Here is a 230,686-nt window from a genome sequence, read left to right as displayed (position 1 = left end):
GCCCCGAGCCCGAGGACGACGTGGGACCCCCACGCGTACACGGTGCCGCCCCAGGTGGTCAGCAGCACCAGACAGGTCGAGGACGTCAGGAGCAGCAGTGCCCCGAGGACGTCGAACCGCGCCCGGCGCGGCGGCCGGGGCAGCTTGAGGGCGAACGCGACGACGGCGAGCGTGAGCAGGCCGAAGGGGACGTTGCCGTAGAAGCACCAGCGCCAGGAGGCGTGGTCGGTGAGAAAGCCGCCGAGCAGCGGACCGGCGACGGCGGCGATTCCGTAGGCGGCGCTGATGACGCCCAGGAAGCGGCCGCGCGCACGGGGCGGGACGATGTCGGCGATGATCGCCTGGGCCCCGATCATCAGCCCGCCGCCGCCGATGCCCTGGAGCGCGCGGAAGGCGATGAGCTGCTCCATCGTGCGGGAGGCTCCCGCCAGCGCCGAGCCGATGACGAAGACGACGATGGCGAAGAGAAAGACGCTCTTGCGCCCGAGGAGATCGCCGAGCTTGCCGTAGAGGGGCAGCACGACCGTGAAGGCCAGCAGATAGGACGTCACCGCCCAGGACATGCTGCCGAGGCCGTGCAGTTCGCCGACGATCTTCGGCAGGGCGGTGGCCACGATCGTCTGGTCGAGCGCCGCGAGGAGCAGCGTGAGCAGCAGACCGGTGAAGACGAGACGGACCCGGGCCGGGCCGGGGCCCGGTGCGGGGGCGGCCGGCGCGGGTTCGGGGGCGGGCAGGGCGAGCGGTTCCTCGCTCTTCACCACGATGGTCTCGAAGGTGGTCACGCCCACGTACCTCTCCCCTCGTCGCGCCTGCGTCGCCGCCCATTTCTCGCATTACGCGACAACGGCGAGCAAGCGCGACGATTGACCGGAGAGGGCCCGAGAGGGGTGCCTGTGCGGCTTTCGTGCCGGTCGGAGGCGTACAGCACGTTGAGGTGCTGCTATGAAAACCACTCGAATCGGTGAGCGCGAACCGGGCGGGGTCCGGTCATTTCCGCAGACCGGCCGCCGCCGGGCACCCCCTGTCGGCTACTTCTTGACCTCGGCCTCGAGGTTGTCGAGGACGGCGTCGTAGATACGGCCGAGCCCCTTGGGCGCGAAGGCCCGCTCGAAGAAGCCGCCGATGCCGCCCGCGCCCTGCCAGACCGTGCTGACCACGACGTTGGCCTCGCCCTCGCCGGCCGGGGTGACGGTCCAGGTGGTGACCATGGAGGAGTTGAGGTCCTTCTCGACCAGCTGTCCGGTGGTCGGCTCGGTGACCTCCAGCAGGCAGTCGCGGACGCGCTTGCTGGTGGCCTGGAGCTTCCAGTGCACCTGCGTGCCCTCGCCGTCGCCGCCCTTGCGCACCTCGTACTCGCTGAAGTGCTCGGGCAGCAGCTTGGCGCGGGTGCCGCTGTAGTCGGCCAGCGCGTCGAACACCTCCTCCGGGTCCGCCGCGATGATCCGCTCCGTGGTGGCCTCGACCTGGCCCATGGCTTGTCCTCCCGGACGTCGTGCTTGGCATACCTGCCTGTGCGGCAAAGCCAACCATCATCGCCACACCCGCCCAAATCCGGGGCCAGTCGCCGGTGGCGAACGTGTGTGCCGCTCTCGCACGGGCTCGTATTGCCGCCTGCGGCGGCGGGCGGGCTTATTTGAGCCCGTCCGGCGATTGAGGACACCGCCGCGCATCGGAGGTGCACCCGCCACGGCCCGCGGCCGAACAACCGCCAGGCTCAGACCCCGTGTACGCGAGCCAGCGCCTCGTCGGCCACGGGGCGCAGCCGTTCGTGGGCCCGCGCGGCGAGGAGCACGTGCGTGGCGCGGTCGTCGCCGAGGACGCCCAGCCCTTCGACGCAGGCCCTGGCCACCGGCCAGCAGTGGTCCGGGGCGGCCAGCAGCCGCTCCAGGGTGGACAGCAGGGCGGGCACGGACTCGGGGGCGCGCAGCTCGGTGAGCAGCCGGACGGGGTGCAGGGCGTAGGCGGTGCGCAGCGGATTCGTGGCGAGGGCGGCGGCGGCGCGGGCGGTGCGGGGGTCGCGGAGCCGGCCGAGGGCGTGGGCGGCGGTCGCGCAGCGTACGGGTTCGCGGTAGTTGAGGAGGAGGACGAGGGTCTCGAAGGCGCGGCGGTCGCCCTGGACGCCGAGGGCGAAGGCGGCGATCTCGCGGGCCCACAGCGGCTGTTCGCCGGCCACCAGGACGCCGGCGAGCCGGTCGGCGCGCTCGGCGGCCGGGGGGCCGGGGGCGGAGCCGCCGTCGACGGCGAGTTCGAGCAGCCGCTCGTAGGCCGCGAATTCGGCCGGGGAGACCAGTTCGGCCCGTACCCGCCTCAGCAGTGCGCGGAATTCCTCTTCCATGTACCGCTCTCCTCCCCGAGTGGCCCAGACCACATGGTAAGTGGCGCGCACGCCCTCTGGCGCTCTTGGTTACCGGTGGGTTAATCTCCCGGACAAGAGCAGCACACCTGCTCGGCGGCCTGGTGACGCAGCCGCCGCAGCGGCTTCAGCGCTCCCGTTCAGCACTCTCGATGGCGGTTCGTCGGTTCGGCGCTTCGAGTACGGCACGGCCCCGGGACAGGGCCCGCCGGTCGCACAACTCCCTTTCCGTGGGCGTTCCTTACCGTGCCCGGAAAATCCTCAGTCGCCGCAGCCCGGCCAGGGGCCCCTCCTTCGACATTCCCCTGCGCACGGGAACACATCCTGGAGTCTCGCGATGGACCGTACGTCCAGCCCTGAGCCGTCCCCTTTGTCCCCCTCCTCCCCCCTGCCCGCGCCCCGGCTGGGGACCGTCGCCGTGATCGGCCTCGGCACCATGGGCACCGGCATCGCCGAGGTGCTGGTGCTGGCCGGCCGCGAGGTCGTCGGCATCGACATCCGTGAGGCCGCCGCCGCGCAGGCCACGGCCGCCCTCGACGCCGCCACCGCCCGCGCGGTGCGGCGCGAGCGGATCACCGAGGCGGAGCGGCGGGCCGCACTGGCCCGCTTCCGCACCTCCCGCGAGCTGGGCGCCGCCGCCGACGCCGATCTGGTGATCGAGGTCGTGCCGGAGGACTACGCCCTCAAGCACGACGTCCTCACCGCGCTCGACGCGATCGTGCGGCCCGACACCATCCTGGCGACCGGCACCAACGCCCTGTCGGTGACCCGCCTCGCCGCCGACTCCGCCCGCCCCGAGCGCGTGCTCGGGCTGCACTTCTTCAACCCGGCGCCGGCGATGAAGCTGGTCGAGATCGTCTCCTCGGTGCTCACCGCGCCGGCCGCCGTCACCGCCGTCACCGATCTCGCCCGTGAGCTGGGCAAGGAGCCGGTCGCGGTCGGCGACCGGCCCGGCTTCGTGGCCGACGGGCTGCTGTTCGGCTATCTCAACCAGGCGGCCGCGATGTACGAGGCGCGGTACGCCACCCGCGAGGACATCGACGCGGCGATGAAGCTGGGCTGCGGCCTGCCGATGGGCCCGCTCGCGCTGCTGGACCTGATCGGCATCGACACCGCCCGCACCGTCCTGGAGGCGATGTACACCGCCTCCCACGACCGGCTGCACGCTCCCGCGCCGATCCTCGGCCAGCTCGCCGAGGCGGGGCTGACCGGTCGTAAGGCGGGCCGCGGCTTCTATACGTACGAGGCGCCCGGCTCGGCCGCCGTCGTCGCGGACGCGCAGACCCCGGGCACCCGGCACGAGACGGCGGGCGCGCACGTGGTGACCTCGGTCGGGGTCGCCGGTTCCGGGACGATGGCCAGTGGCATCGCCGAGGTGTTCGCCAAGGCCGGCTTCGAGGTGGTGCTCGCGGCCCGCTCGCCGGAGAAGGCCGAGGCGGCGAAGGCCCGGGTCGCGAAGTCCCTCGCCCGCTCGGTGGACAAGGGCCGGCTGACGGCACAGGCGCGGGACGCGGCCCTCGCGGCGATCACCCCGGCGGGATCGCTCGACGCGTTCGCGGAGGTCGATCTGGCCGTCGAGGCGGTCGCCGAGGACCTGGCCGTCAAGCAGCAGCTCTTCGCGACGCTCGACAAGATCTGCAAGCCGGGCGCGGTGCTGGCCACGACCACCTCCTCGCTGCCCGTCATCGCCTGCGCCCGGGCCACCGCCCGCCCGCAGGACGTCGTGGGCATGCACTTCTTCAACCCGGCGCCGGCGATGAAGCTGGTCGAGGTGGTCCGTACGGTGCTGACCTCCGACGAGGCGCACGCCACCGTCCGCGCGGTGTGCGCCGCGGTCCGCAAGCACCCGGTGGACTGCGGCGACCGGGCCGGGTTCATCGTCAACGCGCTGTTGTTCCCCTACCTCAACAACGCGATCAAGATGGTGCAGGAGCACTACGCGACGCTGGACGACATCGACGCGGCGATGAAGCTCGGCGGCGGCTATCCGATGGGGCCCTTCGAACTGCTCGACGTCGTGGGCCTCGATGTCTCCCTGGCCATCGAGAAGGTGCTGCACCGCGAGTTCCGCGACCCGGGGCTGGCGCCCGCGCCGCTGTTGGAGCACCTGGTGGCGGCGGGCTGCCTGGGACGCAAGACGGGCCGCGGCTTCCGTGAGTACGCCCGGCGCTGATCCGGCCGTGCCCGATCAGGGGGTGGGGTGGGGCGGACTGCTCGAACCGGTCGGCGGTCCGCCCCGGCACAGCCATACGGACGCGTGTTACGTTCCCCACATGTCCCAGCCCGTAAAGCCCGCTCGACCGTCGCGCCCGGCCAAGAAGGAGTCACCGGAAGGCTCCGAGAGCACCGGCACCCGCCGTGCCGCGGCCCAGCGACTCACCATGCGCCGCAAACTCGCGGCGGCCGCCATGGAGTTGTTCGCGACGAAGGGCTACGAGGCGACGACCGTCGACGAGATCGCGGCCGCGGCCGGTGTCGCCCGCCGCACCTTCTTCCGCCACTTCCGTTCCAAGGAAGAGGCCATCTTCCCCGACCACGACGACACGCTCGTACGGGCCGCGGGGGTGCTGGACGCCGCGCCGCCGCAGGAGAACCCGCTGGACACCGTCTGCCGGGGCATCAAGGAGGTCATGCGGATGTACGCGGCCTCTCCCGCCGTGTCCGTCGAGCGCTACCGCCTCACCCGCGAGGTGCCCGCCCTGCGGGAGCGCGAGATCGCCTCGGTGGCCCGCTACGAGCGGCTGTTCACCCGGTACCTTCTCGGCCATTTCGACGAGGGCGCCCACCATGTGGGCGACGACGATCCGCTGCTCGCGGAGGTCGCCGCCTCGGCCGTGGTCACCGCGCACAACCATGTGCTGCGGCGCTGGCTGCGCGGCGGCGGTGAGGGCGATGTGGAGGCCCAGCTCGATCACGCCTTCGCCATCGTGCGGGACACCTTCGGCTCGGGCATCGGCGCCGGGCGCACCACCTCGGCGGGCACCCCGGCGAGCGGGCCGGCCGCGACGGCGCGGACCGCGGGTGCCGAGGGCGAGGTGCTGGTCACGGTGGCCCGTACGGACGCCCCGCTCGACGAGGTGATGCGCGCGATCGAGAAGGCGCTCAAGAAGAAGAGCTGACGCGCTTTCCCGCCCACCCGTCCCGCTCCCGGTCCCGCACGTCCGCCCGGATAGCCACAGCGGGCATTTCCCGCACAATCACCACAAAGGCCGCCCTTCGGGGCGGCCTTTGTCGGTTGTCGTGTGGCTCATCGTTGCTCATACGTGCCCTGTGGATGACATCTGAGAGAAATTGTTGGCACCCAGTGTCTTGTCCAGTGGCACGCGGTGCCATACCTTGTGGGTGTCCGGGCGGCCGGCGCGTCAGACACAACCGTCGCGCGTCGGCTGTCCCCACAAGCACCTTGTGCGCCCGGACGCCTGCGTCACAGGCTCCCCAGTCACCGCTGGGCGATACCGCAAGCGCTCACCCGCGCAGCCGAGCACCACCCGCCGAACCGACGGCACCGCCTCTGCACCACCCCCGACGTTCCCTCAAGCCGTTCCCACGACGTGCTTCGCCGGAGGCCACACCGTGAACCACATACTGGACGCGATTCTCGCGTCGACAGCGTCCGACAGCGGCTCCGCCGCGGTCACAGCCGAAGACTTCGCCGCCCTGCCCCTCCCCGAGTCCTACCGCGCGGTGACCGTGCACAAGGACGAGGCCGAGATGTTCGCCGGCCTCTCCACCCGGGAGAAGGATCCGCGCAAGTCCCTGCACGTCGAAGAGGTGCCGGTGCCCGAACTGGGCCCGGGCGAGGCCCTGGTGGCCGTCATGGCCAGCTCGGTGAACTACAACTCCGTCTGGACCTCGATCTTCGAGCCCGTCTCCACCTTCGCCTTCCTCGAGCGCTACGGGAAGCTGTCCCCGCTCGCCAAGCGGCACGACCTGCCGTACCACGTCATCGGCTCCGACCTGGCGGGCGTGGTGCTGCGCACCGGCCCCGGCGTCAACGCCTGGAAGCCCGGGGACGAGGTCGTCGCGCACTGTCTGTCCGTCGAGCTGGAGTCCGCCGACGGGCACAACGACACGATGCTCGACCCCGAGCAGCGCATCTGGGGCTTCGAGACCAACTTCGGCGGTCTGGCCGAGATCGCGCTCGTGAAGTCCAATCAGCTGATGCCCAAGCCCCGCCACCTCAGCTGGGAGGAGGCCGCGGCCCCCGGGCTGGTCAACTCGACCGCGTACCGGCAGCTCGTCTCCCGCAACGGCGCCGGGATGAAGCAGGGCGACAACGTCCTGATCTGGGGCGCCAGCGGCGGACTCGGCAGCTACGCCACGCAGTTCGCGCTGGCCGGCGGCGCCAATCCGATCTGTGTGGTCTCCAGCCCGGAGAAGGCCGAGATCTGCCGGGCCATGGGCGCCGAGGCGGTCATCGACCGCAACGCCGAGGGCTACCGGTTCTGGAAGGACGAGCACCACCAGGACCAGCGCGAATGGAAGCGCTTCGGCAAGCGGATCCGCGAACTGACCGGCGGCGAGGACGTCGACATCGTCTTCGAGCACCCGGGCCGCGAGACCTTCGGCGCGTCGGTGTACGTCACCCGCAAGGGCGGCACGATCGTCACCTGCGCCTCGACCTCGGGCTACAACCACGAGTACGACAACCGCTACTTGTGGATGTCGCTGAAGAAGATCGTGGGCTCGCACTTCGCCAACTACCGCGAGGCCTGGGAGGCCAACCGCCTCATCGCCAAGGGGAAGATCCACCCCACCCTCTCCAGGACCTACACCCTGGCGGAGACCGGGCAGGCCGCGTACGACGTGCACCGCAACCTCCACCAGGGCAAGGTCGGCGTGCTCGCGCTGGCCCCCGAGGAGGGCATGGGCGTGCGCGACCCGGAGATGCGTGAACAGCACATCGAAGCCATCAACCGCTTCAGGAACGTCTGAACCCCGCACAGCCGAATCCGCGCCGTCCGAATCATCGAAAGCCGAACACCACATGACTGAGCGTCAGAAGGATCGTCCGTGGCTGATGCGGACCTACGCCGGGCACTCCACGGCCGAGGCGTCCAATCAGCTCTACCGACGCAACCTCGCCAAGGGCCAGACCGGTCTGTCGGTCGCGTTCGACCTCCCGACGCAGACCGGTTACGACCCCGACCACATCCTCGCCCGCGGCGAGGTCGGGCGGGTCGGGGTGCCGGTCTCCCATCTCGGGGACATGCGGCGGCTGTTCCAGGACATCCCCCTGGAGCAGATGAACACCTCCATGACCATCAACGCCACGGCCATGTGGCTGCTGGCGATGTACCAGGTGGTCGCGGAGGAGCAGGGCGCCGACGTCACCAAGCTCTCCGGGACGACGCAGAACGACATCGTCAAGGAGTACCTCTCGCGCGGGACGCACGTCTTCCCGCCGGGGCCGAGTCTCCGGCTGACGACGGACATGATCACCTACACGGTGAACCACATCCCCAAGTGGAACCCGATCAACATCTGCAGCTATCACCTGCAGGAGGCCGGGGCCACACCGGTCCAGGAGATCTCGTACGCCATGTCCACGGCGATCGCCGTGCTCGACGCGGTGTTCGCCTCCGGTCAGGTCCCCGAGGAGCGCAAGGGCGATGTCGTCGCCCGGATCTCCTTCTTCGTCAACGCCGGGGTCCGGTTCGTCGAGGAGATGTGCAAGATGCGCGCCTTCGGCCGCATCTGGGACCAGGTCACCCGGGAGCGGTACGGCATCGAGAACCCCAAGCAGCGCCGCTTCCGCTACGGCGTCCAGGTCAACTCCCTGGGGCTGACCGAGGCGCAGCCGGAGAACAACGTCCAGCGCATCGTTTTGGAGATGCTGGCCGTCACCCTCTCCAAGGACGCCCGCGCCCGGGCCGTGCAGCTGCCCGCCTGGAACGAGGCGCTGGGCCTGCCGCGGCCCTGGGACCAGCAGTGGTCCCTGCGCATCCAGCAGGTCCTCGCGCACGAGAGCGATCTGCTGGAGTACGAGGACATCTTCGCCGGGTCGCACGTCATCGAGGCCAAGGTGGCCGCGCTGGTCACCGAGTGCCTGGCGGAGATGGCGCGGATCGAGGAGATGGGCGGCGCGATGGCGGCCGTCGAGTCCGGCTATCTGAAGTCCCGGCTGGTCTCCTCGCACGCCGAGCGGCGGGCCCGGATCGAGGCCGGCGAGGAGAAGATCGTCGGGGTCAACTGCTACGAGTCCACCGAGCCCAACCCGCTCACCGCCGATCTCGACGCCGCGATCATGACGGTCGACCCGGCGAACGAGGCGCGTGTGGTGACGGGTCTGCACTCCTGGCGTGACAACCGCGACGAGGGCCGGGCGCAGGAGTCGCTGTCGGCGCTGAAGAAGGCGGCGGCGGGCTCGGAGAACCTGATGACGGCCACGCTGGAGTGCGTACGCGCCGGTGTGACGACCGGGGAGTGGTCCTGGGCCCTGCGGGACGTCTTCGGCGAGTTCCGGGCTCCCACGGGCGTCAGCAGCGCCCCGGTGGCGGTCACCGCCGAGGCCGGCACCCCGCTCGCCGTGGTCCGCGAGAAGGTGGCCCGGACCGCCGACGAGCTGGGCAGCGGCAAGCTGCGCCTGCTGGTGGGCAAGCCGGGCCTGGACGGGCACTCCAACGGCGCCGAGCAGATCGCCGTACGGGCGCGCGACGCCGGCTTCGAGGTGGTCTACCAGGGCATCCGGCTCACCCCGGAGCAGATCGTCTCGGCGGCCGTCGCCGAGGACGTGCACTGCGTGGGCCTGTCGATCCTCTCCGGCTCGCACGCCGAGCTGGTGCCGGACGTACTGGCCCGGCTGCGGGCCACCGGTGCCGACGACATGCCCGTGATCGTCGGTGGCATCATCCCCTCGGCCGACGCCACCGCCCTGCGGGCGGCCGGTGTCGCGGCCGTCTTCACACCCAAGGACTTCGGAATCACGGAGATCATCGGCCGTATCGTCGACGAGATCCGGAAAGCGAACAAGCTCGACCCTCTGGAGGTCTCCGCATGACTGGTATTGCCGCCGGCCCCGTCAACCGCCTGCGTCCGCGCCGCTCCTGCCTCGCCGTCCCCGGCAGCAACCCGCGCTTCCTGGAGAAGGCCCAGGGGCTGCCCGCCGACCAGGTCTTCCTGGACCTGGAGGACGCCTGCGCCCCGCTGGCCAAGGAGGGCGCCCGGCACACGATCGTCGACGCGCTCAACAACGGCGACTGGACGGGCAAGACCAGGGTCGTCCGGGTCAACGACTGGACCACGCACTGGACGTACCGGGACGTCATCACCGTCGTCGAGGGGGCCGGGCCGAACCTCGACTGCATCATGCTGCCGAAGGTGCAGGACGCCCAGCAGATCGTCTCCCTCGACCTGCTGCTGACGCAGATCGAGAAGACCATGGGCTTCGAGGTCGGGCGCATCGGCATCGAGGCGCAGATCGAGAACGCCAAGGGCCTGGTGAACGTCGACGACATCGCCGCCGCCTCGCCGCGCCTGGAGACCATCGTCTTCGGCCCGGCCGACTTCATGGCCTCCATCAACATGAAGTCCCTGGTCGTCGGCGAGCAGCCGCCCGGCTACTCCGCGGACGCCTATCACTACATCCTCATGCGGATCCTGATGGCGGCCCGCGCCAACGACCTCCAGGCGATCGACGGCCCGTACCTGCAGATCCGCAACGAGGACGGCTACCGCGAGGTCGCCGGGCGCGCGGCGGCGCTGGGCTTCGACGGCAAGTGGGTGCTCCACCCGGGCCAGGTCGAGCTGGCCAACGAGGTCTTCTCCCCCTCGCAGGAGGACTACGACCACGCCGAGCTGATCCTCGACGCGTACGACTACTGCACGTCCGAGGCCGGCGGCAAGAAGGGCTCGGCGATGCTCGGCGACGAGATGATCGACGAGGCCAGCCGGAAGATGGCGCTCGTCGTCGCGGGCAAGGGCCGCGCGGCCGGTATGACCCGTCACTCCAAGTTCGAGATCCCGGAGGCGTGAGCATCATGCAGTTCGGCCGCACCTTCGAGGAGTTCACCGTCGGCGATGTGTACAAGCACTGGCCCGGCAAGACGGTCACCGAATACGACGACCACCTTTTCTGTCTGCTCACGATGAATCATCACCCGCTGCACATGGATGCCAACTACGCGGAGAAGACGACCGATTTCGGCCGGAACGTCGTGGTGGGCAATTACGTCTACTCGCTGCTGCTGGGCATGTCCGTCCCCGATGTCTCGGGCAAGGCGATCGCCAATCTGGAGGTCGAGTCGCTGAAGCACATCGCGCCGACCTTCCACGGCGACACGATCTACGGCGAGACGACCGTGCTGGACAAGACGCCGTCGAAGTCCAAGAGCGACCGCGGCATCGTCTACGTCGAGACCAGGGGCTACAAGCAGGACGGCACCGTCGTCTGCGTCTTCCGGCGCAAGGTGATGGTCCCCACCGCCACGTACATCAAGGAGCGCGGCGGGGAACAGCCCGGCCGCCCCGAGCCGATCGTCCGGGAGAAGTGAGATGGGCCGCCTCGCGCAGACCGACGGACTGACGGACATCCAGCGGGAAATCCTCGCCACCGTCCGTGAATTCGTCGACAAAGAGATCATCCCGGTCGCGACCGAGCTGGAGCACCGTGACGAATACCCGACGCGCATAGTCGAGGGCCTCAAGGAACTCGGGCTGTTCGGCCTGATGATCCCGGAGGAGTACGGCGGCCTCGGTGAGTCCCTTCTCACATACGCGTTGTGCGTGGAGGAGATCGCCCGCGGCTGGATGAGTGTGTCCGGGATCATCAACACCCACTTCATCGTCGCGTACATGCTCAAGCAGCACGGCACCCAGGAGCAGCGGGAGTACTTCCTGCCGCGGATGGCCACCGGCGATGTCCGGGGCGCCTTCTCGATGTCGGAACCGGGTCTCGGCTCGGATGTGTCGGCAATCACATCCAAGGGCGTGCGCGACGGGGACGACTACGTCCTGAACGGCCAGAAGATGTGGCTCACCAACGGCGGCTCCTCGACCCTGGTCGCGGTGCTGTGCCGGACGGACGAGGGCCACCCCGAGGGCACCGCCCCGCACAAGTCGATGACCACCTTCCTGATCGAGAAGGAGCCGGGATTCGGCCAGGTCAAGCCGGGGCTGACCATTCCCGGCAAGATCGACAAGATGGGCTACAAGGGCGTCGACACCACCGAGCTGATCATGGACGGACTGCGCATTCCGGCCGATCGGGTGCTCGGCGGGGCCACCGGCCGGGGCTTCTACCAGATGATGGACGGCGTCGAGGTGGGGCGGGTGAACGTCGCGGCGCGTGGTTGCGGCGTCGCTCAGCGCGCTTTCGAGCTGGGCGTCTCGTACGCGCAGCAACGTCACACTTTCGGAAAACCGATCGCCCAACATCAGGCCATTCAATTCAAACTGGCCGAAATGGGGACAAAGGTCGAAGCGGCGCATGCGATGATGGTGAATGCGGCCCGGAAGAAGGACTCGGGTCAGCGCAACGACCTCGAAGCAGGAATGGCCAAGTACCTGGCCTCCGAGTACTGCAAGGAGGTAGTCGAAGACGCCTTCCGTATCCACGGCGGCTACGGCTTCTCCAAGGAGTACGAGATCGAGCGCCTCTACCGTGAGGCGCCGATGCTGCTGATCGGTGAAGGTACCGCCGAGATCCAGAAAATGATCATCGGCCGCCGGCTACTCGAGGAGTACCGAATCCAGGGATAAATGTCCGGTTAGGGGTGTTTTGTTAGAGAAGAAGATCACACCCTGTCATCGGCGTTCGGCCACGGACTGGCCCTGGCGCTTGCCCAGTTGCCGCCCGCAACCGATACCATCCCCGGAAAGCCGCCGTCCCCCAATCGTTACGCGGCACCCTCCGCCACGAAGGTCATCCATGCCCCACAGCTCTTCCTCTGCACCACGCGGCCGCGTCCGCCTTGCGCGCGGAGCATCGCCGTGGCTCCTCCCGACCGTCGCCACCGCGGCGGTCAGCCTCACCCGCGCCCGGCGCTCCGGTCGCTGGGCGGCGCTGGCCGTGCCCACCACCGCGCTCGCGGCGGGCATGCTGTGGTTCTTCCGCGACCCCGAGCGCGAGATCACGCGCGGGCGAGTCATCTCCCCTGCCGACGGCGTGGTGCAGAGCATCATGCCGTGGAAGGACGGGCGCACCCGCGTCGCGATCTTCATGAGCCCGCTGAACGTCCACGTCAACCGTGCGCCGCTGGCCGGCACGGTGACGTCCGTGGAGCACATCCCCGGCGGGTTCATCCCGGCGTTCAACAAGGAGAGCGAGAACAACGAGCGCGTCGTCTGGCACTTCGACACCGAGCTCGGTGACATCGAGATGGTGCAGATCGCCGGCGCCGTCGCCCGTCGCATCGTTCCCTACGTGCCCCAGGACACGAAGGTGGAGCAGGGCGAACGGATCGGCCTGATCCGGTTCGGCTCGCGCGTCGACATCTACCTCCCGGAGGGTGTCGAGGTCGCGGTCGAGGTCGGCCAGGCCACCACGGCAGGGGTGACACGCCTTGACCGTGATTGATCCGGAGACACAGACCTCCTGGGTGCCCGAGGTGGAGGCCGACGACACGGACGACATGCCGCTGTCGACCCGGCTGTCAATAGCGGACACCCTCACGCTGGGTAACGCGATCTGTGGCTTCATGGCGGTGTACTTCACCACCACCGGCGTCCTCATCCCGCATCTGACGGGCAACGAGGACGGCGGCATGGCCCGCCACAGCGCGGCCACCGCGGTGATACTGATGCTCCTCGCATCGGTCTTCGACCTGTTCGACGGGCTCGTGGCGCGCAAGCTCCGCAGCTCGGCGATGGGCGCGGAGCTGGACAACCTCTCCGACCTGATCAGCTTCGGGCTGGCGCCCGCGTACTTCGTGGTCGTGTGGGGCATGGTCGCCGACGACGCGCACCAGCGGGTCTCGGCGGTGGCGGCGATCGTGGTGCTGCTCGCGGTCGTCCTGCGACTGGCGCGCTTCTCGTGCGTCCAGCTGCGGGACGGGATCTTCCAGGGGATGCCGAGTCCCTTCGGGGCGCTGACGGTGGTCTCGATCGTGCTCCTGGAGCTGCCCTTCATCCCGACGCTGCTCGCGATCGTGGGTGTGGCGTGGCTGATGGTGAGCCGGGTCGAGTACCCCAAGCCGCGGGGCCGTCTGGCGGTGGCGATGCTCAGCTGGATCATGCTCAGCATGGGCCTGCTGGCCGCGTGGGCCTTCGACGCCCCCGGCGGCGAGCTGCTCCTGCAGACCGGCTGCGCCCTCCAGGTCGTCCTCGGCGCGGTCATCCCGCTCTTCGCGACGGCCCGCCGGGTGAACACCTTCCGCGACAACCGCCGCGAGGCGCGAGCGGCTGCGCGGTAGCGCTTGCGGTAACCGAACAACGGCGTGGGCCCGGGCGATGTGATCGCCCGGGCCCACGCCGTTCGTCGTATTCCCGCCGCGACGGCGAACGGCCACACCCAGCGTGGTCGGCGGTGCCGAACCTGCCACGCCCCCGGCGGTACCCCACCGCGGCCGCGGACCACCGCGGTACCGGGACCGTAACCACGCAAGACAGCGGCGCCGGCCTCCGGCGGCATCGCCTGGCCGGGCAACCCCTTCCCGCCGCGACGGCGAACGGCCACACCCAGCGTGCCCGGCGGTGCCCCACCGCGGCGGCGGAACCCGTTACGACAGGAAGTCGCGAGCGATGCGCTCCGCCGTGCGTTCCAGGAGGGGGGCCGCCTCGGTCATGCAGCGGGTGGGGTCGGGGTCCAGGTCGGTCAGGGCGTAGGCGCGGCGGATGCCCGCGCGGCCGAGGGACTCCGGGGGAAGGGCCAGGCGGCCGCAGACCGCGATGACCTCCAGGCCGCGGGCGCGGGCCGCCGTCGCCACGCCCGCCGGGGCCTTGCCGTGCAGGGTCTGCTCGTCCAGCGAGCCCTCCCCCGTGATCACCAGGTCCGCCCGGTCCAGCGCCGCCGCGAAGCCCAGGACCTCCAGCATCACCTCGATGCCCGGCCGGAAGCGCGCGCCGAGTCCCACGAGCGCCCCGTACCCGAGGCCGCCCGCGGCCCCCGCGCCCGGGGCGCGCGCGTACTCGGCCGCCTGGGGGCCGAGGGCCTGTTCCAGGATCCACGCGTAGTGGGCGAGGGCCGTCTCCAGCTCCGCGACGTCACCCTCGTCGGCGCCCTTCTGCGGCGCGTACACCGCCGCGGCGCCCGTCGGCCCCGTCAGCGGGTTGTCGACGTCACTCGCGAGGGTGACGACGGTCTCCGCCAGGCGCGGGTCCAGCCCGGAGAAGTCCGCGGTCACCAGTCCGGCCAGCGGTCCGCCGCCCGGGGTGAGCGGCTGCCCGTCCGCGGCGAGGAAGCGGGCGCCGAGCGCCGAGAGCATGCCGGCTCCGCCATCCGTGGTGGCGCTGCCGCCGACGCCGAGGACGATACGGCGGGCGCCCGCGTCCAGCGCCGCCCGCAGCAGCTCGCCGGTGCCGTACGTGGTGGCCGTGAGCGGGGCCCAGACGCCCTCCGGGAGGTGCCGCAGGCCCGAGGCCTCCGCCATCTCCACCACGGCCGTCTCGCCGCGCAGCGCGTACGCCGCGTCGACCGGGGCCCCCAGCGGCCCGCTGACGTGCTTCTGACGGCGCTCGAAGCCCGCCGCGAGGGCCGCCTCGACCGTGCCGTCCCCGCCGTCGGCGACCGGGAGCGACTCGACGGTCAGTCCGGGCACCGCGCGCCGTAGTCCGGCCGTGATGTGCTCGGCGACCTGTACGGCCGTGAGCGAGCCCTTGAACTTGTCCGGGGCGATCAGCACCCGCGGAAGCGCCCCCTCGGCGCCGCTCGCGGCCCTCGCACCGGCGGGCACGGGGTCCGGCGCCGTTGCGGCGTCCGTGTCCGCCGGCCGTCCCACCGAGGCGGTCATCGTCGGTCCGGGCCGGTCGCCGGCGTCCGTTCCGGTCGTCCTCGCAGCGTCTGCCACCTTGCATCCCCTGTTCTCCGGGCCTGCTCGCGCACAGGCAGTCGCGCCGCAGCGACCCTACCCGGCGGCATATGGCGTTGCCCATGCCCTCGGGCGGCGTGCCAGGCCGCCCAATTGGGACTGTCCCGGCCATAGTGGGGCGTCATGAGCACCGACGCATCCGAGTCGCCCGGCTCGACCCCGCCGTCCGGCCCGTCCGAGCCCCCGCGGGACGGCCCACCGCAGGACGGGCCCCCCGATCTCGCCGTCGTCGCCATCGGGGGCGCCGCGGTCCTGGCGGTGGTGGGCTGGGCCGCGCTCGGCAAGCACTCGTTCGACAGTGTGTCGTCGTCCGCCCTGAGCTGGGTGCTGTCGAACTTCGCCTGGCTGTTCGTGATCGCGGCCGATGTCTTCCTCGTGCTGTGCGTGGTCATCGCCGCGAGCCGGTTCGGCCGGATCCGGCTGGGCAAGGACGACGACCGGCCGGAATTCGGCAGCCTCGCGTGGATCGCGATGATGTTCAGCGCCGGCATGGGCATCGGCCTGATGTTCTACGGGGTCGGCGAGCCGCTCCAGCACTTCGTCTCGCCGCCGCCCGGCAGCGGTGTCCCCGCCGGGACCCCCGCCGCGGCCCGGACGGCGCTGGAGTACTCGTTCTTCCACTGGACCCTGCACCCGTGGGCCATCTACGGGATGGCCGGCCTCGCGCTCGCCTACGCCGGCTTCCGCAAGGGCCGCGGCAACCGGCTCAGCTCGGCGTTCGTACCGCTGCTCGGGCAGCGGCGGGCGGACGGCTGGCCGGGCCGGGCCATCGATCTGCTGGCCGTCTTCGCGACGGTGTTCGGGACGGCGACCAGCCTCGGCCTGGGCGCGCTCCAGGTGTCGAAGGGCCTGAACATCACGACCGGCGTCGAGGACTCCACCGCCCTGGAGCTGATCATCATCGCGGGGCTGTCGGGCGCCTTCGTCCTGTCCGCCTTCTCCGGGCTGCACAAGGGCGTGAAGTGGCTGAGCACGATCAATATCCTGCTCGCCGCGTGTCTGATGCTCTTCGTCTTCCTCCTCGGGCCGACGGTCAACATCCTCAACACCATCCCCGCGGCCGCCGGCGGCTATCTGCACGACCTGCTCGTACTGGCGACGCGCACCGGGGCGTTCACGGACTCGAAGTGGCTCGGCGCGTGGACGATCTTCTACTGGGCGTGGTGGCTGTCGTGGGCCCCGTTCGTGGGCACGTTCATCGCCCGCATCTCGCGCGGCCGCACGATCCGCGAGTTCCTCGTCGGCGTCCTGCTGGTGCCCAGCGGCGCGACGGTGGTGTGGTTCTGCGTCATGGGCGGCAGCGCGCTGCGCCTGGACATGACCGGCGCGGCGGACATGGCGGGGACGGTCGCGGACGGCGCGGAGGCGTCGATGTTCGCGCTGCTGGACACCCTGCCGCTGGCCACGCTCGTGTCGTGGGTGGCGATGCTGCTGGTGATGACGTACTTCATCACCAGCGCGGACTCCGCGTCGCTGGTGATGGGCTCGCTCTCCAGCCGGGGCGCGCTGCACCCGCGCACCTGGCTCGTGGTGACCTGGGGGGTGCTCATGGCGGCGGTCGCCGCCGTGCTGCTGGTGGCCGGCGGGCTCGGCTCCCTGCAGTCGGCGACGATCCTGGTCGCGCTGCCGTTCGTGCTGGTGATGCTGGCGCTGTGCTGGTCGCTGCTGACGGAGCTGCGCGCGGACCCGGGCGCGGGTCCCGCCCGTCATCACGCGGCGCACGGGCTGCGGGACGCGATGCGCACGATGATCGGCGAGGCGATCACCGAGCAGGGCCCGACCCGGCACCCCCGGCTGCGCCGGGTCGCGGAGAGCGTCCGCGGCCGCGACGACACCGAGGGCGGCCCCCGGGCCTAGGGGCGGGCCTGGTGGATCTTGCCGGGCTCAGAACAGCTCGTCCTGCACGGACGGTTCGGCCGTGCCGCGCTCGAAGTCCAGCAGGCGGCGCTTGCGGTCCAGGCCGCCGCCGTAGCCGGTGAGGCTGCCGTTCGCACCGATGACGCGGTGGCAGGGGACGATGATGCTGATGGGGTTCTTGCCGTTCGCGAGCCCGACCGCGCGGGACGCGCCCGGTGCCCCGATGCGCTCCGCGAGTTCACCGTAGGAGAGCGTCTCACCGAAGGCGATCTGCTGGAGACCGTCCCAGACGCGGCGCTGGAAGGGCGTGCCGTCCTGGTGCAGCGGGAGGTCGAAGGTGGTGGACGCACCGGTGAAGTAGGCCTCCAGTTGGCGCACCACCTCGGGGAAGGGCGTGCCGTCCCGCTCGCCGAAGGTCTCCACGGGCGGCTGGTGCCGGTGGTCGGTCATATAGACACCCGACAGGAGGCCATCGGTCGCGACGAGGGTGAGCGGGCCGTAGGGGCTGTCGATGAGGGTGTGGACGCGGGTCATGGGGAGCGATTCCGTTCAGGGGGCGGGTGGGCAGGGGACGGCCTAGGCCGGTCAGGCCGCGGGCATGCGGGCCGCCGCGTGGTCGTCGGCCGACCACAGGTACTGGACGGCGTACGCGCGCCAGGGCCGCCATGCGGCGGCGTGCCGGGTGAGCGCCCCGGGCGTGGCGGGCAGGCCCGCGGTGGCCGCGGCGCGCCGTACGCCGAGGTCCGTGGGGATGAAGGCGTCGGGGTCGCCGAGGGCCCGCATCGCGATGATCTCCGCCGTCCAGGGGCCGATGCCGGGGAGCGCGGTGAGCTGGGCGCGGGCCCGTTCCCAGTCGCTGCCGACGCCGAGGGCGAGCTCACCACCCGCGAGGGCACTGGCGACGCGGACGACCGTGGCGCGCCGCCCGGTGGGCATGGCGAGGGCGGCCGGGTCCAGGCCGGCCAGTGCCTCGGCGGTGGGGAACAGGTGGGTGAGGCCGCCGTGCGGGGTGGCCAGCGGTTCGCCGTGCGCGAGGACGAGCCGGGCGGCGAGGGTGCGGGCGGCGGCGGTCGACACCTGCTGGCCGAGCACGGCCCGTACGGCGAACTCCTCGGCGTCCACCGTGCGGGGCACCCGCCGCCCCGGCGCCTTGTCGACCAGGGGGCCGAGCAGCGGATCGGTGCGCAGCAGCGAGTCGACGGCCTCCGGGTCGGCGTCGAGGTCGAGGAGCCGGCGGCAGCGGCTGATGGCGCCCGCCAGGTCGCGCTGGTCGGAGAGGGCGAGCCGGCACTCGATGTGGTCGGGGCGCGGGCGCAGGGCGACGGTGCCGTGCCCGTAGGGCAGCCGCAGGGTGCGGTGGTAGGCGCCGTCGCGCCACTCCTCGACGCCGGGTACGGCCGTGGCGGCGAGGTGGCCGAAGAGGTTGTCGGGGTTCAGGGGCGCGCGGAAGGGCAGCCGGAGCGTCAGGACGCCGGGGGTGGCGGGGCGGGTTCCCCGGGCGGCACGGGCGCGCAGCTCGGTCGGAGCGAGCGCGAAGACCTCCCGGACGGTCTCGTTGAAGGCCCTGATGGAGGCGAACCCGGCGGCGAAGGCGACGTCCGCCATGGGCAGTTCGCTGGTCTCGATGAGGATCCGCGCCGTCTGGGCGCGCTGGGCACGGGCGAGGGCGAGGGGGCCCGCGCCCAGCTCGGCGAGGAGCTGCCGCTCGATCTGGCGGGTGCTGTAGCCCAGGCGCGCGGCGAGCCCGGGGACGCCCTCGCGGTCGACCGTGCCGTCGCCGATGAGCCGCATGGCGCGGGCGACGACGTCGGCGCGTTCGTTCCAGCGCGGTGAGCCGGGGCTGGCGTCGGGCGCGCAGCGCTTGCAGGCCCGGAAGCCGGCCTGCTGGGCGGCGGCCGCACTCGGGTAGAAGGACATGTTCCGGTCCTTCGGCGGTACGGCGGGGCAGCTCGGCCGGCAGTAGATCCGGGTGGTGAGAACGGCGGTGTAGAACCATCCGTCGAAACGGGCGTCCTTGGACCGCACGGCCCGTACGCAACGGTCGAAGTCGGTGTGCATGCGTCAAGGATCGCCGGTCCGGGGGCGTCCTGGCTCGCGGAAATCCGACATGGACGCCAGGCCGACCTCGGGGACCGTCATTCACCCGCCCCTCCTGGTGTCAACAGTGGTTGACGCCTCGCGCTTGTCATCCTAGGTTGACAGCATGGCCGGAACGGATGCGAAGGACGCGGTCGGCACCACCGAGGCCGCCATGAACGGTGATCCCCACGTGGGGTTGCGCGCCGTCGCCGCGCTGCGGCGGCTGGTCGAGCGCCTGGAGGCGCTCCAGGTCGACAGCGCGCGGCGGCAGGGCTGGTCCTGGGAGGAGATCGGGGCCGCGCTGGGTGTGAGCAGGCAGGCAGTGCACAAGAAACACGCCAGGAGGTAGCCATGTTCGAACAGTTCACCAAAGAGGCCCGGTTCGCGGTGATCCAGGCGCAGGAGGAGGCGCGCGACCTGGCCCACACGTGGATCGGCAGCGAGCACCTGCTGGTCGCCGTGGCCGCCCAGGAGGGGGCGCCGGGGGCTGCCACGCTGGCGCGGCTCGGCATCACGCCCGCCGCTTGCCGTGCGGCCCTCACCCCGGCGGGACCGCTCGGCGACGGTGACGCGGAGGCACTGCGCGCGCTGGGGATCGACCTCGACGCGGTGCGGGCCCGTGCCGAGGAGCGGTTCGGGCCCGGCGCGCTCGGCCCCCAGGAGGAGGAGCCCGCACGGACCCGGCGGAGGGGATTGCCGTTCGGCCGCAACCGGGGCGGCGCGAAGGGATCCAGGAGCCATATCCCGTTCACCCCCCGGGCCAAGAAGGCGCTTGAGCGTTCCCTGCGCGAGGCGCTGGCCCGCAAGGACCACCGCATCGGTCTCGAACATGTGCTGCTGGGCGTCCTCCACCCGGAGGACGCCGTGACAGCCGGGGTCCTGCGCAGGCTCGGCACCGATTCGGCGACCGTACGCGCCGGGCTCGTGGCCGATCTGGACCGGGCGGCGTAGGCCGCAGATGCGCGGGCGACGCGTTCGGTGCGCGGGTGCGCCCGCCGTACGGACGGCGGGTGCCCAGCCGGCCCCTAGCCCGCGGAGCCGCCCGTGAGCCGCCGCCATACGGCCTTCGCCGCGTGGTGCCCCGACATCCCGTGCACACCCGGGCCCGGCGGGGTCGCGGAGGAGCAGAGGAAGACCGCCGGGTGGGCCGTGGCGTAGGGGACGCGGGCGAGCTTCGGGCGGATCAGCAGGCGCAGGCCCGCGACGGAACCGGTCGCGATGTCGCCGCCGATGTAATTGGCGTTGCGGGCGGCGAGCTGCGGCGGCCCGGCGGTGGCGCGGGCGAGGACCAGATCCCGGAAGCCGGGGGCGAACCGCTCGATCTGACGCTCGATCACCTCGGTGGCGTCGCCCTCCCAGCCGCTCGGTACGTGCCCGTACACCCAGAAGGTGTGCTTGCCCTCGGGGGCGCGGGACGGGTCGACGAGGCTGGGCTGGGCGGTGATCAGGAAGGGGACGGCGGGGTCGTGGCCGTCGAAGGCGGCGTGCACGGCGGCGGAGATCTCGCCGTACGTCGGGCCGACGTGGACCGTACCGGCCCGCCGGGCCTCCTCGGCCGTCCACGGCACCGGCCCGTCCAGGGCGTAGTCGATCTTGAAGACACTCGGTCCGTAGCGGAAGCGGCGGTAGGCGTCGCCCAGGCCGGCGATCCGGGCCACGGCGGTCGGGGAGGTGTCGAAGACGTACGCGCGGGCGGGCGGCAGGTCGTCGAGCCGCTTGACCTCGAAGTCGGTGTGGATGACACCGCCCAGCGCCCGGAGGTACGAGGCGAGCGCGTCGGCGATCGACTGGGAGCCGCCGCGCGGCACCGGCCAGCCGCCCGCGTGGGCGGCGAGCGCGAACATCAGCGCCATGCCGCCCGTCCCGAGGCCGGTGAGCGGCGCGATGCCGTGCGCGGCGAGCCCGGCGAAGAGGCCGCGCGCCTTCTCGTCGCGGAAGCGGCGGGTGAGCAGCGCGGCGGGCTGGGCGGCGACCAGGCCGAACCGGGCGTAACCGACCGGGTCGCGCGGCAGCCCGTCCCACTGGGTGCGCAGGAAGTCCGCCGCCACCGTGTCCCACTTGCCGTGGAACGGCGCGACGAGCCTGCGGTACGCGCCGGCGTCGCGCGGGCCGAAGGAGTGGGCGCTCTCGCCGATGCTGCGGGAGAGGATCGCGGCCGTGCCGTCGGGGAAGGGGTGCGCCAGGGGCAGCTCGTGGTGCAGCCACTCCAGTCCGTGCCGGGCCAGCGGCATGGCGTTGAAGGCGGGCGAGCCCGCGCCGAGCGGGTGCACGGCGGAGCACGGGTCGTGGCGGAAGCCGGGGAGGGTCAGCTCCTGGGTGCGGGCCCCGCCGCCGATCGCGTCGGCGGCTTCGAACACCTCGACCCTCAGGCCCCGCCGGGCCAGTTCGACCGCGGCCGTCAGCCCATTGGGCCCGGCCCCTACGACGACCGCGTCGAGCATCGTGGGCACCGCACGGACTCCCCTCGTCCCCTGCAGATCAACCGGCGGACGCCAGCAGATCAAGGATATGCCGAGCCGTCGCGGCGTCCCTCGCCGCGGTGAAGGGAAGGGTGTTGCCGCCCGCTATCCGGAAGGGCTCCCCGGCGAGGGTCGCGCTCGCGCCGCCCGCCTCGGCGACCAGCAGCAGCCCGGCCGCGTGGTCCCAGGCGTTCTCCCAGGAGAAGGCCACCGCGTCGAGGGAACCCTCCGCCACCCGCAGATACTCGAGACCGGCCGAGCCGCAGGGGCGCGGCACGACGCCGTCCGTGAGCAGCTTCCCGAGGATGTGCTTCTCCTCGTCGGTGGTGAAGTCGTAGTGCGAGACGGCCACCTGGAGATCCTGGCCGGGCCCGGGCGAACCCGAACGCAGCGGCGAGCCGTTGAGCAGCGCTCCCCCACCACGCCGCGCGACGGCCATCCGGTCCAGCGCCGGGGCGTACGTCCACGAGGCGAGCAGCTCCCCCTGGTGTGCGAGGCAGACCAGCGTGGCGAAGGCGGGGTCGCCGTGCACGAACTGCCGGGTGCCGTCGACGGGGTCGACGATCCAGACGGGGTCCTCGCCGCGGAGCGCTTCGAGCAGCGTCAGATCGGCGTGCACGGCTTCCTCGCCGACCACGACGGAACCGGGCAGCAGCGCGGTGAGAGAGGCCGTCAGATGCCGCTCGGCGAGCCGGTCCGCGACGGTCACCAGGTCGTGCGGGCCGTTCTTCTCGACGATCTCGTCCGCGGCGAGCTGCCGGAAGCGGGGCATGATCTCAACGGCGGCCGCCTTGCGGACGGCCTCCTCGACATCGGTCAGGTCACCTGCGAGAAATTCATCGATCATACGTCCATCGAACCACGCCGCACCGACAATCGGTGGTGGTCCGGCGACGTGACGGTGTCGCGGGGGTGAACGCTGCGGAGGGCTGCGCCCGCTGTGGTTTCCGGTGCCGGAGCTGCCGTTGGTTCCCGCGGTACCGGCCGGGTCGGCCGGTGTCACGAGCCCGGACAAGTAAGGGTTCGATCTCCGGGGCCTTTCATCTCCATCACTCCACCGGTCGCAAGCAAAGTGGTGCGGCCCGCATGATTCATGCGGGCCGCACCACTTTGCTTCCGGGCGATTCAGTCCAACTCACTTCGCGCAGGATTAAGATCCACCCACCCCTGCTGACCTGCCGACAGGTTTCAGCCAAAGATACATAAGGTCACCCTGTGGCGAATCTTCCCCCTGTGACAACTGAGACTGCCGGTAATAGATAGCTCACTGAGCCTACTGAGGAAATAGCCTAGAACCAGAACGACGCAATTCGACAAAATTCCACTTGCAGGCGACAGTGACGCTTTCCAACTTTGAGCATTAGGTATGGCGGACGTGGCCGAGCATCACCTACCGTTGAGCGCAGGGCAGGAACCATAGAAGGGCTGCAATGAGCGGTGGAACACCTGGGAATTCAGGCAGTCCGGATTCTGATCCCACACCGACACCAGGACCGACACCGGCACCCGATCCGCCGTGGTACCGCAAACCGGCGATCATGTGGCCGATCGCCCTGGGGGCGCTTGCAATCGTGGCCCCCATCGTGGGTTATGCAGTGCCTGAGTGGCTTAAGAGCGACTACACAAAGGAGGCGGACTCAGTTTGCAGCCAATTCTCCCCACACCTCCAAGCTCTGGGCCCGGAACCTTGGTCGGGGCACCCCGCCGTTCATCAAGAATGGATGAAGAGATATAGCATCGTCGTTCTCAATGCTCTGGAGGCGTGGCGGCAGGTGGACGTCCCCGCGTTTGTTGATGGCGAAATCAGGGAGACTTACCACACCGCTCACGCGGCGGGGCAGCATTTACGACTGGCAGTCGAGCTGGCAGGCGCGGGAAAAACCGAAGAGGCTAATGAGTCTCTGAAAGAATACAACAGAGGGAAAGGCGAGGCCGTGCGAAAAGCTCGCGCTCTCGGGCTCGACGTATGCCCCCTCGGGTTCTAGGAACATATGTAGGCCCAGAGGAGGGCGCGGAAGAAGTTTACTTCCCGGATGGGCGCCGGAGCCGCCGGCGCCGAACCCCGCTGGGGCCTCGGCGACAGCGCCGAGGAGCTGTTCCGGCTCCCATATCGCCGCCCGGGAAGCGGGGGTGACGGTGGCCTCTGCCGTCCAGGCGATCCGCTACTGAATGACCTCGTAGATCTCCTTGTAGCCGGATGCCGCGTTGCTGTTCATCGTATCGATCAACGACTGAGCGTTCTCATCTGGATTCACGAAGAACGCTCGCTCCATGGTGAAGTACTGGTCGAGGCTGTCGAATTCCCATTGACAGACGACCGTATCCATGGGACCGGCGTAATCGACGTAGATTCGCCGGTTCGTGTACCCGGCCTCCTCAAACACCTTGGTGAGGGTTTCGAACGCCGCCACGATCTCCGGCGCCTTCCCGCGTTCAGCTTGGTAGACCTCGCGCATCATGTACATGATCTGACTCTGCTTTCCTGCTTCGAGCAGTAATCGACTGGCCAAGCGCTACTTTTCATGCTAGATCACCAAAATGCCGCCCGCATGCCGAGCGAGGTCCGGCTGCCGACCCTCGCAGGCAATCACGAGGTAACCCCGCCACGTACGGTAGCTGTATCCGCCACTGAGACCGGCTCAGGGGCACGTCTCGGGAGGGTGCACAGTGCACGGGGAGTACAAGGTGCCGGGCGGCAAGCTCGTCGTCGTCGACCTGGAGGTCCAGGACGGGGCGCTTCGTGAGGTACGGGTGGCCGGGGACTTCTTCCTGGAGCCGGACGAGGCGCTTCTCGACATCAACCAGGCCCTCGAGGGTGCCAACGCCGACCTGCCGGCCCCCGAGCTCGCCGCTCGGATCGACGCCGCCTTGCCCGAGGGCACCGTCATGTTCGGCTTCAGCTCGGAGGCGGTAGGGATCGCCGTCCGTCGAGCCCTGGCGAACGCCACCGACTGGCACCACTACGACTGGCAGCTCATCCATGACGGCCCCCAGGCGCCCGAGCTGCACATGGCGCTGGACGAGGTGCTGACCGCCGAGGTCGCCGGCGGCCGGCGCCCGCCGACACTGCGGGTATGGGAATGGAAGTCCCCCGCGGTGATCATTGGCAGCTTCCAGTCACTTCGGAACGAGGTGGACATGGAGTCGGCCGAACGCCACGGAATGACCGTGGTGCGGCGCATCAGCGGTGGTGGAGCCATGTTCGTGGAACCTCGGAGCACCATCACCTACTCGCTCTACGTTCCGGATTCCCTGGTGCAGGGCCTGTCCTTCGCCGACAGCTACGCCTACCTCGACGACTGGGTGCTGGGTGCTCTCGGCGACATGGGCATCAAAGCCTGGTACCAGCCGCTCAACGACATCGCCACCGACGCCGGCAAGATCGCCGGCGCGGCGCAGAAGCGCATGGTCGGCGGGAACGGCGCCGTGTTGCACCACGTGACCATGGCCTACGACATCGACGCCGACAAGATGCTCGACGTGCTGCGCATCGGCAAGGAGAAGCTGTCCGACAAGGGCACCAAGAGCGCCAAGAAGCGCGTCGACCCGCTGCGCCGCCAGACGGGTCTCCCTCGCGCAGAGGTCATTGACCGCATGATCGGTTCCTTCCGCGGCCGGTACGGGCTGGCCAAGGGCACGGTCACCCCCGAGGAGATGGCGCGGGCCGAGGAGCTGGCGGCGACGAAGTTCTCCTCGGCCGAGTGGACCGCGCGCGTGCCGTAACGCCAAGACGTTCAGCTCAGTGCCGGGATGAGGTGCTCCCCGTACGCGTCGATCGTGGCCTCCTTCGCGTCGTGCATGGCGTAGACCGCGAACTGGTCGACGCCCAGGGCGCGTAGCTCCTCCAGCCGCTCTCGGTGGGACGCGACCGGGCCGAGCAGGCAGAAGCGGTCCACGATCTCGTCGGGCACGAAGTCGGTGGAGGGGTTCCCGGCCCGGCCGTGGTGGCTGTAGTCGTAGCCCTCGCGCTGCTTGATGTACGCGGTGAGGGCCTCCGGCACCATGTTGGAGCCCTCGCCGTAGCGGGCGACCAGGTCGGCGACGTGATTGCCGACCATGCCGCCGAACCAGCGGCACTGCTCCCGCGCGTGCGCCAGGTCGTCCCCGACGTACGCGGGCGCGGCCACGCAGATGGTGACGGACGCCGGGTCGCGGCCGGCGTCGGCGGCGGCGGTGCGGACGGCCTGGACCATCCACGCGGTCAGCGTCGGGTCGGCGAGCTGGAGGATGAAGCCGTCGGCCTGCTGCCCGGCGAGGGCGAGCGCCTTCGGCCCGTACGCGGCCATCCAGACGGGCAGCTTGCCGTCCCGTACCCAGGGCAGGCGCAGCGTCGTGCCGCCGACGTCGGCCTCGCGCCCCTCCGCGAGGTCGCGGATGATGCTCATCGCCTCGCGCAGGGTGGCCAGGGTGTTGGGCTTGCGGCCGGCGACCCGCATGGCCGAGTCGCCGCGGCCGATGCCGCACACGGTGCGGTTGCCGTACATGTCGTTGAGCGTGGCGAAGGTGGAGGCCGTGACCTCCGGGGCGCGGGTGGTGGGGTTGGTGACCATCGGACCGACGATCAGCCGCTCGGTGTGGTCCAGGATGCGGCTGTAGATGACGAAGGGCTCCTGCCACAGCACGGCGGAGTCGAAGGTCCAGCCGTAGCGGAAACCGGCGCTCTCGGCGCGGCGCATGAGGTCCACCACGGCGCCGGCGGGCGGGTCGGTCTGCAGGACGAGTCCGAAGTCCACGCGGTGTCTCCTAGTTCAGGTACTGGCAGGTGGAACGGGGGGTGAAGCGGCCGTGGCCGGCGCGTCCGACGAACTCGCGCCGGTCGATGACGAGTTCACCGCGGGAGAGGACCGTCTCGACCTGGCCGGTGACGGTCTTCCCCTCGTACGCCGAGTAGTCGACGTTCATGTGGTGGGTCTCGGCGGAGAGCGTCTGCCGTGCGTTCGGGTCGTAGAGGACGATGTCGGCGTCGGCGCCCGGGGCGATCGTGCCCTTCTGCGGGTAGAGGCCGAACATCCGGGCGGGGGCGGCGCAGGCGATCTCGATCCAACGGCGGCGGGAGAGATGCCCGTCGACGACGGCCTGGTGGAGGAGGTCCATGCGGTTCTCCACGCCGGGCAGCCCGTTGGGGATCTTGGAGAAGTCGCCGCGGCCCAGCTCCTTCTGGCCGGAGAAGCAGAAGGGGCAGTGGTCGGTGGAGACGACCTGGAGGTCGTCGGTGCGCAGTCCGCGCCAGAGCGCGGCCTGGTGCTCGCGGGGCCGCAGTGGGGTCGAGCAGACGTACTTGGCGCCCTCGAAGCCCGGCTCGGCGAGGTTGTCGGTGGACAGGAAGAGGTACTGCGGGCAGGTCTCGCCGAAGACGGGCAGGTCCATGGCCCGGGCCCGGGTCAGCTCGGTGACGGCTTCCTCGGCCGAGACGTGCACCACGTACAGGGGGCTGCCGGCGACGCGGGCGAGCTGGATGGCGCGGTGCGTGGCCTCGGCCTCCAGCAGCGCCTTGCGGACCTCGCCGTGGTAGCGGGGGTCGGACTCCCCGCGGGCGAGCGCCTGCTCGATGAGCACGTCGATCGCGATGCCGTTCTCCGCGTGCATCATGATCAGACCGCCGTTGCCGGCGGCCCGCTGCATGGCGCGCAGGATCTGGCCGTCGTCCGAGTAGAAGACCCCCGGATACGCCATGAACAGTTTGAACGAGCTGATGCCTTCTTCGACGAGCCCGTCCATTTCCTTGAGCGTGTGCTCGTTGACGTCCGACACGATCATGTGGAAGCCGTAGTCGATCGCGCAGGTGCCCTGGGACTTGGCGTGCCAGGTGTCGAGGCCCTCGCGCAGCGACCGGCCGCGGGACTGGACCGCGAAGTCGACGACGGTCGTGGTGCCGCCCCACGCCGCGGCGCGGGTCCCCGTCTCGAAGGTGTCACTGGAGGCGGTGCCGCCGAAGGGCAGGTCGAAGTGGGTGTGGGCGTCGACGCCGCCCGGGATGACGTACTTGCCCGTGGCGTCGATCGTCCGGTCGGCGGTCCAGCCCTCGGCGAAGGCGCTGTCGGGTGTGGCGAGGGCCGCGACCTTGCCGTCCTCGACGAGGACGTCGATGCGGCCCTCCTCCGCCGCGGTGATGACGAGCCCCCCGCGGATGACGGTCCTGGTCATGGCCGTTCCTTTCCGGAGATCGCGTGCTGGGCCCGGCGCAGGGCCTCTTCGAGGAGGGCGGCGCCCTCCTCGGCCTCGGTGATGGTGAGCGTCATCGGCGGGGCGATACGCAGGGTGTTGCCGTCGCGGCCGCCCTTGCCGACGAGCAGGCCGAGCTCCCGGGCGGCTTCGAGGGTGAGCGCGGCGGCCTCCGGGGAGGGCGAGCCGTCGTCCCCGACCAGCTCCATGCCGATCATCAGGCCGCGGCCGCGTACCTCGCGGACGACCGGCAGGCCGGCGGCGACGGCCCGCAGCCGCTCGATGAGGAGGCCGCCGACCCGGCGGGCGTTGCCCTGGAGGTCGTGCTCCAGGAGGTAGGTGAGGTTGGCGAGGCCGGCCGCCATGGTGACGGGGCTGCCGCCGAAGGTGGAGATGGAGTTGGCGCCCAGGCAGTTCATGACCTCGGCCCGGGCGACGACACCGCCGACGGACATGCCGTTGCCGATGCCCTTGGCGAAGGTGAGCACGTCGGGCGGGCCGCTTCGGGCGTGGGCCTGCCAGCCCCAGAAGTGGTCGCCGGTCCGGCCCCAGCCGGTCTGGACCTCGTCGGTGATCCACAGGATGCCGCGCGGGGCGAGGACCTCGCGGAAGGCCGCGTACAGCCCGTCGGGGGGTGCGGTGAACCCGCCGACGCCCTGCACGGGTTCGGCGATCAGCGCGGCGACGTTGCCGTGTGTCTGGGCGAGCACGTCCTCCAGGTCCGCGACACAGGCCTCGATGAAGTGCGCGTCGGACAGCTGGGCGAAGGGGCCGCGGGTGCGGATGCCGCCGTGCACGTAGAGCGTCTGCAGCGGGGAGAGGCTGGTGGGCGACCAGTCGGCGTTGCCGGTGATGGCGATGGAGGCGAAGGACCGGCCGTGGTAGCTGTTGCGCATCGCCAGGACCTGGTTGGAGCGGCGATGGGTGGTGGCGAGCAGCAGGGCCGCGTCATTGGCCTCGGTGCCGGAGGTGGTGAAGAAGACCCGTGCGTCGGGGATGCCGGAGAGGGCGGCGATCCGCTCGGCCAACTCGACCATGTGCCGGTCGAGATAGAGCGTGGAGGTGTGCAGGATGCGCCCGGCCTGATCGCTGACCGCCTTGGTGACCTCGGGCAGGGCGTGGGCGGTCATGGTGGTGAGGATGCCGCCGAAGAAGTCGAGATAGCGTCTGCCCTCGGCGTCCCACACATGGCGGCCCTCGCCGTGGGTGATCTCCAGCGGGTCGCGGTAGTAGAGGGCGAGCCACTCGGGCATGACGGCCCGGTGCCGGTCGCGCAGCCCGGAGGGGGCCGGGGAAGGAGCCGGGGCGGAGGCCGCGCCTCCGGGGGCCCCCGCGCTCACGGCTGGACCAGCCCGTCGTACGCGTCGGGCCTGCGATCCCGGTAGAACGCCCACTGCTGACGTACCTCGTCGATCACGGAGAAGTCGAGGTCGCGGACGATCAGCTCCTCCTTGGTGTCGCTCGCGACGTCACCGACGAACTGGCCGCGCGGGTCGACGAAGTACGACGTGCCGTAGAAGTCGTTGTCGCCGTACTCCTCCTGGCCCACCCGGTTGATCGCGGCGACGAAGTACTCGTTGGCGACGGCCGCGGCGGGCTGTTCCAGCTTCCACAGGTGGGCGGAGAGGCCGCGCGAGGTGGCGGAGGGGTTGTAGACGAGCTGGGCTCCGGCGAGGCCCAGCTGACGCCAGCCCTCGGGGAAGTGGCGGTCGTAGCAGATGTAGACGCCGACCTTGCCGACGGCCGTGTCGAAGACGGGCCAGCCGATATTGCCGGGCTTGAAGTAGTACTTTTCCCAGAAGCCCTTGACCTGGGGGATGTGGTGCTTGCGGTACTTCCCCAGATAGCTGCCGTCGGCGTCGATGACGGCGGCGGTGTTGTAGTAGAAGCCGGACTGCTCGACCTCGAAGACGGGCACGACGATCACCATGCCGGTCTCGCGGGCGAGGTCGCGCATCCGGGCCACGGTGGGGCCGTCCGGGACCGGTTCGGCCCAGCGGTAGTGCTCGCTCTCCTGCACCTGGCAGAAGTAGGGGGCGTTGAAGACTTCCTGGAAGCCGATCACCTTCGCGCCCTGCGCGGCGGCGGCACGGGCGTGTTCCTCGTGCTTGGCGATCATCGACTCGGTGTCACCGGTCCAGGTCGCCTGGACGAGTGCGGCGCGGACAACGTTGGCCATGAGCTGCTCCTTTGCCGGGGCGTCAGCCAGCCCGTCACGTAGATCACGTGTGGATGCGACCGTATGACCCGCCCCGACTCGTGGCAAGACCATCCGGCTTCCTGTGGACAACCCGCGTCGCGCGGGCCGGCGGCGCGCGCCCACGGCGCCGCGAACGGGCGGCGGGCCGAGGCGGCCCGCCGCCCGTGAGCACGGCGTATACGCGGCGTTCTGCCGTCCGTCGGGCCCGGTTACCGGCCCGACGGGTGGACGACCATGGCGGAGCCGCCACCGCGCCTGACCCGTTCGGCTGCCGCCAGCCAGCGGCCGTCCGGCAGTCGCTGGACACCGGTGGCCGCGCCGATCTCCGGGTTCTGCTTGAACACATGACCGAGGGCTTCGAGCCGTCCGCGGAGCCGGCTGTCCCACAGGCCCGGCTCCAGCTCGGTCGCCGCCGCGTTGCGCTGGCTGGCGCGCGGCGCGGCGATCGCGTCGACGAGCGGCATCCCGCGGTCCACGTGGTTGAGCAGCGTCTGCAGGGTGGTGGTGATGATGGTGGCGCCGCCGGGCGAGCCCAGCGCGAAGGCGGGCCGCCCGTCGTCGAGGACGATCGTCGGCGACAGGGACGAGCGCGGCCGCTTGCCGGGGCCGGGCAGGTTCGGGTCGTGGACGCCCGGGCTGACCGGCACGAAGGAGAAGTCGGTCAGTTCGTTGTTGAGCAGGAAGCCGCGCCCGGGCACGGTGATGCCGCTGCCGCCGGTCTGCTCGATGGTCAGGGTGTAGGCGACGACGTTGCCCCACTTGTCGGCGGTCGTCAGATGCGTGGTGTGCTCACCCTCGTAGGGGGTGGGCGCGGCCTTGCCGTGCGTGCCGCAGGCCACCGGCCGGCGCGGGTCGCCCGGGGCGAGCGGGCTGGTCAGCACGGCGTCGTCCTTGATCAGGCACGCGCGCGCGTCGGCGAAGCGCTGGGAGGTCAGCCCCTTGGTGGGCACCTTCTCGTGCGCCGGGTCGCCGACCCAGCGGTTGCGGTCGGCGAACGCGACCCGGCTCGCCTCGATGTAGCGGTGCAGATAGGTCTTCTTGTCGAGCTTCGAGAGGTCGCCGCGCTCCAGGATGTTGAGCGCCTCGGCGACGGTGGTGCCGCCGGAGGACGAGGGGGCGACGCCGTAGACGTCGAGACCCCGGTAGGACGTCCGGGTGGGCTCCTGCTTCTTCGCCGCGTAGGCGCGCAGGTCCCCTGCCGTCAGGTCGCCGGGGCGCACGACACGCTTGGCCTCGGGATCGACGGGGGGCTTGCGTACGGTCCGGACGATGTCGCGGCCGACCTCGCCCCGGTAGACCGCGTCGGTGCCCTTCGTCGCCAGCAGCTCATAGGTGCGCGCGAGGTCGGGGTTCTTCAGGGTCGTCCCGACGGCGGGTGGCTGCCCGCCCGGCAGGAACAGCTCGGCGCTGGCCGGGAAGTCCTTGAAACGCGCCTGGTTGTCGGCGGTCTGCTTGCGGAAGGTGGCGTCGACGGTGAAGCCCTCACGGGCGATGCGCTGGGCGGGGCGCAGCACCTGGGCGAGCGACCGGCTGCCCCAGGTGCGCAGGGCGGTGTCCCAGGTGGCGGGGGTGCCGGGGGTGCCGACGCTGCGGCCGCTGGTGACGGCATCCGCGAACGGGATGGGCTTGCCGTTCTCCAGGAAGAGGTCCTTGCCGGCGCTGAGCGGGGCCCGCTCACGGCCGTCGATCATGGAGATCCGGTGCCGCTTCGCGTCGTAGTGGAGGAAGTAGCCACCGCCGCCGATCCCGGCCGAGTAGGGCTCGGTGACGCCGAGCGCGGCGGCGGTGGCCACCGCCGCGTCGACGGCGTTGCCGCCCTTGCGCAGCACTTCGATGCCGGCGGCCGACGCGTCGGGGTCGACGCTGGCCACCGCGCCGCCGTGGCCGACGGCGACGGGGGTCTTCGCGGGTGTGTGGGCGTGCGGGGTGCCCGTGCGCTCCGTCGTGCCCGCCGCCGAGGCGGCGGGCACGAGGGCCGTGGTGGCGACCAGCGCGGCCGTCACGGCGAGTACGGGCAGGCGTCGTTGGGCGGTCGATCTCGCGCGGGCCATCCTTACCTCCAAGCGGGGCGAACGAGCCCCGGAGCCTACTCGGAGGGCGGGCCCGAGGACAGGGCGCCGCGCACGCTCACCTCACCGGTGCCTTCGGCCCGGTGCCGCTTCCTCAGCGCTTCTTGGCGACGCCGAACACCGCGTGCGCCATGGCTTCCTCGCCCTTGGCGTTGGGGTGGAAGGGGGCGGCCGGGTTCTCCGGGTTCGCGCCCTCGACCCAGCGGTCGGCGGCGGGCTTGCAGACGTCGTGGCCGACGGTCGGGCCGTAGGTGTCGGCGTAGCGGACGCCGGCCTTGGCGGCCTGCTGCTTCAGCATCGTGTTGAGGTGCTTCTCGGTGTCCCGCAGGTAGCTCACGTCACCGGCGGCGATCGGTACGGCCGGGAAGCAGCCGACGCCGTTGTCCGGCATGATCGTGGGGTAGCCGACGATCACGACGCGGGCGTGCGGGGCGCGCTTGCGCACGTCCTTCAGCACCCGGGCGACCTTGGGCGCGGCGGCGGCGATTCTGGCGGTGAGCTGGTCCTTGCCGCCCTCGGTGTACTTGGTGCGGCAGGGCGCGCCGGCCGGGTCGGTCACCGACAGCTGCGCGCAGGTGCCGATGATGTCGCCGAAGCCGATGTCGTTGCCGCCGATGCCGACGGTGACGAGCGTGGTGCCCTTGCCGAGGGCGTTCAGCTGGGGCGGGTTGGCGCCCTGCGTCCGCCACATGTCGTCGGTGGTCGCGCCGCTGCAGCTGACGTCCTTGAACGTCCGCGTGTGCAGCCACTTCGCGGTGACCGAGGGGTAGTTGACGCTGGACCGCGCGCAGTCCCCGCCCGTCTGCTCGGGGACGCCCGGCGCGGAGGTGTACGAGTCGCCGAGGGCGACGTAGCGCTCACCGCCGCCCGTGCCGGCCTCGGAGGCCCCCGCGGGAGCGGCCGCGCCGACCGCCAGCGCCCCCACCGCGCCGAGCGCCGCCAGCGCCTTCCCGTACCGCCCACCGCGTGCGTAAGCCTCTGCCACTACTGCCTCCGAAGGTGTGTCGGGTGACCGCCGATGATCACCGCGCGGGAGTCAGACTCGCTCCGCGGTGACTGTCTGTCAACGTGAGCTGTCGTCGGGGCACGGTCGGGACGGTTCGAGGTTCGACCACAGCGGCTCCTTGCCGAAGCCACTCAGGTACGGGTCGAGATCGGTGTACGCGGCCGTGCTCACCGCCTGGCCTTCGAGCCATACGGTGTCGCACTCCTCACAGACCTTGATGACGTCGGCCTGCCCGCGCACGCGACGTCCGACGACCCATCCCTGATCACACCGGGGGCACCAGTCCATCCGTGGATCCTCCCCCAGACCCATGGGCAAGGCGAAATGATTTCTTCCGGCCCGGCGTGCAGCGAATGCAGAGGTCACTGACAGTGAGATGGAAGACGCGTTGACGCCCTTCCCTTTACCGCTCATTGCCCTCGATCGACCCGGTCGGCACAGCCGCCTCGAACCGGCCTCCCGGAACGCCAAATTCGGAGCTTGGAATTCCGCTTCCCATGCATAAGTTCCAGCCATCCACGGTCCGTTGATAATGACATGCCCACAACCATTCCGTTACTGGCAGTACGCCCCTGAAATGGGGCTGAATAACACCTGACGAACCTTCAAGAGCCAGCAAAGTCACAGCAGGTGATAGGTTCCAGCCACCCGCCTTTATCCCACCATTACGTGCAACGGCATGTGCCGTGCTGCACGCATCCGGAAGGAATCCCTGGTGATATCTCGCGCGCGCAGAATGCTGCTTGCCGGCGTTATCGGTGGCGTCTCCGCCGTCACCGCCGCTTCCGCCATCGCATTCGCGGCCCCCGCCCCTGCCGCGGACGACGCCACTCCGCCTTCGGCGATCGAGGACTTCGCGTACCCGGGTGCGGAGAAGATTCTCAAGGAGACCGGCATCACCCTCCGCAAGGGCGACGGCCGTATCCTGCTGGGCGACTGCGCCAAGGACAGCGACATCATCGTGATGACGCGTCCCACCCCCCAGACCAAGGCGGACAAGTACTGCTTCCGCCTCACGGGCGACAAGAAGTCGGGCTACCTCACGCTGGAGATCCCCCGCGTGTTCGGCCTCCAGACCGAGGACCACCCGATCCGGGCCACCGTCACCGCCGGCGGCACCTCGCAGGTCGTCGACGTGCCCAAGAACGACCTCAAGGGCGTCGGCGAGGGCATCCCCGGCGGCGAGCCCACCGCGCTCGTCGAGCTCCGCGTCACCGGCTGACCCACGCCACCGCCCGGCCGGGTCCCCGGCGCGACGGGCACCGGCTGACCCACCCGGTCAGCTCACCCCAGGCCCGGGACGCACCTCCGCGTCCCCCGGCCGCGACGGCCCACCGGCCCTCTCGCACCTCTAGCCACACCTCAGAAGGAACGAACATGTCCGGCAGACGTTCACGCGCAGCGTGGGTCACCGCTCTTCTCTCCACCACCGTCGCCGCAGGCCTGCTGACCGCCGCCCCGGCGGGTGCCGTCGTGGGTGACAAACCGGCCGACGGGACCTACGGGTTCACCGCGAAGCTCGACATCGGCGGCAAGCGCAGCTGCTCCGGCGCGCTCGTCGAGCAGGGCTGGGTCATCACCGCGGCCAGCTGCTTCGCCGACAGCCCCGCCCAGGGCTTCAAGATCGCCGCGGGTGCGCCCAAGCTGAAGACGACCGTGACGGTCGGCCGCACGAACCTCTCCTCGACGGCCGGCGTCGTGACCGAGGGCGTCGAGCTCGTCCCGCGTGACGACCGCGACCTCGTCATGGTCAAGCTGGCCAAGCCCGTCACCGGCATCGCCCCCGTCGCCGTCTCCTCCGCCGCCCCGCAGCAGGGTGACGAGGTGCGGGTCGCCGGCTACGGCCGCACGAAGACCGAGTGGATCCCCGAGCGTCTGCACAGCAACACCTTCACCGTCGACGCGGTCAAGGACACCTCGGTCGGCCTCGCCGGCAAGGGTGCCGACGCCGTCGTCTGCAAGGGCGACACCGGTGGCCCGGCCTTCCGTGAGAACGCCGGCCGCGCCGAGCTGACCTCGGTCAACACCGCCTCCTGGCAGGGCGGCTGCTTCGGCACCGACGCGGCCGAGACCCGCAAGGGCGCCGTCAACACCCGCGTCGACGACGTCGCCGGCTGGGTGTCCTCGGTCTACTCCCGCGGTCTGCTGAACAAGGCGAACTGGAAGAACGCCGACCTGCTCGCCTCCGGCTACTTCACCGGCGGCTCGGCCGGCGGCAAGCGCCACATGGACATGATCGTCCGCTGGACCGACGGTTCCGTCACCCTGTACCAGGGCGCCGAGTTCAACGACCCGAAGTACCCCTTCTCCTCGGAGTACAAGCTCGCCGAGGCCGGCAGCACCTTCAAGTACGCGCGGGCCATCTCGGGCGGCAGCTTCACCGGCACCGGGTCGGACGGTCTCATCGTCCGCTGGTCCGACGGTGAGCTCACCGAGTACACGCACGTCGACCAGAACGGCTTCCACGGCGAGAAGAAGCTCGCCGACCCCAACGCCACCTGGAAGAACGCCAAGCTGGTGACCGCCGGCCGCTACACGGCCAACGCACTCCGCGACGACATGCTCGTCGTCTGGGTCGACGGCTCGATCTCGATGTACTCCGACATCGACGCCAACGGCATCCGCAAGGCCACCCAGATCCAGAAGGCCAACTCGACCTGGACGCACGCCGAGCAGATCGGCGCCGGCGAGTTCACCGGCAAGAAGACCAGCGACCTGATGGTCCGCTGGTCCGACGGTGAGGGCACCATCTACCCGGGCGTCGACACCGCGGGTCTGCACGGCGAGATCAAGATCCGTGACCCCAAGTCCGCCTGGACCAACGCCACGGTGATCACCGTCGGCGCGTTCGACGCGAACAAGGTCCCCAACGACGTCATCGTCCGCTGGGCCAACGGCAGCCTCACCATGTACCCCGGCGTCGACAGCGCCGGCACCCACGGCGAGGTCCGTCTCGTCGGCTGACCCCATTGACGGCGCCGGGCCGGCCGCCCCTTCCGACATGGCCGGCCCGGCGTGCGGATCGACGCGGCCCTTCCGCCCGAACCGGGCGGAAGGGCCGCGTCGGCGTCCCGGGCCCGTATGACCCCCACCCTCCTGATCGGAGTTCTGTTCTTGCGTACGTCACGCCTGCGTCGTCTCGCCGTCTCGGCGGCCTGCGGCACCCTCCTCACCGTCGCCGGTGGCACCACCGCGACGGCCGCCACCGCGCCTACCCCCGGCACGGGCCCGAAGGCGACCCCCGGTGCGAGCCCCTCGGCCACCCGCGCCGAACCCACCCCGAAGCCCCGGACCAGCACCGGCACCGGTACCGAAGCCGCTGACACCGGCGACTGGTCGGTCGAGGACGCCCTGCGGTTCTGGACCCCGCAGCGCATCACCTCCGCGACCGACCCCTCCGGCCGCGCCCCGAAGCCCGCGACGACCGCCACCCCCAAGTCCGCGCCGAAGGCCGCGCCCAAGGCCAGGGGCCTGGCGGGCGCCAAGCCGGACACCTCCGAGCACTTCCCCGGCATCAAGTCCGTCGGCATGCTCTTCGCCGTCGACAAGGACATGCGCGCGCACTACTGCTCGGCGAGCGCGGTGGCCAGCGGCACCCGCAGCCTCATGCTGACGGCGGGCCACTGCCAGAACTCCAAGGCGGTGTTCGTCCCGCAGTACGACCCGACGAAGTCGCTCCAGAACCAGCCGTACGGCATCTGGCCGGTCGAGGAGTGGTTCGCGGACAAGAGCTACGGCAAGAACGCCAAGGGCCCCGAGTCGGACCTGGACTTCGCGTTCGCGCGCGTCAAGGAGAACGACGGCAAGAAGCTCCAGGACGTCGTGGGCGGCAGCACCCTGGCCCGCACGCCGGGCTTCGAGAACACCACCACGGTGATCGGCTACCCCTCGGTCGGTCACAACCCGCAGGACCTGCCCGTCCAGTGCACCACGCCGACGGCCGCGCTGCCGGGCTTCAACCAGATGCGCATCGACTGCGCGGGCATGTGGGGCGGTGTCTCCGGCGGTCCCTGGTTCTCCAGGATCGACCGGGCCACGGGCACCGGCGAGATCATCGGAAACGTGGGCGGCTACAACGGCGGCGGCCCCGCCGTGCCGAGCAGCGACCCGATGTACAACCGCATCAGCTACAGCCCGATGTACGGCGACCGTTTCTTCCAGCTGTACGACGACGCCGAGCACGGCCGGCACTCCGACCCCGGCCCGTACCGCCAGCCGAAGCTGCCGTTCTCCCTCGGTGGCTCGGAGAAGTGGCAGCAGGCCAAGCTGACGGCCGCCGGTGACTTCACCGGCAGCGGCCGCGGCGATCTGATCGCGGTGTGGGCCGACGGCTCGGCCAGCCTCTTCGAGGGCGCCGAGACCAAGGACGCCAAGCACCCGTTCTCCGCCGAGGTCAAGCTCGCCGGTCCGGGCAGCGTCTGGCAGTACGCGCGCACCATCAGCGGCGGCACCTTCACCGGCAGCGGCACCGACGGCCTCCTCGTGCGCTGGTCCGACGGTGAGCTCACCGAGTACACCCACGTGGACCGTGGCGGCTTCCACAACGAGAAGAAGCTCGCCGACCCCAACGCCACCTGGAAGAACGCCAAGCTGATCACCTCCGGCCGCTACACGGCCAACGCGCTCCGCGACGACATGCTCGTCGTCTGGGCCAACGGCTCGGTCACGATGTACCCCGACGTCGACACCAACGGCATCCGCAAGGACACCCAGCTGGTCGGCGCGAACTCGACGTGGCCCAACGCCACACAGATCAGCGCCGGCGAGTTCACCGGCAAGGGCACCGGTGACCTGCTGGTCCGCTGGAGCGACGGCGAGGGCACCATCTACCCCGGCGTCGACGCCGCCGGTCTGCACGGCGAGATCAAGGTCAGGCCCGCCAAGTCCGCGTGGACCAAGGCCGACGTGATCACGGTGGGGTCCTTCTCCCCCGGCAGCCGCCTCAACGACATCCTCGTCCGGTGGAACAACGGCAACCTCAGCATGTACACCGGCGTCGACGCCGCCGGTACGCACGCCGAGGTCCAGCTCGTCGGCTGATCCGCGCCCCGAGCCCTTTCGGGCCGGCTTCCCCGTCCGGGGAGGCCGGCCCGTTGTCGTCGGAGCCCGCCCATTTAATTGGATTCCTGGAATCCAATTAGTTACGGTGAGGGCGTGCGATTGACCAAGAGCACCGACATCGCCCTGCGCATCGCCATGCGCCTGGCGGTGACGGGGGACGCCGCGGGCCCCGCGGACACGGCCGCACCGACCACCCGCGAGGTGGCGGGCGCGGTGGGCGTGCCGTACACCCACGCCGCCAAGGTCGTCAGCAGGCTCCAGCACCTCGGGGTCCTCGAGGCCCGTCGGGGCCGGGGCGGCGGGCTCGCCCTGACCACGGCCGGGCGCACGGGTTCGGTCGGCCGGCTGGTGCGCGAGCTGGAGGGGGCCGGCGATGTCGTCGGCTGCGAGGACGACCCGCCCTGCCCCCTGCGGTCCGCCTGCCGGCTGCGCGGCGCCCTGCGCGCGGCACAGGAGGCGTTCTTCGCCGCGCTCGATCCGATCACCATCGAGGACCTGGTCGCCGAACCGGCCGGCCCGGTCCTGCTGAGCCTCAGCACCCGTCCGGAGGACTGAGTAGCCCCATCAGGTCATGCCGCACGTCCGCACATCCTTAAATACGAGTCTGAGATACCAATTAGCGCTCAGGCCTGAACGACAGGAGTCGCCGATGCTGTCCCCGAAGTCGACCGAGATCGTCCGCGCCACCCTGCCCGCCGTCGGCGGCGCCATCGGCGAGATCACCCCGCTCTTCTACGACAAGCTGTTCGCCGCCCACCCCGAGCTGCTGCGCGATCTGTTCAACCGGGGCAACCAGGCCAACGGCAGCCAGCGCCAGGCCCTCGCGGGCGCCATCGCCGCCTTCGCCACCGCCCTCGTCGAGCACCCCGAGGTCCGCCCCGACGCGATGCTCTCCCGCATCGCCCACAAGCACGCCTCGCTCGGCATCACTCCCGGCCAGTACCCGCTCGTCCAGGAGCATCTCTTCGCCGCCATCGCCGAGGTGCTCGGCGACGCGGTCACCGCCGAGGTCGCCGCGGCCTGGGACGAGGTGTACTGGCTGATGGCGAACGCCCTCATCGCCCTCGAGGCACGGCTGTACGAGCGGGCGGGCACCCCCGACGGCGAGGTGTGGTCCGACTGCCGCGTCGTGGCCCGGCTGACGGAGACCGCCGAGGTCGCCACCTTCCTCGTCCGGCCGCTGGACGGCCGCCCGATACCCGCCGCCCGCCCGGGCCAGTACGTCTCCGTCCGGGTCGAACTCCCCGACGGCGCCCGGCAGATCCGTCAGTACAGCCTCTCCGGCCACCCGGACGACGCCCTGGCCTTCTCCGTCAAGCGCGTCACCGGCACCCCGGACGGCGAGGTGTCCAACCACCTCCACGACCACGTCGGCGTGGGCGCGCACCTGACCGTCAGCGTCCCCTTCGGCGATGTCACGCTCGCCGAAGGCGACTCCCCCGTGCTGCTCGCCTCCGCGGGCATCGGCTGCACACCCATGACGGGCATGCTCTCGCACCTCGCCGCCACCGGTTCGACCCGTCGGATCATCACCGTGCACGCCGACCGCAGCGAGTCCACCCATGCCTTCCGCGAGGATCTCGCCCTGTTCACCGGCAAGCTCCCGAACGCCGTCGCGCACGTCTGGTACGAGCACCCCGAGGGCCCCTGGCCCGCCGAGCGGACCGGCCGGGCGGACTTCTCCCGCCTCGACATCCCCGCCGGCACCGTCGCCTATCTCTGCGGCCCGATTCCCTTCCTCCGCTCGGCACGCGCCCAGTTGCTGGACGCGGGCGTCGCCGCCGCCGACATCCACTACGAGGTCTTCGGCCCCGACCTGTGGCTGGGCGAGGCCGGGTGAGCCACCGCGCCCGCACCAGCAGCCGCAAGAATCCAGCCAGTCCGGGACGATCAATCGTTACCCAGGCGTAACTCGCCGATCTATTACCCCGGGTAAACAAACGAGGTTACCGTCGGGTCACTTTGCATCGGCGTGCCGTACCGACCCCCCACGGCACCGACGTCAGGAGTGCCCGTGCGACACCCTCGACAGGCCCTGCGCACCACGGCCGTCGGCGCCGCCTGCGCCGCGCTGCTCGCCGTCACGTCACTCGGGCCCGCGCTCGCCGCCCCGCAGCGCGGGCCCTCCGCCATGGCAGCGCAAGCGGGGTCCGCGAACGTCCGGTTCACCGACATACCCGGTTCCGGCGGCGTCACTCTCAAGGGCAATGTCTTCACCCCGCGCGACGCCGACGGCTCGCGCCGCTACCCGGTGATCGTGCTGCCCACCAGCTGGGCCATGCCGCAGCTCGAATACATCGTCCAGGCCAAGCAGCTCGCCGACTCCGGCTATGTCGTGGTCAGTTACACCTCGCGCGGCTTCTGGCTCTCCGGCGGGAAGATCGAGACGGCCGGGCCACCGGACATCGCCGATGTCTCCAAGGTCATCGACTGGGCGCTCGCCCACACCCCGGCCGACCCGGCGCGGATCGGCATGGGCGGCATCTCGTACGGGGCGGGCATCAGCCTGCTGGCCTCCGGCTTCGACAAGCGGATCAAAGCCGTGGTCGCGATGAGCGGCTGGGCCGACCTCATCGAGGCCATCTACGGCGACCGCACCCAGCACCGCCAGGCCGCCGAACTGCTCGGCGGACTGGGCGCGCTGACCGGGCGGCCGGGCGAGGAGTTGCAGGGGATCCTGAAGGACTTCCTCGGCTCGAACCTGGCCAAGGAGAAGGAAATGCTCGCCTGGGGTGCCAAGCGCTCCCCCGCCACATATCTCAAGGAGATCAACGCGGGCGGCGCCGCCATCATGCTGGGCAACGCCTGGGGCGACACGGTCTTCCCGCCCGACCAGTACGCGAAGTTCTACGAGCGGCTCACCGGCCCCAAGCGGCTGGAGCTGCGCCCCGGCGATCACGCCACCGCCGAGGGCACCGGGCTGTTCGGCCTGCCCAACGACGTCTGGACCAATGCCCACCGCTGGTTCGACCACCACCTCAAGGGCGCGGCCAACGGCATCGACCGCGAGCAGCCCGTCCAGCTGAAGTCCCGCACCGGCGGCGGCTATGAGTCCTATCCCGACTGGGCGGCCGTGGAGCGGACGCGGCGCACCCTGCCGCTGGAGGGCGGCAGAAGCATCCGCGCGGGCGTCGACTCGGGTGCGAACGGCGGCACGGCCCTGCTGTCCAATGTCCTCGACCAGTTCCTGAAGCTGCCGCCGATGGTCTCGGTGCCGCTGCTGCCCCGGACGTTCGCCGCCGTGTGGCAGTCCGACCGCTACGCCGCGGTGCAGCGCGTGCGGGGCAGCGCACGGCTGCACACCACGCTCACGAGCGACAAGGAGAGCGGCACGGTGGTCGCCTATCTCTACGACGTGGGACCGCTGGGGGTGGGCAAGCTGGTCAGCCACGCCCCGTACACCTTCCACGGCCAGGCGCCGGGCCGGCCCTTCGCCGTCGATCTGAAGCTGCTCGCGACCTCCTACGACGTCCCGGCCGGGCACCGGCTGGCGCTCGTGGTCGACACGGTGGACCCGCTCTACATCGAGCACAACCCGGCCGGCGCGCGGCTGGGCTTCTCCTCCCCGAAGGAGGACCCGTCCGCGCTGTCGATCCCGGTGCGCGACTGAGCCCTGCTCAGCGCGGCGGCCCCCCGCCCGGCAGGAGCGTGCCGGGCTCGGCCTCGGTGACCTCGACCGCCTCCGTCTTGGGGTTGCGCTTCTGCCGCTTGGCGACCCAGTGGGCGAACCAGGACAGCAGCATGCACATCCCGATGTAGATCGGGGAGATGATCATGACGACGGGGATGAACGGCAGGTCGTAGTCGAGGTTGCCGGCGATGAGCTTGCCGGCGTGCAGGAACTCCTCGTAGGTGATGAGGAAGCCGAGCGAGGTGTCCTTCAGGGCGACGACGAGCTGGCTGATGATGGTCGGCAGCATCGCGCGCAGCGCCTGGGGCACCAGGACGAAGGACATCACCTGCGTCTTGTACATGCCCAGCGAGTACGCCGCCTCCCGCTGGCCGCGCTCGACGGAGTTCACCCCCGTGCGGAAGACCTCCGCGAGCACGGAGCCGTTGTAGAGGGTCAGTCCGGCGACGAGGGCGGGCAGCGGCTGGACCTTGAGCGCGACGAAGATGAAGAAGATCATCACCAGCACCGGCATGGCCCGGAAGAACTCCACGACGAGCGTGGCGGCCCAGCGCAGCGGGCGGTGGACCGAGAGCCGTCCGCAGGCGAGCAGCCCGCCGAGGGCGAGGGAGAGGACCGCCGCGTACGCGAAGGCCTTCAGGGTGTTGCCGAGGCCGCGCAGCAGCAGTTCCTGGATGCCCTCGTAGGCGAAGGGCCGCCATTTGGCGGTCGTGAACTGATGGGTGTCGAAGAGGAGATAAAGGATCCAGCCGAGCAATCCGATGATCACAGCGGTCGAGACCAGGCCGTAGACGAGGTGCCGACGCCGGGTCAGGGGGCCGGGGACGTCGTACAACGCGGTGCTGGTCATCGGGCGACTCCGTAGCGCTTCTCCAGCACGTTGAAGATCGCGCTGATGGTCAGGGTCACGATCAGATAGCCGACGGCGATCCAGATGAAGGACCAGATGATGCTGTAGCCCATCTCGTTGAGCGGTTTGTAGGTGCCGAGCAGTTCGGTGACGCTGAACGAGCCGGCGATCGCCGAGTTCTTGGCGAGCGCGATCAGCGTCGAGCCGATCGGCGGGATGACGGACCGGAAGGCCTGCGGCAGGACGACGTCGCCGAGCGTCTGCGCGAAGGTCATACCGAGGCTGCGGGCGGCCTCGCCCTGTCCGGTGGGCACGGTGTTGATGCCGGAGCGCACCGCCTCGCAGATGAACGCCGAGGTGTAGCAGCCGAGGGCGAGGACCGCGAAGAGCTGGAAGGGCAGCACGACACCGAAGCGCGGCAGGCCGAGCAGCACGGCGAAGAAGAGCAGCGTGAGCGGGGTGTTGCGCAGCACGTCCACCCATACCGTGCCGAAGACGCGCAGCGATCCGACGGGCGCGACCCGGAAGGAGGCCATCACGAAGCCGAGGACCAGCGCGAGCAGCGAGGCGTAGACGGTCAGCTCGACGGTGCCGAGCAGCCCTTTGCCGTAGAGGGAGAAGTTGTCAGTGAGTACGTTCATCGAGGGGACCTACCGGTGTCGTGCCGACCTCAGCCGGCCGGGTAGCGGTCGACGGGCGGCGGCGGTGGGGCGGGCACTCCGGACAGGCCGAGGGTCGCGTCGTACGCCTTCTTCCAGTCGCCGTTCTTCTCGTGCGCCACGAGCGCGTCGTCGAGGGCGAAGCGCAGGGCGTTGTCGGCGCGGGGTACGCCGATGCCGTAGGGCTCCTTGGAGAACGGTTTTCCGACGACCTTCAGCTCGGCGGGGACCTTGGCGGCGTAGCCCATGAGGATGCTGTCGTCGGTGGTGACGGCATCCACCTGGAGGCTGAGCAGGTTGTCCACGCAGATCGAGTACGTGTCGTAGGCGACGGCGACGGCCTTGGGGTATTCGCGCTCGATGCGCTGCAGCGGGGTGGAGCCGGCGGCCGAGCAGACCTTCTCGCCGTCCAGGTCCTGCGGGCCGTCGATGTCGGAGTCCTTGGCCCTCACCAGCAGCGACTGACCGGCGATGTAGTACGGGCCGGCGAAGCCGACCTGGCGTTTGCGCAGGTCGTTGATGGTGTAGGTACCGACGTAGTAGTCGATCTGGCCGTTCTGGAGGGCCGTTTCACGGTTGGCCGAGGCGATCGTGCGGAAGACGATGGTCTTGGGGTCGAAGCCCAGGGAGGCGGACATCATCCGGGCGATCTCGATGTCGAAGCCGGAGTAGGCGCCGCTCGCGGGGTCCTTCTCGCCCAGGTAGGGCTGGTCCTCCTTGGCGCCGACGACGAGGTGGCCGCGGTTCTTCGCCTTCCGCCAGGTGGGCGAGGCGGGCAACTGGAAGCCGGTGGCGACGTGGTAGACGGGCAGCTGGTCGGGCTGCGGGCCCTTGACGGGCGGGCTGCCCTCCTTGCCGCAGGCGCCGGCCAGCAGGGCCAGGCCGGCGAGCGTCAGGGCCGCGGCGCACCGGCGGGTGCGCCCGAGGTCACGTCGCCGCGTGCCGTTGCGTCTGATGAGCACGGTACCCCCGCTCAGTGCTTGAGGATCTTGGAGAGGAAGTCCTTGGCCCGCTCGCTCTCGGGGGCGGTGAAGAAGTCCTCGGGGGTGCGGTCCTCCACGATGCGGCCGTCGGCCATGAAGACGACCCGGTTGGCGGCGGAGCGGGCGAAGCCCATCTCATGGGTGACGACGACCATCGTCATGCCGTCCCGGGCGAGCTGGCGCATGACCTCCAGCACCTCATTGATCATCTCCGGGTCCAGGGCCGAGGTCGGCTCGTCGAAGAGGAGCGCCTTGGGGTCCATGGCGAGCGCGCGGGCGATCGCGACGCGCTGCTGCTGGCCGCCGGAGAGCTGGGCGGGGTATTTGTCGGCCTGGTCGAGCAGACCGACCCGCTCCAGCAGTTCGCGCGAGCGTTTGTTGGCCTCCTCCTTGCCGCGCTTGCGGACCTTGAGGGGGGCGAGGGAGACGTTGGCGAGCACGGTCTTGTGCGCGAAGAGGTTGAAGGACTGGAAGACCATGCCGACCTCGGCGCGGAGCTTGGCGAGCGCCCGCCCCTCCTCGGGCAGCGGCTGTCCGTCGAGCAGGATGGTGCCGGACTCGACGGGCTCCAGCCGGTTGATGGCCCGGCACAGCGTGGACTTGCCGGAGCCGGAGGGGCCGATGACCACCACCACCTCCCCCCGGCCGACCGTGAGGTTGATGTCCCGCAAAACATGCAGTCTTCCGTAGTGCTTATTGACGTCACGCAGCTCGATCAACGGATCGACGGCCATACCCAGCCCTACCCACTCTCAGCTGTCTCGCAGTCGCCGCAAACTATCCATCTCAATACGGGACTTCATTGGAGACACGCACACATACGGGTATTCACACTGCATTAACCGCCATTTGCCCTAGGTACACAGATGGAGCCTGGGTACCTAGCCTGTGGGGGCCGACTGGGGGAACAGTGGGGGGAAAGGAGCCCGGCGTGGGCGACAGCAGGCCCGTCTACCAGCGCATCGCGGACGATCTGCGGCAGCGCATCGACGAGGGCTCCCTCGCCGTGGGCGACCGCATACCCTCCCGCTCCGAGCTCAAGCGGACCTACGCCGCCAGCGACCAGACCGTGGACCGCGCGGTGCGGGTGCTGAAGGCCGCCGGGTACGCGGAAGGGCAGTTCGGACGGGGCGTGTTCGTCACCGACCGGGCGCCGCTGGGCTCGCTGCTCCGCTCGACCGGCGCGGTCGACTCCCCCTTCGCCGCCCGTATCACCGCCCGGGACACCGCACTGACCTGGGAGGCCTCCTCCAGCGAGACCCCCGCCCCGGAGCCGATCGCCGAGCGGCTGGGCATCGGGCCGGGCGAGCCGGTGCTGTGCACCCAGTACGAGTACCTGGCCAACCGGCACCCGGTCCAGCTCGCCACCAGCTGGGAGCCGCTCACCATCACCGAGGGCACCGATGTCGCCCACCCCGAGCGGGGGCCCTACGCGCGGCGCGGGGTGCGCGGCCGGCTCGCCGCCATCGGCGTCCGGGTCGTCCGGGCGCGGGAGCTCGTCGGCTCCCGACCGGCGACCACACCCGAGGCCGAGGCGCTCGGCTGCGCGGCCGGCAGCTGCGTCACCGTCGTCGAGCGGACCCACTTCGACGGCGACGACCGGGCCGTGGAGACCTCCGACATCGTGGTGCGCGCCGACCGCTGGCGACTGGAGTACGACATTCCGTTCATCATCGGCTGAGGCGGCGGGGCGGGCGGGTGCGTCAGTGCTCCGACAGCTCCGCGTAGAGCTGCGACAGCTCCGGCGCGCCGTCCGCCGCCCACGCCTGGCCCGCCTCGACCACATCGACCTCCCGGCCGTTGGCGAGCCGGACGACCGGCTGCCCGTTGGGCCAGATCCGCCACCCCGCGCCCCTGACCGTACGGACGATGACCGTCCCCAGATACAGCCCCGCGTCATTGCCCAGCCAGGGCAGCAGCTCCGGGTCGTCGCGCCAGCGCGGCTGCAACTGGTCGAGTTCCTCCAGGGACGACGGCGCGTCGTCGAGCGCGACTCCCGCCGACTGCGCGTGCGCGCGCAGCAGTTCGCACTCCGACAGCAGCTCGGCCAGCCCCTCCGGATCCCGGTCGGCCTCGCCCGGCAGCGCCACGCCGTGCGCGGGCCCGTGCCGCTTGCGCCAGCTGTCCAAGAAAGGAATGTTCATACCGGCCAGGATCGCATTCGTTCGGATGGCCGCACCACCGGCGCGCGGTGCGCGACGTGGCCGGTTGGCCTCCTTGACGTTGCCCATACGTCTCCTTAGCTTCATCCAGCCACATACAGTGCGGGGAACGCTGGGAGGCATGACACGCATGCTCCGATCATCGCGGCTCGGCGGGGACGTACACAGCGGCCATCGACACGGCAGACGGCGCGACCGGCACAGACGGTGGACGATGACCGGGATCGTCGCGACGGGAGCGGTCTGCGCCGTGGCCGCCGCGACCACGCCCGCGCTCGCCGACACCGCGCGCGCACCCCGAGAGCCGCTCCCCCTGGAGCGGCTCTTCGACAACACGGCCATCAGCGACAACGCCCGCCCGGGCGCGGCGGACTTCGACGGGGCGGGCAACTCCCTCTCCGCCCAGGATCTGCGCACCGCCGGCTGGACCCCCGGGCGCGCGCTGACCATCGACACGGCCCGGCTGCGCTGGCCCGCCTCCGCCGCCGGCCGGCCGGACAACGTACGGGCCGCCGGGCAGAGCCTGAAGCTGAGCGGCCGGGGCGACGCCCTCACCTTCCTCGTCGCGAGCAGCGCCAAGGCCGGCCCGGGCGGCGACACCACCGGCACCGGCACCGTGCGCTACCGCGACGGCTCCAGCAGTACGTACACGCTCACCGCGCCGGACTGGCGCGGCGGCCCGCTCACCACCAAGGCCGTCGGACTGCCCCACGTCAACGCCCCGGGCGGCCAACGCACCGAGACCGCCCGGCTGTACGCGGTGACCGTGCCCGTCGCGCGCGGCCGGGCGATCACCTCCGTCGTCCTCCCGAAGGACCCCGGGCCCGCCGCCGATCTGCACATCTTCTCGGCAGCGCTGCGCACTCCCACGAACGGGTGGACCGGCAGTTGGGCGGCATCCACCTCCGGGTACATCGCGGTGGGGCCGTGGACCGACCGCACGCTCCGGCTGATCGTGCACAGCAGCGCGGGCGGGCCCCGGACCCGGATCCGGCTGGAGAACACCTTCGCGTCCACGCCGGTGCGCATCGGCCACGCGAGCGTCGCGGTCCAGGGCAGCGGCGCGGCGGCGACCGGCAGGCCGCGGGCGCTGACCTTCGGGGGCCGGGCGGGGGCCGAAGTACCGGCGGGCGCCCACCAGTTCAGCGATCCCGTGGGCTTCCGGGTACCGCCGGGCACGAATCTGCTGGTGAGCATCCATCTGCCGGGGACAGTACGGGCCGTGCCCGTGCACAGCTACAGCAACCAGGTCTCGTATCTGAGCGGTGACGGCAGCGGTGACCGCACGGGCGACCGCGGCGCGGACGCGTACGGCCAGAAGCTCAGCGGCTGGCCGCTGCTGACCGGCGTGGACGTCGCCGGCGGACCGGGCTCGGTGGTCGCCCTCGGCGACTCGATCACCGACGGCGGCAACTCCACGGCGGACGCCAACCGGCGCTGGCCCGACCAGCTCGCGCGACGGCTCCGGGAGCAGCGCGAGGTGCCCCGGTTCGGGATGCTCAACCACGGTATCTCCGGCAACCGCGTGGTGGGCGACCGCTACCCGGGCAACGGGACCAGCACCATCAGCAGCGGGGTCAGCGCCGTGCACCGGCTGGAGCGCGACGTGCTGTCGCAGACGGCCGCCCGGACGGTCATCGTCTTCGAGGGCGTCAACGACATCCGCGCCGGCACGTCCGCCGATCAGGTGATCGCCGGGCTGCGGTCCATCGCGCAGCGCGCCCACGCGCGCGGGATGCGGGTGGTGGTGTCGACCATCGCGCCCTGCGGCGGCTTCCACGACTGCACCCCGGCGGCGGAGGCCCGGCGCACCGCCATCAACACACATGTGCGGTCCAACGGCGGCGGCTATGACGCGGTCCTCGACTTCGACGCCGCGGTCCGCGACCCGCGGCAGCCGGACCGGATGCTGGCGGCCTACGACAGCGGCGACCATCTGCACCCCAACGACGCGGGGATGAAGGCCTTCGCCGACTCCGTCGACCTGCGGCTGCTGGTCTGACTCTCCGGCCCGGCGCCCCGCGCTCCGGCGGAGCGGAAGGGCGAGGGCGCCCGGGCTCAGACGTCCAGGTCGACGACGACCGGGGCGTGGTCCGAGGCACCCTTGCCCTTGCGCTCCTCACGGTCGACGTAGGCGTCCTTGACGGCCCCGGCGAAGGGGGCGTTGCCGTAGACCAGGTCGATGCGCATGCCCCGGTTCTTCGGGAAGCACAGCTGGCGGTAGTCCCAGTAGGTGTAGGGGCGGTCGTACTTCAGCGGGCGGGGCACGACATCGGACAGGCCCGCGTCGCGCAGGGCGGCGAGCGCGGCGCGCTCGGCCGGGGTGACGTGCGTGGCGCCCTCGAAGACGGCCGGGTCGAAGACGTCCTCGTCGGTCGGGGCGATGTTGTAGTCACCGAGCACGGCGAACGGCCGCTCCGCCGCCGCGTCGGCCGCGACCGCGTCCCGCAGGGCCTCCAGCCAGAGGAGCTTGTAGGAGTAGTGGTCGTGGCCGATCTCGCGGCCGTTCGGCACATAGACCGACCAGACGCGGGCGCCCCCGCAGGTCGCCGCGATCGCGCGGGGCTCCTGGACGCCCTCGTAGTCGGGGCCGCCCGGCAGGCCCGTCACCACGTCCTCCAGGCCCACGCGCGACAGCAGGGCGACCCCGTTCCACCGGCCGGTGGCGTTGACCGCCGCCTCGTAGCCCAGCTCGCGCAGCTCGTCCGTCGGGAACTGCTCGGCGGTGCACTTGGTCTCCTGCACGCACAGCACGTCCGTGCCGCTGCTCTCCAGCCAGGCCAGCAGCCTCGGGAGACGGGCGGTGATCGAGTTCACGTTCCAGGTGGCGATGCGCATGGGCCAACCCTAACGGCCGGGTGTGACAGTCACCGGCCGGTGGCGGTGGTACCCCGCCCCCGGACCGGCGTCCGTCAGAGTTCCACGGTCTCGCCGGGCGCCAGCCGGGAGTGGTCCGTCCCCGCGACACCCGGCCCGGCCGGGCCCAGCATCCGGTCGTAGACCGGCCGGGCGAGGTCGGTCAGCAGGGCGTCGTGGATGTCGATCGCCCGCCGCGGCTTGACCTCCCGTACGTAGTCGATGACCTCGGAGACCTTGTTCCAGGGGGCCATGACCGGCAGCATCAGCGTGTCCACCGGCCGTCCGGGCAGGGTCAGCGCGTCGCCGGGGTGGAAGACCGAACCGTCCACGAGGTAACCGACGTTGGTGATCCGCGGGATGTCGGGGTGGATCACGGCGTGCAGTTGGCCGTGCACCTCCACGTCGAAGCCGGCGGCGGTGAAGGTGTCCCCCTCGCCGACGGTGTGCACCCGGCCGGGGAAGGCCGCCGAGACCTGCTCCGCGACGCTGCGCAGCGTCCACAGCTCGGCGGCCGGATTGGCCTCCAGGCCCGCCCGCAGCCGGTTCTCGTCGAAGTGGTCGGGGTGCTCGTGGGTGACGAGGATCGCGTCCGCGCCGAGGGCCGCGTCCTCCTCGCTGAAGGCACCCGGGTCGATGACCAGCGTGCGGCCGTCCTTCTCCAGCCGAACGCACGCGTGACTGTTCTTGGTCAGCTTCATGGAACCCATCTTGCTCCTTCCGCCCCGTCCCGCTACGCCTCGGGACCGGACTCCACGGGCTTCCCGGGCTCGCCTCCCTCTTCGGCGACGACGCGCTCGGCCACCGCGAAGGCGGCGTTGGCCGTCGGCATGCCGCAGTAGAGGGAAGCGTGCAGGAACGTTTCCTTGATCTCGTCCGCGGGGACGCCGTCGCGCAGCGCGGCCCGCAGGTACCGGGCCAGCTCGTCGAGGTGGCCGCCCGCGGTGAGGGCGGTCAGGGTGACGAGGAAGCGGGTGCGCCGGTCGAGCCCGGGACGCGCCCACGGCCCGCCCCACGCCACGCGGGTGACGAAGTCGTCGTACTCGGCGCGGAAGCCCTCCGGGTCCGGGTCTCCCCGGCCCTCCTCGCCGAGCACTTCCCGGCGGACGCGGACGCCCGTCGCGTGCGCGTCCGCGTCCGCGGCCGGGGCGGTCGCGGGGGCGGCGTAGGGGTTGGGGCCCGCGGGGGTGGCGTACGGGTTGTCGCCCGCGTCGGCCGGCAGATGGCCGGCCACGGCGGGGGCGGGAACCGAGGGGGCCGGCACGGACGGCGGGATGGAGGCGGCGGACGCGGCGGACGCGGGCGCTGCGAAGGGGCTGGCGCCCTGGGCCGGGGCCGGGGCCGCGGCCGACGGCGGCGTGACGGTCGGCTCGGCAGCGGGCTGCGGCACCGGGGACGGGCCCGCTGCCGGGGTCTGCTCGGGCGCCGCGAAGGGCCCGGCCGGTTCGGGTTCCTGAAGCCCGACGGGTGCGGCTGCCGCGAACGGCCCGCTCGGCACGGGCGCCTGAGGTCCGGCGGGAGCAGGCGCCGGAGGGCCGGCCGGGGCAGGCGTCCGAGGTCCGGCCGGCCCCGCCTGTGCGGTGCCCGCAACGGGCGTGGGGGCGCTCTGCCAAGCCGTCGTGAAGTGACGGACCAGCAGGTCGGTGACGGCCGCCGGCTGCTCGACCGGTGCGAGATGGGAGGCGGCCGGCACGACGGCGAGCCGCGCGTCGTGGATACCGGCGACCAGCACCCGGGCGTCGGCGGGCGGCGCGACCTGGTCCTCGGCCCCGACGAGGACCAGTGCGGCCGAGGCCGTACGGCCCAGGTCGTCCCGGATGTCGAAGGCGGCCAGTGCCTGGCACGCGGCGATGTAGCAGAGCGGGTCGGTGGTGCGGACCATCTGCACGGCCCACTCCACGATGGCGGGCTGGGCGGCCAGGAAGGCGGGGGTGAACCACGCCTCGGGCGCGGACCGGGCGATGGGGTCGAGTCCGCTCGTGCGGACCGTGTCGCCACGCTGCCGCCAGGCCTCGGCGGTGCCGAACCGGGCGGAGGTGCCGACGAGCGCGAGCGCGGCCAGGCGCCCCGGGTGACGGAGGGCGAGATCGGCGCCGACCGCTCCACCGATGGAGCAGCCCGCGAAGCCGAAGCGCTCGATGCCGAGCCCGTCGAGGGTGGCCAGCAGCCGGTCGGTGAGGTCGCCGACGGAGCCGAGCGGGCGGGCGGGGGCGCCGCCGTGGCCGGGGAGGTCGAAGCGCAGCACGCGCCAGTGCCGGGCCAGCTCCGGGACCTGCCGGTCCCACATGTGCCAGGTGGTACCCAGGGACGGCGCCAGGACCAGGACCGGGGCGCCTTCTGGCCCGTCAAAGCGGTATTGCAGGGTGTTCGCCGGTGTCTCACTCACCCGCCCGACCCTCTCATCTCTCACGGAAGCCCCTATAGCCGGGGCCGCCCACGGAAGCAGGCCGTGTCGTGTCACGAGGGCCGAAACTTTCCAGAAATCGGACCGGCCGAGAGGAGCGTTCGGCACCGGGCGACGGGGAGCGTCATGGGCAGCTATCAGGTCAGCGAAGCGATACGGACTGCGCGACGCAGCGGGCAAGCTCCTCGGCGACACCGGGGGGCGTCTACGCTCCGCCCAGGTCGCGTCAAGCGAAGCGCCCGGTCAGCAGTTGTACGTCATGCTCATGAACACGGTCTGCTCGAACAGGCCCGGGTTGAACCGGCCTTGCCCGGTGAACCGGTACCGCTGACGACGGTCAGGCATGTTTTGCGCGAATTTGTGGGGGTTGTCCGGCCACGGATTCACATTGACCACGGATGCCATGACCGCCTGATTCCGGTCGAGCAGATCGGCGTGGTGAATGATCCACGCGTCATCGTCGTCGCTGCTTGTCACGACGGCGTCAAACGAGGCGCTCCCGTCCGAGAACAGTGTCCACGTGGCGCCCTCGAACATAGTGCAGTCACCGGAGTGGAGTGTTGGCCAACTGAATCTTTTGGACGCCAGAGCAGCGCCCTTCGGCCCCGTCTCCATTCGTTCACTGCAGGCCCTAAAGGCGCCTGCCATATCAGACATGGCGATTACCTCCTGAAGGGGGAATTGACCTGAACTTCAGCCTAAAGGACGGCAAAACTATCGTCTTTCACTCGTAAGGGTGATTCAATCGTTGGCTGGTGGTTCAACCCACCCACCCACCCTCCGCGCAGAGCGAAGCTCATTCGACCGGAATGGCATGCTCCGGTGCTGTAGGAGCGGCGGGGGCGGCTGCGTTCAGGACCGCGCGGGCCTGGCGCAGGGCCGCGGCGTCGACCAAGTTGCCGTTCTCGTCGAGCCAGGCCCCCGAGCCGCTCGCCTTCGCCGCCTCGACACGCTCCACGAGACGGCGTGCACCGGCCACGTCCTCGCTGCAGGGTGTGAACTCGGCGTTGACAACCGGGACTTGGCCGGGGTGGACCACGGAGCGGCCGAAGAAGCCACGCTCCCTGCCGCGTGCGCAGTCCGCCGCGAGCCCGTCGAGGTCGCGTACGGAAGGGAAGACGCTCATGGGCGGCCGCGGCAGGCGGGCCGCCGCGGCGGCGAGCAGGACGCGGTACGCGGCCGCGTTCAGTACGTCCTGGTGCCCCGTGCCGAGTTCGGCCGCGAGGTCGGCCGCGCCGAAGGCGAGACCGGCCACCAGGGGGTGGCCGGTGGCGAGCGCGTAGGCTCGCTCGATACCCAGAGCCGTCTCCAGGAGCGGCACGAGCGGCACGCCCGGCAGGAGCCGGGCGACTTCGGCGACCTGCGCGGGGCGTTCGCACTTGGGGATGCGAACGCCCGAGATGCGGGTGCCCCGCAGGGCGGCCAGGTCTTCCTCTCCGCCTTCTCCCAGTGGGTTGACGCGCACGTACACCGGCCGGGCCCGGGCCCGGCCGAGGAAGCCGGCGGCCGCCTCGCGCGCGGTCTGCTTGCGCCCGGGGGCGACCGCGTCCTCCAGGTCGATGACTACGACGTCGGCCCCGCAGGCAAGGGCCTTGCCGAAGCGGTCGGGACGGTCGCCCGGCACGTAGAGCCACGTGCGCGTCGCCCCGGCCGGGTCGGCGCAGCCCGGGCGGGCTCGGCTCGGCTGACCCCCCATCAGATGACGCCCCTCTCGCGCAGCTCCGCGCGCCGGTCCGGGCCGATGCCCAGCTCGCCGAGGATCTCGTCGCTGTCCGCGCCCAACCGCCTTCCTGCCCATCGGACGTGGCCCGGGGTGCCGGACAGCTTCGCGGGGACGCTCTGCATGGCCAGGTCGCCGAGTTCGGGGTCATCGACGTGCACCACGGTGCCGAGGGCGGCGAACTGGGGGTCGGCCACGATGTCGGCGGCGCTGTAGATCGGCGCGACCGCGGCCTCGGCCTTCTCGAACGCGGCGATGACCTCGTCCGCGTCGCGCGCGGCGATCCAGGCGCCGACGACGGCGTCCAGCTCCTCGACGTGCTCGGCGCGCCCCGATCCGCTCGCGAACCAGGGCTCCTCGATCAGGTGGGGGCTGCCCACGAGCCGCATCACGCGCTCGGCGATGGACTGCGCGCTCGTGGAGACGGCGAGCCAGTGCCCGTCGCGGCACCGGTAGATATTGCGCGGGGCGTTGTTGACCGACCGGTTGCCCGAACGTCGCTGGACGATGCCCAGTTGCTGGTACACGGAGATCTGCGGCCCGAGCAGGTGCAGGATCGGCTCGACGAGGGTGGTGTCCACGACCTGGCCGCGCCCTGTCGTACCGCGTGCGTGCAGGGCGACCATCGTCGCGTACGCCGACATGACCGCCGCTATGCCGTCGGCGACGCCGAAGGGGGGCAGCGTCGGCGGCCCGTCAGGCGCGCCCGTGCTGTGGGCGAAGCCGCTCATGGCCTCGGCGAGGGTGCCGAAGCCCGCGCGGTGCCGCATGGGGCCGACACGGCCGAAGCCGCTGACGCGCAGCATCACCAACCCTGGGTTGATCTCGGCGAGTTGCTCGTAGCCGAGCCCCCACCGCTCGAATGTGCCGGGCCGGAAGTTCTCCACCAGGACGTCCACGTCGCGCACCAGCGCCCGGCAGATCTCCTGGCCCTCGGCGCGGCTCAGGTCGAGGGTGATCGTGCGCTTGTTGCGGCCGACCAGCTTCCACCACAGGCTCTCGCCGTGGACCTGCGCGCCGTGGCGCCGGGCCGGATCGCCCGTGGGGTGCTCGATCTTGATGACGTCCGCCCCGAAGTCCGCAAGGAGCGTGGCCGCGCCGGGCCCCGCGAACAGCGTGGCGGCGTCCAGCACCCGTACGCCACTTAAGGGAGGTTGTGCCGTCGTGTCCACTGCACATCACCGTCGCTTTCCCCGGGCGCTTCCAAACAGGCGCCCGGATGGTTACCGTAAGGCTTACGGCAATGCCTACCGTAGAGTTGCCCGCAGCAGCACGCAAGAGCGCACGGGGCGCGGTGGGCTGCGAAGGGCAGCGAGAGGCAGCGAGGGGAGAACCATGCCGAAGGCGTCGGCGAAGTCGGTACCGGGCGGGTCCGGCAGACGACCGCGCGGTTCCCTGTCCCGGCCGCAGATCGTCGCGGCGGCGCTGGACGTGGCGCGGGATGAAGGCCTGGAGGCCGTGAGCATGCCGCGGCTCGCGCGTGAACTGGGGTGTGGGGTGATGTCGCTCTACGGGCACGTGCGGAACAAGGAGCACCTGCTCGAACTGCTCGCCGGGGCCGTCCTGGAGAACTTCCCACTGGAGCGCTCCGACGACACGCACTGGAGGCAGGCGCTCGCGGACTTCTCCCTGGCCTTGCGCCGACTGATGCTCGAACACGGCGCCCTGGCTGAGCTTCTGATCACCCGTCGCATGTGGAGCGCTGACCTGGCGGAGGTGTTCGAGTGGCTCCTTGCCAGGATGGTGGCGGGCGGCTGGCCGCTGCGCGAGGCGGTGCGCGCGTACCACGCCGTGCAGACCTACACGCTCGGCTTCGTCCTGTACGAGATCGACCGGACCCCGACGCCGTGCCAGGAGGAGCACCGGGCGTGGTGGCGCCGCACCGTCGCCGACCTGCCGCCGGAATCGTTCCCCCTGCTGCACGCGGCAGTCGGGTTCGTACCGGAGGGCGCGCAGGACGAGCAGTTCGTCTGGGGCCTGGAACGGCTGCTGCGCGGCCTGGAGACGGAGATCGCGGACAGCGCGGACGACGGTGCGGATGACATGAAGAGGCGGCGGACCGGAGCAACCCCCTCCGGTCCGCCGCCGTAGCCGCGAAAGCCGTCGGACCACCGTGCCGCCCCCAGGCCGGCACGGTGCTCCGGCTGTGGCGCGGCCTCAGCCGCGGAACAGCTGGAACCGCTCCTCGCCCACGCGGGCGCGCGCCTCCGGGTCGGTCACGCCGAGCCCCGGCCGGGGCGCGAGGCCGAGCACGCCGACCTTGCCGAGGTGCTCGTTGACCTGGACGCTGCGCGCCGCCTCGGCGGCGTCGTCCAGCGCGTACGTGGCCGAGAGCGCGGGCAGGACCTTGCCCATGCCGATGAGCCGGTTGGTCTCCCACTGCTCGTCGAGGTTGGCCCCGTGGCTGCCGATGATGTTCTTCAGCTTCATCCACAGGTAGCGGTTGTCGTACTGGTGGTCGTAGCCCGTGCTGGAGCCGCAGGTGACGACGGTGCCGCCGCGTCGCGCGAGGAAGACCGAGGCGGCGAACGTCGCCTTGCCGACGTGCTCGAAGACGATGTGCGGGTCCTCGCCGACCGCCTCGCGGATCGCCTTGCCCAGCTTCTTCCAGCCCTCGGGCCGCTGGAGCATGGTGCGGTCGCCCTGCTCGATCGCGGAGCGGTCGATGACCGCCTCGCATCCGAGCTTGCGCAGGACGTCCGCCTTCTCCGCGGAGCTGACGACACCGACCGGGATGCCACCGCCGTTGCGTACGAACTGCACCGCGTAGGCGCCGAGTCCACCGGTCGCGCCCCAGATGAGGACCACGTCGCCCTGCTTCATGCGGGCGCCGCGGTCGCTGACGAGCATGCGGTAGGCGGTGCCCGCGCACAGCGGGTTGGAGGCGGCCTCCTCCCAGGTGAGCAGCGCGGGCTTGGGGAGCAGCTGACTGGCCCGTACAACGGTGTACTCGGCCAGGCCGCCGAAGTTGGTCTCGAAGCCCCAGGCGCGCTGGTCCTCGCCGAGCATGCCGTCGCGGTGGGTGGCCGGGTCCTGCTCGTCGACGTAGGCGGTGCTGACCACGACGTGGTCGCCCGCCTTCCAGCGGCGCACGGCCGAACCGGCGCGCACCACCACGCCCGAGGCGTCCGAACCGAGGATGTGGTACGGCAGGTCGTGCCGCGCGTCCCAGCCTCCGCGCCGCCCCATCTGCTCCAGGAAGCGGAAGGTGGGGATCGGTTCGAAGGTGGCCGACCACACGGTGTTGAAGTTGATGGCGCCGGCCATCACCGCGACCAGTACCTCGTCGGGTGCGAGGTCGGGCAGGGGCACCTCGTCGACGTGCATCGACTTGCGGACGTCCTTGTCCTCCACGCCGGCGAACATGTCGGTCTGGTCCTTGTGGATCGTGACCGCTCTCATGTGGTCGGGCAGCGGCAGGCTCAGCAGCTCTTCACCGCTGCGGCCTTCGGTCACGGCTTCTGCGAGGGTCGTGCTCATGGGGACTCCATCAAGTGTCGTGTGGTTCGGGAGCGCCGAGGGCGGGCGGGGAGCGGGTGAGCGCACAGGCGCGGGCCGTGCGCCGACTGCCCTACCGCCGGCCGGCCTTGAGCGCCGCGAGTACGGCGTCCGTGGTGTCGACGCGCGCGATCATCGGCAGGATCTTCTTGGTCGCGAACTCCTGGTGCTCGGCGGAGAACGTGCTGGTCGCGTCCTCGGCGACGATCACGTGGTAGCCGTGCTCGTAGGCGAAGCGGGCCGTGGACTCCACGGCGAGGTTGGTGGCGACACCGGTGAGGACGAGCTCGTCGATGCCCCGGCGGCGCATCTGGAGGTCCAGTTCGGTGCCGGTGAAGGCGCCCCACTGGCGCTTGGTGATGAGCAGGTCGTTGGGGTGTGCCGCGAGCTCGGGGGAGAGCTCGGAGAACTCCGGGTGCAGGGCCGGCGGGTTGTGCGGCACGTCCGCGCGGGGCTGGAGGGCGGCGCCGCCGTCGGGGCCGTGGGCCACGTTGACGAGGACGACGGGCTGACCGGCCGCACGGAAGGCGTGGGCGAGGCGGGCGCTGTTGGCCACGACCTGGGCGGCCGGGTGGGGCTGCAGCGGGAGGCCGAGGATGCCCTGCTGCACGTCGAGTACGACGAGGGCGGCCTTCGGGCTGAGTTCCTGGACGGGCATGGGTGGTTCCTTTCCGATGTGCGCGAAATACGCGAGGTGTGTGAGGGGCGCGACGGACACGACATACGCGCGCCTGGGGAGGGGCAGGTGGTTCAGCCGTGGTCGGCGGCATCGCGCAGGTGCCGGGTGGTGACGGCGTTGAGGAGGAGTACGAGGCTGATCCCCGTGATCACGGCGGCCAGCAGATGGAGTCCCGAGTCGTCGGCCTGCGTGCCGACCGCGATGCCGACGAGGGCCGAGGCGAGGTTCGCGCCGATGTACTGGGAGGTGCGCAGCAGCCCGGAGGCGGTGCCGATCTGCTCGGCGGGCGCGGTGCGGTACATCAGCGTCTGGTTGCCCAGGCTGTTGAAGCCGTTGGGCAGGCCGAGCACCGCAGCGATCGCGAGGACCTGCCAGATCGGCACGCCGGATCCGAACAGGGCCAGTGCGCCGCTGCCCAGGCACAGTGCGCCGGAGCCGATGATCAGGACGAGGCGCAGGCCGCGGTCGACGAGCCTGGTGGCCCACATGGTGGTGACGATGCCGAGGACGGCCACGGGCAGCATCATCAGGCCGGACTGGGACTCGGACAGGCCGCGTCCCTGCTGGAGCCACTGGGGCAAGGCATAGGTGATGGAGTAGAAGACCACGTACGTCGCCATGCAGCGTACATACGTCGCGGCGAGCGGACGGTTGTGGGCGATCATGCGCAGGTCCACGAAGGGCCGGTGTGCGCGCAGTTCGCGCCGGATCAGCGCGGCGGTCAGCAGGACGAACGCGGCCAGCGCCCACCAGCGGGGGTGGTCGGGCAGCGAGAGCAGGAAGAGCATCAGGCCGCACAGCTCACCGGTGAACAGGGCCATGCCCGGCAGGTCCAGTTCGCGCAGGGTGACGGTGCCGCGCCGCGCGGGATCGTCGGCGGGCAGCCAGATCAGGGCCATGACCATGGCGGCCAGGGTGAGGGGGACGTTGACCCAGAAGATGGCGCGCCAGTCCGCGAATTGGACCAGTACGCCGCCGAGTGGCGGTCCGAGGGCGACGGCTGCCTGGGAGGCGGCGGAGATGGCGCCGAGACCGCCGGTGGGTGTGGCGCCGTCGCCGGGGTGGGCGGTGGCCCAGAGGCGGATCATCGACATGCCGGCCGGGTAGGCGGCCGAGGTGCCGATGCCCAGCACCACACGGGCGGCGATCAGCCAGCCGAGGGTCGGAGCGAAGGGCGCGGCGGCGGCCGAGACCAGGACCAGGACCAGGCCGGTGCAGAAGATCCGGCGGGCGCCGAACGCGTCGGCCAGGCGTCCCATCGTCGGCTGGGCGACGGCGGTGGCCAGATACAGGCCGGAGACCAGCCAGATGACCTCGGCCCCGGCGTCGAACGCCTTCTGGATGGAGAGCAGGGCCACCGCGATCATCGAGGAGTTGAGGGCGTTGAGCAGGGTGCCCAGGACGATCGGGACGAGAAAGCCGAGCGGGATGCGGGCGGGGGTGGGGGAAACCGCTTCGGTCGCGGTCCGCCCGGTGGGTAATGCCACGGTGCCCCCTTGGGGTTGCTAGGTCTCGGACAAGAGATCGAGGAGTTTGTTCGCGGCGCTGAGGACCTCACGCTCGACCGACGTCAGCCGTGTGGCGATGGCCTGGGCCAGCCATGCGTCGCGCGACTGCCGGTCGGTCTCCACCAGGTGGCGGCCCGCGTCGGTGATCTCCATGAGGACCTGACGGCCGTCGCGGTCGTGCGGCCGACGCGTGATGAGGCCGCGCTCCTCCAGGGCGGAGAGCTGGCGGGTGAGCGACTGGGGCTGAACGCCTTCGCGGGCGGCCAGCTCCTTGGGGCTGAGGGCCCCCGCGCGGTCGAGTCGGCTCAGCACCGAGGCGCTGGTGAGTCCGAGGCCGTGCGCGGGGCGTTCCTGACGCATGCGCCGGGCCAGTGCGGAGACGCTGTCGCGGGTCTGCCTGGCCAGGTCGATGGTGTCTTGATTGTCATCCACGAACGAAGCCTAGCTTATAAGCATGGCTTCTCTTTTCGTCAACCTCGCCGATCGAGACGTCCAGACTTCATGTGTCAGAAGTCCGTGTCCAGCCTGCTTAACGCCTTCTTGACCTGCAAGAAAGGGTAAAACGTGGCTGAAATGCGACTCGGACCCAGAGGTGTGACGCTACTCGCATTTACTTCGCTGTACGTAGCATGTTGCCTGAAGAGCATGATCAACCGTTCCGCCCTCGATCCCGATGACCACGCACGGCCCCCCGGTGCCCCGGCCCCGCTCACCGGCCTGAAGGTCATCGACACCGCCACCCTGTTCGCCGGCCCCTTCGCCGCCACCCTGCTCGGGGACTACGGCGCCGATGTCGTCAAGATCGAGCACCCCGACGGCGACCCCGCCCGCCGTTACGGCGCGCAGGCCGACGGCGTCCCCGTGTGGTGGAAGGTCGTGGCGCGCAACAAGCGGTCCGCCACCCTGGACCTGCACACCGACGAGGGCCAGCGGCTCTTCCGGCGCCTGGCGGCCGACGCCGACCTCATCGTGGAGAACTTCCGCCCCGGCACCCTGGAGCGCTGGGGTCTGGACTACGCCACCCTCAGCGCCGACAACCCCCGCCTGGTGCTGCTGCGCATGACCGGATTCGGTCAGACCGGCCCGTACGCCCATCGGCCCGGCTTCGGCACCATCGGCGAGGCGATGAGCGGGCTCGCCCATCTCACCGGCACCCCCGACGGGCCACCCACCCTGCCCTCTTTCCCCCTCGCCGACGCGGTCGCCGGGCTCACCGCGGCCTTCGCCGCGCTGACCGCGCTGCGCGCCCGCGAGCTGACCGGTCGCGGCCAGGTCGTCGACCTGTCCATCGTCGAGTCCATGCTCGGCGTACTCGGCGGCCCTCTCGCCACGTACGACCTGACCGGCGTCATGCCCACCAGGCAGGGCAACCGCTCGCCCAACAACGCACCCCGCAACGTCTACCGCACCAAGGACGACCACTGGGTGGCCGTCTCCGCCACCACCCTCTCCGTCGCCGAACGCGTGGTGCGCCTGGTGGGCCGCCCCGAACTGGCCGAAGAGCCCTGGTTCGCCACCGGGGCCGGCCGCGCGCGGCACACCGAGGAACTCGACACCGCCGTCGGCGGCTGGATCGCCGAGCGCACCCGGGACGAAGTCGTCGAGCGCTTCGAACAGGCCCAGGCGGCCATCGGCCCCGTCTACGACCTCGCCGACGTCCTCGCAGACCCCCACTTCGCCGCGCGCGGCTCCATCATCTCCGTACCCGACCCGGAGCTCGACGCGATCCGCATGCCCGGTGTCGCCTTCCGGCTCTCGGACACCCCCGGGGCCGTGCACTCGGCCGGGCCGCGCCTGGGGCAGCACACCGCCGACGTCCTCGGCGAACTCGGCCTCAAGGCAGAGGACTTGTCCGCGCTCGCAGCAAAGGGAGTCATATGACCGCCGCCGTGCACCGCAGCTACCTCTACGTTCCCGCGCACAAGGGGCGCGTGGTGGAGAAGGCGTACGCGAGCGACGCCGACGCCGTCGTCCTCGATCTGGAGGACGCCGTGCCGCTCGGCAGCAAGGAGGAAGCCCGCCGGGCCGCCGCCGAGATCCTGTCCACCACACCGCCCAGACCCACGTACGTACGCGTCAACTCCATCGCCAGCGGCCTCGCCCGCGACGACGTGCGGGCCGTCGCGGGGCCCGGCCTCGCCGCCATCCGGCTGCCCAAGGTCGAGCACCCGCAACAGATCCGCGACGCGGCCCGGTGGCTGGAGGAGGCCGGCAGCGACGCGGGCGTGCAGATCCTCGTCGAATCCGCGCTCGGTGTCGAAGCCCTGAGCGAACTCGCCCACGCCGCACCGCGCCTGGAACGTATCGGCCTCGGGGAGAACGACCTGCGCAGCGACCTGCGCACCGACTTCGACGGGCCCACCATGGACGCCGCCCGGGTGCGCTGTGTCTTCGTCTCCCGCGCCGCGGGACTCGTCAGCCCCGCCATGAGCGTCTACCCGCGCCTGGACGACCCCGAGGGACTGCGCCGCTCCTGCCTCGACGGGCGCGGCATGGGCTACCTCGGACGCTTCGCCGTCCATCCCCGCCAGCTCCCGGTCATCAACGAGGTGTTCACCCCCTCCCCGGATGAGGTAGCCGAGGCCCGCGCCCTGCTGGCAGCGGCCGACGCCCGGCCGGACGAGGGGTCGTCGGTGTTCGTCACCGAGGACGGCCGCACCGTCGCACCGCCGCTGCTCGCCAACGCCCGCGCTCTGCTGGCGATGACGGACGCGCTACTGGCTTCCTCCTGACTACTTTTCACCAGGCTCTTTGTCAACCCCTTGTATCCGCTCCCGACTTGCTCAGTCAGTTCGTGAAAGGCAACAACCGATGACCGACACCCCACCGCCCCGGACGACAGCCGCCGACCCCCTGCTCGCGGCCATCGCCGCCGGAACGGTCGTCCACGACCTGGCCCAGCCCCTGGAGAACGGCATGCCGTGCTCCCCCAACCACCCGGGCTTCCGCATGGCGCTGCTGCGCCGCCACGGCGACGGGACCCGGCCGGACGGCAGCTCGGCCGCCAACGAACTCATCGTCACCGGTGGCCACGTGGGCACACACATCGACGCGCTCTCCCACGCCTCCCACCACGGCCGACTGTTCGGCGGCCACGACGCCGCCGAGGCCCAGCAGGGCGGGCGCTTCTCCGTCCACGGCATCGACACCGTGCCGCCCATGGTCTGTCGCGGTGTCCTCCTCGACGTCGCCGCCGCGCACGGCACCGACATCCTCGAAGCGGGTTACGGCGTCACCGCCGACGACCTGGAACACGCGGCCGCCCGCGCGGGCGCCGTACCCGGCGAACAGGACGTGTGCCTGGTACGCACCGGATGGGCGCGGCGGTGGAGCGACGCGGAGGCGTACATCGGCCACACGACCGGTGTGCCCGGCCTCACTGAATCCGCCGCCGGCTGGCTCGCCGACCGCGGGGTACGCGCCATCGGCGCCGACACCACCGCCGTCGAGCAGATCCCCGCCGGCCAGGGGCACGCGGTGCTGCCCGTGCACCGCACACTGCTCGTGGACCGTGGTGTCCACCTCATCGAGCACATGAATCTGGAGACGCTCGCGGCAGCGGGCGCGACCGAGTTCCTGTTCGTCCTCAGCCCCCTGAAGATCACCGGCGGTACCGGCTCCCCGGTCCGGCCGCTCGCGGTCCTCACCACCGCCGACTCCGGCCACCAGGAGCAGGGATGACTACGACACGGACCGGCAAAGCCGCCGCGCCCCTGGTCCGCCGGCTCGCCGCCTTCGCAGCCGAGGCCCGCGACCGGGGCCTGTCGGCACGCCTGCGGACCGAAGCCGCCGAACGGATCCTCGACTGCCTGGGCAACAGTCTCCTCGCCCGCGACGAGAGCGCCCCGCAGGCCGTACTGGCCGTCGCCCGTGACTGGGGCAGCACCGGCCCGGCACACGTCATCGGTTCGGCGCAGGCGCTCGCCGCGCCGTCGGCCGCCCTGGTCAACGGAACCCTGGCACACGCCATGGACTTCGACGACTCCCACATGCTGTCGGTCCTGCACCCCAGCGCCTCCGTGATCCCGGCCGCCCTCGCCGTCGCCGAGGCCACCGGTGCCTCCGGGCCGCGCCTTCTCGACGCCGTCACCGTGGGCACCGAGGTGTGCATCCGGCTCGGCATCGCCGGCTACGACCCGGACCTCGGCAACTCGCTGTTCTTCGAGCGCGGCCAGCACGCCACCTCCATCTGCGGCACCCTGGGCGCGGCCGTCGCGGCCGCCATGCTCCTCGGCGCGGACGAGGACACCATCGCCGCGGCCCTCGGAATCGCCGCGAGCACCGGCGCCGGCCTGCTGGAAGCCAACCGCACCGGCGGCACCGTCAAACGGATGCACTGCGGCTGGGCGGCCCAAGCGGGCGTGGCCGCCGCCCAGTTGGCCCAGGCCGGAATCACCGGACCGCCGACCGTCCTGGAAGGCCGGTTCGGATTCTTCCAAGCATGGTGCGGAGACCGGGCCCGCCCCGAAGCCGTCCTCGCCGACCTCGGCGAACGCTGGGAGACCAGCGAGATCATCGTCAAGCCCTACCCCTGCAACCACTTCACCCACCCGGGCATCGACGCCGCACTGCGCCTGCGAGCCGAAGGTGTCCGCGGCGCTGACGTCATTCACGGCGAACTACGCGTCCCCACGGCGATGCACCGTACGATCGGCGAGCCCGCGGCCGCCAAGGCCGCCCCCGCCACCGGCTACGCGGCAGCCTTCTCCGGCCCCTTCACCGTCGCCACCGCCCTCCTGGGCGGCGGAGGACTCGGCGTCTGGTTCGACGACTTCACCGACGCCGCCGCCCACGACCCCGCCCGCCGCGCCCTCGCCGGCGTGATCCGCTGCGTACCCGACCCCGGCCTCGACCGCCTGTTCCCCACCCGGCTACCGGCCGTCCTGCGGGTGCGCACCCATGACGGACAAGAACACGAGATCCGCGTCGAGACCAGCAAGGGCGGCCCGGACGTACCGCTGACCGCCGAGGAGAAGGAACGCAAATTTCGACTGTCGGCCGGTACCGCACTCTCGCCGCAGCGTGTCGACGCCGTACTGCGTGCCGTACGCGCCCTGCCGGACGGCGGAAGCCCCGGGCACGTCCTGACGCTGTGCGTGCCGGAGCCCGCCATGGAGTGAGCAGCAGCAGTCAGCATCACGGTTCACACCATTCGTCAGAGCCACTGAAAGTCACGAAAGGCCCTACCCTCCATGGCACCCAGCGCCGGAACCCGCTTTCGCACGCGTCTGAACCGACTCACCGTCGGCGGCGCGGCCGCCTTGTGCGCCACCGTCCTCGCCACCGGGGCCGCCCTCGCCGCACCCACCGTGCGGACCGCGGACACCTTGCCCGGTTTCCGGATCTACCCGGAGAGCCTCACACAAGACCCCACGACCGGCGACCTGTTCGTCTCCGGCTACGGCGACGGCTCCGTCCTGCGCGTACCGGCCGGCGGGACGCAGGCATCCGTCTTCCTCCCGTCCGGCGCGGACGACAGAACCCACGCGGCCGGAGTCAAGGCCGACAAGTCCGGCCGACTGTGGGTCTCCGGAGGCACAGACCGCTCGGTCACGGTGTACGACGACACCACCGGCGTACGACTGGCCCGCTTCCACATCCCCTTCAGCTCCGGCGGCGTCAACGACCTCGCGTTCGGCCCCGACGGCACCGCTTACCTCACCGACTCCTTCAACCCCGCCGTCTACAGGGTCACCCCACAGCAGCTCACCGCCGCCCAGGGCACCGACGCGCCGCTCGACACCTGGCGCGACCTCACCGGCACCCCCGCCGACTACACCCAGCACGCCGGCATCAACCTCAACGGCATCGTGTACGTAGACGGCGGTGCCCTCCTGACCGCCAACACCACCACCGGTGCCGTATACCGCATCGCCACCGACACCGGCGCCGTCACGGCGGTCCCCGGCATCTCGCTGCCCAACGCCGACGGACTCCACTACCGGGACGGCAAACTCTGGGTCGCCCTCAACCGCACGAACACGCTGGTGCGCCTGACCGTCTCGCCCGCCGCCCGATCGGTCACCCAGGACGCCACCTTCAGCAGCCCCGAGCTGCAGATCCCGACATCCGTCATCCGCTCCGGCGACCGTCTGCTCGTCGCCCGCTCCCAATATGACAAGGGAGGCCCCTTCGGCGCCGGAACCCCTGCCCCCTTCACGATCGCCGAGGTCGACGGGCTCTGATCCGCCCTCAGGGACCGCGCCGCCGTCGTAACGCGCCATGCGCGGAAACCCCGCCGGAGCACCGGCGGGGTTTCCGCGTCTCAGGCGCGCGAGACAGCCGAAAGCATCGGCACGCGCATTGTGGCCCTGGGGGCGGCTCAGGGCGTCGTCGTCGAGACGACGTAGACCTTGGGCCGCTCCGGATCGTCCAGGTTCGCCGTGATCGACAGCGTCGGCTGGGGCTCGTCCCGCTCGTGGACCGTGCCCGTCCAGCGGTGGCCGTCGCCGAACTTCCAGTCGACCTCGGCCGCGTCGTCCTCGTCGATGGTGACCTCGCCGTCCTTGAGGGCGTCGGGGCTGGAGCCGACCCTCGTGAGGAAGGTCTCGAAGCCCTCGCGCGAGGTGGTGAACTGGAGGTACAGCGAGCTGGATTTCCAGGCGTTGGTCTCGAAGTGGGCGACGTTCTCGGAGTAGGGCGGGATCCACACGCCGTAGATCCGGCGCTGCAGCCGGGACGGCCAGCCCTCCTCCAGCCCGGTGACGCGGGCCTGCTCCTGCTTGTCGCCGTTGCCGCCGCGGCTCTGCATCGCGGAGATGTAGAGATAGCCGGCCGGGATGGCGATGAGCAGGAAGACGATGACGGGCTTGATCCAGCGGTGCCGGGGGCGGGGCCGGCCCGGCTCCTCCGGCTCGGCCGCCGTGCGCTCGGGGTCCATCGTGATCACCCGCGGCCCGCCTGGGCGTACCGCTCGTAGCGCTCGACGCGGCGCCGGTTGGCGCGACGGAAGCGACGGGCGACGAGCCGGGCCAGGTCGGCGGCGCCGACCATGCCGGCCTCGGGGCCGAGCTGCGCCTTGACGATCCGGGCCTCGGGGCGGTAGCCGCGGCCGGTGAGGTGGCGGCGGAAGGCGTCCCGGGCGGGGCCGATCAGCAGGTCGTCGGCGGCGCTGACGCCACCGCCGATGACGAAGCAGGACGGGTCGAGGGCGGCGGCGAGATTGGCGATGCCCACGCCGAGCCACTGGCCGATGTCCTGGAGCAGCTCCACGCACATGGCGTCGCCGGAGCGGGCCAGCTCGGTGATGAGCGGGCCGGTGATCTCGTGGATGTTGCCGCCGACGCGGTCGATGATGCCGTACGCGACGGGGGACTCGGCGGCGGCCAGCTCACGGGCCTCGCGGACGAGGGCGTTGCCGGAGCTGTACTGCTCCCAGCAGCCGCGGTTGCCGCAGGGGCAGCGGTGGCCGCCGGGGACGACCTGCATATGGCCGAACTCGCCCGCGACCCCGTACTTGCCGCGCTTGACCTGGCCGTCCTCCAGGATCGCCCCGCCGATGCCGGTACCGAGGGTGATCATCACGAGGTGGTCCTCGCCCCGGCCGGCGCCGAAGCGCCACTCGGCCCAGGCGGCGGTGTTGGCGTCGTTGTCGACCATGACGGGGACGGCGAGCCGGCCCGCGAGGCGGTCGCGCAGCGGTTCGTTGCGCCAGGACAGGTGCGGGGCGAACAGGACGCGGTTGCGGTCGGCGTCCACCCAGCCGGCGGCGCCGATGCCCACGGCGTGCACGTCGTGCCGGTCGGAGAGGTCCAGCACCAGCTCGGTGATGGTGTCCTCGACGACCTTGGGGCTCTTGGACTTGTCCGGCGTCTCGGTGCGGATCTTCTCCAGGATGTTGCCGTCGGCGTCGACGACGCCCGCCATCACCTTGGTGCCGCCGATGTCGATGCCGACCGTGGGGACGCGGGGCGCCGTCAGGTGCGAGCGCCGCTCGCGGGTGCCCACCGTGCGGAGCACGGTCGCTCTCGCCGTACCCCGGTGGAGGTCGCGGTACATGCTCATCGCCGCACCTCCGCCACGGCGTGGCCTCCGGCGGGTGTACGGGGGCGTGCTCGCACGAGTCGTCGTCCCTGCGGGGTCTCGGAGAGGCGGGTGTGCGCCTCTGGCGTACGGGTGGGTGACGGGGCAGCCCGTCGTCGCCGATTGTGCCTCACGGGAGCGTCCCGTACCGCATCGCGTGCGTCGGGGCCACCGTCACGCGGGGTGGCCCGTGGGCAGCGTGGCGGCGTGGCGGGGGCCCGCCCGGAGCGGGCCGCTCCGCTCCCGCCCGTGCGGGCGCACCCGTACGGGACCGGCCTTCGTCAGCCGTCCTCGCCGGCGGCGACCGGCTTGCCGCCGATCACGTCCGGGCCCGGGGCCCGCTCCAGCTCGTGGCTGAGCTGGTCGAGCTCGCTACCGCCCGCCATCTGGCGGGTGAGCTCGTCGAGGGCGATCTCGGACTTGGCGTGGCTGCCGGCCATCGCGCCGCGCTTGAGCAGCACGAAGCGGTCGCCGACGAGATACGCGTGGTGCGGGTTGTGGGTGATCAGGACCACGCCGAGGCCCGCGTCCCGGGCCGCCGCCACGTACTTGAGGACCACGCCGGACTGCTTGACACCGAGCGCCGCCGTCGGCTCGTCGAGGACGAGGACCTTGGCGCCGAAGTAGACGGCGCGGGCGATGGCCACGCACTGCCGCTCGCCGCCGGAGAGCGTGCCGATGGGCTGGTCGACGTCGCGCAGGTCGATGCCCATGCGCAGCAGCTCGGCGCGGGTGGTCTCGCGCATCCGCGCGGCGTCGAGGCGCTTGAAGGGGCCGACGCCCTTCGTCGGCTCGGAGCCGAGGAAGAAGTTCCGCCAGACGGGCATCAGGGGCACGACCGCGAGGTCCTGGTAGACCGTGGCGATACCGCGGTCCAGGGCCTCGCGGGGCGAGCCGAGGCGGGTCTCCTCGCCCTCGATCTCGAAGGTGCCGGCGTCGTGCTGGTGCAGCCCCGCGATGATCTTGATGAGGGTGGACTTGCCGGCGCCGTTGTCGCCGAGCACACAGGTGATCTCACCCGGGTGCACCTCCAGGGAGACCCCTTCGAGGGCACGGATGTTCCCGTAGAACTTGCTGACGTCCGTCAGCTCCACCAGCGCGTTCCGTGTGTCGCTCACTTCGTCGCCTCCGCCCGCTTACGGACCCACGCGTTCAGCAGCGTCGCCAGCAGCAGCATCGCGCCCAGGAAGAACTTGAACCAGTCCGGGTCCCACTGCGCGTAGACGATGCCCTTGCTGGTCATGCCGAAGATGAACGCGCCGACCGCGGAGCCGATGGCCGAGCCGTAGCCGCCGGTCATCAGACAGCCGCCGATGACGGCCGCGATGATGTAGAGCAGCTCATTGCCGACGCCCTCGCCGGACTGCACCACGTCGTAGGACATCAGCAGGTGCTGGCCGGAGACCCAGGCGCAGAAGGCGACGGCCATGTACAGGCCGATCTTGGTGCTCTTGACGGGCACGCCGACAGCCCGGGCGGCGTCGGCGTTGCCGCCGACCGCGAAGATCCAGTTGCCGACGCGGGTGCGCAGCAGCACCCAGGTGGCCAGGGCCACCAGGCCGAGCCACCAGAGGATGGTGACCTGGAGGTCGACGCCGCCGATCGTCAGATGCGAGGCGAAGACCGCGCGGGCGGAGTCGAAGCCCTCCATGTCACCGATGGTCTTGGTGGAGACGGTGCCGCTGATGAGCTTGGTGAAGCCCAGGTTCAAGCCGGTCAGCATCAGGAAGGTGGCCAGCGTGATGATGAAGCTGGGCAGCTTGGTGCGGGTGAGCACGAAGCCGTTGAAGAAGCCGATGGCCAGCATCGTGAGCAGCGAGATTCCGGCGCCGACCCAGACATTGGCCGTCATCTGGTAGCTGAACATCGAGGAGACCAGCGCGGCGCTGGTCACCATCACACCGGCCGACAGGTCGAACTCGCCGCCGATCATCAGCAGCGCCACCGGGACGGCCATGATGCCGATGGTCGAGGACGCGTACAGCACCGTCGACAGGCTGGACGCCTGGAGGAAGCTGTCGGCGACGGTCGAGAAGAAGACGAAGACGGCCACCGCGCCGACGACCGCGCCGAGCTCGGGGCGGCCGAGCAGCCGGCGCAGGTGGGAGCGGTGTGCCAGCCGCTCGTCGGGCGCCTCCTGGACGGGCGCGGTCGCGGGCGCGCTCATCGCGTACCCCGCTTGGTGTACTCGGCGAGCGTCTTGGCGTCGTCCTTGGTGATGATCTGCGGGCCGGTCAGGACCGGGCGGCCGCCGCCGAGCATGTCGCGGTTGTAGCGGTAGAGCCAGAGCAGATCGACGGCCTCGTAGCCCTGGAGGTAGGGGTCCTGGTCGACGGCGAAGCCGAGCTTGCCGGACTGCAGGGCGTCGGCGACCTTGGCGTTGAGGTCGAAGGTGGCGACCTCGGCCTTGCTGCCGGCCTGCTCGGCGGCCTTGACGGCGGTCGGCGCGAAGGGGGCGCCGAGGGTGACGACCGCGTCGATGTCCTTGTCGGACTGGAGCTTCGCCTCGATGGACGACTGCACGTTGGGCATGTTGGTGCCCTCGACGTAGAGGTTCTGCAGATCGCCCTTGAAGGTCTTCTTCACGCCGTCGCAGCGCTGCTCGTGGCCGACGTTGCCCTGCTCGTGCAGGACGCAGACGGCCTTCTTCTTGCCGCGCTCGTTGAGCTGCTCGCCGACGGCCTCGCCCGCGATCACCTCGTCCTGGCCGATGTGGGTGAGCGCGCCGAACTCCTTGGACTTCTCGGAGCCCGAGTTCACCGTGATCACCGGGATGCCGGCCTTCTTCGCCTTGGCGATGACGTCCTTGAGGGCGTCGGGCTTGGCGAGGGTGACGATCAAGCCGTCGACCTTCTGGTCGATCATGGCCTGGACGTTCTGGGCCTGCTTGTTCCCCTCCACGTCGTGGGAGTAGAGGAACTTGATGTTGTCCTTGACCGCCGCCTGCTTGGCACCGTTCTGGACGATGTCCCAGAACGTGTCGCCATCACCCGAGTGGGTGACCATCGCGAAGGTCCAGCGGGGCGTGTCGACCGCGGCGCGCCCCTGGGCGCCCTTGGCGGCCCGCTCCTCCGCGCGCTTGCCGCCCGTAGCGCTGCACCCCGCCAAGGTGGCGCCGAGCACCGCTGCCAGCACGGCGCTCACCGCACGTACGCCTGTCCGAACCCTTGCCACGAGGACTTGCCCCTTCTCACTGTCTGTCACGGTGCGGCCGGACCCCGATCCCGCGGGCCCAACCGCCCAAGTATCCGTCACCATCCGTCACCGCTGACCGCCGGGGCTTCACCGGAGTCCTCCGCGGGGCTCTTTCCGTGTGGCAGGAGTTCTAGTGGCGGGCGACACACCACGTCAAGACTTTGTCAGAACATTCTTACGAACTGACCCCGCCGCGGAGTGATGACCTCCGCTTTTACGGCCGACGAGGGGGGTAGAGACGCGAGCAAAGATCAGGGACGGACCAGAAGCTGGAAGTCGAAGGCGTAGCGCGAGGCGCGGTAGAGATGTGAGCCGAATTCCACTGCGCGACCCGTGTCGTCGAAGGTGGTCCGCTCCATCGTCAGCAGCGGTGCCCCGGTCGGCTCGGCGAGCCGCTCACCCTCCTCGGCGGTCGCGGCACGGGCACCGACGGTCTGCCGGGCGCTGTGCAGCGTGATGCCGGCCGAGCGCATCAGCCGGTAGAGCCCGGTCCCCTCCAGTACGTCACCGCCGAGGTCGAGCAGCCCGACGGGGAGGTGGTTGCGCAGATGGGCCATGGGTTCGCCGTGCGCGAGCCGCAGCCGCTCGATGTACACCACGTCGGCACCCTCGGCGACCCCGAGCGCGGCGGCGACCCAGGCGGTGGCGGGCTCGACGGTGTTGCGCAGCACCCGGGTGGCGGGCTTCTGGCCCGCGGTCTCGAGGTCGTCGTAGAGGCTGCTCAGCTCCAGCGGTCGCTTGACCTGGCTGTGCACGACCTGGGTGCCCACGCCACGGCGGCGCACGAGCAGGCCCTTGTCGACGAGCGACTGGATCGCCTGCCGGACGGTGGGCCGGGACAGCCCGAGCCGCGCGGCCAGCTCGATCTCATTGCCGAGGAGGCTGCCGGGCGCCAGCCCGCCCTGCTCGATCGCGGCTTCGAGCTGCTGGGACAGCTGGAAATAGAGCGGGACCGGGCTGCCGCGGTCGAGGGTGAACTGGAGAGGTTGCTGCTTCGCCACGGAGGGAGCGTAGCCGTAGGACCGGATGACGGATAGTCCGGAGATCCGGTTGTCCGGACATGCGGGAGAGCCGGTACGCAGAGTGATCATGACGGATCGGCCTCCCCCGCGATGACCTACCGTGACGGCCCGGCGCTGTCCGGGGCCCGCGCCGGAGGCGGGGCCCCTGGAGGCCGGAAAGGGGGTCAGAAGCTGACGGGCAGTCGGTGCGGGCCGCGGATGAGGAGGCCTTCACGCCAGGTCAGCGTGGCGGGGTGGGCGTCCAGCGCGAGGTCCGGGCAGCGCTCCAGCAGGGTCCGGACGGCGATCTTGGCCTCCAGGCGGGCCAGCGGTGCCCCCAGGCAGTAGTGGATGCCGTGTCCGAAAGCGACATGGCCGCGTACGTCGCGGCGGATGTCGAAGCGGTCCGGCTCCGGGTACCGGGCGGGGTCGCGGTCGGCGTCGGCGAGGACGGGGAGGACGAGTTCCCCGGCGGGGATGAGGGTGCCACCGATGTCCATGGGCTCGACGGCGAAGCGGAACGTGGGCGTCTCGACCGGCCCGTCGTAGCGCAGCATCTCCTCGACGGCGTTGTCCAGCAGCCCGAAGTCGGCCCGCAGGTCCGCCAGCTGGTCGGGGTGGGTGAGCAGCGCGAGGACACCGTTGGAGATGAGGTTGACGGTCGTCTCGTGGCCGGCGACGAGCAGTATCCAGGCCATGCCGAGGAGTTCCTCGGGGGAGAGCCGGTCGCCGTCCTCGTCCGTGGTGCGGATCAGCGCGCTCATCAGGTCCTCGCCGGGGTCCTGGCGCTTGGCCGCGACCAGCTCGGCGAGGTAGGCCGCGACGGCCGCCGCCGCCTCGCGCTTCTCCTGCGGCGGCGCGGAGCCGACCACGGTGTTCGACCAGCCGCGGAAGGCCTCCCGGTCGAGGGAGGGCACGCCGAGCAGTTCACAGATGACGCCCATGGGGAGCGGGAAGGAGAGCGCGTCGACCAGGTCGGCGCGGCGGTCCGGGGCCGCGAGCATCGCGTCGATCAGCTCGTCGGTCATCTCCTGCACCCGTGGGGCCATCGCCTGGACCCGCCGCGGGGTGAACTCCTTGGTGACGAGCTTGCGCAGCCGGGTGTGGTGCGGCGGGTCGAGGTTCAGCATGTGCGGGCCCGCGGCGACGAACGGCAGGGAGAAGCCCTCGGAGGCGTGCCGCATCTCCTTGGACAGCCGGGGGTCGTTGAGCATGGCGCGTACCTCGTCGTGGCCGACGACGAGCCAGGCGTCCGCGCCCTCCGGCATCCGCACCCGGTGCACCGGCCCTAACGCGCGCAGCTCCGCGTAGACCCGGTACGGATCGCGGGCGAACTCCCCGCCCATCCCCGCCAGATCGACTATGTCGCCCGTACCTGTACCCATGGGTGGACCCTCCTCGGTTGACCGGGTCCTCACATTAACGGGCGGTCCCTCCTCGGATCATCGTCCGTAGGCGTCCTCCGACCGGGTGTCGGGGCCGGCGTCGAAGGTGTCGCCGGGGTCGAAGGGGTCGGGGGTGACGGGGTGTTCGCGGTCGGCGTCGGGGTCGGCCGCGTCGGCGAGACGCGCCAGGAGGTCGGCGGCGCGCTTGGCGACGGTGTCCCGGTCGCCTTCGGAGAGCACCGAGCCCATGGCACAGGCGACGGCCCCGGCGGCGATCCACTCGGGGGCGCTGTCGATGGTGATGCCGCCGGTGGGCAGCAGCGCCGACTGCGGCAGGGCGGCCCGGATGTCCTCGATCCAGCCCGGGTGGTGGGCGGAGGCGGGGAACAGCTTGAGGGCGTCGGCACCCAGCTCCAGGGCCCGGACGATCTCGGTGGGGGTGGAGACGCCGGGGAAGACGGGGACGCCGTAGCGGTGGCCGGTGCGGATGACCTCGGCGTCGAGGCTGGGCGAGACGAGGAAGCGGGCGCCGGCCTCGACCGCCATCCGCGCGGAGGGGGCGTCCAGCACACCGCCCGCCCCGATGAGGGCCTCGTCGCCGACCTCGCGGGCCAGGGTGGTGACGACCTCCAGGGCGAACGGCGTGGCCAGCGATATCTCCAGGCTGGTGATTCCGGCGGAGAGCAGCGTGCCGGCCGTGGCCGTGGCCTGGTCGTAGCTGTCGCCGCGGACGACGGCGAGGACGCGCTGCGCCAGCGCGGCTCCGGTGATCTCCCAGCGGTACACGGCAGTTCGCCGCCCTTCTCGATGTGCGTACGGTGTCGTTGCGATGGGGCGAGGTACGGGGTCCGAGCGGGCCCGAGCGGGCTGACCGGACCCGGGTGCGGCCGGTCGGGTCCAACGAGGGGGGTTCGCGGGGGCGTTCTTACGGATCGCCGAGCCTCTCCGGGCTTGGCGAGGCCCGTCGACGGCGGGGCGAGCGTCAGCGGCCGTCGGCGGCCGGTGCGCCCGAACGCCCGTCCCCTGCGGGGGAGACGGCGGCCCGGGCGGGTATGAGCACGACCGCGCGAGTGATCGCTTCCAGGTCCTTCCTCACCGATGCCACGAGCGCCTCCCCGAACGTCGTCCCTATCAAAACGTTATCGGCAGGCGCTGACAATCGGGCCCCGAGTGCCGCCTCCGACAACGCGGCCCGACGCGACTGGCGGCCCCACCCGTCGGCGGTCAAGCGCGTACGTCATCCAGGAAGCTGATGTGGCGTCCGGTCGAGGTCACCCGTCCCGACCGGGGCAGTCGTCCTGTCGCGCCAGGGGGGTGGTGGCCCAGCCGCGTTCCAGCAGGGTGAACAAGTCGCACATGGTCCGGGCCGGGTCCTCGCTTGCCCGGGCGATGCTCGGGGCTTCCAGGGCGAAGCGTGCCAGGCCGGTGACGGCGGGGTCCTCCGGGGTGAGCCCGGTGGCCTCGGCGAGGGCGGCGGCCAGTGTCTTCTCGTGACGCGACCACATGCGCCGGGCGTAGTCCCGCAGCGCGGGGGTTGATTCGACGAGGACAAAAACGGGGTCGTCGGTCCGCACGACGGTACGGGTGTGCACCATGTGGTCGCGCAGGGCGTGCAGCACGGGCTGACCGGGGGCTCGGTCGCGAACGGCGGCGATCAGGGCGCTCTCGACGTCCGCGTCGAGGTCGAAGACGAGGGCTTCCTTACTGGGGAAGTGCTTGAAGAGCGTGCTCAGCGAGACGTCGGCCGCCTCCGCCACCTCGCGTACACCGACGTTGTCGAAGCCGTGCTCGGTGAACAGCCGCACCGCGGCATCCGCCAGGGCCTGCCTGGTCAGGGCCTTCTTGCGCTCGCGGCGTCCTGTCGTCGTCTCGGCCATGGCCCCACCTTATCCCTTGAGGGAATTCGATCGTAAAGGCGATCCGATACAAAGTCGGAGCGGTTGTACTTTTGGATCAGCTGTGCTTCGGTGGGTGGGACGCCCGACCGACAGCCGACTGCCGGAACCCGGGGCGCGTCCCGGTACCGGGACGACTGATCCGCCCTGCCCGAAACAGGGCGTCACCACCAGCACTCTCCTCAAGCGGCGAACGGAGCCCGACCCTCATGGCCACCACCCCTCGCATCGCGATCACCGGCGCCGGCCCCGGCGGCCTCGTCTGCGCACGCGTCCTGCAGCAGCACGGCATGCCGGTCACGGTCTTCGAGCGTGAGACAGACCCCTACAGCCGCTCGCAGGGCGGCAGTCTCGACATCCACGAAGACACCGGCCAGACGGCCCTGCGCGCAGCCGGCTTGTTCGACCGGTTCCGCTCCCTGTCCCGGCCCGACAGCCAGGAATGGCGTCTGTACGACCGGCACGCGACCCTGATACGCCACGACCGGGCCGACGGGAACGATCAGAGCAGGCCCGAGATCGACCGCGGTCAACTGCGCGCGCTCCTGCTGGACTCCCTCGCCCCCGGCACGGTCCGCTGGGGCCACACCGTAACGGCCGTCACCCCGTTACCCGACGGCGCCGCCCGCCTGCACCACCACGACCGCACCAGCGCGGGCTTCGACGACTTCGACCTGGTCATCGGCGCCGATGGCGCCTGGTCCCGGGTGCGCCCCGCGCTCTCCGACACCCAACCCACCTACGCCGGTGTCACGTTGGTGGAAACCCACTTCGACGACGTCGACCACCGTCACCCCGGCATCGCCCACCTGGTCGGCCGCGGCACCATGTCGGCCAAGGCGGGCCGCCGCAGCCTGGTACTGCAACGCAACAGCGGCGGACACGTCCGCGCCTACATCACCTTCCGCGGCCCGCAGGACTGGCACGCCGGCCTCGACCTCGCGGACACCGAAGCCGTACGCGTCCGCCTCCTCGCCCAGTACCAGGGCTGGCACGGGAGCCTGCTGGACATCCTGCGTGACAACGAGGGCGGTTTCGTCAACCGGCCCATGTTCGTCCTTCCCGTTCCCCACTCCTGGCAGCGCGTCCCCGGTATCACCCTGCTCGGCGACGCCGCCCACCTGATGCCGCCCGTCGGCGTCGGCGCCAACCTCGCCCTGCTCGACGGCGCCGAACTCGCCCGAGCCGTCATCGACCACCCGACCATCGACGAGGCCCTCGACGCCTACGAGAGCGTCATGCTGCCCCGCGCCACCGACCACGCGAAGACCGCCCAGCGGATGCTGACCACCCTCATGCCCGACACCGACTCCGACGACGCCGTCTTCCCCGACCCGCTCTGGCCGGCCGGCCCGCACCCCGCTCACACCGGCTGAGCCCGGCCGGGAACGCACCACCCGGAAGCGGGAGAGTCCCGCCACCGTGGCCGGTGGCGGGACTCTCGTGCCGGTCGTTCACGGGACCACCGCGGGTCCGTGTCTTCAGCAGCTGTGGTCGACCAGGTCGAAGGTCCGGTAGTGATCGCCGGTGTAGTAGTCCTCCTGGCCGCCCGTCTTCCCGGTGACGATGCGCCGGGCACCGCGGTCCGGGGAGCCGGGGGTCTTCACGGTGTACTCGTGGTAGTAGCCGCCGTCGTGCTTCGGCAGGACGCCCTCGCGGTTGGAGAAGACGGTCCCGTCCTTCGGGTACGGGAAGGGGCCGTTGGCCTGGATCAGCCGCAGGGTGTCGTGGGCCTGCGAGGGCAGGGCGGAGTAACAGATGGTGCCGACGGCCTTCACGGCGACCGTCGACTGGTACGTCGGGGCGGCGGTCGCGGCCGGGGCGGCGACGGCGGTGCCGAACAGGAACGACGAGGCCAGGACGGCGAGGGCGGCGGTACGCGCGAAACGGTGGGGGGTTGTCATGACGCCAGCATCCCGCGACGGGTACATGTCATGTCAACGTTGATGATCAACTGTTTCCCAGGTGTTCACGGCATGCTCCCGGTTTTCACGACATCCGGAAGGTGCTCTTTCAGTCCCGGTCCGCTCCCTCGCGGAAGGTGCCAGGGCGCCCGATTTTGCCCGGGAGGCAAAACTTTTGCCCCTGAGGTAAGGGAGGGCTATACCGGAACCATGAGCCAGTTGCCCGACCCGCCCGACGCGCCACCCGGCCTCGCGGCGGGGTCCCCGTCGGACGGCCACGCCGACCGACTGCCCGACGTCGCCCCGCGGCTGCGGGCCCTGCGCAAGCGCAGCGCGCTGACGCTGGAGGCCGCCGCCGCCCGGACCGGCCTCTCCCCCGCCCATCTGTCGCGGCTGGAGACCGGCCGCCGGACGCCGTCGCTGCCGATGCTGCTGGCATTGGCCCGCACCTATGGAACGACGGTATCCGACGTGCTGGGCGAGGTGGCCGCGGAACGGGACCCGATCGTGCGGGCGGACCGGATGGAACCGCAGGAGGCGGGTGGTTGGACGTACTGGCGGGCCGGGGGCTCGGGCCGGGCCATGCAGGCGCTCCGGCTGCACGTACCGGCGGTCGGGGGCCAGGACGAACTGGTGCGGGTGCACGCGGGCGAGGAATGGCTGTACGTCACGAAGGGGCGGCTCCGGCTGACGCTCGGCGAAACCGCGCATCTGCTCGGCCCGGGCGACTCCGCCCACTTCGACTCGCTCACCCCGCACCGCATCGCCGCCGCCTCGCACGGCGGGGTGGACCTGCTGTTCATGCACACGCTGATGCAGAGCGGCGTGGCCGAGCTGTGCCTCGGCAATGCCGCACCGACCCGAAGGGGAACGCCATGAGCGACGCCGACATCACACGCGCCACCACCGACGCCGTCACGACCCACAGCACGCGCGGCACCGGTGAACGCACGCGGAACGAGGAGGACCGGGCCCCGATGGGCATGACCATCCGGGTCTTCATCTACCTGGTGGCCGTCCACTTCATCGTCGCGTTCTTCTTCCTGATCTTCTGGCTCGCCGGGGCGGAGTGACACGCGCGGCCGCCGGGCCGCCACGGCACGATCTTCTGGGAGCCTGGTCGTCGGTACCGGTCGGCCACACCCGGGAGGCGGAGCGATGGCGCGTACGGCTGAGGACATCCTGGCGGACGCCGTGCGCCGGTCGGCGCCAGGCGACGGGACGAACAGGCTCGTGCCGCTGATCGAGGCGGGCAGGGCACCGCGGGAGACGATCGCCGCCTTCGCGCTGGAGCAGCACCACGTCATCACCGGGGACAGGGGCAGCTTCCAGCGGCTCGCCGAGCGGGCCGCCGGCACCCAGCCCGCCGTGGCCGGCTTCTTCACCTCCCTGGTCCAGGGCGAGGACGTCGCGCTGGACCGGCTCGGGGCTCTGGCGGGTGCCTGCGGGCTGGACGGGACGGCGGTGCGGGCGTACGAACCGCTGGCCGGATGCCAGGCGTATCCGGCGTATACGGCCTGGCTGGCGCTGCACGCCGAGCCCGCGGACGTGGTCGTGGCACTGACCGCCAACTTCGCCGCGTGGGGCGGGTATTGCGCCACCGTCGGCCAGGCGCTGCGTCGTCACTACGGGTTCGACGACGCGGCGTGCGGCTTCTTCGACTTCTTCGCCGAGCCCGCGCCGGAGGGCGTGGAGCGGTCGTCGGCGGCCGTCCGGGCGGGGCTCGCGGCCGGGCTGGTCTCGGAGCGGCTGGCGCATCGCTACGGCCGCCTGCTGCGGGACTACGAGCTGATGTTCTGGAACACGCTCGCCGGGCCCTGATCCGGCCCGCGACCGCGTCATGGGCCGCTATACGGTGGCGATATGACGAATATCGAACACACCTCCGTCGCCTACCGGGTGGCTCGCGCCGAGGAGTTGGACGCCGCCGCAAGGCTCGACAACTCCTTCACCACGGACGCCGTCATCGAGGTGACGTCCACGGACGACGGCTTCCGGCTGCGCGAGGTGCCCGTGGACCCGCCCCTGCGCAAGGTCTTCCCCGACGACGAGGAAGGCGACGAGCAGAACGACGGAGCCGAGGACGACGGCACCACCCGTGTCGTCGTCGCGCTCGACGGTGACGGCACGCTGTGCGGTGCGATCACCACCGAGTTCTCCGCCTGGAACAGCCGCCTCGTCATCGCCGACGTGCGGGTCGCACCCGGCCACCGGGGCCGGGGCGTCGGGCGCGATCTGATGGACCGCGCCCTCGACCACGGCCGGGAACTCGGCGCGCGCACGGCGTGGTTGGAGGTCTCCAACGTGAACGCCCCGGCGGTGCGGGCGTACCGCCGGATGGGCTTCACGCTGTGCGGTGTGGACCTCACCCTCTACACGGGCACCGCGTCGGAGGGCGAGCAGGCCCTGTTCATGAGCCGTCCGCTCATGACGTGAGGCGGCGTGCCCCTTCTTCCGTGAGGGATCCGTGGACGCGCAGCCGGGCGATGCCGCCGTCGGGGTAGATGTCGATCCGTAGGTGCGTGGCCGTGGGGGCCTTCTCCAACCGGAAGCGGTGGACCGTGTCGGGCTGGAGGCGGGTGCGGGGCAGGATCTCGGTCCAGCCGGTGGTGTGATCGGCGGGGTCGGCGCCGGTGGTGGCGTCGAGTACGGACAGGGCGGCCCAGCCCGCCGCGTTGCCCTTGTAACAGCCCGTGTCGATCTCGACGGCGCGTGGCACGGACTGCTCGGTGAGGCGGTAGCGGACCCAGTCGTGGCCCTTGTCGCGGCGGCGGCGGGTCTCCCAGCCGTCGTCCATCTTGCGGGAGCGGCCGGGCTGGATGGTGTGGACGGGCGGGGAGTAGAAGCGGTCGGAGGCGTCCTCGGCCCGGCCGCCGTTCTCCAGGGCGACGAGGTCGAAGGTGCCGAGGACCGCGAGCCACGCGGGGTCGGGGACGGCTTCGCCGTGGACGCGCAGCCGGGCTATGCCGCCGTCGGGGTGCTGGTTGAGCCGGAGGTGGGTGAAGCGCCGCGGGTCGCGGACGGTGAAGCCGTTGGCGGCGTGACCGCCGACGGGGGTGCGCGGGACGAGGACGGTCCACTCCACGTCGGGGGCGAGCAGGTCCTCGGCGGAGGGCGTGCCGGTGACGGAGGCGGCCTCGACGCTGACGGCCTGCGGGTAGTTGCCGCGGAAATGGGCGGTGTCGACGACGATGCCGTGGACGACGCCGGGCGTGCCGAGCCGGATCAGGGCCCAGTCGTGGTCCTCGTCCGTGGGGTGCGGGGTGTCGGCCCCGGCGCCCCGGCGGCGGCGGGTCTCCCAGCCGTCCATGATTTTGCCCTTGTGGCCGAAGCGCTCGGGGTCGAAGAGGGCGGCCTCGGGGTTCAGCAGGTTCTCGCGCTCGGCGAAGAACTCGTCGTTGGCGGCGAGCACGCCCGCGCCCAGCCGGCGGTCGGCGAGGTCGGGCAGGTGGGTGAAGCCGAAGGGGGCCGAGCGGTAGTCGGCGTAGGGGTCGCCGCCCGCGTACGGGCGCGCGTCACCGACGAAGGAAGAAGCGAGGGGTGTGTTCCCGGGGGTGCCGCTCATGCGCTGCGCTGCCTCTCCAGAAGTCGGCCGGTGGGTTCGCCGGGCGTGCCGTGGTCGGCGATGCGGTGGCCGCGCAGCCACGTCGACCGTACGACGCCGCTCAGCGTCCTTCCGGCGTAGGCGGTGGTGGGATTGCGGTGGTGGAGTCCGGCCGGGTCGACCGTGAAGGTGTCGTCGGGGGCGAGGACGGCGAAGTCGGCGTCGCGGCCCGCCTCGATGGCGCCCTTGTGCGTGAGTCCCGCCAGGGCGGCGGGTGCGGTGGCCGTCCAGCGGGCCACGTCGGCGAGCGAGTGGCCGCGCCGCCGGGCCTCGGTCCACAGTGCGGGCAGGCCGAGTTGCAGGGAGGAGATGCCGCCCCACGCCTTGGCGAAGTCGGGGACCTTGAGGTCGGTGGTGCAGGGCGAGTGATCGGACACGACGCAGTCGATGGTTCCGTCGGCGAGGCCCTGCCAGAGGGCGTCCTGGTTGGCGGCCTCGCGGATGGGCGGGCAGCATTTGAACTCGGTGGCCCCGTCCGGCACTTCCTCGGCGGTGAGGGTCAGGAAGTGCGGGCAGGTCTCGACGGTGATCCTTACGCCCGCGGCCTTGGCGGCGGCGATCATCGGCAGGGCGTCGGACGACGACAGGTGCAGGATGTGCACCCGGGCGTCGAGCCGCCGGGCGACGTCGACGAGCGCGGCGATCGCGTCGTTCTCGGCGGCGCGCGGGCGGGAGGCGAGGAAGTCGGCGTAGCGCGGTCCGCCGTGCTGGGGGGCGCGCTCCAGGTGGGCGGGGTCCTCGGCGTGCACGATCAGCAGGCCGTCGAAGGCGGCGATCTCACCGGCCACGGCCTCCAGGTCGGCGCGGCGGAGATGGGGGAACTCCTCGACCCCGGAGGGCGAGAGGAAGGCCTTGAAGCCGAGGACGCCGGCGTCGTGCAGGGGTCGTAGATCGGTGACGTTGGCGGGCAGCGCGCCGCCCCAGAAGCCGACGTCGACATGGGCCGCGGGGCGTGCCACGTCCTGTTTGATCCGCAGGTTCGCGACGGTGGTGGTGGGCGGGACGCTGTTGAGCGGCATGTCCACGAGCGTGGTGACGCCTCCGGCGGCGGCGGCCCGGGTGGCGGTGGCGAACCCCTCCCATGCGGTGCGGCCGGGGTCGTTCACATGCACATGGGTGTCGACGAGCCCGGGCAGCAGGGCGTCCTCGCCGAGGTCCAGGACGTCGGCTCCCGCCGGGGTTTCGCCGCGATGGGGCAGGACGGCCGTGATCCGGCCGCCGGCGACGGCGACGCAGGCGGCACGGATGCCCTCCGGCGTGACGACGCGTGTCGAGCGCAGTACCAACTCCACCTCGGACACGGCGTCTCCTCGATTCCCGGCCTCGGACGAGCGTGACTTTCCCCAGGCATTTTTCAACGTTCTGTTGAACTGGGTGGGACGCAGTCTTCATTCGCGGCACACCCCCGTCAAGACCCGTCACTCGTTCACCCGGCTTCGGCTGCCCCGCAGCGGCTTCCGTTGCACGGAAGAAACCTTCCGTCACGCAAAACGACGCGTAGTGCGGCCGGGGGCCTGCCGGTAGGCTGCTCCCACCCACTCCCGGAAGGACCGCGCCGTGCCCTCGTCCGCCGAGCCCAAAGCCTCGCCCACCGGAGGCGTCCAGTCGCTGGAGCGCGCCTTCGACCTGCTCGAGCGGATGGCCGACGCCGGTGGCGAGGTCGGACTGAGCGAGCTGTCCGCCAGCAGCGGGCTGCCGCTGCCCACGATCCACCGGCTGATGCGCACGCTCGTCGCCTGCGGATACGTCCGCCAGCAGCCCAACCGCCGCTACGCGCTCGGGCCCCGGCTGATCCGGCTCGGCGAGAGCGCCTCCCGGCTGCTCGGCACCTGGGCGCGCCCGTACCTCGCCCGGCTCGTCGAGGAGACCGGCGAGACCGCGAACATGGCGCTGCTCGACGGCGACGAGGTCGTCTACGTCGCGCAGGTGCCCTCGCGGCACTCGGTGCGGATGTTCACCGAGGTCGGCCGTCGGGTGCTGCCGCACTCCACGGGTGTCGGCAAGGCGCTGCTCGCCCAGGCCGGCGACGAGGAGGTGCGCGCGCTGCTCGCCCGTACGGGCATGCCGGCGGCCACCGAGAAGACCATCACGACGCCCGAGGCCTTCCTGGAGGCCCTGGCCCGGGTGCGCGAGAGCGGCTTCGCGGTCGACGACAACGAGCAGGAGATCGGGGTGCGCTGTCTCGCGGTCCCGGTGCCCGACTCCCCCACGGCCGCGGCCGTCTCCATCTCGGGCCCGGCGGGCCGGGTCACGGAGGCCTCCGTGGAGAGGATCGTGCCCGTCCTCCAGGAGGTCGCGGCCGAACTGTCGGTGGCCATCGCCGACACGACGGCTTCCGCTTGAGGCGATGACGGGTGCGCGTCCCGCTGCGCAGCGGTGGCCTCGATCTCCCCCAGTTACCGCCGGGAAGTGCCCACCCGGCGCGCTGCACAACCAGCCCGTCCTGCGTTTGAGGGCGCGCCCGCAGGGCGCTGACCGCCGCAGGCGGCAGGACGGCCCGCGGCCGAAGACCTGCCGGCCGGGCGAGAGGCGCCACCCGCCATAAGTGGCACAGGCGGCACCGGCGGCTCGTTCACACCCCGTCAGGGGCCTCCCGGGGGCGCGGCACTTCCGCCGCGGCGCACGGCTGTTCCGGTGCCGACGTCTCCACCTTCGGCTCCCGCACCACGCGCGCCTGTCTGGGCACCGTGCCCGGCTGCTCGCCGAAGCTGTCGACCGCCGCACGGACCTCGCCGAGGGCCTGGGCCAGGGCGCTGACGGAGCCCACCGCGCCCGCCACCAGCAGCAGCGAGCGGCGCAGCCGGGGCACTTCCGGCGCGCCCGCGCGCGCCATGGCGTCCAGGGCGGCCAGCTCGTCCTCGGCGGCGTCCCGGTCGGGTAACTGCGCGGGGTGCGCGGCGAGCGCCCGGCGCAGCCGGGACACCGCGGCACGCAGCTCGCTCACCCTCGGGTCGTCGCCGATTCGGCCCGCTCGCTCCTCTTCCACCACAACGGCGCCTTCCGCCACGATTCTCCCCCTCCCACCCGCTCGCGCGGATCAGTTAACGCCACTTTCCGTGCGGAGCGCCACACTCACAGCGAAATTCAGGCCGCGTGCTCACGTACGGGTGACAAACGGCTGTCCACCGCACATCGGACCGCGGTGGTGGGGACTTCCGGCACGCGCCCGGTGGGCATCCGGTATGCAAGGCCCATGGCACAGACGACAGATGCGACGGACACGACGGCCGGGCCGGTGCCCGTCGCCGGATTGCTGCTGGCGGCGGGCGGTGGCCGACGGCTCGGCGGGCGGCCCAAGGCGCTGCTCGCCCACCGGGGCCGTCCGTTGGTGGAGCACGCGGCGCGGGTGCTGCGCGAGGGCGGCTGCGGACCGCTGTGCGTGGTGCTGGGGGCGGGGGCCGCGGAGGTCCGGGGGCGCGCGGGGCTGTCGTGGCCGCCGGGGGCGGACGTGGTCGTGGTGGACAACCCCGACTGGGCGTCGGGCATGGGCTCGTCACTGCGGACCGGGCTGGCGGCCCTGGCCGCCACGGGGGCGTCGGCGGCGTTGGTGACGCTGGTGGACCAGCCCCGGATCGGACCGGCCGCGGTGGCGCGCGTGCTGGCCGCCCACCGCTCGGGCGCGGGGCTGGTGGCCGCCTCGTACGACGGCGAGCGCGGGCACCCGGTGCTGTTCGCGCGACGGCACTGGGAGGGCGTCGTGCGCTCGGCCACCGGTGACCGGGGGGCGCGCGCGTATCTGCGGGAACACGCCGCGGCAGTCACGCTCGTCGAGTGCGGTGACATCGCGGCGCCGGACGACATCGACACACCGGACGATCTCTCGCTGCTCGACTGAGCGCCGAGCGAGGGGGTGAGGTGGCACCCAGCGCCACCTGGGCCCCTCAGGTTCCGGATAGCGACGTGGCGGAAAATCTCAGGACGCCGACAGACCATTGAACTTCCACCATGAGGAAACTATTCTCCACTGGCACCGCGTGCCGTCACCGCAGACCCGTATGACCGAGCGCCCCGGCGGCCGCCGGACGTCCGCCCGCTGAAGGAGTGACAGCCCATGTCCGCACCAGCGCCGTCCCCGCTGGCCACCGTCGTCGCCGACCCCGACCGTGCCCCGGCTCGCCAGGACGAGGTCCTGACCGACGCGGCACTCGCCTTCATCGCCGCGCTGCACCGCCGGTTCACCCCCCGCCGGGACGAGCTGCTCGCCCGCCGCGCCGAGCGCCGCGCCGAGATCGCCCGCACCGGCACGCTGGACTTCCTCCCCGGGACCGCGGCCGTCCGCGAGGACCCCGACTGGCGGGTCGCGCCCGCCCCTGCCGCGCTGAACGACCGCCGGGTGGAGATCACCGGCCCGACGGACCGGAAGATGACCATCAACGCCCTCAACTCGGGGGCACGGGTCTGGCTCGCCGACTTCGAGGACGCCTCCTCCCCCACCTGGGAGAACGTCATCGGCGGCCAGCTCAATCTGATCGACGCCTACGAGCGCCGCATCGACTTCACCAGCGAGCAGGGCAAGTCGTACGCCCTGAAGCCGGCCGGCGAGCTCGCGACCGTCGTGATGCGCCCGCGCGGCTGGCACCTCGACGAGCGCCATCTCACCGTCGACGGCCGCCCCGTCCCCGGCGCCCTGGTCGACTTCGGCCTCTACTTCTTCCACAACGCCCGACGGCTGATCGACCTCGGCAAGGGCCCGTACTTCTATCTGCCCAAGACCGAGTCGCACCTGGAGGCCCGCCTCTGGAACGACGTCTTCGTCTTCGCCCAGGACCACCTCGGCATCCCCCAGGGGTCCGTGCGCGCGACCGTCCTGATCGAGACGATCACCGCGGCCTACGAGATGGAGGAGATCCTCTACGAGCTGCGCGAGCACGCCTCGGGGCTGAACGCCGGGCGCTGGGACTACCTCTTCTCCATCGTCAAGAACTTCCGTGACGGCGGGGCGAAGTTCGTCCTGCCCGACCGCAACGCCGTGACGATGACCGCGCCGTTCATGCGCGCGTACACCGAACTGCTGGTGCGTACGTGCCACAAGCGCGGCGCGCACGCCATCGGAGGCATGGCGGCCTTCATCCCCTCCCGCAAGGACCCGGAGGTCAACGAGGTCGCCTTCCGGAAGGTCAAGGCCGACAAGGACCGTGAGGCGCACGACGGCTTCGACGGCTCCTGGGTCGCCCACCCCGACCTCGTGCCCGTCGCCCGCGCCTCCTTCGACGCGGTCCTCGGCGAGCGGCCGCACCAGAAGGACCGGCTGCGCGAGGACGTCCACGTCGAGGCCGGGGAGCTCATCGCCGTCGACTCGCTGGAGGCGAAGCCGACCTACGAGGGCCTGCGCAACGCCGTCCAGGTGGGCACCCGTTACATCGAGGCGTGGCTGCGCGGCCTGGGCGCCGTCGCCATCTTCAACCTCATGGAGGACGCGGCCACCGCCGAGATCTCGCGTTCCCAGATCTGGCAGTGGATCAACGCGGGTGTCGTATTCGACAACGGCCGCAAGGCCACCGCCGAGCTGGTCCGCGAGGTCGCGGCCGAGGAACTCGCCGCCGTCCGCACCGAGATCGGCCCCGACGCCTTCGCCGACGGGCGCTGGGAGGAAGCCCACGACCTGCTGCTGAAGGTGGCCCTCGACGAGGACTACGCGGACTTCCTCACCCTGCCGGCCTACGAGCTGCTGGGGTAGGGCGCCGCTGGGCGCGGCCGTCACGTCACGGCCGCGCCCAGCGCCACGAAGCCGCAGATGAGGACGGCCAGGATCACCAACAGCGGCCATACGAACCGCAAGTACTTGTCGTAACCGACCTTCGCCAGTGCCACCCCGCCCATGACCACGGCGGTCGTCGGCACCCACAGGTTCATCCAGCCGCTCGCCGCCTGCCAGGCCGTGACGACCACCGCCCGGGAGACGTCGGCGAAGTCCGCGAGCGGCGCGAGGATGGGCATCGCGAGGGTGGCGTGGCCGGAGGTCGAGGGGATCAGGAAGGCCAGCGGCAGATTCACGACGTAGACCATGACCCCGAACAGCGCCGCCGGGGTGCCGGAGACCGCACCCTCGATGGAGTGCAGGACAGTGTCGATGATCTTCGAATTATTCATGATCACCGTGATGCCGCGCGCGAGCACGATCACGAGCGCGGGCGCGATGAAGTCCGCCGCGCCCTGCACGATCGTCGCACTGAGCCGCTGCTCGCCGAGCCGGGCGACGAGCCCGATCAGCACCGCCGCCGCGATGAAGAGCGCCGCCAACTGCGCGAAGGACCAGCCCAGTTCCCACGGGTACGGCGTCGCGTCCGCGTCGCCCGTGAGGGCGCTCGCCCAGGGGATCACCGAGAAGATCATGAAGGCGAAGACCAGCGCGACCGCGGCGAGCACCGCCTTGTGCAGACCCGTGAGCTCCGGGGGCTCCATGGCCTCGGCCGCCAGTTCGCGGTCGCCGGGGCGGAAACCGACCAGTGAGCGGCCCGGGTCGGCGCGCACCCGGTGCGCGTACCGCACGACGTAGCCGATGGTCACCGCGGTGAGGACCACCCACATCGCGAAGCGCAGCACGATGCCGTCACCCAGCGAGACATCGGCGGCCGAGGATGCCACGCCGGTGGCGAACGGGTTGACGGTGGAGGCGAGCACGCCGACGCCCGCACCGAGGATGATCGTGCCGGTGGCGACCATGCGGTCGTAGCCGAGGGCCAGCATCAGCGGCACGATCAGCCCGTAGAAACCGAGGGTCTCCTCGGCGAAACCCTCGACCGTGCCCAGCAGCGAGAAGACGGTCATGACGGCCGCGATGAGCAGGGCACCGCGGGCGCGCAGCCGGTGGGCGAGCCGCTCGATGCCCCGGTCCAGGGCGCCGGTGGCGAAGACGACGGTGATGAACGCGCCGATGGCCAGGACGAAGAGGAAGACACCGGCGCTGCCGTACAAGGCGCCGGACGCGTCCGGGGCGACCTGGCCGGTGGCGGCGTCGCGCACGCCGTAGAGGCCGTTGACCGGGGACAGGAACAGCTCCCCGAGCCGGTGGGTGAAGTCGCCGGGTGCCGACTCCCGGTGGTAGGTGCCCTGGATCGGATTGCCGTCGGCATTGCGCTTGTACACACCGGAGGGGACGACGAAGGCGAGGATCCAGACGGCGACCGTCACGACCGCGAGGACGGTCAGGGCGCTGGGGAAGACGAAGCCGCGTCTTCCCTCCGGCTCCCCCTCGGCATCGCGGTCCACGCCGGAAACCCCTCTCCGCACTGACGGGTGGTCACTTCGCCCCGATTGTGGCGTAATACGGCGGCTCTCCCTAGCCGCCACGCACGGACCGGCCCGTACCCGGCGGAGGATCAGCGCACGACCGGCACCGGCTGCTCCGGCACCACCGCCTCCGGGGCGGTGCCCGCGCGCCGGTGGCCGAGGTGGTTGAAGGCGAGGTTGAGGACGACCGCCGTGAGGCAGCCGGCGCTGACCCCCGAATCCAGGATGATCTTCAGGGTCTCGGGGATGGCCGTGTTGTCGTAGAAGGTCTTGGAGACCACCGGGATCAGTCCCATGCCCAGCGAGGTGGCGGCGATCAGCAGATTGTCGCCCTGTTCCAGGCCCGCTGTGCGCAGGACATTGACGCCGCTGGCCGCGACCGTGCCGAAGAGCACGATGCCCGCGCCACCGAGGACCGGCTGCGGTACGACGGCGATGAGCGACGCGAAGACGGGGCTCAGCCCCAGCAGGACGAACATCAGTCCGCAGGCGGCCACGGTGTAGCGGCTGCGCACCTTGGTGAGGGCGACCAGGCCGATGTTCTGGGCGAAGGCGCTGTTGGCGAAGCCGTTGAAGAGGGGGCTGAGCGCGGTGCCGAGCGTGTCCGCGCGCAGCCCGCCGGCGATGACCTTCTCGTCCGCCTCACGGCCGACGATCTCGCCGAGCGCGAGCATGTCGGCGGTGCTCTCGGTCATGCAGACCAGCATCAGGATGCACATGGAGACGATGGCGGCGGCCTCGAACTGGGGGCTCCCGAAGTGGAACGGCGTCGGGAAGCCGACGACGGCGGCGTGCCGGGTGGCGGTGAAGTCGACCACCCCCGCCGGGATCGCGAGGAGAGTGCCGGCGATCAGACCGAGCAGGATCGCGATCTGTTGCAGGAAGCCCCGCAGCAGCCGCCGCAGGACCAGCACGATCAGCAAAGTGGCCCCGGCCAGGCCGAGGTTGGTCAGGGAGGTGGGTTTCTCCGGATGGCCGCCCTGGATCCAGCCGAAGGAGACCGGCAGCAGGGTGACGCCTATCAGGGTGATGACGGTCCCGCTGACGATGGGCGGGAAGAAGCGGACGAGTTTGCAGAAGTAGGGGGCGAGGAGGAAGCCGAGCGCGCCGGCCACGATGACGGCCCCGAAGATGATCGGGAGGGCGTCCTTCTTGTCGCTCTGGGTGTCGGCTATGGCGAGCATCGGGGCGACGCCCGCGAAGGAGACGCCGTTGACGAACGGCATCCTGGCCCCGACCTTCCAGAACCCGATGGTCTGGAGAAGGGTCGCGATGCCCGCCGTGAAGAGGGAGGCGCCCACCAGGAAGGTGATCTCCAGCGGCGAGAGCCCGAGGTAGGCGCCGAGCACGAGAGGGGGCGCGACCACGCCCGCGTAGCTGGCGGCGACGTGCTGAAAGCCGGTCGTGATCAGCCGGCCCGGGCGGGGCAGGCGGTCCACGGGATGGACGTCGTCGGTGTCGGCTGCCGGTTCGGGGCTTGGCTCGGTGAACCTGGGCGCTGCGCCCACGGGGGCCTCCTGTCGGGGTTTCGTGTCGCGGTTTGTCCTGCCGACGGCGGCGGATCTTCGACTGCGGGCCGGCTCTGCCGCCTGCGGCGGCGGGCGCCCTGCGGGCGCGTCCTCAATCGCCGGACGGGCTGGATTGGGCTGAGCTCAGCCGAAACCAAGCCCGTCCGGCGATTGAGGACACCGCCCAGCCGAACTGCCCGTGGGTCCCGGTGGGACCCACGGGCCCCGGCCGAGGGCCGTCCCCCTCGGTCGAGCCTTGGAGCGCGGGGGCGCCTCTCAGGCCTCGGCGGCGATGTGGGCGAGACGCCGGGCCTCCCGTCGGGCCTCCCGCGCGATGGTGTCCTCGTCGGCGGTGACGAGCCGGCCGTCCTCGACGACCGGCTTGCCGTTGATGAGGGAGAGGGTGACCGGGGCGGCGGCGCCGAGGACGAGGGCGGCGACCGGGTCGGCGATGGTGGAGTGGCCGAGGCCGTCGAGCTTCCACAGCACGAGATCGGCGAGCTTGCCGGCCTCCAGCGAACCTATTTCCGCCGCCCGCCCCAGCACCCGCGCGCCGCCGTGGGTGCCCAGCCGCAGGGCCTGCCGGACGTTCAACGCGCCTTCGCCGCCCGCCAGTCGGTGGATGAGGAGGGCGTTGCGCAGCTCGGTGTGCAGTTCGCCGGACTCGTTCGAGGCGGTGCCGTCGACGCCGAGACCGACAGGAACGCCCGCCTTCCGCATGTCGGGGATCCGGGCGGTGCCGGCCGCGAGCCGGGCGTTGGAGGAGGGGCAGTGGGCCACGCCCGTGCCGGTGCGGGCGAAGGCTGCTATGTCGGCGTCGTTCATATGGACGCAGTGGGCCATCCAGACGTCCTCGCCGAGCCAGCCGGTGGACTCGAAGTAGTCGGTCGGCCCCATGCCGAACAGTTCCTTGCAGAACTGCTCCTCCTCGACCGTCTCCGAGCCGTGCGTGTGCAGCCGCACGCCCTTGCGCCGGGCCAGCGCGGCGGCCTCCCGCAGAAGATCGGTGGAGACGGAGAACGGCGAGCAGGGCGCGACCCCGACGCGCAGCATCGAGTCGAAGCTCGCGTCGTGGTGGGTGTCGATGGCCTCCTCGGTGGCGAGCAGCGCCGCCTCGGTGGTCTCCACCGCGAAGTCCGGCGGCAGCCCGCCGGCCGACTGCCCGCGGTCCATCGAGCCGCGGGTGGGGCTGAACCGTACGCCCGTCTCCCGGGCGGCGCGGATCTCGGCGCCGAGGAGATCGCCCGCACCGCGGGGGAAGACGTAGTGGTGGTCCATGGCGGTGGTGACACCACCGCGGATCATCATGGCGAGGGAGCCCCGGGCCGCCGCGTAGACAATCTCCTCGTCGATGCGCGACCAGGTGGGGTAGAGGGCGACGAGCCAGTCGAAGAGGTTGGCGTCCTGGGCGAGGCCGCGGGTGAGCCATTGGTAGAAGTGGTGGTGGGTGTTGACGAGACCGGGGGTGAGCAGATGGCCGGTGCCGTCGACGCGTCGGACGACGTCCCTCAGGCCCTCGGGGGCGGCCCCCGGGCCCACCGATTCGATTCTGTTGCCGGCGACGACGACATGGCCCGAGGCGTATTCCGTGTCGTGCGCGTCGACGGTGGCGATGGCGCAGTTCTCGATGACGACGCGGCTCCTGGCGCCGTCGGGGGCCGGGGATGCTGCCATGGTGGTCCTCGTTCTGTCGGGGGGGGTGCGCTCAGAGGTTCGTCAGATCGACCGGGATGCGCTGCTCGGCACCGTCACGCAGGACGGTCGCCTCGATGAGGCCGTAGGGCCGGTCGGCCGCGAAGTACACGGCTCCGTCGGCGGTGTCGTTCTTGATGCCGAACGGCGAGAGGTCCACGAGGAAGTGGTGCTTGTTGGGGAGCGAGAGCCGGATCTCCTCGATCTCCGGATCCCGCTCGACGACCCGTGAGCCCATCGCGTGGAGCGTCTGCTGGAGGGAGCGGGAGTAGGTCTCGGCGAAGGCGCTCAGCAGATGGCCGCGTGCCTGTGCGTAGGAGCGGTCCCAGTCCGGCATCGGCCGCGCGTCGTCACTCCACGCGTGCCGCCAGCGGGCGTGCACCTCGGTGGCGAGGATCCGGTCGTCGGTCTCCTGGAGCGTGGTGTAGCGGTCCTTGACGTAACCGCGGAACTCGGAGTCGGTGGTGTTCATCACCACGAGGTCCCCCAGCCCCGAGACGATCTGCCAGGCCGAGCCGTCGAAGCTGATCTGCGCGGTGCGCGTCTCCTGGTTCCGGCGGACGAAAGAGTGCTCGCCCGGACCGGGGGTGGCGATGCGTTCCCAGGTGTACTCCTCGATCCGGATGCGCGCGCCGGTCACCGCTTCCTGGCTGGTGACGAAGTGGCGGGCCAGATGGATGCCGAACTGCTCGGCCGTCTCGACGCCGTGTTCCTGGGCGAAGGCGAACACGGTGTTCTTGGTGGTGTCGGTCGTCAGGACGTTGGTGTTGGAGCCGGAGAGATGGACCTCGTCCATGTCGCCGGAGAGCGCCACCGAGACGTTGAGGTCCTTGACGTGGTGGGTGGCCCCGTCGCGGGTGACCTTGAGGACGCGGTTCTCGGCTTTGCCGTACTGGTTCTGGCCAAGGACGGTCATGGGCTTGCTAGCTCCCTCGGTATACGGAGTAGCCGAACGGGTTGAGCAGCAGCGGTAGGTGATAGTGCTCGCCCGGTGTGACGGCGAAGGTGACCGTCACCTCGGGGAAGAAGGCTGCGCCCGCGGCTTGGCTGCGTGCGAGATACGGCTCGACCAAGAAGGTGAGCCGTGCGTGGGTCGTGCCCTCCGGCAGTGCCGGGAGGTCCTTGCAGCGCCCGTCCGTGTCCGTCTTGGAATGGCCGACCACGCGGTAGTGATCGTCGGTACCGCGTGCGGACAGCTCGACGGCGACGCTTCCGGCGGGACTGCCGGTGCTGGTGTCGAGGATGTGGGTGGACACCGAGGTGGTCTCCTCGCCGCTCATGGTGGGTCTCCTTCGCCGTCGGGTGCTGCCGCGAGCCGGGCCAGCCGAATGCGGTTGATCTTGCCCAGTTCCCTCCGCACGATCTCGCGTTCGTGTTCCGGCGCGTTGTCGATCCGGTGACGAACGGCGTCGCGCATCTGTTCGCCGGTGAGGCCGGTGGCGCAGATCAGGAAGACGTGTCCGAACTTCTCTTGGTAGGCCAGGTTCAGTTCGAGCATCTCGGCCCGGAGCGCGTCGGGGGCGTCCGTCATCCCCCGCTGTTCGCGGGCGGACGCCGGATCCCCCGGCTGCGGGCGCCCGATCGGCGGATGCCCGGCCATCGCCTCGGCCAGGTCCGCCGCCCGGAGCCCGGCCGTCGCGGCGTCGCCCGCGGCGAGCAGGGAGGCGGTGTCGGGGTAGGGGCGCCGGGCGAGGATCTCGTCGGCCCAGGCCGCGCTGGCGCAGACCGCGCGCAGTGCGGCCCGGGCGGCGTGGTCCTCGGCGGCGTTGAACCGGGTGAGCCCCGGCGTCGGACGCGTAGTCGAAGTCACGGCAGCCTCCGCGGCGCTTGCGTGTGCTGTGCTCGGACGGGCTGCGCATAGCTAACGCCCTCGGCAACACGGCGTCAACACTTTGTTGAAATTCCCGTGGGGTGGCGTGCGAACGCGGGAACCGACGTCCGGATACCGGATGCCGGAGTGGCTTGATGGTCCGATCGAGGCGTCTTGTCCGAGAGAGGATTACGCCCGCGACGGCCACGGCACCCATACCGCGAACCACGGAGACGCCGCGGGCGAGCACCGTCCGTACGGAGGGAAGACCATGCCCACTGGCCTGTCGATCCACATCGGTCTGAACAAAGTCGACCCCGAGAAGTACGACGGCTGGGACGGCGAGCTCAACGCCTGCGAGAACGACGCCCGGGACATGGCCGAGCTCGCCAAGAGCCTCGACTACCGGGGCCGGACGATGCTGCTGACGCCGGACGCGACCGCGCAGAACGTCACCGCGGCGCTGAAGAAGGCCGCCGGAGAGCTCAAGAGCGGTGACATCCTCTTCCTCACCTACTCCGGACACGGCGGCCAGGTCCCCGACCTCAACGGCAACGAGAAGGACCGGCAGGACGAGACCTGGGTCCTCTTCGACCGGCAGCTCGTCGACGACGAACTGTACGAGCTCTACGGGGCCTTCGAGGACGGCGTGCGCATCGTCGTGCTGTCGGACAGCTGCCACAGCGGAAGCGTCGCCGAGCAGGTCACCGGGATGCTCGCCCCCGAGGAACTGGAGAGCGCCTTCGGCACCCGGGAGCCGAAGGAGGCGGAGAAGAAGATCAAAGCCCTTCCGCTGTATCTGAACAACAAGCTGTACAAGCGCGACAGGACGCTCTACGACCGGATCCAGCATGAGCTGCCGGCCAAGGATGCCCGGGAGATCGGGGCCAGCATCCTGCTGATCTCCGGCTGCCAGGACGACCAGACCTCCATGGACGGCCCCGTCAACGGCGCGTTCACCGGTGCGCTGCTGAGCGTCTGGGCCGGCGGGACGGGCTTCTCCGGCGACTACCAGGCGCTGCACCGCCGGATCAAGGAGGAGCTGCGCGGCGAGTACCTCCAGAGCCCCAATCTCTTCCTGGCCGGCCGGCCCGACCCGGAGTTCGTCGAGCAGCGGCCGTTCGCGATCTGAGCGGCTCCGCGCCAAGGTCCTCGCGCGCCGTCAGCCCGCGTCCCCTCCCGAGCCACCCCGGGCGGCGTTCTCCCTGTTCAGGTAGTTGTAGACGGTGAAGCGGCTGACGCCGAGCGCGACAGCCACCGTCTCCACCCCGTGCCGCACCGAGAACGCGCCGCGCTGCTCGAGGACCCGTACGACCGACTGCTTCGTCTTGCGGTCCAGCTCCGCGAGCGGCATGCCGTGGCGGCGTTCCAGCTCGGCGAGGATGTGGTCCAGCGAGTCGGACAGATGGGGCAGGCGCACGGCCACGACCGGGCGGCCCTCCCAGGACAGCACGACGTCGTCGCCCTCGGCGCGGTCCGGGTCGATCAACTCCCCGCCCATGGCCTCGACGAGCGGTCTGACCGCGTCGCGGAAGGGGCCCGCCGCCGACTCCGTCACGAGCCGTCCTCCGGAACCACGTTGATCTGCAGCGACACCCGGGTGGCGCCGGCCCGGAGCGACGCGCGCACCAGCTCGTCCACCGCCGTCAGCACGGCCTCGGCCCCGCCCTCGGCGGTGTTGCCGAACGGGCCGACGTCGACGGCGTCCAGCGCGGCGCCCTGGACCACCTCACGGGCCACCACCGCGTGCGGCGGGGCCTCGTCGAGATCGAACGGTTCGGTCGTGAATTCCACTCTCAATCGCACGCGGCCCAACCTACTGCGCGCTCCCGCCTTCGGTGGGCCCCTCTTGACAGCCTTCCCGTGGCGCGGGCACCCTTCCGTAAAACAGAAGTCGACTTCCGCGATACGGAAGGATTTTTCGGCCGATGAGCCTTCTCGATCAGCGCTTCGATGTGAACCTCTCGATCCTCTTCACCGAACTCCCGCTCCTGGAGCGCCCGGCGGCCGCCGCCGCGGCCGGCTTCACGGCGGTCGAGCTGTGGTGGCCCTGGCCCGCGACACCCACCCCCGACGCGGCAGAACTCGACGCCCTGCGCGCCGCGTTGACCGGGGCCGGCACCCAGCTGGTGGGGCTGAACTTCTACGCCGGTGAGCTGCCGGGGCCGGACCGGGGCGCGCTGTCCGTACCCGGCGCGGAGTCCGACCGCTTCCGCGCCAACATCGACGTCGCGGCCGACTTCGCCCGGTCGGTGGGATGCACGGCGCTCAACGCCCTGTACGGCAACCGCGTCGACGGCGCGGACCCGTGGGAGCAGGACGCCCTGGCGCTGGAGAATCTGACGCTCGCGGCCCATGCCTGCGACCGGGTGGGGGCGACGCTGCTGATCGAGGCGCTGAACGCGGCCGAGTCCCCGCGGTACCCGCTGGTCGGTGCCGCGTCGGCGGTCGAGGTCGTGGACCGGGTCAACGCGGCGACCGGGCTCGACAACGCCCGTTTCCTGATGGACCTGTACCACTTGTCGAGGAGCGGCGAGGACCTGCGCGAGGTCATCGACCGCTACGCCGGCCGGACCGGCCACGTGCAGATCGCGGACGACCCGGGCCGCGGCGCGCCCGGCACCGGCGGGCTCGACTTCACCGAGCTGCTCGACCGCCTGCGAAAGGCCGGCTACGAGGGGTGGATCGGCCTGGAGTACAAGCCGGACGGGCCGAGCGCGGACGCGTTCGGCTGGCTGCCCCGCACGGGCTGAGCCCACCGCGGCGCGCTCATGAACAGGCACGGCCCCGTTTCCCCCGTCTCACCGCACCTCACCGAGAGGACGCCATGAGCAACACCCCGCTTCCCTCCGTCGCCTGGATAGGCCTCGGCATCATGGGCTCGCCCATGTCCGAGAACCTGATCAAGGCCGGCTACCGCGTCACCGGCTTCACCCTCGAACCGGACAAGCTCGACCGGCTCGCGGGGGCGGGCGGCACCGCCGCCGCCTCCGTCGCCGAGGCCGTCCGGGACGCCGACGTCGTCATCACCATGGTGCCCGCCTCCCCCCAGGTCGAGGCCGTGGCCTACGGGGAGGACGGCATCCTCGCCCACGCCCGGGACGGGGCGCTGCTGATCGACATGTCGTCCATCACCCCGCGGACCTCCGTCGAGCTGGCCGAGGCCGCCGCCGCGACCGGCCGGGGGCTGCGGGTCCTGGACGCCCCGGTCTCCGGCGGCGAGGCCGGGGCCGTCGAGGGCGTTCTGTCGATCATGGTCGGTGGTGACCGGGCCGACTTCGACGCCGCCCGGCCCGTCCTCGACGCCCTCGGCACCACCGTCGTGCACTGCGGCCCGCACGGCGCCGGACAGACCGTCAAGGCCGCCAACCAGCTGATCGTCGCGGTCAACATCCAGGCCTGCGCCGAGGCCGTGGTCTTCCTGGAGAAGTCCGGGGTCGACCTCGCCGCCGCGCTGGACGTGCTGAACGGCGGCCTCGCCGGGTCGACCGTACTGACCCGCAAGAAGCACAACTTCCTGGGCCGCGACTTCGCGCCGGGCTTCCGGGTCGATCTGCACCACAAGGACATGGGCATCGTCACCGACGCGGCCCGCGCCGTCGGCGCCGCCCTGCCGGTCGGCGCGGTGGTCGCCACTCTGGTCGGCGCGGCCCGCGCGCAGGGGGACGGCGGGCTGGACCACTCGGCGCTGCTGCGCGGGGTGGAGCGGCTGTCGGGGACCGCGTCGTGAGCGCCGTGCGGATGCCCGCCATGGAGGCGGCAGTGCACATCATGAAGGACGAGGGCGTCGACATCGCCTTCGGCTGCCCCGGCGCCGCGATCCTGCCGCTGTACAAGGCGATGGAGGTGGTCGGCGGGATCGAGCACCTCACCGTCCGGCACGAGGAGGGCGCGACCCACATGGCCGACGGCTGGGCCCGCACCAACGGCCGCGTCGGCGTGGCTCTCGCCACCTCGGGCCCCGGCGGCACCAACCTCGTCACCGGCCTGTACACCGCGCTCGCCGACTCGGTCCCGATGCTCTGCGTCACCGGCCAGGCGGTCTCCACCAAGCTGCACCAGGAGGCGTTCCAGGCGGTCGACATCGTGGAGATCGCACGGCCCGTCACCAAGTGGGCCGTGCAGATCAAGGAGGCCGCGCAGATCCCGTGGGCCTTCCGGGAGGCGTTCCGGATCGCCCGCGAGGGCCGCCCCGGGCCGGTCCTGATCGACATCCCCGTCGACATCGCCCGCCGCGAGATCCGCTACGACCCCGCCCTCGACACCCGGCTGCCGGTGCCCGCCGTCGTGCCGCACGCGCCCCGCGTCGAAGCCGCCCTCGATCTGCTGCTCGCCGCCGAGCGGCCGCTGGTCCTCGCCGGCGGCGGGGTGATCCTCGCCGACGCGTCGGCCGAGCTGCGGGCGCTGGTCGAGCATCTGCGGGTGCCCTTTCAGGTCACCCTCATGGGCAAGGGCGTCATCGAGGACGACCACGAGCTGAACCTGGGCACCACCGGCATCCAGACCTCGCAGCGCTACGCCAACGCCTCCTTCCTGGAGTCGGACTTCGTGCTCGCCGTCGGCGCCCGCTTCGGCGACCGCCACACGGGGGCGAACCTCGCGACGTACAAGGGCGACCGGACGTTCGTGCACGTCGACATCGAGCCCACCCAGCTCGGCAGGGTCATCGAGCCGGACCTCGGCATCGTCTCGGACGCGCGGCTCTTCCTCGCGGCCCTGCTGGAGGCCGCCAGGGCCCGTGGGGTGCGCGCCGACGTCGGCGCGTGGGTCGAGCGCTGCCGGGAGCTCAAGCGGACCCTGGTCCGCCGCGAGGACTTCGACACGGTCCCGGTCAAGGCACCGCGGGTCTATCGGGAGATCAACGCGGTCTTCGGTGAGGACACGTACTTCGTCACCGCCATCGGCCTCTACCAGATCTGGGGCGGCCAGCACCAGAAGGCCCACCTGCCTCGTCACTACCAGGTGTGCGGCCAGGCCGGTCCGCTCGGCTGGGAGATCCCGGCCGCGATCGGGGTGAAGAAGGCACTGGAGGGCATGGGCCGGGGCGACACCGAAGTCGTCGGCATCGTCGGCGACTACGGCTTCCAGTACATGGTCGAGGAGCTGGCGGTCGCGGCACAGTACGACGTGCCCTGTGTGCTGATCATGCTCAACAACGAGTACCTGGGCCTCATCCGGCAGGCCTCGATCGGCTACGCCATGAACTACCAGGTCGACATCCACTACGACGAGACCGGTACGGACAACGTCAAGCTCATGGAGGCCTACGGCTGTTCGGGCCGCCGGGTGGTGGAACCGGCGGACATCCGTCCGGCCATCGAATGGGCCCGCAAGGAGGCAGTGTCGACCTCGCGGCCGGTGCTGGTCGAGATCATGATCGAGCGGGAGGCGAACACCCCGCACGGCCCGGACATCGACGCCGTCAAGGAGTTCGAACCCGCCCCCCAGGGATGACGCCGCGCTCGCATCCCTCATGCCCCGGGCGGCGGTGGCGCCGACAACTGTCCTGTCGCGCCGAGGCGCCGCCGCCGTCCGGTTACCCCTCCGCTTACCCTCACCCTGCCGTGAATGCGCCGCCTGCGCCCCTCCGCGAGGGCCGCGGGCCGCGCACGCCCCGGCGCACGGAAGCCTCCGGAGGGCGCCCGGCGGACGTACCCTTCGCGAATCGCTCCCCGGCCGCGCCCTCATCGGGGACGATGGGCCCGTACCCCACCCCTACGGACCCCGTTGCTGGAGCCGAAGATGGCCAAGAGCGTGCCGGTGCACTGCCCGACGTGCCGCCGGGAGCACTCCTTCACCCCGCCGACCTTCCCCTGCGCGTGCGGAGCGCCGCTGACCCTGCCCGTACTACCGGGCGCCACACCTGAGTTATTGGCGCAGCGCACTTGGCGCGACTCCTGGGTCGCGGTGCGCTGCCCGGCCTGTGACCGCCAGGACCAATGGCCCCGGCCCGAGTTCGGCTGCTCCTGCGGCACGGTCGTGCGGCTGCCCGTACAGCCCGTGCGCGAACCGGTCGCGACGGCCGACGACACCCCCGAACCCGTGGCGCCGAGCCGGCCCGCCTTCCGCCCGCTGGCGATCCGCACCGAGCGCGACGCGGTCGCGGCGGCCGAGCGGTATCTGCGCTGGCTCGGCTTCACGGACGTGCGCCGCACCGGGTGCGGCGCGGCTCCCAGCGCCACCGGCGTCGACCTGCGGGCCACCGGTGCCGTCGCGCGGGTCGATCCGACCACGCTGCCCACGACGCTGCGCGACATCGAGTGTCTGTGGCTGCACGGCCTGCTCGACTCCGCGACCGGTGTCTGCTTCTCCCTCGCGGGCTATGCCCAGGGCGCCCGTTCCCGCGCCGACGACCTGCGGCTTCCGCTGTTCGTCGTGGACCTCACGGGCGCCCCGCAGGCGCTCAACGATGCCGCGGACGAGCTGGTCCGGCGCGGCTCGGGCGGAGCCCGGTAACCCACGCGCCGCCGCCCGAAGCTCAAGTCTTCCTCTGAACTCGCTCCAAGACATGGCGACTTGGTCACATCGGGCGGAGACTTCTTCTGGGCCCGCGAGAGTCACACGGGGGATCGCGGGCCCGTCCACGGGGGTTGCGGGGCGGGCCGGAAGACGGCCCTCCCCGCTTACTCGTGCGCCCCGGCCGGCCGCTGCCTCACGCCCGCGACTGTGCCGCGCCCCCCGGCACCGGCTCCGCGGCGGCCTGCTCGCGCAGCTCCACCTTGCGGACCTTGCCGCTGACCGTCATGGGGAACGATTCGAGGATCCGCAGATGGCGCGGGATCTTGAAGTGGGCGAGCCGCCCCCGGCAGAAGCGGGCCAGCTCGTCACGGCCGAGGGTGTCGGCGGGGTCGCGCAGGATGACACAGGCCATGATCTCCTCGCCGTACTTCTCGTCGGGCACCCCGATGACCTGAACATCGGCGATCTTGGGGTGGGAGTGGAGGAACTCCTCGATCTCGCGCGGGTAGACGTTCTCCCCGCCCCTGATGATCATGTCCTTGATGCGGCCGACGATCCGTACGTAGCCGTCCTCGTCCATCACCGCGAGGTCGCCGGTGTGCATCCAGCGGTCCTCGTCGACGACCTCGGCGGTGCGCTCGGGATCGTTCCAGTAGCCGAGCATCACCGAGTACCCGCGGGTGCACAGCTCGCCCGGCTCACCACGGGCGGCGGTGGCCCCGGTGTCGGGGTCGACGACCTTCACCTCGATGTGCGGCAGCACCCGGCCGACCGTCCCGGTGCGGCGGCCGAGGTCGTCGTCGCGCCGGGTCTGGGTGGAGACCGGGGAGGTCTCGGTCATGCCGTAGCAGATGGCGACCTCGGCCATGTGCATCTCGGAGACGACCCGCTTCATCACCTCGGCGGGGCACGGTGAACCGGCCATGATGCCGGTGCGCAGCGAGGAGAGGTCGTAGGTGGCGAAGTCGGGGAGGTTCAGCTCGGCGATGAACATGGTGGGGACGCCGTAGAGCGACGTACAGCGTTCGCGCTCGACGGCGTGCAGGGTGGCGACGGGGTCGAAGGTGGGGGCCGGGATGACGACGCAGGCCCCGTGGCTGGTGGCGGCGAGATTACCCATCACCATGCCGAAGCAGTGGTAGAAGGGCACGGGCAGTGCGACCCGGTCGTTCTCGGTGTAGCCGAGCGTCTCCCCCACGAAGTAGCCGTTGTTGAGGATGTTGCGGTGGGAGAGGGTGGCGCCCTTCGCGAAGCCCGTGGTGCCGGAGGTGTACTGGATGTTGACCGGGTCGTCGCAGCCGAGCCGTGACTCGCGCTCGGTGAGGCGCTCGCGCGGGACGCCCTGCCCCAGCCGGATCAGCCCGGTCCAGGTCGCGTCGGCGATGTAGACGACGTCGCGCAGCGCCGGACAGGTGGCCCGCACCTGCTCGACCATGCGCCGGTAGTCGCTGGTCTTGTGCTCGACGGAGGAGACGAGGACGCTGACCTCCGCCTGCCGCAGCACATAGGCCAGTTCGTGCACGCGGTAGGACGGGTTGATGTTGACCATGATCGCGCCGATGCGGGCGGTGGCGTACTGGATCAGCACCCACTCGGGGCAGTTGACGGCCCAGATCCCGACCCGGTCGCCCTTCGCCACGCCCTTGGCGAGCAGCCCGAGCGCCACTTCCTCGACGGCCCGCCCGAACTCGGTGTAGGTCCAGCGGCGGCCGCCGGGGACGTCGACGAGCGCCTCGCGGTCGCCGAAGCGCTCGACCGTACGGGCCAGGGAGGCGCCGATGGTGTCGTCGAGCAGCGGGCTCCCGGTCGGGCCCGCCGCGTAGGAGGGTGTGCTCACCGGTGGTCTTCCTCTCGGTACTCGGTGCCGCCGCCCTGCGCGGTGTGCTCGCGCAGGACGATGCGGCGGATCTTGCCGGACACGGTCTTGGGGAGCTCGGCGAACTCCAGCCGGCGGACGCGCTTGTAGGGCGCGAGCGTGGCCCGCGAGTGGGCGAAGAGGGCCTTCGCCGTCTCGGGGCCCGGCTCCCATCCTTCGGCGAGGACGACGTACGCCTTGGGCACGGCCAGCCGCAGCGGGTCGGGGGCGGGGACGACGGCCGCCTCGGCCACGGCCTCGTGTTCGAGGAGCGCGCTCTCCAGCTCGAAGGGCGACACCTTGTAGTCACTGGATTTGAAGACATCGTCCTGCCGGCCGACATAAGTCACATAACCGTCGGCGTCGCGCGCGCCGATGTCCCCGGTGCGGTAGTAGCCGCCCGCCATGGCCTCGGCGGTGCGCTCCGGGTCGCCCGCGTAGCCCGTCATCAGGCCGACGGGCAGCCGGTCGGGGTCCGTCAGATCGAGGGCGATCTCGCCCTCGTCGGCCCTCTCGCCGGTGACGGGGTCGAGGAGGACGACGGTGAAGCCGGGGCTGGGCCGGCCCATGGAACCGGCCTTCAGGAGCTGGCCGGGCGGATTGGCGATCTGCACGGAGGTCTCGGTCTGGCCGAACCCGTCGCGGATGTCGACCCCCCAGGCGCGTCGGACGGTCTCGATGACCTCGGGGTTGAGGGGTTCCCCCGCGGCGACGACCTCGCGCGGCGGGGTGCGCAGCGCGCCCAGGTCGGCCTGGATGAGCATGCGCCACACGGTGGGCGGGGCGCAGAAGCTCGTGACGCCGCAGCGGTCCATTTCTGCCATGAGGCGGGCGGCGTCGAAGCGGGTGTAGTTGAAGACGAAGACCGTGGCTTCGGCGTTCCAGGGGGCGAAGAGATTGGACCAGGCGTGCTTGGCCCAGCCGGGCGAGGAGATATTGAGGTGGACATCGCCGGGCTGGAGCCCGATCCAGTACATGGTCGTCAAATGGCCGATCGGATACGAGACATGGGTGTGCTCGACGAGCTTGGGGCGAGCGGTGGTGCCGGAGGTGAAATAGAGCAGCAGGGGTTCGTCGGCCCGGGTGGGTCCGTCCGGTGGGCAGCTGTCGGCGGCGCGGGTGGCGTCCTCGTAGGCGAGCCAGCCGGTGCCTTCGCCCGTGCGCGGCGCTTCCGGGAGCGGCGGGGCATCGACGGTGCCGGGCCGGGCGCCGACCGCGATCCGGGTGTAGTCGCCGGGGACGGCGTCGAACTTGCCGGTGTCCTCGGCCCGGACGATCACATGCCGGGCCCGGCCGCGCTCGATGCGGTCGGCGAGGTCCGCGGGGCCCAGCAGCGGGGTGGCGGGGATGACGACGGCCCGCAGCCGCATCGCGGCGAGCGCGGTCTCCCACAGCTCCGCCTGGTTGCCGAGCATGACGACGATCCGGTCCCCGGCCCGTACGCCCTGCTCGCGCAGCCAGTTCGCGACCCGGTGGGAGCGGCGCCGCAGGGCGTCGAAGGTCAGCCGCATCTCGCCGCCGCCCTCCTCGACGATCCACAGGGCGGTCCGGTCGTTGCCCTCGGCGATCTTGTCGAACCAGTCGTAGGCCCAGTTGAACTCCGCCGGCCGGGGCCAGCGGAATCCGTCATGGGCCGCCCGGTAGTCCTCGCGGTGCGCGAGGAGGAAATCGCGGGCCGCGCGGAATTCCGCGGTCGCGTCGGTGGGTCTGGTCGCCGTCACAAGTCCTCCAGGTTGCGTGTTCTGACTCTCACTACCCCTGGACGGGTGCGGACACGTTTCGGGGACGGGGCTTTACGAAAAGCGGGGTCCTCCGCGGTTTCGTCGAGCGCGGGGCCCGGGTGGAGCGAGGCCGCTCCCGGCCGGACTCCCGCACGGGGGTCGACACGCGATTCGAAGGTGTCAGCGGCAGTGGAACAGGAAGTTGAAAGGCCGACAGGCGGCGTGGCCATCGGGAAGACACGGTGTACGGGACGCGGGGGGATGGTTGTCGGCCACCGGACGTCAATAATCCGTCAAGGGACGGCGCCTTGGGGTCAACAGCATGTCAAGGAGACACTCGGTGAGGCGTGGGCCGGGCATAGCGTGAGCGACGCACTTCCCGACACCTCACGAGGATCGTCATGCACCTGAGCCGAACCCCCGCCGAAGCCGCCGCCGTCGCCGCCGTCGACAGCCCGCAGGCCGACGACGGAGAGCCTTCCGAACCAGTCCATAGCAGCCAGGCAGCGCCCCTGTACGTGCCCGTACGGCTCTGCCCCAGCGGGTACGCCCTGCGCGTCTTCCGCACCCCCCTGGGCACCCGCACAGCCGTCGCCTTCACCACCCGGCGACGGCTGTCCGACATTCTGGGCGCGGGCCACCCGTCCATCCGTCTCGCGCTGCCGGCCGTACACGCCCTGGCCGCGCCCCTCGGCGTCGAGCTGGTCTCCGTCGACCCGCTGCTGACGGCCCCCGCCGTACGGCCCACGCCCCCGGACGCCGGCGCCCTTCTCCCGACCTTCCCCGGCTGACGGCCGCCACCGGCGACGACGCCGGTCCCGCAGGCCCCCGGTTCTCGCCCTTCGCCTCGAAGGAGGCCGTCCGTGTCCCTTCCGCTCGCCCCGATATCCCTGCCGCCGCTCCCCGAGGAGCCGACGCCCGCGCCCGTGTGGCCCGCGTCGACGCAGACCCTGCCGTCGGGCGACCTCGCCGTCGGCGGGGTCGCCCTCGCCGAGCTCGCCGACCGCTTCGGCACCCCCTCCTACGTCCTCGACGAGGACGAGGTGCGCGCCCGGGCCCGGGCCTGGCGCACCGCGCTCCCGCACGCCGACGTCGCCTACGCGGGCAAGGCGTTCCTCACCCGCGCCATGATCCGCTGGATCCGGGAGGAGGGCCTGTGCCTGGACGTCTGCTCCGCCGGTGAGCTGGAGCTGGCCGCGCACACCGGATTCCCCGCCGAGCGCATCGTGCTGCACGGCAACGCCAAGAGCCCCGACGACCTGCGGACCGCGCTGCGCCTGGGCGTGGGCCGCGTCGTCATCGACAGCGCGGGCGAGATCGCGCGGCTCGCCGCCCTGATCCCGCCGGGCACCCGGCAGAAGGTGCTGGTGCGGGTCGTCCCCGGCGTGGCGGCCGGGGCGCACTCGGCCGTACGGACCGGGGTGGAGGGCCAGAAGTTCGGGCTGCCGGTCGCGGGCGGCGAGGCCGAGGACGCGGTGGCGCGGATCCTCGGCCAACCCCGACTGGAACTGACGGGGCTGCACTGCCACCTGGGCTCGCAGATCGCCGAACTCGGCCCGTACGTCACGGCGGTGCGGCGGATCGTCCCGCTGCTCGCCCGGATCCGGGACCGGCACGGGGTGACCTTCCCTGAGCTCGACCTCGGCGGCGGCTTCGCCATCGCCTACCGCGACGGCGACCCGGCGCTGGACCCGCGCGCGTACGCCGACCGGGTCGGCGGGGAACTGGCCCTGCAGTGCGCCCGCTTCGACCTCCCGGTGCCCCGGCTGACCGTGGAGCCGGGCCGCTGGATCGCGGGGCCCGCGGGTGTGGCGCTCTACCGGGTGCTCGCCGTGAAGTCCACGGGTGAGACGACGTTCGTGGCGGTGGACGGCGGCATGAGCGACAACCCGCGCCCCGCGCTGTACGGCGTGCGCTACACGGTCCGGCTCGTGGGCCGCGCCTCGCCCGCGCCGGCCCGGGCGATGACCGTGGTGGGACGGCACTGCGAGGCGGGGGACGTCCTCGCCGAGGGGGTGCCACTGCCCGCCGACGTCCGCCCCGGCGACATCCTGGCCGTACCGGCGTCCGGTGCGTACCACCTGTCGATGGCGTCCGCGTACAACCTCGTCGGCCGGCCGCCCGTGGCGGCTGTCTCCGGCGGACTGGCGCGCCTGCTCGTACGCCGCGAGACGCTGGAGGATCTGCGCAGCCGCGACGTGGGGGAATGAGTGCCCCTGTCGCGGGCCGGTGCGGGTCTCAGGCGTGTCTCAGGCGGCGTCCCCGAAGCGCACGCTGGAGGGGGTAGCGGACAGATACGGTTCGCCTGCCTGGGCGGGTGACCGATCGGCTCATGGGTCACACCTGCCCCGGACGATTAATTTGATCCGTATATCCTGTTCGCGATCCAGTGCTGAGCGAGAGGGAGCCCCCATGCCCGAGAACCCTCCGCGCCGACAGCGGCCCAGCCCGAAGAAGCACTCCTGGCTGCGGCCGACGACCGCCCGCACGGGCGGCACTCCCCCACCGGACCGCCCGGCACCGGACGCCCCGGGCCCGACGGCCGGCGAGGGCAGCGTCGTGCACGCCGCCGTCTACCGCGACGGCCACCGCGTCAGCACCCCGACCTCCCTGGCCGACACCTACCGCCGGCTGCGCGAGCAGCCCGACGCCATGGCCTGGATCGGTCTGCACCGGCCGACGGAGAGCGAGCTGGTCTCGCTGGCCGAGGAATTCGATCTGCACCAGCTCGCGGTGGAGGACGCCCTCGAAGCCCACCAGCGCCCCAAGCTGGAACGTTACGGCGACACCCTCTTCGTCGTCCTGCGCGCCGCCCGCTACCTCGACGCCCCCGAGGAGGTCGACTTCGGCGAGCTGCACATTTTCGTCGGCCCCGACTTCGTGATCACCGTCCGGCACGGCGCGGCCCCGGACCTGTCTGCGGTCCGCCGCCGCATGGAGGCCACGCCCGAGCTGCTGGCCCTGGGCCCGGAGGCGGTGCTCTACGCGATCCTCGACGCGGTCGTCGACGGCTACGCCCCGGTCGTGGCCGGCGTGCAGAACGACATCGACGAGATCGAGACCGAGGTCTTCGGCGGCGACCCCGCCGTCTCCCGGCGCATCTACGAACTCGCCCGCGAAATGGTGGAGTTCCAGCGCGCGACCCGCCCCCTGGTCGGCATGCTCCACGGCCTGATGGCCGGCTTCGCCAAGTACGGCACCGACGACGAACTCCAGCGCTACCTCCGCGACGTCGCCGACCACGTCACACACACCAGCGAGCGCGTCGACGGCTTCCGCTCGGCCCTGGCGGACATCCTCGCGGTGAACGCCACCCTCGTCACCCAGCAACAGAACGCCGAAATGCGGGCGCTGGCGGAGGCCGGCTTCGAGCAGAACGAGGAGATCAAGAAGATCTCGTCGTGGGCGGCGATTTTGTTTGCTCCCACGCTGGTGGGAACGATCTACGGCATGAACTTCGACGCGATGCCGGAGCTGAACTGGACGTACGGCTACCCGTTCGCGATTCTGCTGATGGCAGCGGTCTGCACGAGCCTGTACTTCATCTTCAAGCGGCGGGACTGGCTGTAGACAGCTGGTCCGGATTCATTGATCGACTTCGCAGTCGCGAACATCCCCGGAGGGCTATTTCGCGGCCCCGGGGAGAATCTGGGGAGAATGCGCTGCACTGGGGAGCGGGCCGTCGCGCCCCTCACCTGCTGTTCCACACCTCTCGCACGACTCGACTCCGACCGTCCTGCCGCCGCAGCCCGTCACTGAGAGTGTCGGCCAACCCAGAGGGCAGCTGCCCCGAATACTGCTGAATCCTCCACGGGATCACATGCACCGCGACGTACACCGTAGGTACAAGGCGCCCAGAAGGACGACGCGGTGGCGCACGGAGACAACCGCGCCGCCTACAAGCGAGCTCTCGCCTGTACGTCGCGCCTCTTCGTCGTCCGGCCCGGCGAGTGGTCAAACCACCTGTTCGTGGTCGACGACCTGAGCGAGTGCGCCCGCCAAGACCACCGGTCGTAAGGAGCGCGTCCACGGCGTTCGAGTGGAAAAAGATGCACGACCTGGTCCCGTTTGCCGACCAGATGCGACGTGCTCCTGGCGCGTTCGCCGCAAGGCTTCGCGGGCTGGCCCGCCTCGGGGGGACACAGTAAAACGGGTGGCACAGCGCGTGCTGTGCCACCCGTTCTCTTATGCAGCGGCGAAATTCTCTGGTGCGCACTCGGGTACGACACCGAGCAACGCGTCCACGGCTGCGCGTCCTTTACCGCCGGCCTCCGGCATGAAGTGGGCATAGTGGTCGAGGGTGATGGTCGGGCTGGAGTGTCCGAGCCACCGGGCAAGCGTGACGACGGACTCGCCTGCTTCGAGGATGATCGAGGCCTAGGTGTGCCGCAGGACGTGGAAGCCGTCCTTGCGGGACGCCATCCAGCGCTTCCCCTTCTCCCGCATGGGGATCACGCCGGCCTTCGCGAGTGCTGGCTTCCAGACTTCGTCGTTGAAGATGTTCGCGCGGATCGCGTTACCGTATTTTGTCGTCAGAACGAGGGTGAAAGTCCGCTTCTCCCGCTCCAACTCTGGGCCGCCCCACGGCAGCTCGACTTCAACGGCCGGGTAGAGCAGGAAGTAGGCGGCAAGCTCGGCCGCGACCGACCGGGGCATGTCCACGATGCGCGTCTTCCCGCCCTTGGGCAGGGTGAAGTACAAGCGCCCGTTGAGCAATTGGACCTGACGGCGTACGCGGATCACCCCACGCTCGAAGTCGACATCCTCCGGCGAGAGGCCAAAGACCTCCCCTTGGCGCAGCCCACACCCAAGGGCGACCACAACCGCGACCCGGTACCTCTGATTGATGACGTCCCGCACCCGCTGTGCGGTCGCCAGTGGCCACGCCTCCCGCTGGTCCTCCGGAACCTTGGGCCAGCGGACCGACTTGGCACGCATGGGATTGCGGACGAGGCGCTTGTCGTCGATCGCCGTCTCGAAGATGTTCGACAGGGAAGTAAGGATCTGCTGGGCATAGCGCGGGGCGCACTCAGCTTCGAGCGTGGTGATGTAACTGCGCAGGACCGTCGCGGAGATGTCCCTCAGGGCCACTGTGCCGATGTGCGGAAGGATGTGGAGGCGTACACGCTCGTCGACGCGCTTGATCGTGCCTGGCGCTCCCCGTACACCGGCCTTCCAGAAGCGGGTGACATAGTCAGCCAAGGTGATGGAACCGTCGCGCGGGTCGACGAACTCGCCGCGTTCGCTGTCGGTGCCGGCTCGGCGCAGCCACGCCTTGGCGTCTTCGAGCGTGGCGAACGACATGTCCCGTACGCCGGGAATTCCAGCGACTCGGTACCGGGAGCCCTTCCCATAGCAGGCCGTTCGCTCCCGCTTCCCGGTCGCGGGGTCCTTCTTCTTTTTTATCCAGCGGTCTTCAATGTACCCAGCCAAGAATTTCCTCAACGGTAAGTCATGGGGATTCGTGGAAGCGTGTCAGGCGCTTGCCGCGTAATCCGAGCGAGCCTGTGGAGCCACGTTCAAGGGGCTCAGCTCCCCGTTGCAGCGGGAGTCCGCGCGCTCCTGCTCCCTGATCCAGGCGTCCAAGGCTGTAAGCCGGTACATGACGCAACCTCGGGGGCCCATACGGAAACTCGCCGGCCCCTGGCGCCGATGCCTCCAGACATAAAGGGTGTGGGGCGAGAGCCCGAGGTACTCAGCGGCGTCCCTCACATTGAGGAACGCTTTGCTAACACCACTAGTAGGGCCCTGCTCGGGGCGTGCTGCCCTTACCGCCATGACGGCACCCCGTGGGCTCGAGCTGAACGGGCATCCAGCGAAACAGCGGTGCACTGCGGCAGGCAGCGCAGAAAATGGGCAGGGCGTAGCGCGGATCGGCACATGAACGGGGTTCCTTGCGGGAGCAGCGGGCTGGGCGACAGGGCGGAACCGGCACACCGGGAAGCGGCATCGTGGGAGCGACGTCGCTGTTCTTCAGCGAAGGTGCTGCGGGTCAGAGATCAGCAGCGAGCAGCCGCCACCCTTTACCTCCTTGCAAATCCACGCGGCGCTGTCCACTGCGTTCGCACGGCTCCACCGCCGGGCACAGCTGGGCGCGAACACCATCAATACTCTGAAGGATTCCCGGTTTCCCCAACCGGCGATGATCTGCTATGTATACTCCTGCGCCGCGAGACTCCGACGCGCTCACAACGGGTCACAACACCGACCAACCGGCCTTTCGACTGATCACCGGAACCCCGCCCTCCCTTCACTGACCTGGTGGTTTCCGGGACGTTGTACGTTGACATGGTTCCAGGCAACTCTCCAGCCCTGCCGGCCATTCCTTGTCTGCCGTGAGCGGATTACCGCAGCCTTGCCCCGGCCTGCGCGCACAGGGTGCTGAGCGGGCATGCGTCGAAACCCATACGCTCACACCATGCCGGAGAAAAGACAGCCGTGGTCGACGCCGGGCCATGGCCTCGCCAGGGGGGCACACGTGAGGCAGGCGGTGGGGGTTCTTCGAGTCGTCGACGAGAATGAACCCGCCTTCACACCGACCCGAATACAATTGTCTCTCCCCCGTGCGGGAGGAGACGACCCATTACGGGTCGGGCTTGCCAGTCACTGCTGCAACCCCTTGATCATTTGTCTCATTGGGGTCTCCTCAGTCCCAGAGCGTGGTCCCAGAGGCTGGCAAGGTCCCGGCGTAACGCGCCGTGTAAGGGGTCGACGTACGCTCGCCGGCTTCACCCAGGCAAGAGCCATCAGGCATCGCCTCGTCGCCGGTAGGTGCTTGGTCAAGCCCGTCAGGGGGCGGATGTTCGCGCGGTTGTGCACTTCGTACTGATGAATTCCGGTGCTGGGCAGGATGCCGAGCGGGATCCGGCTCATGATGTGAGTGATCTGGTTCCGCTTCTGCGAGGAGATGCCGGCTGGTGAAAACAAGGGTCGGCTGCCGCTACCGCTGTCCAGCTCCCGGCTGTTGCGACCGGGGTCATCGCTTCGCCCGGGCGCGGGCCCTGGCCGCCGTGGCCTACAGGGTCAAGGCCGAGTGAGCCGGTGGACGCACCGAAGCAGGCACTCACGGCGTTCATCGATGTCATGCACCCCGTCGCACTGCTGTTGAGCATCGTGTTCATTACCTATGTCGTGTTGATCTCGGTGCCCTATGTCCGGCACGCGCCGCGACCGCCGGGTGACGCGAGGGACTTCGCCTGGCATCTGTTCGTGCCCTGCCGTGACGAGGAAGCGGTCATCGGCGCCACGATCGCCCATCTTCGGGCCGGCTTTCCCCACGCCCACGTCTGGGTCATCGACGACGCCAGTGTGGACGGCACGGCACGGACGGTCCGCTCGGTGGCGGAGGCCGACAGCCGGGTGCACCTGGTGTCCCGGCGGCTGCCCGAGGCACGGACCGGCAAGGGAGGGGCGCTCAACGCCGCCTACCGGGCACTGGACCGATGGCTGCCGGCGGACACCGACCGGTCCAGGCACAATGCAGTGCTGCCGCTACCGCCCACGGCTGTGGAACTGCCGCCACCGGCCCAAAGCCGGCAAGCTCGAAGTCGGCTACTTCCTGCTGGCGCCGTGGATCCAGCTCTTCGGAACCTTCGCGTTTCTGGCCCCCTTGGGAATCCTCGCCTGCGACGCCGCCAACCCCGGCGCCTCCCCGGCGGCTGTTCCCGCATGGCCGACCGGCGGCGGCCTGTACCTCCTGCTCGGGATCACACCGCTGGCCACCTGGGGCCCGCTCTACGTCTCGCGCTGCGAGCCCGCCACCGGCCTGCGCGGAGCCATCGGATACGGCTTGACCTACGCCGTCTACATCGTTGTGCTCTTCTACGTCACCTCATGGCGGGCGCTCTTCCGCATCCTCCGAGGCCGCACCACATGGTCAAAGACCCGCCGCAACGCCGAGACGCACCAGGGCACAGCCGCCGTCGAAACGTAAGGTCCGGCTGAGGACCGGCACGTGTGCGGCCCCTGGTGTTGAGGGGGTACCAGGAGCAATGTGACGTTGAGAGGTTCGGCAGTCCGCTGCTGCCCCGTAATGCGGGCTGCTCGTGCCCGCTGAGGGCGGGGAGAAGGCTCCTGGCCGCTGGTCAAACCCGACTCGACTGCCCCGCCGACCGTCTCGGCGGGGCAGTCGCCGTTGCCCCTATGCCTGGCGGCACCACACTCCTAGACCGAGGCAGCGCCGGGTTCCTCCTCCAGAAGGGCCACAGCGGCGCGGTGTCCCGCCTCTCTGAGCCTGACTCCGGCCTCTGACCGGGCCGGTGAAGGTCAAAGCTGAAATTGAGTGACGATTCAGGGCCTGTCAGGCCGCTGAGCGAACCACCTACAGCCTGGCCTACGCGTCCTGCATGCCTATGCGAGGCCGTAGGCGGAGACGTGCTTGGGGCTGTGCGCACAGTCGTAGGGGGTGCCGGTCCAGTCGGCGTAGCGGTCCTTGAGGACGAGGCCGGCGTCTTGGACGAGGTTGTCGATGTCCTCCGGCATCCAGTAACGCATCTTGCCGGGGAGGACGCGGACGGGGCTGCCGTCGACGAGGATGACCTCGCGGTAGTGGAACTCCTGGGTGTCGGCGTGGCGCTCGGCGGCGAAGAGGTGGACGCCGTCGGCGAACTGTCGCTTCAGGACGAGCGTGCCGTCCTCGGGGAAGACACCCGGGTGAGGCCCGTCGGGCAGGCGTTGCGGGCCGGGGCGGGGGGCGAAGGTCTCCAGGACGAGTGTCCCGTCCGGGGTGAGGGATCGTGCGGCGTTGTGGAGGAAGGCCCGCTGGGTGGGCTCGGCGGCCAGGAGGAAGAACGTGTTGAAGACAGCGAAGACCAGGCCGACTGGGGCCGGGCTGACGTACTTCGCCGCGTCAGCGGTGACGGGAGTGACGGGGAGGTCGCCGATCTTCTTCGCGAGGTGGCTGGTCATCTCCTTCGAGGCATCGACGGCGGTGATGGTCACCCCAGCCTGGGCGAGGGAGATGGTGATGCGTCCGGTGCCGGACCCGATCTCCACCGCTGGTCCAGTACCCGCCAGTTCCTTGAGCCGGTCGATCTGCCCTGCCGAGGGGGCGAATTCGTCGTAGAGCTCGTCGTAGATGTCCGCACTCGCGTCTCCGTACGTGTTGCCGGTGTACGCCATCGATCAGCCCTTCATGAGTCGGTTCGTGGCTGCGGCCTCGGCATGGTCGGCGTGGCGACCCCTGTACGCCACCGGCACCGCAGTGCCGCGTGGCCTTCGGCGCATGTCGCGCGAGGCCGGGAACGACTCAACTCCGTTACCGGCTTTGCCAGTAACCCCGCCATGGGGGCCCCGTCCCGGGTACGGTCCCGGAGGCTTACCGGGCAGAAGCAGGGGGTTGTATGGACGGTCCGCTGGTACCTGTCGCGTTACTCGCCGACCGGCGCATGCTCGAGGCCCTGGCCCGCCGCGATGTCGGCGCCGTGTTCGCCGCTGCCAACGCCTCGGGCCTGAGCTTCAACAAGATCGCCGAGGCGTGCGGTATGAAGCCGGAACGGGTGAGCCGGCTCGCGAGAGGGGATGGGGAGGTTACTTCCCTGCCGGTCATCGAGCGCATCGCCGACGGGCTGCGAATTCCCGGCCGCCTTCTGGGCCTTGCTGAGCGACCCTGGGAGAGCAGCCCCAGCAGCACGGTGAATGGAGATGATCCAATGAAACGCCGCATCCTTCTGCGGAGCGCCCTCGCCGCAGGACTGACCTCCGCCGGAATGGCCGCCCTGTCCGAGACCCGGCATGCCGTGGACATGAAGCTGACCGGCAGTGCCGCCGACATCGAGCTGTGGGAGTCCGCGGCCCACCAGTACGGTTTCGGCTATCACGGGCAGCCGCCGGCCGAGCGCCTTGCCGATCTGGCTGCCGACTTCCACAGCGTGCGCCCGCTCCTGGACCTGCCGCTGACGGTGCCCGACCGTGCCCGCGTGTGCCGGGCGACCGCGTAGCTGGCGGGCATGACCGCGATCGTCCTGCACGACCTCGGCGACCGCATGGAGTCCACCGCCTGGTTCCGCACCGCCGGACGCGCGGCCAAGGAGTCCGGGGACCGGACACTGCATGCCTGGGTGCTGGCCCGCCACGCCATGGCACCCCTTAACCTCGGCGCACCCCAAGCTGCGGCGGACCTCGCCGAGCAGGCCCGCGCCATAGCCGGAGAACGGCCGACTCCTGCGGCTGCGCTGGCGGCCGTCGTGGCGGGCCGTGCGTACGCCCTCCTCCGCCAACCCGACAAAGCCCATGGCGCGCTCGCCGACGCCGACCGGTTGGCTTCCCGCCTTGCCGGGGAGCACCGAGGGGCTGGACGCCAAGGCGATGCTGCCGCGCGCCACCAGCGCCCGCGTCGCCTACGTACCGGGCACCGGGTTCTACGCCGACGACAGCGGCCAGGCCAACATGCGCCTGTCGTTCTGCTACCCGCCACCCGAGCGCATCCGCGAAGGCGTCCGGCGCCTCGGCGACGTCATCACCCAGGAGATCACGCTCCGCGATACCTTCGGCGCCGCACCCGCCCGGCTCGTTCACGGCCCGCAGGCACCCGGCCCCGAACTGCCCTGACCACCCTTCTTCTCCTCCGGATGGCCACGATGAGCGATCTCAAGTCGGTACTCGTCCTCGCGGGCGGCCTGTCCTCCGAGCGCGAGGTCTCTCTGCGCTCCGGCTCCCACGTCACCCAGGCCCTGCGCCGGGCCGGCATCGAAGCCACGCAGCGCGACGCCGACAGCGCCCTCCTGCGCGACCTCGCCCAGGACCCGCCCAGCGTCGTCCTGCCGCTGCTGCACGGCGCAGCCGGAGAAGACGGCACGATCAAAGAGGTCCTGGAGCTGGCCGGCGTCCCTTACGTCGGGGCGCCCCCGGCGGCTTGCCGGGCCGCGTTCGACAAGCCCACCGCCAAGGCCGCGTTCACCCGCGCCGGGCTTCTGACCCCGACCTCGGTCTGCCTGCCGCAGCAGGCGTTCCACGACCTCGGCGCCGCTACCCTCACCGCCCATGTCCTCGACCGGCTGGGCCTGCCGCTGTTCGTCAAGCCCCGCGCAGGCGGCTCCGCCCTCGGCGTCAGCCTCGTCGAGACCGCAGAACGGCTCCCCCTCGCGCTCGTCTCCGCCCTCGGCTACCACCCCGAAGTCCTGATCGAGCAGTGCATCCCGCGGCACCGAGATCACCGTTGCCGTCGCTGACATCGACGGCCAGCCGACCGCACTGCCGCCCGTGGAAATCGACACGCCGGGCCTGTACGACTACACCACCCGCTACACGGCCGGCGCCGCCGCCTTCCACACCCCCGCCCGCCTGACCCAAGAGGCCACCGGCGAGGCGACCCGCGCGGCCGTCGCAGCTCACCGCGCTCTCGGTCTACGGCACCTGTCCCGCACCGACGCCATCGTCACCCCCGAGGGCCAGGTCTACGTTCTTGAAACCAACGTCGCCCCCGGCATGACCCAGACCAGCACCTACCCCATCGCCCTGCAAGCCGCAGGCCACGATCTCGCGGCCCTCCTGCGGGACCTCGCCGCTTCGGCATGCGAAGCCGCCTCCTGAGGGGTACGCAAGTGTCATCCCCAACGCTCGTGGTCGTAAGGCCGGCTCCATAACAACTCCTCGGATACGGAGGCTGCATCGGCGCTCGTCGCGCCGGAGGTCAGCACATCACAGCTGTTCATGCTGCGTTCTGTCCTGGCAGCCGGAGCTTCATAGGTAAGTCCGCCTGGACGGGTGACATTCCCTGTCGTGTGTTCGAGCCTTGCGGATGGAAGTTCCGGGCTTCTCTCGCATCACGCCGTGACCCGCCGGACACGCCTTACGAGAGACCATCATGGGGACCCTCATCCACGCGAACAGCACCCGCCTATACGCGATCGCCGCAGCGGCCATCGCGCTCGTCGCCCACTACGTCGATGACCTGCCGCAGGCTCTGATTCTGGGTCTGGCGGCGGCTGTTCTGGGTACCGGCGAGGTCGTCCAGCGCGTCGAGGACGGTAAGACGAAGGCTGCGGCGGTACCGTCGCCGACACCGCCGCCTACAGCGGTCGCGTAACCGACAGGGCCCCCTCACCCCCACGCCCGGGTGAGGGGGCCTCGTCATGGGGAGGGCGCTGCTCCTAGCGTTCTGTGAGTGATCGCCGAACTTCTTCCACCGGCGCACTTAGGTTGTACAGGGGCGCGGCGAAGAGGGGGCGACGGCGGTTCGGCCGGTGCTCCAGCTCGTGAAGCCTCTGCTCCGCTGCGGATGGCAGGTGAACGGTGTGCCGACGGGTGGGCTTCGGATGGGGGCCTGCGCTCGACGACACCCACTGCTCGATGTCGCCCCAGGTGATCTCTTGCAGGGCTTGGTGGCTAGGGGGCCATGGCGGGTCCTGATCATTACCGCCAGTGGAACGGCCAAGGCTGCAGTGTTCCCTGAGCTGGACCCGGGGTCCCTTCCGTGTTCATGTTCCCCTTGGGATCTCGTCGTGGCCGACCACGGTTTCGGGTCGAGTCCGGCGCCTGGCCGCCGACGGCATATCCGAGGGGGCGCCCTTCACCCGTCACCTGCAACAGACGTTGGGCCTCTACAGATGGCTGATGTGAACAAGGTCTGCGAGCGGGGGGCACGGACCAGCGGCGGCAATGGCCAGGGGTGTCTCGCGCTCCTCGAGCCTCCTGCGGCCGGGGGCCCATCAGTAACGGTCGGACAGCCGGCCGCAAGCCCGGATCGCTTCCCGCGCACGACTAACGCACGTTCATGGTTCCCGTTTGGCAGGGTGAAATGCGTCTCGAAATCAATCAGTTCGAGTTGAACAACACGCCTGACGGAATGGTCACTTCCAAGTGCAGATCGGTTTGTGGTTGCACCAGTACGGACACAAGAAACGTTTAATGTCCGGCTTTTGATGGATCGTAAAGGACTTCACGTAGAGGTAATGCATGGGTAAAGTAGTGGGCTCCGGCGGCCGAGCAGGATTGGCCGCAGACGGCTGGCGCCCGCGCGATGACGCCGTGCACCACCATGCTCGCTCGACATGCTCTTCGAGTTGACCCGACCACGCGCCGCACCCGGCGAGACGCTGCGGTGCCCCACGAGGCAGGCCACACCATGCAATCAATCATCGACAACGCCCGTTCCTTCGCCACCACCCTCGTTGCCGATCCCGAGCGCGCCGAGCGCCTCAGGGCCCTGGAGGCCGGACAGTCCCCGGAAGTCCTCTTCATCTCCTGCGCGGACTCCCGCGTCGTCCCCGCGCTCATCACCGGCGCGGACCCCGGCCAGCTCTTCGAGCTGCGCACCGCGGGCAACATCGTGCCCCCCTACAGCGGCGGCCCCACCGGCGAGGCTGCCACCATCGAGTACGCGGTGAGCGTGCTGGGCGTCCGTGACATCGTCGTGTGCGGGCACTCGCACTGTGGCGCTGTCGGCGCCATCGTGCGGGGGGACGACCTCTCCTCTGTGCCGGCCGTGCGGGGCTGGCTGGAGCACTCCCTGCCCCACAACGCACCCGCCCGCACAGTCGAGATCGTCTCGCCCGACCTGGCAGAGGCCGTCCAGCGGCATGCCATCGCACAGCTGGACACGCTGCGCACCTATCCCTGCATCCGAGAGCGGACCGAACAGGGTCAGCTGTCGCTGCACGCCTGGTACTACGAGGTTCACACCGGCGTTGTCAGCGCGCAACGGCCCGACGGCGTCCTGCCGTTCCCGCCGCTGTGACCCGTCCGGCAGAGACACACAAGGGACTCTCACCCATGCTCTCCAACCTCAGGAAGCCAGGCGTCCTGCGCCAGGACGTACTCGCCTCGCTCGTCGTCTTTCTCGTGGCTCTGCCGTTGTGCGTCGGCGTGGCCGTGGCCTCCGGCGTACCGGCCGAACTCGGTCTGATCACCGGAATCGTCGGCGGCCTCGTGGTGGGCGCGATGCCCGGCAGCGTCATGCAGGTCAGCGGCCCGGCCGCCGGCCTGACGGTGCTCGTCTTCGAGGCCGTGCGGGAATTCGGCCTCGGTGCACTCGGCGTCATCGTGCTGGGCACCGGCCTGCTCCAGCTCGCGCTCGGATTCGCGCGGTTCGGCCGCTGGTTCCGCGCGATCTCCGTCTCGGTGGTGCACGGCATGCTCGCCGGCATCGGACTCATCCTGATCTTCGGTCAGCTCTACACGATGGCCGGGGTCAAACAGCCACGCGGCGGCGTGGACAAGATCGCGGGCGTCCCCGGGCTGATCGCGGATGTCGTGACCAACCGCGACGCGCTGACCGCCTTCGCGGTCGGCCTGTCCACCATCGCTGTGCTCGTCCTGTGGAAGAAGCTCCCGGCCAAGGCGCAGCTCGTCCCCGCGCCGCTCGCGGCCGTCGCGCTGGCCACGGCGGTGACCGCGGTGGCGGGCTTGAACATCGCCAACGTCGAGGTGAAGGGCCTTTCCGGTGCTATCCAGCCGCCGGGCCTGAGCGACTTCTCCTCACTCGGCAGCATCGGCCTGATCGGCACCATCGTTGTCTTCACGCTCATCGCTTCGGCGGAGACGCTGTTCAGTGCCGCCGCGGTCGACCGGATGCACGACGGCCCCAGCACCCACTACGACAAGGAGCTGGTGGCCCAGGGGGTGGGCAACACCGTGTGCGGCCTCCTCGGCGCCCTGCCGATGACCGCCGTCATCGTCCGCAGCTCCGCCAACGTCCAGGCAGGCGCGAAGACCCAGCTCTCCCGCATCCTCCACGGCGCATGGCTCCTGGTGTTCGTCGTGGCGCTCCCGGCCGCCATCGGCCTCATCCCGCTGGCCGCGCTGGCGGGTGTGCTGGTACACGCCGGCTGCAAGCTCATTCCCGTCCAGCAGCTCGGTCCGCTGTGGCGCGAGCAGCGCGGCGAACTCGCGATCCTCGTGATCACCGCCGTGGGCATTGTGGTGACCAGCATGTTCGAGGGTGTGATGATCGGCATCCTCCTCGCGGTCGTGAAGTCGGCCTGGTCGACCTCCAAGGTCAGCACCGAGGTCACCGAACTCGCCGACGGCAGGGTTCTGATGCGGCTCACCGGCAGCGCGACATTCCTGCGGCTGCCTCACATCCTGGACTCGCTGGAGGCCCTGCCCAAGGACCGCCCCGTCGAGCTCGACCTGTCCGAGCTGCGGCACCTGGACCATGCCTGTCGTGCAGCCCTGGAGGCATGGGCTGCCCGCCATAGCGACGTCGGTACCGAGCCGGTACAGCTGCGGCACTCGCCGCCAGCTGCGGGTGCGGAGGCCGCTGCCGGCAGAACGGCTGAGCGTAGTGAACCGTTGGCACGGCTCTGACGGACACCTCGCGGGGCGCACAGCAACCGCTTCCGCAGCCGCGTAGCCAGTGGTCTGCACGTGAGGCAGGTGATCAGGAAGTTGCTGCCCGGGAAGGCGCCGGAGCGACTGAACGGCCCTCTGCTTCGGCCGTAGCTGCTGAGCATGTCCGGACCTGCGGGCCCGTCCTCCTCCCCAAGAGCTGGGCGGGCCCGCAGGCAGGGGAACGGTGCTCTCCGCCGCAGAATTCTGCACGCTGGGAAGAGGCCTCGCGTGGTTCGGCAGGCACCGACGCGGGTTCTTCCCGAGCGGCTGATGAGGCCGGGGCGCAACTGGAGGACAGTGGCAAGATCGGCGGTCTCGCACGGGCTGTTCTGACAGGGACCCTCCGCGCGATGCTCTAGGCGTCGGTGGCTCAGCTGTACCGCCGCCTACAGCGGTCGCGAAGCCGGTAGGCCCTCTCACCCGACGCCGAGTGAGAGGGCCTATGTCAGAGAAGGGCTGCCCTCCTAGCGAACTGTCAGTGATCGCCGAACTTCTTCCACGCGCACTGGCGTCATACAGGGGCGCGGCGAAAAGAGGGCGACGGCGGTTCGTCCGGTGCTCCAACTCGTGAAACCTCTGCTCCGCTGCGGCTGGCAGGTGAACGGTGCGCCGCCGGCTGGGCTCCCGCTGGGGGCCTGCGCTCATGGGCTTCGGAGCCCACTGTTCAATGTCGCCCCAGGTGATCCCTTGCAGGGGCTTGTGGTCAGGGGGCCAAGTCGCATCTTGATCAGTGCCGCCAGTGGAACGATCGTGCCCCTGGTGCCCGACGAGCCGGAGCCCTTCGGCCCTTCCGTGTTCATGGAACCCCCTTGGGATCTCGTGCTGGCTGCCCACGTTACCGGGGCGGGGCGGCGATCAACGGCTATCTCATCGCTGTGACGCAGGACTGACCACCCGACGCCCCACAGGGGACGTTCACGGGGCAGGGGTTGAGTCCTCACCGCTCCACGATCTTCTTCGCCAGGGCAACAATGTGCTGGAAGTCGGCACCGTGGTGATACTCCTTCGAGTGCCTCGGTGAGCGTTCCGAGAGGGCTCTGATCAACCGTCGCTCCCACCGTGGTGCTTGGTCGGAGCTGTGCGAAGCCCAGGCGTCTACAAGGGCGTAGCCGTGCATGTTGGCCTCGTGGCGTAAGCGCATGATCCGTCTCGAAATGTCCGAGGTCCGCCCGATCTTCACGTACGGGGCTGGGCCCGCGAAGGAGAGGGCGTAGAGACGCGTTTGGCCCTTGCTCCATGTGCCGCTCGCGCTGTGAACCATCCGGCCCAGGGCGTGTTCCTCGAAGAAGAACACGCCCCATGAAAGGGGCGGTGGCCGCCCGGGGGCCAGGTATGCCTGGACCGCTTGAACGGCGGCGGCGTGGTCCTCTTCACTGAGGCAGGGGCGAAGCCCCATCTCAATGCAGCTCAGCTTGCCGGTGGACGGGCTCACGAGCTACGGCTCGTCGGCTTGTACTGGCTGTCGTACTCGCGGGCCAGGCGGTTCGCGGGACCCACGGAGTGGGCGCGGGCCTCCAGCCACAGCGCGTAGGCGACGGAACCGACCTGCGGCTCGGGCAGATGCAGCAGCCAGCCACTGCCCGAGGCGGCCCGCTGCGCTGCCTCTACCGCGTCGGCCAGGCCGGGCGCGGGAGGCTGGCGCAGGTCGCTTGCCAGGGAGAGGTAGAGGCGCACGGCCTCCAGGGCCTTCGGTCGGAGTTCTACCTCCCGAGTCGCCTCTGGCCTGGCGTGCGTGGACCGGGCCGAGGGGGCGTTGAAACGGCGGGCGGGGAGGTAGCCGAGGGTGTCGTGGCCTTCCGGCGTCGGCCGGGCCGCCCACTGTGGTGGGCCGGGGCGCAGCTGGAGGAGGGTGTCGGCGTTGGCCATCTCACACAGGCCGATCTTCAGCAGACGGTCCACGATCCTCGGGTCGATGCCGCAGGTGTCGGTGGCCCAGCCGTGCTGTTGCCGGTCCTGGCCGTCGCGCAGGGCTGCCAGGTCTTGGTACTCCGGGTCCTTCAGGACGCCCACGCCTGCCCTCCGGTGCTGCCTGTGGTTCGAGGGCATCATGCCGCGCTACGGGGTGGCCGGGTGGGCAGTTGACGGGACTGGGCTTGGGAAATCGATACGCCTGGGCTGCCACCGGGAGGGATGTACCGACCGAAGCCTCACGGCCTGCCGTCTTCTCCACCGAAAAGCGTGACGTCCAGCAGTGAGTGGACCGCCCGGGCGAGCTGCTGACACCACACATAGGCCGCCGCCGTCTCCACCCGGGCGTCCGGCCCTCCGTATTCCAGCATGCGGCGGACGAACAACAGTCCGTAACCCACCAGCTGCGGAGTCCCGCCGGGCCGGCTCTGGCGCCGCGCGTCGTTCCAGCTCTCCGCCAGCGGCAACAACCGCTCGGCATGCCCCGTCAGCCGCCGGCCGAGCCGGGCCACTTCCTCCTGCCCCGGCACTTCGCCCGCAGGCCCTTCGGCCAGGGCCAGGGCCACCGCGGCCCGGATCGCCTCAACTTCGCTACTGCTGAGAGGAGTCATCCCCGCGAACCTAGCGCGCGGCCGTGACCCGCGCGGCGGTTAGTCCAGAGATCCCCCCGACCGACACCACTCAGCGTCAACAATGGGCCAGCCGGCTCGGACACGTTGTCAAGTATCGGCGCCTTGTTGTGGCGTGCGTAGCCACGGGACTCGCCGCGCTGTGCCTGATCGCGGCCAACGACCTCGCCCGGCTGAGCTGGGGAATCGGGACCACTCCGGCGGAGCGGCCGCCCGGGCCGACGAGGGGCGGCGGGATGTCAGCCGAAGACCACCACCGCAAGGTCGGTGGTCAGCTCCTCAAGCCCCACGTCGCCTTTGCCTGTCCTGACACGTGCCAGTACGGGGCCAGCCATGACGATGTCCCCGTTCAGCTCGCCCCCGGTGATGGTCGCGCTGAAGGCTATCTCCCCCTTGACGGGACTGACGCTGACGCTCCAGAAAATCCGGCTCTTGACGCTGACCGGGCACCACACGATGGTGCCGCTACCGCTGGCACTCCTCAGCGTCCCGAAGGGTCTGCTGCCCACCGGGTGGGCCTCGGCCTTCCCGGTCGCCTCGATCCGGCCCGACCGCAGGTCGCTGTAGCGCCCGTTGGGGGAGATGCAGCCGTTCAGCCTGGCCGTGGCCGACACCCCCGCCTTACCACCGGGCTCCAGCGCAGGAGCAAACGCCAGACGGAACCCCGCCATACCGATCAGGTCACCACTTGTCACGCGAAACTCCCTGTCGCAACAGAAGCGAGATAGACATGCGCGCCAGAGTGCGCCACAGCAGCAACAACCGCATCCCTGATGCAGGGGGCACACCGACGCAGGCCACGGCGCCCAGATGCACGCTCTGGCGCCCCCGTACAGTCCGAGACGATCACGGTGCCCACGAGCCGGGGGCCAAAGCCCGCCAGACCACCCCATGACACCGTCCGCCGAAGACAGAGGCCGTCGGCGCGAGCTTGGTCGCCTGTTCCCCCACCTGTCGGACGTGGACTTCGACGCTGACCAGTACGACACGCAGCTGGCACGGGCAGTTGCTGCCTGGATCTTGAGCCCTGTCTCTTTGGCCGGTCAGCAATGGTGGGGATCGATGAATTTCCCCACCTCCCGCTCAGGCATGGGACGGTCCTGCTCGCGGTGCTGCCCCGGCTCGATGACGAAGGTACGTCGTTCCCTCACTGGGCGACGCTGAGCCCGGAGGAGATTCGTGAGGCCGTCGAGGCAGACACCCGCCCGCACCAGGTGGCGATCTTGTCCCGGATGGCCAAGCTCAAGTACCGGCGTCTCATTGTGGCGTGCGTCGGCACGGGCCTTGCCGCGTTATGTCTCCTTGCGGCGGACCACCTCGCCGCCCTGGGGTGAACGTACCTTTCAACCGCCCATGGGGTGGTAGACCAGGGGGCACGACCCTGTTCTCGGTGCCCCCTCGCTCCTGCGTCTCTTCTTACTCTGTGACCGACTCGAACGGGTGTGGCGAAGGGCTTGGTTCTCTCCGCCCTGGCCAACCCGTCACCTCGGGGGCAGGCGCGTCGTTCACATTTCATGATGAAGCGAATCGCCGTAGCAGCCTGCTTGGCGGGCGGAATCGTGGCCCTGACTGTCAGCCCTGCCGTGGCTGACCCGAACCCTGGCATCCCTTCGCTCACCCGGACCGTCACTAAGACCCTCAAACTGCCCGCCGTTTTTTCGAACCCGCTCACGTCCACCTTCGAAGGTCTCGATATGGACGACATCATCAACAAGGTCGAACAGGCCGCGCAGGGCCGCTGACCCCCGGCGAAGAGCGGGGGCCTACGTCTCTGCCCAAGCGGTCCGCCGCAGGCCCGGTCGCCTGCGGCGGACCGTCGCCACAACTGGGGTATGGCCACCCGCGGCCTGACCTCGGCCACTCTGTGGGCTAGTTCCCTCGCGACCTGCCCCGGCTCCACCCCGCCTGGCGGGAAGCTGATCGACTACTGGCCCAACTCGAAATTGGCCGGGCGCAGGCTCTCCAGCTCGCCGGAGCCTTGACGTCCGGGCTGTAGATCACCCCACCACCCGCGGCCTGCCCGAACTCTTCGCGAACATCGCCGTGCAGACCTACCTCGGGGACATCGACGTCGTCGTGGTGGACCACGGGCCCCGACCGGCCATCGACACGACCGCGCTGCGCCGATGGTGGGTGCCGACGCGGGTAGTGCACGAGCCCCGACCGGGCCTGCCACACGCCCACAACACGGGCATCGAGGCCGCCACGGGCCGGTGGATCCTCATCACCAGCCCGGACGCCATTCCGGCCGCCGACTGGGCCCGCGCCATGGTCAGCGCGCTGACCCACAGCGGGGCGTGCCTGGCCGGCGGCCGGGTCCTCCCCCAGTTCACCGCCGCCCGCGCCCCGGCCCTCTCGCCCGACGTGCTGTCCCTGTTCATGCCGACACAGTGGCCGGACATCCCATGCGAACTGGAGCCGCCCTACGCACTGTCGGGCTGCAACCTCGGGATGCCCCGGGCTGCGGAGCTGCGGTTCGACCGTCAGCTCACCACGTCTGGCCAGCGCCGCCCCGACCACGGAGTTCAGGAGCTGGCCGAACGGGTCCAGCGGGACGGACATCTGGTGACGATGGTGCCGGACGCTGTGGTGTACCCGAGACTCCGCCCCCAGGATCTCACCATGCGGGCGCTGTGGAGGCGCGCCCGTTGGCACCAGGTGCCGATCAGCCGCCTCCTACGCGCACCCCCGCATACCCCTTCCGGGCTCAGCGTCCGTCTGGGGTGCGGCCGGTGGTCGAGCGGGTCGCCACCGAGATGTACCTGGCGCATGTGAGGAAGTTCGAGCTGACCGCCATAGAGGACGCCGACTTCCACCGCCTGATGGACTCCGCGCAGTACGGCGCCGGGGCGTCCCGGCGCATGGTCAGCGCCTGTACCGGGGTCGTCGCCCGCCGGGTGTCTGCGTGTCCTCCACGGTCGCTTCTCCTGCTCTCCTCGGGCCGGGCACGCCTCGTGACCGGAGGACAGCGTTCCGGCCGTCCCGCATCGCGGCACGCCCCTGCCCGCTCCGCCCGGCGGCGGTCGCCGGACCGGCGACCGCCGCCGTACCGGCGCAAAGGGACGTCGGTGGTTACTTCAGCGCGCGGGCCGTCCGTGCACTGCCTGCGTGTTCGGTGTGTGGTCGAAGGCTGAGGAGCTGTTGGCTTTCCTATAGCTGGCACCGCTGGCGGGGGGCAAGCGGTGAGCCGGGGCATGCTGCGCGCGGGTGTTCAGTAAGTGCTCCAGCCCAGGACCAGTGCGCCGGGGTCGCCATTGGCGGCGTAGGTGGAGGGGCGGTTGCCGCCGGTACCGCCGGTGCCGCCCGTGCCAGCGGTCCCGAAGCGGTGACCGTCGTTGCCTCGGGTGCCGTCATGACCGCGGCAGCTGAGCGAGGACGGGCAGGTGCCGGCTGCGCCGCGGGCGCCGCCACTCTGGCCGTTGCCGAGAGTGGCGATGTTGCCGCCGAATCCGCCGCCGCCTCCTCCGCCGCCGCCCCCGCGGCCGTCGGCGCCGAAACCGCCCTGAATGGGCACGTGGGTGCCCGGGGGCAGTGTCGCCTTGCCACCGGCGCCTGCCGCGCCGCCATCACCCCCCTGTCCGCCGGCGCCACCGGCGCCGGCCTTCGGCTTGCCGTCGACGCCGTCGCTGCCCTCTTTGCCCGCAGTTCCCAGGACAGTGTCCTTTTCTGTCTTGCTGGTCAGGTGGGCTGACGTGCACGTGGCTTGGGCGGGGTTGGCCATGGCCATCATGCCGCCGGCGCCGCCGTGGCCGCCTTTGCCGCCGTCCGCGGGACTGTTGCCGCGTCCGCCGCCTTTGCCGCCGGCGCCGCGCGCGCCGCCCGCGCCGCCCTGGCCGCCGGGGGCCGTCACCGCCACGCTGTGTGAAGAAGTTGACTTGGTGGTGATGGCGCTGTCCTGGCCGTTTCCGCCGTCGTCGGCCGCACCGCCTGGTGCACCGTCGCGGCCTTCGTCCCCACCGCCGCTGTTGGCCTCGCCGACGCCTCCCGCGCCACCGGTGCCGGCGTTTGCGTTTTCGCCCTTCTGGCCGCCTCTTCCGACCGTAATGGTGAAGTCGAGCCGGGTCGGTTTGTCGAAGGCGTAGGTGCACTTGATGTAGGCGCCGCTGGATCCACCTGCTCCGCCTCCGCCGCCTCCTCCGCCTCCCCCACTGCCGGCGCTGGGGACATCGAGGGAGGACCCGCCTCCGCCTCCCCCGCCTCCGCCTGCCGCGCCGGCACCTCCCCCGCCTCCGGCGCCGCCCCAGAGGTAGACCGTCAAGGTCTTCACGTTGGTCAGCTGCCACGTTCGCTGGCCTGGCTGGAAGAAGTACTCACACTCGCTTTCCCCGCACGCCTTCGGATCCGCGGCGGCAGGACCGGCTACGGCCAAGGGGAGCAGCCCGCCGACGACCGCACCGGCCATCGCGGTGACCAGCAGATGCCGCCGGGCCGTGGCGGCGAGCCGCCGTGCCTCGCTGCGCCCATCGCAACGCTTGTCCATCAGGTGTGCCTCCAGTGCTCGCTGGTGATGGCGGAAGGGATGAGTCCTTCGTCGTGAGGTGGGCTGGCCCACGCCCGAGCCCGGCCCTGTGTGTGAAGCCGCGCAGCAGCGGGAACAAGCCATCCGGCCGGAGAACCGCACCCGGAAATCGATCACCACCACAGGCGAACATCTGGGGCAGTGACGCCGATCCCCGGTGCCGTTCATCGCCCTCCCACGCCGTTCCTTCGGCGCTCCGCCCGGTGTGGTTGCGCGACGATCACCGCTTGGTGCCGGTCTGGGACAGAGGGCAGCGGTGGCCCGTGCCCGACATCCCGGACCGCAGAGCCCCGCGGGACCACGCTCCAGATGCTCTCCCCGCCGGTGCGCGGCATCGGCGGGGAGAGGCGGTGGTGTTACTTCAGGGCCGAGTCGGCGGTGGAGGCGGCGCCGGAAGTGACCGACTGGGCGGCGGAGTTGACGGTGTCCTTGGCGTTGGTCACCGGGCCCGGCTCGGGCGCCGGGGCGGGGGCACTGGGCGGCGGCTGCTCCTCCGAGGACGAGCCGCCCTTGGCGTCGTACTGGTAGGTGTCGGTCACCTTGTGCTCCTTGGTGATCTTCCCCGGGGCCGGGGAGACGATCGCGACCGGCAGCGGGCCCAGACCGTGACCGTGGCGGTGGTCGTCCGCGAGTGCGGCGGAGGCAGGGCCGAAGACCATCGCGAAGGCGGCGAAGGCCACCCCGGCCGTGGCCAGGCGGTTGCGTGCAGAGGACATGAGCTGCTCCTTAGGAAAGCCGGGGCCGTTGGGGTGCCCCGGGAGATTGAGGTTCGCGGTTTTGGCTGGATGGACAGTGCCGCTGGAAGGCCAGTGCCCGGCCTGCTGCCGGGCAGCTGAAAGGAAGGACCACGCGGCCCTGAGGGAAACGGCGGCGTGAAAGCGTTTGCTACCGGCCGCCGAGCGAGCCGGTCAAATCGTCCGACGAACAGGCCGGAAACCTCTACGGACTGTCGTTCACCCATCGGAAACGGGAACGATAGTGAGTGCCCGTCCGCGCGTCAGGGCCCGCTCGGCGTCAACTCAAACGCACCCTCCGCGTATCGGTCGGGGGAATGTGCCTCGGTTGCGCAACCACGGGTACGCATCAGGCGCCTGCTCGCGCCCGTCAGGGTGATGGCAGTCCACCCGGGATGGTCATCGCATCAGTACGAGGGATGAGGCGCTTCCCGCAGCCGTACGCGGCGTTAGCACCGCGTACGCCAAAGCCGCCTTCTCTCCGGGGAGTTGCTCTTGAAGACCTTGTTTCGCGCCCTGCTCGCCGCGCCGTTGCTAGCAGGCGCTGTGGCCGCCGCACCGGCGGCACCGAAGGCGGCCGCGCAGCCTGCCGGCGTGTCCTGCGCCCAGGGCGTGTGCCAGGCGGCGTTCGCCCGGCAGGGGTGGACTGAGTTCACCGTGCCCGAGGGCGTGAGCACTATCACCGCGCGTGTGTGGGGTGCGGGTGCCGGCGGGGCGGGCGGCGCTACGGGAGGCGGTGGAGGCGGAGGCGGCGGCACGGACAAGGCTGCCTGGGTTGTCAAGAACATCCGGCACGGCGGGGGCGGAGGCGGCGCCGGAGGTGGCGGCGGTGCGGGTGGAACCGGTGGTGGCGCCGGCACGTATGCCACAGGCCGCATCACCGTGAAGCCCGGCCAGAAGCTGAGGATCTTCGTCGGGGAGGGCGGCAAGGGCGGCGGCGCCGGCGGCACGGGCACGGCGGGCGGCGCCGGTTCCAAGAGCAGCGAGCGCGGCAAGCCGGGCCGGGACGCCTACAACCCCGGCAGCGGCAAGCACGGCGGCGCCTCCGAGGTCTACAACCCGCTCGTCGGCATCCTTGTGCAGGGCTCGGGAGGATTCGGCGGCAGCGCCGCCGGCGGCGGCCGGGGCGGCGAGGGCGGCTGCGAGGGCAACACCGGGCCCAAGTGCGCGCTGTACCAGAAGACCTCATTCCCCACCTTGGATCCGCCGACCTACGGCCTTCGTGGCGGTGATGGTGGAACGCCTGGGCAGGGTGGCGTGGCCAGCCGGCCTACCGCCGGGGGTTACGGGCAGATCCACAAGTCTGTCAAGGACGGGCACTGGTATGCGCCCGTCACTGCGGGACAGGGCCAGGCCGGAGGCGACGGCACAGCCGGCGGCCCGGGCGGCTCGGGCGCGTGGCCCACGGACCCGGACACTGTCTCTGCTGCGGGCGGGCAGGCAGGGCGCGGCGGCGCGGGCGGCAACGGCGGGACGGGCGGCACCATCGCGGACAGCGACATCACGCTCCCGGGCTACGTGGGCCTGGGCGGCGCGGGCGGGGACGGCGGCCGCGGCGGGGACGGCGGCGCCGGAGCGCGCGGCGCATGGCGGGAGCGCCTGCTGGAGAACCACGGAAAGAACGGCAAAGGGGGATCGGTAGGCACCAAGGGTCAGCCCGGCGGGGACGGCTACGTACTCCTCACCTGGGACGACCCCACAGCCTGACGCAGACCCCGCAACAACCGGCCGCGCACCGAGCCGACTGCGTGGCCCCCTCGACCGCTCACGGAAGACGCGGGCCCCCAGAAGCCTGTCGGCCGTTTCGGCAGTCCGAGAGAAAAACCCACGGCAGGTTGCCCCCAGGGGTGGGGCAACCTGCCGTGTGCGTCGCGGGGTCCCAAGGGGATCTGGATTGGTTGGCGGGTCCTGCTCGGCTCGGTACTCGCTCGATGGTTCAGCCCCCGGCGAGCGCAATATCGTAGACGTTCTGATGACCGCGTCGAAGTCGCTGTAGGGGGCCGACGCCGAGCGTGAAGGCGTTGGCCTCTTCCTCGATGGCGTCGGCGGTCTGGAGTAGGAAGTAGCTGCGCTCGCGGTACTTGTAGTAGCCGGTGAAGGCGGCCGCCACCGTGACGGTGAAGCCGATGGCGACGATCGTGATGTTCTGCCATGTGGACTGGTTGCGGGTGTCCAGGGCAGCGAGCGTGTGGTGCGGGGCAGGCTCCGCCTCCGCCCGGCCAGCGGTCGGGCGGAGGCGGAGGCGACCCGGGCGGGCGATCCGCTCCAGTTCCTCGGCGCCGACCGCGTCCAGTCCCAGCGCGGTGGCCAGGGCTTGCACGGTGCGGCGCCGCGGCCCCCGGCACCGCTCGCGTTCCAGATCCGACAGCATCCGAACGCTCACCCCCGCGACGTGCGCCAGTTCCTCCTGGCCGAGCCCGGCCCCCCTCCGCAGGCCGCGTAAGCGCTCGCCGAAGCCGCCAGTAGCCGGTATGCCGGCACCCGTGACTACATACTCCCTGGTCAGTGTGGCTCGGCCGGAACGCCGAACCCATCCGGCAGAAGTATGGCGAGTCCCTATTTCTGCCGGTGGAACCGCCTGGCCGACCCTCCTTCCCTCAGGTTGAGTCAAGACACTTCGGACACGGAGCCGGCCCCGCCGGCAGACCGGTCCGTCGCTCTCTCCGCGGGGAGCCCTCGCACACGAGCCTCCGCGCCCGACCTCAGGAAAGCCCTCGATGCAACTGATCTCCGCAGCACGCAGCGCCGGTCGGCGACTGAGTGCGCTGTTCCTCGCCCTGCTCGCCACCTGCGCTCTGGTGAACGTCGACGCGACACCGGCCCGCGCGGACACCAACGAGAGGTGGACGCCGATCGAGTGGGACATCACGGGCATGTCGACCTCAGTCACCAGCCAGACCGTCGAGTCCCGCTACCGCGCCATGCTCGACCGGCTCGAGGCCATCTCAAGTCACGCGATAGCCGACCAGGTGCGGGACACCATGCCGCAGGGAACGGGCCGCTACATCGAGGTCAGGGTCGTCGACCGCAACGCCTCCACGCAGCACCGGTTGACCCTGTACTTTCGCGCGGACAACCTCTACCTCGACGGCATCACGGCCCAAGGGCAGAACTACCGCTTCACTGACGCCGCGACAGCACTGGTGACAGGCTTCACCCAGTACTACAACAACCACGGCAACATGCTCTGGAGGAATCTCCCCTGGACCAGCAACTACAGTGATCTGGCCGGCCAAGAGGCGCGCGGCGCAGCCTCCTACACCACGACCGCGCTCAACTCCTACCTCAATAGACTGTCGACGCTGACGCCGAACAACTGGTCCGACCGCGGCGCGGATTTCGCCTACGTCATCCAGGCCACCGCCGAAGCCGCCCGCAACGGCTGGATCAGGAACCGCATCGCCAACTCTCTCGGAGAAGGCGGTGAATGGGACGGCAACAACTTGTACGCCCACATCGGTGGCTTCGGTACGGACCTGGAGAGGAACTATGCGCGCCTCTCCCGCCTCACCCACCGGTCGCTGAACGGCACTGTCACGGACAGTGATGCCGTCACGATCAACGGTCGGCGCTACCGGAACCTCAACGACATGCGCAACGGAATCTCAAACGGTCCCCGCATCGCCCCCTTCATCGCGCTCTACGGCCAGTAAGGTCACCCGGCGAGAACCCGGCCGCCACCGCCCGGCCTTCCTGGCCAAGGCACTCGCCCCCGTCGGCTGCCACCAGTGATGTGCTCCACCCGCGGCAGCCTGCACCACTACACGACCGCTCTGCCCGGCATGACCACCGGCTGACCACTTCGAGGCTGCGGCCGCCGCGTACCTACGCGGCGGCCGCAGCGCGTCAGGCCCGCCTCGTGGTCTGCATGGCCCGACCACGCCGCACCCCTGATCGCCGCCCATCTCGCCTACCGCCGCCACCGACCCGCTGTTCACCCCAGTGATCCCCGCCGGGCTGGTGGTCGGGCTTGGTCGAACCGAGCTCCAGCAGCCGCTTCTCCGCCGCCGCGCCGTCGTCGAAGGCCGCGAGCACGGTTCCGACTGCCCAAGGCGTCGAGATCGGCGGAGGGGGGCTGATTCTGGGGCGGAAGTATGGGAGTGCCTTCCTGACCTGGGGTGATGAACCTTGCTGACGGGCTATCGGGGTGCGTCCCAAGGTCCAGGTCAGTGCTGATGTGTGCGCTTCTCCTTCGCGCGGCCGGGTGCTTTCGCGCGGCCGGGGAAGCGCGCCCCGCGCCCGGCTCCGGAACACCTCCGGCCCGGTTCGTCCGGGGACCGGTGGTTCCCGGGCGAAGGCGCCCCCGGCCGGCGGATCCGCGCCCCGGCCGCCCCCGTGTCGCGGGCTGCCGCCGCACCCCGGGTACCGCGCGCCCGGCCGGGCCTCCGGTGCCGACCCCGTCCCGGCGGCGGACAACCGGCACTGCCGTCTGATGTCAGTGCCGGGTGGGGTCGAGGGTGCGGAGTTCGGTGGCGGCTTCGGCCTGGAGGGGGTGGTGATGGGCGGTGAGGTTGTACAGGGCGGCGGTCAGGGCGGTGCGGGCCTCGCCGGGGCGGTCGAGGTGGCGCAGCACGCGTCCGAGTTGGAGCTGGACGAGCCCGCTCCATACGGGTGCGTCCGCTTCCTCGAAGGCTGTCAAGGCTTGTCGCAGGGACGGTTCGGCGTCCTGCCAGCGGCCGAGGGCCGTGTAGGTGTTGCCGAGGTATCGCAGGGTGAGGGCCTGGTAGGTGGTGAGCATATGGGGGGCCAGTCCGGGGTGGCCCTGTCGGCAGAGTTCCAGGATGTTCAGGTGGTGTTCGAGCGCTTCGTCGGCCCGGCCGAGCTGGCACAGGGCTTCACCGAGGGAGTTGAGGGTGGTCAGCAGGGCGAGTCTGCCTTCGGCGGTGGGGTTGTCGCGGTGGCAGTCGGCGGAGGCGCGGAGCCGGGCGACGGCCTCGCCCATGCGGCCGAGGCGGCGCAGCGCTCCGGCTCCGTATCCGAGGGCCCACCCGGTCTGGAGCAGATCGTCGCAGGTGCGGGCGACGGCGAGCGCGCGGTCGGCGGCTTCGAGGGCGGCCGGGGCGTCGTGGGCGCAGAAGGTGTGGGCCCAGGCGAGGTAGTTCAGCTGGGTCGCTTCCTCCCGCCGGCGGCCGAGGGCGCGGGCGGCGTGGGCGGAGTGCCGGAAGACGTCGAGCCACTGGGGCCAGTGCTGGGTGAGGTCGGAGAACCAGTGCATCGCCTCAGCGGCATCGAGGACCTGGCGGTGCCATCCGGCGGTGTGGGCGTGGTGGAGGGCGGCGAGCCACTGGTGCCGTTCGGCCTCCAGCCAGGCGCGGGCCCGCTCCCGGCCCGCCGGGGCGGTGGCGGGGTCGGGATCGCCGGCCGGGGCGCTGCGGCGTTCGGCGTCGAAGTGGAGGGCCGCTGCGGTGGCGCGGGCGAGCATCCAGCGGGCGGTGCGGTCCAGGGCCGCGCTCCGGCTGGTCCCGTCGTCCTGGACGGCCAGCTGTTCGGTGGCGAAGAGGCGCAGGAGATCGTGTAACCGGTACCGCTCGGCCTCCGCGTCCGCCTGCAGCAGCCCGCGGCTGCAGAGCTGCTCCAGACGGAGTCCGGCCTCGCGGAGCGGAACTCCCGTCAGGAGGGCGGCGGTCTCCAGACTGACATCGGGGCCCGCGGCGAGGGCGCAGCGGCGCAGCAGGCGCTGGGAGACCTCGTCGAGCTGGCGGTAGGAGAGGGCGAAGGCCGCCCGGACCTTCAGGTCGCCCGCTTCGAGCAGGTCGAGTCTTCGTTCTTCGCAGGCGAGCAGGGTGGCGAGTTTGGTCAGGGTCTCCTGGGGCCGGGCGGCGAGGCGCTGTCCGGCGATCCGCAGGGCCAGCGGCAATCGTCCGCACCGGTCCGCGAGGTCGCGGGCGGCCTGTGCTTCGCGGGCGACGCGTTGCGGGCCGACGATGCGGCTGAGGAGTTCGACGGCTTCCTCGCGGCGCAGCAGGGGGAGGTCGACGCGGTGGGCGGCTTCGAGGCCGGAGAGGCTGTTGCGGCTGGTGACGATGGTGAGGGAGGTGCCCGTCGCGGGGAGGAGGGGGCGTATCTGGTCCTCGTCGACGGCGTTGTCGAGGACGATGAGCAGGCGGCGGGTGGCGGTGAGGGAGCGGAACAGCCCGGCCCGGTCCTCCGGTTCCTGTGGCAGGGACCGTCCGGTGACGCCGAGGGCGGTCAGCAGCCGGGCCAGCGCGTCGCCGGGCCGGACCGGTTCGGGGTCCATGGCGCGCAGATCGAGGTGGAACTGCCCGTCGGGGAAGCGAGGGCTGAGCCGGTGCGCCGCCCGGACGGCGAACGCCGTCTTCCCGAGGCCGGGCGCACCGGCGACGACAGCCACAGGCGGATCGACGGGATCCACAGCGCCGGCCACGGCGTCGAGGGCGTGGTCGCGTGCGGTGAAGTCGCCGACATTCCTCGGCAGGGACAGGACATTGGGTGCCGCCGGGCCGGTGGCCGGGCGGGCGCGGTTCCGCCCGGGCGCGGCCGCCGCCTCCAGCGACCGGGCCCCGTCCGGGTCCAGGCCCAGCGCCCGGGACAACGCCTGGACGGTATGGCGCTGCGGCCCCCGGGTACGACCGCGCTCCAGGTCGGCCAGAGCCCGCACGCTGATCCCGGCGGCCTCGGCGAGCTGCTCCTGGCTCAGCCCCGCGCCGAGGCGCAGAGCGCGCAAGCGCTGCCCGAGGCCGTCGGATGCCGTCGTGGTCATGCTTCTCCCTGGTGTGTGCACGGCCGGGGCGTGACGGCCCGACAGAACTAGGGATGGCGTACTTGTGCCGGAGGTTCCACCTGGTGACGGCTATGACCCGGTGAGGGACTCATCAGGTGCCCGCAAGACTGAAGCGGTACAGGACGTTCTGCGTCCAGCAGCCGTCCGGGCCGGCGGGGCGCAGGAAGGGCGCCCCACCGGGGGACGGAGTGGCCGTTACACGGTGCGGCGTCCGTACGGAAACGGGCCGGCCGTCGACCAGGTGTCAGCCGCGCATGTGCGCACCAACAAGCGGGGCCGGGCCCGGCGCGGGACTACGGCTGCCGGGGCGACGGACAAGGAACGCAAAGCAACGCACGGATCACATGGACGCTGCGGACGATGAGATCACCGCGGACCTGAACACCCGGTTACTCCGGGACCAGCACCCCGACCTGGCGGCCCTGCCGCGCGAACACCGCTATGAACTCACGGAGTGGAGCGGAGACGACCTGTCCCGGCAGCGGCGTACGCTGTCGCCCCGATGATGGTGATCACATCACTCCCTCATTCAGTCCTGAAAAGACCAGGTGACCGCAATCTTGCCGGTGTTGAACTCGGCGAGTTGCGAGAAGGCCGCGGGTGACAGGTCGAGGTCATATTTCCCCCCGAAGTGGGTGTCGACAACCGCCGCAACAACGGTCTTCCCTTTGTAATGGACTCTGACCTTCTTGCCGCAGTACTTGTACTTCGTGACGTCATCCCCCTTCAGTTCCACGCTGAGTGCGACAACGTAGTCACTGTCCACGTTCTTTATGCCGCACGTCCCCAAGCCCGTGCTGTAGAACGTCGCGTTCCCGCTGTAGGAGCGCGCCCGCGGGGAGAGCGGGGTTGCCCCTGAAGTGCTGCTCGGATGTGCGGCGGGTGCGCCAGGGATCGAGCGGGGCGGCTTGGTGTGACTGGGGAACGATGGGGTCGGCCTCGGCGGTCGGGTGGTAGGCGGCTTGGTGGCGTCCGCGTACTCAGGGTGTTCAGCCAGAGCGGAGCGGGGCGGCTTGGTCTGAGCAGGGGCAGCGGTCCCGGGCTGAGCGGATGCGGCTGTGGCTGTACCGGTGTCCTGGGACGGGGAGGCAGTGGCCACACTCGCAGCGCCGGCGGAGCCGGAGACCAGCAGGGCGACTGCCATCCCTATGATTTTCGCTCTCATGTGATGAGTTGATCAGAGGGTCGCTGTGCTCACCAGGCATAATCCCCGGCAGAAGTAGGGTCGGTGATACTTCTGCCGGTCGATCGTGCACCTCTCGCGGCACGAGCGGCACACCCCCGGGGGGCCAGCTCATGAACAACACGCCCCGTGACAAGTTCGGTCACACCTGCGTGGCCTGCGCATGACGGCCGGATGACCGGAAATGCCCGTCCGAATCGCCGACCGGCACGCTTCGAGCGGGCTCGCCCACCGAGGCAGGTCGACTGGAGCACCTTGGAGGCGGCAGACTCGGGGGGAGACGGAAGGGGTACAGCGATGAGCGCACAACCGGTGCACTACGGCGACAGCGGGGCGCCGTCGATCCCGCGCACCCAGAACGGGGTGGCGTAGGCGCTGCCGCCAGCGGACCGGATGGAGTTCTACGACAGCCGGTGAGCGATGAGTACAACAAGCAGGACGACGGCGAAGGCGAAGACGACCAGCTTTCGCCCGCCGCTCTCCCGCTGCTTTCCCCCGAGGTCTCGGCCTCGGTCTTCTCCGCCGTCATGAATCTGATGGTGGAACTGCGCGAGCATCCGGTGCCGCCGCTTGCGCGGCCGGTCCCGGGACGTCCGGGCTGGTTCTCGGCCCCGCTTGCCCGGGACGCCGGCCTGGCCGAGTACCACGTGCGTGAGGGCGAGCCGGGCGACGATGGCCCGCGTATCTACGTCGCCCGCATCGTGATCTCGGACGACTGGCCCGATTTCTGAACAGGCACGACGACGGCGGGACCATGATCCCGCGATGAAGAGCAGAAGGCGGTCCGACGGGAGTTCCTCCCGTCGAACCGCCTTCGAGTTCCAGGCGACGGAGGGTGAGCACCAAGTCCGACTGGTGCATCCGCTCCGGTTGGCGAGCCCACGCACCAGCTCCTGGGGCGCGATAGCGTGGACGCCCTGATGACCGCCGTTTTTCATGATCTGGCAGGAGCTCCGCGTGCCCGATGAACCCGCGCAGAGCGAGATCTGCACTTTCACGCGCCGTTTCAAGCAAGCGCAGGAGCGGACCGATCGCGAGCTCGGGATCGTCAGGAGCGACCTGACCGCGCTGCGGCTCCAGGTCGGCAATCTTGATCAGAAGGTCAGCAACCTCGACTCCAAGGTGGACGAGCGCGCTGATGAGATACGCGGTCTGAGCGATAGCTTCGGCGACCTGAGCGAGAAAGTCGACCGCAACCAGGCACAGATCGTCGAGTTGCTCACGCACTTGGTCGGCAAGAGCACAGACGCAAGCTGATCACTTTCACCAGCCGCGGCCGTGTCAGGTGGGAGCAGGGGCCCGGATCCCGGTTACGGGATCTTCGGGCCCTTTCCTGTACCTACCTACCTGCCGTGGCCAAAGCATGATAGATGCCACAAAGGCGGGCTTGTTGTCACCAGATCTTCGGTGTGGTGTCCCACGGATCCCGGCAACCTCCCCCCTCTGCCTCGTGAGCCCTAAACTGTCCGAGCTACCGACGGCGGACGGCGGGGACTGCAATGGCTCGTGTGGTGGGAATAGACCTGGGAACGGCCAACTCCGTCGTCGCTGTACTGGAGGAGGGCAGGCCCCGCGTCGTCACCAACGCCGAAGGCTCCCGGGCCACTCCGTCCGTCGTCGCGTTCACCGCAGAGGGCGAGGTGCTCGTCGGTGAGGCGGCCCGGCGCCAGACGGTCATCAACGCGGGTCGTACCGTGCGCGCGGTCCGACGGCGCACGGGCACCGACTGGGCGATCCGTATCGACGGGGAGTCGTACCCGGCGCAGAGGATCACGGTCCTCCTACTGCGGAAGCTCAAGCGGGACGCCGAGGCGTCCGTGGGAGAAGAGCTCACCGATGCGGTGATCACCGTCCCGGCGTCCTTCGGCGAGGCGCAGCGGGAGGAGACCCGGGAGGCGGGCCGGCTCGCCGGGTTCAACGTCCTGCGCGTGGTCAGCGAGTCGTCCCTCGCGGGCCTGGGCCACGCGGTGAGCAACGGCGGGCGTGGCCAGACGGTGCTGATGGTCCGGTGCGGAGCTGGCTCCTTCGACGCGTCCCTGCTGGAGATTGACGTGGCGGACGGAGACACCGTTGCCGTGGTCAGGGCCGTCTGCGGCGACGACAACCTGGGTGGGGACGACTGGGACCGAGCTGTGGCCGAGGAGTTGGCGGCACGGTTCAACAGCCTGCACGGCATCGACCTGACCCGCGACGAAACGGCGGCGGCGCGGCTGCGCGAGGCTGCCGAGCAGGCGAGGATCGACCTCTCCTCGGCCTCGGAGAGCACGGTCGAGCTGGCGTACGCCGCCGTTACGGCCGAAGGTCCGGTGCACCTGCACGATCGTCTGACCCGTGACCGCTTACGGCAGTTGATCCGCGGCCCGCTGAAGCGGTGCGAGGTGCTGCTCCGCGGGCTGCTCAAGGACTCCGGCCTGGCCCTCGGCGACATCGACCAGGTCGTCCTCATCGGTGGCGCGACGCGGACGCCCGCCTTCGTGAGCCTGCTGCGTGAGCTGACCGGAGGCAGGGAACCAATCCGCAGCGCGGACGCCGACGGACTCGCCGCAGCCGGTGCGGTGCTCCAGGCGGGCCTGCTCAAGGGGGTCAGGACGGACGTCCTCCTGACCGACGCCGTTGCCCTGGACCTCGGCGTCGAGACGCAGGGAGGTGTCATGACGCCGGTGGCCCGGCGGTCGTACCCGCTCGGGACAGTGCGCTCCGAGATGTTCACGCCGACCGGGAAGATACCCGCCGATGGCCGGCCCCGGGTCATCCGGCTCTGGCAGGGCATGAGTCCCGTGGCGGCGGAGAACGAGCGGCTGGGCGTCATCGAGCTGACCGGCCTGCGGAGCGCCGGGGGCCGGGCGCCGCAGATCGAAGTCACCTTCACGGTTGACCACAACGGAATCGCCCACGCCACCGCGAAGGACATAGGTTCCGGACAGGAATGGCAGATGGCCCGGGGCTGGCCGTCGGGCGCGCAGGTCCTCGCGCTCGCCGTCGTACGGCCCGAGACCGTGCCCCGGCCCGAGACCGTGCCCCGGCCCGAGACCGTGCCCGGCGGCCGGCTCTGGAGTCCTGGCACGGTGCCGGTGTCACAAGAGGTCCGCGCAACGGCCGAACGGGAGCAGCTCGGCAAACTCCGGGGAAGCTATGGCAAGGCCAAGTCCGGGTTCGGCGACCGAGTGGCGCTGGCCTTCTTCACCGCCGCCCTCCTGTGCCTGGCCGTGCGTGGGATCGACACCGGCAACGCGATCCTGACGATCGTCGGCGCGACTGGAGCATTGGCGTGCGGGTACGGGTTCGTATCCGCGCACGGGCGTGCCGGGCGGTATGCTCTGCTGTACGCGCAGCTCCACATATTCGAGCACGGGCTGATCATCGTCAACGGTGCGGGGAAGGCCGCCGCCCACGGCTGGGACGCCCTCACGGTGCGCCAGTCGGTCGTCGCGCACTACCTCGATGGCAGGTACACCAGTACGACGCACGAGTATCCGCTGACCCGTACCGACGGCTCGGAACTACTGCCCGCGCACGCCGTCGCCCACGCGAAGGAGTGGGGCCCGGCCGTCCAACAGGCCGTGACCGAAGCGAAATTGCCCGGAAAACTCGCCGCGATCCGTCGGGGCGAGACCCTGGAACTCGCCGGGATCAAGTTGAGCCGGGAAGCCGTGGAGGCGCGCGGCAGGACCGTGCCCTGGAGCCAGATCGAGCGGGTCACGCTGGTAAACGGCATCGTCGGGTTCCACGTCAGGGACGAGAAGCGGCTGCTGATCCGCTTGCCGGTGGCCGCTATCCCGGACTTCTTCGTCTTCTACGAGATCGTCAAACGACTACAGGCACCGGACTGGTACCCCGGCACCACCAGCTCCTGAGCCCGCGGTTCCCTGCTGGGGAGGCTGCGAGGGAGGCCCTTGGGAGGTCGCCGGCTGCGAGGTTTCCCGCAGCCGGCGCCCTCCCGGCAGGCCCTCAGCGGCGGCCGAGTCCTCGGGCGAGTGCGCGTATCAGTTCGCCACCGCTTCGGCACCGTCGCCAATCCCGGCCCGGCACTTTCGATCTTCGCCGCTGGTGACAGAAAGGCTGCCGAATGAGCGTTTGTGACAAGCCGGGTGCCTCATTGGTGACGACCAGCCTGCTTCGACGGGTCGTATTCGCCAGCTCATCCGGCTCTGCCGGTGACAACTACTGAGCTTCGGCTCATGTCGGCGTACACCGGGATCTTCTCGGTACGACCGAAGGTGTTCAGCTCTCATGGGCGAGATGAGGGTGCTCGGTGTAACCGGGAGGCGATACGGGCGGGGATGGGGAACACTTCGCCGGGTGATCGCGATGCAGCCCGTCCTGGAGATCTACACCCCTGACGGTTTCGACCTCTGGCCTATCGCCGAGATCGAGCCGTTCGGCTTCCTGCCCCTGAGCGGTGAGCTCTCACCCGCTGAGGTCGGAACCGCGGTGATGCGCATCGCCGGCTGCAATGACATCGATCCCGACGGCGACCGCCCGCCTCGTCCGGCCGACGCACTTGAGTCGTTCCTTCACGGGCTGCTCACCTTCGACAGCCTCTTCGCGGCCGGCGGCCTGCGAGTCGCCGACCACTCCACAGGCGTCACCTTCCTGCCCGGCTGCTGCGACGGACTGGAGGACTGGCGCGACTGGCATCAGTTCGTCGACGGCGGCAGCCTGCTCGGATTCGGCCACGATCCCTCTCCGGTTGCGGAGCGGTTCGGCGACAGCGTCCGGCTCACTGTCAACGCCGAGCAGAGCGACAGTCCGGTGATCGAGCTGTCGGTCACCGAGCTCCGCCACCTGCTCGCCGGTGCCGAGCGGGACCTGGCCGGCTTTCTTGCACTGGCTGCTGACTGGGCCTCCAGGCGCCTGCCTGACTACTGCGCCCCCGTCACAGCCGCCCTCGCCCGCGCTCTCGGCCTTCCGGCGCCGACCGCACTGCCGCAGCCGTAGGACGGCGACACCGTCACCAGTGCCTCCGGGATGGGCTTCACCCTGAGTAGGAGATCCCGGCCTCTGCGACCCAGCGGACCCGTCCCAGCCCCGAGTCGTGCTGATGTCCGCGTCGGGCGATCTTGGGGATGATGTTCCGCTTCCGCTCGGCCCGGGCTCGCTCCGGTCACCCGGGCAGTCTTCCCGGGCAGTTGCAGATCCATGCGCGTCCCGCTTTCGTCGTCATCGTTGTCCGAAATCTTGCCCTAAATGGCCATCAAATCGCCTGAATGGAGTCGATCAGGACATTGGGCAGTTAATTTTAGTCACGTGCCATTTGAAAGGTTGCCATGTACAGGGACCCTGCACGATCGTCATCGTGCAAGCGGAAAACCTTTCCCGGAAATGACCGCGGAATGTGATCACGTACGGGCTCGGAATCAGGGAGTACTTGTGCTTTCGAAAACCAAGAGGGTCGCGCGCTCCGCAACCGTGGCGCTCGCTGCCGCCGCCGCGTTCACCGTGCTGATGCCCAGCGGCAACGCCTTCGCTATCGATAAGGTCGAGTGCCGCGGCGGCGAAAACTTCCTCAAGATCTGGTCGCACAACAACGGGCGGCAGAGCGTGGACTGCTACGCGAACAAGGGCCGGACCAACTTCGGCAACTGGTGGGTCGACCGGATCTCCACGGGCAACAACGACCTGATCTACTACGACGCCAACGGCGACTCCGTGCGTATCAACCGGTGGACCGACATTACCTTCCCGAACCGCCCGCCGAAGGTGAAGGACATCGAAATCCTCTGATGAGTGGCGGCTCGGATAAATACGAGTCGATAACTCGATGAAACGGTGGCCATCTCCGCACCATGGCCATTTCCGCATCCCGCCGGCCACGCCTTTTCGGGCGTGGTCGGCGTAGGCCATTTCGGCCGACGCCCTCACGCGCCCCGCCCCGTGCTTCCCCGCAGCACCACCTCGCCCCCACACGCCCCGCACCCGCTCCACCCGCGACAGCCGCCCAGCAGGCTCCCGCAGGGCCAGTTCGAGGACGCCGCGGCCCATCCGCGGCCGCCGTACGCCAGCTGATCGCCGAAGGGCTGCTCGTGGGGCCGCGCGGGCAGTACGTCAACGCGTTCAGCCCCCAGCAGCAGCGCCGGCGCGTGAAGCAGCTGCGCGAGCGCGCCAGCCAGATGCGCCGCGAGGCCCTTGAACTGATGAGGGCAGCGCGGGAGATCGAGCAGGAGCTCCCCGCCGGCGGCGACGCCCAGGAGACGTAGCCGCGCCCGACTCGGGCTCCAGGGACGGGTGTCACCTGGTGCCACGTCAGCGTCAACCTGTGAGGTCTATGCGGCTCACAGGGCGTTTTCCCAGGTAGACGCCATGTCTATGAAGCTGTGAGCCTGTGAGGCGAAGCTCGCGCCGGTGCTTCCGCACGCCCTGGTGCCGCCCGCCGGAGGACGATGGAGTCGTGGGCGAGCAGAACGAGGACCAGGAGCACGTCGTCGAACCGGCGCGGCCTCCGCTCACCGCGGCGCGCGCCCGGGAGATGACGGTCGGGCTGCGCGAGGTGATGGACGATGTCCGGCGCTCCGTGGCGGTTCTCGCCGCCCGGGGTTCGTGACGCGCACGCCGCCCGCGTCTGGCTCCCGCTCGGGCACAGCAGTTGGGAGTCGTACTGCGAAGCGGAGTTCGGCATCAGCCGCGCCCAGGCGTACCGGCTGCTCGACGTCGCCCGCTCTCTCGCCGCGATCCACGGTGCCGTCGCGGCCGGCACCGATCCGTCTCGCACGCGAGACAGCGTCCCGGCCGCCGCGGCCGCGCTCGACTACGGCCTGCCCCAGCGCGCCCTGATCGCCGTCTCCGGCTGTACGGAAACTGTCGCGGAGCTGATCACCCGCCGACTCGCCACGCTCGCCCACAGCGGCCTCCAGGCCCTCGATGAGCCGACTGTGCGCGCGGTGATCCGCCAAGCCGTCCGCGACGTCCGCACTCCACCGCCTCCGCCGCCCGACGATCCGCCGGCGGATCCCGCGCTCGCCGCACTGCGCGCCGTCGTCGACGAACTCGCCGCCGGCACCCACGCGATCGGGGAGCTGATGCTCGAAGTCGCCCCGGCCTACCTCTCCGACACCGAGGCCACCGACGTCCTCGCCCCGCTGTGCGAGCAGATCGGCGAGACCCTCGAGAACGGACTCGCCGCCCGCCGCTACGCCCTGTCCGGCGACCGCCGCGCCCTGCACGGCACCGTCGTGTAGGCCACCGATAGACGGGGTGCCGCTGTTCCTGACCGTGCTGCTCGCCGGGGTGCAGCGGGTGTGCTGCTCGGTGGGTTCCGGTGGGGTGCTGGCCGTCGTCGCGGTAATGCAGCTCGGGGTCCGAAGGCGGGGCTTCTTCTCGTGCTGGCGTTTGAGCCGTGGCTGACGGAACATGACGAGCCTCGGGCCGGCCCCGAGGCTCGTCATAGGGAATACGGGTCTAGCAGCAGAAATCTACCTGCCTACGACTTGACCTTGTAGATGTCGGAGCACGTGTAGAACGAAGTTCCCTTGCCAACGCAAGCCCAGAACGTGTAGGTCTTGTTCTCGGGAAGGTTTCCTCCGGCCTTATCGGTGTACGGCGCGCTGTGCCCCTTGGTGCTCGCCTTCCTGACCGGGCTCGTGCCGACGAAACCATCGATGTAATAGCCATCAATGCCACGGTCTGTAGCCGACAGCCTGTCACCGTCAGCCCTCCAGTTGACCACGCCCGCCGCCTGACCGTCGATGACGATCACAATCCCGGCCGTGCTTCCTCCCCCGCCCATAAACCTCACGTTCGGCGCCGCGGAGGCGTTGTTTGCACCCATCGTCACTGCTGCGCCTGCCAGGACGGCGGTCGTCACGAGAACCGATGTAGCGCGCTTGCGCAGAGAAGTCTTCATATTTCCCCCTGGAAATAGAGTGTGTGGTCACCCAAGATCATAGTCCTCGCAGGGCGACATCATGAAATCAATCCCGCAGGCTGAAAATCGCTCCACAACGGCGCAAACTGCATGATAGGGGATGGGTGCAAACAGTCAATCGCATGGCGAAACAGGGATTTGTGCTCCATGTTCTATATTGCACTCCTTTGTGAGGTAGGGAAGGCGAAGCGCGACGGTGCGGTCGTAGAGCGTTTGCTCTCACTCCTTGCGCGCCGGATCGGTTACGCAGACTTCTACCGCGGCACACCACCTGGCAGGCGAAGTGGTCGTAAGAGCCGATGCATTCGCTGCATTCGGTGCGGTTGATGACATAGAGCTCGTTGCCTTTAGTGATGGCCTCATTGGGGCACTCGGGTTCGCATGCACCGCCGTTAATGCAGCTGGCGGTGATGTAAGCGGCCATCAAAAGCTCGCCCCAATCCGGCGGACGTGGTGCTGGCGCCCGAGGGGCGTACATGCACGCCACGGCGCTGGTGGTGGTCGTCAGGTGGCAACAGGGTGCTGCACGGGTGGCAGGCCGGCCCCGGCTGTGCAGCGACGGGCAGCTACGCTCGCCGCTGCCCCCACCGGCGCCTGCTGCTCGCGGCCGCCAGCACGGCCGTGGGCCGGTCCCGGGTGGTTGGATGACAATGCACAGCTGCTGCATGGATCGGCCACGGCCCGAGCAGCCGCTGTTTGTTCCGGAGGAGCAGAACAAACCGGTCCACTTGGTGCTACCACCCCGCCCGCTGCTCGCTGTCCGGCGCGGGCCGCGGGGACCCTCGCGTTGTTCTGCTTCCCCCAGCCGATTGCCGGGCGGTGCTACCGGCTATTTCCCGAGTCCTTACGCCCTCCGACGAGAGGCGAGTCAGATCCCTGACCGACCGAAATCATCTCCGCTACCCCTGAGTTGGGTAGGCGATCGTGTCCCAAAGTCGGGTAGCGCCGAGGTAAGGCCAAATGCCGCCAGTATTTGATCTTGGCGTCCGGCCCGGCGCGGGCCGTCACCTATTCGGCCGAAGGTCGTTGGTGGTGATGCTGACTGAATCTGGGCCTGGGGCGGGACTGTGACCTCGATCGAGCGGACTGAAGCTTCTCCGCCAGGTCGAACATCACCGACCGGTCCCGACCGATCTGCCCGTACAGCAGCACCTCCCAGAAGTTGCCGTGATGCGCGGACACCTTCTCGATCTGCTCGTACTGCCCGGCGAACCCGCCGAAGCCCTCCACCGCCTTGGTCACCACCCCCAGGCCACCGGCCTGCACCAACTGGGCCTTCACCAGGGCGAGCACTGTTCACTGCGACGTCCGAGGACGGGCGGGTCCTGGACGCGCTCGCGCACGCGATGCGCAACGAGAGTGCCCGCGGCGAGTACATCAGCGCGCTCGGCGAGGATGGCAAGCCGGTCGACATCTCCTTCGCCACGCAGAACTGGCGCAAGGCGGTGCTCGACAAGACGCGTCCGGGGCGGTTCGTCCGCAAGCACTTCGAGGCGATGGTCTTCACCCACCTCGCCGAGGAACTGCGCACGGGGGACGTCGCGGTGGTCGGCTCGGAGGAGTACGCGGACTGGTCCGAGCAGTTGCTGGCCTGGGAGGACGTGCAGGACAAGCTCGCCGATTTGAATGCCGCGGAAGCGGCAGCAGCCCTGCCGGGGCAGGCTTCAAGGGCTGCCGTCTGCCGCTCGTGCAGGAAGGCCATGGCCCGGCCCATCGCCCCGAGCAGGTCGTCATGGAGCGTGGCCGGCAGGGACCCGAAGAGCACAGCGAGGATGACACTGCGGGTGACATCGTTGGCGAAGAACCCCCAGCGGAACCGCCTCGCCGACGGCCAGCCGGCCCGTTTCCCTGCGGACGACGCGCGCGATGGCGCGGGCGCGTCCGTCCTGGTCCGGGGTGGCGAGTGCGTGAGCGAGCACGTGCCGCGCCAGCCGGTGAGGCTCTCCGTTGAGGAAGGCAACGGACCGGCTGGTCACCAAGGGTTCGAACATGCTGGGTCCCAGGCCCACCAGGTCCCTGTGATGCCGGACGAAAATGTCCTCGATAGCCTCGGGGACGGCGACGTAGACACGCGGCGGCCTGCCTTCGGCATGGACGGTGAACACCGGCCCGTATTGCTGGCCGAACGCGCGCAGGCTCCTGTATTGCTCCCGCTCGCACGCCCGCCACGCACCAGCGTCAAGGTGGCGACCGGGCGGTAACCCCTGCGCCCTTAAGGGCTCAAACTCAGCCACGACGGACCCCGGGAAGACAAGCCCCGCCTCGCGAGTGTGCATGCGCACGCGCCAGCGTCATGTGTCGCGCTACCCGGGCCCGTTTGAGCGCCGAGTCCGTACTGCTGGCCGCGGCCACGGACACCGCCCCTTCCCCTCCACCGGCAGTACCAGCAGTCTTCCCTGCCCACGGGCGGTTCAACAGGCCCTCACCAATCCACCAAGATCAAGTATTGGCGGCTTTTGGGCTTATCTCGGCGCTACCCCAGGTACTGCTGCCGGGCCCTCTCATGCTGCACCTGCCAGCGCAGGCGCAACCACAGGCCGAACAGGGCACACACCGGGCCGATCATGATTGAGATCATGGTGGCGGCGGTGACCGTGTCCATGCGCATCTCCCCTTCTTGTACGGGTCGCAAGACCAGCCGGTTGGCCCGTCATGAGTGAGAGCCTGGACAGCCCCGCGCCGTGAACCCCAGACCACGGGAATTTCCATCGGCCGGAGCGTTCCGCCGGGAAGTTTGTTTCCAGGGGCTGCTACAGCCCACAGAACAGCAGGCTCAGCCCGTTGCAGCGAGAACCAGCGGAAGGACTTGTTCGCTACCTACCAGTCGGGCCGCGACTGCATGGGTCCAGCCGGAGTCGGTGTTGTCGTCCACGAGCAGCAGGGGGCCGAGAGCGCACCAGGGTACGACCGGTAGAGCACTGCTCGCCAACCGGAATACATCCTTTGACGAGGATGACCGGCAGCCGGCCGACGAAGACCAGCTTTCGTAGGGCCCGGCGCCGACGGCCCGCTACCGGCCCCGGGAAGCGAGCCTGGCCTGGTGGCACTCGTACCACAACCAGTCGATCTCAGAAGCGCCTGCAGCCAACTCCGTTGGCGCCAGTTCTGTAATCCGCTGGGTCCCCGTGATCGCCGCGCGCGTCATAATCCCCTCCACAACCGACACAACGATCAAGGAACGAACGCGCCACAGCCAACCATGCACGAGATCGTTAACCGAGCAATTGGAGCGAGCGGGTGGCCGGTACACGCCGTCCGCCACGAACTGCTCATAATGCTCCGGGCTCGACCTAGCAAGGCGACTCACCCGTACGTGTATTTCCGACAGCTAATCCTGGCCAACATCGGTGATGACGGATCATCTGCCGGTAGGTCCGACGCGACTGCGGCAGCTCCGATACCGGCAGTCAGCATGTCCACTCCCGCGCTCAGGTCACGGGTGGGAACGAGGGTCCCGTCGACGATCAGCACCGTGTCCTTCCGCGGCCGGCGAGCCGGTGAGATCGCCAGCAGCGGAGCCAGATGGTCCAGCACGCGGTCGGCAGCCGACTTGGAAATGCCTAACAGCGGCGCGACCTGCCTCAGGGTGAGGTTCGTCCGCCAGTACGTGGCCACCAGCAGCACACGGTCCTCCAGCGGAAGCCACCATGGCCTGCCCCACTGGACATCACCGCACCGGCGTCTGACCAGCGCGACCAACCGGCCGAACTGTACTTCGCTCAGCCCCTAGAAGGGCTCGATCCACCTCGGGTCACTCGCCGACATCACCCCACCCATGCCTCACCAACACCACGACCGCCCCAGGCGTTACGGAACAACCTCTAGGGCGACGGATCGGGGCGGCCTCGGTCCTCCGTGCAGGCACCCCTCCCAGTTCTCCTGGTCGGCGCCGCTTGGGGTGACGTACGTCAGCGTCCTGCTGGGGCAAACGACAGGCCTAACCCCTCACGTCGGCCCACACCAGTGTTCCCGGGAAATCGGTGTCCATATCGATGGCCCGCCACTCATCACCGTCACCCATGACTGCGATCCACGGACGCGGGGATGCCAGGGCGTTTCCCGTGACTTCGAGCACGGCCGAAAGAGTCGCCCACCCCGGGCCTTCGAACCAGCGGTAGCCGGTCTCCTCGACGTCCCATGACCCGAGATGCCCGCTCTGGGTGTCGACGACGAGCTGCATCTCGCCCAGCGCGCCGATCGGCACGATCCAGCGGCTGTCGTGCGAGCCATAGCAATCGTCTTCCACCCTGTACTTGAGCGTTCTTAGATGCTTTCGGGCGATCTGCTCGACGCTGTGAAGCGCGAACGTGGACGGAATGACATCGGTGAGCCCCGACCCGTTGTGCCGTAACAGCGATTGCTCAACATCCTCGGGCAGCCGCACGCCGAGCGCGCTGTAGAGGCCGTCCAGCTCAGAGCGGGTGCACGGCCCCGGCAGAGGCTGTTCTTGCGGAGCGTACTGGTCCAGCCAGCGTTCGATCTTCTCCCACGACTCATCCACCGACACTCGTGTCCTCCGCTCGCCAACAGACCGACATGTGGCGCCGGCCCCGCCGTAGCGGGCGGGACCGGCACCACCTAGGAAATCATCAGACGCGTGCTACGGGCACGGGTTGGTCAGCACTCCTGCCACGGGGCGCTGTTGTTCTCGGCAAGGTGTACGCGTCTGCTTGGGTTGTGTCTCGTACGTGACCTTGCTCCTGGCCTCTCTGAGGCTCTTGGCTGTCAGAGTGAAGGACACGAAGCGGGGCCGGTAGATGGTGGGATCTCGGTAGTGGGCGCCGCTAGAGGAGACGCTGTTGTCGAAATTGTTCACGTTGTAGGACATGATCCAGCGGCTCCCTGATGCCAGGGACGGATGGACGTGAGCGTTGTAGGAGAAGCACTTGCCGTCTTCTTCCTTGTCCGCGGCCACACAGTCGCCGAAGGGCACGGGGCCTCCTTCGGGCATCCGGTAGACCTCGTCGTTGCCATCCAGGTGCCCGAAGGCTCCGAAGGGGTCGCAGCCGAACCACAGGCGGACTTTTCCGCTGAACGCCTGCGTGCTGTCCTGACTGATGACCACGAAGTTGCCCTTGAACGGCGTGACGCTGTATTCGTTAGAGATACCGGTCAGGGCGGTGTCGCCTTCGGTTTCGCCATACATCCATGAGCTGCGGTTCGAGTTGAGGTACTGCCACTTCTCGGGTTGGGCGATGTTGGTGCCCTTGACCCGAGCGATTCTCATGCCCTTGTTCACGGCTTTGCTGTCGACACCGTAGATGTATGTGTAGCCGTCACCGCTCTGCTCGGCGGACATGACGGCCGATCCCCACTGGATACCCGTGCCGGAGCGAAGCGGCTGAATCGACGCCGGTTTAGTGAGGTCGCTGGTGTCAAACGTCGCGACCATGGATCGCTTGATCTTGAATTCCCATTGTCCCGGGCCGTACTTGTACCACTCGTGGAAGACGACCTGAAGGCGTTCCTTCCCACCGATGGTGGTCACGAGGCCGTCCCCGAGCCAGTACCAGTGCCCCGACGCCGGCTGGGGCATGATCGCTTGCTTGTCAGGGCCAGTGATGGTGGTGAGATTGTCCCCGACCTGGGCCACGAACGTACTGTTGATCAGCGGCGCGGTCAGGGGCCGCGTGCCATTGTCGTTCAAAGGGCCGAGGAAGGTGTCGGAGAAGAGCCACAGGCGACGACCGTCACCGAGAGTGACGCTGTAGGTGGAATCGCCTCCAGTCCATCCATCGCGTGTCGTTTCCGCGTACTTATTGAAAACGGCTTCCGGGTAGGCCTTTGGCTCTGCCTGTTTGGCCTCGACAACGGAATTTGCCGGACACTGGCTATAGCTGACGGGTGCCGCGACACCAGCAGGCCTGCCAGGACCCTCATAGTCACCGCCCGCCGGAGTAACCAAATGGACATAGAACTTGTCCCCATCGAGCATGCGATTGACCTTATAGAAGCTGTTCTCAAGGTCCCTGCCCGCATCCCCGTTATGACTGTCCCTGATCGGCTCTACAGAAAAGTGCCTGAACCCGTCATTAGGGGACTGTTTGCTCGCACCTTCGACCGATCCCTCATACGTCGACGCGTACGGGTACTCGTCGCACTCCCGCGGGTAATCTAAGGCCGTTGCATAATCTGCCCCGAAAAATTTGACGCACTGACGCACGGACTTTCTCCGGTTGGCCGCGTTCTTTTTCCCGTCCTTCGTATAGAGGCGCGTGAGAGGGTCCTTGCTCTTCGGGGATCCCGGAATGTACTTTTTATGCGCCGATGATGGCTCGGTGTCGTCCGGGGTGTTCTGCGCCCTCCAGATATGCTTGGTCTGCTCTTCCCACTGCGGGCGGGAGTCGAATGTGTAGGTTACAGGTTGGCCGTCATCGAATACGCAGCCCTGCCACTTCCCGACATAATGTGCCGAGTCACACCGGAAGGGAACCTTTTCGATCTTGTTTATCTCTCGCGCCGTGTATTCGATGTCAAATGTGTGTCTGGCGACCTTGTCGCCTGTGAGGGACCCCTCCGGGGAGGAGAAGGTGAGCCACTGGTTCGAGCCGGACGGGCTATCACGCCACTTATTCAGTGTGTCGGTCCGGGCGCCCGTGGCGCTGCAATTCGAGCTGCACTCGCCCTTTACACCGAATCGCTGATCCCAGTTTGGACTCCCGGTGGTGCGCCAGTTGTCCATCTGGATCCACACATCCACATTGCGGGTACTCTCTACTCCTGTCGTCCCCAGGGCCGTCAGCCTGAACCTGATCGAGTCATCGCCGTCCAGGAACAGGACGTCTCCCACGGCACACCAGTGCGTACGGTCCATGATCATGTGGATCTTGCCACCCGGATACGAGGCGTTCCGGCACGTATTCAGATCTGTTTGCGTGACCGAGCTCCGCTTCTGGGATGCCCGTTCTTCATAGCTAGGGGAGTTCCGGTACATGTACCGGGAGAGATCCATCCTCTCCTCGGGAGTCATCGGCCCCTTCGGCCGTTCCCAAGTTACGACCCTCTTCCCCGCTGGCGATGGGCTCTGGTCAGAGCCTTGCGCCGCCGTCAGCGCCGTTGCGAGTAGGGCCGTGACGATGAGAGCGATCAGGGTGCGTAACGGGCGTCTTCGCTTCAACCTGTGTCTCCAAATATGCAGGGAGTTGCCGTAGCGAACACAGTGAAGTAGATGGGGATGCCATCGGACAAGGTGTGGGTGTATGTTGAGCCGCAGTTGGCTCAAATCTCTTCGGCTTCTTGCATGATCGGGTTCGCAACCGGAATGACATCCAGGCGGGAGTGCCGTCTTTAAACTTCATGCGCAAGACATGTGAGTGGCGTGACGCACGGTGCTGAATGGAACGTTCAGCTCTTGACCGAGGAACGTCTGATTCGGGCCGCAGCGGGATCCGCTTGCGCTTGCAGCAGGCCTAGAGGTTGTTCCGTAACGCCTGGGGCGGTCGTGGTGTTGGTGAGGCATGGGTGGGGTGATGTCGGCGAGTGACCCGAGGTGGATCGAGCCCTTCTAGGGGCTGAGCGAAGTACAGTTCGGCCGGTTGGTCGCGCTGGTCAGACGCCGGTGCGGTGATGTCCAGCGGGGCAGGCCGTGGTGGCTTCCGCTGGAGGACCGTGTGCTGCTGGTGGCCACGTACTGGCGGACGAACCTCACCCTGAGGCAGGTCGCGCCGCTGTTAGGCATTTCCAAGTCGGCTGCCGACCGCGTGCTGGACCATCTGGCTCCGCTGCTGGCGATCTCACCGGCTCGCCGGCCGCGGAAGGACACGGTGCTGATCGTCGACGGGACCCTCGTTCCCACCCGTGACCGTACGATCGCCGCCTCGGGCAGGAACTACCGGTACTCGACGAACCTTCAGGTCGTCATCGATGCCAACAGCCGGCTGGTGGTAGCCGTCGGCATTCCGCTGCCCGGCACTCGCAACGACTGCCGGGCGTTCACCGAATCCGGCGTCGACCGGGCCTGCCGCGGCGCCCCTGTCCTGGCGGACGGCGGCTACCAGGGCACCGCAACTCTCATGCCTCACCGCAAACCCCGGGGACACAAACAGCTGTCCCGGCAGCAGGAAGCCGAGAACGCTGTCCACCGCCGTGCGCGAGCCCACGTGGAACACGCCTTCTCACGCCTGAAGAACTGGAAGATCCTCCGTGACTGCAGCCTGCGCGGAGCCGGCGTCCATCAGGCCATGCTCGGCATCGCCCGTCTACACAACCTGGCTCTCACCCGATAACCCGCACCCCTTACGGGACAACCTTTAGTCACTGACATCCGCGATGGGAGTGCGCCGAGGTAGCATCTGCGCTCTTATCGTCGAAGCTCGTCGGCGACGACACTTGGGCGGTCGTAGGGCTGGATGCCGACGTTGCAACTGTGGGCGAGCAATTGTCAATTTCTGTGGATCGGTCGGTGCGGCTGAACGCCTCCATTGGCGGGTTTCGCCATCCGTCCCAACTCAGCTCTTATGTGTGCAGGGGTGCCGGGCTGGTGCCAGCGGGGGTGCGTGGGCGTGAGCCGACAAGTGATCTCAGCATGCCGACCCCCGCCACGACGGCAGCGAGGTGCAGCACTGCAGCAACGGCGAGGTTCTCCGGCAGGGTGACGTCGGTCGGGTGGGCCAGGGCTACGAACAGGGTGAGAGGCAGTTTCCATCCGCTCCACGCGAAGAGCGAGCCCGACCCGAGCCAGCCGAGCGCGAGCAGGAGGTGATAGGGCACTCGGGCGGGACGTTGTCGGGCGAGCATCCAGATGGCGGCGGATCCGGCCAGTGCCCAGAGCGCACCCACACCCGTCAGCAGGTACCCATAGGTGTCCCTCTCCGCCGGGCGTGCGACTCCGAGGGTGCCGCCAACTGCCCAGTACAGCCAGGCAAGACCGACGACGGCTGCGACGGCAGCGGCCCATGGCACAGCGGTAGGGGTACCGTCCTTGACTCGCGCGGTGAAAGCTTCCGGCCAACGTCGCCGCAGGTAGGCGGGGAGTGCGAGGGCCAGCCCCAGCCCCATTCCGATGAAGCTGAACTGGATCAGAGCGCCTTCCCAGCCGGGCAGGGCAGAGTCTTCGCCCCGGCTGTCTGCCATGCCGCCGCGCATGGCATCCAATACCGTGCTGAGCACGGCGTACGGCAGGATCGACACGAGGAACCCTGCCCCCGTCCAGGCGCAGAAGGCCACCAGCCACCCCGGTATCCGCATGCCCCAGGGCCGCACCAGGGCGAGCGCCAGGGCGATCCCGATCCCCGCCATGCCGATGGTCACGGTATTGAGCACAACCCAACCGGCCAGGTTGAAGCCCTCCCCGATCGGCGCCAGTCCCAGCAGCGAGCCGACGACCCACAACACCTTGATCAACAAATAGGGCGACAGTGCCAGCACCGCCCCGTATCCCGCGCACCGTCCAACCCGGTCCCAGCGTTCCATCTGAATATCCCTTCCTCAGCAGGAACTCCAGCCTCGGACATCATCCCGCCCGTGTACGTCCGCCGCAGGGAGCCTTCGCCTCCGTCGGACGGCGGATACGATCTCGTCACCCAGGCGGACCGGGCGCACGAGCTGCCCTGACGAACGCTCACTCGCAAACCGCTGGCTCAGTGGCATTAGTGCGTCACTCATGACACGAGGGCGGCGGTTCGTTCGACGAGTTGTCCTCGTTCGAAGCAGGCTCCGGCACGGACGAGGGTGACGAGGTGGGGTGCGTTCACTGCCCACCACCGCTGCTGGGCGGACTCGACGAGCTTGAAAACCATGGCCAGGGCGGCCGCTCGGGAGCTGGCCCCTTTGGTGACCTTCGTCCGCAGCCGGACGGTCGCGAAGGTCGACTCGATCGGGTTCGTGGTCCGCAGGTGGATCCAGTGCTCGGCCGGGAAGTCGTAGAACGCCAGCAGCTCGGCCTCGTCATCGACGATCTTCTTGACGGCCTTGGGGAACTTCGCGCCGTACTGCCTGGCGAACGCGGCGACGGCCTTGGCCGCGTGCTCGCGGTCCTCGGCGTTGCAGATGTCCTGGATGGCCTTCTTCGCCGCGGGTTGGGCCGACTTCGGGAGGCTGTCGAGGCAGTTGGCCGTTTTGTGAACCCAGCATCTTTGGTGGCGGGTCTCGGGGAAGACCTCGTTCAGTGCGTTCCAGAAGCCGAGCGCGCCGTCGCCCACGGCGAGGACGGGAGCGCGCATGCCTCGCCGCTGGCAGTCCCGCAACAGGCCGGCCCAGGACTCCGAGGATTCGCGGTAGCCGTCCGCCATCGCGATCAGCTCCTTGGTGCCGTCCGCACGCACGCCCATGACGACCAGGACCCCGCGGCCTTCGTCTCCTCCAGGCGGATGCGCAGGTGGATGCCGTCGGCCCAGACATAGACGTAGTCCGTGGCGGACAGGTCGCGTTCACCGAACGAGTGGTGATCAGCCTGCCACTGGGCGGTCAGCCTGGTCACCGTGGCCGCGGACAGACCGGCCGACGAACCGAGGAACTGCTCCAGCGCGGGCACGAAGTCGCCTGACGACGGGCCGTGCAGGTAGAGCAGCGGCAGCACTTCGCTGATCTTCGGGGACTTGCGGGCCCAGGGCGGCAGGATCGCCGAGGAGAACCGCCTGCGCTCACCCGTCGCCTCATCGACACGCTTGTCGTTCACCCGCGGCGCTTTTACTTCGACCGCCCCGGCCACGGTCGTCACCGACCGCGGCTGGTGGTAGCCGTTGCGCACGGCGAGGCGGTGCCCGCGCTCGTCACGTTGATGCGCCAACTCGGCTATTTAGGCATTGACTTCGGCCTCCAGGGGGGCAGCCATCATCCGTCTCGCCCCTTCGCGGTCGATGTCGTCGATCAGGGAGCCGGTCTTGGTCGTTCCATCGGCATTCACTGCGCTCAGCACGGGCGTGCCTTCCTGGCCGACGGTGCAACGTCGGTCTGCTCGATGACCAGAAGTCGATCACTCGGGAAGGTACGCCCTGCGCGTCCAACCCGAGGCCGATCCACAGGTCATGAGCATTGCTCACTGTGGGCCGGACGGGGTGCTTGCCTGTCAGCGCTACCGCTTGACACCGGCCGCCGAGTAGACCGCATGCGAAGCTGGCTTCACGCCCCTTCTCCGGAGCAGGAGGCGCGCAAACAGGCGCAGCGGGTCAGTCGAGACCGGCGGTATATCGGCCGGTCTGCGGGTACCAGGCGTGTTCGCCCGCCGTCCAGTCCTTCAGGTCGTCCACGTAGGCCGCCATTGTCCGGTAGGCGTCGGGGCCGAACTCGTCAGTCAGCTTCGGCAGCTCCTCCCGTACGAGCCGGTCGAAGCACTCCAGCCGGGCGTTCATCAGGTTGCCCACGTGGTCGACTGCGGTTTGCAGGGAGCAGTTCAGGAAGTGCTGGAAGACGGGGACGGCGTTGTTGTGGTCTTTCTCCAGCTCTGTCTCCTTGCGGTAGGAGTAGAGGTCGTTGCGGAGGTCCACGTTGTCGGCGAAGGCGTCGATGAGCGCCAGGATGGTCGGGTGGGCGAGCAGCTGCGTCGGGAGATTCCGTCCGTGGGCGTAGAGGGACAGTGTGGTGGAGAGGGGCGTGCCGGCGGTGCGGCGGCGCATCTGGAGGTATTCGACCGGGTCGGGGATGCGGCCGCGCTTGGTGTTGGCCAGCTCCCAGAGGTTGGCGGCGGCGAAGTCGAGAGCCGCCTCACGAAGCCTGTGGCGCAACCCGGCCGGCAGGGTGAGCGCAGTGCGGGTCCAGACATCGGCGAGCGCGCGTTCCACCGGGTGTCTGGGCGCTGGTGCGGGGGTGGAGTCCAGCGGCATGCAGGCAGCCAGGCGCGCCACGAAGCGCTGTCCGCCGGGCTCGTCGCCGGCTGCCTTGTAGGTCAGGAAGTGATCGTCGACGGCGAAGGCCCAGACGTTCCAGTCGCCGACCAGCAGCAGTGTCTCCAGGGGCAGGCGCGGCTGGGCCAGCGCGGTGAACAACGCCAGGTCGAGGACGTCGAAATGCTTTCGGCTCCAGACCCCGCCCGTTCCGGTCAGGCCTGTCTGCGCGGCCCACGCCGCAGCCCGCTCGCGGGCCGCGGCCACGTGCGGGTTGAGCCGGGCCGGGTACGGCATGGCGAAGACCGGCGGGCGGATCAGCCCGCCCGGGTCAGCCGGTAATCGTGCTGGACCGGCGAACGCGCGCAGCGCGGACGTACCGAGACCCTCGGGAAGACCGGTGAAGATGCCCGGCACTGCCGGACGGTGTGCGGTCATGTTGCTGGAATCCCTTCCGCGCGGTTGCCGCAAGCCTGTCGCAGGCCCCTTCCCGGGCAACGGCGGTCATCGGCCGGTTCACCCAACCGAGTTACCCCCCATCAGCCTCAGCAGAAGTTCAGCCCTGTCCTACACGGTCAGGCCGCGTACTAGGGGTGTCCGACGGGGCGGGTGACCTTGTGGGTGGTTAATCGTTCCAGGTGTCGCACCCGTTTGAGTACATGCGGTCGCATCTAGCGGAGGGCTGCGTCACCGTGGCCATGAGGAACGCCCATTCGAAGGATGGCTGTCATGATCAGGAAGCTTCATGACGCTGGACTGCGAAGCGAGCACGTGTACACCGCCGCGCTGGCCTCGATCGGTCCGTCCGTCCTGTCTTGGGCAACCTCGCTCAAGGCGGAATCTGTCGGCACTGACCGCGCTGACCGTTGGGGGATCTTCGTCGGTGAGTGGGCGCCCACCTTCTTCGGCCTCGGTCTCGCCCTCTCGCAATACGAGCGGGTTTGATCCAGCGGGAGCTGCGTCCGACGAGTCAGGCTCCAGAGCCGTCGGACCCCTGCTTAGAGGTCCTAACAAAAGGCGTCATCGGTGTGACTATCGGCCCAAGTGCTCGTTGGTCTGGACGTGAGGAAGAGGGAGTCTCGTCCGTGGATCGTCTCGGACGAACTGTGGTCGCTGATGGAGCCGTTGCTGCCGGTTCCGGGGCCGAAGCTGAAGCCGGGGCGGCCGCGTGTGCCGGACCGGCAAGCACTGTGCGGCGTCCTCTTCGTGTTGCATACCGGCATCCAGTGGGAGTACCTCCCGCAGGAACTGGGCTTCGGGTCGGGCATGACCTGTTGGCGGCGGCTCGAAGCATGGAACCGGGCCGGTGTCTGGGGCCAGCTCCACGTGCTCCTGCTCGCGAAACTGAGGGCGGCCAAGCAGCTCGACTGGTCCCGGGCGGTGATCGACTCCAGCCACGTCCGGGCTGCTCGACGCGGCCCAAAAGCGGGCCGAGCCCGGTCGATCGTGCCAGGCCGGGCAGCAAGCACCCCCTCGTCGTTGACGGCCAGGGCACCCCGCTCGCGGTCTCGCTGACCGGCGGAAACCGCAACGACGTCACCCAACTGATCCCGCTGCTGAAGAAGATCCCGTCCGTGCCGGGCATGGTCGGCCGGCCGCGAAGACGACCCGGCGCCCTTCTGGGTGACCGTGGTTACGACCATGACAAGTACCGCCGTCTGGCCTGGGCGATGGGCATCAAGCCGGTCATCGCGCGCCGCGGCGTGCCCCACGGAACGGGACTCGGCGTTCACCGCTGGGTCGTGGAGCGCACGATCGCCTGGCTCCACGGCTTCCGCCGGTTACGGATCCGCTGGGAACGACGCGACGACATCCACGAAGCCTTCCTCGGCCTCGCCACCTGCCTCATCACCCATCGCCACGTCCAACGCCTTTGTGAGGAGTCCTAAAGAGACGGAGGGGCGTAACCATTGGAGGATGTGAGGGTGCTGGCGGGCGGCGAGGCTGCTGGCATGTCCCTACGGCACACGCCCGCCCCCGAGCGCGGCGCGCAAGAAGAAACTGTCCGGCTCCCCCGCGGAACCTGGTTCCCTGGGCGCTTCATCGGCGGGGCGGCTTGCGTCCTCGCTCCCGTCGTCTGGTGCGTCGGGCTGCTCCTGCGCTACCTGGCCATGCGCACGGCGGATTTCACGCCGGAGCAGTTGGCGTGGTACGACAGCCAGCCGTTCCCCGCCTACGGCCAGCTCGCTGCCTTCCAGGCCAGCCCCGGCCTGACCACCGCGGGCTACGGATGCTTCGCCGCAGGCGCCGTCCTGCTGGGTATCGCCTTCGTCACCCTCGCCGGGATCGTCGCCGTGCGCGCCCCGCGACTCGCCTGCACCGGCGGCACGCTCATCGTGATCGGCCTGTTCTGCCGCCTGTACTGGGCCGGGGTGGACCACACCGCCTTCCAGCTGATCGAACCGCTGGGGCTGGAGCGGGCCACCCAGGTGGTGATGGCCGACTACACGGACATCTCCTACGGTCCCCTGCGGGTGCCCATCACGGCCGCCTTCGCCCTGTACGCCGGCACGGCGGTGCTCGCCATCGGGGCCTTCCGGTCGGGAACCTTCGGTACGGGGCGGCTGGTGCTGTTCCTCCTCGCAGGATCGCTGTGGACGGGCGCGCTCAAGGAGAGCGGGCTTCTCGACGTCGTCCTGTCCGTCGGTCTGTGCGCGGTGTTCGTCCCCCTCGGCATCCGAGTGCTCCGGGACACCGTGCCTGAGCTGCGCAGCCAGGGGGTGCTCACGGCCGGACGCAGGCCGTTGAGGATCCTGAGCTGGTGACACAACCAACATGCACGGCAGGGATGTTAGTGAGGCCGAGTAACCCGGTCCGTCGTCGGCTGCGGGCCTGGTTGCTTCCCGTCGCCGCGTTCGGCAGCGCATTCTTTCCGGCCGCGCTGCCCGGTCCGCACGGGCCCGCATGGCCGGTGCTCGCCTCCGTGCCCGGCCCGGTCGTGGCCGCGGTGGCGGGGCTGCTGGCGGCGCTGGCGGTCCGGACCGCGTCGGAGCGGCCGTGGCTGCTGTTTCTGCTCGCAGGCGTCGACTCTGTGGTCAGGCCGCCGGGGCTGCTGGTATCGGTGGCCTCCTATGTGGCCACGACCTCGTACCGGCGGCCTCGTCACCTGGTGCTCTTCACGTTGGCCGCGAGCCTGCTGGTGGCGGTGCCCCGGCCGGGAGTCGAGGCGGTTTCGGCACTTGGCGGTGTGGCGCTGTTCGTCTGGCTGCCCGTCGTGGGCGGGTTGTGGCGGGGAGCCCGGGCGCAGGTGGTGGCCGGGCTGCGCGAGCGGGCTGAACGGCTGGAGCGGGAACAGGCCGTACGGACCGAGCAGGCCCGCGCGCAGGAACGTGCCCGCATCGCCCGCGACATGCACGACGTCGTGGCCCACCGCGTCTCCCTGATGGTCCTGCGCGCCGGAGCCCTGGAGATCAGCACCACCGACGAGAGAACCGCGCAGGAGGCGGAGCTCATTCGCATCACGGGAAAGGAGGCGCTCGCTCAACTCCGCTCCGTCCTGGGTGTCTTAACGGAAGCGGAAACAGCCGAGCCATTCCTGCCGCAGCCGACGCTCGCCGACCTCGAACGGCTGCTGGAGCAGTCCAGGTCGGCAGGTATCCCCGTCGAGCGGCAGGACGAGGGCACTGTGCGCGACGTCCCCGCAATGGTCGAGCACACCGCCTACCGGGTCGTTCAGGAAGCGCTCACCAACGTCCACAAGCACGCCGTCCGGCCCACGGTCCGGGTGACGGTACGGCACCTGCCGTCGGCGTTGGAGGTCACCGTCACGAATACCGCAGTGCACGTTCCCGCTCCTCCGCTGCCCGGCAGCGGCCTGGGGCTCGTGGGGCTGCGGGAGCGCGTCGAACTCCTCGGCGGGCAGTTCGCGGCTGCCCCCGAACCCGCTGGAGGGTTCGCTGTCACTGCGAGACTGCCGACATGACCCGGCCCCCCCGCCCCATCCGCACTCTGGTAGTCGACGACGAAGCCCTCGTCCGGACCGGCCTGCGCATGATCCTCGAAGCCGCCGGGAACATCGAGGTGGTCGCCGAGGCCGACTCCGGAACCGCTGCCGTCGACGCGGTCGCGCGCCACCGGCCGCACGTCGTCCTGATGGATGTACGTATGCCCGGCATCGACGGCGTGGGCGCGCTAACGGAGATCAACCGGCTGCCCGACCCGCCGGCCGTGATCATGCTGACGACCTTCGACCGCGACGAGTACGTCCACGGCGCCCTCCGCGCCAGGGCCGCTGGGTTCCTGTTGAAGGACACCGCACCGCGCGACCTCATCGCCGCCGTCCGTGCGGTCGCCGAGGGCAGCGCGATGCTCGCGCCGACAGTCACGAGGCGTCTGATCGATGCCTACGCCGGACAGCGCTCCGCCGACTTCGTCGCAGCCAGGCAGCGTCTGTCGGTCCTGACTGACCGCGAGCGAAGGGTCGTCGGCGCGGTTGCCCGCGGGCTGGCCAACGCGGAGGTCGCCCGTGAGCTGGGGATGGCGGAGACCACCGTCAAAGTCCACGTGAGCCGGTCGCTCAGCAAACTCGGCCTGTCCAACCGGGTGCAGATCGCCCTCCTCGTCCGCGACGCGGGCAGCCCGGGGGGCTGAGTCGCGGGGTCGACGGGCGAGTTTCCCACTTCCTCACGCCCGGACCTACGAGCACCCGGGCCTCTTAGCGGGCCGACCGAGAGCGGGCTGGTTTGCGGCTGGGGCCTGAGCTAGGGCTCGTCCAGCGGATCGTGGGCGAGCCAGGGCTGGACCGAGGCGAGGGCCGGCCAGTGCCCTCATCGTGTTGACCGCCCCCGGCAGGCAGTGCTGGAGTCGGCACGTGGACAGCATCCCCGCCAACCGGCGGCTCTGGAACCAGGTCAGCAGCGCCTACCAGCACGAGCACGACCCGCAGATCGGCGCCGCGCCCCGGCTGTGGGGCATGTACTCCATACCCGACGCGCACCTGCGCGCCCTAGCAGATGAACGCCGAACGTACCGCCCGCCCGAATTCTTCTATCGCGCGGTAGGTGGGGTGCTTGGGTCCGCCGCGGGTGAAGCGGCGCAGGACCTGCTCGGCCTCGGCGGTGCCCAGGCGCAGGGCTGTGGTGTACTTCACGATCTGGTCGTACTGCTGGCGGATCAGGTCCCAGCGATCGTCTTGGTCGACAGCACCGGCGCCAGGTGCGGCCACCTCTCGTCCTCCCCGGCCGCCGGCCGGTACAGCCGCGCAGAGCTGACGCTCTTCAGCCACCGAACGAGGAATGGGCTCGGTTGGGGCCTCAAGCAGCTCCGGCACATCGTGCGGCGGGGCAGGACCAGTTCGGTGCGGTTCTGGCGGGCGATGATGCTGCTGGCCTCGGTCGGCGGCAGCACCGTCCCGGTCGTTGCTCGGCTGGTCCAGGCGGACGAGGACACCGTGCGGGACGTGATCCACAAGTTGAACCGCCACCCGCGTGACCGGCCATTCACCGTGCGCGTGGTAGTCCACGCACACGTGCTGCGGGGCTTCAACCGTCACCAGTGGCATGCCGTCCCGGGCCCGCCGACCGTCTGGTACAAGCGGTGTGGACCAGGGCGTCCAGGTGGGCGAGCCGGGACTCCTCGGTCAGGTCGTTGTGCTCCAAGATCGACCGCAGGATCTCGTGTCCAGGCCTGTGGCCCGCGGGCAGCGCAGGCCGTCGACGTCGAGGCGCTCGTCGACCGAGTCCACGATGATGCGCGGCCACCCGGTCACGGCCCGCACACCGGCGAGCGCGGGCGGGACCGCGATGTTCAGGTTCGCGACCCGGGACAGGCCGGTGAAGGGCGGTCGAGCACGCCCAGGCGGGCGGCGCCCTGGGTCACGAGGCCCGACAGCCGTTCCAGCACGGCCTGTTCATCGTCGGACAAGAAAAGGACCGGGGTGGGCAAGGGGCCCCTCCCCGCGCACTTCAGGTACTGATGTACGGATGTGCGCCCGATTGTGTGAGATCGACTAATACAACTGGGTGATGCGGCTCATGGGGTGGTGTGCTGAACTCACGCTTCTTCTCGCCTCACAATTCGGCGCGTGAGGCCAGGCGCTAAGGGAGATCTCAGATGAGTCCGTGGAGAGCCTGGAAGAACATCGTTGCCGCAGCAGCGGCATCCTTGACGCTGGCACTGCCGAGCGTCCCAGCCACAGCAGAACCCCTCAGCGCCAAGCCCAGCATTGCTGCCTCGGGTTACCTGAATCTGCACCAGTGCGCGTACTGGAACGCAAATCTCGGCGACTACCTCACCAACATGGTGCCCACCCCTGGCGAGCCTGCGTTCAACTCCGGAACCAAGGTCTCCAGCAGCGCAGACACCCAGGTAGCCTGCGGCACAGGCGGCTACGGCTGGACACTCAACACCGGCTTTTCACGCGTCTACTCGATCAACCTGGGGTGACGAAGGGGTAGAGGCACCAGCCGGCGCGGGCCGCGCTCTCGTCTGCGCGGCCCGCGCCGAGGACACATACACGTCACCTAGTGCTGTGGCCGGGAAGGTTTGCCAGGTTGGCTGGTCAGGCCGCGGTCGGTAACGGTCTGCCGCCCCAGCGAACGCCCTTCTCGCTGCGGACTCGGCACGTTCGCGTCGCTGGGCGGTGAGCACTTCGGGGTGGCAGGTGTTCTGATTGCGCCAGCCCAGATAGGCATGGCCACCGCAGAAATCACCGTGAAGCACCCCAGCGAAGTCGCCACCTACACGTGCGTGTTCGCCGAGATGGCACAGATCGCCGTCTATGGCAAAGATGCCCGCCAGCTCATCACCGAGGCGATCAACGCCTTGGACCGACCACCGGCCGCCAGCTCGCCGCACACGAGCCGCTGATGGTCTCGCACGCCGATACGGCGGTCGCCGCGTACGCGGCCCTGCCGGGCCGACGCAGGGACCTGGTCACCGGCCTGCTGCACTCCTCTGGCGGCTTCGGTGCTCACGCACCTGGGCGGCATCCCTGAGGCAGACCTCCCGCGGATCGCATCCGCCTCGGCGGCACTGACCGGCTTGGTCTAGGACCGGCGGCCGCCGCAGGATCAGGTGGACCGGCAGGGATCTTCCGTCCAACCTGCTGGCCTAGCGCGGTCCGGGCGGGGACCGGCTGACGCATGAGGAGGCGGCCTCACAGCTGGCCGAACTGCTGATCACCAAGCCGAAGTAACACACCTGCACCTGGCGAACGACTGCTACCAGCTGCTGCGCGTCGGTCACTTCGGGTGCCAGGCACGAGAGCCCGAACGGACTGCGGCCCGCTCCGAGGCGCTGCGCCACTCGACCGCGGCCACCGGCGGCCAGCTCAAGGCTACCCGGTCCGAAGCGCGCCTGTCCGGTGTGGACATTCCAAAGGCGAGCCTGGGATCGGTCATCTACTGCCCTCTCTCCTAGGCGGACGCAGGGGCGTCCGCGCGGCCATTGTTGTCATCTCGGCCTCGCGACGCACCCTGCTTTCGAGAAGACCAGGCTTTATAGCGCATGATCCCCCGGTTAGCGAAACCGGGGGATCACCGCACCCCAAGAGCGCCCGCTCGTTCCGCCGATATGTGACGGGCTCGGCATGTGGTGGTGGCCCGCGCTGTCCGAGCTGTGGGGCAGACTCACCTGAGGCACGGCACTGCCACGGGGGCGCGCCGAGACGGGGGGCGGGTCCATGAAGGGCGACGGGGTCATCTTCCGAGGGCCGCTCGGGGACATGGCGCAGGCCAAAGCGGGCGCTGCGGGAATGGATCCGTCGGACCTCTACGCGGCGGCAATCAGCTGGTGGTCTACGGCCATCACCCCGGCAGCCTCTCTCAGTTCATGGCCGGAGGCCCCGATGACGGTCTGGACCTCTCTCGTGCATTCTGACGTGCCCGGAGGCGAACCGGTCGATCATCTCCTGCGTCGACTCATCGACGGGCTTGGTCCGTTGGCAGTTCGCCGCAATGTCACGGACGAAGAACGGTTTAGCGCGGCCGCCCACGCCACCCGCCGAGCGGACAACGCCGGTGCAGGCACACCCGTGTTCCTCCTGACCGGTTCTCCCTTCACATCAGGTCGCGGCGACTCCAGGATCAGCACGCCCCTGGAAGGTCGGATACGCATGGCATGGGACGGGCATCACACGATGCCCACCCGGGGCGCCGGACGCTTCCGGGCAACGAGAAGACCGGGCCCGCCGCACGTCGGAGCCCTGTGGGACCTGTCCATCCGTGATTGGCAGGGCTTTCTGTCCACGGACGCCGCCACGTACTCCCGCGTCCTGCACTTCGCTCGGCGAGCAGCGCCAGTCGCCCTGCGCGTGGATTCGGCGTCGGACGACTGGCGGGACGCGCTCGCGGCAGCCTACGCCTGGGCCTTCAACACCCGGCCCTTTCTGACCTACACCACGCGCGCAGGGTTGCAGTGGGACGCGGTTCGCGCGGCGGAAGCCGAGTGGGACGCCGTTCTGCCCGAGCCGCACGCCGACTTCTTCGTCCGGATCGGCGATCACGTCTCGCGCATCGCTGGCACGCTCGCCGCGACCGAACGCACCGCCATCCACAGTGCTCACATCCAAGCTGCCTGGGCACTGGTCCGCCGCGCCGTACTGGACACCTCACGCCTCGTCACCATGGAACAAGGCGCGGTAGAGCAGCTTGTCCGAGTGCTGGACGACAGGCTGGGCGGCGTACCGGCACCTGAGGGGGACGCTCCGCCGCTTCTCCCGAACGTACCCGCGCCCAGGCATTGGGCGCCGCCGGGAAGAAACGCGCACGGAGGCCGACCACAGGCCGACGGCAGTGCCGTCCGCAAGCTGAAGCAGTGGTACCAAGACCGCTGCCAGATATGCGGCACCGTCCTGGTCCTGCCCCCTCCTCGCCATCGCTCCAGCGAAGCGGCCCATATCCGCGCGAGGGAGGACGGAGGACCTGATGTCGTTGAGAACCTGCTGTGCCTCTGCCCGAACTGCCACACGCGCTTTGACGCAGGAGCATTGGTTCTGACCGACGACCTCATAATCATCGACACGGTGGCCGGCAAACCCGGAAAGAGGATCACACTCCACCGGTGGCACTTCATCGACCCCCAGTACGTCCGCCACCACTGGACCACCAACGACCCGGCATCGCTCGCAAGCGCCCCGTCGATACCAGCGGAGCACTGAGGCAGACTGGCGGCACCCGCTCTCAGCCTGCTCCCCGGGCGGATCACGGGGGCTGCAGACACGAACCTGCAACGCCAGCTCTTCACCCAGGTCGAAAGCGCAGCACGAGAAGGCGGTCACGGGCCCACCCTGGATGGCCGCTTCCCAACCAAGCCAAGTGATCCACACGTTGCTCGTCACCGCCCCGTCGGACAGCCTCTAGGGAACCGAGACGGACTCTGTACAGAGCGTCACTGGCAATGCGTTGTTGCAACCACGACCTGATGCGCCCCATCCGGGGCTGCCGAGGATGGCCATATTCCGCCTGCGGACAGCTGCGGCCCCAAACAGCGACGCGGGCCAGTCAAGATCCGGACCAGCTCCGGACCAGCCCACCCTCTTCCCGCCCAGATTCATGTGTTCCCCCTGGTCAGAGCCGGTGGGCCCGTGTACCACCAGCAGACGAAGAAGCTTTTGGCAGGCTCCTACCCTGCCTCGGCAGCCACTCAGCGTGCTCACGGCCGCGCTCTAGTTGGACTGGTCTCCCCCTCGCCGGTGACCACTGGGCGGGCCATCTCTGGGGAGAATTTGGGGAGTACGAGCAGCTCTGGGGAGCGCGTGGGGAGAATCAACTACCCAACCGGGCACGAGCCTGAAAGAACGGGAAAGAAGGATCAACGCAGGTCAGGCACCCGATCGGCCATATTGCCGCAGGTCAGCGCCCCCAGGTAGGTAACTTCAAGAAGATCTCCTCGTGGGCGGCCATCCTGTTCGCACCGACGCTGGTGGGGACGATCTACGGCATGAACTTCACGCACATGCCGGAGCTGACGTGGGTGTTCGGGTACCCGTTCGCGATCCTGCTGATGGCGGGGGTCTGCGTGAGCCTGTACTTCATCTTCAAGCGGCGGGACTGGCTGTAGCCCGCACGTCGGCTTCGTCGATCAACTTCCCGATACGGGGCAACACGTCCCAGCCCTGATCACCAGGGCTGCCAGGCTCCGTTGTACCACTGCTCGTGGGCGCTGTCGTTGTGGTGATCCATGTTGAAGTCTTCGGGGTAGTTCTTGACGTGGTTGTTCGGGTAGGTCCATATGCCGGCGGACTCGTCACAGACATAGTCCCAGTGGCAGATCGACTTCACCGGCACGTTGCCGAAGGACCTGTCCGCGCCGGCGAGCGGGGCGCCGATGATGCCGCCGAACGGCACGGCTCCACCGTTGGCGCCGGGAGGGGCCTGGCGCTTGGGGTCCGCGATGAGAATGGCGTTGACGTTGTCGAACGTCCGCCAGTTCTGGGTGACCCAGATGTGCACCACGGCAGCACCCAAGGAGTACCCACCCATTTTGACGTGCTGCCCCGGGCACGCGGCCCGCTGGTTGCGGACCAGCCGGTTCAGCTCGTTGACACCGGCCTGGGCGCTCGCGCCGTTGGGGATCTGGCTGGGGTACCCGACGTGCTGCTGGATGTTGCCGTAGAAGCGGTCGTTGTCCCACGAGCTGCCCGTGCCACCGACAACGATCGTGTAGGTGCCCTCGCACGAAGCCACAGCTTGCGCCGAGGTCCCCTGGGTCACCGAAAGCCCGGTCGTCAGCAGAAGCCCAGCCAGCACAGCGGCGATTCTTCTTGCTCGCATCGATCCTCCCCAGTAGTTGGCCCACGCGTCCCCTGTCCCCCGAGACGCGCGGTCGGCCGAGGTCACCGGACCACAGTGGCAGCGGCCGATGAAATCCCCATGAAACCCGCGGTGCCCCCCCGCTCTCAGCCTCATCACTGCTGCTCAGCGCACCTGCCGACTGGCCGGATCCCCCCACGGCGCACCGAATCACCTGCTTGGCCACGTTTCCCTTGCCCGTACCGGGTCACTCGGGTACTTACGCGTCACACCCGGCGCCGCCGTAGAAGTGAGTGGAAGGAAACGGACGCCCCATGGCCGATCCGAAGCAGGAGCAGCGGGACACCTTTCGCGCGGAGGACCCGGCGACGGGTCCCTTGACCACCGATCAAGGCGTCGTCGTCGATCACACCGACGATTCGCTCCGGGCCGGGGAGCGCGGCCCCACGCTCATGGAGGACTTCCACTTCCGGGAGAAGATCACCCGTTTCGACCACGAGCGCATCCCGGAGCGGGTGGTGCACGCCCGTGGCGCGGGGGCGTACGGCTATTTCGAGCCGTACGCGTCGTGCGCGGAGTTCACCCGGGCCGCGTTTCTGCAGGACCCGTCCGTCCGGACGCCCGTGTTCGTGCGGTTCTCCACCGTCCAGGGGCCGCGCGGTTCCGCCGACACCGTGCGCGACGTGCGCGGGTTCGCGACGAAGTTCTATACGTCCGAGGGCAACTACGACCTGGTCGGCAACAACTTTCCCGTCTTCTTCATCCAGGACGGGATCAAGTTCCCCGACTTCGTGCACGCGGTGAAGCCCGAGCCGCACAACGAGATTCCCACCGGTGCCTCGGCACACGACACCCTCTGGGACTTCGTCTCCCTCCAGCCCGAGACGCTGCACACCATCATGTGGCTGATGTCGGACCGGGCGATCCCCCGCAGCTACCGGACGATGCAGGGGTTCGGGGTCCACACCTTCCGGTTCGTCGACGCCGCGGGCAAGGGCACCTTTGTGAAGTTCCACTGGAAGCCCCTGCTCGGGGTGCATTCCCTGGTGTGGGACGAGGCGCAGGAGACGCAGGGGCGGGACCCGGACTTCAACCGGCGGGATCTGTGGGACTGCATCGAGGCCGGCGATTACCCGGAGTACGAGCTGGGCGTACAGCTGGTGCCGGAGGAGGACGAGCACTCCTTCGACTTCGACCTGCTGGACGCCACGAAGATCATTCCGGAGGAGCGGGTACCGGTCCGGCCCATCGGCAGGATGGTCCTCAACCGCAACCCCGACAATTTCTTCGCCGAGACCGAACAGGTCGCCTTCCACACGGCGAATGTCGTGCCGGGCATCGACTTCACCAACGACCCGCTGCTCCAGGCCCGGAACTTCTCCTACCTGGACACCCAGCTCCTGCGCCTCGGCGGTCCGAACTTCTCCCAGATCCCGGTCAACCGGCCCGTCGCCCCGGTGCGCACCAATCAGCGCGACGGTTTCCACCAGAACCAGATCCACCGGGGCACCAGCTACAGCCCCAACTCGCTGGGCGGCGGCTGCCCGGCCCTCGCCGATCCGGACTCCCCCGCGTTCCGGCACCTGACCGAACGCGTCGACGGCCAGAAGATCCGTCGGCGCAGCCCCAGCTTCGACGACCACTACACCCAGCCGGCGATGTTCTGGCACAGCATGTCCGCCTGGGAGCAGAAGCACATCGTCGACGCCTTCCGCTTCGAGTTGGGCAAGGTCGGCGCGCGGGCCGTGCGCGAGCGCACCGTCGAGCAGCTCGCGCGGGTGGACCACGAGCTCGCGGTGGCGGTCGCCCAGGGGGTCGGCGTCGCCGAACCGCCGCGGCAGGAGACCCCGCGGCCCACCCCGTCGCCGGCGCTGAGCCTGGAGAACAACAAGGGCGACGGTTCGATCAGCACCCGGCAGGTCGCGGTGCTGGTCTCCGACGGCGTGGACGCCGGACACGCACGGGCGGTGCGGGACGCGCTGACGGAGCGCGGTGCGATCGTGGAGTTCATCGCGCCGCGCGACGGTGAGGTGCGGGCCGCCGACGGTGACGCCCTCGCGGTGGACCGGGCGCTGCCGACGGTCGCCTCGGTGCTCTACGACGCGGTGGTGCTGCCCGGAAACGGCCTGGGCGCCGGCGACCCCGTCTCCGACGACCTCGCGCGGCGGTTCGTCCGCGGCGCCTACCGGCACGGCAAACCGATCGGCGCGCTCGGCGCGTCCGTGGCGGAGCTGGCCGCGCTGCTGCCCGACAGCGTCCGCACGGCCGGTGCCGACGGCGCCCCGGCCGTCGATCAGGGGGTGGTCACCGCCGATGCCGTGAGCGACGACTTCCTGCGGGCCGTCGCCGAGTCCATCGGTGCGCACCGGCACTGGGAACGGACACCGCTGAGCGGCTGACGCGCCACGCCTCCCGCCAAGCCCTCGTCGTCATGAGGGCGAGTGACGCCTCCTCGCCAACTCCTCCATTCCTTCGGTGAAGCCGACCGGCGGTACGAATCCGAGGTCCCGCCGGGCGGCCGTGATGTCGAACCAGTGCGGATGGACGAGTTCGGCCACCAGGAAACGGCTCGGCTGCCGTGTGCCGCCTCTGCCTGTCAGACGGGCGGCCGCGTCGCGGGCCGCCGCCGCGGCGTAGGCCGGGCGGGCGGGCAGGGAGTGCCATGCGGCGCGGATCCCGAGGGCCGTGAGGAGGCGGGTGGCGAAGACACGCAGCGGGCGGGGGTCGCCCTGGGTGATGAAGTAGGCGCGGCCGTCGACGGGGTGCCGTCGGTGGAGGCGGTCCAGGGCGAGGAGGTGGGCGTGGGCAGCGGTGCGCAGGTGGGTGGTGTCGATGAGGTTGGCGCCGTCTCCGGGCACGAGGAGACGGCCGGCGCGGACGGCGCGGGCCAGGGCGGGGGCGAAGTGGGGGTCGTCCGGGCCCCAGATGATGTGCGGGCGCAGGGAGCAGGTGGCCAGAGCGGGGCCGTTGGCGGCGAGGACGAGTTGTTCGGCGCGGGCTTTGGACCGGGGGTAGGCCGCCAGGTGCCGGTCGGGGTAGGGGACGGTTTCGTCGGCGTTCTCCAGGCCGCCGGGGTGGAAGGCGACGCTGGCGGTCGAGGTGTGGACGAGGGTGCGTACGGCGTGGGCGCGGCACTGCGCGAGGACGTTGCGGGTGCCGTGGACGTTGGTCGTCCAGTAGGGGCGCAGCGGGCCGCTGACGCCCGCGAGGGCGGCGCAATGGATGACGGCGTCGCAGTCGGCGACGGCCCGGGACACGGCGGCCGGGTCGGCGAGGTCGCCCTGGTGCTGACGGACGCCGAGCCCGGCCAGGGCAGCACTCGGGTGGCGGCTGAAGGAGTGGGTCTCCGTGCCGCGTGCGACGAGCATGCGGCAGATCTCGGCGCCGAGGAAGCCGCTGCCACCGGTGACCAGGACCCGCGACGGCCCTGCCTGTGTACTCATGCCGAGGTCATCTCCGCATCCGAGGGCGTCGTGGCGAGGAATTCGCGGATCGCCGGGACGAGTTCGGCGCGGGCGTCCTCCAGCACGTAGTGGCCCGCCTCCGGGTAGCGCAGCACCCGGGCGTGCGGGAAGCGGCGTTGCCACGCGTCGGCGAGCGGCGGTCGCAGGACGGGGTCGCGCATGCCCCAGCCGACCAGGATCGGTACCTGTTCCAGGGCGGGCAGCATCCGCTCCACGACGGCCAGCAATGACCAGCCGGGATCGGCGCGGGTGACGGGGACGTCCTGGATGAAGCGGGCCAGGGCCGCACGGCCGCGGCGGTGGCGGTAGGGCGCGGTGAAGGCACGACGGACCTCGGCGGGCATCGGGCCGGTCACCCCCAGCCGGGCGGCCCCGTAGGCCCAGGCCGGGGTGTGGTGCGCCGCCAGGGCGCTGACGGCACGCAGCCGCAGCACACGGAACCACCACGGCGGAAGGCCCTGCTCGGGGAAGCGGAACACGGCGGTGTTCAGCACGACGACCCGGTCCACCTTCTCCGCGTTCAGACAGGCCCAGGCCAACGCGATGGGTCCGCCCCAGTCGTGGGCCACCACCGTCCACCCGCGATCCGGTGCCCGGTGCTCGTCCACCAGGTGGCGGACCAGGTCGTCGAGTGCGGCGATCTGATACCCGGCGAGCAGGCGGGGCAGGGGGGTGGACGGGCGCCCGGACAGGCCCATGCCGAGCAGGTCGGGGGCGACGCACCGGTAGGCGTCGCGCAGGCCCGTCACCAGATGGCGCCAGACATAGCTCCAGGCCGGGTTGCCGTGCACCATCAGCACCGGCGGCCCGCTGCCCTCGTCCAGATAGTGCTGACGGGCTTCGGCGTGCTCGAACCACCGTGATGTGAAGGGGTATTCGGGCCAGTGGGGGCGGTCCGTCGCTGTGCGCACAGGTGGGCCTTTCGCGATACGGCTTCTCGACGTCCGGACGTTCGGAGGCTGCCGCTGCGGCGCGCCCTCGCGGCGCGGGCTCCTTCTTCGCCGGGGACACCCCGAATCACTCATGTAGGTGATGCCGACGCGGCGGCGCCGTCCGCATGCTGGTAGGGCCGGTCGGCGCGCAACCTGCCCGTCACCGTGCCGGCTTCGCTGCGGGCCGCTCAGGGCCGTGACCGCTTCGCACCGGAGGTGTCCGCCGTGGCCCCGCTGGCCCGTACCGTCCTGCGAGCCCTGCTGGACGCGCCCGAGGGCGTGTGCCTGCGTTACCCGGAGGGCCGTCGGAGTTTCGCGGCGCTCACCAACGGCGACGCCGCCGCGCTGAGCCTGTCGACCGCGGCGGCCCTGGCCCGCGCCGGGATCCGTCCCGGGCACCGCGTGGCCGTGCTGACCCGTGACCCGGTGGAGCTGGGCATCTGTGTGCTGACGTTGACCGGCATGGGCGCCGTCCCGGTCCTCGTCGACGGTTCCCTGCCGCTGCCCACGATGGGGCGGTGTCTGGCGGCCGCGGCGCCGGACGCCCTGCTGGCCGAGCCGCTGGCCCACCTCGCCGGCCTCGTGCTGCGCTGGGGCGGGGGCACCGTCCGCCGCCGGGTGGTGGCCGGGCCGCCGCTCTGGCCGGGCCGGAGCCTGGGACGGCTGCGGCGCGCCGTGTCTTCCTGGCAGGACATGCCCGACTCCCGCGACGACGCCCCCGCGATGGTCCTGTTCACCTCGGGCGCGACGGGGCCGCCCAAGGGGGTCGTCTACCGGCACGGCGCCTTCCGGGAGCAGTTGCGGATGCTGCCGCGGACGCTGGACCTGGCCGGGGAGACGGTGGTGGCCGCGTTCGTGCCGGCCGCGGTGATCGGGCCGCTGATCGGTGCCACCACGGTGGTCCCCCGCCTCGATCTGACCCGGCCCAGCCGGGTCCGCCCGCGCGCCCTGGTGCACGCCGTGAACGACACCGGGGCCGGTGTGCTCATGGGGTCGCCCGCGATCCTGGACCGGCTGGCCCGCCACTGCGTCCGTACCCTCACACCCCTGCCGACCCTCCGCCACGTCGTGACCTTCGGCGCCTCCTTGCCCTACGCGGTCCTCGACCGCCTGCGGGTGTGCCTGTCCGCCGCCGCGACCGTGCACAGCGTCTACGGCGCCACCGAGGCCCTGCCGGTCAGCAGCATCGACCACCGGGAACTGCTCGCGCTGCGCTCCGCCACCGTCCGGGGGCAGGGGGTGTGCCTGGGGCGTCCCGTGCCGGGCGTCACCGTTCGCGTCCTGCCCCTGGACGCCGCGCCCTTCGAGCGGCTCACCGGTGAGCCACCCCCCGGCACCGTCGGAGAACTGGCCGTCGCCGGCCCGAACGTCAGCTCCGCCTACCTGGACCCGGCGGCCACCTTGGCGGCGAAGCTGTACGGGGCGGACGGCAGCGTCGTGCACCGCATGGGTGACGTCGGCCGGCTGGACGAGGAGGGGCGCATCTGGTTCTACGGGCGCCTCGCCCACCGGGTGCGCACCAGGGCGGGTGATGTGTTCACCGAGCAGGTCGAGCCCGCCCTCGACGCGGTGCCCGGTGTGCGGCGCACCGCGCTGGTCGGCGTCGGGCCGGCCACCGCGCGACGCCCGGTGGTCGTCGTGGAGACGGAGCCGGGGACCCCGCGCTCGGCCCGCGCGAGGGTGCACCGTGGAATCCAGGAGGCCCTGGAAGGTCTGGAGCGACCGGTGACCGGTGCGGTGCCCGTGCTGTTCCATCGCTCGCTGCCGATGGACCACCGCCACGGCGCGAAGATCGACCGGGGGCAGTTGGCCTCCTGGGCCGCCCGGCGGCTCACCACGTCGGCCCGCGGCTGAGCGCGCCGGGCCCGCCGTCCGCCGCGGCGCGGCGTCGGCCGGCGCGGCAGCGCACGGCTGCCGCCGTGGCCCCGTCACGGCGCCGGTGACGCGTTGGACGGCTGCGGCCGGTGGTCCGGATGGATGCCCAGGCGGTCGTGGATCAGCCGGGCGAAGTGGGTCAAGGTGCGTCCGCTGCCCATGAGTTCGCTGGGCGGGATGTGGATGTCGAAGTATTCGCGGGCGTGGAGGATGAATTCGGCTCCCATGAGGGAGTCCAGGCCGAACTCCTCCAGGTGGCGGTCCGGGTCCAGCTCGGAGGGTTCGGTGTGCAGGACGGTGGCGAGATGCCGGGCCAGGATGTCGGTGATGGCGCGCACCGCGTCCTCGGGGGTCATCGCCGTGAGGGAGCGCAGCAGTTCCTCACGGGTGTCGTCCAGGCCCCCGGCGTCCCTGGGGACGAGGCCCGCGTAGCGGGGGCTCGCGAGGAGAGGCAGGAGACGGCTGACGCGGCCCCAGCGGTAGCGGCCGATGCCGGTGACGCCGGTGTCCGCCGCGATGAGGGGCTCGGCCGCGGTGAACGCCTCGGCGGGGGTGAGGGGTTCGAAGCCGATGCCGGTCATGGTGGCCGTCAGGTTGTTGCGGGCGACGTATCCGGTGTCGGCGATCGGGCCCCAGGCGATCGCGGCGGCGGTCCGCCCCGCGTGCCGACGGGCGCGTACCAGGGCCTCCAGGTAGGTGTTCCCGGCGACGTACGGGGCCTGGGCGAGGTTGCCGGTGGCCGCGGTGACCGAGGAGTACAGCAGGAAGAGGTCGAGATCGTGCCCGGCGGTGAGCCGGTCGAGGACGTCCGCGCCGGCGGCCTTGGGGGCCAGGACGGCGGCGAAGCGTTCGTCGGTGAGGTCGGCGAGCGGGGCGTCGTCCAGGTGCATGGCGCAATGGACCACGCCGCGCAGCGGGTGCGCGGTGGCGTCCACAGCGGCGATCACCTCCCGCATCGCCGCCTCGTCGGTGACGTCGGCGGCGTACGGAGTGGCTCGCACCCCGCGCCCCGCGAGCCGTTCCAGAACGGCGGCCGCCTCGGGGGCTTCACTTCCGCGCCGGCTGACCAGGGCCAGGTGACGGGCGCCCCGGTCGGCGAGCCAGTCGGCGGTGGCCGCGCCGAATCCACCGAGGCCGCCGGTGACCAGGTACGTGCCCTCGGGGTCCAGCGACAGGACGGCGGGCAGGGGCTCGACGGGCACGGGCTCGTCCAGCGGGTCGAAGGAGACGACGACCTTTCCCGTGTGACGGGAGTGCTGCAGCAGCCGGAACGCCTCGTCCACCCGGGCGGCGGGGTGGACCGCGTGCGGGAGCGGACGGTATTGACCGGAGGCCACCCGTGTCGTCGTCGCGTGCATCAGACGAGGGCCGCGCACCGGGTCGTAGACCATGCTGTCGAGATTGAACCCGAGGAAGGTGATGCTGCGATGGAAGGGGCGCAGCAGCAGGGGGTTGTTGAAGAAGATGTCGCGCTTGCCGAGCTCGATGAAACGGCCGTTGGGGCGGAGGAGGTCCAGACTGCGGGCGATGGCTTCCCCACTGAGGGAGTTGACGACGATGTCGACGCCCTCTCCCTGCGTGAGCTCGAGGATCCGGGGGGCGAAGTCGAGGGTGCGGGAGTCCAGGGCGTGGGCGACGCCGAGGGTGCGCAGCAGCTCGCGTTTGGTCTCGGTGCCAGCGGTGGCGATCACGCGCAGGCCCAGGGCACGCGCGCACTGGATCACGGCCAGGCCGACGGCTCCGGCGCCGCCGTGCACCAGCACCGTCTCACCGGGGAGCGGCCGGGCTTCGTCGACGAGGGTGTGGTGGACGGTGGAGAAGACCACCGGGAAGGTCGCCGCCTCGGCGTAGGTCATGTCGTCGAGCATCGGGCAGACGGCGAAAGCGGGCATGAGGGCATGGGAGGCGAGGGTCCCGGCCATCAGGCCGCAGACCCGGTCGCCGACCGTGAATCCCATGACACCGGGGCCGACGGCGGCGATGACACCCGCCCCGTCGGTGCCCAGCAGTCGGCTGAGCGGGGTGCCCTCGACGGCCTCGGGCGGCAGCAGCCCGTTGGCGCGCATCGGATCGCGGTAGTTCAGCGCGGCGGCCCGCATCTCCACCAGGACCTCGCCCGGGCCCGGGCGGAGCGGCTCCGTCTGCCGCCATACGAGCCGGCGGGAGAGCCCGGGGTTGCGCACATCGAGGGTGAACAACGAGCGGGCGGTGTCGGTGGCGGGCTGATCGGCCGGGCGCTGCGTCTCGCGGGGTACGAACCGGCCGCCCCGGGTGAGCACGATTTCGTCCTCGTCGGTGGGCGCCAGGAGTTCGTGGGCCAGCCGGAGGGCGTCGGCGGCCGGGTCCCCGCTCGGCTCCAGGGAGATCCGTCGCACAGGGAGGTCGGGCCGTTCGTTGGCCAGGGTGCGGGCGGCGCCCCAGACGGCGGCGTCGGCGGGGTGGGCGGGGCGCTCCGGGGCGGGGAAGAGGCCGCTGGGGCGGGTGACCAGCCACAGTGCGGGCCGGGTGTTCTCCGGCCGGTCGGCGCAGGCGGCGGCCAGGGCCTTCAGGACGGCGGCCCGGCGCGTCGTCAGGGAGACGACGTCGTCTGCCGGTCCGGCGGGGCTGCCCGGGGGCCAGTGCTCGCCGCCGCCCAGGAGAAGGACGACACCGGCGGTGTCGGCGGGCAGGGCCGACGGCTCGCAGGTGGCGGCGGAGACGATGACGCTGTCGGTGTCGGTGCCGCACAGCAGGCCGGACAGCGCTTGCGCGGTCGGTGCCTCGCCGGGAGTCTCGGTGACGACGACCCAGGCGGGCCCCGGGGCCTGGGTGGGCGGGGCCGGGGCAGGCGGGGCGGGCTCGCCGGCCGCGAGACGTTCGGCGGCGGCGAGGAGGACGGAACGGTCGTCGGTGCCCGTCTGTACGGTGCCGGTGAAACCGCACTCTCCCAGGAGCGCCGGCCACCGGTCCCGTCGCATCAGCACCGTTTCCGGGCGCAGCGTGTGGTCGTGGCGCTGCCAGAAGGCCTCGGTGCCGCCGAGCAGGAGGCCCAGCCGCTGGGGGTGATGCGATTCGGCGGCGAGCAGGTGCCCGCCGGGGGCGAGCAGGGTGCGGACGCGGCGCAGGGCGTCGGCCAGGTCGGCGGCGGTGTGCAGGGCGTCGTCGGCGACGACCAGGTCGAATCCGCCGTCGCACAAGCCCTGGGCCTGCGGATCGGTGTCCAGGTCGAGGGTCCGGTACTCGACGAAGTCGTGGGCGGCGAAGCGGTGTCCGGCACCGGCGAATCCGGCACCCGAGCCGTCGGTGCAGGTGTAGCGGGTGCGGTCGGCCGGCAGCAGTGGCAGCAGGGCGGCGGTGAGGGCATGGGTTTTGGCGCCGAGTTCCAGCACGCGCAGGGGGCGGTCCTCGGGCCAGTGGCGGACGATCTCGCGGAGCAGGGTTCCCATGACCCGGTGGGTGAAGCGACGGTCGGGCGCGGACTCGTACAGCTGCTCGTACGCGGTGTCGCCGTCCGGCAGGGCTTCTCGCGCTTCCGCCGCGTCGCGCAGGACACCCGGCAGGTGCCGCAGGTGCGCGTTGAGGTGGGTGATCTCGGTGATGAAGGCCGGGTGGTCCTCCACCAGGGCCCGCAGCAGCGCCTCGTGGCGGGGCTCGGCGCCGGTCAGCCGCCAGCGGCCGTCGTCGTCGGGCCGGGCCAGCCCGTGGCGGGCCATGAGCGGCAGCATCAGCCGCACCAGCCGCCGGTGGCGGGCCTGGAGCCCTCCGGCCATGAGGTCGGAGAGGCTGAACGCGGCGGCCCGGTCCGGGAGCAGACCGGCCACGGCGAAGGCCCAGCAGTGGGCGGCCGTCTCGTCGACGGCGGCCGTGAAGCGGTCGTGGCCGATCTCCCGCAGGGCCTCATGTGCCCGCGTGATCCTCTCCTGTGCGGCGGCCGCCAGGTCGGTGGGCGGGGGCAGCGGTGAGGGGGCGGCTGGGAGCGCCGGGTGCGGTGCGGCGCGCAGGACCGTGTGCTGGACGGTCAGGGGGGTGCGGCGGGTGTTGTGCGCGCGCCGGCTGCGGAAGCCGTCGATCTCCGCGGTGACGGTGCCGTCCTCGTCGGCGTAGGCGACGTCCCAGCAGAACTCCGTCTCGGTGTGACTGCGCCGGCGCAGGTGCATGAGGCCGGTGGGGGCGGGGGTGCGCCAGACCCGCACCGAGTCGAACATGACGGGCAGGTAGGCATGACCGTCGTGCATGTGCTGTTCCACGAGGGCGACGGTGGCCTGGAAGGGGCCGTCCAGCAGGACCGGATGGACCGTGTACGCGTCGCTCGCGTCATCGTGCCGGTACGCGGCCAGCAGCTCGTCCTCGCCGACGCGCAGCTCGCGCAGCAGTTGGAAGGAGGGCCCGACGTCGAGGTCGAAGCGGTGGCATGTCCGGTAGAAGTCCGGGCCGCTGACCGTACGGGGGCAACGTGCGCGCACGGCTTCGGGGTCGAGGGGTGAGGGGGCCGCGCCGAGCAGGGTGCGGACCTCGGCGCGCACGACCGTATGGCATTCGGTCCCGCGTCCTTCGCTGTTGCTGATGGTCAGCGCGCCGTCCTCCGGTGTGACGGAGGTCTGCAGCCGGGCGGTGCCCGGGTCGGGCCAGGCGAGGGGAAGGGGGCTGGCGATGCCCAGGTGCCGCACTTCCACGGGCCGGTTCAGCGCCCGTCGTCCGGCGGACAGCGCCATCTCGACGTACGCGGCGGCGGGCATCAGCACCGCCCCTGCGATCTTGTGATCACCCAGCCAGGGCACCAGCTGGGGCTCGATGGCGCCCTCCCACAACGCGTGCGGGGCCGGGAGGCGTTCGCCCAGCAGCGGGTGGTCGAGCCGGCCGGTGCCGCTGGTGCGGACGACGAGGTCGTGCGCGGTGCCGAGCCAGTGCCGCTCGCGCTGCCAGGGGTAGGCCGGGAGGTCGGTCACCCGGCCGGTGTGCGGGAAGTGGGTCCGCCAGTCGACGGCGGCGCCGGCCGCGAGCAGCGCGGCGACGGCGGCGGCCGTCTCGCGGGGTCCGTCGCCGTCGCGGTGGAGGGTGGGGACGTAGGCGGCGTCGGTGCGCTTCAGATACGGACGCAGCACCGGGTGGGGCCCGATCTCGACGAGGATGCCGGCGTGGTCGGCGAGGACGTGGTCGACGGCGTCGTGGAAGCGGACCGGCTCGCGGACGTTGCGCCACCAGTAGTCGGCCGTCAGCCCCTCGCCGGGGAACACCCCGCCGGTGACGGTGGAGACGAAGGGGACACGGGCGGTGTTGGGCGCCAGCCCGGCCAGGGCGGTGCGCAGCGGATCCGCGAGGGGCTCCATGGCACGGCTGTGGAAGGCGTAGTCGAGGCCGAGGTCGCGGAAGAAGACGCCCCGGGCCTCCAGTTGTGCGCCGAGGGCGGCCAGGGCCTGCGGTTCACCGGCCACGGTGACGCTTCGCTCGTCGTTGATGCCGGCGATCTCCAGGGCGCCGGAGTACGGGGCGAGTTCCTCGCGGGCCGCTTGCTCGGGCAGTCCGACGGCGGCCATCCGGCCGGTGCCCGCGGTGGTGCCCTGGGCGCGGCTGCGTTCGGCGATCACCCTGGCGGCCTGTTCGAGGGTCAGCGCCCCCACGGCATGGGCAGCCGCTACTTCGCCGACGCTGTGCCCGAGGGCAACCGCCGGGCGCAGTCCGCCCGCCGCCAGCAGCGCCACGAGGCCCACTTGCACGGCGAACAGGGCGGGTTGGACGGTTTCGGTCCGCTGCCAGCGGGGTGGGTGGGGCTGGGCCAGCTCCTTCGCCACCGACCATCCCAGGTGCGGGGTCAGCGCGGCGTCGGCCTCCTCGACGGCGGTGCGGAAGACCGGCTCGGCGTCCAGGAGGTCGGCGGCCATGCCGGGCCACTGGGAGGCGTTACCCGAGAAGACGTACGCCACCGTGTCCCGCTCGGCCTTGCGGGCCGTGGCCCCGTGGGTGGGGGTGCCGGCGGCGATCCCCTCCAGCCGGTCGGCGGCTTCGGCCGGCCCGTCGGCCAGGACGGCCGCGCGATGCGGGTGGGCGCTGCGGCGCCGGGTGGTGGTGTGGGCCAGGTCGTAGAACTCCTCGGGCGCCGACTCGCGGAGCCGTGCCGAGACGCGCGCGGCCAGTTCGCGCAGGGCCCGGTCCGAGCGGGCGGAGATCAGCACGGGGAGCGTGCCGCCGTCGTGGTCCGCCCGGGGCGGTGGAGCCGGTGGCGTGGTGAGGATGACATGGGCGTTGGCTCCGCCGAACCCGAAGGAGTTCGCTCCGACCACCGCCCGGGCCGGGCGCGGGAGTTCGACGGGCTCGACGGTGGGGGCGAGGCCCAGACCGGCGAAGTCGATGCCGGGATTGAGCGGTTGGGCGTGCAGCGTGGCCGGGGCCACGCCGTGCCGCAGGACCAGCAGGGCCTTCAGCAGGCTCGCCATCCCGGAGGCCGGTTCCAGATGGCCCAGGTTGGACTTGACGGAGCCGACGGGCAGCGGCCCCACGGTCCGGCGCTGTCCCAGGGCCCGGCCGATCGCCTGCGCTTCGGCCGGGTCACCGGCGAGCGTTCCGGTGCCGTGTGCCTCGAAGTAGACCAGCTCGTCGGGGTCCACCCCGGCCCGCGCGTAGACCGTGCGCAGCAGTGCTTCCTGGGCCTGGGGGCTGGGCAGGGCCAGGCCGTGGGTGCGGCCGTCGCAGTTGGTCGCGGTGCCGGCGATGACGGCGTGGATCCGGTCGCCGTCGGCCAGCGCGTCGGCCAGCCGCTTGAGGACGACCACGCCTCCGCCCTCGGCCCGTACGAAGCCGTCGGCGTCGGCGGAGAAGGCGGCGCACCGCCCGCGCGAGGAGAGCATGCCCGCGTGCGAGAACCCGGAGAAGGAGAAGGGGTTTCCCAGGATGTTGACACCGCCGACGAGGGCGGTGCGGCTCGTGCCGTCCAGCACGGTCCGGCAGGCGCGGTCGAGCGCCACCAGGGCGGAGGAGCAGGCGGTGTCGATCACCATGCTGGGGCCGCGCAGATCGAAGCAGTACGACAGGCGGTTCGCCGCGATCGACAGGGTGGATCCGCTCATCATGTAGGGGTTGGTGTACTGCTCGACGGTCCCCTGGACGAGGCCGTAGAACGGGTCGGAGATCCCGACGAAGACACAGGTGTCCGACCCGGCCAGCGACTCGGCGGGGATCCCGGCGTCGTCCAGCGCCTCGGCGGCCAGTTCCAGCAGCAGCCGCTGCTGCGGGTCCATGGCCTCGGCCTCTTTCGGGGCGATACCGAAATATGCGGCGTCGAAGGAGGCCACGTCGTCGAGGAAGCCCCCGGCCGCCGTGTAGCTCCGGCAGGGGCGCAGGGCGCCGGTGTCGACGAAACGGGCCTTGTCGAACCGGTCCGCCGGGATCTCGCCGACCGCGTCCCGGCCCTCGCGCAGGGCCGACCACAACCCGGCCAGGTCCGAGATCCCTCCGGGCAGTCGGCAACCAGCGCCCACGACGGCCATCGCGCGGTCGTTCGGCTCCATCCTCGGCCCCCGTCCGGAGTTCACCCGCAGTCTGGATCCCTATGCGTACCCGGCCCGAAATCCGGCTAAGTGATTATTGACCCTTTCGAGTTAACTCGCTTCATTTTTCCGGAAGTTCACATTCCGTGACAGCTTCGCAGACGCCACTTCGGGTATCCCGTGCACCCCTCGCCTCTCGGGCTTCTCGCACAGCCGATCGCATGAGCGCCGGGTCCGTGGCATCACGGTGGGCCGAACGCAGAAATCTCGTGAAGGATCATCTGATGTCGACGCATGCTCGCTACGCTGATCCGGTGAACACGCCCTGTCGTGCCCGACTGGTAGCGACTGCCGTGCACCTGCCGCCTCAGTACCGGACCATGGAGCAGACCCGGGCCGCCATCGCCGCGGCGCACAGTCCGTTCGTGCCGCCGCCCGGCCTGCTGGAGGACATCACCGGCGTGCGCGGCGTGCACGTCAAGTACGACGACGAGCAGGCATCCGACCTCGCGGTGGCAGCCGCGGCCAAAGCCCTGGACATGGCGGGGACGGGGATCGGCGAGATCGATCTGCTGCTGTTCGCCTCCAGCGGTCAGGACCTGGTCGAACCCGCCACCGCCCACATCGTGGCGGCCAAACTCGGCGCCTGGTGCCCGGTGTTCGACGTGAAGAACGCCTGCAACAGCGTGCTCAACGCCCTGGAGACCGCCGCGGCCTTCATCGAGACCGGCCGGTACCGCACGGTCCTGATCGCCTGCGGGGAGACCGCGACGCTCACGGCCCGCTGGCACGTGCCCGATCACGACACATTCATGCGCCATCTGCCCGGCTACACCGTCTCCGATGCCGGGGCCGCCCTCCTTCTGACCGCCGGCCCGGCGGGGCCGGACGATCCCGGGGTGCTCCGCACGGTCTTCGCGTCCGACTCCTCCGCCTGGGAAGCGTGCACCGTCGCGGCGGGCGGTTCGATGCACCCGCGCTCCACGCACGACGACCATGTGTGTCTCCGGCTCAACGGCGACGAACTGTTCCGGACCGGTCGCGACATGGCCCGGCTCATCCTGGAGTACGCGCAGGAGGAGGTGGCGCTGATGCGGGCCAGCGCCTTCGTCGCCGTCCACCAGATCTCCATGCCGCAGTTCCACGAGGCCTGCGCCGCGCTCGGTCTGCCGACGAGCCGGTTCCAGGCCACGGTGGACAAGTACGGCAACGCGGCGTCCGCGTCCCTGCCGCTGCAACTCGCCCTGGCGCAGCAGTGCGAGCGCGTCATGCCCGGGGACACGGTCGCCCTCGTCGGACTGGCCAGCGGGTTCAGCATCGGGCTCGCGCTGATCCGGCTGTGACGCTTCGGGCGGTGCGATCGGCTCCGCGTCAGCGTGTCAGCACCAGCGGGTGTGGCGGCAGACGCTCCAGCCGCCGCCGTGGGAGCCGCCCGTACTCCCCGACGAGCCGCCGGCGCCACCGGAATCGCCCAGGCGGGGAATCCCGTTGGGGAACCTGGTGTCACGGTCGCGGTCGTCGGGGAAGGGGTCGCGGTAGTCCGGATCACGGTCGCCGTCGCGGTCCGGGAGGTCCGCGGTGGTGCCGGTCCCCCGGTCCGGTTCCGGGCAGCCGTTGTCGCGGGACGACAGGTAGAGCGTCGCCCTGGTGTCGCCCGTGACCTTCTCGCCTTCGGCCGGGTCGTGCGCGCACACCCGCCAGTCGTCGTACTCGCCCTCTTCGGGCAGCGTGTCGTTGCGGTACGCCTTCCGCGCCTCGACGCGGTCGGTGGGCACGCCGAGGGCGACGACCTCCGCGCGGGCCGTCCGCCAGGTCTTCCACACCAGATCGGGCATCGTGGGCCACGGGATGGGCAGGCCGTCCTCCTTCGGACAGGGGGCGCCCCTGGGCACGACGCCGAAGTCGAGCGCCGGCCGGGTGCCGGTCCGTCCCGGCTCCTGGAAGCAGACCGTCCACAGCGAGCGGCCCCGGACGAACTTGTCCTTCTCCGAGGCGTCGTGGGACAGGACGAGGAACCCGGCCTTCCTGGCCCTTCCGTACGCCACGTCCAGGCTCTGACCTCGGTAGTCCGCGGCCGGTGGCGTCGTCGCGGACGGGCTGGGCATCACGCTACGGGACCGTTTCGTGTCGGCTGCCTTCGCTTCCGCCACGGTGTCCCGCGCGGCCTCCTTCGGCGGGTCGGGCAGGACCGCGCCCAGCAGGCCCATGGCGGCGACCGACGCCGCGATCCTCCCCGCCTTCGGCCACGGATTGCCCCACCACAGCAGGACCAGCGCGACGATCAGCACGAACCCGCCCAGCCGGGGCTGCACCAGACCGAGCAGCGGCACGGCGGCGACACAGCCGACCCGGGCCCGGTTCGTCCGCCACCAGCGGCGCGGGGACGCACCGTCCGGGGGGCCGGGAGGGTCGGACGGTGCCGGGGCGGGGTGGCGCGGGGCAGGCATGGCGGTGGCCTTCGGTTCGTACAGCGGTGCGGGCGCATCGTACCCAGCCCCCGCGCCACCGGGTCCGCCTGCCGGGCCAGGTCAGCTCAGCTGCCGTCGCACCAGCTCGTGGAAGAGCCCGCCCTCGTCGGCGAGCAGTTCCGCCGGCGGTCCCTGCTGGACGACCCGGCCTTCCGACATCGCTATGACCCGGTCCGCGCCCATGACCGTGGACAGTCGGTGGGCGATCACCACGCGGGTGGCGCGCAGGGCGCGGGTGGATTCGATGACCACGCGCTGGGCTTCGTTGTCCAGCGCGCTGGTGGCCTCGTCGAAGAAGAGGACGCGCGGCTTGCGGATGAGGGCCTGGGCGATCATCAGGCGTTGGCGCTGGCCGCCCGAGACCGTGCCGCCGCCGTCGGACAGCATGGTGTGCATGCCCATGGGCATGGCCTTGATGTCCTCGGCCAGGCCCGCCAGCGCGGCCGCCTCCCAGGCCTCCTCCAGCGGGTAGGTCTCGGCGCCGCAGATGCAGTCGAGGATCGAGCCGGAGAAGGGCTGGGCGTTCTGCAGGACGACGCCGCACTGGCGGCGGACGGCCGACTGGTCGAGCGCCGCCAGGTCCTGGCCGTCGTAGAGCACGCTGCCGGAGAGGGGCTTGTCGAAGCCGATGAGCAGGCGCAGCAGTGTCGACTTGCCGCAGCCGCTGGCGCCGACGATCGCGACGAACTCTCCCGGCCTGACCTGGAACGACACGTCGTCGAGGACCAGCGGGCCGTCGTCGGTGTACCGGTAGGAGACGTTCCTGGTCTCGACGGCGCCGGTCAGCTCGCCCGGTGGGGTGCTGGAGGCGCGTACTTCCGGGGTTGCCGCCAGAAGTGGTGTGATCTGCTCGAACATCGGCTGTACGGCGGCGGCCGAGAGGAGCGCGCCGGTCAGCTGGGTGACGGAGGACAGCATCATCGTCACGGCGGTGCTGAAGGTGAGGAACTCGCCGGCGGACATGGTGCCCCGGGCCGGGCCGGCCAGCAGCATGAACATCACGAGTGTGCACAGCGGCAGACAGACCGCGTTGAGCACCGTGATGACGTTCTTGATCCGGCCGATGCGCTGCTGCAGTTCGCGGGTGCGGGCGAACTCCCGGGCCCAGGCGGCGTAGGCGAAGCTCTCGGCCGCGGCGACGCGCAGCTTGGGCAGTCCCCGCAGGGTCTGGAAGGCCTGGTTGTTGAGCTTGTTGCCGAGCTTGATCAGCTGTCGTTGGTAGCGCAGCTGCCACAGGCCGAGGCCGAGGAAGACCGCGGCGATGACGAGCAGCATGGCGAGGGCCGCCAACGCCAGCGGCACGCTGTAGACGAGCAGCAGCACGAGGTTCATCGTGCCGACGGTGCCCGCCTGTACGGACACGGAGCCGATGCCGGACAGCACGCGGCGGATGGCGCTGATGCCCATGGCCGCGCCGGCCAGTTCGCCGGTGGAGCGGCCGGCGAAGAACGTCGTCGGCAGCCGCAGCAGTCGGTCCCAGACGGCCGGCTGCAAGGCGGCCTCGATGCGGCCCTCCATGCGCAGGATGGAGATGTTCTGCAGCAGCATGAACGCGGCGGAGACGACGCTGGTCGCGATGAGCGCCAGGGTGGTCGCCACGATGAGGTCGTTCTCGGCGTTGGGCACGTACGTGCCGAGCACGGTGCCGGTGGCGATGGGGACGAGCGCGCCCAGGCCGACGGCGACCAGCCCGCCCAGGACGAGGCCGCGCAGCTCGCCGCGGGTGCCGCGCACGCTGAAGCGCAGCAGTCTCAGCAGGCTCGGTTTCCCGTCGGGCAAGGGGCGGTAGAGCATGACGGCGCGCGGTGCGAAGTCCGCCGCGTCGTTCTTGCCGATCCGTCTCGGCTTGCCGAGGGCGGGGTCCACGGCCTCGTACGCGCCCCGGCGCCACAGGAGCGCGACCGGGGCCCCGGTGTCGGCCCGGTGCCCCACCAGGGGGCCGCTGTTCTCCCGCCACCAGCGGCCGTCGAGCTTGACGACGCGGGTGCGGATCCGCGAGGCGAGGGCGATGCGTTCGACGGGGTCCAGGCGCTGGTTCGTGGCGGACGTCCCGGCCGGTTCGGCCAGGGTGACGCCCGCGGCGTCGGCGACCAGGCGGCACACGGCGAAGGTCGCGTCATGGCTCGCGCCGCGGCGGGAGGTCTTCCCGGTGCGGTCGATCGAGGCCAGCAGCGCCTGGTCCGCCTGGGTGCGGGCGGCCTCGCCCGCTTCGATACCGGCGGCCGTGCGGTCCTCGTGGGCGCGTTCGAGCTGCTCGATCCAGTCGTCCAGGGCGTACAGCAGCCGGTACTGCTGGTCGACCATGCCCTGCCACATCGCCGGGTCGACCAGGAGCGTGCCGATGGCCTCCGTCGCGTACGCGGCACCGTACTGCACGCTGCCGGGCGGGATCCGCATCCACAGGATGTCGTCGTCGGCCCCGCCGTGGCCGGTGGTGGCGCGGCCGTCCAGCGGTGCCTGGTAGAGCACGCGCAGGCCGCGGCCGATGCCGCGCGCGAAGGCGTCCTCCAGGGGGCTCGGGGCGGCGTCGGCGGCGGCGTAGCCCCACTGCTCGCCGTACTCCGGCCGGTACAGCTCGCGCAGCTCGACGCGGCGCAGCAGGCAGCCTCGCAGGGGTCGGCCGACGAGGGTGTGCACGGGGCCCTCGGCCGGGCCCAGCAGCAGCGTGCCCGCCTGAAGCCGGCCCAGGAAGTGCCAGTGCCCGGCCTGCGCGGCGTCGACCGCGAACAGGTCCAGCGCGCCGTCCACGACGAGCCACAGCACGAGCGGGCCCTCCAGGGACAGGCTGCTGACGCCGGCGCAGTCCACCGCCGAGCCGAGTCCGCCGAGGGCCGCCACGACGGGGTCGGGGGTGCCGGCGGGATACGCGGCCGTCGCCTGGTGCGGCGCCTGGTAGGGGGCCTGGTACGGCGCCTGGTAGGGGGTCGTCATCGTCTCAGTGCTCCTTGACCAGTTCGGCGTAGGCGCCCTGCGCGGCGGTCAGTTGCTCGTGGCGTCCGCGTTCCACGACCGTGCCGCGGTCGAGGACGACGATCTCGTCGCTGTCGCGCACCGTGCTCAGCCGGTGGGCGATGACGACGCAGGCGCAGCCGCGGCGGCGCAGATTGTCGATGACGATCCGCTCGGTCACCGCGTCCAGGGCGCTGGTCACTTCGTCGAGGACCATGACGCTGGGGCGGCGCACCAGCGCGCGGGCGATCTCCAGGCGTTGGCGCTGGCCGCCGGAGAAGTTGCGGCCGTCCTGCTCGACACGGCTGTGGATGCCGCCGGGGCGCCGGGCCACCACGTCGTGGACGGCGGCGTCCTCGAGGGCGGCGGTGACGGCCTCGTCGGTGATGGAGGGGTCCCACAGCGCGATGTTGTCGCGGACGGTGCCCTCGAAGAGGAAGACGTCCTGGTCGACGAAGGAGACGGAGGCGGCCAGCGCGCCGCGCGGGATGTCCTCCAGGCGCATCCCGTCGATGCGGATGGCACCTTCCCAGGGGGTGTAGAGGCCGGATATCAGCCGGGAGACGGTGGACTTGCCGCTGCCGGAGCCGCCGACGAGGGCGACCTGCTGCCCGGGGCCGACCGAGAGGGAGAAGTCCTTCAGCAGCGGGGCGTCCAGGGGGCTGTAGCCGAAGGTGATGCCGTCCAGCTCCACATGGCCCTTCAGACGCCGGGTGCCTGCGGCGGGCTCGCGCCGCGAGTAGAGCGGGTCGACGGGGAAGTTCTCGACGTCCTTGAGCCGGGCGACGTCGGCCGCGAAGTCCTGGATCCGGCCGGCCACGCCGTTGAGGCGGGTGATCGGCGCGGTGAAGCTGGTCACGAGCGCCTGGAAGGCGACGAGCAGACCGACCGACAGATGCCCCTCCACCGCCCGCAGGCCGCCGATCATCAGGATCAGGGCACTGTTGAGCGCGGCCAGGGTGGGCGCGACGACGGCCAGCCACGCGCTGGGCACGCCGAGCCGCTGCTGTACGTCGAGGGTGATCGCGTGCTGTCCGGCCCAGCGGCGGAAGAAGCCGTTCTCGCCGCCGGTGGCCTTCATGGTCTCGATGAGCGTCAGACCGCTGTAGGAGGTGTTGGTGAGCCGGGCGCTCTCGGCGCGCAGCTTCTGGGTGCCGGTGGCCCTCAGCCGGATCACGATCCGCATGGCCGCCACATTGAGCAGCGCGATGCCGATGCCGACGACGGTGAGCTGGGGGTCGTACGTCCACAGCAGCAGCGCGTAGAGCACCACGACGACGGCGTCCACGCCCGCGGCGGCCAGGTCGCGGGCGAGGGTCTCGGCGACCGCGTCGTTGGACTGCAGGCGTTGGACCAGGTCGGCCGGGTTGCGTTGGGAGAAGAAAGTGACCGGGAGCCTGAGCAGGTGCCGCAGGAAGCGGGCGCTGCCCAGGGTGGAGGAGATGATGCGCCCGCGCAGCAGATTGGCCTGCTGAAGGGCGGTGAGCGTCGCGGTGAGCACCAAGGTGACCGCCATCGACGCGAAGAGCACACCCAGCAGGGACGTCTGCTCGCCGATCAGGAACATGTCGATGTACGTACGGCTCAGCGCGGGCACCGCCGCGCCGACGAGCACCAGCAGGAGGCTGGAGAGCACGGCGGCCAGCATGGTGCCCGAGGTGCCGCGCAGCCGGGCGGGCACGGCGCCCAGCACGCCGGGCTTGCGGCCGGCGCGGCGGAAGCCCTCGTCGGGCTCGAAGGTGAGGACGACGCCGGTGAAGCTGGTGTCGAACTCCTCCATGGGGACGAACCGGCGGCCCTTGCCGGGGTCGTTGATGTACACGCCCCGGCGGCCGAGGTGACGGCCCATGCCGTCGTAGACGACGTAGTGGTTGAACTCCCAGAAGAGGACGGCCGGGGGGCTCACCTCGGCGAGCGCGGCCAGGTCCATCTGCATGCCCTTGGCCTTCAGGCCGTATCCGCGGGCGGCCTTGAGGAGGTTGCCGGCGCGGGAGCCGTCGCGGGAGACGCCGCAGGCGATGCGCAGCTCTTCGAGGGGAACGAAACGGCCGTAGTGGCCGAGCACCATGGCGAGCGCGGCGGCGCCGCACTCCACCGCCTCCATCTGCAGCACGGTGGGGGTGCGTACGGCCTTGGGCGTTCTGCCCCGGGGGACGGGCACGGGCCTGCGGCGCCTGTTGTTCCCGCGCGTCGGTTCGAGGCGGCGGCGCCCGCCGTGGGAGCCGTGGGACACCGTCATGGGAGCAGCCAGTCGACGGGGCGTCGCACGGAGAGGTGGACGGCGCCGGTGACGGGGGTCGCGGAGTCGATGGCGTAGGGGGGTCCGTCCGTGGAGGACCACCGGTAGCCGGACCTGGTGGTGGAGGAGCGTTCCAGTTCGACGAGCACCGCGACGGGCTTCCCGTGCCGGGAGAACTCGGCGGCGAGCCGGTTGTCGCCGAGGAAGCCGCCGATCTGCTCCTGGGTCCGGGGGGTGCGGCCGACCGCCTTGACGCGGCCGCGCAGCACACCGAACTGCCGCTGCGGCGCGGACTGGACGGTCAGGTCGACGGGGGCTCCCACGGGAATCGTCCCGGCGCTGCCGTCGGACACGTACAACATGGCCACCAGCGGGTCGTCGGGGTCCTTCACGCGTTCCACGGTCGCCACGTCCGCGCCGGTGGTGAGGACCGCCCCCGTCCTGGCGACCAGGGTCGTCACCCGTCCCCCGGCCACCGCGCGCACGGTGCGCTCCCCGCGGTCCGTACCGACCTTGAGCAGGGGGGCGCCCGGGGGCAGCAATTGGCCCTCTCGGGCGAGGACTCCGGTGACCTGTCCGGCATAAGGGCTCTGCAGCAGGTAACTGCCTTCGGCGTGGGTGAGGACGCCAGGTGCGCTCTGCTTGGAGGAGACGGATCCGGTGAATGCCCAGAAGCTCGACGCGGCCATGACGAGGACCGTCACGGCCAGGACGAGTCGGCCCTGCGGGCGCGCGAAGCGTACCGGCAGATCGAGCTCTTCGGGCGATTGCAGCTTGGCCAGCGCCTTTTGGCGGAACTGCACGGACTATTCCTTCGACTGCATTCGTGACAAGGGTGCTGAATAACGCGGCGAAGCCCGCCGCCGGGCGGCGGGCAGGCGTGAACCCCGGAATGACGGAATTCCGGGGTTCGCGGCGCCGGCTATCGCAATCAGAGACCGGCGACACCGACGTGCACGCCGGCGATGCCCTCGACCTGGCCGGGCAGGGCCTGGGCGGCCTGGACCGTCTGCAGGGAGGTGACGGTGCCGAGCACGTTGTTGACGTCGCCGGTCACGGCGCCGAGGAGGCCGCCGGAGATGCCGACACCGCCGGAAACGGCGTCCAGCTCGGTGTCGGCGATCTCACGGGTCTCGATGTTGTTACGCATGATGTGCGCACCCTTCCTTCATTTGTCCGGCTGTTTATCCATGACGTGGGGCGGGCCGTGGCAAAACGGTCCGACCACTACCGCGGCGGCCCGGTCGAAATCGACCGCCGTTCGGAGAACCGCTGCGGTGCGCAGATAAAAGCACGGGAACGGGCGACGCGGCCAACCCGGTTGACCTTCATCGGCGCGAGGAACGCCCCGTCCGGCCTTGGGCTTTCAAATTCCTTCGCCGAATAATTACAAGTCCTTCACAGGATCGAGTAACAGATACGGGGGGTCCGACTTCCTCGCAGGACATAGACGGACACACGCCCATCAAGCGCTGCGGGCATAACCGGCATTTCAAGGGGCGGTGCACGGGGGTTACCCGCGGTCTCCCCGCGATGTGGAGATTTCCCGGAGCGACGCCCCGTGACGGGCCGATCACGTCGTGTCGGCCTCAGACCGTGACAGCCGCCGTCGGCACCGGCCGGGTGTGCAGCCGGTGCAGATACTCGTGGGCCTCCGGGAGGGTCTCCAGCAGGATCCGCTGCTGCCGTCGGATCCGGGAGAACTCGGCGTCGGCCGTGCGACGGGCCGCCGGCCGGTGGGCGAGGGCGGCGGGCGGGGCGGCCCGGCGGGGGGCGAGCGCCGCCAGCAGCGCGTCGTACGGGGCCTCGCCGGTGTCCGGGGACAGGCCCGCGCGGTGGCCGACGAGGTATTCCTCCAGCGTGTCCGACAGCGGCAGTTCGCGCTGGGCACGCCAGAACGGGGCGTCCGCGCGGGGCGCCGCGAAGTACAGCAACTGCGCGAAGTCCCGGGCCCGGGTGTAAATGGCCTGTGCGGCGCGGTTGAAGCGGGCCGCCGGCGCCTGAATGTCCTCCCGCGACGGGAAGTCGCGCACCAGCCGGTCCACCAGGTGCAGGACGTCCGCCAGTCCCTCGTCGGCCAGTGGTTCCACGAACGACGCGGCCGGCCCCAACCCGACACAGTTCTTCACCCAGGCACGACGGCTGCGTCCGGTGCGGTGGACGAGGTGCCGCACGGTGGCGTGGCCCGGGGACAGTCCCCAGAGCGCGCAGAGCCGGTCGGCGGCTTCCTGTGGATCCGTCAGGTCGCGCGCGTGGACGAGCCCCGCCGCGAACCGGCCGGGGAGCGGCATGCGCCAGGCCCAGCCGTCGGGCATCGCCGTGGCCGTGGTGAAGGGGTCGATGCCGTGCGCGGCGTCGTCGTGGGGGACGGTGACGGTCACCGCGCTGTCGCACAGCAGCCGGTCCCGGGCGTCGAGGAACGGCTCCCCGAGGACCCCGGCCAGCAGGAGGCTCTCGGCCCCCGTGCAGTCGAGGAAGAGGTCACCGGCGACGGAGGCGCCCTGCACGGTGTGCAGGACGGTCAGCATGCCGCGTGCGTCCCGTTCGGCGCGGAGGAGTTCACCGCGGACGGACCGCACGCCGAACTCCCGCATCGCCGTCTTCCGCAGGAACTGCGTGAACATGCGGACGTCGACGTGCCAGCCGTGGGGGACGGCCGTCCGGCCGTCCAGCCAGCGCGGTGACTTCCGCGCGTCCAGCAGCGGTGGCTCGCGGAAGCACGCGTAGTCGTACGGCTCGATGGTCCCGCCGTCGTGCCTGCGGTACCGCCAGAAGTCCGACAGGGGAAGATCCGCGCACCGCGGCATCTCCGCGCAGGGGCGGTAGAAGTGGTCCACACCGCCGTTGCCGGTGATCCGCACCGTGGTTCCGGCCGCGCCTTCGGTACGCCAGTTCACATAACGCGCCGCCGTTTTGAAGGACGCGCAGCAGGCACGCATCCATTCCTCTTCCGGAACGCCGATACGGTCGAAGAGACCCCGCTGCAATTCGGGCGCGACGGCGGCCGCCTGTCCGGTCGCCGATACCGCGGCGGCTCGCTGCGGCGTTTCGAGTACGGCGACGGAAACCGTGCCGTGGAAGGCGGACGCGAGCCGGGCAGCGGCGACCCAGCCGGAGGCCGTTCCGCCCACGACAACGACGCGCCTGACGTGACTGTCCATACGGGACAGCGTGCACGCCTTTTCTGTACGCGGCCTGTATCCGGTCTGTATTTTCTCTGGATCGGCGCCCGGGGACGGCACGGGGAATTCCCATACACGTGCGGCCGAATCTGTTGGTGCGGGGCCTGAGCGGGACCCGACTCACTGACAGGAGCAGACGTGTTGAATGATCAGACTTCCCCGTCCCAGGTCCAGCACCCTCTGGAGGTTCTCGCGGAAATCGAGTGGGCGGGAACGGTGAATCAGGAAGTGGCGCCGCTGTCGGAGCCCGAGAGTTCCTGGACGGGAATGGCCGCCTTCGGCCTGGACGAAGGGCACGCGGGCGGCTGCGGCTGACCTGGTGAGCGACGCCCACGAGGCCGCCGGGCCGCGGAAGAGGTCGGCCCGCTGCTTCGCCTCGTGGGCGGAGAAGCGAACGATGGAGCAGGGGACCGGGAACGGCCTGGTGGGCCGGCCGCAGGACGGCCGGCCCACCAGGCCGGGAACCAGAAGACGTCGGGGAGCGGTAAGAGGAGGAGTCGTTCAGGAGACGAGCGCGGGTACGCGTTGTTCCTGGGCGAACAGCCGGACGAGCGGCATGAAGCGGTACCGCAGCCACGCGTCGCCGTCCGCCCCGCACACCTCCAGGAGCCGTGCGTCGGCCAGCCGTTCCAGGAGTTCCTCCGCGTCATCGCGGTCGGTGTCGAGCAGCGCCGCCGCGTCGGACGCCGTCAGCGCGCGCATGTCGGCCGCCGCGAGAATGCCGAAGCCGTCCCGCGCGGCGGGGTCGAGCCGGTCGAGTGCGGCGCTCAGCCCGGTCCGTATGTCGAGGCTGCCGAAGCGCAGTTCGTCGAGCCGCCGTCCGGCGGGTGCCAGCCGGTCCGCGAACCGGGCCGCCGACCAGTGCGGGCGCGCCGCCATCCGGGTCGCGGCGATCCGCAGGGCGAGGGGCAGCCGGTCGCAGAGCTCCGCGATGCGCGCGAGCACCTCGGGCGCCGCCGGGTCGGGCCGTCCGGGGCCCGCGATCGCGGTGAGCAGCCGGGCGGCCTCTTCCGGTGGCATGGGGCCGAGCCGCACCAGCCGGGTGCCTTCCAGTGAGGCCAGGGGGGAACGGACCCCGGTGACGACGGTCCGGCTCCGGCCGCCGCCCGGCAACAAGGGCCGTACCTGGCTGTCGTCGTGGGCGTTGTCGAGGACGACGAGCGCGCGGCGCCCGGCCAGCAGCGTCCGGTAGAGCTGGACGCGCTCGTCGAGGGTGGCGGGCAGTTGGTCCGGTGTGGTGCCGAGGGCGCGCAGGAACCAGCCGAGCACTTCCGCCGGGTCGCGCGGCGCCCCGGTGCCGGTCCGCAGATCGGCGTAGAGCCCGCCGTCGGGGAAGTCGGCACGGCAGTGTTCGGCCGCCCACAGGGCGAGCGCGGACTTCCCGGTGCCGGGGGCGCCGGTGATCACGGCGTCCTGGTGCTCGCGCAGGGCGGTCAGCACCTCGTCGGTCTCGGCCTTCCGGCCGGTGAAGTCGCCGGGGGCGGCGGGCAGCATCGCGGGGACGAGCCCCTGCCAGCCGCCACCGGCCGGGGGCCGCGGGTCCGGGGCCCGGCCGGCGGTCGCCGCCTGGGCGGCAGGCGGTGCGGCCGGTGTGACGCGCTCGCGTTCCGGTGCCGGTGGGGGCGGCAGGGTCCCGGTCAGGACGTCCTCGTGGAGGGCGCGCAGCTCCGGTCCCGGGTCGATACCGAGGTCGTCGGCGAGGACCCGGCGTCCGGCCTCGTACACGGCGAGCGCGTCGGCCTGGCGGCCGCAGCGGAACAGCGCGGTCATCAGCTGGCCGCGCAGCCGCTCCCGTACCGGATGCAGGGTCACCTGCCGGGTCAGCGCGGAGACCAGGTCGTTGTGGCGGCCGAGGGCGAGTGCGGCCTCGGTGTGGTTCTCCAGTGCGGACAGCCGGGCCTCTTCCATGCGCGGGCCCTCGGCCCGGGCGAGGTGCTCGGTGACGTCGGTGAGGGCCGGGCCCCACCACAGCGCGAGGGCCCGGCCGAGCCGGTGCTCGGCATCGGCGTAGCGGGCCGCGAGGAGATCGGCGCGGCCCGCGTCGGCGAGGAAGCGGAAGGTGTCCCAGTCGAAGTCCGCGTCACCGATGTCCATGCGGTAGCCGGCGCCGTGGCGCCGCAGGCCGTGCCGGGGGCCGAGGCGGGTGCGCAGCCTCGATACGTAGGTGTAGAGCTGGTTGGTGCTGGTGGCCGGTGGGTCCCAGCCCCACAGCAGGGTGGTCAGCCGTTCGTCGGTGACGACCTGGCCGTGGGCGAGCAGCAGGGTCGCGAGCGCGGTGCGCTGCTTGCCGCCGTCGAGTGCGACCGGGTGGCCGTCCCGCTCGGCCGACACCGGGCCGAGGATCTTGAAGTCCATGAGGTCCGCCCCCGTTCGCGGGCCCGCTCCGATCCACCGGGCCGTCTGCCGCGAAAGGCTACGGAGAGGGGGTTCCGCACCGGCATCGGTTCGGTTTCGCGGCTGGGAAACCGATACGAAAGAGCCTTGAAAAGAGGTTCGCCTAGCGTGTCCGGCGTGCTGCGGGGAAACGCCTCACGGCACGGTCACGGGCGCGGTGGAAGGCAGTTCAAGTTTTCCTATGGCCGCGCTCGTCGGCCTGTTTGCGCGGCACCGGACGACATCCCGGACCGAAGGCAGGAGGAAGACATCAAACATCATCCGCAGGAAACCAGCCAGGTGGAAGACCCGCTGGACTTCATGGACCGGGTCGCGGACATGTCGGCGGCCGATCAGGAACTCATGCTGCGGCAGTCCGGAATCCCTTGGCCGGATTTGCTGGCCGCCTACGCGGACCGCTTGACGGAACAGGTGGCGCGAGGCCCGGAAAACACCGGGCCGGCACCGCGGTAGGACATCGTCCGGCATCGGTCCGGCAAGCCGGTTTCCCGGCTCCATCGGGTCGATGTCGGGTCGATTTCGTGGCCGCGAAACAGTTTCGAAAGGGCGTGAAAAGCAGGCGTCCCTAATGTTCTCGGCATACCGCAGGAAGCGGGCCGCGAAGGCGCCGGACACCAGGTCCGGCGGACCGGCCCCGAGATGTCCGGGAGGACACCATGAACCGTGCCAAGCGCACCGCCTACCGCGCCGTCGCCCTCGCCCCGCTCAGCCGGCTGGCGGTCGGCGGGACCATGGCCCTGGCGGCGCTCGGTGTCTTCGGGGTGGCGGCGCAGGCCCAGGGCGACGACCCCTGGGTCAAGATCGACGCCGTGGCCGCGGCCGACGCCCGGACGCCGGTCGCGGCGTCGGGTGCGACCGCGATGGATGACCCGTGGGTGTGACGCGGGCCGCGCCGGTCTGCACCTCCGCTGCGCGGCGGTGTCCTCAATCGCCGGACGGGCTTGATTGGGCTGGGCTACCGGCCAGGCCCTAGTGCTGGAAGAGCGCGAACAGCTCCCGGGAGTCCGGCTCCTCGTCCCCGTCGAGCACCGCGCGCAGGCGGCTCGTCCGCTCCTGCCAGGGCACCGCTCCCACCTCGGTGAACTGCCGGGCCGCGTCGGCGAAGAGGCCTGCGGCCCCGGCCCGGTCGGACCGCAGGAGGAGCAGGCATCCGAGGGCGAGACCCGCCCTGCCTTCGAGGAACCGGTCCTGGATCTTGCCGGCGGTCGCCAGCGCGTCACGCAGGACGGCCTCGGCGTCCTCCCACTGCTCCCGGCACCACAGTGCCTCGCCCAGCGCGCGCAGCGCGTGGGTCTCACCGCGGCGGTCACCACTGGTCCGCACGAGTTCGAGGGCGCGCCGGCAGACCTCCTCGGCGCCCGCCCCGTCCCCTTGGTGGACGAGGGCTCCGGCGAGCCGGACCATGCCTTGCGCCTCTCCTCTGACACTTCCCAGTTCGCGGGTCCGGGCGATCGCCTCGTGCGAGAGCTCGACGCAGGTCCGGGCGTCACCCCGCTCCAGTTCGATCTGCGCCATCAGGCCCAGCATGTGGGCCTCCGCGTAGAGGTCACCGGCCGTGCGGAATCCCGCCAGCGACTGGTGACCGAGCTCCCTGGCCCGTTCCAGATCGCCGCGGTGCCGTTCGCACAGCGCCAGGTTGCGGAGCACCAGGGCGCACCCCTCGACCTGGTGCTGCTCCTCGAACAGGCGCAGCGCCAGGCCGAGCCGGGTGAAGGCCTCGTCGTACTTCCACTGGATGATCTCCAGGGTGCCGAGCGAGTGCAGCATCGCCGCCTCCCCCAGCCGGTCGCCGGCGCGGCGGACGGCGGCGAGGGCCCGCTCGCCGCAGTGCCGCCAGTCCTCCAGGTAGTTGCGGTTCTGGAAGAGGGTGACGCTGGTCATCGTGAGGTCCCAGGCGTACGCGGCTTCGCCGTCCTGGGCTGCCTGGTCGACGATCCTGGTGATCGGGACGCGTTCGCTCTCGAACCATTCCATGGGGTTCTCCAGCAGATGGCCCACCAGGTGGGCCGGGAGCCGGTGCGGCGGCGCCTGGCTGTGGACGAGGGTGTAGTCGCCGCCGTAGAGCCGGTGGTGGGCCTCCACGGCCAGCGCCAGCCAGGCGCCGTAGGCCCGGCCGGTGGCCGCGCGGCGCTCCTGTGGGTCCTCCTCGGCGAGGGCGCATTCGTGGGCGAAGAGCCGCAGGAGGTTCTGGAAGCGGTAGCGGACCGGCCCGAGGGTGGCGCTGAGCGGCTCCAGCAGTTGGGCGTCGACCAGTTGCTCGATGAGGTCCTCGGCGTCGAGCGGGTCGATGTCGAGGAGGGCGGCGCCGGCCCAGGCGGCGAAGTCCGGTGCGTCGACCATGGCGAGCAGCCGGAACATCCGGGCGGCGTCGGGTGACAGATCGCGGTAGCTGAGCCGCAGGCCGGCCCGTACTCCGCGCTCGTCGAGGCTCAGTTCGTCGAGCCTGCGGTGCTGGTCCTCTAGCCGGGCCACCAGGGTCCGGACCGACCAGTGCGGTTTGGCGGCGAGCCGGGCGGCGGCGATGCGCAGGGCGAGCGGCAGCCGGTCGCACAGCTCGCCGAGCCGGGCGGCGCCGACCGGGTCGGCGGCGATCCGGTCGTCCCCGGCGACCCTGGACAGCAGTGCGGTGGCCTCGTCCTGCTGGAGGGCGCCGAGCACCAGCGGTACGTAGACGTAGTCGCCGGCGAGGGCGCCGCCCATGGGGTCGCGGCTGGTGACGAGGACGCAGCAGCGGCCGTCGCCGGGCAGCAGCGGCCGGATCTGCTGGAAGGACCGGGCGTTGTCCAGCACGATCAGGACCCGGCGGCCCTGCAGGGCGCCGCGGAAGAGGGCGGTGCGCTCGTGCTGGTCGGCGGGGATCTGGGGGCCCTTGATGCCGAGGGCCCGCAGCAGGTGGTCCAGGACCGCGCCGGGCCGGCGGGGTGCCTCCTCGTCGTAGCCGCGCATGTCGGCGAAGAACAGGCCGTCGGGGAAGCGGCTCGCGACCTGGCGGGCCCAGTGGACGGCGAGGGCGGTCTTGCCGACTCCTCCGATGCCGGTGATGGACCCCACGGGCAGCACGTCACCGCCCACGTGTTCCAGCAGCCGGTCGAGGACGGCGAGTTCCTTCTTGCGGCCGGTGAAGGAGGCGACGTCGGGCGGGAACTGCTCCGGTACGGCCGTCGACGCGGCGGGCAGTTCGCCGGCCTGGTGCGGATTGAGCTCGGGGAGGTCGTTGAGCACGGCCTCGTGGAGGTCCCGCAGGACCGGGCCGGGGGAGATGCCGAGTTCGTCGGCGAGGATGCGGTGTCCCTCGCGGTAGGTCTCCAGGGCCTCGGCGCGCCGGCCCGAGCGGTAGTGAGCCAGCATGAGGTGGGCGATGGACTGCTCGCGCAGCGGGTTCTCCCGGATGAACGCGCTGAGTTCGCCGATCAGGTCCTGGTGGCGGCCCAGTTCCAGCCGCAGCCCCACGAACTCCTCGTACACGTCGAGGCGTGTTTCGGTGAGCCGGGCGGCGTCCTTCTCGACGCGCTCGGCCGTGATGCCTTCCAGGGCCGGGCCGCGCCACATGGCCAGGGCCTCCTCGAAGCACGCGCTGGCTTCCTCCAGCCGGCCGCTGCGGGCGGCCTCGCGGCCCCGGGCGACCTGTTCCTCGAACTCGACGGCGTCGATGCGGTGTTCGCCGGAGGCCAGCAGATATCCGGGGTGGCTGGTGACGAGCACGTCCTCGGCGCCGGCCGCCTTGAAGGTCTTGCGCAGCGCGGAGACGCAGATGGCGATCTGATTGCGGGCGGTGGCCGGGGGGCGGCCGTCCCAGACGGCGTCGGCGAGCGTGTCGACGGACACCACGTGGTCCGGGGTGAGCAGCAGCAGCGACATGATCGTGCGTTGGCGGGCGCCCTGCAGGGAGACGGGGCGGCCGTCCACGCTGATGTCCAACGGCCCCAGGATTCGGAACACTACCTGAAGCACGCTGCCTCCTGACTTCGGCCGCGGCCGCGTCTACGGGCAGCCGGGCTTGTGCTGTTTTTTCGTGGGTGGCGGGGCCTCCCGCCACCCGGGACGAAGGTGGCAGGAAGCTGCCGGTCTCAGCTCCGGGCGAAGCGGGCCCCGGGCGGGCGGCCACGGGACCCGGCGCGCTGCCACCGGGCGGCGACGGGCGTACCCGTCGCGACCGGCCGATGCTCCTGCCGCGCGGAGAGCGCGAGGAGGACGGTGGTGACCGCCGCGAGCTCCTCCTGGGTGGGGTTTCCGCCGATGACCTTCAGCAGAGAGGGCCCCAAGGGGCCTCGCAGTGCGGTCGGTGCCTTCTCCTGTGACACAGGGGTGCTCCTTCTCGCTTCTCGCGTCGGATGTCGGGGGTGTGGCTCACATCGGGGGGTTGCCGTGTTTGCGGTCCGGCAGCGAGGCGTGCTTCGCGCGCAGCATGGCCAGCGAGCCGATCAGCAGGGAGCGGGTCTCGGCGGGGTCGATGACGTCGTCGACGAGACCCCGTTCGGCCGCGTAGTACGGGTGCATCAGCTCGGCCTTGTACTCCTTGACCATGCGGGCGCGCATCGCCTCGGGGTCGTCGGCCGCCGCGATCTGCCGTCGGAAGACGACGTTCGCGGCGCCTTCGGCGCCCATCACGGCGATCTCGTTGGCCGGCCAGGCGAAGGAGAGGTCCGCGCCGATGGAACGGGAGTCCATGACGATGTAGGCGCCGCCGTAGGCCTTGCGCAGGATCAGGGAGATCCGGGGGACGGTGGCGTTGCAGTACGCGTAGAGCAGCTTGGCGCCGTGGCGGATGATGCCACCGTGCTCCTGGTCGACACCGGGCAGGAAACCGGGCACGTCGACGAGGGTCACGAGGGGGATGTTGAAGGCGTCGCAGAGCTGGACGAAGCGCGCGGCCTTCTCCGAGGAGTGGATGTCGAGGACACCGGCCAGCGACTGGGGCTGGTTGGCGACGATGCCCACCACCTCGCCGCCGATCCGGGCGAGGGTGCAGATGACGCTGGTCGCCCAGCGTTCGTGCACCTCGATGTGCTCGCCGTCGTCGACGATCTCGGTGATGACGTCGTGCATGTCGTACGGCCGGGTCCCGTCCGCGGGGACCATCTCGCGCAGCGCCTCGCAGGCGCGGTCGGCCGGATCGTCGGTGGCCGCGCGGGGTGGCATCTCGCGGTTGTTCTGCGGGAGGAGGGAGAGGAGGTAGCGGACCTCTTCGAGGCAGGTCTCCTCGTCGTCGTAGGCGAAGTGCGCGACACCGGAGGTCTCGGCGTGCACATCGGCACCGCCCAGGCCGTTCTGGGTGATCTCCTCGCCCGTCACGGCCCGCACCACATCGGGGCCGGTGATGAACATCTGCGACGTCTCCCGGACCATGAACACGAAGTCCGTCAGCGCCGGGCTGTAGGCCGCACCACCCGCACACGGGCCGAGCATCACACTGATCTGCGGGATGACACCCGACGCCTTGGTGTTCCGCTGGAAGATCCCGCCGTACCCCGCCAGCGCCGAGACGCCCTCCTGGATACGCGCACCCGCACCGTCGTTCAGCGACACCAGCGGAGCACCCGCCGAGATCGCCATGTCCATAATCTTGTGGATCTTCGTCGCATGGGCCTCACCCAACGCACCACCGAAGATCCGGAAATCATGCGCGTACACAAAAACCGTACGCCCGTGCACCGTCCCCCACCCGGTGATCACACCATCGGTATAGGGCCTCTTGGCCTCCAGGCCGAAGCCGGTCGCGCGGTGCCGCCGCAGTTGCTCCACTTCCGTGAACGACCCCGCGTCGAGCAGGAGGTCGATGCGTTCACGCGCGGTCAGCTTGCCCTTGGCGTGTTGGGCCTCGGTGGCCCGGGGCGCTCCCCGGACCGCCTCCTCGCGGATGCGGGACAGCTCTCCGATCCCGTCCGTTACGGTCGGGGGTGCGGCCTGCTGCGACACGGCCGGCTCCTTTCTCCTGCGGGTTCGGCGGTCAGCCGGTCCGGTCGGCCACGAAGTCGCAGAGGGCTTCGAGGACGCTGCGCGCGGGTATCGACGGCAGCACCGAGAGCGCGGCACGGGCGCGGGCCAGACGGTCGCGCATGATGGCCTCGGCCTCGGCGAAGGCCGGTGAACGGGGAAAGAGTTCCAGGGCGCGCTGGTGCGCCACTGGATCCTGGATCGGGCCCGCCGCGAGCAGCCCGCGGAGTTCGGCACCCTGCGGACCGCGGTCCGCGCGGGCGAGGATCACGGGCAGGCTCGGCACCCCGGCCAGCAGGTCCTTGCCCTGTTCCTTGCCGGTCTGGTCGGCCGCCCCGGAGAGGTCCAGCAGGTCGTCGGCGATCTGGAAGGCGGCGCCGAGATAGGCGCCGTACGCGCCCAGGGCGTCCGCGTACGGCTCCGGGGCGCCCGCCTGCCGGGCGCCGATGCTCAGTGCCATGGTCAGCAGCGACGCGGTCTTGCCCGCGGCGACCTGGAAGTAGTGCTCGACGGGGTCCTGGCCGGTCGCGGGGCCGACCAGTTCGCGCACCTGCCCGTCGACGAGCCTGCTCGCGGTCTCGGCGTTGAGGCGCACGGCCTCGGGGCCGAGATCGGCGGCAAGCCGGGCTGCGCGGGCGAGCAGCCAATCGCCGCCGCGGACGGTCTGCCGGTTGCCCCAGCGGACATTGGCACTGGGCACGCCGTGCCGGGTGCTCGCCTCGTCCATCACGTCGTCGTGGTAGAGCGAGGCGACGTGCACCAGCTCCACGATGACCGCGGCCTGCGCGACCCCGTCCCGCCACGGCTCGCCGAACTCGCCGGCGAGCAACACCAGCAGGGGCCTCATCCGCTTTCCGCCAGCCGCGGTGACATGCCCGGTGAGCTCGGCGACCCGGGGGTCGGCGGCGTCGGTCGCGGTGTCCTGCAGCCGCTTCTCCACCTCTTCCAGGGTGGCGCGCAGCCGTGCCTCGGCGGCCGGGTCGTCGAGCCGGAACCGGAACTTCGGGGCGCCGCGGTGGGCGGCCGCACCGGCTTCGCGGCCCCGGCCGGTGACGACCGCGCGGACGGCGCGGGCGGCATCGTAGGCGCGGGCGGCGCGGGCGGCCCGGGCGAACGACGTGCCGTTGCGGGTCATCGGAAGTCCCCGGCCGCCGTGCGTATCGACGGATCGAACACAGCCTTCTCGGCCATGGCTGAACCCCTTTGGGCAAGGAATGAGGAGAATCTGAGGCTTTTCGAGGATGTCCAATGCCCCTGGGCCGGAACAACAACGGTGACAGGTTGCTGCCATCGGACCGGTCTTGCGCTTTCGCCGCTGTCCGTGCTGGGACGCGCGGGACAAAGGCGAAGCAGGCGGGGCGGTACACAACAGAAGCCCCGGCAACGGACGTTGCGGGGGCTTCACTGAAGGCGAGGCGGCAGCGCCCGGCGGACCGTTCAGTCCTCCGGCCGGCAGCGCCGCCGGTAGTAGCCGTACGTCAGGGCGAGCAGCAAGGGGCCCCACAGCGTCAGCAGGCCGCTGACCGTCTTGGCCAGGATGCCCCACCCCCCGGCGTACGGGAATCCGCTCGCGCCGCCGATATGGAAGGCCCCGAACGCCCAGTGGACCATCAGCCCGACGAACACGAGACCGCCGAGCGTCGCGGGGACAATCGCCGCGAAGGGCGGAATGCGCTTACCGCCCAGCTTGGGGACCCAGGCGGGCACGACCTCTCCCCAATGACGGACGAGACCAAAGCTGAGCAGCGCCAATAACTCGGAGACAACGCTGAGTCCGACGACGTACGGGGCGTTCCATACCGATGGGGGCAGGGGGTCACCGCCCATGCCCCAGCCGAACCCGATGGGCAGCCGCCAGACGCACACCGGCAGTGCCACGAGCGGGATGAGGTGGGCGACGTTCTCCGCCCAGCGCGGGACGGGCCGCTCGGTCGTCTTGGTCACCACTGCCGGATCCACCGTGTTGATTGCCATGTCCTCAGTGTCCCCGGTCCTCGCCGGGTCCGGATCATGCATCGGCACGACTCCGCTCCCCCATATGGCGGAGGCGAGTTGCCGGGCGGTCCTCCCCGCGCCGGACCGCCGTCCGGACGGCCCCCGGCCGATCGGGGCCCGGCCGTCGGGTCACCGGCTCACCTGGCGCAGGATCTCTTCGGCGATGCGCAGCGGCGCCTGTTCCGGCTGCCAGTGCGTGACGCCTTCCAGGAGTACGAACCGGTACGGGCCGGTGACATGCCGCTCCGTCCGATCCACCGCGACCCGGCCGGCGGCCAGATCACCGTCGCTCGATATGTAGGTGGTCGGCACGGGTACGGGTCCGAGCCCCTCGTGCTCGGCGAGAAGACTGCCCGACCGGTACCAGTTGAGGGTCGCGTCCAGCACCCCGGGCCGGGTGTGCAGGTCGAGGTAGTGCCTCACCTGGTCGGGTTCGACCGTGTCGCCGAACAAGGACCGGAGTTGCGCCGCGTCGTCGGCCAGCATCCCGGCCGTGCTGTCCGGTGACACGAAGTACGCGATGTACTGGGAGAGTTCCCGTTGCCGCGGGTCATGGCGCAGCGCGTACCAGTACGCCTCCAGGTGGGGGAAGGACACGGCGGTCAGGGTCCGGACCCGCTCGGAGTGACGTGCGCCCAGGTACCAGGCCACGACCGATCCCCAGTCGTGACCGACCACGTGGGCGGACTCGATGCCGAGGGCGTCCAGGATGCCCATGGCGTCGCCCGCCAGCAGCGGCAGCGCGTACGAGTCCGCGCCCACCGGCCGGGCTCCGTCGGAGTAGCCCCGCTGGTCGGGCGCGATGGTCCGCAGGCCCGCGGCGTTCAGGGCCGGCACGATCTTGTCCCAGGCTCTGCGGCTCTGCGGGAATCCGTGCAGGAGCAGGACCGGTTCGCCGTCCTTGGGTCCTGACACCTCGACATCGAATACCAGATCACCAGCCGGAACCCGCATACGTATCCCTTTTCACTGTTCATACCGGAAACCGAGTACGTCGCCAACGGGATTTCCGACATGATCCGTCGTCCTGCCATGAAAGACACCGACCGGCCCTTGCACCGGACAACCGCGTCCTTGGGACCGTACCGAACAAGACGCCCGCGCAGCGACACCATGTCAGCCAACTGCTGTCCTCACCAGGGGCTGTGGCTCCTGATCTCCGCGATCTGGCAGCTTGTTGCAGTCGTCGTTGCCCCCTACTCGGGCCGACTGTTGAGTGACCTCTGAAATGCGCTGTCATACATCTGGGCGCGAACAGCCGGTGCGTATATGGAGTGGGAGTAATTCACGTGAATAGCCGTGGGGTCGAGGACATTCTTCCACTGTCGCCGCTGCAGCAGGGCCTGTTGTTCCACGCGGTGTACGACGAGGAGTCGGCCGATATCTACGCCGTTCAGCTGGTGCTCGAAATCGAGGGCCCGCTGCATGCCGACTCGATGCGGCTGGCCGCGGCGGCCCTGCTGCGTCGGCACGCCAACCTCCGGGCGGCGTTCCTTCACGAGAAGTTCGAAGAGCCGGTACAGCTGATTCCCCGTGAGGTGGAACTGCCCTGGGTCCAGACGGACCTCGGCCTGCTGCCCGAGGGCGAGCGCGAGGCCGAGTGGGAGCGCTGGCTGGCGGCGGACCGCGCCCGGCGCTTCGACCTCACCAAGCCGCCGCTGATCCGGTTCGCCCTCGTGACCATGGCTCCCGACCGGTACCGACTGGTCATCTCCAATCACCACATCCTCCTCGACGGTTGGTCGATGCCCGTCCTGCTGCGCGAGCTGTTCGAGCTCTACGACACGCAGGGCTACACGGGTGGGCTCCCCCGGGTCACCCCGTACCGCGACTACCTCGCCTGGCTGGCGAAGCAGGACCCGGAAGCCGCCCGGACGGCCTGGTCGAAGGCGCTCGGCGGGCTGGCGGAACCGAGCCTCATCGCCCCCGTGGACCGGGGCCGCGGCCACGGGCTTCCGGAGCGGGTGTCCGTCGACCTGCCCGCCTCTCTCACCGAGGCTCTCGCCGGACAGGCCCGCTCAGCCGGCCGCACCCTCAACTCCCTCCTCCAGGCCGTCTGGGCCACCGTGCTCGGGCAGCTCACGGGCCGTTCCGATGTCGTGCTCGGCACCGTGGTCTCCGGCCGGCCCCCGCACATCGCCGGCATCGAGTCGATGGTCGGGCTCCTCATCAACACCCTGCCCGTGCGTGTCACCCTCGACCCGGCCGAGACATTCGGTGCCCTCGTCGACCGGCTTCAGGCCGAGCAGGCCGCGCTGACGCAGTACCACCACATCGGCCTGACCGAATTGCAGCAGCTGGCAGGGGTGGGCGACCTGTTCGACAGCTGCGTCGTCGTGGAGAACTACCCCGTCGATACCCGTGACTTGAAGCTGGCGGGCGAAGGGGTCCGTATCACCGGATTCGACGGCCGCGACGCGACGCACTACTCGGCGGTGCTCACCGCGATCCCGGGCGATCGTATGCATCTGCGACTCGACTACCAGACGGATGTCTTCGACCGCGCCACCGCCGACTCGGTCCTGAGCCGGGTCCTCCGGCTGCTGGAACAGATCGCCGTCGGGGACACCACCCCGGTCGGGCGGCTGGAGCTGCTGTCGGCGAAGGAGCGTGAGCAGGTCCTCGTCGAATGGAATCCCGAGGGGCGGACAGCGCCCGAGGCGACGCTGGTGGCGCTGTTCGAGGCCCAGGCCGCACGGACTCCGCACGCCGTCGCGGTCACCGGCGAAGAGGCCGCCCTCTCCTACGCGGATCTGGACGCGGCCGCGAACCGGCTGGCGCGCCGGCTGATCGCGCAAGGAGTGGGGCCGGAGCAGCTGGTCGCCCTGGCCCTGCCCCGGACCGAGCAGATGATCGTCGCCCTGCTCGCCGTCCTCAAGGCCGGCGCCGGCTACCTCCCGGTCGACCCCGACTATCCGGCCGAACGTATCGCCTACATGCTCCAGGACGCGCGTCCGGTGCTCGTGCTGTCCTCGACGGCGGCCGCCTCCGTCCTCGACTCGCTGGACGCCGACTCCACATCACGTCTGGTGCTGGACGATCCGGCCGTGGCTCGCGAGCTGGCCGGGCTGTCGGGTGAACCGGTGTCCGACGCGGAGCGGGTCATGCCGCTCTCTCCGTGGCACCCGGCGTACGTCATCTACACCTCGGGCTCCACGGGCCGCCCCAAGGGTGTGGTGATCCCGCACCAGAATGTCACCCGCCTCTTCGCCTCGACCGACCACTGGTTCGGCTTCGGTGCCGACGACGTGTGGACCATGTTCCACTCGTACGCCTTCGACTTCTCGGTCTGGGAGATCTGGGGTCCGCTGCTGCACGGCGGCCGGCTCGTCGTGGTCCCGTACGCCACCAGCCGCTCACCGCAGGAGTTCCGCGCGCTGCTCGCGGAGAACGGGGTGACGGTCCTCAACCAGACCCCGTCGGCGTTCTACCGGCTCATCCAGGAGGAGCGCGAGAACCCGGGCGCCGGTCCGCTGGCTCTCCGCACGGTGATCTTCGGCGGCGAGGCACTGGACCTGCGCCGCCTGGAGGACTGGTACCGGGTCCACCCGGACGACGCCCCCACCCTGGTCAACATGTACGGCATCACCGAGACCACCGTGCACGTCACCTACCGCGCGCTGGACCGGCAGAGCGCCGCGGCACTCGGCGGCAGCGTCATCGGCGAAGCCATCCCCGACCTCGGGGTGTACGTCCTGGACGCGGGGCTGCGCCCGGTGCCGCCCGGCGTCCCCGGCGAGCTCTACGTCACCGGCGCCGGCCTGGCACGTGGCTATCTGGGCCGGCCGGGGCTGTCGGCCGAACGCTTCATCGCCTCCCCCTTCGGCGCGCCCGGCACCCGCATGTACCGCACCGGCGATGTCGTACGCTGGACCGCCGACGGCGAGCTGGAGTACCACGGCCGCGCCGATGACCAGGTCAAGATCCGCGGCTTCCGTATCGAGCTGGGCGAGATCGAGGCCGCGCTGACCGGCTGCGAGGCGGTCGCGGACGCCACTGTGCTGGTGCGCGAGGACGCGCCCGGCGACCAGCGCCTGGTGGCCTACGTCGTCCCGGTCACCGGCCGGACCGTCGACACGGACCTGCTGCGCGACCAGGTGGCCGAGGTTCTGCCGGACTACATGGTCCCCGCCGCGTACGTCACCCTCCCGAGCCTGCCGCTGACCGCGAACGGCAAGCTCGACCGCAAGGCCCTGCCGGCCCCCGACTTCACCACCCGGGTCGGCGGCCGAGGCCCCCGTAACCCACTCGAGGAAACCCTCTGCGCGCTGTTCGCCGGTGTTCTCGGCCTGGAGCAGATCGGTATCGAGGACAGCTTCTTCAACCTCGGCGGCCACTCCCTGACCGCCACGCGTCTGGTCAGCCGGATCCGTGCGGAGCTCAAGGTCGAACTGTCGGTACGCAACCTCTTCCAGGCGCCGACCGTGGCGGGAATCGCCGCGCTGATCGGCTCGGCCGACGAGGCCCGCACGCCCCTTCGCGCCGTGGAACGCCCCGCCGAGATCCCCCTGTCGCCGTCCCAGAACCGGCTGTGGTTCCTCAACCGGCTGGAGGACGCGGGCGGCAATTACAACCTGCCCGTGGCGCTGCGGATCGAGGGCACCCTGAACGTGGAGGCTCTGAAGGCCGCCTTCACCGACGTGGTCTCCCGCCATGAGAGCCTGCGCACCGTCTTCCCGGAGACGGACGGCATGCCGCGCCAGGAGATCGTGCCCGGATCCTACGTCCGGCTCGAGCTGCACACCACAGCGGTCGCCGAGGAGGACCTGGAGCGGGAACTCACCCGGGCGGCGTCGGCCCCCTTCGACCTCGCCACGCAGATCCCGATCCGCGTACACCTCTTCCAGCTCGCGCCCGAGGCGCACGTCCTGTTGGTGACGCTGCATCACATCGCGGGTGACGGCTGGTCGATGACCCCGCTCTCCCGTGACCTGTCCGCCGCGTACGCCGCCCGCTGCGCGGGGACGGCTCCCGAGTGGCAGCCGCTTCCGGTGCAGTACGCCGACTACACCCTGTGGCAGCGGGAGGTGCTCGGCGACGAGGACGACCCGGACAGCGTGGTGGCGCGGCAGATCGCCTATTGGCGTGAGAACCTCGCGGACTGCCCCGAGGAACTGCCACTGCCGACCGACCGGTCCCGGTCGGCCCGGCCGACCCGTAGCGGCGCCGACGTGCCCGTCAGGCTCGACGCCGCCACGCACCAGCGGCTGCTCGCTGTCTCCCAGGAGAGCGGCAGCAGCCTCTTCATGACGCTCCAGGCCGGCGTGGCGGCGCTGTTGACACGCTATGGCGCGGGCACGGACGTCCCGATCGGCTCCCCCATCGCGGGGCGGACCGACGCGGCACTGGACGACCTGGTCGGCTTCTTCGTCAACACGCTGGTGCTGCGGACCGACACGTCCGGCGACCCGTCGTTCCGCGAGTTGCTGGGCCGGGTCCGGGAGACCGACCTCGCCGCCTACGCTCATCAGGACCTCGCTTTCGAGCGGCTGGTGGAACTCCTCAACCCCTCCCGGTCGCTGGCCCGCCACCCTCTGTTCCAGGTCTTCCTGTCACTGCACAACGACGCGCGGTCGGCACTGGACCTCGACGGCGTGCGGGCCACCGATCATGCGGTGCCGCTCCACGACGCCCGGTTCGACCTCATGTTCGAGCTCGTCGAAACCATGGACGACCGGGGTGCCCCTGCCGGCGTCGAGGGCCGCCTGGAGTACGCACGGGACCTGTTCGACGAGGTCACGGCGCGGCGGCTGGCGGACGGGCTGGTGCGGCTGCTGCAGACGGTCGCGGACGATCCCGACGTGTCGATGGGCGCGGTCGCTGTGCAGTCCGCGGCGGATCGCGAGCGGGTGATCCGGGGGTGGAACACCACCACGCGGGAGATCGCGGCGGGCACCCTGCCGGACATGTTCGAGGACCAGGTGGCACGGACGCCGGACGCCACCGCGGTCGTGTTCGAAGGCCGCACCCTGTCGTACGCGGAGCTCAACGCACGGTCGAACCGGCTGGCGCACGCGCTCGTCGAGCGCGGTGTGCGCACCGGTGACTTCGTGGCGGTGGCCGCGCCGCGCTCGCTGGAGCTGGTGACCGCTCTCCACGCCGTCCTCAAGGCGGGCGCGGCGTACGTCCCGGTCGACCCCGACTACCCGGCCGAGCGCATCGCCTGCATTCTCGAGGACGCCCGTCCGGCCATGGTCCTGACCACCACCGCCGTCGCGGACCGCCTCCCGGGCGACGGCGTGCCGACCGTGCTGTTGGACACGCCCGAAGGCGCGGCCGCGGGCCTGCCGGAGGCGAACCCCGCCCGTGACCTGCTGGCGAACGCTCCCGCCTACGTCATCTTCACCTCCGGCTCCACCGGTCGCCCCAAGGGCGTCGTGGTCGGACACGAGGGCATCCACAACCGCCTCGCCTGGGGTCAGGGCACCTTCCCCCTCGACGCCACCGACAGGGTCCTGCAGAAGACACCATCCGGGTTCGACATCTCGGTGTGGGAGTTCTTCTGGCCCCTGCGCACCGGTGCCACCCTCGTCCTCGCCCGCCCCGAGGGGCACAAGGATCCCGCCTACCTGGCGGACCTCATCCAGGACGAGCGCATCACCACCGCCCACTTCGTGCCCTCCATGTTGCAGGCTTTCCTCGCCGAACCGGCAGCCGGCGACTGCACCGGCCTGCGCCGGGTCATCTGCTCCGGCGAAGCCCTGCCCTCCGACACCGTCCAGCGCTTCCACCGGCTGCTTCCCGGTGTGGAGCTGCACAACCTCTACGGCCCCACCGAAGCCTCCGTCGAAGTCACCGCGCACACCTGCGAGCCGGGCGTGCAGAGCACGTCGGTGCCGATCGGCCGCCCGGTGTGGAACACCCGCGCCTATGTCCTGGACGCCGCCCTGCGCCCCGCTCCCATCGGTGTTCCCGGCGAGCTGTATCTCGCGGGCGCCCAGCTCGCGCACGGCTACACGGGCCGCCCCGGCCTGACCGCCGAACGCTTCACCGCCGACCCCTACAGCACCACCGGCGAACGCATGTACCGCACGGGCGACATCGCCCGCTGGACCACCGACGGAGTGCTGGAGTACCAGGGCCGGGCGGACGACCAGATCAAACTCCGCGGCTTCCGCATCGAACTCGGCGAAATCGAGAACACGCTGACCGCGCACGGCACCGTCGCGCAGGCCACCGTCATCGTCCGCGACGAACGCCTCGTCGCCTACGTGGTCCCCGCCGGTGACAGCCTCGACACAGACACCCTGCGCGCCCACGTCGCCGGTGTCCTCCCCGAGTACATGGTCCCCGCCGCCTTCGTCACGCTTCCCGAACTCCCGCTGACGGCCAACGGCAAGCTCGACCGCAAGGCCCTCCCCGCGCCGGGCCTCGCCTCCACCACCCAGCGCGCGCCTCGAAACGAAACCGAGGAAACCCTCCGCGCCCTCTTCGCCGACGTCCTCGGCGTGGACGCCCTCGGCATCGACGACGGCTTCTTCGAACTCGGCGGGCACTCCCTCCTCGCCACCCGGCTCATCAGCCGCATCCGCACCGAACTCGGTGTGGAGCTCGCGGTACGCGCGGTCTTCGAGGAGCCCACCGTCGCGGGGCTGGCCCTGCGGATCACCGGTGCGTCCGGTGCCCGGCAGGCACTCACCGCGAGGGAGCGGCCCGCGGAGCTTCCGCTGTCCGCGGCCCAACGCCGCCTGTGGTTCATCAACCGCATGGAGGGGCCCGACGCCACGTACAACATCCCGCTCTCGATCCGCTTGCTGGGGACGCTCGACACCGCCGCCCTCCAAGCGGCCCTGGCCGATGTGTCGACCCGTCACGAGAGCCTGCGGACCGTGTTCCCGGACACCGGTGGCCGGCCCCGCCAGGAGATCCTCCCGATCGAGGCGGGTACGCCCGAGCTCGTCGTCGTCGACGTGACCGCCGACAACGTCGACGAGCAGGTGGAGACGGCCGCGCGGCAGGGCTTCGACCTGGCTCACGATCTGCCGGTACGTGCCCGGCTGTTCCGCCTCTCCCCCGAGGAGCATGTGCTCCTGCTCGTCGTCCACCACATCGCGGGCGACGGCTGGTCGATGGCACCACTGTCGCGCGACCTGTCCGAGGCCTACGCCGCCCGCAGCACCGGCACGGCGCCCGACTGGCAGCCGCTGCCGGTCCAGTACGCGGACTACGCCCTCTGGCAGCGCGAGGTACTCGGCGACGAGGCCGACCCGGGCAGTGCCATGGCGCGACAGCTGGACTACTGGCGTACCGCTCTGGCGGGCCTCCCCGACGAACTGGAGCTACCGACCGACCGGCAGCGCCCCGCCGTCGCCACCTACCGGGGCCGGACGGTCCCGCTGCAGCTGTCGCCGCGCATCCACCAGCAGGTCGTGGACATCGCCCGCGCCCGCGGCGCGAGCGTGTTCATGGTGATGCAGGCCGCCGTCGCGGCCCTGCTGGCCAAGCTCGGCGCCGGCGAGGACATCCCGATCGGCAGCACCATCGCGGGCCGGACGGACGAGGCGCTGGACGAGCTGGTCGGCTTCTTCGTCAACTCGCTCGTCCTGCGGACCGACCTGTCCGGGAACCCGACGTTCCATGAACTCGTGGACCGGGTGAAGGAGACCGACCTGGCAGCATATGCCCACCAGGAGGTGCCCTTCGAGCGCCTGGTCGACGAGCTCAACCCGGAGCGGTCACTGTCCCGGCACCCCTTGTTCCAGGTGATGCTGTCGTTCCACAACAACGCCGCGGAGCAGACCGACATCCCCGGCCTGCGGAGCGCCCCGTTCGCGGTGGCACTCGACATCGCTCAGTTCGACCTCTCCTTCGAGCTCGCCGAGCGCTTCGACGCCGACGGCGCCCCCATCGGCATCGGCGGCTTCATCGAATTCGCCACCGATCTGTTCGACCGCGACACCGTCGAGTCGATGGCCGACCGTCTGGCGCGGCTGCTGGAAGGGGTGCTCGATACCCCGGACGCTCCGCTGAGCCAGGTGGAGGCCGTCTCCCCCGAGGAGCGGGTACGGCTGCTCACCGAGTGGAACCCGCAGCCACAGCCGGTTCCCGAAACGACGTTGGTGACCCTGTTCGAAGCCCAGGCGGCACAAACTCCGCAGGCGACCGCGGTGGCCGCCGACGGGGTGACCCTCTCGTACGCGGAGCTGGACGCGCGTGCCAACCGGCTGGCACGTCTGCTGATCGGGCAGGGGGTCGGGCCGGAGCATCTGGTGGCCCTGGTCCTGCCGCGCACCGAGCAGATGGTCATCGCCCTGCTCGCGGTGCTGAAGGCCGGCGCCGGATATCTACCGGTGGAGCCGGACTACCCGGCCGAGCGCATCACCCACATGCTCGAGGACGCCCGGCCGGTGCTCGTGGTGTCGTGCGCCGGGACCGCCACCGCGCTCGACGGCGTGGGAACGGACCGCGCGTCGCGTCTGGTGCTGGACGACCCGGCGGTGGTGGACGCCCTGTCCCGGCAGTCCGCCGAGGCCGTCACCGACACGGACCGCGAGAGCCCGCTCTCCCCATGGCACCCGGCGTACGTCATCTACACGTCCGGTTCCACCGGCCGCCCCAAGGGCGTCGTGATCCCCCACCGCAACGTCGTGCAACTCTTCCACAGCCAGCGGGCGGGGCTCTACGAGCCGGAGTCCGAGGTCGTGGGCGGCCGGCGGCTGAAGGTCGCGTTGATCAGCTCCTTCGCCTTCGACGCGTCGGTGGACGGGCTGCTGTGGATGGTCGGCGGCCATGAGCTGCACGTCATCGGCGACGAGGTCCGGCGGGATCCCGCCCAGCTGACCCGCTATGTCGCGGACGAGCGACTGGACCTGGTCGACATCACTCCCACGTACATGCAGCAGTTGCTGGCCGCCGGGATGATGCGCAGCACCGGGCACAAGCCCCACGTGCTGCAGCTCGGCGGCGAGGCGCTCGGTGACGCCATGTGGCAGGAGCTCCGGGCCCTGCCCGGCACGACCACGTACAACTACTACGGCCCCACCGAGTGCACCGTGGACGCGCTCAGCTGCCGGGTCCAGGACAGCCCGGCTCCCCTGGTGGGCGGCCCGCTGCGGAACACCCGGGCCTATGTCCTGGGCGCCGATCTGCGGCTGCTGCCGCCGGGAGTGGCGGGTGAGCTCTACATCGCGGGGCCGGGGCTGGCCCGGGGGTATCTGCGGCGCGCCGGCCTGACCGCCGAACGGTTCGTGGCCAACCCCTACGGCGAGACCGGAGAGCGGATGTACCGCACCGGTGATGTGATGCGCTGGACCAAGGACGGGCGTCTCGAGTACCTGGGCCGCGCCGACGACCAGGTCAAGATCCGCGGCTTCCGTATCGAGCTGGGCGAGATCGAGGCGGTCCTCGGCAACCACGAGACGGTCGCGCACAGCGCGGTCGTGGTCCGCGAGGACCAGCCCGGCACCAAGCGTCTCGTCGCCTACGTCGTCCCGGCCGGCCAGGCCGTGGACGCCGACACGCTGCGTGAGCACGTCGCGGGCCTGCTGCCCGAGTACATGGTTCCCGCCGCGTTCGTCAGCCTCGACAGCCTTCCGCTGACCTCGAACGAGAAGCTGGACCACAAGGCCCTGCCCGCCCCCGACTTCACCGGCCGGACCGGCGGACGCGGACCGCGTGACGCCCGCGAGGAGACGCTCTGCGCGCTCTTCGCGGAGGTCCTCGGGCTCGAGAACATCGGCATCGACGACAGCTTCTTCGAGCTCGGCGGCGACAGCATCGTCTCCATCCAGCTCGTCAGCCGCGCTCGCACAGCCGGGCTCGTCCTCACACCCAAGGACATCTTCCAGCACCGCACCGTCGAAGCCCTGGCCGCCATCGCCCAGACCGACGAGAGCGACCGGGAGACCGGCCCGCGCGATCCCGATGCCGGCATCGGCGATCTGCCCGCCACGCCGATCATCCAATGGCTGGCCGAAGTCGGAGGCCCGATCGACGGCTTCAACCAGGCCATGGCCGTGCAGACACCTGCGGCCGCCACCATGGACCACCTCATAACGGGTCTGCAGACCGTCCTCGATCACCACGACGTGCTGCGTCTGCAGACCACCCGGACCGGTATCCCGTGGGCCCTCACCATCCGGCCCGAGGGAACCGTCGACGCGGCCGACATCCTCCGTCGCGTCGACATCGCCCACACCCAGGGCGACGGCCGACGCACCCTCATGGCCGACGAGACCCGTGCGGCACAGGGTGCGCTCGACCCCGACAACGGCACCATGCTCCAGGCCGTCTGGTTCGACGCGGGCCCGCGCGAGCCCGGCCGACTGCTGCTGATGGCCCACCACTTGGTGGTCGACGGTGTCTCCTGGCGCATCCTCCTCCCCGACCTCGCCACTGCCTACCAGGCCGCCGCCGACGGACACCCGGCCGAACTCCCGCCCGTGACCACCTCGTTCCGGGCCTGGGCCCAGGGTCTGGTGGAATCCGCCTCCTCCGAGGCCCGCACCGCCGAACTGGACACCTGGACCTCCATGCTGAGCGTCGAGGACCCCCAGCTCGGCTCCCGCCCCCTCGACCCCTCCCGCGACACCGCGAACACCACCCGGGCCCTCTCCATCGAACTACCCCCGCACATCACCGACCCCCTCCTCACCACCGTCCCCGCCGCCTTCCACGCAGGCGTGAACGACATCCTGCTGACCGGCTTCGCCCTCGCCGTCACCGACTGGAAACGACGCCGAGGCCACACCGACACCACCACCCTCATCGACCTCGAAGGCCACGGACGCGAAGAACTCGTCCCCGGCGCCGACATCTCCCGCACCGTCGGCTGGTTCACCAGCCTCTTCCCCGTCAACCTCGACCCCAACATCACCACCCACCAATGGCCCGAAATCTGGACCGCCGGCCCCGCCATCGGCAACGCCATCAAAACCATCAAGGAACAACTACGCACCCTCCCCGACAACGGCGCCGGCTACGGACTCCTGCGCTACCTCAACCCCAAGACCGCACCCACCCTCGCCGCACTACCCACCCCCCAAATCAGCTTCAACTACCTCGGCCGCTTCGACTTCGCCACCGACGACGCGAAGGCAGCGGACTGGGAGCTGTGCTCGGACGTGGCGACCGGCAACGGCCAGGACCCCGACGGAGTACTGACCCACGCACTGTCCGTGGACGCCGTGACACTGGACCGTGCTCACGGTGACTCGCTGGTGGCCAACTGGACGTGGCCCGGCGGTCTGTTCGGTGACGACGACGTACGCGACCTGGCCGAGACCTGGTTCCGTGCGCTGGAGGCCATCGCCACGCACGCCGAAGGCCCGGGAGCCGGTGGCCGCACGCCGTCCGACTTCCCGCTCGTGGAGCTGACGCAGGGCGAGGTCGACGACCTGGTCGCTCAGCAGCCGTCGCTGGTGGACGTGCTGCCGCTGGCCCCTCTTCAGCAGGGTCTGCTGTTCCACGCGCTGTACGACGAGCAGGACTCCGACATCTACACAGCCCAGTCGTCCTTCGTCCTCGAGGGTGAACTCGACACCGAGGCGATGAAGCGGGCCGTCGCCGAACTGCTGGAGCGGCATGCCAACCTGAGGGCCGGCTTCCACCCGCTCAAGAGCGGCGAGCCCGTTCAGGTGATCCACCGCCAGGTTGAGCTGCCTTGGTCCGAGGTGGATCTCAGCGAGCTGCCCGAGGCGGAACGCGAGGCGGCTCTGATCCGGCTCAGCGACGAGGAGCGCCTCCGGCGCTTCGACCTCACCGCCGCCCCGCTCATGCGATTCACCCTGATCACCATGGGTGCGGGCCGCTACCAACTGCTGATCACCAACCACCACATCCTGCTGGACGGCTGGTCGACCCCGATCCTGAACAACGAGCTGTTCGCCCTGTACGGCGCGAGCAGCGGTAGCGCCGAGCTGCCCCGGGTGACTCCCTACCGCGACTACCTCGCCTGGCTCACCCGGCAGGACCGCGCGGAGGCCGAAGAAGCCTGGACGCGTGAATACGCGGATCTGGAGGAGCCGACGCTGCTCACCGGCTCCACGAAGAGCCAGGAGTCGGCGCTCCCCGTCGAGCTGATGGTCGAGTTGGGCGAGGAGACGACGGCAAGGCTTCTCGCGCGGGCCCGGCGTATCGGTGTCACGGCGAACACGGTCGTCCAGACCGCCTGGGCGCTGCTGCTCGGACACCTCACGGGACGTGACGATGTGGTGTTCGGCGCCACGGTCTCGGGCCGGCCCACGGAGCTTCCCGGCATCGAGTCCATGGTGGGTCTGTTCATCAACACACTGCCGGTCCGCATCCGCCTCGACTCCACGGAATCCCTGAGCGCCCTCCTGACCCGCGTCCAGCAGCAGCAGACCGGCTTGCTGCCGTACCACCACATCAGGCTGAGCGATGTACAGCGGGTGGCCGGGCAGAGCGAACTGTTCGACACACTCGTCGTCTACGAGAACTACCCGGACGGCGGCCAGGCGCAAGAGAAGGACCAAAGCCTGCGTGTGGTCTCCGGTACCGGCCGGGATGCCACTCACTACCCCGTCAGCCTTGTCGCCGCGCAGACGGGCGCCCGGTTCATGCTGCGTCTGGACTACCGTCCCGACGTCTACGCCCAGGAGACCGTAGCGGCCATGGGCGAGCAACTGCGCCGACTGCTCCACGCGATGACCGACGAGAGCGACCTGCCGGTGGGCCGAGTGACTCCCCTGGCCGAGACCGAGCGGATCCGCCTGGTCGAGGGGTGGAACGCGACGGGTCGTGAGGTCGCGGCGGGGACGTTGCCGGGGGTGTTCGAGGCGCAGGTCGCGCGGACGCCGGATGCGACGGCTGTGGTGTTCGAGGACGAGTCGTTGTCGTACGCGGAGTTGGACGCTCGGGCGAACCGGCTGGCGCATGAGCTGGTGGCCCGTGGGGTGGCAAGTGGTGACTTCGTCGCCGTGGCCGCACCTCGGTCGCTGGAGTTGATGGTCGCGCTGTACGCGGTGGTGAAGGCGGGTGCGGCGTATGTGCCGGTGGACCCGGACTATCCGGCCGAGCGCATTGGTTGGATCCTTGAGGACGCCAAGCCGGCGCTGGTCCTGACCACCACTGCTGTCGCCGACCGTCTGCCTGAGGGTGATGTGCCGGTGCTGCTGCTGGACACGCCCGCGGGTGTGGCGGCGGAGCACCCGGCCACGGCTCCCGAGCGGGTGGTGCCGGAGAACGCGGCGGCGTATGTCATCTTCACGTCCGGCTCGACCGGGCGCCCGAAGGGTGTCGTCGTCGGACACGAGGGCATTCACAACAGGTTGGAGTGGATGCAGGACGCGTACGGGCTGGATGCTTCGGACCGGGTGTTGCAGAAGACGCCGTCGGGGTTCGATGTGTCGGTGTGGGAGTTCTTCTGGGCCCTGCGCACCGGCGCCACGCTGGTCCTTGCCCGTCCGGAGGGGCACAAGGACCCCGCCTACATGGCACGCCTGATCCAGGACGAGAACATCACGACGGTGCACTTCGTGCCGTCGATGCTGCAGGCGTTCCTCGCCGACCCCGCCGCCGGACACTGCACCGGACTGCGCAGGGTCATCTGCTCGGGCGAGGCACTGCCCGCCGACGCCGTCCAGCGTTTCCACCAGCTGCTTCCCGGTGTGGAGCTGCACAACCTCTACGGCCCCACCGAAGCATCCGTCGACGTCACCGCGCACACCTGCGCACCCGACGCGGCCAGCGCGTCGGTGCCGATCGGCCGGCCCATCTGGAACACCCGCACCTACGTCCTGGACGCCGCCCTGCGGCCCGCACCCGTCGGCGTGCCCGGCGAGCTCTACCTCGCGGGCATCCAGCTCGCCCACGGCTACACCGGCCGTCCGGGCCTGACCGCCGAGCGGTTCACCGCCGACCCGTACAGCACCACGGGCGAGCGTATGTACCGCACGGGCGACATTGCCCGCTGGACCGCCGACGGGGTGCTGGAGTACCAGGGCCGGGCGGACGACCAGGTCAAACTCCGCGGCTTCCGCATCGAACTCGGCGAAATCGAGCACACGCTGACGTCACACGACACGGTTGCCCAGGCCACCGTCATCGTCCGCGACGGACGCCTCGTCGCCTACGTGGTCCCCACCGACGACAGCGGCCTCGACACCGACACCCTGCGCGCCCACGTCGCGGGTGTCCTGCCCGAGTACATGGTCCCGTCCGCCTTCGTCACCCTCACCGAACTCCCGCTGACCGCGAACGGCAAGCTCGACCGCAAGGCCCTCCCCGACCCCGACTTCACCACCCACACCACCAGCCGCGCCCCCCGCAACGCACGCGAAGAACTGCTCTGCACCCTCTTCGCCGACGTCCTCGGCCTCGACACCGTCGGCATCGACGACAGCTTCTTCAACCTCGGCGGCGACAGCATCGTCTCCATTCAGCTCGTCAGCCGGGCCCGCAGCGCCGGGCTGGTCCTCACCCCGCGCGATGTCTTCCAGCACCGGACTGTCGAGGCCTTGGCGGTCATCGCACAGGCCGTCGACAGCACGGCCGACATCACCCCGCACGATCCCGATGCCGGTATCGGTGAGCTGCCCGCCACGCCGATCATTCACTGGCTCGCGGAGAGCGGTGGCGCCATCGACGGCTTCAACCAGGCCATGGTCGTCCAGGCCCCGGCCACAGCGACCGTGGAGACGCTCACCACCACACTCCAGACACTCCTCGACCACCACGACGTCCTCCGTCTGCGGACCACTCGGGCCGGCGACGGCACCCCGTGGGTTCTCACCGTCCGGCCCCGGGGCGCCGTCGACGCCCGTCGCATCCTGCGGCGCGTCGACACCGCCGGCCTCCACGGTGACGCCCTGCGCACTCTCATGGCCGAGGAGACCCGACCCGCGCAGGAGGCGCTCGACCCCGAAAACGGCACCATGCTCCAGGCCGTCTGGTTCGACGCGGGCCAAGGCCACCCGGGACGTCTGCTGCTGATGGCCCACCACTTGGTGGTCGACGGTGTCTCCTGGCGCATCCTCCTCCCCGACCTCGCCGCGGCGTTCGACGCGGCCGTGGCGGGCCGCGAGGCGGACTTCGGGCGGGCCGGAACGTCGTTCCGGGCCTGGGCCCAGGGTCTGGTGGAATCCGCCTCCTCCGAGGCCCGCACCGCCGAACTGGACACCTGGACCTCCATGCTGAGCGTCGAGAACCCCCAGCTCGGCTCCCGCCCCCTCGACCCCTCCCGCGACACCGCGAACACCACCCGGGCCCTCTCCATCGAACTACCCCCGCACATCACCGACCCCCTCCTCACCACCGTCCCCGCCGCCTTCCACGCAGGCGTGAACGACATCCTGCTGACCGGCTTCGCCCTCGCCGTCACCGACTGGAAACGACGCCGAGGCCACACCGACACCACCACCCTCATCGACCTCGAAGGCCACGGACGCGAAGAACTCGTCCCCGGCGCCGACATCTCCCGCACCGTCGGCTGGTTCACCAGCCTCTTCCCCGTCAACCTCGACCCCAACATCACCACCCACCAATGGCCCGAAATCTGGACCGCCGGCCCCGCCATCGGCAACGCCATCAAAACCATCAAGGAACAACTACGCACCCTCCCCGACAACGGCGCCGGCTACGGACTCCTGCGCTACCTCAACCCCAAGACCGCACCCACCCTCGCCGCACTACCCACCCCCCAGATCAGCTTCAACTACCTCGGCCGCTTCGAACTGGGCCAGGAGCACAGCACGGGCGGTTCCGCCGCCTGGGCGCCCGCTCCCGAGGCGGACAGCGGCATCAGCGGCGGCAGTGACGACGACATGCGGCTCAAGTACGCGATCGCGCTCAGCGCCGCGGCGGTGGACGGCCCGGACGGGCCGCGGCTGTCCGCCGACTGGGCCTGGCCGGAGGGGCTGTTCGACGAGGACGAGATCCGGGACGTGGCGGAGACCTGGTTCCGTGCGCTGGAGGCCATCGTGGCCCACGCCGAAGGCCCGGACGCCGGCGGCCTCACTCCCTCGGACCTGTTCTTCGAGGGACTGTCCCAGGACGAAATCGACGAGTTCGAAGACGAACTCGGGCGCTGAGCGAGATCACGAGAGGAACTAGGAACAAGCAATGAGCAAGCCAGAGCTCGAGGACGTCCTCCCGCTGTCCCCCATGCAGCAGGGAATGCTGTTCCACGCGATGTACGACGACGAGCAGGGCTCGGACGTGTACACCATCCAGGTCTCGTTCGAGATCGAGGGCGAGCTGGACACGGAGGCCCTTCGCGCGGCCGCCGCCGGCGTCCTTCGCCGACACGCCAATCTGCGGGCCGGGTTCCGGTCCCGCAAGAACGGGCAGCCCGTACAGGTGATCCTCCGTCAGGTCGAGCTGCCCTGGACGGATGTGGACCTGAGCGGCCTTCCGGAGGCGGAACGGGAGGAGGAGCTGGCCCGGCTGGCAACCGAGGACCGGACCCGCCGCTTCGATGTCGCCGCTCCCCCGCTGCTGCGCTTCACCCTGATCACCACGGGCACGGACCGCCACCGGCTGCTGATCACCAACCACCACATCCTGCTGGACGGCTGGTCCATGGCGCAGGTACTGGGGGAATTCTTCGAGCTGTACGGCACCAAGGGTGACGACTCGGGCCTGCCCCGGCCGACGCCGTACCGCGAGTACCTCGCATGGCTGGGCCGGCAGGACCGCCCGGCGGCCGAGGCCGCGTGGCGGCGTTCGCTGGAGGGGCTCGACGAGCCCACGCTGCTGGCCCCCTCCGATCAGACGCCGTCGGCCGAGCGCAAACAGCACCACGTCAGGCTGTCCGAGCAGGAGACCGCGGCCCTCGGCCAGTGGGCCCGGCAGGCGGGGCTGACCGTCAACACCGTCGTCCAAGCGGCCTGGGCGATTGCCCTGGGGCAGCTGAAAGGCCGTCACGACGTGGTGTTCGGTGCCACGGTATCGGGCCGTCCCGCGGACATCCCGGGTGTCGAGTCGATGGTCGGGCTGTTCATCAACACCCTGCCGGTGCGGGTCAGGATCGATCCCGCCGAGCCACTGGTCAGCCTGCTGGCACGGATCCAGGACGAACAGGCCGAACTCATGCCCCACCAGCACTTGGGGCTCAGCGACATCCAGCGGCTGTCCGGACACGGCGAACTCTTCGACACCCTCCTCGTGTTCGAGAACTACCCCGTCGACGAGCAGAGCCTGCAGAAGTCGGCCGGCGATCTGGGCATCGTGGCGAGCGAGAACCGTGATGACACCCACTACCCGCTCACCATGGCCGTCCTGGTCGGCTCGGTCATGGAGCTGCAGCTGACCTACCAGCCCGAGGTCCTCGCCACCGAGCAGGTCGAGGCGTTCACCGCCGGCCTGGTGCGACTGCTGACCTCCGTGGGCGAGGATGCCGACCGCCCGGTCGGGGGGCGGCGATTGCTGTCGTCCTCGCTCGAGCAGCGGCTGCTCACCGCGGGTACGGGCAAGGAACTGGCGCTGCCCCACGAGCAGATACTGCCGGACCTGCTGGAACTGCGGGCCGGGCGCACCCCCGACGCGATCGCGCTGAGGTGCGACAAGGAGTCGCTGACCTTCGCGGAGTTCAACGGCCGCGTCAACCGGCTGGCGCGTCGGCTCGTGGCCCAGGGGGTCGGGCCGGAACAGCTCGTCGCCGTGGCGCTGCCCCGTTCCGCGGACCTCGTCGTCGCCTTGCACGCCGTGCTCAAGGCAGGCGCCGCGTATCTCCCGCTGGACCCCGACTATCCCGCCGAGCGGATCACCTACCTCTTCGAGGACGCGCGTCCGGCCGCCCTGATCACGCTCGCCGACCTCGCGGAGCGCCTGCCCACGTCGGCCGCCGGTGTCCCCCGCACGGTCCTCGACGACCCGGCGGAGATGCGGGGCCTTGCCGCCCTGTCCGACAGCGACCTGACCCAGGCCGACCGCCTGGCACCGGTGACCGCGGACAACCTCGCCTACGTGATCTACACCTCCGGTTCGACGGGCAAGCCGAAGGGCGTCGTGGTCACGCACCGCAATGCCGTGAGCCTCTTCCACAGCCAGCGGACCGACCTCTATGGTCCCGGCTCGCAGGCGGTGGGTGGCCGCCCGGTTAAGGCCGCGCTGACCAGCGCCTTCACCTTCGACGCCTCGGTGGACGGTCTGTTGTGGATGCTGGACGGCCACGAGCTGCACGTCATCAATGACGAGGTCCGGCGCGACCCCGCACAGCTGACCCGCTATGTGGCGGACGAGCGCATCGACTTCGTCTTCTGCACTCCGACGTACATGCAGCAGTTGCTGGCCGCCGGGATGATGCGCACCACCGGCCACAAGCCCCACTTGCTGCGGCTCGGCGGTGAGGCGGTGGGCGACGCTCTGTGGCAGGAGCTGCGGTCGCTGCCGGAAACGACCACGTACAACTACTACGGCCCTACCGAGTGCACCGTGGTCACGCTCCGCCATCCGGTCGCGGACAGCGCGACCCCGCTGATCGGCGGTCCGCTGCGGAACGTCCGGGCGTACGTCCTGGACACCGACCTGCGGCTGCTGCCGCCGGGAGTGGCGGGCGAACTGTACATCGCGGGACCCAACGTCACCCGTGGCTATCTGCGGCGCCCCGGGCTGACATCCGAGCGGTTCGTGGCCGATCCGTTCGGCGCCACCGGCGGGCGGATGTACCGCACGGGCGACATCGTCCGCTGGACTGCGGATGGTGAGCTCGACTACCTGAGCCGTGCGGACGGTCAGGTCAAGGTCCGTGGATTCCGTATCGAGCTCGGCGAGATCGAAGCCGCGCTGGCCGGGCACGAGCAGGTCGGCCAGGTCACGGTGACCGTGCGCGAGGACCAGCCGGGCAACAGACGCCTGGTCGCCTACGTCGTCCCCACCGGCGAGGACACGGACACCGACGCCCTGCGTGCCCATGTGGCGGGGGTACTGCCGGAGTACATGGTGCCGGCCGCGTTCGTCGTCCTTGACGCCCTGCCGCTGACGGCGAACGGCAAGCTGGACCGCAAGGCCCTGCCCGCCCCCGACTTCAACCGTGAGGTCTCCGGGCGCGGGCCGCGCAACGCACGCGAAGAGGCTCTCTGCGCGTTGTTCGCGGAGGTGCTCGGTCTGGAACAGGTCGGGGTCGACGACAGCTTCTTCGAGCTCGGCGGCGACAGCATCGTCTCCATCCAGCTCGTCAGCCGGGCCCGTCGTGCCGGGCTGGTGTTCACCCCGCGGGATGTCTTCAAACAGCGAACCGTCGAGGCACTCGCGGCAGTGGTCCAAGGTGCCGACGACACGACGAGCGCCGGTCCGGCGGCCCCGGACAGCGGCATCGGCGCGGTGCCGCTGACGCCCATCGTCCACCACCTGCGGGAGACCGGCGGCCCGGTGGACGGTTTCAACCAGGCCATGATGATGCAGGTCCCGGGGGACTACGACCTCGCGACGCTGACGAAGGCGCTCCAGGCCGTGCTGGACCACCACGACGCGCTGCGGCTGCGGTTGTCCCGGCCCGAGGGCGGCGCGTGGTCGCTGGAGATCACACCCCGGGGATCGGTCCGCGCGGAGCACATCGTGCACCGGATCGACGCGGCCACGACCCCGCTGGCCGAAGCGGCGCAGGCGGCACAGGAACGGCTGGCCCCGGACTCCGGGGTCATGCTCCAGGCGGTGTGGCACGACGCCGGACCGGATGCCCCCGGTCAATTGGTGCTCATGGCGCACCACCTCGTGGTCGACGGCGTGTCCTGGCGGATCCTGCTGCCGGACCTCTCCGCGGCGTACGAGGCGGTCGCGGCCGGGCGCGAGCCGGATCTGGACCCGGTGGGCACCTCGTTCCGGGCCTGGGCCCAGGGTCTGGTGGAGGCCGCCTCCTCCGAGGCCCGCACCGCCGAACTGGACACCTGGACCTCCATGCTGAGCGTCGAGGACCCCCTGCTCGGCTCCCGGCCGCTGGATCCCGGCCGCGATGTGGTGGCGACGTCCGGAAGCCTGTCCCTGTCGCTGCCCGCCGATGTCACCAAGGCGCTGCTGGCACGCGTCCCCGCTGCTTTCCACGCAGGCGTGAACGACATCCTGCTGACCGGCTTCGCCCTCGCCGTCACCGACTGGAAACGACGCCGAGGCCACACCGACACCACCACCCTGATCGACCTCGAAGGCCACGGACGCGAAGAACTCGTCCCCGGCGCCGACATCTCCCGCACCGTCGGCTGGTTCACCAGCCTCTTCCCCGTCAACCTCGACCCCGACATCACCACCCACCAATGGCCCGAAATCTGGGCCGCCGGCCCCGCCATCGGCAACGCCATCAAAACCATCAAGGAACAACTACGCACCCTCCCCGACAACGGCGCCGGCTACGGACTCCTGCGCTACCTCAACCCCAAGACCGCTCCCACCCTCGCCGCACTACCCACCCCCCAAATCAGCTTCAATTACCTGGGACGGCTGGGCGGTTCGACCTCCGAAGAGGACGGAGGAGACGAGTCGGGCCTGGGTGGCGGCGCCGATCCGCACATGCCGCTGAACCACGCGCTGGGGCTCAACGCGATCGCCCGGGAAACCCCCGAGGGGCCGTCGCTGTTCGCCACCTGGGCGTGGCCGCGTGAGCTGTTCGGCGAGGACGAGGTACGGGATCTGGCGGAGACCTGGTTCCGGGCTCTGCGGGCCATCGTCACTCACGCGGAGGGGCCGGGGGCCGGCGGCCACACCCCCTCCGACCTCTCGCTCGTCAGGCTGGCGCAGAGTGAGATCAACGCGCTGGAGACACGGCAGCCCCGGCTGGCGGACGTGCTGCCGCTCGCGCCGCTGCAGGAGGGTCTGCTCTTCCACGCGCTCTACGACCAGCAGGGGTACGACGTCTACACCGTCCAGCTCTCCTTCGCGATCGAGGGCGCCCTGGACAGCGCGGCGATGCGGGCCGCCGTGGCCACGTTGCTGAAGCGTCATGCCAACCTGCGGGCCGGGTTCCACACCCTGGACAACGGCGAGACCGTGCAGGTGATCCCGTCCGAGGTCACCGTTCCATGGACCGAGCTGGACCTCAGCGGCCTGACCGAGGCCCGCCGCGAGGCCGAGCTCGCCCGGGTGCTGGACGAGGACCGCAATCGACGCTTCGACCTGACGGCTCCCCCGCTGATGCGGTTCACCCTGATCACGCTCGGTCCCGACCGGTACGTGTTCACGATCACCAATCACCACATCCTGATGGACGGGTGGTCGTTCGGGGTGCTGCTGGGCGAGTTGTTCGAGGTGTACAACCGCAAGGGTGACGACTCGGGGCTGGCGCGGGTGACGCCGTACCGCGACTACCTGGCGTGGCTGGCCCGGCAGGACCGTGCCGCGGCCAGGGCCGCCTGGACCCGGGCGCTGGACGGTCTCGACGAGCCGACTCTGCTGGCACCGGTGGATGCCACCCGGAAGCCGGTGGTCCCGGAGCGGGTCTCGAAGGAGCTGCCCGCGGAGTTCGCCGCGGCGCTGCGTGAGACGGCCCGTGCGCATGGCGTCACGCTGAACACCCTCATGGGGCTGGCCTGGGCCCTCACCCTGGGGCAGCTGACCGGCCGGGACGACGTGGTGTTCGGCACCACGGTCTCCGGCCGTCCCGCGGACATCCCGGGCATCGAATCGATGGTCGGCCTGTTCATCAACACCCTGCCGGTGCGTGTGCGGCTCGACCCCGCCGAGACGGTGGGCAGCCTGCTGACCCGTCTCCAGGACGAGCAGGCCGAGCTCATGCAGCACCAGCACGTGGGCCTCACCGACATCCGGGAGATGACCGGGCTGGGGGAGCTGTTCGACACCCTCCTGGTGTACGAGAACTATCCGGTCGACGACGAGGCGCTGGCGCAGTCGGTCGGCGACCTCTCCGTGACGGGCACCGAGCCGCTCGACGCCACTCACTACCCGATCGGTCTCCTGGTGATCCCGCTCGGCGAGCGGCTGATGGTACGCGCCGACTACCGCGCTGATGTGTTCGCCCCGGAAGCGGCCGAGCGGATCGTCGCGCGCCTCCTTCGGGTGGCCGAGGCCCTGACGGACACGTCACGGGTGATCGGTGAGCTGGAGCTCCTCTCCGAGGAGGAGCGCCGGCAGCAGCTGTTCGAGTGGAACGACACGGCGCACGAGGTGCCGGGGGCGACGCTGCCCGAGCTGTTCGAGGCCCAGGCCGCGACGACACCCGATGCCGAGGCCGTGGTGAGCGGTGACGGGCGCCTGACGTACGCGGAGTTGAACGAGCGGGCGAACCGGCTGGCCCGTCTGCTGCTCACCCGTGGTGTCGGCCCGGAGAGCTACGTGGGTGTGGTCCTCTCCCGGACCGTGGAACTGCCGGTCGCGCTGCTCGCGGTGGCCAAGACGGGTGCGGCCTACCTGCCGGTCGACCCGGACTACCCCTCCGACCGCATCGCGTACATCTTCTCGAACACCAGGCCCGTCTGTGTACTGGCCGACTCCGACACGGCACCGAAGCTGCCCGTGGACGCCTCCTCCCTGGTGGTCGTCGACAACGCGGTGGTCCGGAACGCGGTCGCGACCCTGCCGGGCACGGACCTGACCGACGAGGACCGGACGGCGCCCCTCTCGCCGGCCCACCCCGTGTACGTCATCTACACGTCGGGATCGACCGGCCGCCCCAAGGGCGTGGTGGTCGAGCACCGGTCGCTCAACCTCTACCTGGCCTGGACCCGGGCCCGCTTCCCGGCGGTTTCCGGCCGTGCCCTGGTCCACTCCCCCGTCTCCTTCGACCTGACCGTCACGGGCCTGCTCGGCACCCTGACCGCTGGCGGCTGTGTCCATCTGACCGAGCTGGACGAGGACGCCGCCCGGGAGGACTTCGAGCAGCCCGGGTTCGTCAAGGCGACGCCCGCCCACCTCGGCCTGCTCATGGCGCTGCCGGAGCGGTTCTCCCCCTCCGGGGAGCTCGTCCTGGGTGGTGAGGCCTTGCTGGGCGAGGTGCTGGACGAGTGGCGGCGCCACCACCCCGGTGTCACCGTCATCAACGAGTACGGTCCCACCGAGGCCACCGTCGGCTGCACCGAGTACCGCGTCGAGCCCGGTGACAGCGCCCCCGCGGGCGCGGTCCCCATGGGCCGTCCGATCTGGAACACCCAGCTGTACGTCCTGGACACCCGGCTCCGGCCCGTCCCCGTGGGTGTCGGGGGTGAGCTCTACATCGGCGGCGATCTCCTGGCCCGCGGGTACCTGGGCCGCCCCGACCTCACCGCGGGACGCTTCGTCGCCAATCCCTTCGGCGGCGCCGGCGGGCGTATGTACCGCACGGGTGACATCGTCAAGTGGCGTGCCGACGGGCAGTTGGAGTTCGTCAGCCGCGTCGACGACCAGGTGAAGGTGCGGGGCTTCCGCATCGAGCTGGGCGAGATCGAGGCCGCCGCGGCCTCGCACCCGGCCGTCGGCCAGGTGCTGGTCGTGGTCCGCGAGGACCGGCCGGGTGACAAGCGCATCGTGGCCTACGTGATCCCGGCCGAGGAGGGCGGCAGCCCGGACCCGGCCGAGCTCCGGGGCCATCTGGCCGCCACGCTGCCGGACTACATGGTGCCTTCCGCGTACGTGGTGCTGGAGTCCTTCCCGCTGACGCCCAACGGCAAGCTGGACCGCAAGGCGCTGCCGGCCCCCGACTTCAGCGGGCAGGTCTCCTCGCGGGGACCGCGCACCGCGCGGGAGGAGACCCTCTGCGCCCTGTTCGCCGACATCCTGGGGCTGGAGCGCATCGGCATCGACGACAGCTTCTTCGAGCTCGGCGGTCACTCGCTCCTGGCGACCCGCCTGGTCAGCCGCATCCGCTCCGCCTTCGAGATCGAACTGGGGGTGCGCGCGGTCTTCGAGGAGCCCACGGTCGCCGGCCTCGCCGGCCGGCTGGACTCGGCGGGCGCCTCGCGTCAGGCGCTCGGCGTCATGGAGCGGCCGGAGGACATCCCGCTGTCGTTCGCCCAGCGGCGCCTGTGGTTCCTGAACCGTTTCGAGGGGCCGAACGCGACGTACAACATCCCTCTGTGCACGCGGCTGCTGGGAGGGCTGGACCTGGCCGCTCTGCAAGCGGCACTGGGCGATGTGGTGGCCCGGCACGAGAGCCTGCGCACGGTGTTCCCCGACGTCGAGAACCGGCCCCGCCAGCAGGTCCTGCCCGTCGGAGGGGCCGTCCCGCGGCTCGTGGTCACCGATGTCACCGCCGACGACCTCGACCAGGAGGTGAGCGCCGCGGCGCAGCAGGGCTTCGACCTCGCCCATGACATCCCGCTGCGGGCCCACGTCTTCCGGGTCGCCGCCGATGATCACGTCCTGCTGATCGTGATGCATCACATCGCGAGCGACGGCTGGTCGCTGACCCCGCTGTCGCGGGACCTGTCGACGGCCTACGCGGCACGTTGCGAGGGCGCGGCGCCGCAGTGGGAGCCGCTGCCGGTCCAGTACGCCGACTACACGCTGTGGCAGCGCCAGGTCCTGGGCGACGAGAGCGACCCCGGCAGCGCGATGGCCGGGCAGCTGGCCTTCTGGCGCACCGCGCTCGCCGGCATACCGGAGGAGCTGCCGCTGCCGACGGACCGGCCGCGACCGGCCGTGACGGACTATCGCGGCGGCACCGCTCCGCTGCGGATCCCGCCCCACGTCCATCAGCAGGTGGCGGACCTGTCGCGCGCCTGCGGGGCGAGCGTGTTCATGGTGGTGCAGGCCGCCATCGCCGCCCTGCTGGGCAAGCTCGGTGCCGGTGCGGACATCCCGATCGGCACCGTGATCGCCGGACGGACCGACGAAGCCCTCGACGACCTGGTCGGCTTCTTCATCAACACCCTGGTGCTGCGCACCGATCTCTCCGGCGATCCGACCTTCCGCGAGCTGGTGGAGCGGGTCAAGGAGACCGACCTGGCCGCGTACGCCAACCAGGACGTGCCGTTCGAGCGCCTGGTGGAGGAGATCAACCCGGTCCGTTCCATGGCCCGGCACCCGTTGTTCCAGGTCATGCTGGCCTTCCAGAACAACTCGACCGAGCGCACGGACATCCCCGGCGCGCGGATGCTCCCGCACCCGGTGGGACTGGACGTCGCGAAGTTCGACCTGTCCTTCGACCTCGGCGAGCGGTTCGCTCCCGACGGGTCCCCGGCCGGCATCGAGGGCGGTATCCACTTCGCCACCGGGCTCTTCGACGCGTCCACGGTCGAAGCGCTGGCGGCGCGGCTGGAGCGACTGCTCGACGCGGTGACCGCCGCACCCGGCCGGGCGATCACCGACGTCGACGTGCTCACCGAGCGGGAGCGGCAGCGGGTTCTCCACGACTGGAACGACACCGAGCGGGCCATCGAGCCGGTGACCCTCCCCGGGCTCTTCGAGACGCAGGTGGCGCTCACGCCGTCGGCGACCGCCGTGGAGTCCGCCGAGCTGTCCCTCGACTACGCGGAACTCAACGCCCGCGCCAACCAGTTGGCGCATGCCCTCATCGCGCGGGGCGTGGGCCCCGAGCAGGTGGTGGCCCTCGCTCTGCCGCGCTCGGTGGACATCGCCGTCGCCCAGCTGGCCGTGGTCAAGGCCGGCGCCGCGTTCCTCCCGGTGGACCCGGACTACCCGGCCGACCGGATCAGCTACATCCTCGACGACTCGGCGCCCGCCCTGCTGGTGACGGACTCCGAGCACGCCGCCCGGCTGCCCCGGCACAGCGTTCCGCAGGTGCTGCTCGACACCGTCGATCTGTCCGCGCAACGGCGGGACAACCCGGGTGTCCCGCTGTCCGTGGCTCACCCGGCCTACCTCATCTACACCTCCGGATCCACCGGCCGGCCCAAGGGCGTCGTGGTCACGCACCACGGTCTGGCGAGCTTCGCCGCGGTGGAGGTGGAACGGTTCGATGTGACCGCGGACAGCCGGGTGCTGCAGTACGCGTCGCCCAGCTTCGACGCCTCGGTGCTGGAGCTGTGCATGACGTACGCGGCGGGCGCCACGCTCGTGGTGCCGCCGCCGGGGCCGCTGGCCGGTGATGTGCTGGCCGAGGTCCTGCTCGGGCGCGGGGTGACGCACGCGCTGATTCCGCCCGCGGCGCTGGCCTCGGTGCCCGCCGGTGACTTCCCCGCCTTCCGTTCCCTGGTGGTCGGTGGTGACGCGACGTCGGCGGAGCTGGTCGACCGCTGGGCCCCCGGCCGCCGGATGGTCAATGCCTACGGTCCGACCGAGTCGACCGTCGCCGCGACCATCAGCGACCCGCTGGCGGCCGGGACGGGGACGCCGACCATCGGCCGCCCCGTCCACAACACCCGGGTGTACGTCCTGGACCCGGGGCTGCGCCCGGTCCCGGCGGGCGTCGCGGGCGAGCTGTACGTCACCGGCGCCGGGCTGGCCCGTGGCTATCTGGGCCGGGCGGCTCTCACCTCCGAGCGCTTCGTGGCCTGCCCCTTCGGCGGGCCGGGCGAGCGGATGTACCGCACGGGTGACATCGCCCGCTGGACCACCGACGGCCGGCTCTCCTACCTGGGGCGTGCCGACAACCAGGTGAAGGTCCGCGGCTTCCGTATCGAGCTGGGCGAGATCGAGTCCGCTCTGGTCTCCCACGACCAGGTCGCCCAGGTCGCGGTGGTCGTACGCGAGGAGAAGCCGGGTGAGCCCGCGCTCGTCGCGTATGTCGTACCGGAGGCCGGGGCCGAGGCGGGCCAGGCCGAGCTGCGCCGGCACGTGACGGCCTCGCTGCCCACCTACATGGTGCCGTCCGCGTTCGTCCGGCTCGACGCCCTTCCGGTGACGCCCAACGGCAAGCTGGACCGCAAGGCGCTGCCGGCCCCGGACCTCGGGGAGCTGGCGGGGTCCCGCGGGCCGCGCACTCCACAGGAGGAAATGCTGTGCGGCCTGTTCGCGGAGGTGCTCGGCCTGGAGCGGGTCGGTATCGACGGCAACTTCTTCGAGCTGGGCGGCGACAGCATCGTCTCGCTCCAGCTCATCAGCCGGATCCGCTCGGTCCTCGGCATCAAGGTCAGCAACCGTGCCGTCTTCGAGACGCCGACGGTCGCGGAACTCGTCGAGAGTCTCGGTACGGACTCCGGGCGGGACGGCTTCGAAGTACTGCTGCCACTGCGCCCCGGCGGGGACAAGCCGCCGCTGTTCACCTTCCACGCCACCGGCGGACTCGCCTGGGGTTACGGGGAGTTCCTCAAGCAGATCCGGTCCGAGTACCCCGTCTACGGCCTGCAGGCACGCGGCTTCAAGCCGGGTGAGCCGCTCGCGGAGAGCATGGCGGCGATGGCCGCGGACTACATCGAGCAGATGCGTTCGGTGCAGCCGCACGGTCCGTACCACCTGCTGGGCTGGTCGCTGGGGGCGCTGACCGCGCAGGAGGTCGCCACCCAGCTCCAGGAGCAGGGCGAGGAGATCGGCCTGCTGGTCAATCTCGACCAGGGTCCCTTCGAGGGAGCCTTGGGCGACGGCCGGCCGGAGTACACCGAGCAGATCGTCTTCCGGGCCCTGCTCCAGGTCGCCGGGCTGGACGTGGATTCCATCGGGGACGACGTCGTACTCGAATACGCCCAGGTCATGGAGATGGTGAGCAGTCGGGACAGCGCGCTCGGAAACCTCGAGCCGCATCACATCGACGCGTTCGCCAAGGTCATGGAGAACAACTACCGGATCGTGTCGGACCACCGGCCCAAGGAGCTCAAGGGAGACATGATGGTCGTCGTGTCGCTCTATCAGCACGGCGACGAGGCGGTGCCCCGCATGGTCGACCTCTGGCGGCCGCACGTCACCGGCAGGATCGAGACGCACCCGGTGGCCGCCTCGCACCACGACCTGATGTCACCCGGCACGGCGGCGGACATCGGCCGCCTGGTCTACGACAAGCTCAGGTCGCTCGACTGACCCTCCGGGGGCCTGTCCGCCCGCAGCGGTCGGACAGGCCCCCGGACCCGTGACAGCTTGCTGCCTCTTCTCTTGTGACGGCCCGCGGGCCGCCCTTTGGATGGGCGGGAGTGCACGAATCGACAGCCACCGCTGGACGGGGCGCATACCGGACCGTTCCGAGGATGCCCAAAGCGCGTGATCCGTCATCAACTTGGGAGTGAAGGCATGGAAACAGCGATCTCTGCGGAGGGGCTCCGCAAGAGGTACGCGGAGCATGACGTGCTGGCCGGCATCGACCTGACCGTGGCGACGGGTGAAGTGCTGGGTCTGCTCGGCCCGAACGGTGCGGGGAAGACCACGATCGTGCGGATTCTCGCCACGCTGCTGCCGTTCGACGGCGGGAAGGTCACGATCGCCGGGTTCGATCTCTCCAAGGACAAGCGTGAGATCCGCCGCCGTATCGGCCTGACCGGGCAGTACGCGGCCGTCGACGCCATACTCACCGGGCGGGAGAATCTCCGGCTGATCGGTGTGCTCCTCGGGCTGGGGCGGCGCAAGGCCCAGGCGCGGGCCGACGAGTTGCTGGAGCAGTTCGATCTGACGAAGGCGGCGAACCGCCCGGCGAAGTCCTATTCGGGTGGCATGCGGCGCCGGCTCGACCTCGCGGCGAGCCTCGTCACCACGCCCACGGTCCTCTTCCTCGACGAGCCGACCACCGGCCTGGACGTGACCAGCAGAATGCTGCTGTGGCGCATGGTCCGGGATCAGGTGGACAACGGCGTATCCATCCTGCTGACCACGCAGTACCTGGAGGAAGCCGACCAGTTGGCGGACCGGATCGTGGTACTCGACAAGGGTGGGTTCATCGCCGAGGGGACCCCGGAGGAGCTGAAGCGCAAGGTCGGCGGCGAGCGCCTGGAGGTGTCCGTGGCCACGGAGGCGGAACTGCCCGCCGTGGTGCGGGCCCTCGGCCACGCGACGACCGAGGCCCCGTCGGTGGACGAACGGGCGAAGGTCGTGTCGATTCCGCTGGTCGGTGGCATGGGCACCCTCGCCTCGGTCACCGCGGAGCTGAAGGCCGCGGGGTCCGAACCCGTGGACTTCGCCATCCGCCGCTCCTCCATGGACGACGTCTTCCTCGCGCTCACCGGACAGACCGTACCGGCCGGGCAGGCCGTGCCGACGGACCACCCGGCCGTCGAGCGGACCTCACAGGGAGAACGAGCGGCATGACCGAGACCATCACCCACTCCTGCGCACTCATCGGCCGCCACATACGGCATATGACGCGCACACCGCAGCAGTTGTTGAGCATTACGCTGATGCCGGTGGTCTTCGTCCTGGTCTTCGGCTATCTCTTCGGTAGCGCCATGAAGGTACCGGGCGGCCAGTCGTACCAGGACTACATCATGGCCGGCATCTTCGCCCAGGTCGTGCTCGGCAACACGACGCTCAGCGCGCTCGGTGTCATCAGTGACCTCGACAACGGGCTGATGGACCGCTTCCGTTCGCTGCCGATGTCCCGTTCGGCGGTACTGATCGGCCGGACCACCCATGATCTGGTCCTGACGGTCTGGAGCTTCGCCCTGATGTCCGTCATCGGGTATCTGATCGGCTGGCGGGTGCACGAGGGCCTGTGGTCGATGCTGGGCGGCTTCGGGCTGCTGCTCCTGCTGGGTCTCGTCACCTCGTGGGTAGGCGCTCTGCTGGGCCTGACGCTGCGCAGCGCCCAGGCGATGAACGCCATCGGCGGCATCATCGTGATGCCGTTGTCGTTCCTCTCCAACGCGTTCATTCCGCTCGACGGACTGCCCGCCTGGATGCAGGCGATCGCCGAATGGAACCCGGTGAGCCCCATCGTCCTCGCGTGCCGGCAACTGTTCGGGAACGCGGCGCCGGTGTCCTCAGACGCCGCGTTCACCATGCAGCACCCGGTGGCTATGGCGCTGGTCCTCTCGCTGGTCGCGCTGGCCGTGGTGATCCCCCTGACCATCCGGGCCTACGAGAAGGCGGCAACCAAGCAGTGACGCATCGCGCTCAGCGCGGAACCGGGCCGTCCCCCGAGGGGCGGCCCGGTTCTTTGTTGTCACCCCGCGCGAGGATCGCCACAGCTGCGGGAGAACAGACGGCAGCTTGCTGCAGAAAGGCTGGAAACAGCCGTCCGGCCCGGACAGAATCCGATTCCGACTCGACCCGACAACCAGATGCGGTGAGTAATGGAAACGAACGTCGGAAGACCACAGGGTTCTCGGCTGGGATCGCTCACAGGAGTAAGGTTCCCGGCCATATTCCTGGTGTTCCTGAACCACATCCACCTCGGACTCGCCTTCTCCTCCCCGAGCGCCTCCAATACGTACTACAAATACTTCGGCTGGATCGGACAGGCCGGCCTGTCGCTCTTCTTCCTCATCAGCGGCTTCCTTCTCGTCTGGACCGCGCGCGAGAACGAATCGCCGTTGCTCTTCTGGCGGCGGCGGCTCGTCAGAATCGCCCCCCTGCACTGGCTGACATTCGGCCTGTCCCTGTGGATATTCGCTTCTCCCGTGGTCAGCGGCACGGCGGCCGTCCTCAACTTCTTCATGTTGTCGTCGTGGTCCCCGGACCCCGAGATCTTCGGCAGCATGAATGCCCCGAGCTGGTCCCTGACCCTGCTGCTCTTCTTCTACCTGGTATTTCCCGCCCTCCAGTGGGTAGCGAAGCGGATCCCGGCGAAGTACCTGTGGTGGATCGCCGGCGCGATCGTGGCCGTGATTGTGTCCATTACGGTCGTGGTGCGGGCCGTGGTTCCCGTGGACCCCATGGTCGTGCCGCAGGCACCCGCCTCCTCCGTGAAGGCCTTCTATGCCATCCAGATCTTCCCCGTGACGCGGCTGCTGGAGTTCGCCCTGGGAATTCTGATGGCTCATATCGTCCTGTCCGGCCGGTGGATCAAGTCCGCCCGGCCGCTGCTGCTCACGGCGTTGCTCGCGGTCGGTTATGTCGTGGCGCTGAACTCGCCGCGGGAGTACCGACTCGTCGCCGTGATGATCGCCCCGGTGGCACTCTTCGTCGCCGGACTCGGTGCGGCGGACATCGCGGGCCGGAAGAACTTCCTCGCCAGCCGGCCCATGCAGTGGTTGGGTGACATCAGCTTCGCCTTCTTCCTGGTGCACTGGCCGGTCGTCATGTTCTTCATCAAGGTCTTCGGTGAGACGCGGACCTACTCTGTTTCCGAATTCATCGGGGTCGCGGCACTCGACCTCACCGTCAGCCTCGTTCTGGCCTGGCTGCTCACCATCGGAGTGGAGCGTCCACTCGTCCGTTTGCTGTCGGGTGGCCGTGACCGGAAGAAGGCCGATGCCCT

Annotated in this window: 177 protein-coding genes and 9 pseudogenes (2 of these 186 running past the window's edge); 89 read left to right on the top strand and 97 right to left on the bottom strand. The window is 70.5% G+C overall.

Annotated features, from left to right (window positions below):
- From AB8O64_RS29335 to AB8O64_RS29325, 3 genes are all read right to left on the bottom strand, one after another.
- Positions 1-788 carry the start of an MFS transporter gene (locus tag AB8O64_RS29335; RefSeq protein WP_370422382.1) on the bottom strand. 1,615 nt of this gene lie to the left of the window's left edge, so only the first 788 of its 2,403 coding nucleotides appear in the window; its start codon is at positions 786-788; its stop codon lies beyond the left edge, outside the window.
- Between the two features lie 240 nt (positions 789-1,028).
- Positions 1,029-1,472 carry an SRPBCC family protein gene (locus AB8O64_RS29330; protein ID WP_370422380.1) on the bottom strand — a complete coding sequence of 148 codons (444 nt, stop codon included), beginning with the start codon at positions 1,470-1,472 and terminating at the stop codon, positions 1,029-1,031.
- A 242-nt stretch (positions 1,473-1,714) separates the two neighbouring features.
- Positions 1,715-2,335, bottom strand: a complete 621-nt coding sequence (locus tag AB8O64_RS29325) for a HEAT repeat domain-containing protein (protein ID WP_370422379.1) — start codon at positions 2,333-2,335, stop codon at positions 1,715-1,717.
- A 355-nt stretch (positions 2,336-2,690) separates the two neighbouring features.
- On the opposite strand from AB8O64_RS29325, the gene AB8O64_RS29320 reads away from it, so the two are divergent.
- From AB8O64_RS29320 to pssA, 9 genes are all read left to right on the top strand, one after another.
- Complete coding sequence (locus AB8O64_RS29320) at positions 2,691-4,526, top strand: 3-hydroxyacyl-CoA dehydrogenase family protein (protein ID WP_370422378.1); 1,836 nt, start codon at positions 2,691-2,693, stop codon at positions 4,524-4,526.
- Between the two features lie 100 nt (positions 4,527-4,626).
- A complete protein-coding gene (locus tag AB8O64_RS29315; protein WP_356453201.1) occupies positions 4,627-5,472 on the top strand; it encodes a TetR family transcriptional regulator in 846 nt (281 codons plus the stop codon).
- 454 nt (positions 5,473-5,926) lie between these two features.
- Positions 5,927-7,288, top strand: coding sequence for a crotonyl-CoA carboxylase/reductase (ccrA, locus tag AB8O64_RS29310; protein WP_370422377.1), 1,362 nt, complete (start codon positions 5,927-5,929; stop codon positions 7,286-7,288).
- A 52-nt stretch (positions 7,289-7,340) separates the two neighbouring features.
- A complete protein-coding gene (locus tag AB8O64_RS29305) occupies positions 7,341-9,353 on the top strand; it encodes a protein meaA (protein WP_370422375.1) in 2,013 nt (670 codons plus the stop codon).
- A complete protein-coding gene (locus tag AB8O64_RS29300) occupies positions 9,350-10,327 on the top strand; it encodes a CoA ester lyase (RefSeq protein WP_130881504.1) in 978 nt (325 codons plus the stop codon). Before AB8O64_RS29305 ends, AB8O64_RS29300 begins: the two co-directional genes overlap by 4 nt.
- Before the next feature lie 5 nt (positions 10,328-10,332).
- Positions 10,333-10,845 carry a MaoC family dehydratase gene (locus AB8O64_RS29295; protein WP_370424004.1) on the top strand — a complete coding sequence of 171 codons (513 nt, stop codon included), beginning with the start codon at positions 10,333-10,335 and terminating at the stop codon, positions 10,843-10,845.
- Between the two features lies 1 nt (position 10,846).
- Positions 10,847-12,052 (top strand): acyl-CoA dehydrogenase family protein, encoded by a 1,206-nt coding sequence (locus AB8O64_RS29290; protein ID WP_356453198.1) that lies wholly within the window; start codon positions 10,847-10,849, stop codon positions 12,050-12,052.
- 169 nt (positions 12,053-12,221) lie between these two features.
- Positions 12,222-12,869, top strand: a complete 648-nt coding sequence (locus AB8O64_RS29285; RefSeq protein ID WP_130881506.1) for a phosphatidylserine decarboxylase — start codon at positions 12,222-12,224, stop codon at positions 12,867-12,869.
- Entirely contained in the window at positions 12,856-13,704 is an 849-nt protein-coding gene (pssA, locus tag AB8O64_RS29280; RefSeq protein WP_356453197.1) for a CDP-diacylglycerol--serine O-phosphatidyltransferase, read from the top strand. Before AB8O64_RS29285 ends, pssA begins: the two co-directional genes overlap by 14 nt.
- Before the next feature lie 306 nt (positions 13,705-14,010).
- Here the strand turns inward: pssA and AB8O64_RS29275 are convergent, their stop codons facing one another.
- Positions 14,011-15,132 (bottom strand): glycerate kinase, encoded by a 1,122-nt coding sequence (locus AB8O64_RS29275; RefSeq protein ID WP_370424003.1) that lies wholly within the window; start codon positions 15,130-15,132, stop codon positions 14,011-14,013.
- A gap of 309 nt (positions 15,133-15,441) precedes the next feature.
- On the opposite strand from AB8O64_RS29275, the gene AB8O64_RS29270 reads away from it, so the two are divergent.
- Complete coding sequence (locus AB8O64_RS29270) at positions 15,442-17,175, top strand: BCCT family transporter (protein WP_370422373.1); 1,734 nt, start codon at positions 15,442-15,444, stop codon at positions 17,173-17,175.
- 27 nt (positions 17,176-17,202) lie between these two features.
- Here the strand turns inward: AB8O64_RS29270 and AB8O64_RS29265 are convergent, their stop codons facing one another.
- Complete coding sequence (locus tag AB8O64_RS29265; protein WP_370422371.1) at positions 17,203-17,709, bottom strand: methylated-DNA--[protein]-cysteine S-methyltransferase; 507 nt, start codon at positions 17,707-17,709, stop codon at positions 17,203-17,205.
- A gap of 51 nt (positions 17,710-17,760) precedes the next feature.
- On the bottom strand, positions 17,761-19,233 hold the full coding sequence (locus AB8O64_RS29260; RefSeq protein ID WP_370422369.1) for an AlkA N-terminal domain-containing protein: 1,473 nt from the start codon (positions 19,231-19,233) through the stop codon (positions 17,761-17,763).
- A 145-nt stretch (positions 19,234-19,378) separates the two neighbouring features.
- Between AB8O64_RS29260 and AB8O64_RS29255 the strand changes: the two genes are divergently transcribed.
- Both AB8O64_RS29255 and AB8O64_RS29250 read left to right on the top strand, forming a co-directional pair.
- Positions 19,379-19,603, top strand: a complete 225-nt coding sequence (locus AB8O64_RS29255) for a hypothetical protein (protein WP_207304074.1) — start codon at positions 19,379-19,381, stop codon at positions 19,601-19,603.
- A 2-nt stretch (positions 19,604-19,605) separates the two neighbouring features.
- Complete coding sequence (locus AB8O64_RS29250) at positions 19,606-20,205, top strand: Clp protease N-terminal domain-containing protein (protein ID WP_370422367.1); 600 nt, start codon at positions 19,606-19,608, stop codon at positions 20,203-20,205.
- 74 nt (positions 20,206-20,279) lie between these two features.
- On the opposite strand, the gene AB8O64_RS29245 is transcribed toward AB8O64_RS29250, so the two are convergent.
- Positions 20,280-21,704, bottom strand: coding sequence for a phytoene desaturase family protein (locus AB8O64_RS29245; RefSeq protein ID WP_370422365.1), 1,425 nt, complete (start codon positions 21,702-21,704; stop codon positions 20,280-20,282).
- A gap of 28 nt (positions 21,705-21,732) precedes the next feature.
- Positions 21,733-22,560 (bottom strand): inositol monophosphatase, encoded by an 828-nt coding sequence (locus tag AB8O64_RS29240; protein ID WP_370422363.1) that lies wholly within the window; start codon positions 22,558-22,560, stop codon positions 21,733-21,735.
- An 874-nt stretch (positions 22,561-23,434) separates the two neighbouring features.
- Here AB8O64_RS29240 and AB8O64_RS29235 point away from each other — a divergent pair.
- The gene (locus tag AB8O64_RS29235) at positions 23,435-23,698 is read left to right on the top strand and encodes a hypothetical protein (protein WP_370422362.1); all 264 of its coding nucleotides are present in this window, start codon (positions 23,435-23,437) and stop codon (positions 23,696-23,698) included.
- Between the two features lie 177 nt (positions 23,699-23,875).
- On the opposite strand, the gene AB8O64_RS29230 is transcribed toward AB8O64_RS29235, so the two are convergent.
- Complete coding sequence (locus AB8O64_RS29230) at positions 23,876-24,178, bottom strand: hypothetical protein (RefSeq protein ID WP_370422361.1); 303 nt, start codon at positions 24,176-24,178, stop codon at positions 23,876-23,878.
- Between the two features lie 202 nt (positions 24,179-24,380).
- On the opposite strand from AB8O64_RS29230, the gene AB8O64_RS29225 reads away from it, so the two are divergent.
- Positions 24,381-25,436 (top strand): biotin/lipoate A/B protein ligase family protein, encoded by a 1,056-nt coding sequence (locus tag AB8O64_RS29225; RefSeq protein WP_370422360.1) that lies wholly within the window; start codon positions 24,381-24,383, stop codon positions 25,434-25,436.
- An 11-nt stretch (positions 25,437-25,447) separates the two neighbouring features.
- Here the strand turns inward: AB8O64_RS29225 and AB8O64_RS29220 are convergent, their stop codons facing one another.
- From AB8O64_RS29220 to AB8O64_RS29190, 7 genes are all read right to left on the bottom strand, one after another.
- Positions 25,448-26,446: a TIGR03842 family LLM class F420-dependent oxidoreductase gene (locus AB8O64_RS29220; protein ID WP_370422359.1), complete on the bottom strand. Its 999-nt coding sequence runs from the start codon at positions 26,444-26,446 to the stop codon at positions 25,448-25,450.
- Between the two features lie 10 nt (positions 26,447-26,456).
- Positions 26,457-27,857, bottom strand: a complete 1,401-nt coding sequence (hydA, locus tag AB8O64_RS29215; protein ID WP_370422358.1) for a dihydropyrimidinase — start codon at positions 27,855-27,857, stop codon at positions 26,457-26,459.
- Positions 27,854-29,128, bottom strand: coding sequence for an aspartate aminotransferase family protein (locus tag AB8O64_RS29210; protein WP_370424002.1), 1,275 nt, complete (start codon positions 29,126-29,128; stop codon positions 27,854-27,856). The genes hydA and AB8O64_RS29210 overlap by 4 nt, the downstream gene beginning before the upstream one ends.
- A gap of 83 nt (positions 29,129-29,211) precedes the next feature.
- Positions 29,212-30,054, bottom strand: coding sequence for a nitrilase-related carbon-nitrogen hydrolase (locus tag AB8O64_RS29205; protein ID WP_356453183.1), 843 nt, complete (start codon positions 30,052-30,054; stop codon positions 29,212-29,214).
- 230 nt (positions 30,055-30,284) lie between these two features.
- Complete coding sequence (gene ggt / locus AB8O64_RS29200) at positions 30,285-32,126, bottom strand: gamma-glutamyltransferase (protein WP_370422357.1); 1,842 nt, start codon at positions 32,124-32,126, stop codon at positions 30,285-30,287.
- A 112-nt stretch (positions 32,127-32,238) separates the two neighbouring features.
- Positions 32,239-33,129, bottom strand: a complete 891-nt coding sequence (locus AB8O64_RS29195; protein WP_370422356.1) for an SGNH/GDSL hydrolase family protein — start codon at positions 33,127-33,129, stop codon at positions 32,239-32,241.
- A 78-nt stretch (positions 33,130-33,207) separates the two neighbouring features.
- A complete protein-coding gene (locus tag AB8O64_RS29190; RefSeq protein WP_370422354.1) occupies positions 33,208-33,390 on the bottom strand; it encodes a hypothetical protein in 183 nt (60 codons plus the stop codon).
- 475 nt (positions 33,391-33,865) lie between these two features.
- Here AB8O64_RS29190 and AB8O64_RS29185 point away from each other — a divergent pair, with 475 nt between their 5' ends.
- From AB8O64_RS29185 to AB8O64_RS29160, 6 genes are all read left to right on the top strand, one after another.
- Positions 33,866-34,372, top strand: a complete 507-nt coding sequence (locus tag AB8O64_RS29185; protein ID WP_370422352.1) for a hypothetical protein — start codon at positions 33,866-33,868, stop codon at positions 34,370-34,372.
- Between the two features lie 155 nt (positions 34,373-34,527).
- A complete protein-coding gene (locus AB8O64_RS29180) occupies positions 34,528-36,114 on the top strand; it encodes a trypsin-like serine protease (protein WP_370422350.1) in 1,587 nt (528 codons plus the stop codon).
- 150 nt (positions 36,115-36,264) lie between these two features.
- Positions 36,265-38,190, top strand: coding sequence for a hypothetical protein (locus tag AB8O64_RS29175; protein WP_370422349.1), 1,926 nt, complete (start codon positions 36,265-36,267; stop codon positions 38,188-38,190).
- A 114-nt stretch (positions 38,191-38,304) separates the two neighbouring features.
- Positions 38,305-38,766, top strand: coding sequence for an Rrf2 family transcriptional regulator (locus AB8O64_RS29170; RefSeq protein ID WP_370422348.1), 462 nt, complete (start codon positions 38,305-38,307; stop codon positions 38,764-38,766).
- A 94-nt stretch (positions 38,767-38,860) separates the two neighbouring features.
- Entirely contained in the window at positions 38,861-40,051 is a 1,191-nt protein-coding gene (locus AB8O64_RS29165; protein ID WP_370422347.1) for a globin domain-containing protein, read from the top strand.
- Between the two features lie 174 nt (positions 40,052-40,225).
- Positions 40,226-41,821 carry a CocE/NonD family hydrolase gene (locus tag AB8O64_RS29160; RefSeq protein ID WP_370422345.1) on the top strand — a complete coding sequence of 532 codons (1,596 nt, stop codon included), beginning with the start codon at positions 40,226-40,228 and terminating at the stop codon, positions 41,819-41,821.
- Positions 41,822-41,828: 7 nt separating this feature from the next.
- Here AB8O64_RS29160 and AB8O64_RS29155 read toward each other — a convergent pair whose 3' ends face one another.
- From AB8O64_RS29155 to AB8O64_RS29140, 4 genes are read right to left on the bottom strand one after another with little or no spacing between them, the layout of a single operon-like run.
- Complete coding sequence (locus AB8O64_RS29155) at positions 41,829-42,692, bottom strand: amino acid ABC transporter permease (RefSeq protein ID WP_370422343.1); 864 nt, start codon at positions 42,690-42,692, stop codon at positions 41,829-41,831.
- On the bottom strand, positions 42,689-43,333 hold the full coding sequence (locus AB8O64_RS29150) for an amino acid ABC transporter permease (RefSeq protein WP_130881528.1): 645 nt from the start codon (positions 43,331-43,333) through the stop codon (positions 42,689-42,691). Before AB8O64_RS29150 ends, AB8O64_RS29155 begins: the two co-directional genes overlap by 4 nt.
- Positions 43,334-43,362: 29 nt before the next feature.
- Entirely contained in the window at positions 43,363-44,307 is a 945-nt protein-coding gene (locus tag AB8O64_RS29145; RefSeq protein WP_370424001.1) for a glutamate ABC transporter substrate-binding protein, read from the bottom strand.
- A gap of 17 nt (positions 44,308-44,324) precedes the next feature.
- Positions 44,325-45,068: an amino acid ABC transporter ATP-binding protein gene (locus tag AB8O64_RS29140; protein WP_370422341.1), complete on the bottom strand. Its 744-nt coding sequence runs from the start codon at positions 45,066-45,068 to the stop codon at positions 44,325-44,327.
- A gap of 197 nt (positions 45,069-45,265) precedes the next feature.
- Between AB8O64_RS29140 and AB8O64_RS29135 the strand changes: the two genes are divergently transcribed.
- Complete coding sequence (locus AB8O64_RS29135; protein ID WP_370422339.1) at positions 45,266-46,015, top strand: GntR family transcriptional regulator; 750 nt, start codon at positions 45,266-45,268, stop codon at positions 46,013-46,015.
- A 22-nt stretch (positions 46,016-46,037) separates the two neighbouring features.
- On the opposite strand, the gene AB8O64_RS29130 is transcribed toward AB8O64_RS29135, so the two are convergent.
- Positions 46,038-46,478: a DUF6278 family protein gene (locus AB8O64_RS29130; RefSeq protein WP_370422337.1), complete on the bottom strand. Its 441-nt coding sequence runs from the start codon at positions 46,476-46,478 to the stop codon at positions 46,038-46,040.
- Positions 46,479-46,710: 232 nt separating this feature from the next.
- Between AB8O64_RS29130 and AB8O64_RS29125 the strand changes: the two genes are divergently transcribed.
- Positions 46,711-48,498 carry an SGNH/GDSL hydrolase family protein gene (locus tag AB8O64_RS29125; RefSeq protein WP_370422335.1) on the top strand — a complete coding sequence of 596 codons (1,788 nt, stop codon included), beginning with the start codon at positions 46,711-46,713 and terminating at the stop codon, positions 48,496-48,498.
- Between the two features lie 56 nt (positions 48,499-48,554).
- Here the strand turns inward: AB8O64_RS29125 and AB8O64_RS29120 are convergent, their stop codons facing one another.
- The 6 genes from AB8O64_RS29120 to AB8O64_RS29095 all read right to left on the bottom strand — a co-directional run bounded on the left by AB8O64_RS29120 (position 48,555) and on the right by AB8O64_RS29095 (position 54,648).
- Positions 48,555-49,334 carry an exodeoxyribonuclease III gene (locus AB8O64_RS29120; RefSeq protein ID WP_356453859.1) on the bottom strand — a complete coding sequence of 260 codons (780 nt, stop codon included), beginning with the start codon at positions 49,332-49,334 and terminating at the stop codon, positions 48,555-48,557.
- A gap of 74 nt (positions 49,335-49,408) precedes the next feature.
- Entirely contained in the window at positions 49,409-50,053 is a 645-nt protein-coding gene (locus AB8O64_RS29115; protein WP_370422333.1) for an MBL fold metallo-hydrolase, read from the bottom strand.
- Positions 50,054-50,085: 32 nt separating this feature from the next.
- Entirely contained in the window at positions 50,086-51,738 is a 1,653-nt protein-coding gene (locus AB8O64_RS29110) for an alpha/beta fold hydrolase (RefSeq protein ID WP_370422331.1), read from the bottom strand.
- A gap of 261 nt (positions 51,739-51,999) precedes the next feature.
- A complete protein-coding gene (locus AB8O64_RS29105) occupies positions 52,000-52,293 on the bottom strand; it encodes a DUF6294 family protein (RefSeq protein ID WP_370422330.1) in 294 nt (97 codons plus the stop codon).
- A gap of 259 nt (positions 52,294-52,552) precedes the next feature.
- Positions 52,553-53,452: a CoA ester lyase gene (locus AB8O64_RS29100; protein WP_370422328.1), complete on the bottom strand. Its 900-nt coding sequence runs from the start codon at positions 53,450-53,452 to the stop codon at positions 52,553-52,555.
- Positions 53,452-54,648 (bottom strand): CaiB/BaiF CoA transferase family protein, encoded by a 1,197-nt coding sequence (locus AB8O64_RS29095; RefSeq protein WP_370422327.1) that lies wholly within the window; start codon positions 54,646-54,648, stop codon positions 53,452-53,454. Before AB8O64_RS29095 ends, AB8O64_RS29100 begins: the two co-directional genes overlap by 1 nt.
- Positions 54,649-54,811: 163 nt before the next feature.
- On the opposite strand from AB8O64_RS29095, the gene AB8O64_RS29090 reads away from it, so the two are divergent.
- Complete coding sequence (locus AB8O64_RS29090; RefSeq protein WP_370422325.1) at positions 54,812-55,567, top strand: TetR/AcrR family transcriptional regulator C-terminal domain-containing protein; 756 nt, start codon at positions 54,812-54,814, stop codon at positions 55,565-55,567.
- Positions 55,568-55,633: 66 nt separating this feature from the next.
- Here the strand turns inward: AB8O64_RS29090 and ccrA (AB8O64_RS29085) are convergent, their stop codons facing one another.
- The 4 genes from ccrA (AB8O64_RS29085) to AB8O64_RS29070 all read right to left on the bottom strand — a co-directional run bounded on the left by ccrA (AB8O64_RS29085) (position 55,634) and on the right by AB8O64_RS29070 (position 59,593).
- Positions 55,634-56,956 carry a crotonyl-CoA carboxylase/reductase gene (gene ccrA, locus AB8O64_RS29085; protein ID WP_370422324.1) on the bottom strand — a complete coding sequence of 441 codons (1,323 nt, stop codon included), beginning with the start codon at positions 56,954-56,956 and terminating at the stop codon, positions 55,634-55,636.
- A gap of 91 nt (positions 56,957-57,047) precedes the next feature.
- Positions 57,048-57,632, bottom strand: coding sequence for a hydrolase (locus AB8O64_RS29080; protein ID WP_370422323.1), 585 nt, complete (start codon positions 57,630-57,632; stop codon positions 57,048-57,050).
- Positions 57,633-57,724: 92 nt separating this feature from the next.
- Positions 57,725-59,140 (bottom strand): MFS transporter, encoded by a 1,416-nt coding sequence (locus AB8O64_RS29075; protein ID WP_370422322.1) that lies wholly within the window; start codon positions 59,138-59,140, stop codon positions 57,725-57,727.
- An 18-nt stretch (positions 59,141-59,158) separates the two neighbouring features.
- Complete coding sequence (locus AB8O64_RS29070; protein ID WP_370422320.1) at positions 59,159-59,593, bottom strand: MarR family winged helix-turn-helix transcriptional regulator; 435 nt, start codon at positions 59,591-59,593, stop codon at positions 59,159-59,161.
- Positions 59,594-59,806: 213 nt separating this feature from the next.
- On the opposite strand from AB8O64_RS29070, the gene AB8O64_RS29065 reads away from it, so the two are divergent.
- The 5 genes from AB8O64_RS29065 (at position 59,807) to AB8O64_RS29045 (ending at position 65,346) form a co-directional block, all read left to right on the top strand.
- Positions 59,807-61,042: a CaiB/BaiF CoA transferase family protein gene (locus AB8O64_RS29065; RefSeq protein ID WP_370422319.1), complete on the top strand. Its 1,236-nt coding sequence runs from the start codon at positions 59,807-59,809 to the stop codon at positions 61,040-61,042.
- Positions 61,039-61,893: a CoA ester lyase gene (locus tag AB8O64_RS29060; RefSeq protein ID WP_370422317.1), complete on the top strand. Its 855-nt coding sequence runs from the start codon at positions 61,039-61,041 to the stop codon at positions 61,891-61,893. Before AB8O64_RS29065 ends, AB8O64_RS29060 begins: the two co-directional genes overlap by 4 nt.
- Before the next feature lie 79 nt (positions 61,894-61,972).
- Positions 61,973-62,842, top strand: a complete 870-nt coding sequence (locus AB8O64_RS29055; protein ID WP_370422315.1) for a cyclase family protein — start codon at positions 61,973-61,975, stop codon at positions 62,840-62,842.
- On the top strand, positions 62,839-64,281 hold the full coding sequence (locus AB8O64_RS29050; protein ID WP_370422313.1) for an MmgE/PrpD family protein: 1,443 nt from the start codon (positions 62,839-62,841) through the stop codon (positions 64,279-64,281). Before AB8O64_RS29055 ends, AB8O64_RS29050 begins: the two co-directional genes overlap by 4 nt.
- A gap of 72 nt (positions 64,282-64,353) precedes the next feature.
- On the top strand, positions 64,354-65,346 hold the full coding sequence (locus tag AB8O64_RS29045; RefSeq protein WP_370422311.1) for a superoxide dismutase: 993 nt from the start codon (positions 64,354-64,356) through the stop codon (positions 65,344-65,346).
- A 137-nt stretch (positions 65,347-65,483) separates the two neighbouring features.
- Here AB8O64_RS29045 and AB8O64_RS29040 read toward each other — a convergent pair whose 3' ends face one another.
- The 10 genes from AB8O64_RS29040 to AB8O64_RS28995 form a co-directional block, all read right to left on the bottom strand.
- A complete protein-coding gene (locus AB8O64_RS29040; RefSeq protein ID WP_370424000.1) occupies positions 65,484-66,041 on the bottom strand; it encodes a hypothetical protein in 558 nt (185 codons plus the stop codon).
- A gap of 5 nt (positions 66,042-66,046) precedes the next feature.
- The gene (locus tag AB8O64_RS29035) at positions 66,047-67,165 is read right to left on the bottom strand and encodes an ROK family glucokinase (RefSeq protein WP_356453866.1); all 1,119 of its coding nucleotides are present in this window, start codon (positions 67,163-67,165) and stop codon (positions 66,047-66,049) included.
- A gap of 299 nt (positions 67,166-67,464) precedes the next feature.
- A complete protein-coding gene (locus AB8O64_RS29030; RefSeq protein ID WP_370422309.1) occupies positions 67,465-68,301 on the bottom strand; it encodes an ATP-binding cassette domain-containing protein in 837 nt (278 codons plus the stop codon).
- Entirely contained in the window at positions 68,298-69,350 is a 1,053-nt protein-coding gene (locus AB8O64_RS29025; protein ID WP_370422307.1) for an ABC transporter permease, read from the bottom strand. Before AB8O64_RS29025 ends, AB8O64_RS29030 begins: the two co-directional genes overlap by 4 nt.
- Positions 69,347-70,327, bottom strand: a complete 981-nt coding sequence (locus AB8O64_RS29020) for a sugar ABC transporter substrate-binding protein (protein ID WP_356453869.1) — start codon at positions 70,325-70,327, stop codon at positions 69,347-69,349. The genes AB8O64_RS29025 and AB8O64_RS29020 overlap by 4 nt, the downstream gene beginning before the upstream one ends.
- 302 nt (positions 70,328-70,629) lie before the next feature.
- On the bottom strand, positions 70,630-71,379 hold the full coding sequence (locus tag AB8O64_RS29015; RefSeq protein ID WP_370422305.1) for a GntR family transcriptional regulator: 750 nt from the start codon (positions 71,377-71,379) through the stop codon (positions 70,630-70,632).
- Positions 71,380-71,564: 185 nt separating this feature from the next.
- Entirely contained in the window at positions 71,565-72,764 is a 1,200-nt protein-coding gene (locus AB8O64_RS29010) for a cytochrome P450 (protein WP_370422304.1), read from the bottom strand.
- A gap of 57 nt (positions 72,765-72,821) precedes the next feature.
- On the bottom strand, positions 72,822-73,550 hold the full coding sequence (locus AB8O64_RS29005) for a bifunctional 4-hydroxy-2-oxoglutarate aldolase/2-dehydro-3-deoxy-phosphogluconate aldolase (RefSeq protein ID WP_370422302.1): 729 nt from the start codon (positions 73,548-73,550) through the stop codon (positions 72,822-72,824).
- A 196-nt stretch (positions 73,551-73,746) separates the two neighbouring features.
- Entirely contained in the window at positions 73,747-73,869 is a 123-nt protein-coding gene (locus AB8O64_RS29000) for a hypothetical protein (RefSeq protein ID WP_370422301.1), read from the bottom strand.
- 166 nt (positions 73,870-74,035) lie between these two features.
- Positions 74,036-74,641 (bottom strand): TetR/AcrR family transcriptional regulator, encoded by a 606-nt coding sequence (locus AB8O64_RS28995; protein WP_370422299.1) that lies wholly within the window; start codon positions 74,639-74,641, stop codon positions 74,036-74,038.
- Between the two features lie 227 nt (positions 74,642-74,868).
- On the opposite strand from AB8O64_RS28995, the gene AB8O64_RS28990 reads away from it, so the two are divergent.
- On the top strand, positions 74,869-76,035 hold the full coding sequence (locus tag AB8O64_RS28990) for an FAD-dependent oxidoreductase (RefSeq protein ID WP_370422297.1): 1,167 nt from the start codon (positions 74,869-74,871) through the stop codon (positions 76,033-76,035).
- 105 nt (positions 76,036-76,140) lie between these two features.
- Here AB8O64_RS28990 and AB8O64_RS28985 read toward each other — a convergent pair whose 3' ends face one another.
- Positions 76,141-76,563: a ribonuclease domain-containing protein gene (locus AB8O64_RS28985; RefSeq protein ID WP_370422295.1), complete on the bottom strand. Its 423-nt coding sequence runs from the start codon at positions 76,561-76,563 to the stop codon at positions 76,141-76,143.
- A gap of 210 nt (positions 76,564-76,773) precedes the next feature.
- Between AB8O64_RS28985 and AB8O64_RS28980 the strand changes: the two genes are divergently transcribed.
- The 4 genes from AB8O64_RS28980 to AB8O64_RS28965 all read left to right on the top strand — a co-directional run bounded on the left by AB8O64_RS28980 (position 76,774) and on the right by AB8O64_RS28965 (position 78,999).
- Positions 76,774-77,442, top strand: a complete 669-nt coding sequence (locus tag AB8O64_RS28980; protein ID WP_370422293.1) for a helix-turn-helix domain-containing protein — start codon at positions 76,774-76,776, stop codon at positions 77,440-77,442.
- The gene (locus tag AB8O64_RS28975) at positions 77,439-77,636 is read left to right on the top strand and encodes a DUF6126 family protein (protein ID WP_370422291.1); all 198 of its coding nucleotides are present in this window, start codon (positions 77,439-77,441) and stop codon (positions 77,634-77,636) included. The genes AB8O64_RS28980 and AB8O64_RS28975 overlap by 4 nt, the downstream gene beginning before the upstream one ends.
- 85 nt (positions 77,637-77,721) lie before the next feature.
- Positions 77,722-78,384 carry a transcriptional regulator gene (locus tag AB8O64_RS28970; RefSeq protein WP_370422289.1) on the top strand — a complete coding sequence of 221 codons (663 nt, stop codon included), beginning with the start codon at positions 77,722-77,724 and terminating at the stop codon, positions 78,382-78,384.
- A 42-nt stretch (positions 78,385-78,426) separates the two neighbouring features.
- Positions 78,427-78,999 (top strand): GNAT family N-acetyltransferase, encoded by a 573-nt coding sequence (locus tag AB8O64_RS28965; RefSeq protein ID WP_370422287.1) that lies wholly within the window; start codon positions 78,427-78,429, stop codon positions 78,997-78,999.
- Here the strand turns inward: AB8O64_RS28965 and alc are convergent.
- Positions 78,989-80,128, bottom strand: a complete 1,140-nt coding sequence (gene alc / locus AB8O64_RS28960) for an allantoicase (protein WP_370422285.1) — start codon at positions 80,126-80,128, stop codon at positions 78,989-78,991. The two genes, AB8O64_RS28965 and alc, sit on opposite strands and share 11 nt — an antisense overlap.
- Entirely contained in the window at positions 80,125-81,468 is a 1,344-nt protein-coding gene (gene allB / locus AB8O64_RS28955; RefSeq protein WP_370422284.1) for an allantoinase AllB, read from the bottom strand. Before allB ends, alc begins: the two co-directional genes overlap by 4 nt.
- 256 nt (positions 81,469-81,724) lie before the next feature.
- Here allB and AB8O64_RS28950 point away from each other — a divergent pair, with 256 nt between their 5' ends.
- On the top strand, positions 81,725-82,510 hold the full coding sequence (locus tag AB8O64_RS28950) for an IclR family transcriptional regulator (protein ID WP_370422282.1): 786 nt from the start codon (positions 81,725-81,727) through the stop codon (positions 82,508-82,510).
- A 349-nt stretch (positions 82,511-82,859) separates the two neighbouring features.
- On the opposite strand, the pseudogene AB8O64_RS28945 reads toward AB8O64_RS28950, so the two are convergent.
- Positions 82,860-83,174, bottom strand: a pseudogene (locus AB8O64_RS28945) (DUF5955 family protein); the annotation flags it as partial.
- Between the two features lie 186 nt (positions 83,175-83,360).
- On the opposite strand from AB8O64_RS28945, the gene AB8O64_RS28940 reads away from it, so the two are divergent.
- Together AB8O64_RS28940 and aceB are read left to right on the top strand one after the other, a co-directional pair.
- Positions 83,361-84,002 (top strand): NTP transferase domain-containing protein, encoded by a 642-nt coding sequence (locus AB8O64_RS28940; protein WP_370422280.1) that lies wholly within the window; start codon positions 83,361-83,363, stop codon positions 84,000-84,002.
- A gap of 216 nt (positions 84,003-84,218) precedes the next feature.
- A complete protein-coding gene (aceB, locus tag AB8O64_RS28935) occupies positions 84,219-85,844 on the top strand; it encodes a malate synthase A (RefSeq protein ID WP_370422278.1) in 1,626 nt (541 codons plus the stop codon).
- Positions 85,845-85,864: 20 nt separating this feature from the next.
- Here aceB and AB8O64_RS28930 read toward each other — a convergent pair whose 3' ends face one another.
- The 6 genes from AB8O64_RS28930 to uraD form a co-directional block, all read right to left on the bottom strand.
- Complete coding sequence (locus tag AB8O64_RS28930; protein WP_370422276.1) at positions 85,865-87,376, bottom strand: YfcC family protein; 1,512 nt, start codon at positions 87,374-87,376, stop codon at positions 85,865-85,867.
- Between the two features lie 110 nt (positions 87,377-87,486).
- Complete coding sequence (locus AB8O64_RS28925; RefSeq protein WP_370422274.1) at positions 87,487-88,905, bottom strand: nucleobase:cation symporter-2 family protein; 1,419 nt, start codon at positions 88,903-88,905, stop codon at positions 87,487-87,489.
- Positions 88,906-89,181: 276 nt separating this feature from the next.
- A complete protein-coding gene (locus AB8O64_RS28920) occupies positions 89,182-90,579 on the bottom strand; it encodes an 8-oxoguanine deaminase (RefSeq protein ID WP_370422272.1) in 1,398 nt (465 codons plus the stop codon).
- Between the two features lie 31 nt (positions 90,580-90,610).
- Positions 90,611-91,513: a factor-independent urate hydroxylase gene (pucL, locus tag AB8O64_RS28915; protein WP_370422270.1), complete on the bottom strand. Its 903-nt coding sequence runs from the start codon at positions 91,511-91,513 to the stop codon at positions 90,611-90,613.
- A gap of 7 nt (positions 91,514-91,520) precedes the next feature.
- Complete coding sequence (uraH, locus tag AB8O64_RS28910; RefSeq protein WP_370422268.1) at positions 91,521-91,877, bottom strand: hydroxyisourate hydrolase; 357 nt, start codon at positions 91,875-91,877, stop codon at positions 91,521-91,523.
- Positions 91,874-92,407, bottom strand: a complete 534-nt coding sequence (gene uraD / locus AB8O64_RS28905; RefSeq protein WP_370422266.1) for a 2-oxo-4-hydroxy-4-carboxy-5-ureidoimidazoline decarboxylase — start codon at positions 92,405-92,407, stop codon at positions 91,874-91,876. The genes uraH and uraD overlap by 4 nt, the downstream gene beginning before the upstream one ends.
- Positions 92,408-92,678: 271 nt before the next feature.
- Between uraD and AB8O64_RS28900 the strand changes: the two genes are divergently transcribed.
- Positions 92,679-93,539, top strand: coding sequence for a caspase family protein (locus tag AB8O64_RS28900; protein ID WP_365207941.1), 861 nt, complete (start codon positions 92,679-92,681; stop codon positions 93,537-93,539).
- A gap of 30 nt (positions 93,540-93,569) precedes the next feature.
- Here the strand turns inward: AB8O64_RS28900 and AB8O64_RS28895 are convergent, their stop codons facing one another.
- Together AB8O64_RS28895 and AB8O64_RS28890 are read right to left on the bottom strand one after the other, a co-directional pair.
- On the bottom strand, positions 93,570-93,965 hold the full coding sequence (locus AB8O64_RS28895) for a helix-turn-helix domain-containing protein (RefSeq protein WP_370422264.1): 396 nt from the start codon (positions 93,963-93,965) through the stop codon (positions 93,570-93,572).
- Entirely contained in the window at positions 93,962-94,213 is a 252-nt protein-coding gene (locus AB8O64_RS28890; RefSeq protein ID WP_365207936.1) for a hypothetical protein, read from the bottom strand. Before AB8O64_RS28890 ends, AB8O64_RS28895 begins: the two co-directional genes overlap by 4 nt.
- A gap of 122 nt (positions 94,214-94,335) precedes the next feature.
- On the opposite strand from AB8O64_RS28890, the gene AB8O64_RS28885 reads away from it, so the two are divergent.
- The 4 genes from AB8O64_RS28885 (at position 94,336) to AB8O64_RS28870 (ending at position 98,863) form a co-directional block, all read left to right on the top strand.
- The gene (locus AB8O64_RS28885; RefSeq protein ID WP_370422261.1) at positions 94,336-95,160 is read left to right on the top strand and encodes a TIM barrel protein; all 825 of its coding nucleotides are present in this window, start codon (positions 94,336-94,338) and stop codon (positions 95,158-95,160) included.
- A 74-nt stretch (positions 95,161-95,234) separates the two neighbouring features.
- Positions 95,235-96,137 (top strand): 2-hydroxy-3-oxopropionate reductase, encoded by a 903-nt coding sequence (locus tag AB8O64_RS28880; protein ID WP_370422260.1) that lies wholly within the window; start codon positions 95,235-95,237, stop codon positions 96,135-96,137.
- Between the two features lie 20 nt (positions 96,138-96,157).
- On the top strand, positions 96,158-97,861 hold the full coding sequence (gene gcl / locus AB8O64_RS28875) for a glyoxylate carboligase (protein ID WP_370423999.1): 1,704 nt from the start codon (positions 96,158-96,160) through the stop codon (positions 97,859-97,861).
- Between the two features lie 288 nt (positions 97,862-98,149).
- Positions 98,150-98,863, top strand: a complete 714-nt coding sequence (locus AB8O64_RS28870) for a hypothetical protein (RefSeq protein WP_370422258.1) — start codon at positions 98,150-98,152, stop codon at positions 98,861-98,863.
- Between the two features lie 196 nt (positions 98,864-99,059).
- Here AB8O64_RS28870 and AB8O64_RS28865 read toward each other — a convergent pair whose 3' ends face one another.
- Positions 99,060-100,703, bottom strand: coding sequence for an AMP-binding protein (locus AB8O64_RS28865; protein WP_370422256.1), 1,644 nt, complete (start codon positions 100,701-100,703; stop codon positions 99,060-99,062).
- On the bottom strand, positions 100,700-102,442 hold the full coding sequence (locus AB8O64_RS28860) for an AMP-binding protein (protein WP_370422255.1): 1,743 nt from the start codon (positions 102,440-102,442) through the stop codon (positions 100,700-100,702). Before AB8O64_RS28860 ends, AB8O64_RS28865 begins: the two co-directional genes overlap by 4 nt.
- A 401-nt stretch (positions 102,443-102,843) precedes the next feature.
- Here AB8O64_RS28860 and AB8O64_RS28855 point away from each other — a divergent pair, with 401 nt between their 5' ends.
- The 4 genes from AB8O64_RS28855 to AB8O64_RS28840 all read left to right on the top strand — a co-directional run bounded on the left by AB8O64_RS28855 (position 102,844) and on the right by AB8O64_RS28840 (position 106,459).
- A complete protein-coding gene (locus AB8O64_RS28855; protein ID WP_245381569.1) occupies positions 102,844-103,233 on the top strand; it encodes an SAV_915 family protein in 390 nt (129 codons plus the stop codon).
- A gap of 72 nt (positions 103,234-103,305) precedes the next feature.
- On the top strand, positions 103,306-104,652 hold the full coding sequence (gene lysA / locus AB8O64_RS28850) for a diaminopimelate decarboxylase (protein ID WP_370422253.1): 1,347 nt from the start codon (positions 103,306-103,308) through the stop codon (positions 104,650-104,652).
- 202 nt (positions 104,653-104,854) lie between these two features.
- Complete coding sequence (locus AB8O64_RS28845) at positions 104,855-106,012, top strand: magnesium and cobalt transport protein CorA (protein ID WP_370422251.1); 1,158 nt, start codon at positions 104,855-104,857, stop codon at positions 106,010-106,012.
- A gap of 300 nt (positions 106,013-106,312) precedes the next feature.
- A complete protein-coding gene (locus tag AB8O64_RS28840; RefSeq protein ID WP_370422249.1) occupies positions 106,313-106,459 on the top strand; it encodes a hypothetical protein in 147 nt (48 codons plus the stop codon).
- A gap of 360 nt (positions 106,460-106,819) precedes the next feature.
- Here AB8O64_RS28840 and AB8O64_RS28835 read toward each other — a convergent pair whose 3' ends face one another.
- Positions 106,820-107,746, bottom strand: a complete 927-nt coding sequence (locus AB8O64_RS28835) for a tyrosine-type recombinase/integrase (RefSeq protein ID WP_370422248.1) — start codon at positions 107,744-107,746, stop codon at positions 106,820-106,822.
- Between the two features lie 171 nt (positions 107,747-107,917).
- Entirely contained in the window at positions 107,918-108,220 is a 303-nt protein-coding gene (locus AB8O64_RS28830) for a helix-turn-helix transcriptional regulator (RefSeq protein ID WP_370422246.1), read from the bottom strand.
- 1,305 nt (positions 108,221-109,525) lie between these two features.
- Between AB8O64_RS28830 and AB8O64_RS28825 the strand changes: the two are divergent.
- Both AB8O64_RS28825 and AB8O64_RS28820 read left to right on the top strand, forming a co-directional pair.
- Positions 109,526-109,822, top strand: a pseudogene (locus AB8O64_RS28825) (glycosyltransferase); the annotation flags it as partial.
- A 97-nt stretch (positions 109,823-109,919) separates the two neighbouring features.
- Positions 109,920-110,375 (top strand): hypothetical protein, encoded by a 456-nt coding sequence (locus AB8O64_RS28820; protein WP_370424075.1) that lies wholly within the window; start codon positions 109,920-109,922, stop codon positions 110,373-110,375.
- A gap of 416 nt (positions 110,376-110,791) precedes the next feature.
- Here AB8O64_RS28820 and AB8O64_RS28815 read toward each other — a convergent pair whose 3' ends face one another.
- The gene (locus AB8O64_RS28815) at positions 110,792-111,562 is read right to left on the bottom strand and encodes a class I SAM-dependent methyltransferase (protein ID WP_370422244.1); all 771 of its coding nucleotides are present in this window, start codon (positions 111,560-111,562) and stop codon (positions 110,792-110,794) included.
- Between the two features lie 221 nt (positions 111,563-111,783).
- Between AB8O64_RS28815 and AB8O64_RS28810 the strand changes: the two genes are divergently transcribed.
- From AB8O64_RS28810 to AB8O64_RS28785, 6 genes and pseudogenes are all read left to right on the top strand, one after another.
- Positions 111,784-112,380 (top strand): helix-turn-helix domain-containing protein, encoded by a 597-nt coding sequence (locus AB8O64_RS28810; protein WP_370422243.1) that lies wholly within the window; start codon positions 111,784-111,786, stop codon positions 112,378-112,380.
- A 331-nt stretch (positions 112,381-112,711) separates the two neighbouring features.
- On the top strand, positions 112,712-112,990 hold the full coding sequence (locus tag AB8O64_RS28805) for a hypothetical protein (RefSeq protein WP_370422242.1): 279 nt from the start codon (positions 112,712-112,714) through the stop codon (positions 112,988-112,990).
- A gap of 20 nt (positions 112,991-113,010) precedes the next feature.
- Positions 113,011-113,971 (top strand): annotated as a pseudogene (locus AB8O64_RS28800) (D-alanine--D-alanine ligase).
- A 274-nt stretch (positions 113,972-114,245) separates the two neighbouring features.
- Positions 114,246-114,467 carry a hypothetical protein gene (locus AB8O64_RS28795; RefSeq protein WP_370422241.1) on the top strand — a complete coding sequence of 74 codons (222 nt, stop codon included), beginning with the start codon at positions 114,246-114,248 and terminating at the stop codon, positions 114,465-114,467.
- A gap of 1,038 nt (positions 114,468-115,505) precedes the next feature.
- Complete coding sequence (locus AB8O64_RS28790; RefSeq protein WP_370422239.1) at positions 115,506-116,117, top strand: carbonic anhydrase; 612 nt, start codon at positions 115,506-115,508, stop codon at positions 116,115-116,117.
- A 35-nt stretch (positions 116,118-116,152) separates the two neighbouring features.
- Entirely contained in the window at positions 116,153-117,688 is a 1,536-nt protein-coding gene (locus tag AB8O64_RS28785) for a SulP family inorganic anion transporter (protein WP_370422237.1), read from the top strand.
- Positions 117,689-118,649: 961 nt separating this feature from the next.
- Here AB8O64_RS28785 and AB8O64_RS28780 read toward each other — a convergent pair.
- The 4 genes from AB8O64_RS28780 to AB8O64_RS28765 form a co-directional block, all read right to left on the bottom strand.
- Complete coding sequence (locus tag AB8O64_RS28780) at positions 118,650-118,973, bottom strand: GIY-YIG nuclease family protein (protein WP_370423998.1); 324 nt, start codon at positions 118,971-118,973, stop codon at positions 118,650-118,652.
- Between the two features lie 167 nt (positions 118,974-119,140).
- On the bottom strand, positions 119,141-119,722 hold the full coding sequence (locus AB8O64_RS28775) for a DUF6417 family protein (protein ID WP_370422236.1): 582 nt from the start codon (positions 119,720-119,722) through the stop codon (positions 119,141-119,143).
- 137 nt (positions 119,723-119,859) lie between these two features.
- Positions 119,860-120,231: a hypothetical protein gene (locus AB8O64_RS28770; RefSeq protein WP_370422235.1), complete on the bottom strand. Its 372-nt coding sequence runs from the start codon at positions 120,229-120,231 to the stop codon at positions 119,860-119,862.
- Positions 120,232-120,488: 257 nt separating this feature from the next.
- Positions 120,489-120,944 (bottom strand): hypothetical protein, encoded by a 456-nt coding sequence (locus AB8O64_RS28765; RefSeq protein WP_370422234.1) that lies wholly within the window; start codon positions 120,942-120,944, stop codon positions 120,489-120,491.
- Positions 120,945-121,298: 354 nt separating this feature from the next.
- On the opposite strand from AB8O64_RS28765, the gene AB8O64_RS28760 reads away from it, so the two are divergent.
- The 3 genes from AB8O64_RS28760 (at position 121,299) to AB8O64_RS28750 (ending at position 123,024) form a co-directional block, all read left to right on the top strand.
- Positions 121,299-121,583 carry a Pycsar system effector family protein gene (locus AB8O64_RS28760; RefSeq protein ID WP_370422232.1) on the top strand — a complete coding sequence of 95 codons (285 nt, stop codon included), beginning with the start codon at positions 121,299-121,301 and terminating at the stop codon, positions 121,581-121,583.
- A gap of 183 nt (positions 121,584-121,766) precedes the next feature.
- Positions 121,767-121,991 (top strand): hypothetical protein, encoded by a 225-nt coding sequence (locus tag AB8O64_RS28755; RefSeq protein WP_370422230.1) that lies wholly within the window; start codon positions 121,767-121,769, stop codon positions 121,989-121,991.
- Positions 121,992-122,265: 274 nt separating this feature from the next.
- Positions 122,266-123,024, top strand: a complete 759-nt coding sequence (locus AB8O64_RS28750; protein ID WP_370423997.1) for a glycosyltransferase family 2 protein — start codon at positions 122,266-122,268, stop codon at positions 123,022-123,024.
- A gap of 436 nt (positions 123,025-123,460) precedes the next feature.
- On the opposite strand, the gene AB8O64_RS28745 is transcribed toward AB8O64_RS28750, so the two are convergent.
- Both AB8O64_RS28745 and AB8O64_RS28740 read right to left on the bottom strand, forming a co-directional pair.
- A complete protein-coding gene (locus AB8O64_RS28745; protein ID WP_370422228.1) occupies positions 123,461-124,891 on the bottom strand; it encodes a hypothetical protein in 1,431 nt (476 codons plus the stop codon).
- A 233-nt stretch (positions 124,892-125,124) separates the two neighbouring features.
- Positions 125,125-125,484, bottom strand: coding sequence for a hypothetical protein (locus AB8O64_RS28740; protein WP_370422226.1), 360 nt, complete (start codon positions 125,482-125,484; stop codon positions 125,125-125,127).
- A gap of 513 nt (positions 125,485-125,997) precedes the next feature.
- On the opposite strand from AB8O64_RS28740, the gene AB8O64_RS28735 reads away from it, so the two are divergent.
- On the top strand, positions 125,998-127,209 hold the full coding sequence (locus AB8O64_RS28735) for a hypothetical protein (protein ID WP_370422225.1): 1,212 nt from the start codon (positions 125,998-126,000) through the stop codon (positions 127,207-127,209).
- A gap of 229 nt (positions 127,210-127,438) precedes the next feature.
- On the opposite strand, the gene AB8O64_RS28730 is transcribed toward AB8O64_RS28735, so the two are convergent.
- Entirely contained in the window at positions 127,439-128,290 is an 852-nt protein-coding gene (locus AB8O64_RS28730; RefSeq protein WP_370422224.1) for a helix-turn-helix domain-containing protein, read from the bottom strand.
- On the opposite strand from AB8O64_RS28730, the gene AB8O64_RS28725 reads away from it, so the two are divergent.
- Positions 128,220-129,155: a ribosome-inactivating family protein gene (locus AB8O64_RS28725; RefSeq protein WP_370422222.1), complete on the top strand. Its 936-nt coding sequence runs from the start codon at positions 128,220-128,222 to the stop codon at positions 129,153-129,155. The two genes, AB8O64_RS28730 and AB8O64_RS28725, sit on opposite strands and share 71 nt — an antisense overlap.
- Before the next feature lie 782 nt (positions 129,156-129,937).
- Here the strand turns inward: AB8O64_RS28725 and AB8O64_RS28720 are convergent.
- Complete coding sequence (locus AB8O64_RS28720; protein WP_370422221.1) at positions 129,938-132,223, bottom strand: tetratricopeptide repeat protein; 2,286 nt, start codon at positions 132,221-132,223, stop codon at positions 129,938-129,940.
- Between the two features lie 365 nt (positions 132,224-132,588).
- On the opposite strand from AB8O64_RS28720, the gene AB8O64_RS28715 reads away from it, so the two are divergent.
- Positions 132,589-132,750 carry a hypothetical protein gene (locus tag AB8O64_RS28715; protein WP_370422220.1) on the top strand — a complete coding sequence of 54 codons (162 nt, stop codon included), beginning with the start codon at positions 132,589-132,591 and terminating at the stop codon, positions 132,748-132,750.
- A 23-nt stretch (positions 132,751-132,773) separates the two neighbouring features.
- Here the strand turns inward: AB8O64_RS28715 and AB8O64_RS28710 are convergent, their stop codons facing one another.
- Positions 132,774-133,010, bottom strand: a complete 237-nt coding sequence (locus AB8O64_RS28710) for an RlpA-like double-psi beta-barrel domain-containing protein (RefSeq protein WP_370422218.1) — start codon at positions 133,008-133,010, stop codon at positions 132,774-132,776.
- A gap of 830 nt (positions 133,011-133,840) precedes the next feature.
- On the opposite strand from AB8O64_RS28710, the gene AB8O64_RS28705 reads away from it, so the two are divergent.
- The 4 genes from AB8O64_RS28705 to AB8O64_RS28690 all read left to right on the top strand — a co-directional run bounded on the left by AB8O64_RS28705 (position 133,841) and on the right by AB8O64_RS28690 (position 138,365).
- Positions 133,841-134,158 (top strand): hypothetical protein, encoded by a 318-nt coding sequence (locus AB8O64_RS28705; RefSeq protein WP_370422216.1) that lies wholly within the window; start codon positions 133,841-133,843, stop codon positions 134,156-134,158.
- Between the two features lie 226 nt (positions 134,159-134,384).
- Positions 134,385-134,684, top strand: a complete 300-nt coding sequence (locus AB8O64_RS28700) for a hypothetical protein (protein WP_370422215.1) — start codon at positions 134,385-134,387, stop codon at positions 134,682-134,684.
- 251 nt (positions 134,685-134,935) lie between these two features.
- Positions 134,936-137,281 (top strand): DUF6585 family protein, encoded by a 2,346-nt coding sequence (locus tag AB8O64_RS28695; protein WP_370422213.1) that lies wholly within the window; start codon positions 134,936-134,938, stop codon positions 137,279-137,281.
- 376 nt (positions 137,282-137,657) lie between these two features.
- Positions 137,658-138,365: a hypothetical protein gene (locus AB8O64_RS28690; RefSeq protein ID WP_370422211.1), complete on the top strand. Its 708-nt coding sequence runs from the start codon at positions 137,658-137,660 to the stop codon at positions 138,363-138,365.
- 46 nt (positions 138,366-138,411) lie between these two features.
- Here the strand turns inward: AB8O64_RS28690 and AB8O64_RS28685 are convergent.
- Positions 138,412-138,519, bottom strand: a pseudogene (locus AB8O64_RS28685) (IS5/IS1182 family transposase); the annotation flags it as partial.
- A gap of 278 nt (positions 138,520-138,797) precedes the next feature.
- Between AB8O64_RS28685 and AB8O64_RS28680 the strand changes: the two are divergent.
- From AB8O64_RS28680 to AB8O64_RS28665, 4 genes are all read left to right on the top strand, one after another.
- The gene (locus AB8O64_RS28680) at positions 138,798-139,151 is read left to right on the top strand and encodes a beta/gamma crystallin domain-containing protein (protein ID WP_370422209.1); all 354 of its coding nucleotides are present in this window, start codon (positions 138,798-138,800) and stop codon (positions 139,149-139,151) included.
- Between the two features lie 299 nt (positions 139,152-139,450).
- Positions 139,451-139,624, top strand: coding sequence for a hypothetical protein (locus AB8O64_RS28675; RefSeq protein WP_370422208.1), 174 nt, complete (start codon positions 139,451-139,453; stop codon positions 139,622-139,624).
- A gap of 191 nt (positions 139,625-139,815) precedes the next feature.
- Entirely contained in the window at positions 139,816-139,968 is a 153-nt protein-coding gene (locus tag AB8O64_RS28670; protein ID WP_370422206.1) for a hypothetical protein, read from the top strand.
- Positions 139,925-140,602 carry a hypothetical protein gene (locus AB8O64_RS28665; RefSeq protein WP_370422204.1) on the top strand — a complete coding sequence of 226 codons (678 nt, stop codon included), beginning with the start codon at positions 139,925-139,927 and terminating at the stop codon, positions 140,600-140,602. Before AB8O64_RS28670 ends, AB8O64_RS28665 begins: the two co-directional genes overlap by 44 nt.
- A 242-nt stretch (positions 140,603-140,844) precedes the next feature.
- Here AB8O64_RS28665 and AB8O64_RS28660 read toward each other — a convergent pair whose 3' ends face one another.
- From AB8O64_RS28660 to AB8O64_RS28630, 7 genes and pseudogenes are all read right to left on the bottom strand, one after another.
- A complete protein-coding gene (locus AB8O64_RS28660) occupies positions 140,845-141,267 on the bottom strand; it encodes a hypothetical protein (RefSeq protein ID WP_370422203.1) in 423 nt (140 codons plus the stop codon).
- 1,029 nt (positions 141,268-142,296) lie between these two features.
- Positions 142,297-142,581 carry a hypothetical protein gene (locus AB8O64_RS28655; protein ID WP_370422201.1) on the bottom strand — a complete coding sequence of 95 codons (285 nt, stop codon included), beginning with the start codon at positions 142,579-142,581 and terminating at the stop codon, positions 142,297-142,299.
- Between the two features lie 437 nt (positions 142,582-143,018).
- Positions 143,019-143,564 (bottom strand): cytochrome P450, encoded by a 546-nt coding sequence (locus AB8O64_RS28650; protein WP_370423996.1) that lies wholly within the window; start codon positions 143,562-143,564, stop codon positions 143,019-143,021.
- 197 nt (positions 143,565-143,761) lie between these two features.
- Complete coding sequence (locus AB8O64_RS28645; RefSeq protein ID WP_370422200.1) at positions 143,762-143,890, bottom strand: hypothetical protein; 129 nt, start codon at positions 143,888-143,890, stop codon at positions 143,762-143,764.
- Positions 143,891-144,720: 830 nt separating this feature from the next.
- A pseudogene (locus AB8O64_RS28640) lies at positions 144,721-145,011 on the bottom strand (transposase family protein); the annotation flags it as partial.
- A gap of 214 nt (positions 145,012-145,225) precedes the next feature.
- On the bottom strand, positions 145,226-145,795 hold the full coding sequence (locus AB8O64_RS28635) for an SMI1/KNR4 family protein (protein WP_370422199.1): 570 nt from the start codon (positions 145,793-145,795) through the stop codon (positions 145,226-145,228).
- Between the two features lie 93 nt (positions 145,796-145,888).
- A complete protein-coding gene (locus AB8O64_RS28630; protein ID WP_370422198.1) occupies positions 145,889-148,102 on the bottom strand; it encodes a hypothetical protein in 2,214 nt (737 codons plus the stop codon).
- Between the two features lie 697 nt (positions 148,103-148,799).
- Between AB8O64_RS28630 and AB8O64_RS28625 the strand changes: the two genes are divergently transcribed.
- A complete protein-coding gene (locus tag AB8O64_RS28625) occupies positions 148,800-149,513 on the top strand; it encodes a transposase (protein ID WP_370423994.1) in 714 nt (237 codons plus the stop codon).
- Between the two features lie 229 nt (positions 149,514-149,742).
- Here AB8O64_RS28625 and AB8O64_RS28620 read toward each other — a convergent pair whose 3' ends face one another.
- From AB8O64_RS28620 to AB8O64_RS28610, 3 genes and pseudogenes are all read right to left on the bottom strand, one after another.
- A complete protein-coding gene (locus tag AB8O64_RS28620) occupies positions 149,743-150,699 on the bottom strand; it encodes a hypothetical protein (protein ID WP_370422197.1) in 957 nt (318 codons plus the stop codon).
- 188 nt (positions 150,700-150,887) lie between these two features.
- Positions 150,888-152,143 (bottom strand): annotated as a pseudogene (locus AB8O64_RS28615) (IS256 family transposase).
- A gap of 250 nt (positions 152,144-152,393) precedes the next feature.
- On the bottom strand, positions 152,394-153,485 hold the full coding sequence (locus AB8O64_RS28610) for a hypothetical protein (RefSeq protein WP_370422196.1): 1,092 nt from the start codon (positions 153,483-153,485) through the stop codon (positions 152,394-152,396).
- Between the two features lie 282 nt (positions 153,486-153,767).
- Between AB8O64_RS28610 and AB8O64_RS28605 the strand changes: the two genes are divergently transcribed.
- From AB8O64_RS28605 to AB8O64_RS28585, 5 genes are all read left to right on the top strand, one after another.
- Positions 153,768-153,992 (top strand): hypothetical protein, encoded by a 225-nt coding sequence (locus AB8O64_RS28605; protein ID WP_370422194.1) that lies wholly within the window; start codon positions 153,768-153,770, stop codon positions 153,990-153,992.
- 171 nt (positions 153,993-154,163) lie between these two features.
- Positions 154,164-154,936, top strand: a protein-coding gene (locus AB8O64_RS28600; RefSeq protein ID WP_370423993.1) for an IS5 family transposase whose coding sequence is annotated in 2 segments (ribosomal slippage) — positions 154,164-154,467 and positions 154,467-154,936 — 774 coding nt in all. Because the reading frame shifts where the segments join, the coding sequence is not laid out codon by codon here.
- Between the two features lie 63 nt (positions 154,937-154,999).
- On the top strand, positions 155,000-155,812 hold the full coding sequence (locus AB8O64_RS28595) for a hypothetical protein (RefSeq protein ID WP_370422193.1): 813 nt from the start codon (positions 155,000-155,002) through the stop codon (positions 155,810-155,812).
- A 29-nt stretch (positions 155,813-155,841) separates the two neighbouring features.
- Entirely contained in the window at positions 155,842-156,969 is a 1,128-nt protein-coding gene (locus AB8O64_RS28590) for a sensor histidine kinase (RefSeq protein WP_370422192.1), read from the top strand.
- Positions 156,966-157,637, top strand: coding sequence for a response regulator (locus AB8O64_RS28585; protein WP_370422191.1), 672 nt, complete (start codon positions 156,966-156,968; stop codon positions 157,635-157,637). Before AB8O64_RS28590 ends, AB8O64_RS28585 begins: the two co-directional genes overlap by 4 nt.
- 355 nt (positions 157,638-157,992) lie before the next feature.
- Here AB8O64_RS28585 and AB8O64_RS28580 read toward each other — a convergent pair whose 3' ends face one another.
- Positions 157,993-158,211: a Tn3 family transposase gene (locus AB8O64_RS28580; protein WP_370422190.1), complete on the bottom strand. Its 219-nt coding sequence runs from the start codon at positions 158,209-158,211 to the stop codon at positions 157,993-157,995.
- A gap of 150 nt (positions 158,212-158,361) precedes the next feature.
- Between AB8O64_RS28580 and AB8O64_RS28575 the strand changes: the two are divergent.
- Positions 158,362-158,463, top strand: a pseudogene (locus AB8O64_RS28575) (IS630 family transposase); the annotation flags it as partial.
- A 635-nt stretch (positions 158,464-159,098) separates the two neighbouring features.
- On the top strand, positions 159,099-159,431 hold the full coding sequence (locus AB8O64_RS28570; RefSeq protein ID WP_370422188.1) for a hypothetical protein: 333 nt from the start codon (positions 159,099-159,101) through the stop codon (positions 159,429-159,431).
- A gap of 115 nt (positions 159,432-159,546) precedes the next feature.
- On the opposite strand, the pseudogene AB8O64_RS28565 reads toward AB8O64_RS28570, so the two are convergent.
- Positions 159,547-159,680 (bottom strand): annotated as a pseudogene (locus AB8O64_RS28565) (IS630 family transposase); the annotation flags it as partial.
- Here AB8O64_RS28565 and AB8O64_RS28560 point away from each other — a divergent pair.
- The 3 genes and pseudogenes from AB8O64_RS28560 to AB8O64_RS28550 all read left to right on the top strand — a co-directional run.
- A complete protein-coding gene (locus tag AB8O64_RS28560; RefSeq protein WP_370424074.1) occupies positions 159,678-159,854 on the top strand; it encodes a hypothetical protein in 177 nt (58 codons plus the stop codon). The pseudogene AB8O64_RS28565 and the gene AB8O64_RS28560 sit on opposite strands and share 3 nt — an antisense overlap.
- A gap of 814 nt (positions 159,855-160,668) precedes the next feature.
- On the top strand, positions 160,669-162,144 hold the full coding sequence (locus AB8O64_RS28555; protein ID WP_370422187.1) for an HNH endonuclease: 1,476 nt from the start codon (positions 160,669-160,671) through the stop codon (positions 162,142-162,144).
- A gap of 719 nt (positions 162,145-162,863) precedes the next feature.
- Positions 162,864-163,046, top strand: a pseudogene (locus tag AB8O64_RS28550) (CorA family divalent cation transporter); the annotation flags it as partial.
- Positions 163,047-163,105: 59 nt separating this feature from the next.
- On the opposite strand, the gene AB8O64_RS28545 reads toward AB8O64_RS28550, so the two are convergent.
- Entirely contained in the window at positions 163,106-163,759 is a 654-nt protein-coding gene (locus AB8O64_RS28545; protein WP_370422185.1) for a cutinase family protein, read from the bottom strand.
- 293 nt (positions 163,760-164,052) lie between these two features.
- On the opposite strand from AB8O64_RS28545, the gene AB8O64_RS28540 reads away from it, so the two are divergent.
- Entirely contained in the window at positions 164,053-166,137 is a 2,085-nt protein-coding gene (locus AB8O64_RS28540) for a catalase (RefSeq protein WP_370422183.1), read from the top strand.
- A 30-nt stretch (positions 166,138-166,167) separates the two neighbouring features.
- On the opposite strand, the gene AB8O64_RS28535 is transcribed toward AB8O64_RS28540, so the two are convergent.
- Positions 166,168-167,181 (bottom strand): NAD-dependent epimerase/dehydratase family protein, encoded by a 1,014-nt coding sequence (locus AB8O64_RS28535; RefSeq protein WP_370422182.1) that lies wholly within the window; start codon positions 167,179-167,181, stop codon positions 166,168-166,170.
- On the bottom strand, positions 167,178-168,113 hold the full coding sequence (locus AB8O64_RS28530; protein ID WP_370422180.1) for an alpha/beta fold hydrolase: 936 nt from the start codon (positions 168,111-168,113) through the stop codon (positions 167,178-167,180). Before AB8O64_RS28530 ends, AB8O64_RS28535 begins: the two co-directional genes overlap by 4 nt.
- A gap of 186 nt (positions 168,114-168,299) precedes the next feature.
- Between AB8O64_RS28530 and AB8O64_RS28525 the strand changes: the two genes are divergently transcribed.
- Complete coding sequence (locus tag AB8O64_RS28525; RefSeq protein ID WP_370422178.1) at positions 168,300-169,988, top strand: AMP-binding protein; 1,689 nt, start codon at positions 168,300-168,302, stop codon at positions 169,986-169,988.
- Between the two features lie 74 nt (positions 169,989-170,062).
- Here the strand turns inward: AB8O64_RS28525 and AB8O64_RS28520 are convergent, their stop codons facing one another.
- The gene (locus tag AB8O64_RS28520; RefSeq protein WP_370422176.1) at positions 170,063-177,490 is read right to left on the bottom strand and encodes an SDR family NAD(P)-dependent oxidoreductase; all 7,428 of its coding nucleotides are present in this window, start codon (positions 177,488-177,490) and stop codon (positions 170,063-170,065) included.
- Between the two features lie 359 nt (positions 177,491-177,849).
- Between AB8O64_RS28520 and AB8O64_RS28515 the strand changes: the two genes are divergently transcribed.
- Complete coding sequence (locus AB8O64_RS28515; RefSeq protein WP_370422175.1) at positions 177,850-178,812, top strand: 3-oxoacyl-ACP synthase III family protein; 963 nt, start codon at positions 177,850-177,852, stop codon at positions 178,810-178,812.
- Positions 178,813-178,848: 36 nt separating this feature from the next.
- Here the strand turns inward: AB8O64_RS28515 and AB8O64_RS28510 are convergent, their stop codons facing one another.
- The 6 genes from AB8O64_RS28510 to AB8O64_RS28485 all read right to left on the bottom strand — a co-directional run bounded on the left by AB8O64_RS28510 (position 178,849) and on the right by AB8O64_RS28485 (position 188,286).
- Positions 178,849-179,916 carry a hypothetical protein gene (locus tag AB8O64_RS28510; RefSeq protein WP_370422173.1) on the bottom strand — a complete coding sequence of 356 codons (1,068 nt, stop codon included), beginning with the start codon at positions 179,914-179,916 and terminating at the stop codon, positions 178,849-178,851.
- An 81-nt stretch (positions 179,917-179,997) separates the two neighbouring features.
- Positions 179,998-182,868 carry an NHLP bacteriocin export ABC transporter permease/ATPase subunit gene (locus AB8O64_RS28505; RefSeq protein WP_370422171.1) on the bottom strand — a complete coding sequence of 957 codons (2,871 nt, stop codon included), beginning with the start codon at positions 182,866-182,868 and terminating at the stop codon, positions 179,998-180,000.
- Between the two features lie 4 nt (positions 182,869-182,872).
- Complete coding sequence (locus AB8O64_RS28500) at positions 182,873-185,125, bottom strand: NHLP family bacteriocin export ABC transporter peptidase/permease/ATPase subunit (RefSeq protein ID WP_370422169.1); 2,253 nt, start codon at positions 185,123-185,125, stop codon at positions 182,873-182,875.
- Entirely contained in the window at positions 185,122-185,928 is an 807-nt protein-coding gene (locus AB8O64_RS28495) for an HlyD family efflux transporter periplasmic adaptor subunit (RefSeq protein ID WP_370422167.1), read from the bottom strand. The genes AB8O64_RS28500 and AB8O64_RS28495 overlap by 4 nt, the downstream gene beginning before the upstream one ends.
- Before the next feature lie 128 nt (positions 185,929-186,056).
- Entirely contained in the window at positions 186,057-186,275 is a 219-nt protein-coding gene (locus tag AB8O64_RS28490) for a hypothetical protein (RefSeq protein ID WP_362214261.1), read from the bottom strand.
- A 439-nt stretch (positions 186,276-186,714) separates the two neighbouring features.
- On the bottom strand, positions 186,715-188,286 hold the full coding sequence (locus AB8O64_RS28485) for an FAD-dependent oxidoreductase (RefSeq protein ID WP_370422165.1): 1,572 nt from the start codon (positions 188,284-188,286) through the stop codon (positions 186,715-186,717).
- Positions 188,287-188,448: 162 nt separating this feature from the next.
- Between AB8O64_RS28485 and AB8O64_RS28480 the strand changes: the two genes are divergently transcribed.
- Positions 188,449-188,622, top strand: a complete 174-nt coding sequence (locus AB8O64_RS28480) for a DUF6269 family protein (protein WP_370422164.1) — start codon at positions 188,449-188,451, stop codon at positions 188,620-188,622.
- A 186-nt stretch (positions 188,623-188,808) separates the two neighbouring features.
- Here the strand turns inward: AB8O64_RS28480 and AB8O64_RS28475 are convergent, their stop codons facing one another.
- Entirely contained in the window at positions 188,809-190,662 is a 1,854-nt protein-coding gene (locus tag AB8O64_RS28475; protein WP_370422162.1) for a BTAD domain-containing putative transcriptional regulator, read from the bottom strand.
- Between the two features lie 147 nt (positions 190,663-190,809).
- Here AB8O64_RS28475 and AB8O64_RS28470 point away from each other — a divergent pair, with 147 nt between their 5' ends.
- Both AB8O64_RS28470 and AB8O64_RS28465 read left to right on the top strand, forming a co-directional pair.
- A complete protein-coding gene (locus tag AB8O64_RS28470) occupies positions 190,810-191,154 on the top strand; it encodes a DUF6269 family protein (protein ID WP_370422161.1) in 345 nt (114 codons plus the stop codon).
- A gap of 203 nt (positions 191,155-191,357) precedes the next feature.
- A complete protein-coding gene (locus AB8O64_RS28465; RefSeq protein WP_370422160.1) occupies positions 191,358-191,582 on the top strand; it encodes a hypothetical protein in 225 nt (74 codons plus the stop codon).
- Between the two features lie 88 nt (positions 191,583-191,670).
- Here the strand turns inward: AB8O64_RS28465 and AB8O64_RS28460 are convergent, their stop codons facing one another.
- The 6 genes from AB8O64_RS28460 to AB8O64_RS28435 form a co-directional block, all read right to left on the bottom strand.
- Positions 191,671-194,652, bottom strand: coding sequence for a BTAD domain-containing putative transcriptional regulator (locus AB8O64_RS28460; RefSeq protein WP_370422158.1), 2,982 nt, complete (start codon positions 194,650-194,652; stop codon positions 191,671-191,673).
- A gap of 116 nt (positions 194,653-194,768) precedes the next feature.
- A complete protein-coding gene (locus tag AB8O64_RS28455) occupies positions 194,769-195,002 on the bottom strand; it encodes an acyl-CoA carboxylase subunit epsilon (protein WP_370422156.1) in 234 nt (77 codons plus the stop codon).
- Positions 195,003-195,048: 46 nt separating this feature from the next.
- On the bottom strand, positions 195,049-196,617 hold the full coding sequence (locus tag AB8O64_RS28450) for an acyl-CoA carboxylase subunit beta (RefSeq protein WP_370422155.1): 1,569 nt from the start codon (positions 196,615-196,617) through the stop codon (positions 195,049-195,051).
- A gap of 31 nt (positions 196,618-196,648) precedes the next feature.
- A complete protein-coding gene (locus tag AB8O64_RS28445) occupies positions 196,649-197,770 on the bottom strand; it encodes a polyprenyl synthetase family protein (RefSeq protein WP_370422154.1) in 1,122 nt (373 codons plus the stop codon).
- A 302-nt stretch (positions 197,771-198,072) separates the two neighbouring features.
- Positions 198,073-198,609: a hypothetical protein gene (locus tag AB8O64_RS28440; RefSeq protein WP_370422152.1), complete on the bottom strand. Its 537-nt coding sequence runs from the start codon at positions 198,607-198,609 to the stop codon at positions 198,073-198,075.
- Between the two features lie 150 nt (positions 198,610-198,759).
- A complete protein-coding gene (locus AB8O64_RS28435) occupies positions 198,760-199,545 on the bottom strand; it encodes an alpha/beta fold hydrolase (RefSeq protein WP_370422151.1) in 786 nt (261 codons plus the stop codon).
- A 374-nt stretch (positions 199,546-199,919) separates the two neighbouring features.
- Here AB8O64_RS28435 and AB8O64_RS28430 point away from each other — a divergent pair, with 374 nt between their 5' ends.
- The 5 genes from AB8O64_RS28430 to AB8O64_RS28410 all read left to right on the top strand — a co-directional run.
- The gene (locus AB8O64_RS28430) at positions 199,920-215,618 is read left to right on the top strand and encodes a non-ribosomal peptide synthase/polyketide synthase (protein ID WP_370422149.1); all 15,699 of its coding nucleotides are present in this window, start codon (positions 199,920-199,922) and stop codon (positions 215,616-215,618) included.
- A 31-nt stretch (positions 215,619-215,649) separates the two neighbouring features.
- Positions 215,650-227,361 carry an amino acid adenylation domain-containing protein gene (locus AB8O64_RS28425; protein WP_370422148.1) on the top strand — a complete coding sequence of 3,904 codons (11,712 nt, stop codon included), beginning with the start codon at positions 215,650-215,652 and terminating at the stop codon, positions 227,359-227,361.
- Between the two features lie 207 nt (positions 227,362-227,568).
- The gene (locus tag AB8O64_RS28420; RefSeq protein ID WP_370422147.1) at positions 227,569-228,576 is read left to right on the top strand and encodes an ATP-binding cassette domain-containing protein; all 1,008 of its coding nucleotides are present in this window, start codon (positions 227,569-227,571) and stop codon (positions 228,574-228,576) included.
- A complete protein-coding gene (locus tag AB8O64_RS28415; protein ID WP_370422146.1) occupies positions 228,573-229,370 on the top strand; it encodes an ABC transporter permease in 798 nt (265 codons plus the stop codon). Before AB8O64_RS28420 ends, AB8O64_RS28415 begins: the two co-directional genes overlap by 4 nt.
- A 189-nt stretch (positions 229,371-229,559) precedes the next feature.
- Positions 229,560-230,686, top strand: partial view of an acyltransferase family protein gene (locus AB8O64_RS28410; RefSeq protein ID WP_370422144.1) — the 5' portion only. The gene runs 82 nt beyond the window's last position; only the first 1,127 of its 1,209 coding nucleotides appear in the window; the start codon lies at positions 229,560-229,562; the stop codon falls past the right edge of the window.

Source organism: Streptomyces sp. QH1-20 (assembly GCF_041283565.1).
GTDB lineage: Bacteria > Actinomycetota > Actinomycetes > Streptomycetales > Streptomycetaceae > Streptomyces > Streptomyces syringius.
The sequence above is the reverse complement of the archived record's forward strand: the minus strand, read 5'-3'. Positions and strand labels throughout refer to the sequence as shown.

Coding starts and splice junctions, on each gene's coding strand:
- AB8O64_RS29305 (WP_370422375.1), top strand. CDS start 7,341: ATGACTGAGCGTCAGAAGGATCGTCCGTGGCTGATGCGGACCTACGCC.
- AB8O64_RS28885 (WP_370422261.1), top strand. CDS start 94,336: ATGAGCCTTCTCGATCAGCGCTTCGATGTGAACCTCTCGATCCTCTTC.
- AB8O64_RS28490 (WP_362214261.1), bottom strand. CDS start 186,275: ATGCGTAACAACATCGAGACCCGTGAGATCGCCGACACCGAGCTGGAC.
- AB8O64_RS28760 (WP_370422232.1), top strand. CDS start 121,299: ATGGTGGGGATCGATGAATTTCCCCACCTCCCGCTCAGGCATGGGACG.
- AB8O64_RS28620 (WP_370422197.1), bottom strand. CDS start 150,699: ATGGAACGCTGGGACCGGGTTGGACGGTGCGCGGGATACGGGGCGGTG.
- AB8O64_RS28660 (WP_370422203.1), bottom strand. CDS start 141,267: ATGAAGACTTCTCTGCGCAAGCGCGCTACATCGGTTCTCGTGACGACC.
- AB8O64_RS29240 (WP_370422363.1), bottom strand. CDS start 22,560: ATGATCGATGAATTTCTCGCAGGTGACCTGACCGATGTCGAGGAGGCC.
- AB8O64_RS29230 (WP_370422361.1), bottom strand. CDS start 24,178: ATGTACATGATGCGCGAGGTCTACCAAGCTGAACGCGGGAAGGCGCCG.
- AB8O64_RS28715 (WP_370422220.1), top strand. CDS start 132,589: ATGGACGCTGCGGACGATGAGATCACCGCGGACCTGAACACCCGGTTA.
- ccrA (WP_370422324.1), bottom strand. CDS start 56,956: ATGAGCACGACCCTCGCAGAAGCCGTGACCGAAGGCCGCAGCGGTGAA.
- AB8O64_RS29165 (WP_370422347.1), top strand. CDS start 38,861: ATGCTGTCCCCGAAGTCGACCGAGATCGTCCGCGCCACCCTGCCCGCC.
- ggt (WP_370422357.1), bottom strand. CDS start 32,126: ATGGCCCGCGCGAGATCGACCGCCCAACGACGCCTGCCCGTACTCGCC.
- aceB (WP_370422278.1), top strand. CDS start 84,219: ATGTCCGCACCAGCGCCGTCCCCGCTGGCCACCGTCGTCGCCGACCCC.
- AB8O64_RS28650 (WP_370423996.1), bottom strand. CDS start 143,564: ATGCACACTCGCGAGGCGGGGCTTGTCTTCCCGGGGTCCGTCGTGGCT.
- AB8O64_RS28820 (WP_370424075.1), top strand. CDS start 109,920: ATGCAGTGCTGCCGCTACCGCCCACGGCTGTGGAACTGCCGCCACCGG.
- AB8O64_RS28985 (WP_370422295.1), bottom strand. CDS start 76,563: ATGACAACCCCCCACCGTTTCGCGCGTACCGCCGCCCTCGCCGTCCTG.
- AB8O64_RS28835 (WP_370422248.1), bottom strand. CDS start 107,746: ATGTCGTTCGCCACGCTCGAAGACGCCAAGGCGTGGCTGCGCCGAGCC.
- AB8O64_RS28440 (WP_370422152.1), bottom strand. CDS start 198,609: ATGGCAATCAACACGGTGGATCCGGCAGTGGTGACCAAGACGACCGAG.
- AB8O64_RS28475 (WP_370422162.1), bottom strand. CDS start 190,662: ATGGACTTCAAGATCCTCGGCCCGGTGTCGGCCGAGCGGGACGGCCAC.
- AB8O64_RS28880 (WP_370422260.1), top strand. CDS start 95,235: ATGAGCAACACCCCGCTTCCCTCCGTCGCCTGGATAGGCCTCGGCATC.
- AB8O64_RS28595 (WP_370422193.1), top strand. CDS start 155,000: ATGTCCCTACGGCACACGCCCGCCCCCGAGCGCGGCGCGCAAGAAGAA.
- AB8O64_RS28540 (WP_370422183.1), top strand. CDS start 164,053: ATGGCCGATCCGAAGCAGGAGCAGCGGGACACCTTTCGCGCGGAGGAC.
- AB8O64_RS28570 (WP_370422188.1), top strand. CDS start 159,099: ATGAGTCCGTGGAGAGCCTGGAAGAACATCGTTGCCGCAGCAGCGGCA.
- AB8O64_RS28990 (WP_370422297.1), top strand. CDS start 74,869: ATGGCCACCACCCCTCGCATCGCGATCACCGGCGCCGGCCCCGGCGGC.
- AB8O64_RS29155 (WP_370422343.1), bottom strand. CDS start 42,692: ATGACCAGCACCGCGTTGTACGACGTCCCCGGCCCCCTGACCCGGCGT.
- AB8O64_RS29090 (WP_370422325.1), top strand. CDS start 54,812: ATGCCGAAGGCGTCGGCGAAGTCGGTACCGGGCGGGTCCGGCAGACGA.
- AB8O64_RS29320 (WP_370422378.1), top strand. CDS start 2,691: ATGGACCGTACGTCCAGCCCTGAGCCGTCCCCTTTGTCCCCCTCCTCC.
- AB8O64_RS29210 (WP_370424002.1), bottom strand. CDS start 29,128: ATGCCCGAGTGGCTCGCCCTCTACTACCGCGACCCGCTGGAGATCACC.
- AB8O64_RS28505 (WP_370422171.1), bottom strand. CDS start 182,868: ATGACGACCCCCTACCAGGCGCCGTACCAGGCCCCCTACCAGGCGCCG.
- AB8O64_RS28665 (WP_370422204.1), top strand. CDS start 139,925: ATGTCCGGCGCTCCGTGGCGGTTCTCGCCGCCCGGGGTTCGTGACGCG.
- AB8O64_RS29105 (WP_370422330.1), bottom strand. CDS start 52,293: ATGTTCGAGGGCGCCACGTGGACACTGTTCTCGGACGGGAGCGCCTCG.
- AB8O64_RS29325 (WP_370422379.1), bottom strand. CDS start 2,335: ATGGAAGAGGAATTCCGCGCACTGCTGAGGCGGGTACGGGCCGAACTG.
- AB8O64_RS29150 (WP_130881528.1), bottom strand. CDS start 43,333: ATGAACGTACTCACTGACAACTTCTCCCTCTACGGCAAAGGGCTGCTC.
- AB8O64_RS28510 (WP_370422173.1), bottom strand. CDS start 179,916: ATGCCTGCCCCGCGCCACCCCGCCCCGGCACCGTCCGACCCTCCCGGC.
- AB8O64_RS29140 (WP_370422341.1), bottom strand. CDS start 45,068: ATGGCCGTCGATCCGTTGATCGAGCTGCGTGACGTCAATAAGCACTAC.
- AB8O64_RS29255 (WP_207304074.1), top strand. CDS start 19,379: ATGGCCGGAACGGATGCGAAGGACGCGGTCGGCACCACCGAGGCCGCC.
- AB8O64_RS29060 (WP_370422317.1), top strand. CDS start 61,039: ATGACCGCCGCCGTGCACCGCAGCTACCTCTACGTTCCCGCGCACAAG.
- AB8O64_RS29055 (WP_370422315.1), top strand. CDS start 61,973: ATGACCGACACCCCACCGCCCCGGACGACAGCCGCCGACCCCCTGCTC.
- AB8O64_RS28810 (WP_370422243.1), top strand. CDS start 111,784: ATGGACGGTCCGCTGGTACCTGTCGCGTTACTCGCCGACCGGCGCATG.
- AB8O64_RS29010 (WP_370422304.1), bottom strand. CDS start 72,764: ATGGGTACAGGTACGGGCGACATAGTCGATCTGGCGGGGATGGGCGGG.
- AB8O64_RS28740 (WP_370422226.1), bottom strand. CDS start 125,484: ATGTCCTCTGCACGCAACCGCCTGGCCACGGCCGGGGTGGCCTTCGCC.
- AB8O64_RS29100 (WP_370422328.1), bottom strand. CDS start 53,452: ATGGGGGGTCAGCCGAGCCGAGCCCGCCCGGGCTGCGCCGACCCGGCC.
- pucL (WP_370422270.1), bottom strand. CDS start 91,513: ATGACCGTCCTTGGCCAGAACCAGTACGGCAAAGCCGAGAACCGCGTC.
- AB8O64_RS28755 (WP_370422230.1), top strand. CDS start 121,767: ATGAAGCGAATCGCCGTAGCAGCCTGCTTGGCGGGCGGAATCGTGGCC.
- gcl (WP_370423999.1), top strand. CDS start 96,158: ATGGAGGCGGCAGTGCACATCATGAAGGACGAGGGCGTCGACATCGCC.
- AB8O64_RS29125 (WP_370422335.1), top strand. CDS start 46,711: ATGACCGGGATCGTCGCGACGGGAGCGGTCTGCGCCGTGGCCGCCGCG.
- AB8O64_RS29260 (WP_370422369.1), bottom strand. CDS start 19,233: ATGCACACCGACTTCGACCGTTGCGTACGGGCCGTGCGGTCCAAGGAC.
- AB8O64_RS28790 (WP_370422239.1), top strand. CDS start 115,506: ATGCAATCAATCATCGACAACGCCCGTTCCTTCGCCACCACCCTCGTT.
- AB8O64_RS28770 (WP_370422235.1), bottom strand. CDS start 120,231: ATGACTCCTCTCAGCAGTAGCGAAGTTGAGGCGATCCGGGCCGCGGTG.
- AB8O64_RS29205 (WP_356453183.1), bottom strand. CDS start 30,054: ATGGCCAACGTTGTCCGCGCCGCACTCGTCCAGGCGACCTGGACCGGT.
- AB8O64_RS29235 (WP_370422362.1), top strand. CDS start 23,435: ATGAAGAGATATAGCATCGTCGTTCTCAATGCTCTGGAGGCGTGGCGG.
- AB8O64_RS28485 (WP_370422165.1), bottom strand. CDS start 188,286: ATGGACAGTCACGTCAGGCGCGTCGTTGTCGTGGGCGGAACGGCCTCC.
- AB8O64_RS29065 (WP_370422319.1), top strand. CDS start 59,807: ATGATCAACCGTTCCGCCCTCGATCCCGATGACCACGCACGGCCCCCC.
- alc (WP_370422285.1), bottom strand. CDS start 80,128: ATGAGCGGCACCCCCGGGAACACACCCCTCGCTTCTTCCTTCGTCGGT.
- AB8O64_RS29330 (WP_370422380.1), bottom strand. CDS start 1,472: ATGGGCCAGGTCGAGGCCACCACGGAGCGGATCATCGCGGCGGACCCG.
- AB8O64_RS28815 (WP_370422244.1), bottom strand. CDS start 111,562: ATGGCGTACACCGGCAACACGTACGGAGACGCGAGTGCGGACATCTAC.
- AB8O64_RS28465 (WP_370422160.1), top strand. CDS start 191,358: ATGAACCGTGCCAAGCGCACCGCCTACCGCGCCGTCGCCCTCGCCCCG.
- AB8O64_RS28965 (WP_370422287.1), top strand. CDS start 78,427: ATGACGAATATCGAACACACCTCCGTCGCCTACCGGGTGGCTCGCGCC.
- AB8O64_RS28970 (WP_370422289.1), top strand. CDS start 77,722: ATGGCGCGTACGGCTGAGGACATCCTGGCGGACGCCGTGCGCCGGTCG.
- AB8O64_RS28645 (WP_370422200.1), bottom strand. CDS start 143,890: ATGGACACGGTCACCGCCGCCACCATGATCTCAATCATGATCGGCCCG.
- AB8O64_RS28780 (WP_370423998.1), bottom strand. CDS start 118,973: ATGGTTCACAGCGCGAGCGGCACATGGAGCAAGGGCCAAACGCGTCTC.
- AB8O64_RS29115 (WP_370422333.1), bottom strand. CDS start 50,053: ATGAAGCTGACCAAGAACAGTCACGCGTGCGTTCGGCTGGAGAAGGAC.
- AB8O64_RS28515 (WP_370422175.1), top strand. CDS start 177,850: ATGGAGCAGACCCGGGCCGCCATCGCCGCGGCGCACAGTCCGTTCGTG.
- hydA (WP_370422358.1), bottom strand. CDS start 27,857: ATGACCAGGACCGTCATCCGCGGGGGGCTCGTCATCACCGCGGCGGAG.
- AB8O64_RS28830 (WP_370422246.1), bottom strand. CDS start 108,220: ATGGCGGTAAGGGCAGCACGCCCCGAGCAGGGCCCTACTAGTGGTGTT.
- AB8O64_RS28690 (WP_370422211.1), top strand. CDS start 137,658: ATGGGCGAGATGAGGGTGCTCGGTGTAACCGGGAGGCGATACGGGCGG.
- AB8O64_RS29025 (WP_370422307.1), bottom strand. CDS start 69,350: ATGAGCGCGCCCGCGACCGCGCCCGTCCAGGAGGCGCCCGACGAGCGG.
- AB8O64_RS28415 (WP_370422146.1), top strand. CDS start 228,573: ATGACCGAGACCATCACCCACTCCTGCGCACTCATCGGCCGCCACATA.
- AB8O64_RS28725 (WP_370422222.1), top strand. CDS start 128,220: ATGCAACTGATCTCCGCAGCACGCAGCGCCGGTCGGCGACTGAGTGCG.
- AB8O64_RS28795 (WP_370422241.1), top strand. CDS start 114,246: ATGGGGACCCTCATCCACGCGAACAGCACCCGCCTATACGCGATCGCC.
- AB8O64_RS29080 (WP_370422323.1), bottom strand. CDS start 57,632: ATGCCCGTCCAGGAACTCAGCCCGAAGGCCGCCCTCGTCGTACTCGAC.
- AB8O64_RS29120 (WP_356453859.1), bottom strand. CDS start 49,334: ATGCGCATCGCCACCTGGAACGTGAACTCGATCACCGCCCGTCTCCCG.
- AB8O64_RS28845 (WP_370422251.1), top strand. CDS start 104,855: ATGCCCGAGAACCCTCCGCGCCGACAGCGGCCCAGCCCGAAGAAGCAC.
- AB8O64_RS29285 (WP_130881506.1), top strand. CDS start 12,222: ATGCCCCACAGCTCTTCCTCTGCACCACGCGGCCGCGTCCGCCTTGCG.
- AB8O64_RS28535 (WP_370422182.1), bottom strand. CDS start 167,181: ATGAGTACACAGGCAGGGCCGTCGCGGGTCCTGGTCACCGGTGGCAGC.
- AB8O64_RS28560 (WP_370424074.1), top strand. CDS start 159,678: ATGGCCACCGCAGAAATCACCGTGAAGCACCCCAGCGAAGTCGCCACC.
- AB8O64_RS29265 (WP_370422371.1), bottom strand. CDS start 17,709: ATGACCCGCGTCCACACCCTCATCGACAGCCCCTACGGCCCGCTCACC.
- AB8O64_RS28605 (WP_370422194.1), top strand. CDS start 153,768: ATGGCTGTCATGATCAGGAAGCTTCATGACGCTGGACTGCGAAGCGAG.
- AB8O64_RS29040 (WP_370424000.1), bottom strand. CDS start 66,041: ATGGACCCCGAGCGCACGGCGGCCGAGCCGGAGGAGCCGGGCCGGCCC.
- AB8O64_RS28900 (WP_365207941.1), top strand. CDS start 92,679: ATGCCCACTGGCCTGTCGATCCACATCGGTCTGAACAAAGTCGACCCC.
- AB8O64_RS29045 (WP_370422311.1), top strand. CDS start 64,354: ATGGCACCCAGCGCCGGAACCCGCTTTCGCACGCGTCTGAACCGACTC.
- AB8O64_RS28940 (WP_370422280.1), top strand. CDS start 83,361: ATGGCACAGACGACAGATGCGACGGACACGACGGCCGGGCCGGTGCCC.
- AB8O64_RS28555 (WP_370422187.1), top strand. CDS start 160,669: ATGAAGGGCGACGGGGTCATCTTCCGAGGGCCGCTCGGGGACATGGCG.
- AB8O64_RS28610 (WP_370422196.1), bottom strand. CDS start 153,485: ATGACCGCACACCGTCCGGCAGTGCCGGGCATCTTCACCGGTCTTCCC.
- AB8O64_RS29300 (WP_130881504.1), top strand. CDS start 9,350: ATGACTGGTATTGCCGCCGGCCCCGTCAACCGCCTGCGTCCGCGCCGC.
- AB8O64_RS29250 (WP_370422367.1), top strand. CDS start 19,606: ATGTTCGAACAGTTCACCAAAGAGGCCCGGTTCGCGGTGATCCAGGCG.
- AB8O64_RS28630 (WP_370422198.1), bottom strand. CDS start 148,102: ATGGACCGTACGCACTGGTGTGCCGTGGGAGACGTCCTGTTCCTGGAC.
- AB8O64_RS28420 (WP_370422147.1), top strand. CDS start 227,569: ATGGAAACAGCGATCTCTGCGGAGGGGCTCCGCAAGAGGTACGCGGAG.
- AB8O64_RS29270 (WP_370422373.1), top strand. CDS start 15,442: ATGAGCACCGACGCATCCGAGTCGCCCGGCTCGACCCCGCCGTCCGGC.
- AB8O64_RS28980 (WP_370422293.1), top strand. CDS start 76,774: ATGAGCCAGTTGCCCGACCCGCCCGACGCGCCACCCGGCCTCGCGGCG.
- AB8O64_RS28425 (WP_370422148.1), top strand. CDS start 215,650: ATGAGCAAGCCAGAGCTCGAGGACGTCCTCCCGCTGTCCCCCATGCAG.
- AB8O64_RS28785 (WP_370422237.1), top strand. CDS start 116,153: ATGCTCTCCAACCTCAGGAAGCCAGGCGTCCTGCGCCAGGACGTACTC.
- AB8O64_RS28870 (WP_370422258.1), top strand. CDS start 98,150: ATGGCCAAGAGCGTGCCGGTGCACTGCCCGACGTGCCGCCGGGAGCAC.
- AB8O64_RS29315 (WP_356453201.1), top strand. CDS start 4,627: ATGTCCCAGCCCGTAAAGCCCGCTCGACCGTCGCGCCCGGCCAAGAAG.
- AB8O64_RS29035 (WP_356453866.1), bottom strand. CDS start 67,165: ATGAGCATGTACCGCGACCTCCACCGGGGTACGGCGAGAGCGACCGTG.
- AB8O64_RS28995 (WP_370422299.1), bottom strand. CDS start 74,641: ATGGCCGAGACGACGACAGGACGCCGCGAGCGCAAGAAGGCCCTGACC.
- AB8O64_RS29295 (WP_370424004.1), top strand. CDS start 10,333: ATGCAGTTCGGCCGCACCTTCGAGGAGTTCACCGTCGGCGATGTGTAC.
- AB8O64_RS28720 (WP_370422221.1), bottom strand. CDS start 132,223: ATGACCACGACGGCATCCGACGGCCTCGGGCAGCGCTTGCGCGCTCTG.
- AB8O64_RS29130 (WP_370422337.1), bottom strand. CDS start 46,478: ATGAACATTCCTTTCTTGGACAGCTGGCGCAAGCGGCACGGGCCCGCG.
- AB8O64_RS28975 (WP_370422291.1), top strand. CDS start 77,439: ATGAGCGACGCCGACATCACACGCGCCACCACCGACGCCGTCACGACC.
- AB8O64_RS28855 (WP_245381569.1), top strand. CDS start 102,844: ATGCACCTGAGCCGAACCCCCGCCGAAGCCGCCGCCGTCGCCGCCGTC.
- AB8O64_RS29050 (WP_370422313.1), top strand. CDS start 62,839: ATGACTACGACACGGACCGGCAAAGCCGCCGCGCCCCTGGTCCGCCGG.
- AB8O64_RS28520 (WP_370422176.1), bottom strand. CDS start 177,490: ATGGAGCCGAACGACCGCGCGATGGCCGTCGTGGGCGCTGGTTGCCGA.
- AB8O64_RS28500 (WP_370422169.1), bottom strand. CDS start 185,125: ATGACGGTGTCCCACGGCTCCCACGGCGGGCGCCGCCGCCTCGAACCG.
- AB8O64_RS28920 (WP_370422272.1), bottom strand. CDS start 90,579: ATGGCAGCATCCCCGGCCCCCGACGGCGCCAGGAGCCGCGTCGTCATC.
- uraH (WP_370422268.1), bottom strand. CDS start 91,877: ATGAGCGGCGAGGAGACCACCTCGGTGTCCACCCACATCCTCGACACC.
- AB8O64_RS29180 (WP_370422350.1), top strand. CDS start 34,528: ATGTCCGGCAGACGTTCACGCGCAGCGTGGGTCACCGCTCTTCTCTCC.
- AB8O64_RS28545 (WP_370422185.1), bottom strand. CDS start 163,759: ATGCGAGCAAGAAGAATCGCCGCTGTGCTGGCTGGGCTTCTGCTGACG.
- AB8O64_RS28445 (WP_370422154.1), bottom strand. CDS start 197,770: ATGACCCGCAACGGCACGTCGTTCGCCCGGGCCGCCCGCGCCGCCCGC.
- AB8O64_RS29290 (WP_356453198.1), top strand. CDS start 10,847: ATGGGCCGCCTCGCGCAGACCGACGGACTGACGGACATCCAGCGGGAA.
- AB8O64_RS28585 (WP_370422191.1), top strand. CDS start 156,966: ATGACCCGGCCCCCCCGCCCCATCCGCACTCTGGTAGTCGACGACGAA.